The sequence below is a fragment of the Marinomonas aquiplantarum genome (assembly GCF_003314975.1).
GTDB lineage: Bacteria > Pseudomonadota > Gammaproteobacteria > Pseudomonadales > Marinomonadaceae > Marinomonas > Marinomonas aquiplantarum.
Genome location: NZ_QNRF01000007.1, coordinates 1 through 205,914 on the forward strand (window position 1 = coordinate 1; position 205,914 = coordinate 205,914).

A 205,914-nucleotide genomic window follows, 5' to 3' on the forward strand; every position below is an offset into this window, starting at 1 on the left:
GTTTATATATTGATAAAAACTTTTTATATCAATTGTTTATAAAGATTTTGGTAAAGTCTCTGAGTTGTCTAAACGCGCATGCGCACTATTAAAATGTTAAATGTCTATGACAACAAAGAAGCGAGTAATCGAAAAGCTAAAGGGCCCTCTTAAAGAGTTATTGGCCAAAGAGTTAGAGGCTGGCAATGAGATTGATACAGCCGAATCAGAGTGGCCAAGAAAAAGGAGTAATATTTGGCTGAAGCAGCGTTTTCACAATGACTACAAAGAGCTGTACCCAAGCCTAAAGTATCGTTATCTTGGCGACCCTAGAAACTGGATCGAGGAATATGATGATCCTGAGAATGAAGAATTTATTGCGGTGAGTGCAAGTGCAAAAGTCTAATAAATTGCTACTTTCAAGTACCAAACATTTAACAAGCAAAGGCAGCATCGCCCTGCGGGCTGGACGCGCTAACGCGCGCCGCTGCTTTGGGCGTTAAGTGTCACTATGAACAAAAGTATTGAATTCAGCGAAAGATTTTTAAAACCAGCAGATAGAGCAAAAGCTGTATGCGAGCTAGAAAGCTTAGGTGAAGACGCAATTCCTATTCTAAGAACGATATTAGATGGTACAGCTAAAAATAAATTTCAAGTTTCGTACAATAAACTAGGTATGCCAGTGGAGTGTTCGTTGGTTGTAATACAGCGGTTAGGTAAAGCAGCTAAAGACTTGGAGCCATTTGTTGAGCAATGGTTAGAGAGGGGTCATCCATATGCACAAGAAGCGCTTCATGAAATCAACACTTAACAAGTGTAGGCACAATCGCCCTTCGGGCTGGACCGCTAAAAGCGTGGCTTCGCCACAACGCGGCCTGTGCTACAGGCGTTAGCTTTCATCGGAGGAATCTTTGAAAAATTTATATATTATTTTACTTTTTGCCTTGTCCCTAAACGTTTATGCGGAACAAAGTGAGAAACTAGAGCAACTTGTAAAGCCTGTATTTGAGTTGATTGAAAAAGGAAAGTACAAAAACATAGCTTCCACTGCTTTGTCAAAAGGAGCAGCTATTAAATATATTAGTCCGGCAGATCTTGAGCAAGTCGATGGTGAGTTCGAGAATTATTTTAAGATTTTTGGAAATTACTATTCGTATAAATTAATTCATGAACAAGGCTTAAAAGGAGACTACTGGGCAAGATGGTACTTATTAAAATTTGAAAGACAGCCAGTAGTTTTATACTTTGAATTCTATAAACCAAATGACAAGTGGAATGTAAATGCCTTGGAAATCAAAACTGATATTGATGACAAGATTGAAGAAGCTGGGGACTATAAAATCAGTGTAATTGGCTTAGAAGATGAAAGCTAACAAACAAATTATGGCAGGGACGCGCAAACAACGCGCGCCCCATATTTGAATCGTTATACCTAAAGGAGCATTATGCAAATTGCAGGTTTTGAAATAGAAAATCGTAGAGGTTTTTTGTCAGCACTATTTGGGTTGTTAGCGAGTATTGTGATGGCTATGGGAAGCGACGGACTATTGGGTTCAATTTCAAATTTAACCTCTGATTGGGGAGATGTTAAATCGGCTGTACATACACTACATTCTTACGATGTAAATAAGGTTGGTGGCAGAGCAGCTTTGAAGCCTAGTGATGAGGGATTCAATGAATTTCAGGGGGTGATTGCTAATAAAGTTCCTTGGCTAAAGTACAATAAACCCGACTATTTTCTAATGAATACTCCTGCAACTATTGGTGGTGCTCCTAGAAAGGTGGTTCACGCAGTATTTAACAATCAAGCTAAAGCTATAGGAGATTTTTATATTATTGATGGTTGGTTAGTGCAAGAAAAGCAAAAAGACTATTTATATAAAGGATTGTTCCTTCTGTTTATTTCGTTTTGTATTGCTGTGTCACAATATATTAAACCAGCATATTAGGTATAACAAAGCATTCAAACGGATGCGTAACAGCTTGCTCGATTCCGCTTCGCTTCACGATTATAGCAAGCTGCTACTCACCGCTTAATGCGGCGTTATACGCAAATGGAGCTTCGATGAACGAATTCAATGATGAGTTAATGGGGCTGAATGAACAGGTTATGGCAATATTGAAAGAGCTGTCTCAATTCAAGCCACGGTTCTATCATGCATTCGTTAAAGGAAAACTTGGAGAATTTGCGATTAGTCTAGTAGGCTTTAGAGAACAACTAAATGATATTGATCAGCGCATACGACCTCACACCAGAATCCCGGGCGACTACAACTCAATACAAATGGTTTCTGGAAAGCTGTCTGTTACCTTTTCGATTCGGAATGTTGTTCTAACAACTCTAGATGAAGCCCAAAAAATGCTAAGTTCTCATGAGGCGCAAGCTGGTTTTAAGCTTTCAACCAATATCGCACTTCTTGCAATTATTATTTCGGTACTTGGTGTAGCAATTGGGTAAAGCTTATAACAAGTCAATCAACTTCGCGCCTTCGGCGCCGGACGCAGCAAAGCTTCGCCGGTTATTTACGGCGTTATATTTTTGGGAGAACTTATGGCATCACTGGAAGAAGCTTATAGCAATGAGTATCAGGATATTATTGATCCTGAGTTGGCATATGACCTTTATTGGGCTGGTGTCATAACTGATAAATCAGCTTTTGAATGTCCTAGTGATAAATGTAATGCCAAGGTTACTTGTATAAACCTTGATCAGGAAAAACAGGATATGCATCAGTCTCCACACTTCAGAGGGTACAATCATTCTGACGATTGTGATGCAACATTTGGTCAAGATAGAGTTGCTGGTGTTGAGTCACCAACAGCATCGGCTCAATCAAAATTTGTTAAAAATGATTCCATATCAGATGTTTTTCATCTTAAACGCCCTAAAAATCAATTTGCGAAGAAAGATCTCAAAGGGGTCGACCTTACGAAGAAAAAGAAAAAAAGTAACCGACGTGAAAGGAGTGTAACGGGAGAAGAGTTTTACGGTGGCTCTGAATACTATTCCGTACGCTCTTTAGTATCTAAATTTATAAGATACAAAAAAGATGGCTCATTGTCAGAACACAAAATCAACATATCGGGAAAGGATGTTAGCTATAAGTCGCAGTTTAAAGGTGTTTATCAACAACCTATTGTGGCCCTTCCAGATGAAAATTTAATTTATTGGGGGGTAGCTTTCATTGATTATGTTGAAAAAAAGAAATATTACAAACTTACTTTCGGTGAAACACTTGAATATGAAGGAAGTGGTATTCGACCTTCATTCTTTATATCCGAAACAATGATTTCTGAATATCCTGTAAAAAATTTGGTTGTGAAAAGGTTAGAAAAAATATCAAAAGAAAATGATAAAAGAGCATTTGTTTTTATATATTCAAAGCCTCACCCATCAGGAGATAGTTATATTAACTTCGAACTGGAAAGTCTGGACTATTTAGAAATACGATATTTGGATTTGTTTGATGATCTTAAGAAAAAAATATAACAAATCAATCAACTTCGCGCCTTCGGCACCGGACGCGCTAACGCGCGCCGGTTATTGAGGCGTTATATGCCAAAGGAGATTCTATGGTTCAGCTAGCTGATATTGAAAGGGTCGCTCCTGGTGTTGAGAGTCTCTCAATTGAAGAGCATGAAGCGCTTCAAAGGTTTACGTTGCTCTGGACTTTGTTCGAGGCCCAAATGTTGGGGAGCAATGCGTCCGTCAAGAAGATCTCAGAGAAAGTCGAAAGCATTGATCCGGAAATCATCAACGGCGGTTGGTTCACGGAGCATTTAGACTACTTTTCCAATCGCTATATTGATGGTGGTAATACGAATCACCGCTTTGACAATCTCCACCTACGCAACAATGACAACCTTGATTTGGTGTGTGCTGTGCTAACCGGGGAGAATGTAGTTCCAGCTTACCAGCTTATTGGCTGCCTGATTATAGTGTATCGTTTTAGGAATAATTTTTTCCATGGCATCAAGTGGGCATACGGTCTGCAAGATCAGCTTGAAAACTTCTCGCACTCAGCATCCCTACTGAGGAAGTTTTTAGAGAAGGTGCCAAATGGCATATAACAATCACATTAAATGCGCTCCCTGCGGTCGCCGGACGCTCGTTCCTCGTGCCGTTTATGTGAAGCGTTAGTGAGTAAGGAGAAATCTGTGACATCTCAAAGCAATAGTGATGACTTATCTTATGGTTGGGAGGCAATCGCGCAAGATTTTATCTCTTCCCGATCATCTATAGGATTGGCCACTATTGAAAATTGGGGTAAGTCTCTAGAACCAAGACAAGTACTCTTAGATGTTGGGTGCGGCTTTGGCGAACCATATACTCAATATTTTATTGATAGAGGAGTCAGTGTTTATGGAATTGACGCATCAAAAACATTGGTGCAAGAGTATGAGAGAAGATTTCCAGAAGCAATTGCAAAGTATGAATCTGCCGTGACATCTCTATTCTTTGATAAAAAATTTGATGCAATTCTGTCTGTTGGCTTAATCTTTTTATTGCCTCATTCAACTCAAATTTCAGTTTTAAGAAAAATGGCGATTTCTCTACAAGACGGAGGCAACCTATTATTCAGCGCTCCGTGTCAAATCGTTAGTTGGGATGATTTACTAACTGGAAGAAAATCTATGTCTCTGGGAAGAGAGAAATACATAAATATTCTAAAGGAGCATAGTTTAAGCCTGGTCGGTGAATATACTGATGAAGGGAATAACCATTATTATAATTTTCAGAAATCAATTGTTCCGGAAGTTGGTCACTAACAAACGCTTAAACAAGGACAAAAAAACAGCTGGCTTTTGCTCGTTCCTCGCCATTTTAGCCAACTATTTTATTGCCGCTTAGCAAAGCGTTAGTTGCCTACAGGAAATTTTTGCTTTTGGTGTAAAACTCGAAGAATGTGAATAATGTCGTCTTTTATGAAATATGAAACAATCATTGAAACCTCTGGAATTATTAACAATCTTCCCGGTATGCCATCTCTCTCTACTCTCATAAGAGGTTGTTGGTTCAAGTTTTCAACTTTCTTCTCTATTATTGCATCAGCTTTTTCTGCTGCTAATGGGTTGAATTCGTATAAAAATTCCAAAATAGCCTCACGATCGTCCAACGAACTTTTTTCCCATAAGATCATTTTTTGGCTTTATTCCTAATTTTCATTTTTCGAGCTTCCATTTCCAAGTTCGCTTCTTCATGACTGATGAACTTGCTTTGCCCACTCTCTAATTTACTGAACGCGGCATTAATCTCTTCAGTAAGCCACTGATCATGAGTAATTATTTTTCGTTGCTGTTCAGCGAGTTCTTCCGTAAGTTCTCTACAAGCGTCACTTAAAGTGCGTCCTTGGCTTTCGGCCATTGTCTGAGCTAGCCGTTTAGTTTCTTCATCTACTCTAAACTGAATACGGGTATCCATAGTAAACTCCTTATGAAATGTACACACAAATGTTAGCACGCCTATTTAATTTACGGCAACTAACAAACGCATTGACTCAGTCGCTGGCGCTCCTTGGGACAAAAACACGTAGGCTCCCTGCGCTTCGCTTGGTATTGTCGCCTACGTATTTTTGCCTGTTATGCGGGCGTTAGGCGTTAGGCGTTAAGCTGTACCGCGTTGCGCAATGCGCTACACTTTCGCCATGATTAAGTCATTTAAACATAAGGGTCTGAAGCTCTGTTTTCGAAAAAGGGAAAACTTCAGGCATACAGACTAAGCTCGCGAAAAAACTTCGCATGCAGTTAGCTGCTATCCACACAGCACAAGATATCGATGACATTGATTTATCAGGCTTTTCTCTTCATCAACTTAAAGGAGAAAGGTCTAATATTTGTTCGATATCAGTTAACGGCAATTGGAGAGTAACTTTCGAGTTCACGGATGGTAATGCTTACACCTTAAATTACGAGGATTATCACTAATGAATATGCATAACCCACCACATCCCGGTGAATTTATTAAGTCCATTTACATGGAGACACACGGCATAAGTTGCAGGGCTCAAGCTACTCATCTTGGTGTTGCCGCTTCAACACTAAATCGTGTAGTGAAGGGCAAAAGTGCAGTAACGCCAGAAATGGCCTTAAGGCTATCAAAAGTATTGGGGCGAAGCCCTGAAAGTTGGCTTAGCATGCAAGGCAATTACGAGCTTTGGCAGGCCAAGCAGAACATCAACTTGGATAACGTGCAGCCAATAGACCTGCATGCCGCCTAATAAAATAAAAAACATAATCGATGATCTTCTGGAAATCACATGGTGAGCCAATTCCATTGACGCCTTTAAATTCAGGATAGCCAATAACGGAATGGCCACTAGTATAGAAGGCGCTTCTTAGTTATTAACTTTTAACCAATCCGCTGCACAGTGTTTTGAAAGCTTCTATTGCTTTGGGGAGAACCTCCTCTGGAGTAGCGCTTGCAGCAACCCACAAAGCAGCATTTAAAGCGGCTCCGCTTACCAGCCTTGATGTTGCTTCTACATCAACTTCTTTTAGTATATTTGTATCGATCAGGTGCTGAACCTTAGCAATAGTTAATTGAAGACAACTACTTTGACTGGGCCATTGTGATGGGTCTCCTAGAAAAGCAGGCCCATCCAATAACACAATTCTCTGTATCTCAGGAACAAGCGCCATTTCAATGTAGGCAATGCCTTCCATTAAAAAACTTTCCCATTCGTTTTCAACCGCTTCTGCTTTCATCTGAGCTTTTATGGCCATTTCTGAGTCCAGTTGATCCACTACCGCTGCTAGTAACCCGAGCTTGTTCCCAAAATTGTGATAAAGCGCACCTCTAGTTAGATTAACTTTGGACGTTAAATCATCCATAGAGGCTTCTGCATATCCTTTTTCAGCAAATGCTTGACGAGCTGCTTGAATAAGTTTTGCTCTTGTTTCGGCCATTTTTTCTGTTCGTTTATTCATTTTTAACCTATCTATCGGTATATACGCTTCGTATGTGAATTTGACATACATGTCGTATATGAATTAATCTAACATACATGGCGTATGTCTTAGTGGCAGATTTTATCTTCTCTTTGCTTCGAAAGCATCCGTTAGAGTTGGTCTATTTATTAAATTAAAGGAGTTATTCTATGTTGGAACGAGAAGCTATTTACCCTGAGTCAGCAGAGCGTCATGCTCTGTATGAGGCTCATGGCTATTCACCTGCTATAAAATCTGGAGATCTCTTATTTGTTTCTGGGCAAGTCGGGAGTCGTTTAGATGGTAGTCCTGAACCTGAGTTCAAAGCTCAAGTAATGCTAGCTTTTGAAAATTTGAAAAATGTTCTAGCAGCGGCAGGATGTACTTTCGACGATATCATTGATGTAACAACGTTTCATACGGATCCAGAGAATCAAATTGAGACAATAATGGACGTTAAACAAGCGATGTTTGATCTTTCGCCACCATCTAATTGGACAGCAGTTGGTGTAACTTGGTTAGCTGGTTTTGATTTTGAAATAAAAGTCATCGCTAGAATTCCTGCAATGGCTTAGTTGAGTAGTTCACTAACACAATGAAGTAGTGTGTTGTTTAGTGAACCCCAGCCGATCTGGTTGAACTGGTATTTTGGGTAATAATTAGGACCAGAATTAAATATAACGTTATTCTGGTCTCTTTATTTTTTAGGTGGTTTGCTATTGCAACTAAAGCGGTCAACGCTCTTTTATCCGATACCTAAGCATTCGTTATCGTGAAATGTTAATTCTTTACATCAATTTCAAGGAGGAAATGATGCCAAGAGAGCAAAGGCTCTATTTGCCCAATGCGCCTGTTCATGCTTTTATCTTAATGACAAACCACATCCATACGGCATCAACACCTAAAATGCGATTTATCAATAAATCAACCATCCTACACCTAGACGGGACTGCTGGTTTAACGGCAGGCATACTCTTGTTGCTGCTAAAAGATTGGTTGAGTCATCTCTATGGTTTGCCTATTGCCACCATTCAATTTTTAGCTGCGGCCAATGTCTGTTATGGGGTTTATGCTTTGTCGCTTGCTTTTTCGTGCGTCAGAAAGCGCTTTTTCATTCTATTGCTAGCGATGGCAAATGTGCTGTGGATGCTGGTGTGTGTCATGGTGATTTGGCATTACTTTCAGACTATCAGTCTCATTGGCGTGGTGTTTCTCGGACTAGAAGGTATATTTGTGATGACACTTGCGTATTGTGAGTGGAAATATAGCAATGAGTTTACTGTGAAGAGTAAAATCTAGGGGAAGTCTCAATGCTTAGGTTCGTTTAAACAGTAAAGTAAAGGGTCTGTCATACCAGATGCTTAAATGGTATGGAGGTTTTAACGGAGCTAATAAATTTATGTTGCTATATAGATACTATGGTAGTATCCTTTTTTTATGTCGAACTCAAACACTCAATTTTCAATAGCCGTTCATGTCCTCGTAGGGATAGCAAAGTACGGTAAAGTCAATTCTAATGAACTGGCGGAAAGTGTTAATGCAAATCCAATTTTTATAAAACGGATTCTGGCTAAGCTTTCCTCTTCCGGTCTTGTTAGCTCATCATCAGGTAGAAATGGTGGGAGTGTTTTAGCTCGTCATGCCGAAAAGATCACTTTGCTTGACGTATACAAGGCGGTAGAAGCGCCCAAAGCTTTTATGGTGCATAGTTATCCTAAGAATATGTCGTGCAAAATTAGCACTCATATTCAAAGCGCCATGGGAGATGTTCTTGATGACGTGCAAATCGCTTTAGAAGAAAGGCTTAAGTCTACATCCGTATATGACATGCTAGAAAAAGTCGCAATAGAGCAATAGCTTTTTTTTGCTCTTAATGGATACTTTTTTAGTATCTGTTTTTAACTTTGGAGAGAAAAAATGAAAAAACTTGATGGTAAAATCGCACTTATCACAGGGGGAAACTCCGGAATTGGTTTTGCAATTGCGAGGAGGTTTATCCAAGAAGGTGCAAGGGTCATCATCACGGCTCGCAGGAAAGTGAAACTTGATCAAGCGGTTGCCGAGTTAGGTGAAAAAGCAACAGGTTTTCAAGCTGATATTTCCAAACTAGATGAGCTGGATAACCTTTACCAAATGATTAAGGAAAAATTTGGTCACTTGGATATTGTGGCGGCTAATGCTGGTGGTGGGGAGCTTCAAGCGCTTGGTGAGATCACAGAAGAAAGTTATTACAGTACCTATGATACCAACGTCAAAGGCGTCATTTTTACTGTTCAAAAAGCACTTCCTTTGCTGTCATCTTCTGCATCCATTATTTTGACCGGTTCCACGGCTTCCGCGGGAGGAACGCCTTCATTCAGTGTTTATAGTTCGAGCAAAAGTGCTGTGAGAAATCTAGCTCGTAGTTGGATCCTTGATCTTAAAGGAAAAGGCATTCGTATCAATGTACTAAGTCCTGGTTCAACAGAAACACCAGGGCTTGTTGGGCTTGTTCCGGAAGAACACAAAGCGTCATTCGTGTCGTCATTTGCATCACAAGTGCCGCTAGGAAGAGTGGCAGAACCTGATGAAATCGCTTCCGTTGCGGCATTCCTTGCCTCTGATGACGCAAGCTATGTAAATGGCGCGGAGTTATTTGTTGATGGTGGGCTTGCTCAAATTTAAGCAACGTCGAAGAATAATTGGGGTCAGAGTAAAATTAAATATAATTTAACACTGACCCCAGTTATTCCAATTATTAACGAAAAACCTCTCACACGTAGCACTACACCGTAAATTTACTCGTAGTTTTTCTTGGCTTTGGTTACTTTTTCCAAGTAGTTACGGGACTCTTCTCTTGGGTGATCGTATCTGAGTCTTTGATACACAGAGCTAGAGGAGTTCTGGTTGATCTTGTCCATAGCGACCGACCGATTGCTGTCGAAGGTCTTAAGTACATTGCCAGTGCCGCCGTTGTAGGCCGAAATCATGGAGTATTCTTGGCTGGTTTTATTGCGGACTTTGACCAAATAGCGGGTTTGTAAAATGTGTAGGTAGGCGCTGCCAATGTCGATATTTTGTTCGGGCGAGAACAAGACTTGTTTGGTCGGTTGGCCAGATTTTTTCTTGATTAGGTTGTATACATCACGGCCAGCGGTTGCGGGCACCACTTGCATGAGTCCATAGGCGTTGGCAGGGCTAACCGCGTAGGGGTTAAATGAGCTTTCGGTTTCGATGATGCCGTAGATTAGCGCTGGTTCTAGGTTATAGCGTTTGGCCGCGGCGAGAACGTATTGGCTGTATTTCTTTTGACGCAAATGTTCGTGCTTTTCCACCAGATCAAATTCAACCGAGTAGACGAGGTTGCCGCTGTTGGTACTGCGTTGCAGTTTATTAGCCACTAGGTATTTTGCATAGCGACCAGCTCGCCAGCGGTATTTAACCAGTACACCTTCATTGTCCATGACTTGTGGGTACAAGAAGGGGACGCCATCTGTGTTCGGTGCAGAACTGGAGAAGATGTCGGTTTTGGTTGGATCGGCTGTGGTCAGTAGAGTGGTGGTGACCGCTTTGGTCAGGGTGTCCCTCGGGTTACGGCCGTCAACGGTTTCTACGCGCACTTTGCCATTGTCAAAATCGACGATGGCGCGGGCTTGGTAGTCATTGACGTATTTGACGTACTTTTTCTTGTTGGGCAACTGGCTGTTATTTTTGCCCCACTTTTTGTTTACTTGTTGATCGAGGTTTTTGTACAAGGCTTGAATGGCTTTTAAGTCTGAACGTATGTGATCACGAGTGACTTTCGCTTGCTTAGCGATGGCTTTTACATCTTCTAAGCTATCGGCATCTTGCACTTGTTTGGACAACTCTTTTACGGAATCGACCGAATCAAAATTCAACATAGATTGGCAGCCGCTGAGCGATAGCAGCAATACACCACAAGAAGACAATGCCGTACGGCGACCCCAATTTTTGTACATCAATCCTTGCTCATTAATCAAAAGCTTGGTGAGTGTATCAAGATACTGTCAATTTTCCCATTTCACTAATGAAAACAAGCCTTAATGTTATGTTGGACAAGACAAAGGAGCATCAAACCTTGTTGGTTTCTACTTTGTCTTGTCATTTTCTTGTCCGCTAATCTTGAGGCACTTCTAAGACAATTTTGCCGATGTGTTGTTTACTGGCGAACGCCTGCTGTGCCGCTTTGATGTCTCGTAAAGGGAATGTTTGAGCCAGTAGAGGGCGAATTTTATTGTCATTAATGTAGCCTACCAAATTACTAAATACCCCTGCTTGGAGGGTTGTGCATCCGAAGAAGCTCAGGTCTTTTAGGTACAGGGTACGAACATCCAATTCTACTAGCGGGCCATCGATGGCGCCCGACACCACATAACGTGAGCCTGGTTTGAGTATTTGTAAAAACTGCGGCCATTGTGAACCAGCGACTAAATCCACCACAAGGCTGACGCTGTTTTCCCCTAAACTGGCAACTAAATCGTCACCACGAGCAACCACTTGATCTGCTCCTAAGTCTAGTAGCGCTTGTTGTTTGTTCGGACTAGTAACGGCAATGACTTTCGCGCCACGCAATTTGGCTAACTGCACCGCTGCACTGCCAACGCCACCGGATGCACCTGTGATTAATACTGTGTCTTGTGCATTGACCTGACTGCGAGTCAGCATATTTTCCGCGGTAGAGTAGGAGCAGGGGAAAGAGGCCAATTCTTGGTCACTCATTGACGAGTTGAGAACATGGGCGTATTGCGCATCAATGACGGTGTATTGAGCAAAGCCACCGTTGCATTCGGAGCCAAAGTACCAAGGTGAGGTTTGAGTTTCGCCATTCCAGTTATGGAAACTAGGCTCGATCAACACACGTTCGCCGATGCGTGCAGCATCCACCTTATCACCCACTGCGACAATATAACCACACACATCTGCCCCTTGGATTAATGGGAGTTTTAGAGCATTTCCTGCCCAACCAGCATCATCGCTATTATTATCGCCTTTTGAATACCAGCCAATGCGGGTATTGAGATCTGTGTTGTTAACGCCTGCCGCAGCAACCTTGATGAGTACCTGATGAGCTAGTGGCGTTGGTACTGTGATGTCTTCTTTGTACTGCAACATGTCTAGGTCGCCGTGGCCGATCAGTTGTACGCCTTTCATTTTAGTGGGCAATGTCATTAGTGGTGTCCTCGAGTAATTGCTGAATAGTGTGCAGGGCGGAAGTGACTGCGGCTTGTCCCAATACAGGCCAAGCGCTGGAAACGCCTTCGTGCAATAAGAACAGGCTATGAGCCAAATCTGGACGAAGGCTTTGTTGTCCCAAGAAGTGAATCACCGCCTGTTTGTGCTCAGTGACGGCTTGATGAATTTGCGCGTTTTCTGGGTACGCGGATAAGGCGTTCACTGATAAACAACCGTGTGGTGCAAAGGTTTCCATCCAGCCTTGCAGCTGTTGAAAAATATGCTCAATGGCTGGTGTTCCTGCTTCTGGCGCGTTGTCTTGCAGAAAGTCCAAATAACGCTGATGACGAAAATCCAGCGCAGCCACTATCATGGCTTCTTTAGACGGGTAGTGCTTGTATAAGGTTCGTAAACTGACCTGACACGCGGTTTTGAGCTGTGCCACGTTGGGTTCCGCGAAACCGAATTGGCTAAAGGCTTGCTCTAATCGTTCGGCAATCTGTTGTTTTAACATGGCTCTGTCTTACTCATATTAGCGTTTATCTAGCTCACAAAAGGGTAGAATAAGTATTCTACCTGCATGGTAGAGTGATTGTTCTACCTTTGTCAAATGCCCGTTCAATTTTCGCTATTCACTAAGCCAATTGTCTCGCCTTATGACTGATGATGGTCTTATCGCAACTTTGTCGATGTCTTTTTCAGCTTGGTAAAAAGTCGCTTTTGGTTTGTCTCTAGTCGTTTCCAGCCAGCTTCCGACGCTATTGAAAAATTACACTGGGTTCATTGCTAAGATCCTAAAGGAATCCACCATGACCCCAGCAGAGCTACACGATAAAGCCATTGTGATTGATGGTTTGATTTGCGCGAAATGGAATCGCGAATTGTTTGAAGACATGGCCAAAGGTAAGTTGACTGCCGCCAATTGTACTGTGTCGTTTTGGGAAAACTTTGAAGGCACGGTTCGCAACGTGGTGGAAATGAATCAACTGATTGAGGCCAACAGTGATTTGTTAACCAAGGTGTACACCACCAAAGACATTCATCGTGCGAAAGCGGAAGGCAAAACCGGCGTCATGATGGGCTTTCAAAACGCCCATGCGTTCGAAGACCAAATTGGTTATGTGCAGATATTCAAAGACCTTGGCGTTGGCATAGTGCAAATGTGCTACAACACGCAAAACTTGGTGGGCACAGGTTGTTATGAGCGCGATGGCGGTTTGTCTGGTTTTGGCCGTGAAATCGTTGCCGAAATGAACCGAGTGGGCATGTTGTGTGATTTGTCCCACGTTGGCCCGAATACCGCCAAAGAAGTCATTATTGAATCCAAAAAGCCCGTTGCGTATTCCCATTGCTTACCGTCTGGTTTGAAAGAGCACCCACGCAATCGCAGTGATGAAGAGCTTAAGTTTATCGCCGATAACGGCGGTTTTGTTGGGGTGACCATGTTCACGCCTTTCCTCAAAGCCGGTGTTAACGCCACCATTGATGACTATGTAGAAGCCATTCAATACATCTACAACATAGTGGGGGAAGATGCCATTGGCATTGGTACCGACTTTACCCAAGGTCATGGTCATGACTTTTTTGAATACCTCACTCACGACAAAGGCTATGCGCGTCGTTTAACCCGTTTTGGTGAAATTATTAACCCCAAAGGCATTCGCACAGTTGGTGAGTTCCCGAATTTGACGGAAGCCTTGTTGCGTCACGGTTTCAGTGAGCGCCAAGTGTGCAAAATCATGGGTGAAAACTGGGTGAATTTATTGGCCGAAGTGTGGGGCGAGTAATGCTTCTCTCTGTGATGGTTATCAGCGGTTATTGAATAGTAATTTTCCGCCATATTGGGTGGTTGTAATAGTAAGGAATGAAATATGAGTTCTCATGCGCCAGAAATGCCAATTCAAGTAGACGATGAAACCGGTGTATGGACCACCGATGCTTTGCCTATGTTGTATGTGCCACGTCACTTTTTTGTCAACAACCACATGGGCATCGAAGACGAGATTGGAGCAGAGCGTTACGCCGACATTCTCTATAAAGCGGGTTATAAGTCGGCCTACTTTTGGTGTGAGCAGGAGTCAGCGTGCCATGGCATTTATGGTGCTGACATCTGGCATCACTATTTGAAGCGTTTATCACAGCGTGGTTGGGGCTTTTTCATTACCGAGGAATTGGACATCGAAAAGGCCACAGCAAAAGTACGATTGGAAAATTCCGCCTTTGTTTATCACTACGAAAAAATTCACGGTAAGAAGGTCAATCGCAAAGTGGATTACATGTTCACTGGTTGGTTTGCAGGGGCTTTAGATCAGATTTTAGACAGTCAGAAATCGTCGATTCGTACTAAGGCCACACAGACCCAAAGTGGCGCGGAAGAAGGCTGTGATGTGGGGTATTTTGAAGTGCAGCCTATTTAAAGCCGTTTGTTATAAAAGTCAGTTAAGCCATGCGGGCCGGCATGGCTTTGATCAATCTATTTCACGTATTTTCCAGTAAGCGGGAGTTCTTTATATGTCCCAGTATGATGCGCTGTTTGAGCCTCTCAATATTAATAAGTTAACCATTCGGAACCGCATTGTGAGTACGGCGCATGCGGAGGTATATGCGACTGACGGTGGTATGACCACAGACCGTTACGTGAAATATTACGAAGAAAAAGCCAAAGGCGGTTGTGGCTTGTGTATTTGTGGTGGTTCCAGCGTGGTATCGATTGATAGCCCACAAAGCTGGTGGAGTTCGGTGAATTTGTCGACGGATCGCATTATTCCCCATTTCCAAAATCTTGCTGATGCGGTTCATAAGCATGGCGGCAAAATCATGATTCAAATTACCCATATGGGACGTCGTTCCCGTTGGGACGGGGAAAATTGGCCGAACCTGATGTCGCCATCTGGCATTCGTGAGCCTGTACATCGCGCGACTTGTAAAACCATTGAAGTTGAGGAAATCTGGCGCGTGATTGGTGACTTTGTGCAAGCGGCACGTCGTGCTAAAGAAGGCGGTTTGGACGGGGTCGAATTGTCGGCCGTGCACCAACACATGATTGATCAGTTCTGGTCGCCACGAGTAAACAAGCGTACCGATGAATGGGGCGGCACTTTCGAAGGTCGCATGAAGTTTGGTATGGAAGTACTCAAAGCGGTACGCGAAGAAGTGGGGCCAGATTTTGTGGTTGGCATGCGTATCACAGGGGACGAATTCCACCCAGATGGTTTGAACCACGAGGATATGAAGCAAATCGCGCAATACTATGATGCCACCGGTATGGTGGATTACTTTGGCGTCGTGGGTTCAGGTTGTGATACGCATAATACTTTGGCGAATGTCATCCCCAACATGAGCTACCCGCCGGAGCCTTTCCTGCATTTGGCGGCTGGCATCAAAGAAGTGGTGAATGTGCCAGTTATCCATGCGCAAAACATCAAGGATCCGAACCAAGCGAAGCGTATTCTCGAAGCGGGTTACGTAGACTTTGTCGGCATGACGCGTGCGCACATTGCCGACCCGCATTTTATTGCCAAGATTAAAATGGATCAGGTCGATCAGATTCGCCAATGTGTGGGGGCAAACTATTGTATCGACCGTCAATATCAAGGTTTGGATGTCTTGTGTGTACAAAATACCGCAACCTCTCGCGAATACATGGGCTTGCCACACATTATTGAAAAGACCACTGGGCCGATTCGTAATGTGGTGGTGGTTGGCGGAGGCCCTGGCGGTTTGGAAGCAGCGCGTGTGGCGGCGGAACGGGGTCATAAAGTGACCTTGATCGAAAAAGCGCCTGAACTGGGCGGCCAAATCAGCTTGGCAGCGAAAGCACCGCAGCGTGATCAAATTGCCGGTATTTCCCGTTGGTTGATCATGGAAGTTGAGCGTCTTGGTGTTGAGGTACGTTTGGACACGGCAGCCGATGCTGACTTGATTCAATCTTTGAATCCAGAAGTGTGTGTCTTATGTACTGGTGGTCGTCCTTTCCTTGAACAAAACCCTGAGTGGGGCGCAGAAGAAGGTCTGGTAGTGTCGACTTGGGATATTCTCAACGGCTCTGTAGAGCCAGGTAAAAATGTGCTCATCTACGACACTATTTGTGAATTCTCCGGTATGTCCGCAGCGGATTACTTGGCCTCAAAAGGGTCATTAGTGGAGTTGGTGACAGACGACATTAAACCGGGTGTTGGTATAGGCGGGACGACTTTCCCGACTTACTACCGATCTTTGTATGAAAAAGAAGTCATTATGACGTCCGACATGCTGCTTGAAAAAGTCTACCGAGAAGACGACAAGCTGGTCGCGGTATTGGAAAACGAATACACAGGCCAACAAGAAGAGCGCGTGGTGGATCAAGTGGTCGTAGAGAACGGCACAAGGCCAAACGAAGAGCTTTATTACGCTCTCAAAGCCAACTCAGTCAACAAAGGTCAGATTGATAATGAGGCCTTGTTTGATATCAAACCTCAGCCTCAGCTGTTGGCCGATAAGCTAGACGGCATGCTGCTATGGCGCTTAGGGGATTGCGTATCGCAGCGCAACATTCATGCGGCCATGTACGATGCTTTGCGTCTTTGTAAAGACCTGTAAGAGCAAAGGCTGGCTGAGCTTGTTAGTAGGCTTTGTTGTTTTAAATACGCTCAAAATTGAGGGTAAAAAATGATTTTTGATTGGTTAATTCCTTCTTTAATCGCCACCTTGTTGGTGTTGGCCGCCATAGGTGCGCTGCGTCGTGTTAATTTTTGGCGTGCGGGGCAAGCGGAAAAAGTCGATATGTGGGCCGGTTTACTGGCCATGCCAAAGCGTTATCTTCACGATCTCCACCATGTGGTAGAGCGAGATAAATACATGTCTCGCACTCATGTTGCCACAGGGGGCGGTTTTGTTTTAGCCATGGTGTTGGTGATCTTAGTGCATTTGTTCGACATTCAAAGTCGTATTTTGGCGTGGATGTTATTGGCGGCTCTTGGCATGATGTTTTGTGGTGCTTTGTTTGTTTTTAAGCGCCGTCTTAATCCGCCTTCGCGGCTTTCAAAAGGGCCGTGGATGCGTCTGCCGAAAAGTCTACTGACCTTTGCTATTACCTTTTTTGTGCTGACCTTACCTGCGGCAGGGATTTTGCCGGAGAGTTTAAGTTTGAGCAATATTGGTCTTACCTTGGTGAGCCTGGTATTGGCCTTGTTAGTGCTGCTTAGCCTGGGCGAAATGCTGTTTGGCATGACATGGGGCGGCCCGATGAAGCACGCTTTTGCGGGGGCTTTGCATTTGGCTTTTCACCGTCGTCCTGAGCGTTTTGGCGGTGGTCGCTCTACGGGATTGAAACCGGCCAATTTAGGTGGCGAATCTCATGGTGTGGCGAAACCAGAAGACTTTAAATGGAACCAATTACTAGGCTTTGATGCTTGTGTGCAATGTGGTCGCTGTGAAGCCATGTGCCCAGCCTTTGCAGCGGGTCAGCCACTGAATCCGAAAAAGCTTATCCAAGATATGGTGGTGGGTTTGGCAGGTGGCACAGATGAAAAATACGCAGGCAGTCCTTATCCCAACGTGCCTGTTGGTAAGGCGAGTGGATCGCCACAAGAGATCATCACCGAAGGTCTGGTCAGTGCCGATACCCTATGGTCATGCACCACTTGCCGAGCTTGTGTGGAAGAGTGTCCTATGATGATTGAGCATGTAGATGCCATCGTCGACATGCGACGTTTTTTGACCCTTGAAAAAGGCGACACGCCAAACAAGGGCGCTGAAGTATTAGAAAACATCATCGCCACGGACAATCCAAATGGTTATGCGCCGGGCAGCCGCACCCATTGGGCAGCGGATCAGAATCTAGCGGTGATGAAAGACGTTAAAAAAGCCGAGGTGCTGTTTTGGGTGTCGGATGGTGCCTTTGATATGCGCAGCCAACGCATTCTAAGAGCCTTTGTGAAACTGCTCAAAGCGGCCAATGTGAATGTGGCAATTTTAGGTGATGAAGAACGAGACAGTGGTGATGTGGCGCGTCGTTTAGGGGACGATGCCACTTTCCAAAGTTTGGCAAAACGCAACTTGGCGACCTTAGCTCAATATAAATTTAGCACCTTGGTTACGACGGACCCGCATGCCTTTCATTGTTTGAAAAATGAGTACGCCGACTTTGATCAAGCTGGTGCTCTAAAAGACGTGGAGGTTTTGCACCATACGACTTTCTTGAATCGTCTTATTGAGCAAGGCATGTTGCAGGTCGATCGCTTCAAAGGCGGCAAGGTGACGTATCACGACCCTTGTTATCTTGGTCGATACAATGGCGAATACGATTCCCCAAGAGCCTTATTGTCCAGCTTGGGCATAGAGGTAGCGGAAATGGAACGCTCTGGTTATCGCTCGCGCTGTTGTGGCGGCGGTGGCGGTGCGCCGATTACGGATATTCCTGGTGAAAGACGTATTGCTGACATGCGCATGGAAGACGTGGCGGCAACGGGAGCTGAGTTGGTCGCCGTGGGTTGCCAGCAGTGTACGGCCATGTTGGAAGGGGTCGTCGAGCCTCGTCCACAAGTGCGTGATATTGCCGAAATCATGGCCGAGCATTTGGTTGAACAGTTGGTTGAACATACGGTCGAGGGAGCAGCATGACAGAACACGAAGATATCTTACGTCGTGACCCCAGAGCCGAATGGATAGCACGCAATCGTCTTCACCCTTTGCATCAAGCCATGACGCAAGTATCGGCTGTGGTTCGAGGACCATCTGGTTTAATACGCAAAAATCCTCACCAAGTGGGTTTTATTGGCCCCAATGGCATTAAGCGGATTGATCGTTTAGCGGGCAATGGTCAAACCGCAACGGGTGCGAAACGTCGCAGTTCAGCTGCTCAGGAAGTGACATTGCCCTTGCACCAAGTGGTAGAGCCCAATGCCTATATCATAGTGGTGCCAGACATGGCCGGTGGGCGACTCACGGCGCAAGATAAAGACATTTTGGGCTTGGCTCATGAACTGGCGAAGCAGCGAAAAGCCCTCAATGCTGACGAGAATTTAGCTGTGGTAGCAGTATGTTTTGGAGAATCCAAAGAAGCTCAGTTTGATGAGGCGGGTGTGGATCGTTTGATTCACTTATTGTCAGCAGAATATGAAGGCTTTGCCCCAGAAAAGCGTCTCCAGGCTTTATTGCAAATAGAGTCCATCTATCAGCCAAAACATTGGTTGTTCCCTGACAGTGTGCATGGCGGTACCGATTTAGCATTACGTTTGGCGGTGAAACTGGATGAGCGCCCAGCGGCGCAAGCTTGGCAGGTATCTATCGATACGACGACGTGCCGTGCTGCGTCCGGTAGTCAGGATATTCAACGTGAAACGCCGCGTATCTTAATGATCCTAGAAGAATGCGGTCAAGCGATTGATGAAACCCGTCATGAGGTCTTACCCTTAGCACTGGAAGTTGAATCCTCTGTTGAGGTGCGACTGGAAGATAAGGGCTTAATCGCCGTTGATCCAAATGCTGTGCCGTTAGCGGAAGCAGAATTTATCCTATCGGCGGGCAATGGTATTCATAATTGGCAACAATTTCACGATTGTGCTGCCTTGTTGGGTGCAACGGAAGGTGCCAGTCGTGTGGCAGTGGACGATGGTTATATGCCGAGAATGCGCCAAGTCGGTGCGTCGGGCACTTGGGTGACAGCGCGTGTTTATGTGGCGGTGGGTATCTCAGGTGCGATACAACACATGCAGGGCATTGGTCAGTGTGACAAGATCGTTGCCATCAATACGGATGCGGGCTGCGATATGGTGAAACGGGCGGATTTAGCTGTGATTGCGGACAGTGAAGAAGTGTTGGCCGTGTTATGTCGTTTAGCACAGCAGCATACTGGCAAGACATTGGAACAGACTGAAACCACGTCGGAGGTGAGCCATGTTGCCTAAAGTATTGGCCTTAGTATCGATTGGTCGTCATCCCCAATCGGGCCGTGAGCGCCGCGCTGAACAAGATGGTCGTGCGGTCGAAATGGGTCTTTGTCTGCAAGAGCGTCAATTAATGCATTTGTCTGTAGCGCATGCTGGTAACGCAGATTCTTCCGTTCTGCGTCAATACGCAGGCATGGGCTTATCCAAATTGTCAGTGTTAGCACAGCAAGCCAATGAGGATGTTTTATCGCCCTTAATAGACTATGTTGAGGCGCAACAAGCCTCAATGGTGCTAATGGGCGTGCGATCCGAAATGGGCCAATCGTCAGGTATGTTGCCGTATCTATTAGCGGAAAGACTCGGCTGGCCGCTGTTGCCTAGGGTGGCGGAAATCCAGTCTATTGAGGAGGGAGTGGCACAAGTCTTGCTCGCATTACCAAGAGGTCAAAGGCGCTTGGTGAGTGTGGCGTTACCTTTTGTAGCGACCTTGGATAATGCGGCGAAAGCGCCTCGTCAAACGGCGTTTGGGCCGGGGCAGCGAGCGGACATTGAAGTGATAAATACTACTTCCATTGCAGATGAGGTCGCCGCACAATGGCAGTTCACACCGGCTAAGCCAAGACCAAAGCGGATGAAGGTGGTAAAAGCCAAAACCGCTGCCGATCGTTTTAAAGCAGCAACGGCGAAACCTGTTGGAGGCGGTGGAAAAGTGTTGAAAAACGAAACGGTGGAAGAAAAAGCCCAAGCCATTTTTGACTTCTTATTAGAAGAGAAGGTGATTCGTTAGCGGGAAACCGTGAATGAGGTGACATGGTATGATGATTGTTGATTTGATTGATGAAGTGGATTTCATTGAGCAACTAAAAGCACTAGAGGTGCCGGTTAATGACGGTCTACCTATGGCGGAAGTGGAACAAGTGTTATCTCAGTGGTTAGTTGAATTTCCAGAGCAAAGGCCAAATGTTCTTGTGCTGTTTAAGACGATGCGAGAAGAAAATATAACGGTGTTACCGGAGGTACTAAAGGTTATTGATTCCATTGAACAATAAGTTAGTAAAAAAAATCGTCGTAAATTATGTCTTTGTAATATTTTCTGCCTATTCTTCTATATAGATTGATTTAAATCGATTCTCACGGAGGTGGCTCTGCCTTCAAGTTAATGGACTCGTGCTGGAAAAATACCAATGAAGATAAAAACCAAGTTATTGATCACCCTCTGTCTTGCGACTCTCTTGCCCATTCTCATTATCAGTTCCATTACTGGCTACCTTGCTTCTAATCAAGCGCTTGAAAGTTTTTCAAAAAACAGCGGACAAACCCTAGGCGCAGTTGAAAAGACCTTTGACCAATTTATTAAAGACATTAAATACACGGTTGGTTTTCTATCAGAAAGCGATGCTGTTAAAGATCCCAATGCCAAGCCATTAACCACGTACTTTGAAACAGAGGGGAAAGCTCCAAAAGACGTGGCGAGTAAAAATGGTGGACGTGAAGCCGACTTATATAATTTATTTGAAGCCGTTGGTAACAATAATCCCAACTTTGTTTATGTCTACATGGGAGACCAAGGTGGTGGCTATTCTGAATGGCCTGGCACCTATGGCTATGCTGAGTGGCACCCTGAGAAGCGTCCATGGTATACGGTCGGTATGGAAAATAATGGCAAGACTGTATTACGTGAAGCCTATTATTGGGAGCCAGATGATGCGGTATATGTGTCTGCAGTGCGGACCTATCAAAGAGGCAATCAAGTTGGTGGTGTGGTGGCCGTCGATGTATCGATCAAAACACTAACGGACATGGCAAACCAAACACAGTTGGGTGAGTCTGGCAGTATTATGGTGATCGAAAACACCGGCACTGTGCTGGTGGACGCCATCCATCCGGAAAATAACTTTAAGAAAATAAGTGAGTTAGAGGGAGAAGCTTATAAACAAATTGCCCAAGCTTCGACTGGTATGCTGCATTTTACCTTAGACGGTAAAGACTATTACGCCAATGTGATTACTTCGCCTAACTTACAATGGAAATTTGTGGGGGTGATGCCCACTGCGGAAATTTACTCCAGTACCAATGAACTGATTACCACCACGGTCATCGTGTGTGTGCTGCTTTTGTTACTGTGTATCGTGGTCGCTTTTGTAATTTCTAAAGGTTTGGTGACGCCGATTGAGTCGGTTTCTAATCATTTGAAAATTTTGGCAGAAGGGGAAGGGGATTTAACTTCGAGGATTGAAACTCAGTCTAAAGATGAAACAGGGGTATTGTCGAATTGGTTTAATCAATTCATAGATTCGACTCGTCAGTTAATCGTCGGAATTAAGCAGTCCAGCCAAAAAATGGACAAGGTTTCGGCGGAAACGTCTCAAAAAGCCAGTGAGGTAGCCAACTCTACTAGCGAACAATTGCGTTCTATTGAGTTAATTGTTGAAGCTGGCCAGCAAATGGTGATTGCCTCAAGTGATGCAGCGGAAAGCTGCACGCATTCCGCCGAGTTTTCGGAAAAGGGATTGGAAACCACGGTGGCGGGGAAAGATTTGCTCAAAGGCAGTGCTGATGGTGTGAATCGACTTGGTCAACGTCTTAAAGAGTCGAATGACATTATTACTGAGTTAACCAAAGAAACGGCCAATATTAATCAGATTCTTTCAACGATTCAGGACATTGCTGAGCAAACCAACTTGTTGGCTCTGAATGCCGCCATTGAGGCTGCCCGAGCCGGTGAACAAGGCCGAGGCTTTGCGGTAGTAGCCGATGAAGTCAGAACCCTTGCTGGACGAACGCAAGAGTCGACGGAACAGATAGGCAGTATCTTGAATCTGTTGGCCAACCGGACTAAACAAGCATCGGATTCGATGATGACGAGTCTGAATGAGTCAGAAGCGGCTATTAGCTTATCCGATCAGGCATTAGAGTCTTTTGAACAGATTGAGCAAGTGGTGAAACAAATGCGTGATATGACCATGCAAACCGCCGCGTCAGCAGAACAACAGAGAGCTGTCACAGAAGACATTAATAAAAATATTACGGATATTAGTTATTCGGCTCAGCAAGTATCGGCGATTTCTGGCGATGTGGCCAAGCTTTGTGCGAGTCAGGATGTATTAGGCAAAGAGTTGCATGAGATGGTAGCGAAATTTCGCACTGAATAAAGCTTAAGGAAAAATAGACGGTCTTACCCAGAAGCCACTTAAGCTGATTAAGTGGCTTTTTTGTTGCGACTTTCACGCTGTTTTTTAGCACCAGAAAGAAGAAAGGAGTGTTTAATTTAAGTAAGAACGATTATCATAATCAAAACTATTGATGAGATAAAAGGTTCTATTATGATTAAGTTGTTCATAACGCTTCTTTTCGCTGCGGTGGCAAGTGTAAGTTGGGCTAAACAAGTGACAGTGGATGATGTGTTGGGTCGTGAAGTCTCGTTTAACAGTCCTGCTGAGCGTGTGATTGTGGGTTTTTACCCAGAAGATTACATGGCAATCGGTACGGAAGCGGCTTATGACAATGTGGTTGGAATGTCCAAGTACATTTGGCAAGCTCGCCCTGCCAATTGGGATATGTATGTTAAACACCGTCCATCTTTAGCGGACATTCCTGGCATTGGCCGTGTGGATACGAAAACTTTTTCGGTTGAAAAAGTCATCGCGTTACGTCCTGATTTGTTGTTATTAGCGGATTGGCAGTTTAAGGGGTTAGGAACGGATGTGGAGCGCATTCAAGATGCAGGAATCCCTGTATTAGTCGTGGATTACAATGCTCAAACGTTAGAGCGTCATCTGAAAAGTACGGAGCTGATTGGCGTGGTGACAGGCCAGCAAGAGCGTGCGGCCAAAATTGCCAAAGAATACCAAGAGCGAGTTGAAGGCATCAGCAAGCGTTTGGCAGAAGCCAATCTACCTAAGCCAAAAGTGTACACTGAGTTTGGTTCTATGGGGCCAAGTGAGCTGAGTTATACTTTTGGTAAAAACATGTGGGGAGCGATTTCCACTATGGCGGGTGGTGATAATATTTCTGCCCCTTTCGTTGAGTGGTGGGGCAAACTTAACCCTGAGCAAGTCATTGCGTCTAACCCAGACGTGATTGTGATGACAGGTTATGAGTCGGCGAACTCTACTGATGCCATGATCATGGGGCAAGGTGTGGAGAAACAAGAAGCCTTGAAACGCTTGGAAGGTTTTAAACAACGCACTGGCTGGGCAAGTTTGTCTGCGGTGAAGAACAATCGCATGTTTGGTGCTTACCATGGTGCATGTCGTACCATTATGGACAGTGCCATGATCGCTTTCTATGCCAAGGCGATGTACCCAGACTTGTTTGCTGATCTGAATCCAGAGCAAGCCTACTTTGATTTTTATGAAAAATATTTGCCAGTGACGCCGGAAGGGACTTTTACGTTAAGTCTGCAGTAAGATAATCAAGCAACAAAAAAGGGGCCGAGTTTTCGGCCCCTTTTTTTATGGCTAATTCGTCTTTCTAGCGAAGTAAATATTGCGTGCTAGCGAAATAGGTACTGTGTAGTTTGCTGATAAGTTTCCCCTTCAGCCAGTAATATGGGGGGAAAATGAGAATGGTGAACCGCATCAGGCCAATGCTGAGGTTCAAGGGCTAAGCCTGAGTATGATGTTAACTCCACTTTGTTGATGCAGTTGTTTGCAGATAGGGCGATATGGCGACCATCGTATATTTGAAGTCCCGGTTCAGTGGTGAGCAGCTCTAGCTCTATGCCTGTCAAAGGGGCTTTAAGCGTTGCGACTGTTTGAATGGGTCTTGCGGCTAAAGACAAGCAGAAATTGGTATCGAGGCCAGGGTAATCGTCACGACCTATGGTGCGTAGATGAGAAAAGTCGAATTCATTGCCGGCAGTGGGGGTGACTTCACCTGTCGGGATGAGGTCTTGATCGACAGGTAAGTAATGGTCTGCATGAACGCATAGTTTATGGTCCAAAATGGAACCATGACCATCTAGATTAAAGTAGCTGTGGCCGGCTAGGTTGCATAAGGTAAGTTGGTCGCTTGAGGCTTGAATCTTCATTTCCAAGCCTTGTTCCAGTAATTGGTAAGTGACATCAATGATGAGCTTACCAGGAAAACCCATTTCCTTGTCTTGTAGTGTTACTTGAAGTGTGACGGCGTCATCGGATTGTTTGATGATCTGCCAGTTTTTACAATCTGTACCGTTGGGCCCACCATGCAATTGGTGTGGGCTTGGTGAAGAGGGCGTAAGTTGATAAAGGTGATTCCCTATTTGCGCCTGACTGTTGGCAATTCGATTTGCTACTCGTCCAACAATGGCGCCAAAATATCGGCATGGACCTAAGTAATCCGCAATCTGGTGAGAACCGAGCACCATGGAGTGTTGATGGCCTTTTAAATAAACCGCCTGAAGGCTGGCGCCAAGTGTTAATACATCAACGGTGATCTGGTTGTTATTAAGACGAACTGTTTGCACTTGTGATAAGTCAGTGAGCGACATTTTTACCGTCCTTTTGGGGCAGAAAGGTGGTTTCTGCTGAGCGAACATTTGTTGTTATTGTGTTCTTTTCGGACTGATGCTTTGTGAGCAACTTCCCTAAATAAACATGAAAGGATCATTATTTACTAATCGAGTAAGAAAAGGCAAATTTGCGACGGGATCAATCGACTGTGTTGGCAGGTAAAAAAAGCCCACTCACAGTAGTCACTATGAGTGGGAAAACAAACCAGCAAGCATACTGGGGGAGGTTATTGGGTTGAGCTAGGCTAATGGCCCACCGACTATGGTATTGCGCAAGCCTTCGATGATGTTGTCACCTTTTTCTTGGCGTAGTTCATCGTACCAAGCTTGAGTTTCCTGCATGTTTTTTCCATGAGTGACATCACAGCGTTTACGTGCTTTTAGAACCAGATCTTTTACACGGAAACGACGTTCGGATTGATAGTCGAGCAAAGCCGCTTCAATGTCTGGGGTTTTGGCGAAGCATTGTCCCAACACTACAGCGTCTTCCAGAGCGGAGCAGCCACCTTGACCTATGTCCGGTGTGGTGCTGTGCGCCGAGTCACCCAGCAAGGCAATCTTACCTTTTACCAAGGTGTCGAACGGTTCGATGTCATGAATTTCGATGCGATTAGTGGTTTCAGGGTTGATGGCTGAGATCAGCTTTTGCACTGGCTCAGCCCAGCCTGCAAAGTATCTTGTTAAATCTTGTTTAACGGTGTTTCTGTCCTCATCAAGCCCTTTTGGTAGTGGCACATCGAAGAAGAAATAAAATCGACCGTCAGCGATTGGCATAATGGAGACGCGTTTGCCTTCGCCCACAAAGGTGGTCCATTGGTTGGCTGGGGCGATGTCTTCGTCTATGTCTACCAAACCATTCCAATTAACATAACCCGCATAACGACGTTCGGTTTCATAACCTAAGACATGAGCGCGTACTTTTGAGTGCGTACCGTCGGCAGCAATGATGAAGTCGCCTGATGCTTGTGTACCATCAGTGAAGTAGGCTGTTACGCCATCCACTGATTGTTCAACGGATTCAATGCGTTTACCAAATTGAATTTTCTCTTTGCCCCACCAATCGATCATTTGGCTTTGTAGGTCGGCACGAGACACAGGACAGGGACGTTCTCCGACCGCTTCAACTAATGGCGTTAAACTAAATTGCGTCATGACCGTGCCAGTTAGACCATCCTGGTAGGCTAAATAATGCATTGGCCCACCCAGTTGATCCATAATGTGGCCCATGCCGAGATGGTTCATGCACTTGACGCCATTTGACCAAATAGACAGCGCGGCTCCGACTGGCTTTATTTCTTTTACGGCTTCAAAGATGTCACATTCAATTCCTTGTTGTTTAAGAGCCGCTGCAGCAGACATACCGCCGATACCTGCGCCAATGATCAATGCTTTCATCTTGTTATTACCTCATTGCTAAATACAGATGTTGATTCTTTGTCTGATTTGAATCGCTTATTGCTATCTTTAGTCGCAATAAATGTGCCACGAAACAAATGATCCCAAAAAATAATTTGTGAAACCTTTGTTTTATTGGCTTTGAGAGAAAGCATTTGTTGAACAGATGGACAAAAAAATGACTCACCAGAGTGAGCCATTTTATGTAGAAAGGGGAAAGTACTGAGTTAACTTGGTGCGAATGCCTTTTCTTGGTGCGATTAGGCAACGATTAATGGCACTAACTACCGCGATAGGTACTGTATGAATAAGGCGAAACCAGTAAAGGAATGTGATAGTGCGAAGACTCATTACTGATGCCAAAGCGAATATTAACGATGTTTAAAAAACTTGGGCTAGGTAATGGAACGCCTTGCTGTAAGAAATATTCTTCTATGGCAAATTCCAGTTCATACACTCCGCAAACAAAGTCTTGCTTGTCTAGCAGAGGGGCGTCGCAGCGACCGTCTTCGTTGGATATCGTAGAATGAATCAGTTCTTTTTGACCATGACTGTCATGTCGAAATAATTGTATTTTGACTCCAGCTGCCGCTATGCCTTTTGTGGTGTCTAGAATGTGTGTTGTGAGATAACCCATTTTGTATCCTCAATAAAGTTCAATAGGTGAAGTTAGCCTATTTTTTGCAGATTAAACGTCCATTAGTTGAAATGATGATGAAAGCATTGTTTCATAGTAGTCAATAAATGTGCCATATGTTTTATGGTTTTTAAACGATGTTCCTATCACGTCTTGTTTGTGTGGTGGGTGGTTGGAGAAATGAAATGTCTAAGCGAGAAGCCGTGCTAACGACCACAGATGAAATGGAATTCGTAACACTACTGGGTAGTATTTATGAGCATTCCCCTTGGGTTGCGGAACAGCTTTGGCGACTTAAATCACAGCACCCAATTGGTTCTTACGATGAGATGTCGAAAATTCAGCAGGCGATGCGAGACATTGTAGATGCGAGTACTGAAGAGGAGAAATTAATCTTACTCAGAGCGCATCCGGATCTCGCAGGTAAAGCAGCACTTTCAGGTGAGCTGACTGATGCGTCTAAATCGGAACAAGCTGGCGCAGGGTTAGATCAATGCAGTGAAGATGAACTCGCTCACTTTTTACAATTGAATGATGCCTATCGCAGCAAATTTGGTTTTCCTTTTATTATGGCGGTAAAAGGGGCGACGAAAGCACAAATTCTGGCTGGGTTTATGGAAAGAAGTCCAAATGATTGGCAGACCGAATTTGATCGAGCCATACAAGAAGTTCATAAGATAGCAGGGTTTCGATTAGCTGAGTTTTAAGCCTTCTTTGTACGGCAATAAGCTCACTTATTTATCTGCAATAAGTGAGCTTGGGGATACAATGAGCATTCTGGCTATTTTTTAGGAAAGAGTCGAACGACAACGTGTTCAAACCCATTGGCTATAATTTTGCGTTTTGCCGCATCGCCTGTTTCTGTCCAAGTCATTAACTCACCTTGTTTGTCGATGTACACATAGTGCTGAATTTGGTCTTTCTGTGGGCCGGCACCTTGCGCTTTCATGATGCCATAAATCCCTTCACCCAGATGCTTATTGGTATTGCTCCAAAGCTCATCGATAGTGGGGTATCGATTGAATATTTGGATCATCATTGGAAGGCGGTACTTACGGTCTAGGTAGTCGCAGATGGCTTCTGGAACCAAGGCAAAACCAGGTCGTTTTGTCCAATTCCAGTGGGTTTCAAGTAATAACTGGTCGAGCGTGATGTTACTGTATTCACCACCAAAGTCTCCTGTAAAATGGAGAGATTGTTTCAGTGCGGTTGCTACTTTATCCGAGCCAACTAAATGATCGTGCTCGATCTGTGTTCTGAGCCAATGTTCCGCAAAATTAGTGCTACTGCCATAGAGTCGTTCGAAGTCCTCCAGTGTCATTTTGTTGTTGTCGATCAATAACTGAATCATGTGCGTGAAACCACAGATTCCCTTACCGTCCTGAGAGATTTGTGATTTGTCTGTAAAATTCCTGCCCATAAATATTCTCCAAAATTGCTTTGTCATGATGTCTTTATATTGTCTAGCGAATGACGAGTGTTCTCTTGGTTAAATTCAGGGGAATTGCGGTGCAATTAGCGGTCAAAAAAGCCGGTTGAATGTGACGTGATTAAGGGGCAGCTTTGTTTGGAAAGGCTTAAAAATGAGACGAGAAGTGTTAATTTGAGTATGGCAATGTGATGAGATGCGAGAATATAAAAAGGCCAGCTTGTGGGCTGGCCTTTTTATTCATAACCTATTTTAGGACGACACATAAAGAGTGGCTTATTGTGCTGCAACTTCTTCTTTCATGTCTTCCACTAAATCACAAGACCAGCCCCAGCCGATTTGTTTTCCGACAAATTCAGCGGCTTTGTTTTCACAATATCCCGCTTTGTTTTTAGCGTTCCATAGTGTTTTCGTGTTTCCTGCTTTAGTGTACTGAACCTCACAAGGTAGGCGATTACCTTCAGGGTAAACCACTTCAATTACGCGATTTTCATTACCATGTACACATAAGGTTTTTCTGTTTTCGATGGCGTTTGCAGACGTCGCAAGGCCAGCTAAAACAAAGGTCAGTCCAAAAGCTAAAGACTTATGCAATTTAGTCACAGCGAATTCCTTTCAAATATCATATTGGGTTTGGGGATAGCTTGATCAATCATTTCCAGTAAAGGTAAATGATTTGTAAATAAATGTAACTGATTGTTATGGCGGGATCAATGTAAAATCTTTACAGAAGAAATAAGTAACAATTCGCGCTGTGTCGAATTGCTACTTATCGTTTGTGTTTCATGAGACGTGTTGTGCTTGTTCTACAGCGTCCTGGCGAATTTCTTCAAACTTATTGAATGCCTGAGCCACTTTTTGTGTTTCTGATAAAGAGAGGGAAATAGAGGTGTGACATTGTCTAAAAACGCTGTTATGCCTTTTGGTAGCGGTAATTGTCCTGCTGTAAGACTGACTTCGTAGTTAGCGCCAGCGGAAGGCAGCGCATTAGACTCTTAACCATTGTTTGCTGTGGCGGGCCACACACTCACAGTCGAAGCCACGCCATCGTTATGTAGTGTCTGCTTTGCTTGTTCTGCGGCGAGCTCATTGGTATAACGACCCACCAAAATAAAGAACCATTCTTTTTGATTGTCTGTGGCTTTTATAACCTGAATTGGGGCATTGATTTGAATCGTTTGTGCTTTATCGGTTGCTTGCCCTAATGTACGGTACAAGCCCACCCGTAACGTGTATTCAGCGTTCTCTTTAGAGGGCGGAAGACGTAGGCTACTCAGGGAATAGGGAAAAATTAGAGAGTCGCCGTCCACAGTATAAAGGGTATTGTTAGCTTGTTTGCTATTGCTGTAAGTGGGTAAATAGAGAACTAAAATAATCCCCACTAGTAGAATATTGAAATAGATGATGATGGTTTTACGCATAGTATTTCAGCTTTAAAGTATGTTTATAAATACAACCTCCTACGATATTGAGTATAGGTACATTTCCAAATTTTGTTAGTTTATGTAAACAAAATTTTAGTTTACTAAAACTAAATTTGTTTTCTAAAGCCTATTTGCTATTAGTTTTTATTATATAAAGACTATGCATTCGATGTTTTTCTAGTTTTGAAAAATATTTTAAACCCGCTTTTCTGGGTTGAATTTTACCCTAAAGGGTGAACATTATTTTTCCTAAATAAATAATATTTCCTTATTAATCAATCTCTTAAATTTTTAATTAAGGTTGGCATTTATTGTGCTGTAGTAAAGAACCAGAAACCTTACGAGATAAGTCAGATGGGCATGAAATATTATTATCAAGCAGATGATGTCGCTCAACTCATAAAAAAGTATTTGAATGATCATCCAGACAGTGAAGACACGGTAATGGGCATCACAAACTGGTGGTTACAGAAACAAAGAATTAACGATTCAATGGTGGCGGTTGACAAGGCTTTAAAAGCATTGGAGCGACAAGGAGAGATCAGCTCAATAACCCGTAATGATCAACTGTATTTTAGATTAACAAAGAGGTAAGGGCTAAGGACCTTCTTTCTTACTTTTAAATTTGGAGATTTCGTTTTGGAAAGTCATCAGAAAAAAATATCCAGGGTACGGTCACCAAGGGTTCATATTACGTACGATGTGGAAATAGGAGATGCCATTGTACAAAGAGAGCTGCCTTTGATTGTGGGTGTATTAGCGGATTTGTCAGGATCGCCTGTCGAGCCCTTGCCCCTTGTGAAAGAACGTGAATTTGTACAGATCGACCGTGACAACTTTGACGACATCATGAAGGGCTGTTTGGTCAGATTGGCCTATGTCGTGCCTAACGTGATTGAAGAAGAGGCTGAACGTCTTAATGTCGAGCTGTTCTTTAATAGTATGGCCGACTTCGAGCCGATCAGTTTGGTCAAACAGTTGACCGTGACCAATATCCTATACGAGTCACGCAATCGCATTCGCGACATGATGGCCAAGTTGGACGGTAACGATCCATTGGACGACATCTTGACGGAAATACTTGCAGACCAAGCCATACAGCAAGAGCTGATCGACCTATTCGGCAGTGATGCCTCGACTTGGTCGAGTGTGGCCCCGTCAGAATTGGTGACACGCATGCTTGGGGAAGGGCAAATGGCCCTAGACGAAAGTCAGGTGCCTTATGCGCTGGAATTAATCGGTGAATTTGCCGCATCTATCTTACAAAATGTGCCGGACAATCCGGGGCGTTTTGCGGGCGATAGAATGACAGACAAGATCGCCTTAATTGATACCCAGCTGACCAACCAAATCAACCATGTCATGCACGCCAGTGAGTTTCAGGCGCTTGAAGCCACCTGGCGTGGACTGAACTTTTTGGTGATGAACACAGAAACTGGCTCAAGTCTAAAAATTCGTCTGTTAAACATTTCCAAAAAAGACCTGCTTAAAGACCTGCAAAAAGCCGTTGAATTTGACCAAAGCGCCTTATTTAAAAAGGTGTATGAGGAAGAATTCGGCACCCATGGTGGCGATCCTTACTCTTTTTTGGTGGGCGACTATGAATTTGGCCGTCATCCAGAAGACATTGAGCTGCTGGAAAAACTGTCCGGAGTGGCTGCATCGGCCCATGCGCCCTTTATTTCAGCGGCCTACGCCAAACTGTTTGATATGGAAGACTTCTTTAGTCTGTCGCAACCTAGGGATCTGACCAAAATATTCGAAAGTGCCGAACTGATTAAATGGCGTAGCTTTCGAGAAAGTGACGATGCCAAATACGTCTCACTCACCCTGCCGAAAGTGCTATTGCGCTTGCCCTACGGCCCAGAAACCGTCGTTGCAGAAGGCTTTGACTTTGTTGAAGACGTGGATGGCAGTGATGCGAAAAAGTACCTCTGGGGCAATCCAGCGTTCATATTGTCACAGCGGGTCACTAATGCCTTTGCCAAACACGGTTGGCTGGCCGCCATTCGAGGCGTTGAAGGCGGCGGCTTGGTTGAAGGCTTGCCAGCGCATACCTTCAAAACCCCTTCCGGTGACGTCAAATTGACCTGTCCAACGCAAGTGCAGATCACCGATCGACGTGAGAAAGAACTCAATGATTTAGGCTTTATGGCCATATTGCATCGCAAGGGCAGTGATAAGGCGGCGTTTTTTGGCGGCCAGACCACAGGACAACCGCAGAAATACAATACCGATGCGGCCAATGCCAATGCTCGGATTTCCACCATGCTGCCTTATGTGCTCAATGCGTCACGGTTTGCCCATTACATTAAGGTGATTATGCGGGACAAGGTGGGCAGTTTTGCAACTCGAGACAGTGTGTCTGATTACCTGAATAACTGGATCAGCAATTATGTACTGGTCGATGATTCTGCGCCGCAGGAAATGAAAGCCAGCTATCCGTTAAGGGAATCGCGTATCGATGTGTTCGATGTGCCGGGTAAACCGGGTAGCTATCGTTCCGTGGTGTTTTTACGCCCCCATTTCCAACTAGAAGAACTCACGGCCTCCATCCGTTTGGTCGCCGAGTTACCTTAGCGAATGATGACATAAGAGGTAAATAACGATGGATCTAATATTAATGCAATTTGGCGTAGATGGGATTACATCTGGACAGCCAAATGCCGACGGTACTGGCATTGGTACCATGATAGACGGTGAGGCAGGGGAGCCAAACTGGCTTGGTGTAACCGCCAAATTTGGGAGCCTGACTTTTCAAGGTGATAAGTGCATTGAGTTGGTGTCGATTAATCAGGGGATTAAGCAGCAGGTGACAACTGATGTGAGTAATAACGCACGTACCTCCGGGCGTCCTGTTATTACCGACTTTACTTGTGTGAAGTACACGGATTACACCTCGCCGAAAATGTACGACTATTGCTTAAGAGCGCTCACCTTAGACAATGTGAATGATGCACCGACCATCTTATGGGTGTTACGTAACTCTGGTGATCAATTGAATGCCATTATGGCTATTGAGCTGCGTTTAACCTTGATCAGTGAAATCCATTTTCAATCGCACCCGAATGACATGCCTACCGAGCAATTTAAACTCAATTTTACGGAAATTGGTTGGTTACATCAGGTTCAGGGTGCATCAGTGAACAATGGTGGTTTCTCTGCGACGGCTTGGAGCATTGCGAAAAACCGTCCAATACCAGCTGCGGGTAATTAATGAGGAGAAGCCTGTGCCAGCGGCCTTGTTTGAAAAACTCACCCTGTCAGAACGTGGGCTTTCCACTAAAGCGTCAGTGATAGCCAATGTGGAGCGTATTCTCAGTTCGGGAGGTTTTTTAGACGCCGGAGTGGATGAACTCAGTATCCAGCAAATTCGTGGTGAAGGGGCTTTTCCACATAACCTCTCGGCGTTGGTGGATCAGTCATTAAATGATCATCAGCAAATTGATAAGTTTCAACACGATATGGTGCAGATACTGCAACTGTTTGAGCCGCGAATAGAACAGATTCAGGTGCTGAATGTGGGCAGCGTTGGGCAAATGTCCCGTTGTCGATTGAGCATACAGTTACGTCATGAACAATTTGAAGAAGCGTTTGAATTTGGGGTAGCGTAAATGTGCACGGGCCTGATTCAAGTGGCAGATTGAGAGGCACACTATGTCGCAGAGTTATGCTTTATTTCAACAAGAAATGCGTTATTTACGCCAATCTGTGGAAGCGTTTAGCCGTACCTACCCAGAAGCCGCCGCTGAATTGAAGCTCAGTGCTGGGCGCTCAAATGACCCACATGTCGAACAATTACTTCAATCGTTCGCCTATATGACAGGGCGTTTACGAGCGGATTTGTACGAGCAAAAAGACCAGATTCCCAATCAACTCTTGCACAGTCTCTACCCAAACCTGATTCGATCCTTGCCTTGCATGGCCGTATTGCAAGCCAATGTTGAGCCAGATGGGGCCAACTTTGTGAACGGCTATCGATTTGAAAAAGGCCGCCAGCTTATTGGTAACGCACAAAAAGTCACGCAAACCGGACAAAAAGAAAGCTTGGAATGCCGTTTTACCAACTGTTACCCCACGGATTTATGGCCGCTTCAAGTTGCCAACACCCAAGTACTGCCCAAGAACAGTGTTTTGGGGTTGGAAAAAATCCTCTCTGAGGACACTATTTTTCAATCTGTGGTGTCGATTCGGGTCACTAATACCGGCACGGAACCGATTCAAAACTACCCCATCAATCGCCTTCGTTTTTACCTGGGTGACCGAACTCAGCAGTCGCCTCTTTATCAGATGTTGTGCGATGGCCTTAGGGGCGTTGTGGTAAAAGTTGGGGAAAAATTGACCCTGTTGCGTCCTGCGCCGGGTCAAGCGGATTCAATACTGGAATGGCAAGGCTTTGGCGATGAGCAAAATGTTTTGCCTGACGATGCTGGCAGTCAACGGGCGTATCGCTTATTGCAAGAATACTTTGCCTTTGTCGAAAAGTTCTATTTCTTTGATCTGCTGTCTATGCAAGAACAACAGGCCCTGCAAGGGTCACAAGAGGAATTTGAAATCCTTTTTCTACTGGACCAATCGGCTAAACACATTCACCTCAGTAAGCAGAGTTTTTTATTGAACTGCTTTCCTGTGATCAACCTGTATGAAAAGCATTTCAAGCCCATTCCATTGCAACACCATCAGCATGAATACCGAGTGCTTGCCGATGAAAAGCATTACATGCATGCCGAAGTACACAGCCTGACCGAAGTAAAAAGCATTTCGGCCGCGGGACAAACGAACCTGATTAAGCCTTGGCTGGGGCCGAATCTGGATGCCCAGTCTGAGCATTACTACGTGACTAGACTGGTGGAACTGATGAAACCCGGTGAGCGTGGCTGCGATACCTTTGTCGCCCTTTATCAGGCGGATTTCTCGGCGGCGCAACCCATAGATCAAACCTTATCGATCAAAGGCTTGTGTAACAATCGGCGGCTCCCGGAAGCACTACGAGAAGGGCAAAGCTTACAATTATTTGGCTCAGGGCCCATGTTAAACGCCAGTATTATGGGCATACCGAGTCAATTTAAAGGCGCTAAATTAGACGGTCAAAATACCGTGAAACTGCTTTCGCAGCTGTCATTAAATTTGGACAGCTTGAGCGCTGGTGATTCGTCATTGGCGAGTTTAAAGCAGCTACTGCGTCTGTATTGTGATCCCTTATCCCGCTCTCACCAGCGACAAATTGATGGTCTGGTTGAACTCACCACAGAGGCCGTGGTGAAGCGCATTGGAGGTGATATGTGGCGCGGTCATTGCCGTGGCACCTTATTGTCTTTGCTGATCAACGAAGACTACTTTTCAAATTCAAACCCTCTCTTGCTCGGCAGTGTGTTGAGCTATTTTTTGGGCTTGTACACCAGCTTAAATCACTTTGTCCAGCTTAAGCTGATCAGTGACCAACGTGAAGGAGTATGGCAGCAATGGCAACCACGCATTGGCGAACAGGTTATTCTGTAAACCAGCTCTTTACTGAGCCGGACGCCAACTGGTCATTTCATCAGTTGACGCGTTTACTCATGGGCATGAACACAGGGGATGAAGACTGGCTAGAGGTATTAAATGACACAATACACTTTACCAGTTTCCATGCGCAGGTATTACCCGCGGGGGAAATTCGACGAGTGCGGCTGGCCAACCCAGCCGCAGGGAAGGGGCCTAGCACCACGTCGGGACATTCTCTAGCCAAGCGACAAGCCAACCCACAGGCGAAGCATCAGGTAGAGTGTACCTATTACAATTTAACCGGGCTGGATGGTCCGTTGGCGGACCCTTTTGTTGACCTGCTCAGGCAAGATCTTCGCTATGGTAAGGGCGCGCTGGCGGCCTTTATCGACATCTTCAATAACCGCTTACAGGCGTTACGCTACCTAATTCATGCGGAAAACAACACCAGCTTAACCACCTCGTTAGCTGAACACACTCGGGTGGGGAAATTTATGTTGGCGTTAAGTGGTCATGATGACGTCTTAGCAAGGCAACGTCATCATCAGGACGAGGCTTCTTTGATCTCATTGGCGGGCAGTTTGGCTAATTGTCGCATGAGCTTGCCGCTGATTCGTAAGCTGTTTGCCATTGTTCTGGGCATTCCTCTCATTGCTCTGAACTGCCTGCTGGGGCGTTGGCTCAAGGTGCAAGACGAAGATCATACCTTGTTGGGTCAAAGCAACCATCGTTTATCGACAGAGGCCACACTGGGAACACGTATTTGGGATCAGCAGGCGGCCGTGGAACTGGTATTAGGCCCCTTGGCTTTGGACAGAATCCAGCGTCTAGTACCTGGTGGGGAAGACCATCAGGCTCTGCGTGATCTGGTGTCCTGGATCAGTGACAAAGATTGCGATTTTCAAATCACCTTGATGTGCTTGAAAGACAGTATAGAGCCGAAAACGACTCGCTTAAGTACCGACAATTTAAGTGCCGGCGATTTAAGTACCGGCGATTTAAGTACCGGCGATTTAAGTACCGGCGATTTAAGCACCGATGATTTAAGTACCGACAATTTAAGTACCGGCGATTTAAGTACAAATAAGAATGACAACAATCGTTTGGGCTACGGTGCCACGCTACAGGGCACCAGTGGTGTAGACAAACAAGTTCGTTTTCAGTTGAAGATGGTGTGATTAAGATGCGTATATTGTCTCCGTCCTGTCCTCTTGTCGTTTACGCCTTACTGGTGTGTTTGCTGTCGGGGTGCGGAAAAACCCTCAATCTGGTGGAAAAAACGGCGGGGAAATACGTCCCCTTTTACAGTTATGACAAAACCCTGCTAACAAGCATCAAGCTACAAGCGGAGGCCAATAGCAATAACAACCTGCCAACCGCATTGGACATTGTGTTTATTTTCGATGCGAAAAGTATATCGGCATTGATGGACTTAAGCGGCCCAGATTGGTTTTCGAATAAAGCCTCCTTAGCCCTGTTATATCAGCAAAAAATATCCGTACTTTCCTATGAAGTGGTGCCACAAACCGCGCCTATGACACTGACCTTACCAGCGCAGTATTACCAAGCCTATGGCGTGTTGTTATTTGCCAATTATCTGGACGAACCGGGTCAATATCTGGCTGACATCAGCCAATTCAAGCAGTTACTGATTACCTTGCAACAGCATGGCTATCAATTAGAGGAGCAAGCGTTATGAGCCGTGCAAATCGATTCCCTGTGTGCTGGCACGAAGGCATGTTGTTGTCGCCTCAACACTTTCAACAGGACAACCAATACTGGGAAGCCCAGTTGCAACACTTGACCCTGACCTCACAACCTTACCGTTGGGGGGTGGTGTCAATGAGCCTGGATGAAAGCCAGCTATTGGAAGGCGTCATTTGCCTGCAATCCTTGCACGCCATCATGCCAGATGGATTGCAAATCGCTTACGACGTTCGCTATGACCAGCCTCTGCTCATAGACTTAAACGACGTCGCACAATGGGACGCTAATGAATGCGTGAAAATCCAATTGACCGTGCCCATTCGAACGCCTGGAGCGGCCAGCCAGAGTGCTGACATTCAACGCTTTTCCGTGATAGAAAGCGAACCGGCGAAAGACGATAATACCGGCGAAGGTGAATTGGCAATGCAACGCCTAATGCCGATTTTATCCTTACAGGCCAGTCATGATATTAGCGCCCAATACATTGCCATGCCGCTGTTTGAAGTGACCAAGCAGGATGGGGCACATTTTCAAATCACCGCTTTCTGTCCGCCCATGTTAGGCATTGGGGCCGATGCCTTCTTGACCAGCGACGACAATCAGCAAGGCCGCCAACCTTTGCAGAAAAAATTGCAACAATTGGCGTTTAATATGCGTAAAAAAGCTCGCCAACTGGCGGGTTATGCCGACGATGAAGAAAGGTTGGGGAATCGCGTCAGTGAACAACACCGACAATGGATTCGAGCCATGGTGCAGCATTTGTCAGAGTTTGAATTAATGGCCGACAATGGCCACAGCTCGCCTTGGCAAATTTATCAGATCCTAGCGCGCTTGGTGGGTGCGATGTCTGAACTGGACCAAAAATTGATTCCACCTAAATTGCCCGCTTACCAGCATGAGGATTGCCATGCCAGCCTCTCAGAGGCGCTAAGTTACCTCACTCAGCAGCTAGACAAGGTCAATGTTCGCTATACCAGCTTGACGTTTGAAGAAAGCCAAGAAGGGGTGTTCTCCATTATGTTTGATAAAGCTTGGGGCAATCAGGATTTATTGATTGAGCTGAAACCCAAGTCAACACAAACCCAATCTGATTTAGCGCAATGGCTAACCGACTGTCGTATCGCCTCGGGCAAACTGCACAAAGAACTGGCCACCAAACGCTTACTCGGCGCGACGACTGAAGCCACCGAATACGATGAGGCCACAGGCATTCAGGCCACCGCCAATCATGGTTTGTTTTATCTGAAAAATACCCCGCAATTTATCAAAGCCGGGCAAAGCCTGATCATGACAAGCACCAATGGCAAACTGAAGCACCTGCAACCCAAGAGTATTGTGCTGCATCTTCCTCATGAGCCTGATCAAGCCTAAGAGGAGAGAGACATGAATCAGCCAGGATTACACCTAGTCAGATTGATGAATGAGTTCTATCAGCAAATCATCACCCTCAAACATTGGATTGTGAAAGATCAGCTCCTGCTCGAAGCCAAGTCCATTCTCAAACTACAGGCTTTACCCAATCCTAACGAAACGGCCACCGCGGTTAACCTGTTCCTGAGCCAGTGGCTGGCAGAAAAGCGTCAATACTGGGCCAGTCAACTCACCGAAAGACAAGCCTTGTACATGGACAAAGCCTGTTTTTCGATGGTGGCTCTGGCGGATGAGCTGCTGATTTTAGAGCTGGAGTGGGTCGGGCAGGAAAGTTGGGAAAGTAAGCTATTGGAAGAGCATTTTTTTCACAGCTGTTCGGCCGGCGGCACTTTATATCGACACATTGATGACTTATTGGCAAAAGCCGAGCATGAGCCGCTGGAAGTGCAGTTGGCCGGGGTTTACTTGTTGACCTTAAGATTGGGCTTCTCAGGGCAACATCGTGACGATGTTAAGGCCTTAAAACACTATCGGCACAAACTTTTTCAGTTGGTAGCAAAGCATCAGCCGGTGTTTGAAAACATCCTGTTTGCTCAGGCCTATGAAGCGCAGATGGAATTTCAACAAGAGCAGCGTTTGGCGCCCGTATCCATCTGGTATCGATGTGCTTTTTACATTGCCATTCTTTACCTGATCAGCGGCACAGTTGCCTGGTTTATCTTGCTAAAAGGGCTGGATAAATGGGGGGCCTTGTGAGGGAATGGCTGGCAAAAATAAAGTCGTTTATGCGTCAATACGACGCCTTAAATCACCAGTTAGAAAGCTTATTTCATGGTGTTATGCAACGACTGCAACCCCTTATCGAAGCGCTAAAACCCATTTGGCAAGATCCCTTATGGCAAATGATCGCCTTGATTTTGGGCGCGTTACTGCTGGTCTTGCTGGGGGCCTGGTTTGCGAAAAAACTGTGGGCCTTTGTGCGCTGGTTAGGTCAGCTCATTTATCGAGTGCTGGCGGCCTGTCTGAACGTCTTTTATAAACCATTGGTTTGGTGTTACAAGCGTCTCTTTAAAGGCAAACAAACAAACGACAAACGTCCCACGCGGCCTTTTCGGCAGCGTTTACTGGTGGTTCAGATACGTCGCGCCATTGCCGCGTTACAGTACCTAACCACTCGCCAAGCCTGGCGCTATCAAATGTCCTGGTCATTATTGCTAGGAGATGCCGAGGCGAACAGAACACAGCTTATTCGGGCGGTGAAAGAAGGTCGCAGGGACACTTTATTACCCCGTGAAAAGCGTCTTGTTGGCGGAAGCCGACGTTGGCATTTTTACGATCACGGGGTGGTTATTGAAGGGGAGGAAAGTCAGCTTTCGACCCTAATGGAAGGCTTGCATTGGTATCGGCCTGAGCGTCCGGTCGACAACATCATACTCTGTGTGTCAGCTAAAACCTTATTGCAGCAAGACAGTGTCGGACTGCAAGCCACGGGAGAAGGGCTCTTTCAGCAACTTTGGTTAATACAAAAAAAGAGTGGCTTTGTGTTACCAGTTTATCTCATGGTCACAGAGCTTGAAGAAGTGACGGGCTTTCAAGCTTTCTGGGAAAGCCAACCGCAAGATGTTTTGTCACAGATGCTGGGTTGGTCTAACCCTTATCGATTGGACACTGCCTTTAGTCTGGATTGGGTATCAGAAGCCTTTGCTTATCTATTGGATCGCTTACAGGTGATCAAATTAAAAGTCGCCGCCGGTGGTCAAGCCTTGGCCGATATTGATAACTTTATGATGTTCCCGCATCAATTTTCGCAACTGCAAGGGCCATTAACCACAGTCATCAAAGCGGCCTTTTCACAGAGTGGCTTTCAAGAAGCTCTGCCTTTACGAGGTTTGTACTTCACAGGTAAGGTGAGCCAGCAACAGGCCTTTGCCGAAGCCGTGTTCCAACACAAAATATTCGCCGAAAAGCACCTCGCCAGAGTCATTGAAAAACGGCATTTTTCAAGCAATAAATTACTGCGACGTTTGCAATTTTCCGTGCTGGGATTGGGGCTGGGCTTAACCTTATTGCTGGCCCATGACATTGTTCGCATTCATCAATTTAACCAATTCGGTCTGCAAAAATTACAACAAATCCATCTCTTAATGCCAGATTGCACCGACCAAGGAACCCAGACGTATGCCTTGTTGCAAGGGCTAAGTGATATTTCCGGTGCCAATGTGTCCTTGGCCATGCCGATTTCTTTATTGGGCCATGCCAAAGACAAAAAAGAACAGTCTGCCAGTGAGCAGATCATGAAAAACAAACTCCTGTTAGGACTGGAATGCCGGCTCAAAGAAAAAGCCGAAGAGCTGACAAGAATCATCAACGCAACGCCACAAACGGACCATTATCCGACCTTGTTGAAGCATTATTTTGTTCGCTTTGAAGCCTTGCTGGCTTTTGAAAAAAACCAGCAAGTTTTGCTTATGTTAGCCGGCCCGTTAGACAGTGAGAAAGGCATCAGCAAAGCCTTGTTTGAACTACTCAACTACCTTTATGACAACCCAGTGCCGACGACCCTTGATCTAAACAGTCAATTGATTTTAGGGGCCATCAGGCAAGTGGATTTGGCATTTTCCTGGAGTGCCACAGACCCTTTAGTTGACCGGCAAAAAGTGCTCACTCAATTGCAGAGCCACACCCAGCAACTACAGCAAGCTTTATTGTCCTTTGTTGAGCAGGTGCCCATTGCCCCCTTACAGGCGTTTAATCAAGCCCCTGTTAGCATACCAAGACACGCCAATTTGCCGCCGTCCCCGTTTGGACACGATCTGGGCGTATTAAACCATTGGCTGCAAAAAACCGAACAGGACTGGTTAATCACCACACCACAAAGCAGTGCTTGTGGGCGTTTGCAAACGCATTTGGAAGAAGCCGAAGAAGGCATGGTGCTGTTCGGTTACGACGCCGATGCTTTACAGACCATGGCGCAGATTTTTTCCGCCGAGGTGTGTGACGAACCGGTGAGGAAGGAATTGGCTAATCTTAACGTGTCTCCGTTTGGCGAGCTATATATCCGGGATCAGCAGGGCTTATTGAATGCCTCGCCGGCGTTGAACCGACTCGTGGACAAAGCGCAAGCGATCAGCCGACTTGCTTACGTGAAAGGGCACTTTCCTCCGGCCTTGGATTCCACCGAAATCATCGTGCGCTGGGACCCAGCACCACTACAGGAATTACTCGACATCTTAGGGCAGCAACAGAACTTTGTCGCCGAGTATTCGGCGTCTAGCCTGTTTGATAACAGCCTGCGATCCCGCTTGCAGGATGTCACCGAGCGCCTGTTAAGCGAGGCCATGATCCGTCCGTCACAGCAACTTACCCTGCCGAAACCAAGTTATAACTTGGTCGCAGATCGTGAGCGTCAGCTCGATCAAGCGGTCACCAGCTTTACGCAGGTGATGAGCTTACTGCTGCAAATTGAGGCCCTGTTAAAGCAGCAAGGAGATAGGGTCAATGTGCTGCACCTTAACCAAAAAGTGACCCAATTTGTGTACCGTCAATTACAGCAAATTGAACAACTGGTGGCCGATTACCATCTTTACCAGCCAGTACTGTCCCCCGATTGGCAAGCGGCTTCCTTTTTACAAGCCCTGTTTCAGCTTAAAGACAGCAAACAAAGCGAGACCTACTTACAAAACCAACAGCAAAAACTCAGCTATTTGGCCTTTCATTATGCTCAGCCATTATTGCAATACCTGCAAAACAGCCACACTGGCCTAAGCAATGTGACCGTACAGCGCTGGTTGGCGACCTTGGACGATCTGGCCAAATTTGAACGTGCCGAAGCGGGCAATCCGGTCAGTGGCTTACACGACTTGATTGGCCAGACCTTGCCGACCCTAAACAACGCTGAGTGTGGTCAAACACTGGCGGTCAATCCCCCCAATAAGGGCGACAGTTGGTTTGCCATGCGCAGTCGGCAAATCACCCAGCAGGCCAAGTTAGAGTGCAGCAGCGCCGAGCAAAAAGCCATTATTGCCCGTTATCAAGACCTTCAACAGCACTTTAACCAACAATTGGCAGGGCAGTTTCCCTTTGCTGAATTGCCCCAAGCTGGCCGTAAAGAGCTGTCACCCAAACAGCTAAGGGCCTTTTTAACGGACTATCGTCGCTTGTCGAAAGACCTGTTACCGGCTTTGGAAAACCTGTTAGAGCACCAAGGGGACGCATTGCAGCTTAACCTGCAAGGCTCATGGCGAGACTTCTTGCTGGAAATGGACCAGATCAGTGAGTTTTTTGCCAAGGTTTGGCAGGACAAACCGAAACAATGGCAAGTCAACCTAAAGCCCATGTTTGACGCGCAACCCAGTCGCCTTTCTGGCACCAACCAAATTGTTCAATGGGGTCTAAGCAGCGGCACCCAGCATAGCCAGTTTCCCAATGGGGAGAGCGATCTGGTGTGGCAGCCCGGTTTGCCTTTGTCCTTGAGTCTGCGTTGGGCCAGTGGCTCAGCCTATCGTCCCTTGGGTGGGCCCAGTCGACAAGCCAATATCCAGCCCTATGTTGACCTGACTTCATCCACGGCTCGCTTTGACAGTGAAGGACAGTGGGGCCTGTTTAGTTGGCTTAAACGCTACCAAAATGACTTGATGCAGGCACAAGATGGTGCGGCATTATTGTCCTTCTACGTGCCTGTGGTGCTCAAAGGAAACGATCGACAAATACAGCAGCCGGCTTATGTAAGTCGGGCCAATCTGGTGTTGCAAGCCTATGTGCTGGACGCCAAAGGAGAGCCGCAGACGGTGCCCTTGCCGTACTACTTTCCTACTTACGCACCCAATTTAAGTGAATAAGCTGACATGCAACAGTTGCTGGCAAGGAAGCCGAGAAGCAAGGTTCAGCAGCAAGCGTCAGAGACGCCGCATGACAGACAGTGACAACCGGAAGAGGAGGTTAATATGAGACTTGAACACGCAATACAAGCGCCCGACGAATACATGAAATTTCACATGGGCTACAGTTTGAACCAATTATTGGAACCCATAGGGGACAATGGCGTCGGGCAATCGGTCCGTCATAATGGCGTTTATACCAGCATCAAAGCGGCGCGCCAGTCCGATGACCCAAGCCTACCGTTAGGCGTTTGGACGCACGACTTGAGAGTCGCTGACTGGTCTCAGGTGAAAAGCATCGCCTTACAGGCCTTGGCCGAAAAAAGCAAAGACCTGCAACTGATGACCTGGCTATTTGAAGCCTCGATCCATCTTGACGGCTTTTCCGGCATCGCCCCAGCGACCATCTTGTTACAGCAAATGTGCGAACGTTACTGGGATACCATGTACCCGGAAATGCTCGATGGCGACATCGAATTTCGCACTAATCCGCTGAAATGGATTAACGACAAACTGACCCCAGTGATCAAAAGCTTACCTATTACTCGGACCAATCTGGACGGTAACGAATGCAGTTGGAACGACTGGGAAAGTGCCCAATATTTTGAAAAAGTCACTCAGCAAGCAAAACACAAAAATGCCTGGGATGGTCCGACCCTGCAAGACCTCAAACAGCGCCTTATGCTCACCGAAACCAACGACTTTCAAAATCTATTATTGTCCTTGGAAGATGCTCTCAACAGCCTGAAATACCTGCAAGACTGGCTAGACGAGGTGTGTGGTCACGACGCCCCCAGTTTTGCCGACTTTACCGGGGTCTTGCAGCAGATTAGTGACCTGATTGAATTAGAACTGAATCGCCGAGGCGTGAGATTTGCCAGTGCCGAGGAAGGGCAGGGAGCAAGTTCCGATGGCGCCTCAGACAGTGCAATGGGGGGCGATGGCAATAGTGACGGCAATGGCAATAATGGCGGCAATGGCCCCATTAGCAACCGAGACGAGGCTTTTACCGCCTTATATCGGGCCGCAGACTTCCTGCAACAAGACGACCCGCATTCCATCGTGCCTTACCTGATTTACACCGCCTGCGAATGGGGCCAACAAAGCGCGCCAGACCTGTATAAAGAAATCTTTCTGGTCAAAGGGGGGCAAATCAATCTGTTTGAGATCATGGGCATTGAGTCCTAGGCATTGAGTCTTAGCCAAGTGTTGGCATCGCCTGATAGACCCGGGTATTAGAGCCATCTTATGGGTAAAGTGTAACCCATACTGAGATCATCTAAGTTAATGTAATTTATTGAAAGTAAAGGAAAAATTAAAATACTAAAAGTTGGCAACCCTATTGCAATATAAAACAAACAGCCCCAGGGGAACGATACCCAGGATACAAAAGGATCAAGATTATGTCAGACGATATCGCATTTAAAATTCAATTAGGTTTGGTCTTGCCAAAGCTGGATGAACAACTTAAAGATCCAGTGACCGGCATATTGGAAGAAATCTTGGATTACCTGAGCAAGGGCACCTTGCCGGGCGAAGAGAAGCCCACGTTAGAAGACGTGAAAGCCTTATTCATGCAGGATTTGGACATCTTTTTAGACAAGACCGTATTGCCTGCCATCGACGCCAAATTAAACCCGCCACCTGAGCCAGTTGCTGAGGCCGACGGAGAAGCGGAAGGAGAGGTGGAAGAGGGAGCTGAAGCCGACCCAGAAGAAGTGGCTGAGGCAGCAGAGGAAGAGTAAAGCGAAGCCGAACCGTAAAGCAAAGAACCAGTGTCATAATGAGAGGCTTACACTAACTAACAGGATGGGCAATAACCATGGTTGCAGCCAGACAAGGGTCAGACTACCCATTTTCGCAAGCCGCATTTGCTCAACCGCAAAATGAGTGGCTTGCTCAGCTGCAACAAGTGCAACAGCAGGGTGTGTACGCACAAGACAGGCTTTATTGGTTACAGCAACTTAGAGCCTATGTCGATCAAGACAGATCGTTAGTGGAGTATCAATTGATGCTGGATCTGGCTCAGCGCTTATGCGATTGGGTGATGGTGATTGAGATTGTGAACGCCATGCAATCCCATTACCCATTTGGTCAAAAGGATGAAGCGGCCATCACCTTACTATGTGCCTTAGCCGAAGCCTATTTCCAGCTTGGCGATTATGCTGCCGCCATCCATCTGTATAAAGGGGCTTTGCTGAGGTTTTATCAAAATAAACGGATTCTGGATGCTTATTATTGGCTGACCGAAAAACGCCAACAGATGAACAAGCGTGATTTTCCAATGGCTCACGGGCGCAGGATGGGCCGCCAGACAGAGACAACTGAGCTGTATTTAACACCGTTGGAATCGCATCATATCCATGTGTTCCGATGGCTTTATATTCATCAGCAACAAGGGAGCAAATCCGTCGCGGAGTTATGCAATTTACCAAGCTTTGAGGATGATCAGCAGTGGTTTGACTGGCAACAAAACAACCAAACTATGCCCAATCACGATGTGTATGCCGTAATGCATCGAGAATGGGGCTTTATCGGCTCGGTTTGCTTAGAAGTGTTTCATGGTGTGGGCTTCTTTTATTACTGGTTAGGGCAAGACTTTCAGGGCTATGGTTTTGGGCCACAGGCGGTGTCTTTGTTGTTAGAGATTGGCGTCGAGCATAACGCCATGCATTCATGCTACGCCAAAGTATATGAGGACAATGATGCCTCACAAAAAGCCATAGAAAAATTAGGATTTAGTGTCTTGCCGTTTCGACAGGCGGCGCCAGACGACAATGAAATACTCTATTATCTAGGCCCAGAACAAAGCGAAGCCGCGTGCCGTACCGAACTGGAAACCTTATACCGCGACATGGGTTCCCATATCGCGTTGCAACACAAGGTGTGGCTGGGTGAGTAAAAGGTAAAGAGATAGAGGGAAAGGGAAAGAAAGAGCGAGAGAGAAAGCACCGCAGCGATAAGAGACGTTACAGCTTAGGTTGTATTTAGGTTGTATTGAGGTGGCGTTGGGTTGAATGATGGAAAAGAAGAGAAAAGAGAAAAGAGAAAAGAGAAGAGAGAAGAGAAAAATTGATGCTTGATGTGAGTCCGAATCTGCAACAAATCGTCAGCGACGCTGTATTAGAGCAGGCGTATGACTGGTTATGCCATGCAAGGAAAGACAGCCATCATAATAATGATGTTTGGCATTTGCGCTTTCATTGGCATAAAGAGAAGGCGGCTATTCAGTCGAGCATATTGAATGGGAATTATTGTTTTGAGCCTTGTAGAACCATTTATCTTAATGGAGAAACCATTGGCATATGGTCAGCACGAGACGCACTCGTACTAAAAGCCTTAACTTTGGTATTAACGCCTTATTTGCTGCCAAGCCTAAGTAAAGACTGTTATCACTTAATAGGGCATGGTGGAGCAAAAGCCTGTGTTAGGGAAGTAAAAACAAGGGTAGAAGACTACAAATTTGTATGTCGGTCGGATGTGGACTCATATTATGCCACGATCAATCACCAAATATTGTTGAAGTTATTAGCAGAACACATAGCAGATGTTGATGTTTTAGCTTTATTAGCCAAAATGCTGACGCGATTAGACAATCTAAATGGGCTTTTAAAGGAAAACTCTATTGGTATTGGCAAAGGCAATCCCCTTTCACCACTTTTAGGGGCGCTTTATTTGTTACAAATGGACAAGGCCATCGGCCAATATTGTGAAAAACAGGGTTTGCGATATTTTCGCTTTATGGATGATTGGCTGGTGCTGTGCAAAACACGCCATCAATTACGGCAAGTGGTGCGGATCATGAATCGGTGTTTGGAGGCGGTGAAACAAACTAAGCATCCCTTCAAAACGTATATTGGCAGAATCAAAAATAGTGGCTTTGATTTCTTAGGCTATCGAATCACGCCCGCTATAAAAGAAAAAGTCACCCTGGCGTGGAAAACCATCGCCAACCATATTGGCAGACTACAGCAGCTTTATGAGCAAGGTGCGACCGAAACACGCATTGCTGAGTATGTGAAACATTGGTTGCAGTGGGCACGTAGCGGGGTGGAGATAGATTTACAGCAGGTTCTCGAAGTGATTAAAACAAGTCGACTTGGGAGCGAGTTAGTAGAGAAGGGTGTTTGGGGTTAGAGAGTTTTTGATCTGACTCCAAATATTAGATCTGACTCCAAATATTAGATCTGACCCCAAATATCTAGCGAACCATATCGACAAGCTACAGCAGTATTGTGAACAGGGTGCAACTCAACAACCCATCTCGAAGTCTGTGAACCACCGGTTGTAATTGGCACGTAGCAGTGGGAGAGATAAATTTGGACAAGGTTCCCAGGGTTATTCGACAGGGTAGTCTCTGAGGCTAGTGAGTGAAGAAAAGCATTTGAGATCAAGGCCCATGTGTGGGGATGGTTTTAATTTAACACTGACACTGACCCCAAATGTTAAAACAATTGAAATAATAAGGAGCTAATATGTCCGGAAGAGACCCACAAGACAATCCAGTGGAGTATATGCTAAACGACCAGGCGACCCGGAGGGATTCGGCTCTATGGAAGGCAGCAGACGCCACCCAGGTGGCCGTGCGCGCACAGACTACTAAGGTAGCTGAAACAGTGATAGGTGGGGTTGTGGCGTTCGGCTCAGGTGTAAGACGCGGGGGCGCTGGTTCTATGATGGAGGCGAGCAAAGGAGACCGAGAAGAATAGGTGAATAGTGAACTTAAACTACCCATGGTTTGGGCAAAGCACAGGCGTCAGAGCCGGATGTCACAAAAGTGGATGTGACAAGAACGCCCACCTTAAAAGAAAAGTTGAGTGGACCCCCACATTGGGGATAAGCAGTATTATCAGGACACTCACCTTAAGTTTGGCTTGGGTGTCCTATTAAGGACTTGAACATACAACGCATTTAGCAGCATGGTTAGGCCCTGATGAGTTTTAACAGGACACCCATTTTAAATAGAAGTGATGAGTAATGAAGTTGTTTAGCGTGGATGTCCTATTAATACTATAAATAATAGGATGTCGAATCACGTCCGCAATAAAGGAAAAAGTGACCCTGGCGCGGAAAACCATCGCCAACCATATTGGCAGACTACAGCAGCTCTTTATGAGCAAGGTGCGACCGAAACACGCATTGCTGAGTATGAGAAACATGGTTGCAGTGGGCACGTAGTGGGGTAGAGATAGATTTGGATGTGGTTCTCAGCATGTTAACGGGACACCCACCTTAAGAAACCCCAAATGCCCGGATAGAACCTGGGGCTTAACAGGACACACACCATAAGGTGGCACCCCCCTCATCGGGAGATTTTAATGGGACGCCCAACTTGAATTTGACTTGGGTGTCCTATCAAGTGGGTGTCCTATCAAGAAGTTAAACAGGACACCCACCTTAAGGGGCCTTAACAGGACACACATCTTAAGAGATGGTCTTAACAGAACACTCATCTTAAGAAGTCCGGTAGATCGCTCACTGAGGAAAGAGAGGTTTTAACGAGTCACCCACGGTGATGAACCAAAGGGAAGTGAAGAACATGGGATTTAACAGGCAACCCACATTAAGGGGCCAGTGAATTCGCTCGTTGAGCCACAACGTAGTATACCAGGACACGATCATTAAGCGGCCGGGAATACGCACGGTGAAGCGCAAAATGCGATAACAGGACGACAACCTTAAGTAAGGAGTGAATAAGATAAAAGCGATAAAGACATTTAGCGTGGGTGTCCTATTAATATTATTTGACCCCAAATATTTAATGTTTAGCGGAGGATGGATGTATGTCACATAGATCAGTTAGCCCAGGAAGATCCCCGGATAGTGAAGAGGTCGTCATGGCATTGCGGGATAGCGGCGCAATCCCTGATGAACATGAGGTGATGAGTGTTCTCCATTATAACTCAGTGCAAGACGTGCAGGCAGGTCGTACCGGCGGGGACTGGCAAGACTCAAGCGGGGCTCGACACAATCAGAACTCACAGATAGTAGTGGTGTACGACCACGCAACGAGACGAACGAAACTGGTGCACTCGCATCAACGGGGCTCGCATCATAGTAGGACCGAATTAAGTATTTTAATGGGACACCCGAGTAAGCCTTGACAGGGGATATATGGACGCTCAGGCTAGGTCAAGCGGCACATGGCCGAATCACACTTTTCAGGGTGATTTTTTACTTTCTAGGTTTAACAGGACACCCACCTTAAGGAGCGAGGATGTCACAGGAGCTGTTTAACAGGACACCCACCTTAAGGATCCCGTGAACTCGCTCGTCGAATTTAACAGGACACCCACCTTAAGGGGCCTTAACAGGACACCCACCTTAAGGAGTGAGAACTGTTTAGGAGGACACCCATCTTAAAGTTTTAACAGGACACCCACCTCTACTCTACTTAACAGGACACCCATATTAAGAGGCCTCTGAATATGTTTGTTAAGCAAAATGGCTTTGCAATAATGAAGTGCACGAATATGCTCGCCGTTTAAATTCTCATGCTCCTGTTGAGTAGCCATTGCGTTAAGGAAGGAGTGATATACCGATATCTAAAACTGATACTAAACTGATACTGCCGTAACGACATTGCTCTGCTTAACTGAAAGACCATTCGCATGAAAATGGTTAATGGATTTTAGTTATCAACAAAGGAGTAAGTTATGGCGCTTTCTGTTCATCCTTCTATTGGTATTGCCCGACTAGGTAATGCTAATACCGATAATTTTGTATTAAATCCGATCAAAATCGGTGGTCTTCCATACGAGCATGATGCTGATCTCAAACCGACAACGACTGTGGTCAACTTTAAAGATGAGGCAGGTTGTATACGCCGCCAAGGACAAGTGTTTAAAGTGTTTGATACGTCTGATGAAGAATTAACCTTAGATTCACCGAATGTAAAAAACATCGAATGGACTGTGCATCTTGCGAATAAAAAAGCGGCTTGGTGCGAGTTTCGAGAGCTAAACGGCAACCTTCTTTATGGCCAATATAACAGTTATACGAATCGCGGTGTGCCGTGGCGAAATGCAAGCAAAGAGAGTTCAAGTGAGCGACAATCATTAATTATTGATTTAGGTCCTCGTGTCGTCAGCGGTATATTGTCTACTGTTGAAATCAGTATTTATAATATTCCAGCGACATATTTGCACCCTTCCTATCCCTCTGGTGAGCTAAAGCAGGGGTCAAAGCACTTCAAAAGTTTGGGAACCTTGCGTACTGACCGCCAAGGTCGTCTTATTGTGTTAGGTGGTTATGGTTTTGCGGGGGGGAATACGGATCTCAGCGGTTATGGCGGTGGAGATGATTGGTATGACGATATTTCCGATGGCTCTGTGACTTGTTTCGTTACTTATAGTGATGACTCATCCGAAACCACGACGGCTTGGATGGTAGTTGGCTCGCCTGACTTTGCCCCCGAAATTGTGAATATCTCGACACTAAGTGATACCTGTTTCGATGTTGGCGTGAGGAACTTCGACCTCGTACCAGATATGTACGACAGCGCGACAGGCAATTATGAATCAGATTACGTTGCTAATTTCGACCGTGTCGTTTAGCTTGGGTGTCCTGTTAAAACTTGCTTGAGTGTCTTGTTAAGATCAGATAAAGATCTTGTCATTAAGGAAATATAGCTGGGTCAAAATTGACCCAGTTGGTCTTTTTCTACAGGTTTTTTTAAGGTTTTTTTTATCCTATTCGCTCCAATGCCTTGTGATATCTGGCTTTCCTGTTTTGGCATTATTCCTGCTCTTATCTCTTTATCATGACAGATAGGTAAGAGGCTGGGTTCTGATGAGTGACAAGATTCTACCGCTTGATTACATGGCAGTGACGCCGACACGTCAATTTCTCACCAATTTGTCTTTTGCTGTGAAAGCAGGGGGAGCAGGGCAGTTAATGAATGCCAATTATCTGCGCTTGATTTCTTTGCAAGGTCAGGAAGCCGTGTCACAACCATATCATTTTAGTCTCAGTTTACGCGCTGACGAGACTGAGCCTTACACCCTTAAAGCGGCCTCAGATAGTCATTTTTCGACGTTACCACCAGCCTCGCCAGCCAGACCAAAACTGCCCATCGTACAGGGCGTCGCGGAGAATTTGATTGGTCAGTGGACTAGGGTGACCCTAGGTTATACGCCAGTCTTTGATCCCCTTGAGATAGAGGATGAAAAATTGTTGACGGTGGCGCCTGCAGGTGTGGAGCAATTACCGTCGCGTTATTTTTATGGGCTGATTACGTCTATGAGTTTAAGTGCGCCAGGAGAGTACACAGCGGAAATGCAATCCCCTTTGTTTCCGCTGACGTTGCGAAATAAGTATGACATCTACAAAGGCAAGAAAATAACAGAGGTCATCGAGGCCTTAGTCAAGCCAGAGTTAGAGCGTTATGGCGATCAGTTTAAGGTGGATACCAGCAACATAAAGGGGCTCGCGGCTAGCCGTGAACAGGATTGGTTGCAGTCCGGAGAAACGGATTTCGCTATGTTGCAACGTTTGATGAAAAAGGCGGCGATTTATTTTTATTTCATTCATGGTCAAGATGGCCTGACTCTGGTGTTCTCAAACCAGACTTCTAAGCCAGATAATGTGAACATCCCAGGCTGTCGGAAATCGCATTTGTCACTGCGCTACAGTTATACAGATATCAAGTCTCTTGGTCTGCAGCAATCGGATTTATTCTGTAACTTACAATACCAGGTAACCATGGTGCCTGATCATTTGGAAACCGCGTTGGTGTATCGACAACCGAACTGGCGAACCAATCAGGTCGCTGGCTATGACAGTTACATTGCAGCGACGACAGAGGAAGCTGGGAAGGTAGATTATTCCTATTATCAAGCTTTTTCCTATGGCGTCGATGAAACTGAATCTAAAGAATGGTTATCCAATATGGACAGCCAGTTTGCTTGCCAACAATCCTCTTTGTCAGGGGAATGTACTTCAACCTTATTGAGCCCTGGTTACGCGTTTTATTTACATCAAATGGTGCCTGATATGACGTTAACACGCTTGATGCCGGAACAGTTCAATGATGCGTGTTTTACAGTCACCAAAGTGACTCATAAAGTCAGCCAAAGTGCGCCTTATTCGGCTTCTATTGAAGCGACGCCTATTCCTTATTTAATAGAAGAAAAGGGTATAGAGGAAAAGGGTATAGAGGAAAAAAAGGGTAAAAATGCGCAACATGAGAAAGCTCAGAATAAAACGTTTTTTGATCCTAACTCGGCAAGCCCTAACGTGGAAAGCACGGTCCGTGCAATTGATGCTAAAGCGGTGCTCATCACCCCGTTTGATTTGCAAGAGACACATCAGGGCAGTGTGCTGGCAAGAGTGTTAGAAAGCGCTGTTCCGAAAAGTGCGTATTTTTTTGAAAAGGGCAATTTTGACCCACAACTTTCCAAAGTCAGTTTTGGTGGTGCTGAAGGCGTCCCAGTGACCAAGTATAAGGAAATGGGGTGTGTTGTGCAGTTCGCCACCGATGAAGGCTCGTCGATAAAACATTGGGTGGCTTTGTCGGACAGTTCTGAAACGGCTCCGGCGGTGAATTCTATGGTGGTGGTCGCCAGAGGTGACAATGAAAGTGAAATTCCCCAGATACAACAGTCCTTGTCCTCCCACGGGCAAAAATGTATTCAACCCGCTCTTTGGAAAAGTAACAGTTGGAACTTTAATACCAATTGGGGCAGCAGCTGCAATACCAGTTATGGGGACAGTCTAAGCATTCATTTTGGCGAAGAGGTGACGCCAGATTTGGATGCCGCGATGAAAATAGTGAAAGAGGCGTATATAAACAGCTCCGTATTAGAGGCCAATATAGGTGGTGCGAATTACAATAAGGGAACTTCTTTTAGTTACTCCACCACGGAAAAAGGGGCGCAAGGATTAGCCAGCGCCAGTGTTTCAAAAGGGTGTCATTTTAGTGAAAGTAACAGTGAGCAAGATTACAGTGTCAGCTATAACAATACCCGTCAGAGTTATTCTCAGTCTAATAAGAGTGTCAATGTGTCTTCTCAAGGGCCATTTGTAGAGTCCATTGATGAAACGGATTTAAGCTTCATTAATGGCAAGATTCCTAATAAAGACATCATTGATATTTGTGATGACTTACCGGATGGGTCCAGTTTAAATCAAAGTCATGTGGTAGGAAAAAGCATTAATTTAAGTGGTACCGGCACCGCGCCTCCCAGTGTTGACAGTTATGATCAATCGGCCGTGGTGTATTCGCATTCAAAAACAGAAGGTAAGGTGGTCAATAAAAATGAGCATACAGGTGATACCACTACCTCTTCAACGACAACCGGGAATAATACCAGTACAACAACAATGAATGGCGATACCACTAATATTTCAACAACAACTGGGAATACTACGAATACGACCATAATAACTGGTGATTCATCCAATACCTCTACTACTAATGGGAACTCAACCAGTCACACCGAAGTTACCGGTAATTCAGATACTTACAGTAAGACTATTGGAAAAACCAGACAGAATGATATTTTTGTTGGGGCAAAAAACACACTGATGACTAATGTGGCTGCTACCAATACCGTTAATACATTTGTTGGAGCGTCGAATGATGTAAATTCGAAACTCTCCCTTAGTAACTCAGTAAATACTACTATCGGTGCATCAAATTCTTTATCTGCGAATTTATCTGCAAATACCTCTATTAGTGCCACTATGGGGATAGATTTATCAGTGTCGACAAGAGGAGGGTTGTTCGTTTCAGTTGATAATAATGCAGGTGTGAAAATTCAATTAGCGACTGGTAATGCAGTTATTCAGAAGCGTGAAGAGGTCGCCGCGAAGCAAGAGGGTCTTGTTGCTAAAATGGTGACCCTTGCGACCATATTATAATCATGCAAATTATTAAGCCGGGTAAGTTAAGCCTCATCAGTAAAACCTATGGTTATAACGGCCATCAGTGTGCTGTGGGAGCAATGTGTTTTTTTCAGTTAGGAGTCGATGACCTGTTGCTGACGGAGAATGGTCAGTGGCCGAGAATAACGCCTTACCTGAGTCAGGGCATTTTGTTGGACATGGGATTCGCTAAGCCTCATGGAGAATGGTTGTTGGCAGGCAGTGCTTATGCTGTGGACGCTGTACCGGTAAGGAAAATGCAAGTATCGGCTTCCTTAGGCAATACGAAAAAAACCTTGCAGGTCATAGGAGATCGGCATTGGCAAGGAGGTCTGTTTGATCTTGCCAGTAAAGCTAAGGCATTTACCCGTATGCCCCTAGGTTATCAAGGAGCTTACGGGGCTTATGATTATGCTGAGAACCCATTAGGCAAAGGTGTCATTAAAGAAAAATATAAGAACACAGAACTGGACGCTTATTTATTGCCTAACCTGTATGTTGAAAAAGACAGCACGAAAGTTGATAAGCACCCTCGTCGGCTGGCGGGGTTTGGTCCCTTGGAGATTACCTGGCCTCAACGAGCCTGTTTTCAAGGCACTTATGACCAAGATTGGTTAGAGCATGACCATCCAGGATTGCCTAAAGATACTCAGGCAAGGCTGTTTAATGCAGCCCCAGAAGATCAACAAATGCAAGGTTTTATCCTGCCGGGGACGCACTATGCTTTACAGGGATTACATAGTGAGCATCAACGGATAGAAGGGACGTTGCCAAACATCAAGGTGCGCGCCTTTATTCGTCAACAAATCGACAGTGAGTTGGCTTTTCGAGAAGTGGAAACCGCTATAGATACCGTCTGGTTTTTTCCTGAGTTATTGCTGGGTGTTGCTATTTATCGTGGTGTGACCGAGGTTGAGGATTCCGATGGCCTGGATATCAAACAGCTTATGTTGGCTTGTGAAGGGGCGCAGGATAAGCCACGTGATATGGCCTACTATGAGCATGTCTTGGCGTTACGTACTGACCCCGAAACAGCCCTTGGGCATGTGTTTAATGAATCCCAACTGATGCCGGTTAAAACTCAGGCACAGCAACAGGCTTATGATGAAATGTACGCCGAGGCAAAACGTTCTCAGCAACAAAAAGTGGCGGATATCCGGCAAAAATATCGTGCTCAAATACAAACTGATAATCCAACTGTGCCTATTCCAGCGGATAACCCTGATGATTCACAACCAGAAGATGATGAGCCTGGTCCGATTCCTCAAGCCTTGATAGACAGTGGCGATGTGGATTTAAGCTCTTATTTAGCGTACGCCAATAGGGCGGCCGATCAGGCGAGAAAGAAGGCCGATAAACAGTTAGCGGAAGCAAGGCGGCAAGCCGACAAAGCCGCAAAACGCCAGAGTACGCCCAGTGAATCTGTGGCGAGTATGAAGGCGCGAGTGAATAATCGAGTGTTTGTCACGGCAACGGACTTGATGTCGCAGGCATCGTATCAACCCCCTGAGTGGATGAGTTACATTCCAACGGCCAATGCGTTGAATTCAGAACAGCAACAAAAAGTGCGAGAAGCAGAACAATTGTCGGCCAAATCGGCTCGTGAAGCGCGACAGCATTCGCCTTCGGTGATGGTGTTGTCACAACCTTTGCCAGAGCATGGCCCTCAACAAATACGTGCTTGGGTGGAAGAGCTGATAGAAGATTCGGCGTCATTGGCCGGTAGAGATCTGGCTGGCGCAGATTTATCTGGGCTTCATTTTTCTGGCGTGGATCTGCGTGATGTGATGTTGGAAAAAGCCAATTTAACCGCTTGTCATTTTACTGATTGTCGTCTTGATGGCGCTGTTTTTACTGCGGCAACCCTTGAGGCCGCCAATTTTACCAAGAGTTCTTTGGTGAAGGTGAATTTCGCGGGTGTTCAAGCAACAGGTTCCAGCTTTCAACACACTAATTTAAGTCAGGCGAATTTTACGGAGGCCCTGTTTGATCACTGTGATTTTAAGGGGGCGGTTTTGGATGACGTCATGGCACCAAAGGTGAAGATGCTTGCTTGCTGCCTGCAAGGCATTGAATGCAATAAAGCCACCTTTGTTGAAGCGACGTTATCACAGGGGGATTGGCAACATGCCAGTTTAACAAACTGTATTTTCTTAAAAGCACAATTACAGGAGAGCAACTGGCAAGACGCCAGATTAGAGCGCTGCATGATGTTGGATTCGAAAGCACAGGGGGCGGATTTTAGCAGAGTGTGGGCAGAAAAAGTTCAGTTTAGTAATCAGGGAGATTTACAGCAGTTACAGTTGGCGAACAGTGTTTGGCGCAGTTGTGGGTTTCGTGGTGTTGATATGAGCCAAAGTGCAGGAAGGGAAGCGGTCTTTATAGAATGTGATTTTGGTGAGACTGATCTGACAGACAGCCATTTTGAACGTGCTTTGTTTCATTTTTGCATTATGACCTTAGCTAGGTTGGAACGGAGCCATTGTAAAGAGGCAATGTTTAACAGCAATTCATTGCGTAAATGCCAATTTATCGCAACGGATTTGCGTGATTGCGAATTGGTTAACAATGATATGACCGAGTCGTTGTTTGAGGATTGTTTGACGAAAGGAATGCAACAAGGGCCTATGCCGTCGATACATTAGCACGAGGAAGAGACAAATGGATAAGTTAGCACTCATTGAAGAAAAACTGGCCATGTGCCAACCCATTATGGGGCTCGATTTGAGCGGAATGACCTTTGACCAAAGCGTGCTCGAAGGAGGTGTGTTTTTGAATTGTGATTTTAACGCTAGCCATTTTGAACAATGTGATATGACTCGGGCGGTGTTTACGCAATGTGACTTTAGTAATGCTCAGCTGCATCAATGCCAGATACCACAATCGAGTTTTATTCAGTGCGATTTTAAAGGCGCTGCATGGCAGAGTAACTGCGAAATGGCCACCTTGAGTGAATGTGATTTTAGTGGCGGTCATTGGCAGGACATCAAGATACATTCAACGACATGGCATCAGTGCCTTTTTACCGAGGTTACCTTTACGTCTTGTCAGTGGGATACGGTGACCTTGTCTGAAATAGATTCCCGTCAGGCGAGGTATAAAGAGTGTACTTTTTACAATATTGTTTGGTTAAAAACTGATTTTAGTACCATTCAATTGCAAGATTGTGATTTTACTCTAGCCCTTTTGTTGGAGTGTGATTTTAGTGGGCAAAATTTTAATCATGCCAGATTAAAGCATTGTACTTGTAGTGAGAGTCGCTTTGTTGGTACTCAATTTGTTGAAGCGGATTTGGAGGGGTCTAACTTTTCAAAGTGTGAATTGACTGAGGTGGATTTTACTCAAGCCCAATTGCAACACACTTTATTTATGGAAAGCACTGTTCAGCAATGTTCTTTTGATCAGGCCGATTTAACGGAATCAAATTTTCAGCAAGCGCACATCAGCCAATCCAGTTTTACGGGGTGTGTTATGACGCAAAGTTGGATGAAAGCGCTACAAGGCGATGAGGTGGACTTTTCTAAGGCCGATTTGAGCTACGCTAATTTTTCTTACGCTCATTTGAAGCAATGTGATTTTAGTCATACTAGGTTATTACGGACTGCGATTCACCAATTGCAGGAGCAGGATTGTCAGTGGGTTGGGGCTGATAAGGCGCAATTATTAACGACGGATGCTGATCAGCAAGCCGTTGATGAAAAACTAGCAAGTTATGGAGTGTCAGCATGAAGTCGATTTTAGAAATACCGTCGAACCCTCTTCCTACTTCTGTTCCGGTTTTATATGGCGGAGTTGTCAGTGAATATGATGCCGCTGCCCAGCGCTGGGTGATTGATGATGTGTTTACGGCGAGCGTGGCGGTGAGTTTGCTGGTTCAACCTTGTCTTGGTGACAAGGTGTGCTTTGTGGAAATAGCGGGGGATTATTTTATTACGCAAATTCTTTCACGTTCGTCTCAGGTGAACGAGTTAACCATAGAGTCAGATAAAAAGATGCATTGGCTGGCACCTGAACTAAAGTTTACGGGCGTTGAAAACATAGAACTCTTGGCACTGAATAAAATTGGCTTGATCAGTAAGGATTGTGTGGTATCCGTATCCAATACTTTGTTACAACAAGCTCAAACCATGCTTCAGCATGTGGGAGAGTGTTCTTTAACCGCGAAAGGTTTGCTGAACATCAGAGGAAAGCATCAGGTAATTAGTGCAGAGGAAGATGTACGCATTGATGGTAAAAGGATCAATATGGGATAAGGAGAAAGATTATGTTCGCGAATACGCAAATGCCAGCAATGAATTTAGGCTTTCCTGATGTGTGTAAAACAATCGTTGCATTGGCTGTTGTGCCGATTCCTTATCCTAATATTGCGATGACGACAACGGCCATCCCCAATGTTCCTAATATTTTTACCATGGCCATGCCGAACCATAATTTAATGACCATGATCCCAATGTCGAATGGCAATCAAGCGGGAGCTGCTATGGGGGTGGTGTCCAGCCTTATCATTGGCCCATCACGTCATTTGTTTGGCAGTGTGAAAGTATTTACTTCGATTATGCCTGCAACCAAAATGCTATCGCCAACCGGCCAAAATGGCATGGTACCCAACGCACCAGGTTTAACCCTTACTCCCTCTCAACCTAAGGTGATGATCCTGTCATAAAAGTAGAGGGCTGATGGTCGTTTTTATGAAGGAGTATGATTTGACATTGAATGAGGGTGAAGGCCAGACGCTAACGCAAGATGATGATTTGGGGCCGGATGGTGATGTATGCTGCGGTGATCCTTGTGTTCTTCCGGCCTGCTTGTCATGTGAGCATGCTGTGGTCGCCAATTATTGAGGGCATTCGGTGAGAGCTGAGTTTGAAATTTAGTGCCGGGAGATGTGTCTGCACGGTTTGCTGGATGGTCAGATATACCTTGCATGTAATTTTTTATATGGTGATTTAATTGATGGTAAAGGGAGGATCCAACACGGGTTGGGAAGAGACCGCCAGATTGGATTTCGCCAGGACGACGCAATGAACCTGCTGGTAGGTTCATGGTTTCTAATGTACGTATGCGAATTTGTGTGGCTGAGATGTATTGGTCTATGGCATTTCCTGATAGATCGCCACCAAATGCATTGCCCAGATGGAAATGAGTGGCGGGTTTGGCTGGTGGGTTATGGTCATTTTTGTCTCTTACGACTCTGACCATTTGCTGGTAATGCCTCAGTGGTGGTAAGTAATCCATCGTATTAGTTACTCATTTTATTGGGTGTCCGCCTCCTTAGGCCATAGGCTCAGTGTAGAAGAAATTCTTTTCTTTTGTAAATCGTGTTTTTTTTGCTCTGCTTTTAAGCGGGTTGAATAGGGGCCCATTAATAGAAAATACCATTCTTTTTGTCTGTCGATCGCCTTTACTATGCTAATAGGCTCGGAGTCGTTAATGGTTTGAGCTTTGTCTATGGCTTGGCTTATTTCACTGTATAAGCCAACTCTTAAGGTAAATTTAGCCTCTTTTGGTAGAGGGGAGGTCAATAAGAGAGAGTTCATTAAATAAGGCTTAGATAGTGATTTGCTATCAATGATATAGGAAGGCGTAGCCTGCACAGAAGCATTAGGGCGTCTGGGAAGAGACAGAGTCAGAATAATGCCAGCTATGAGAATACTCACACCAACAATGATTGCTGTTTTCATATAGTCTCTTCAATTAAGTCGATTGGTCGAATGCTAGTTCTTCATGCATTAATATAGGTTTACGTCGATTTTTTTGATTTGATACTTTTTAACCAATTTTCCAAATGCACGACGTTCTTTTCCGCATAGGCTGGCGGCCTTAGTCACATTACCATCGGTGATGTGGAGTAAACGGGAAACAAATTTTGCTTCAAATGTTTCGATTGCACGGCGTTTAGCGCTTGTAAAACTCAGTCCTTCGCCCGTTTTTAAGTCATCAAAATCTACATTTAAGGCTTCTTTTATAGAGTTGTTACATAGACTTGAAAGTGCTTCGCTACTAGTCTCCATTGGAGGTGAGGTGTATAAATTTTCATTGGTAAAAGGCGATGGTTGCTCTACTAATCCTGAACCGAGAGGGGCTTCTATTTCATCTGAAACATCGAGCCATTCTCCTGAAATCATGAGATAGTATCTATGTATTGCATTTTCTAATTCACGAACATTTCCTGGCCATTCGTACTCCATAAATGAATGAAGTAGGTTTTGGCTGATTCCTTTCTTATTTAATCCATATTGGTGATTGAGTTTATCAATGAAAAAACGGGTTAAAGGGGTTATGTCTTCTTTTCTTTCTCGTAGAGAAGGAACCTTAATAGAGAGAATATATAAGCGAAAAAATAAATCTTGTCTAAAGCTGTGGGTGGCGATCTTATCTTCTAAACTGCAGTTGGAGGCCGCGATAAAACGAGCATTGGTTTTGATGACTTGATTGGAGCCAATGGGGCGATACTCCGACTCTTGCAGCACTCTTAATAACGCCGCTTGAGATTTTAGAGAGAGACTATCAATTTCATCTAGGAAAATGGTGCCATTTCGAATGGATTTGAGCAGGCCATCTTTATCGGATTTAGCGTCCGTAAAGGCGCCTTTTTTGTAACCAAATAATTCACTGGCAAATAATTCATCAGAAAAAGTAGAGCAGTTGATTGCCACAAAAGGTTGATTTGAAAGTTCGCCGCCATAGTGTAAACCTCTTGCGACCAGCTCTTTGCCTGTACCAGTTTCACCGGTAATTAAAACCGTTGTTGGGTACCTCGACATCATTTTTATAGTATTTCTAAGCTGCTTTATAACATCAGAGTTTCCTATGATATTGCAGTCAATAATATTCATAATGGGCGGCCTCTTAATCCTTGAATCTTATGTTTCTTTTTAGAAGGTACGAATATTATTCTGTGTTCTTTCTTTAGATTTCAAAAATTTAAAAACTACTTTATTAAGGCCCAATAAATCTGACGATAAAATGATTGAAATATGAGGTAATCCCAATCATTTAGAGTTTTCAGTTTATTCGATCATTTTAAAAATGACGACATTTTAAAATCCGCTTTGCTAAAATATTCGATCCTTAGACAAATCATCTTTGAAGCTTATTGGGTTGAACGAACCCTTGATTGCATTGGAAATATATATGTTGCAATTCGGGTGCCAGAAAAAAACCTTTTTAAATTAATGGGTTGATATTTCTTATGGGTTTTTTTTTACCCATTTGGGTCAGGATCTATTAGTTTAGTTGAGTTTTATTGTTTTATGAAACCCTAATTAATATCTAATTTTTCCATTTTGAAGGCGGCGGAATTAATCCGTGCATGAAGGAAATGTAAGCCAAACTGCTGTTTATGCAGTTTGACTGTATTTGTTTATTTATTTTCAACAAAGTTGGCTTGGATGCGCTGATTAAGGAAGTCATCGGCACGAATTGCTTGGTAGCGTTTGTTTGGCCCTTGAATGATTTGTGATTTGTTAGCCTGACAAAAGAAGGCAATGGAATGGCGGCTACCACAGTATTCATCAACTCTTGGCTGGCGTACGCGGTGCAGGTTGGATTTGAGTTGGTCATCACTCCAGCGCATCAGCATGTCGCCAATGTTGCATGTAATCACATCGCCACGTGGGGGAATGTTGGTCCAGCGTTGGCTTTGTGCTTCTTCCCCAGGACAGACTTGTAATCCTCCATGACCTTCATGTTGGAAGAGCAAAGTCAGGCAATCAAAATTGGTATGAGCACCAGCTCGCCAAATATTGCCTTGTTCCGTCACACCTTGAGTTGGGTAGTAATGCAATAAACGTAAGGTGCTTTGGTAGTCGGTTTGGTGTGGATCATGGGCTTTGCTGAAGAAATCCTGTTCAAAGCCCAATTTTTCAGCAAAGCAAGACAGTACCTTCATGCCCACTTCCCAGCATTGTTTTTCAAATGCCAGCGTATTCGCCTGAAAGTTGGGCAGCTCTTCCTCGGTAGGCCAGAGTCTATCCATATGGTATTGAGTAATTTGATAGGATTCTTTTTGATCTTGGGTGCCGGTAGAAGGGCGAATTTGACTGCGACTTTCCCAACCGGCGTTAACACCTTTGGGTCTTGGGTATTTGCCTTTGATGCTTTCAGGTAGAGCAAAGAAACGTTCGGATTCCGCAAAAGCAGCATCAATATCTTGCTGGGTAATCCCATGGTGGCTAAGTTGGAAAAAACCAATTTCGGTAGCGGCTAACCAAAGTTGTTCGCGTATTTCATCGCGACGATTTTCAAAATCGCTCATATCGATGACGCGAACTTCTCTGTCGTCGGCGTCTTGTCCAGCACCACCAAAGGTTGTTTCACGATTGAGTTCTTCAAGTGAGTATGAAGCGGTCATAACATCTCCTAATCTTACTGTTGGGAAATGGAGCAATGACCTAGCGAGACTGGTTTGAATCGCCTGACAGCTTCTACTCCGAATTTTATAAAATTTTGGTATTACCAGAAATCTTCATGCAATTTTGCGGCCTCTTTTTCCAAGCAAGGACCAATCACTTTGACTTTACGCTGACCAGAGTCAAACACAGTACGACAGGGAAGGTCCAAGGTTGGGTTTTCAGGGTGATTACCAGTAATGCCTTTCAGGCTGGCTTCACTTAGGCCATAGACTAGGCGTCCTAATCCTGCCCAGTAGGAAGCGCCAGCGCACATAGCACAGGGTTCTGCCGAGACATACATGGTGCATTTGGCGAGAAAGTCAGGGCGATACGCTTTGCTGGCGCGTGTCATTAACTTACGTTCGGCGTGACCTGTCATATCAAAGTCAGGTAAATAGCCATTCACTTGAGTCATCAGGACTTCGCCTTGTGCGTCTACCAATAGGGCGGCGAATGGGTGAATGCCTTGTTGTTTAGCTTCTTCAGCCAAAGCAAAGCTTTGACGGAGGAAGGTTTTATCTTGTTCGGACAATGTGGTGTCTTGTGCTGATAAGGTCATGCTTATTCTCTAAATATTCTTCTCTATGTACGTAATCTCTCTCGGCTATTTTTTCTTCGGTAAACTCCAAGGAAAGAACCAAGCCTGAATCCACTGCACAGACTTAAACAACAATAAGCTGATGACGGATAAGAAGATTAAACCGGCAAACGCCTGAGGGATCTTAAAGAAAGAGGTGGAGAACTGGATGAAATACCCCAACCCTTCTTCTGCGGCGACAAACTCTGCTACCACAGCGCCGATAATGGCTAAGGTAATAGAGACACGTAAGCCACTAAAAATATGCGGGATGGCATAGGGAATACGAATTTGCCAGGTTTCACGGTAGCGCGGTGCTCGTAAGGATTGGCTGAGTTCGATCATTTCCGGCGGTGTTTCCAACATGCCTGTGGTGGTTGATACAACCAAGGGAAAGAAGGTGATCAAACAAGTAATCAATACACGAGATGGGTCGTCTGTGCCCAGTAAGACAATAATCAATGGTGCGACTGCCACCACAGGCGTGGATTGGATGACGATCAAGGCAGGGTACAGAATGCGATTCATCAATTGGGAGCGCATCATACCGATCGACAAAGGAATGGCGATCATGATCGACAGCACAAATCCCATCAGAGCCACTCTTAATGTGGCCCACAAATGTATCATCCAACGCGAAAATTCCACGTTAAAGAAGGCGGTTATAATGGCAGATGGCGAAGGTAAAATGTAATTTGGTACCTTACCAACACGACAAATAAGCTCCCATAATAAAACTAAACCAATAAAGAAAAGCGCAGGAGCGAAACGGTTTGCTTGCTGAGCAAGCCAAAGCTTAGGCTGGGACGTCTGGTTCATAAATATAGCCTCGAATTAGGTCGGTTAGCTCAGCAAAGCGTGGGGAGTTGATGGTTTTAGAAGAGCGAGGGCGAGGTAAATCCACTTCGATCAGGTCTAAAACTGTACCAGGACGTTTACTCATCACCAGAATTCGGTCAGAGAGCAATACGGCTTCACTGATGGAGTGGGTGATGAATAGGACCGTTTTAGGGTGCTCACGCCATATTTTTAACAGATCGAAACCGATCTGTTCTCGTGTTAAGGCGTCTAACGCAGAAAAAGGTTCGTCCATTAGTAGAATGTCAGGGTTCAACAGCAAAGCGCGAATTATGCCAACCCTTTGCTGCATACCGCCAGACAGTTCATCGGGCATTTTGTCGGCGAATTGTGTTAATCCAGCCATTTCCAGTAATTCGTTAGCGCGTTTCTCGTCTGCTGCGGAGTAACTGCCGTATTTGTGTTTGAGCGGAAATAAGACATTTTTCCGAACCGTTAGCCAAGGTAATAAATTGGCTTTTTGGAAGACAATGCCCACATCATCACGAGGCTCGGTGACGGGACGATTGAACACGGAGACTTCACCCTGAGATGGGATCAGTAAGCCAGATACCATGCGTAGTAGCGTAGATTTACCACACCCGGAAGGGCCAACTACCGCCACGAATTCGTGGCGGTGAATGTCCAAATCAATGTCTTTTACGACCAGTGGTGCTTGAGGGGCGTATTGATGGCCGACGCCTTTCATGCTGACGTAGGCTGAGTTTTTTGCTTGATCCATGTAAAGACTACCTTGATTTATAACAGTTGAATTACTTGAAGAAACGGCTGTTTACTGCTGTTTCAGGGTCAAGGGCGTCTTGGCTTAAACCATTTGCTTCGGCAGCGTATTGCCAAGTTTGTTTGATACGCTCAGACGTAAAGTGACCAAAACCATCTTGCTCTGTGACATCGTTAAAGACTAAACCTGTAATACTTTTGATCTGCGCGGCTACTATGTTGGCGTCTACTTCAGGCACCATCTTGTGAAGATCTTCTCCAGCGGTTTGTGGATTTTCATAGGTAAATTTCACCGCTTTAGCAAAGGCTTTGATAAAGCGTTCCGCCACCTCTGGACGTTCTTCTAGGAAGCGCTCGGAAGCGAGTAGAGAAGAGCTGTATAAAGATAAGCCAGAATCAGACCAAGGCATTTCAACAATCTCTTTACCGGCTTCTTTAGCTTGTGCAATAAATAACGCCGTATTGGTCACCCAAGCAATGATGGCGTCGGTATTGCCCGTGATCATCATTGGAGCCAAAGCGCCAGGGTCGGACTTCACCAGCTTGATGTCATCTTCTGTTAAATTGTTTTCTTTTAACACCAAAGGTAAGAAGGCATTAGAGGAGGTAAAAGGAGAGGTCGCAATTTTTTTACCTTTTAAATCTTTAATGGAGCTTATGCCGCTGCTTTTCAGTGCGAAAAAAGCGTGAGGGGCTTGCGTGAAATAAGGCATAACCGCAACAACAGGCACGTCGTCTTGTGCTTTTGCTGCCATTAAGGCACTGATGTCGGAGCTACCAATATCAGATTGACCTGTGGCCATTTTAGTTAACGCATCGGTAGAGCCACGACCACTGGCGATACTGACTTCTAAGTCTTCCTCGGCAAAGAACCCTTGTTGAATCCCCACATAAACAGGTGCTTTATCGCCGCCCGGTAACCAATCTAGCTGAAAAGTAACTTGGTCTGCAGCAATGGCTGAAGTGCTGGCAATTAGACTGGCAAGTAAGGAAACGCGTAATGCTTTTTTCATGGATTCTCTCCGTTGGTTTACGAGGCCTTAAAGGAAAAATGTACGAAACATGATTCGTGTGTTTCATTAATATAACTTCTGCAACAATTATTCCGGTTTCTTTTTCTTGTCTTTAATAAACTTTAAGTTATTGAAATAAATAAAAAATTAAATTCGATGGAGGATTGCTAGAAAAGGTGTGAAAGGGATCAAAGTAAGCTAAACAGGGCGAACTCACCTAAAATGGATCATAAGAGTGCATTCTTGACATCATGGTTTCATAAGGTAGGGTGCATGCAAATTTGGTTGAGAGAATTGTGAAAAGGCTGGGAATGAGCTTTAATGATTAAAAGTCTGTACGATTGGTCAGGTTTTTGCATCGGTACAGGCAAAGAGACATAAGGAGAGAGCTTTGAAATTTATATTAAATGATCGCGTCGTCGAGGAAACATCGCTCCCCAGTGATTTTACCGCTTTACGCTACTTGCGAGAAAAGCGTGGTTTAACGGGGACGAAAGAAGGCTGCGCATCGGGCGATTGTGGCGCATGTACGCTCCTTGTTGGTGCGATTGAAGAGGGTGAAGTGACCTATTCCACTTTAAATGCCTGCATTACACCTGTGCAATCGTTAGCCGGTAAACATGTGGTGTCGGTTGAATATTTAGCCCAGTTGGGGGAGGGTCTTCATCCCGCTCAGCAAGCCATGGTTGATGCTCATGGTTCTCAATGTGGTTTTTGTACGCCAGGTTTTGTTTTGTCGTTGGCCGGTTTGTATGAGAATTCGTCGGTAAAAGAGCAAAACATTGACCGTGAATCTGTATGTGATGCCATTTCTGGAAATTTATGTCGCTGTACTGGCTACCGACCTATTATTGAGGCGGGGTTAGCAATGGAAGGACAGCAAGGTCATCTATTGAGTCAGCAAGACTGGCTGAAAACGGCATTAGCCGACCTAGATAACCCAGCAGCTAATACAAAGTACTTGCGTCCTACAAGCTTAGCGGAAGCTTTAGCGGCGAAAAAACAGCACCCAGAAGCGGAGTTTATTGCCGGTGGTACGGATTTAATGCTGGAAAATACCCAGCGTTATAAAGACTTTGATGTACTGATTGATCTTAACAATGTGGCTGAGATTCAGCAGTTAGAAGAACAGGGTGAGCAACTTATCATTGGGGCTGGGGTCACTTACAGCCAATTAGAAAATTTCAGTAAAAGCGCTTATCCGCACCTTTATCACCTGTTAAGTCGGATTGCGTCACGACAAATTCGTAATCGCGGCACCATTGGCGGCAATGTGGCAAATGGCTCTCCGATTGCGGATATGCCGCCAATTTTGTTGGCGTTTGATGCCGACGTAAGGTTGGACAAAGTCGATGGTTCTAGCCGTACGGTGAAGATGTCAGACTTCTATTTAGGCTACAAGCAAACCCAATTAGCAGAGGATGAATGCATTGTCGCGTTTCATCTCTCGCTTGATAAGCTTGCTGAGTTTCATCGCTTTTATAAAGTCTCGAAGCGCATGGAAGACGATATTTCCAGTGTTCTATTGGCAGCACGTTTTACCCTCAATGGAGACCAGATGACTGAGGTTCGCCTCGCGTTTGGCGGTATGGCAGCAACACCTATTCGCGTGAAAGCGGCGGAAGCCTGTTTACAGACTGCAAAGGTCACAGATGACGTGGCGTTAGAGAAAGCCTTGCAGGCTCTGCGTGAGGAGCTGAATCCCATGAGTGACATGCGTGCCAGCGCCCAATACCGTCTCGACATGGCGTGCAATTTAGTACGTAAAACATGGTTAGAGTTAAATGGTAATACAGTACCAAGCTTTTCAGGTCATCCAGTACCTGAATCTTGGTTGTCTCTCGGTCAAGAAATCGGTCAACAAGAAGGGGCAAAGCATGCGTAAATTACCAGACAATCTTGTCACCGCACAGGCTGCTAAAGCCTTACCCATTCATGAATCTGCGATGAAACATGTGACGGGAGAAGCGGTTTACATTGATGACATGCCTGAGTGGCCTAACGAGCTTCACGTCGCCACAGGCAAGTCCACCGAAGCCTTTGCCGACATAGTGTCCATTAATTTAGATAAGGTAAAAGCCTATCCAGGTGTAGTGGATGTGATTTTACAAGCAGACATTCCCGGAGACCCAGATGTTTCACCTGTTCTAAGCGGTGATATGTTGTTGGCGGGGGACTTTGTTCATTACATCGGCCAGCCTATTTTCGCCGTGGCGGCTACCAGTTTGCGTGCAGCGAAACAAGCGGTCGAGCTGGCGGAAATCACTTATCAAAGTAAAGCTGCTACCTTGCATCCGAAAGACTCACTGACGCGACAAGAATTTGTTTTGCCAACCCATACCATTAGTTGTGGAGACAGTAAAACGGCGTTAGCACAAGCTGAGCATACCTTGTCGTCGGATCTTTACATTAAAGGTCAGGAGCATTTTTATTTGGAAGGCCAAATCAGTGTCGCTGTGCCGAATGAAGACGGTGGTGTTCAGGTGTTTGCTTCCTCGCAACACCCAGCGGAAGTGCAAAAATTGGTGGCGCGGGTGTTAGATTTGCCGGTTGCTCAAGTCTTGGTGGAAACACGACGTATGGGGGGCGGCTTTGGCGGTAAAGAATCGCAGGCGGCGACACTCGGTTGTATGGCGGCCGTTCTGGCGGTGCGTAACCGTTGTCCGGTGAAATACCGTATGCCTCGTCAAGACGATATGGTGCAGACCGGTAAGCGTCACGACTTCTGGAATTCCTATCAAGTGGGCTTCACTCAGCAAGGTGAAATCGTCGCAGCAGAATATGACATGGTGGGCAAATGTGGCTGTACCGCAGACCTATCGGACGGTGTGGTCGATCGAGCCATGTTCCACGCTGATAATGCTTACTTCTTACCTAATGCCCGTATTAGTGGTTATCGAGGCAAAACCCATACGGTTTCTAATACCGCTTTCCGTGGTTTTGGTGGACCAAAAGGCGTGCTATTAGCAGAAAACATCATCGAGGAAATTGCCTGCAAAGTCGGTAAGGATCCGTTAGACATTCGTAAGCTGAATTGTTATCAAACCGGCAAAGACACTACGCCTTATGGTCAGCAGATCGAAGAAGATGTGTTGTTAACCTTGATCGAGGAGTTGGAGGTGAGTTCGGACTATCGTGCTCGCCGTGAGGCCATTAAAGCCTACAACAAACAAAGCCCGTTTTTGAAAAAGGGCTTGGCCTTAACGCCAGTGAAATTTGGTATTTCCTTTACTTCTAAACACCTTAATCAGGGCGGGGCTTTGGTGCATGTGTACACAGATGGCAGCGTTCATGTGAGTCACGGTGGTACAGAAATGGGCCAAGGTTTGTACACCAAGGTGGCACAAATTGTTGCGAAAGCCTTCGGCATTGATTATCAAAGGGTCAATGTGGGTTCTACACGTACCGATAAGGTGCCGAATGCGTCACCAACTGCCGCATCCGCGGGAACCGATTTGAACGGTATGGCGGCCTTAGACGCCGCCAATACGATTAAGGAGCGATTGCGTGAATTCGCGGTTGAGCACTTTGCTATTTCGGCAGAAGACTTTGCCATTGTCGATGATGTGGTTAGTTTGGGCACGGACAGCATGGGCTTCCCTGAGTTCATCAAGTTGGCTTATATGAATCGGGTGTCTTTGTCGTCAACAGGCTTTTATAAAACGCCAAAAATTGGTTACGACAGAAAAGCCGCAAAAGGTCGACCTTTCTTGTATTTCGCCAATGGCGCTTCGGTATCGGAAGTGATTGTCGATACCTTGACGGGAGAATACAAGGTGACGCAAGTGGACATTCTGCATGATGTAGGCGATTCCATTAACTCGCACATTGATATTGGCCAGATAGAGGGGGCCTTTGTGCAGGGCATGGGGTGGTTGACGTCAGAAGAATTGAGCTGGGACGACAAAGGGCGTATTACCACCAACAGTCCGGCTAATTATAAGATTCCAACCTCAGCCGATGTACCTGAAAAGCTCACAGTGAAGCTGTTTGATCGTGCTAACGGTGAAGAGACGGTATATCGCTCCAAAGCGGTGGGTGAGCCGCCATTGATGTTAGGGATTTCGGTTTGGTGTGCGTTAAAAGACGCGTGTGCATCGGTGTGTGATTATCAGTTATCGCCACCTTTGTCTGCACCGGCTACACCTGAAGCTGTGTATTATGCTCTGCAAGCAGCGAAAGCCTATCAGGCTGGCGCGATAGCGTCAGAGCAATAGACGAGAGGAGGTAACGCTATGATGTCTTCATTAAACTGGATTCAAGCGCTGGCTGAGGTGGAGAAGTCTGGTCAGGCTTGGGTCATGGCGACCGTTATCGGCACCAAGGGCTCGTCGCCGCGAGAATCGGCCAGCAAGATGGTGATTACTGCTGAACACAGTTTTGACACTATTGGTGGTGGCCAATTGGAATACGCTGTCTGCCAAAAAGCCCGCGCTATATTGGAGGCGGGTGAGGGTCCTTCTCACTTATTGGAAAACTTCCCGCTTGCGGCTAAAACCAATCAATGTTGTGGTGGCGCGGTGAGTGTTTTGTTGGAATATTTTCCTGAGCCTGCCGCTAAAATCACCATTTTTGGTATGGGGCACGTGGCGACGACCTTGGTCAATGTGTTGGGGCAAATGCAAGCTAAAATCCATTGGGTAGACAGTCGTACTAACCTTGCTCAAGACAAGAAAACGAGTGATTTGCCGAGCAACGTAATGCCCTTAGTATACGATTCCATGCTGGAGCATGTGGAGGCCATGGCAGCCAATGAAATAGCCTTGGTCATGACTCACGATCATGCCTTGGACTATCAGCTGGTGGAGGCCTTGTTGGATCGCAAAGATTGTCGCTTTATCGGCCTGATCGGTTCACAGACCAAAGCCATGCGCTTTAAAAAGCGTTTGGCCAGTGCCTCATTCAGTAAAGCGGAAATTGATTCGGTACACAGCCCTGTTGGTATTCCTGAAGTGGCGGGGAAAAAACCTTTTGAAATAGCCATTTCCATTGCAGGACAAATTATTCAGTTAACGCAATCCATTACTGATCAGCCTAAAAAAGTCACAGGTTTGACATGGAAGGAGATTAATAGGGCTTTGGTTGATACTAAGGGGGCTTGATTCTTTAGCCGATTAATCGCTATTTGTTGATCGTGACTATCAAGCCGTCTGGCAAAGCAAAATCAAAAAAGGGCTCTGACTGGATTACGTTCCATACATTCACTACTGTTTAAGGCGAGTAGGAAGTAAACAGATTTGACCGAAGGAGCCAAAATATGACCTATGATGACTTCAATCACTACTGTGGTTCCTTACCTGCAACGACTCATGTGGTGCAATGGGGGAATTCCCAAGTTTGGAAAGTTGGTGGGAAAGTGTTCGCTATTGGAGGTTGGAATGATAAGAAGCTTCCAGCTTTTACCTTTAAAACCTCACCACTTAATTATGATTTTTTAAGCCATAAGCAAGGCTATAGGCCCGCTCCGTATCTTGCGTCTCGCGGTATGAAATGGATACAGCAGTTTGAGGGCTCGGCGGAACTTGATGAAGAGCTTTTGTATTACCTTGCCGAATCTTATCGAATTGTGTCTTTGGGCTTAACGAAGAAAAAGCAAAAAGAGCTTGGTTTAAATCAAGAAGGTTAAGAGAACATCTGTCGATGATTGGTGTTTTTTTATGCAAATAAAGGGCGGGATAACCCCGCCCTTTATTGTCTTGGTGACTTATGATTGGGCGTTTTCGTTCACTACTATTACTTTTCGATGTGGGAAAGGGATTTCGATATTGTTGTCATCCAGTGCTTTTTTGATTTGTTCAGGTACGGAATAAAGGATGTTGAAATAATGTTCGCCTTGACAGAATGGTCGCACTAAGAAGTCGACGGAACTGTCGTTTAGTGTTTCCACTTCAATAAAGGGAGCTGGGTCTTTTAAAACGTGTGGGTGGTTCACGAGTACACTTTCAATCACTTTACGTGCTGCATCCGTATTTTCTGCGTAAGCCACTCCAAAATGCATGTCTACGCCACGTACCTGATAATGGGAGTGGTTGATGATTTGGGAACCCCAAATTTGGCTATTCGGAATGATGATTTGCTGGTTATCGAAGGTTTGTAATATGGTGGTGAATAAGTCGATTTCCGTGACGTTACCAAAACGTCCAGCTGCGTCAATGAAGTCTCCCGCTTTGTAAGGTCTGAAAATTAGCAACATCACACCCGCGGCCAGATTGGACATGGCACCTTGTAATGCTAACCCGATCGCCAAACTAGCGGCACCCAGTAAGGCAATAATAGAAGCTGTCTGTACACCAAAGCGGTTTAATACGGCAATTAGGACAAATGCCATCACGACATAACGGGCGAGGCTGCCTAAGAATCGGAACAGGGTGTCATCAAGTTTGTCGTGCTTTTTACTAATTTGTATAACAAGGTTTTTGGCTTTGTTGGCTATCCATAGGCCGATTAATAAGATGGCAATGGCAAGTAATAGGTTGGTTGCCCAAGCAATGGCGTCTGGTAAATATTGATGGATGTCGATGTCGCTGATAATGTCCTGCATGATCTTTCCTCTGAGTACTGTATTACATAGTTTCGGTAGCCATAGATATTAGACGGAAGAGATCACAGATAGTGTAATCTCTTGTTAAGGCGAATCAGAAAAGTGACTGAAGAAAGTGTCAGATGATGACATAGAAAAACATTTTCACATTGAGCCGCTTTAACAGCCTACTTAACTGGATTTTAATCGATTAGTCGGTTCACCTTACTAAAGCTTCACGGTCTAAGGCGATGTTTTTATATCAAGGTCATTCTGGTCGAGTTAAAGATAAAGCTCGACCAGATTTTATGAGTTGTTATCCATATGCTGCCCCATACATGGATGCGGGGGGAAAGCATGTCCTAGCCTTTGGCCGTGTTATTTCCATTCTTAAGTTTCAGGTTCGTCAATACAGGATATTGTCTTTTTGAATTGGCCATCTAGTACGCCGTTTATCGAAATGGTTTGCGGTCCTGTTGCGGTAAATACTCCCACTAAACTGATTTCGTTGTTATCCATGGAAAACAACGTGTCATGCCCGCTCATGGATAGACTGGTAATCTGTTTGGATTTATTGTTTCCGTCGGCAATCTTGATCTGATAGTTTGATGGCGTGGTGGTGTCGTTTAGGATGCATTGCAAGCTAAAATCACTTTCAGCAATTTGTGTGCTGATTGAAATGGGTATGCTTTTAACCTTGTCGCTGCCATTAATGTTGTAGTTCACAAGAAAGGACGCTGAGCTAGGTTTTGAATCTGAAGTGAATGCATTCTTACCCTCAGCGGGTGTTAGTTGATAGCATGAGGCGCCTTTTGCTTGACTGAGTAATGACGCTTGTGTGGTTAAATTGCTGTTTTTTGCGATCAAAGAGACGTTTGTAATATCGACATTATCAGGGTATTTGATGCATAAGCTGCTGCTGGTATCTGGTTGTTTTTGATCAATGAAATGAATTCCATTGTGACTTTTTAAAGAGGTCATTTTTACGCTAGCGGTTGCATCGATAATACTTTTTTGTGCGTCGCTTAACCCTTGAATGATGTTTTCTAAGTTCTCTCTTTTGAAGCTGTTTGGATTTTTAAGCAGTTTTTCTATTTCTTCCGCAGAAGGGTACAAAGCTTTGCGTGCTAGCCATTGTGAGGCATCGCCGCCTTTGACTATGTTCAATCTTAGCCAAGTTTTATCTTTGTAGAGTCCTTTTGATGCGCCATTATCATCAAATTCAGTGAGGCCGGCCTTGGTAACTTTTAAGTTCTTGTCTTTAAACTCTTCAAGGCTAGAGCCATCGGGAGTATCGATGAAGGCTCGGTTTAATGTGGTTGGGATTAACATGAAGAAATCTGGAATTAGTCCAGGTAGGTTAGACCCGCCTTTGCTGAAATAGTCGTAGCAGGTTGCGACACTACAACCTTCTTGTTTTACTATGACGACTTGGCCACTTTTTAATGGAAGAACATTAGAGTGATTGCTTGAGGCGTAATTTGCATTACCCGCTACAAAGTCCACATCAAGATTCATGACCAAGTCATTTTCATTTGCTAGCAGTAGAGTATTAGCAATTTCTTTTGCGACCTTTATTTCTCCCAAAGTAATAGGGTCAGATAGAGAGAAACTTTCCGCTGCCGAGGCGATAAATTCTAACATGGCAGAGCTTTGATCACTTTCATCCAGATCATACTCATACACTTTAATGTTCATACTAAGCAGATCGCTCTCCATCTTTTTTGGCCCATATAACGCTTTATTTAAAAATGGCGCTTTTATACCATCAGCTAAGTCTTCATAAGGCCCAAGAATTTTTGTGGTAGTATCGGATTCTCTATTACCCGTTACTGCTTCTGTAAATTCCACAACAAAGATAACTTCATTTATTCCCCACCAATCGGATAAATATTTAAGATAACTATCTGTTAAGTAAATGGCATAAACATCATCGCCATCAGTAGAGCCATCGTCTTCCGTTTTAAAAATAGTGTTTTCATCATTGATTAGATCATGGCTATTCACGAGAGGAGATTCTAGGCTTCCCATTTGATTAACAGAGCGCACACTGATGGTACCCATAGGGTTACTGGAGCAAGCAACGAGTAGAAAAGTGACGAGCAATAAAGTGATTTGTTTCATCATTAATTCCTTGTCTAGGTGTTTTACAAGATCATTTAACGTTAGCCTTAATTGACCAAAAAATAAACAATAAGTGAGGTTTAGATAGAGGCTAGCGTTCTGGGTTTTGACTAAAGTGGTTTTCTAGCGGGTCAGTGTGGACGAGAATGGATCCGACCCAATAGCGCTGGGTCGGATAGTGGCGTGATAAGGTAAGATTATTTCCATAAAGGTTTATGAACTTCTTGATATACATCACTGGAGGTTAAACCTACATCTTTCAGTTGAGCGTCATTTAATTGGTTTAATCTAGCTCGAGTTTTCCAGTTATGATGCATTTTAGAAAAAAGAGCACGCCAGTTTTTACTGTTTAGCATAGCTAATGTTTTTTTCTGTTTTTCAGCAATTACTGTGCAGACGGTGTCCAGTTCGGATGATTGGTTGTAATGCGCTTTCATAATGACCTCCTAATGAGTTTTTGTCGTTTCGTGATGAAATAATGGTCAATTTTTGGTGTGGCGACAAACGAGAAAAAACCGGATATGATTAAGAAAAACTTAACTATGGTGTTGTCATGTCTCGATCAAGAAGTTTGCCACCGTTAAAATCCATGCAGGCGTTTCGCTATGCTGCTGAGACGTTGAGTTTCAAGGCGGCAGCAGATCAGTTATTTGTCACCCAGGCAGCGGTGAGTCAGCAAATTAAGACCCTTGAGCAACACCTTGGTGTTGCCTTGTTTGAGAGACGTACTCGACAAGTGACTTTGACATCGGAAGGCCAATACCTTTATGAATATATAGAGAAGGCGTTTCGTTTGTTGGAAGATGGGGTAAGAGGGATAGCAGAAGATGCGAATCCGAATACCTTGGTGATCAGTGTGGTGCCGTCTTTTTCCAGTCGATGGTTGGTGCCGCGTTTAGGGCATTTTCAGCAACAGGCCGAAGATATTAATTTACGCTTAAGTCCTAGCATAGGTCTATCGGATTTTTCAGATAGTGATTTGGATCTCTGTGTTCGTTTAGGTCAAGGGGAATATGAAGGACTGCAATCTGAGCTGTTATTTGAAGAGTTTTTAATTCCAGTTTGTCATTCTGACTTGTGTCATGAAGATGAACCCATTGAGCAACAACTCAGTCGCATTCCGATCATCACAGATACCGGGCCGGATATGGATCATGTCTGGCCTAAGTTACAAACCTTCTTGAAAATGTATGATATGCCGCTGAAGTCACACCTTCACGTTGCGGACTCTACCTCCTTAGTAGAGGCGTTATTGTCTCGCCAAGGGTTGGCCATGATGCGGTTTAGTTTAGTTTATGAGCTGCTTCAGAAAGACCTGTTAATTTGCCCTTTGCCAGTCTATATGAAATCTAAATACGATTTTTATTTGGTGGCCCCCGCACCGCATTTCCAATATGACAAAGTTCAGAACTTTCGTCGTTGGATCAAAGGGGAGATTAAGGAAGTGGATTTAGCTTGGAGTCATTTTTTAAGAGATCATGTCGAATTAAATGAACTTCCATTCTAAGGATGGAAAGAGTTCGAGACGAAGAAGATTAGAAGATGAAAAGATCAGGGCGACGGACGTGCCCTGATCTTTCTACGAGAGGTTTATAACTTAAATTTATTGACTTGCTCGCGTAGTGACTCTGCTAAAGTTTTTAAGTCGTTAGCTTGTTTGAGTCCTTCTGACATTTCCTCTAATAATTCCGAAGAAACGTCACGAACCGCGACAGTGTTTTTGCCAATTTCGGCGGTCACACTGGTTTGTTCTTCTGCCGCCGTCGCAATCTGAACCGTCATCATATTGATTTGTTCAATGGCCTTGGCTATCTCGCTGAAGTTCTCTCCCGATTTTTGGGTATCATCCACACTGGTGTTGGCCAGATCATGACACAATCCCATGACCTTGACCGCTTTGGTCGTAGTCGTTTGTAAATTGGAGATCATGGCGGAGATTTCTTCCGTTGATGCATGGGTTTTTTGCGATAAAACACGAACTTCATCGGCCACCACAGCGAATCCACGGCCTTGTTCGCCAGCACGGGCCGCTTCAATCGCGGCATTCAACGCCAGTAGGTTGGTTTGTTCGGCGATGTCGCTGATGGTTGAAACAATGCTGTTAATTTTATCCCCTTGCTTATTGAGTTCTGTAATGACCTGACTGGCCGATGTGACTTCCTGAGCTAATTGAGAAATGGAATTTAAACTGGCACCGGAGAGCTTTTGACCATTGCCACTGACGGTCACTGTCTTGTTAGAGTTATCCGCCGTCATTTCTGCATTGTGAGCAATCTCTTGAGTGGCAGATGTCATTTCTTCAACCGCTGAGGCAACTGAGATCAGTTCATCTTGCTGAACATTGAGTCGTTTGGTGCTGTTTTCAACGGAATTGGCGCTGGACATGGCTTGCTCAAATAAGTCGTGGGTCAGCTGATCAATGTTTTTTATAATGTCTCTTAACTTTAAAACGAAGGCATTGAAATTTGTCGCGAGTTGACCAACTTCATCTTGATTGTCTGTTTTGATTTGAACCGTTAGATCTCCTTCACCCTGAGCAATATCTTCCAAAGCATTTGAGACTCTTAATAGGTCTGCCATTAAAGTACGAATTAATAGGGTTAAAACCACTACCGAAGCTAGCATTAGAATCAAGGCAACAACGACCTGCTTGACACCTAAATTGGTCACTGGCGACATTAGAATGTCTTTATTTCCAAGTAGAACCAAGGTCCATGGAGTATTTTGGATGCGTTGTGAAGACATTAAATAGTCAGTATTCTGCACGTTAATTGAAGACAATTCCTGAGAATGACTGTTTTCTTGGATGAGCTTTAGATTAAGGCTTGCATCCACTTCCGCGAGCGGCTTGTTATTAAAATCATTTTTAGTTTCAGAGTCAGGAGTGTTGGCAGGGTAGGAAATGACTTTGCCTGAGTCTGAGACGATGAAAGCATAACCATTACCAGGTACTGCCATGGCGGAAACAACATCATCAATGCCGCTTAAATTAACGTTGGCACTTAAAACACCATGAAATTGACCATTTTGCTGTGTTTGTTGAACAATGGAAATGAGTAGGGCTTTGGAGGATTTTCCTTCATAAGGCTCAGTGATGGTCATTTGAGTATTCTCTAGACCTGTTTGATACCAACCACGTTTAGTTACATCGTAATTTTTGAGTACATTTTTGCCACGCCTAAAGAAAGCATCCTTTGATTTCAAACCATACACTAATGAACTCAAATTGGCGGCAATGATCGTCTGTCTTAGAGATCTTAAAATAATGTCGTCATTATTTGGGTTCGCTTCTACCACGCCTTTTAATGCCGTGACGACTTGGCGCTTATCCTTTAACCATGTGGATATTTGATTTGAACTGGCTTGCCCATAATTGAGCATATTACTGGTTAAATCCTTTGTGATTTGTCCTTTCATAGTGACGATGGAAATGGCAGTGAGTATACCGGCGACCAGTATGAGAATACTGCAGCTGGTGACAACAAGCTTTTTATTCAAAGTCATTGAGTATTTCCTTATTTGGATAAAATTTTTGAAAAAGAAGTTTTGAAAATAGTATTTACAAGTCGAATTTTTATTTTATATTATTGTAATTGATTGTGTGTTTTTGTAAACGAATTGTGAACGCCTAATCATGGAAAACGAGTGGCCAAGAAAGCCTAATGAACGAATTTAATGGAAATGAACCTGTTAGATTCTTTGATAAGGAGAATTGAAGCTCAAACGGATAAGTGTTTTTAAAAGATATAGACGATTTCTTTTACGAATCTGAATAGGGATGGAAAATAGATGAGCTTATTAAAAATTGGTGTGATTGGTAGTGTTTTAGTGGCGCTATTAACAGGCTGTAATCCAACGAAGTCAACGACGATGAAGATATCAAATGATTATTTGATAGACCCTCAAACAGAATGGGAGCCAGTACCAGAACAGGTTCCTGCAATGGAAGGTTACGTTGAGGTGGATGGTGCCAAACTTTGGTATTGGGATACGGGCGGTGAAGGTGAAAGCATTGTGCTTCTTCATCCTGCTTCAAGTAGCGCGTTAATTTGGAAATACCAGCAGCCTTTTTTTGCAAACAAAGGTTATCGTGTGATTTCTTACTCACGTCGCGGTCATTTAAACACTGAGATAACGGATGATACTGTCAAGGTAAGTGGCATGAGTGATTTGTTAAGTGTGGTCGATCATTTGGGCGTGGAGCGTTTTCATTTGGTCGGTTTAGCCGCTGGAGCAGATATTGTGCCGGATGTGGCTGTTTCACACCCAGAACGTTTATTGAGTATCACCATTGGCGTTACCATCGGCAAAATTGGTGATCCTAATTATCGTGCAACGGATGACACGCTTTTTCCTGAAGGCTATAAGGCCATGCCTGTACTGTTAAAAGAGGTGAGTCCAAATTATCGAGAGTCAAATCCGCAGGGTATGAAAGAATGGTTGGCTATTGAACAGATCTCTCGTTTGAAACGAGTCGCTATTCCTTTAGAAAACACCCTGACTCCTGATCAGCTTGCTGCCGTGAAGGTACCTGTTTTGCTATTTACTGGCGATTCAGATATGTATATGCCGCCATCCAGACTGCGTTCATATGCTAAGTACTGGACTGACCCTGAGGTCTACATATTTAGGGAAGCTGGGCACGCGCCTTATTGGGAGCAGCCAATTGCTTTTAATGAATTATTGCTGAATTTTTTTCAACAACACGGAGAGTAATTTAAGTCGCTAGTTTGGTAAGAGACGAATAAAGCCTCTTTGTTCGTCTTTTCTTCTGAAGCCTGTCTGTCTTTATGAAATTTTTAACGAAATTCAGAGGCAGATTTGTTACAGTTCACTGTTTTTTTATTAAGGTCGCATTTAAGTATCATGCCACAACCCTCTTTGTTTGTTTCTTTACCTGCTTTTTCTGTTCATCCAGACAATTTTAATATTCTTCATTCTGCTGTTGAGTATCGTGAGTATCTTTTAGAGGCTATCCGAACGGCGAAGTCGAGAATTTTCCTGGTGGCGCTGTATCTGGAAAATGATGAGGCTGGACGTGAGATTTTGACGGCTGCGTATGAAGCGAAACAGCGTAGTCCAGATTTAGATATTGTGATTTGTGTTGATTGGCATCGTGCACAACGAGGTTTAATTGGTGCCGAAGCATGCGAGGGCAACGCGGCGATGTATCAAGAGTTTGCTCAGAAATACAAAGAGCAAATCGCCATTTATGGGGTGCCGGTTCGTCATCGAGAAGTCTTTGGTGTGTTGCATTTAAAAGGCTTTATTATCGATGATACTGTGATCTACAGTGGTGCGAGTCTGAACAATGTCTATTTGCATCGTCATGACAAATATCGTTTTGATCGTTATCACGTTATTGAGAACCAAAAGCTGGCAGACAGCATGACCAGTTTTATTGAACAGATGATGATAGGGCACATAGTGGTAAAAGATTTTACCAAAGGTGAGTGGCCAACGACGAAGAAGCTCAAGCCCCTAATTAAGCAATACCGAATGTCTTTGTCGGAAGCGTCTTATCCGCTAGAAAGTGAGTTGATTGATGATCAACATGTTGGCATTACACCCTTGGTGGGAATCGGTAAAAAAGACAATCAATTGAATCAATGCATTGTTGAAATGATTGCTGAAGCAAAACATGAATTGTACCTTTGCACTCCTTATTTCAATTTACCTAAGGTGGTTTTGAGAGAGGTGAAGCGAGCTATTAAGCGTGGGGTGAAAACGCATATCATTGTGGGTGATAAGGTCGCAAACGATTTTTATATTCCACCGGATCAGACGTTTAAAGCCATTGGTGGTTTACCTTACTTGTACGAAATTATTTTACGTAAATTTGCCCGCGCGAATCGAAAATATCTGGCTTCTGGTGATTTATCCATTTACTTATGGCGTCATGATAACAACAGTTTTCATCTTAAAGGTCTTTGGGTGGATCGAAATAAAGCCTTGTTGACGGGGAATAATGTTAATCCGAGGGCCTGGGCGTTAGATTTAGAGAATGGCTTATTGGTTCAGGACAATCATCAGCTTCTTGAGGAGAAGTTTTTGGCTGAATTTGGCAACATATTTGATCATACGAAAACCGTTTCTAATTACCTGCAACTTGATACTCGTCGTGATTACCCATTGGCCATTCAAAAGTTATTGAAACGGGTGTTTCGAGTGAAAGCGGATCGCTTGTTAAAACGCATTTTGTAACTCTATTGTGGGTGCGTCATGACACATAAAAAAGCGAGCTGAGTGCTCGCTTTTTTATGTCTTACTTGCTATGGATTTTCTTTGGGGCGGTTTATGAATCCGCTAGATTCTTTTGCATTGTATGGGCATACCAGTTAAGAAAATTGATGACACCAAATTCATAGGTTTCTGAGTAGGGGCCAGGTTGATAGCCAATGGAATTAATCCCTTGTTGGTTGCGTTCACCAAGCACCTTGTCTTGCTCGTTAGTCGCGTCCCACACCTTTCTGAGATTATCAGGGTCGTAATCCACACCTTCTACTGCGTCTTTATGAACAAACCATTTGGTCGTGACCAGCGTTTCTTGTGCAGAGATTGGCAGCACTCTGAACACAATAAAGTGATCTGACTGCATATGGTTCCAAGAATTGGGTAAATGCAGGATACGCATGGAACCAAGTGAGCGGTTTTTGATTCGTCCTAATAGTTTGTCGGATGCGGTTGTGCCGTCAATGGTCATAACGTGTGTGCCTTTTTTAAGAGGCATTCGCACAATACGGTTTCGCTGTACTTCACCAAAACTTTGGTGTTTATGTGGGATGCCTTCGGCGTCCCATTGAGCCGATTGTTCAGCATAGTGATCTAGAAAGTCTTGTGAGGCTCGTGGATCTTCAGTGTCATCCCATTCTAATAGGGTGTTTAACAACTCTGGGTGACTGGCAGAGCAGTGGTAACATTCGCGGTTATTTTCGAGTACCAATTTCCAGTTGGCTTTCTCATACATGGTGGATTCTACAGCAAGTTTGGTATTTTCTACATCGTAGGGTTCCATGTAGGTTTCCAGTGTCGCTAGGTAATCATCGAAGCCATCATCTGGTGCTTCTTCCGCTAAACAGATAAAAATAAAGCCGCCAGCGTTTTTACAATGGGCTGATTTTAAACCATGCTCTTGCAGCTGAAAGTCTTTGTTCATTTCGGTGCCAGCAAATAACAGGTTGCCTTTTAAGTCATAAGTCCATTGGTGATAAGGGCAGACTAGATTCGCGACCTTACCTCTGTGTTCGGTGCAAATGACGGAGCCACGGTGACGACAAGTATTGTGAAAAGCGTTTACCTTGCCTTCGGCGTCGCGAACAATAAGTACCGGATTTTGACCTATTTCAACCGTAAAATAGTCCCCTTTTTTGGGAATTTCGCTGGTCATGCCAACAAATAACCATTCTTTTTGAAAAATTTCTTCCATGTCGATGCGAAACATATGTGGATCATTATAAAGCGGCGCCTCTAACGAATAGTGCGTTGGACGGGACTTTAGTAGATCGCTCATGGCGGTTTTAGCATCCGCTAAACTAGCGTGACGAATGTTGAGTAAATCTTGTTGATTCATCTTTCTGGACCTTACTGACAAAAAGATTGATGGAATTGGGTGGCATTAATGTCGCCATATTGTCTTAAATAGTGGATACGGAAATGCCCAATCACGACACGGGGTGGTATTTAAATCGACGCTCAATAGTCGATGAATCATGCCCTTGGCTGCCCTGAGCAAGTTATTGTCGTTCACGGTTAAATTGACTTTGAGCATAGCCACCAAAATGGCTCGAAATGGTGATAACGACTTCTTTACTTTGAAGGACAGATGCGATGACAGATATGAACAATGCTCCAGCCGATTACTTTGCTCCCGTTAATACCCAAACTTGGGTGAATGGTCGTCATAATGTACGTTGTGTGAAGGTGATCCATGAAACCTGGGACGTTAAGACCTTCTGTTTTATGGCGCAACAACCTGTCATGTTTTTCTTCAAGCCTGGCCAATTTGTCACTTTAGAACTGGAAATCGACAATAAACAAGTGATGCGGTCTTACACCATCTCCAGTTCCCCATCCGTGCCTTACAGCTTTTCCATCACAATCAAACGGGTGCCAGGCGGTGAAGTGTCAAACTGGCTGCATGACAATATGAAGGTGGGGGTTGAGCTTGCAGTACATGGTCCTGTTGGACAATTTAACTGCATTGATTTTCCTGCTGAGAAAGTGCTTTTGTTATCTGGTGGTGTGGGCATTACACCGCTGATGTCCATGGCGCGTTGGTGGTTTGATACCAATGCCGAAGTCGATATGACCTTCATTCACAGTGCGCGTTCGCCAAGAGATGTTATTTTTTCTCGTGAGTTGGATCACATGGCAGCACGCTTGGATAATTTTGGTTTGTATCTGATTGTGGAGCGTATGGAAAACGGTTTGCCTTGGCAGGGGTATCGCGGTTACTTGGACGCGGCGAAATTGGACATGATTTCCCCTGATTTTATGGAGCGAGAAATTTTCTGTTGTGGTCCTGAGCCTTATATGCGAGCCGTGAAAAAACTTCTAAAGGAAAGAGGTTTTGATATGTCTCATTACCATGAAGAGTCATTTGGTTCGACTCCTGTGGATGTGGTGGAGGATGCCATTGAGTTAGCCGAAGTAGCGCAGGCCGAAGCGGATGCGGTCAGCCAAGCCGATCTGTTGAGAGTAGAGTTTGAAGGCAGTGGTAAGAGCATCCAAATATCAGCAGGCGAAACCTTACATAATGCGGCGGCTAAACTGGATTTAATGATTCCAAAAGCCTGTGGTATGGGTATATGCGGAACCTGTAAGGTGATGATAAAAGAGGGCGAAACCCAGATGGATCATAATGGTGGCATCACAGATGAAGATGTTGAAGCTGGCTATGTTTTATCTTGTTGTACTGTGCCGAAATCAGATGTGGTTATTGAGTACTAAAAAGCAGCTTTTAAAAAATTGAATCGAAAAGTGTTCATTTTTATTAAATAAGCGTTCAATAAAAGAGCAAACTTGGTCTATATTAGTGCAATGATGTCTTTCTTTGGGTTGGGCGAACAACGGACCCTCCTCATTGAAACGCATTATCTGTAATGGGGAAGGGTCTATAAGCCGCTGGCGACTTCATTCCTTCCTTATAAATGACATAGTTTTAGCAATTGCTTTTGTGTTTCCTTAAAAAAATAAAAAGCACAACCACAAACATGGTCTGTATTTTGCTGTGTAGTAGGGAAAGTGCATAGATGAGGGCATTAATATGGTAATGGCAACACGCTCTAGCGCAACCACCACGCTTGGCTCGAAAAAAACCACCAAAGTGGGTTTTTTGCTACTTGATCATTTTACAATGATTGCATTAGCTTCTTCCATTGAGCCATTACGTATGGCGAACCAACTATCGGCAGATACGCTTTATAATTGGAGCCTTATCTCCGAGGATGGTCAACCTGTTACCGCCAGTGATGGTTTAAGTCTGTCACCGGACCTGTCTATTTATGACGCCGCCGATTTTGACTTAATTATAGTGGCGGGTGGTGTCGATATCACACGAGCTTATACCGCTAAGCAAGCTTCCTGGTTATCAAAGCAAGCCCGTAAAGGGGTTACTATAGGAGGCATATGCACTGGAGCCTATTTGCTAGCGTATGCTGGTTTGCTGGACGGCTATCAATGCAGCGTGCATTGGGAGTGTCTGACAGCACTGCAAGAAATCTTTCCTAAGGTGAAGTGCAATAATCGACTTTTCTCTTTGGACCGTGACCGAATTACTTCCTCTGGCGGTACGGCGGCTATGGATATGTTGTTAACTATGATTGGGAAGCAGCATGGACCGCGTTTATCCAGTGCCATTTCAGATATGTTTATTTGTGAGCGGATTCGCCATGAGTCGGACCAACAGCGTATGCCAATGCGCCAGTTTAATGCAGGTGGCGCAGGTGCGACCAAGTTGGTCGATGTGATTGAGTTGATGGAAAACAACTTAGAAGAGCCTATTGAATTGGACGAATTGGCGACGTTCGTCGACGTTTCTCGTCGCCAAATTGAGCGTATGTTTCATCGTCACTTGGATTGCTCACCATCCAAATACTACTTAAAGCTTAGATTGGAGCGAGCTAGAAAATTGCTCAAGCAATCGAACATGTCCATTGTCGAAATCTCCATGGCGTGTGGCTTTATATCGACACCGCATTTTAGTCGCTGCTATCGTAAACACATTGGTGTATCACCACGAGATGAGCGTAAGCAAGCATGGAGTAATCCTGTTCAAGGCGACTTTCAATTACCAAATAGTGGTGATGTGTTGAAAATGGCGCATGCTCAAGAAGCCTTAGATCATTCTCATGCTGAGCCAAGTTATGGTTCTGTTGTTATGTAAGTTGAAGTTCGTCAAAGTAATGGATAATGAAAAGAGCGTCACGATTTTGTGATGCTCTTTTTTTATGTTTAAGGTTGGCAAAACAGCAATGTTTCTGTGGTGGATTGGCCTCTTTCCTGGCATGACCAGTAGGGGTAATCTACGTAATCTTTGTGGGCTTGAACAATGAAGAAAGTGTTGTGCTGATTTGGCAGCCAAGAATGAATGTCTGCTGAGCGTTCTTTTGCTCGGCCAGCTGAATAAAATTGTCCTGAAAATGGGCGTTTATGAAGATAGAATAAATCGCTTTGTTGCGCTTCCGGTTGTGCTTGCCATTGCGTGAGTAGGTCATTTTCTGACTTTACTCTGACCCACTGAAAATGAAGGGCACTCACTAAGCCAATTAATAACAGTGGTGTGACGAATCCAATCTGATAAAGCCGGTAGGGTAGTGGTCGCTGTTGATGTAAACGAGTTAGTAACAATGCCATAGCTGGTAAGGCTGGCATGACATAGCTGGCAAGAATGTTACCGGAAAAGCTGAACAGTAGCATTGGTGCCAGCATCCATAGGAGCAGAAAGCTCGTCATACCATGTTCACTTTGTTCAACATCACGATGTTCTTTGAAGTGACGAAGCCATTGCCAAATAAGTAACGGGCTCCACGGAAGCATGGCGATAAAAGCGTAAAGCCAGATGGTGCCACGTGTTCTTTCGTGTGCAGAGCCATACAAATCTCCCTGCCAACCACTGACAATAAAGCGCTTAATGTGCTCGCCAATGATAAAATAGTTTAAAAAACCGGGCGTTCGATGTTCAGCAATGAGATACCAAGGTAATGCAATGATGATGAATAGAACACTGCCATAACCCCAAGGTAGACGCTGCCAAAGTCGTTTCCAGCGGCCATTTGGTAGCAACCAAAGGGTAAGGCTGATGCCAACAAGTACGATGGCAAGTGGGCCTTTAGAGAGCATGCCAAGAGCTAACCCGACGAAAAATAGGTAGCCCCAAATTTTGTATTTCCCATGCCAAGCTTGCCAAAAGCTGATCATACTAAGGCTGATTGAAAACGTCAGAGCGGTGTCTGTCATGACCGCGCCACTTAAAAGAATAAAGGAAACGGTTGAGGCTAAAACGGCAGCGGCACATAAACCTAGTGTTTTGCTGTGAAAAGCGTCACGAGCGAATTGATAAATTAATAAGACAATGCCAATGCCGACTAGTAAGTGAGGTAGGCGAGCGGCGAACTCGCTTACCCCAAATATAGAAAATCCTAAACTGCTTAACCAGGTAAAAAGGGGCGGCTTTCCCCAAAATGGAATGTGGTAATCAAACATAGGAGTGACCCAGTTTCCTGTTTCGAACATGATTCGAGCCATTTCCCCATACCTTGCTTCGGTGGTATCCATTAATGGGTAAAGCGCTAAGGAAACGAAGCGCAGGCCAAGACAAAGGGCCAGAAGCCATACTAGGGTTTTATTAAGGAATGTATTTGGGGGATTTGTCATCTTGTTGTTTCCGATTGAGCAAAAGTGGGTTCCGAGGTGGTTTCTTCCATTAAGACATACAGTGGGCGTTGTTTGGACTCGATGAAGAGGCGACCAACATATTCCCCTAAAACGCCAATGGATAAGAGCTGGATGCCGCCTAAAAATAATATGATTAAGACGGTTGAAGGATAGCCAACTACAGGCTCGCCCCATACTAAGGTTTTGGTCAGCACGACCATGGCCATGACAAAGGTGAAAAACGAAGTGGTGAGTCCTGCTAGCGTCGCCCAACGTAACGGTTTGGTGCTAAAAGAGGTAATGCCTTCTAAGGCAAGATGGATGAGTTTTGGGTAATTCCATTTTGTTTTGCCTGCTAGTCTTGGGTCTCGGTCAAAAGTCATGACTTGGCGAGTAAACCCGGGCCAAGCCAGCAGTCCTTTCATAAAGCGGGTGCGTTCAGGCAAGGTGTTGATGACCTCAACGACTTTCTTGTCCATGAGGCGAAAGTCTCCCACATTTTCTGTAATGGGCGAGTCGCTGATATAAGACATAAAGCGATAGAAGCAATGGGCGGTTGTGCGTTTTAGCCAATTTTCACCGTGCCTTTCTCGACGTTGCATTTCGACAACTTGAGCACCTTGCTGCCAAGCCTTCACCATATCAGGAATGCATTCAGGTGGGTCCTGAAGGTCGGCATCCAGTAATATGACGCATTGCCCCAAGGCCGATTTTAATCCCGCGCTTAAGGCGGCTTCTTTGCCGAAGTTTCGACTGAGTCTTAAGCTGCGAATGCTGTGTGTAGGGTGTTGGAATTGGCTGACTAATTGCCAGCTTGCATCTTGACTACCATCATCCACATAGACGATTTCACAGAGTTGATGCAGGGCTGACAACGCATTACAGACTCGTTGGTGGCATTGTTCTAAGACATCTCGCTCGTTTAAAAAAGGGATGATGACACTGACCAAGGGGGCTTGTTTTTCTACTTTGTCATTGGTTTTAGCGTGCACAAAGTGCTGATAGGCGACCGCACTCATAGTGTTTCCTCAGTTAAGTTCATAATGAGGTCATATTAGTGAGGCGCTTGTCGCAAAAAGATGATTCACTTTTTTTTCATCTCTTTGTGTCACAATTATATGAAATGCAAAGAGGCCAGAAATAAAATTGTATGAAGTTACTGTTGGTGGAAGACCATAAAGACATTGCGGGTGTTATTTTTGATTATTTTGAACTCAAAGGTGACGAGTTGGATTATGCCAATAACGGCCAGCACGGTTTTAATCTAGCAGTCGCTGAGCCTTACGATGTGATTATATTGGATGTCATGCTGCCAAAAATGGACGGACTAACTGTATGTCGATCTTTACGTGAGCAGGGTGTGGATACCCCCGTTTTGATGTTGACGGCACGGGATACGAAAGACGATATTTTAGCGGGCTTCGAAAGCTTGGCCGATGACTATTTAGTGAAGCCCTTTGATCTGGATATTCTGGACTCCCGAATTCAAGCTTTAGTTCGGCGGCAGAAAGGCAAAGTGGCGAACCGTGAACTGGTATTTGGGCAATTAAGACTCGACATGAATACGCGTATTTTGCAGCGAGAAGGGAGTCGATATGCATTAAACCCATCGCAATACACTATTTTAAGACTGCTTATGCAAAAGGCGCCTGATGTAGTGAGTAAGAATGAGATCTCTGATGCCCTTTGGGGGGATGAAGAACCTGACAGTAAAGTATTAAGAAGTCATATTTATCAGTTGCGCAGTTTAATTGATCGACCGTTTGAGCATGCCTATTTACAGACTGTGTCGAAAGTAGGCTATCGACTTGTTGCGGAAGACCAAGAATGAAACGTATTAAAACGGCTAAACAATTAACCTTTACCTATTTCTCCATCGTTGCCTTTGCCATCATTGCTTTTCATTTTTCCATGTTTCAGTCAGTGATTGAAAATGTGGAAATGATCTACGCTGAAAATCGTATGTTAAAAGATAAAAATACAGCCGTAGAGCGTTTGCAAGGTACCAATTTAACGCATCTATCTATTCCGCCTTTTTCAGAGGCTTATGTTGGTCAGGAAAGCCTACCTTTGGGCGTGGTTCTTGATCCTAATATGACAGATGATTTGCCCTATGAGTTAGATGAGGCGTCGGATACCAATTTGGAAGTTTTTTCGATGCGCTCCCAAGTGATCATCAATGGTGAGCAAAAGACCTTATATATTATCCATTACGATGAAATTTATGAGATCAGTGAAGCTCAGATGTTTCAGACTCAAAGCACTCAACTCATGCTTTCTTTGCTTTTATTGGTCGTTAGTCTTTGGGTCGTTATGCGTATTTCTATGCGTTTAACCAAGCCGCTGTCACAGCTGTCTCAATTTTTAACCTCTAGGCGGCCTGGTGATTTGTCACCGATTGCCTTGCCTGAAGGTGCGGCGACACGTGAGGTTCATTTACTGGTGGCTTGTTTCAATGATTATCAACAGCAAATTCAAGGATTAATTGAGCGTGAACGAGCGTTTAACCGCTATGCAAGTCATGAATTACGAACCCCTTTGATGGTGATGAAAGGGGCGGTAACCTTGCTTGGTAAAACGGATTCTCCTGAGTTTATTCAACGTCAGCAGGTCAGAATGCGCCAAGCTTGTCAGGAAATGGAAGATTATATTTTAACCCTATTGTCGCTGACTCGAGAGGAAGATCTCTCAAGTATTCCCAAACGTCTTGTGACAATGACGGAGCTGGAAAGCATCAAACAAGCCCACATGATGTATTTAGTGGATGATCAAGTGTCGGTGCATATTCAGATGCAGAATGGCTTAGAGACTAAGATGTCTGAGCCTATTTTTCATATTTTAATCGGAAATCTGCTTAAAAATGCCATGGCATCAACCGAAAAAGGGCGTATAGATATTCACGTTGTGGGTAATCACATTGACGTGATTGATACTGGTTGTGGCTTGAGTGGTAAACCGGGCGGTGAAAGTTATGGTTTGGGCTTGATGATTGTGCGTGATATTTGTGTCAAATACGCGTGTGAATTTAGTCTGCAAGATAATGCTAAGAAGGGTTGCATTGCTAGTGTGACCTTTCCCTAGTTATATTTAAAAAATCGATTGATTGGATTCGGTTTTAGCATAAATCAATCAAGTTTTTTGATGTTATTATGGTCTCATCTTATCCATTGTTCTTTATGAGGAATGCCTTTAAAGAATGAATGAAACCGTTTTGGGAGAGACAATATGAGCGCTGCAATCCTTAAAAAAATACCACTAGAGATGTTTTGGCCAACATTTGACCCTTTCTTATTTTGCGCCTTTCATAATGATAACTACCCTCAAGCAAATGGTGAAATGGGACCGGATGCACCATTGAATAATCGGCCTATTGGGCAGGATTTTTCAGGTATTGACGGTTGGCGTATGTATCACGGTAGTAAAGTACCGGGTTTTCCAGCTCACCCGCATCGTGGTTTTGAAACGGTCACCATTGTTAATAAAGGCTTTGTCGATCATGCAGACTCCATTGGAGCGGCTGGCCGTTATGGTCAGGGCGATACTCAGTGGATGACTGCTGGTCAAGGCGTGCAGCATTCGGAAATGTTTCCCTTGTTAAACGAAACAGATCGCAATCCCGTTGAATTGTTCCAAATTTGGTTGAATTTACCAAGCAAGAATAAAATGGTGCCTCCCCATTTCACCATGTTATGGAATGAGGACACACCCGTACTGACAGAAAAAGATGCACAAGGCTTTGAAACCAGTGTGAAAGTAATTGCTGGCCCGATTAGTGGTGTGCAACCAGCACCATGTCCTCCAAACTCTTGGGCGGCTGAAGAGCAGAATCACGTGGCGATTTGGTTGGTTGATCTGGCTGAAGAAGCGGAATGGACGTTACCTGCGGCTAGGGCTGGACTGTCGCGAACCTTGTATTTCTTTGAAGGTGATCAAGTTGCGTTAGACAAGGAAACTGTGTCTGTTGATCAGGCCTTTGTGCTGAAAAGTGATGCTAGTATGGTGTTAAAGAATTTGGGTAAGGCTGCTCGTTTTCTACTGCTGCAAGGACGCCCTATCAATGAGCATGTTGAACAGCATGGTCCTTTTGTTATGAATACTCGTGCTGAGTTGCAGCAAGCTTTCCAAGATTATCAGCGTACTCAATTTGGTGGTTGGCCTTGGCCACGTCACGATCAAGTGCATGATAAGGATAAAGGGCGTTTTGCAGAGCATGGTCAGTCGAATCAAGGCTCCTGAGGTTGTATTTACTGGTCACGGAAGACCCAATAACGCGATAGTGAATAGTTAATACACATGCCGATGAATACCCCTGGCATCATGGCAAAGTATGGCCAAAGTGCCGTGAGTCCGTGATGATGTATAAATGGTTGAATTTTGATGAGTAATAGATAGACGCCAAGGTTTGGAATGAAGGCCATTAATGAACCGCTGAGGAATTGTAACCATTCCAGCACAGCGGTTTTTTTATGCCTGTTATCCGAAAAGGTAAAGTGCCGATTCCACCACCAGTTTGAGCTGGCGGCGACCCAGAAGGAAAGCCCTCTAGCAATTGTGTAAGGCACGCATTGTGACAATAGAATCAAGCTGGTGAGATCGACTAAGAAGCCAACGCCGCCCACTAAAGCAAAACGGCAATATGAGTGTTTTAAAATTCGGTTCATTGTGCGATTCTAATATCGCGGTCGTCAAAAAAAGATGAACACACGCTTAACCTCTAATGATGGTACAAAGGAGAAATAGAATGCCATACGTGAATATTCGCATCACCAATGAAGGTGTTACAAAGGAACAAAAGCAGGCTTTGATCAAAGGTGCGACAGATTTATTGGTGGACGTATTAGGAAAAAATCCATCGACTACTGTGGTGGTAATTGATGAAGTTGAGACCGACAATTGGGGAATTGCAGGAGAGCAGGTGACGGAACTGCGTAAGAAGAGCTCGTAATGTATTCATGTTAAGGTGTTCATTCCTAAGTGGAATGAACACGATTCGATTAATTCCTTTTACAAATAGCTAAGATCATCGCATTCTAATGCTTCGAGTCTTTTTCCTACCCAATATCGAGCGTTAGTATGTGGATTTTTATCACTCTTTTTGCGGCTGCATGTCAGTCTGCTAGAACCGCCTATCAAAATACCTTAGCTCGTGAAGCCGGATTTTTACATGCCACCATGGCACGTTCTTTGTACGGTTTGCCTCTGGTGACTCTCTATTTATTAGCGGTTTGGTGGCTATTTGGAGGGGTATCTCTGAATGGCACAATGACGTTTTGGTGGGCGGCTTCTGTCTGTGCTTTGGCGCAAATATTTGCTACCTACTTTATGCTGCGAGCGTTTCAGTCAGGCAGTTATGCCATTGGCACACTGCTCGCCAAGACAGAAGCCGTATTAGCCGCACTGATTGGTTTGCCCTTGTTACATTACACACTTACCTTGGGGTCTTGGATAGGGATTGGGTTAGGTGTGTTGGGTGCTGTGGTGATGACGGTAAAATGGCATAACCTTCGTCACGCTCATCGCGATGCTTCTTTGCTGTTTGGTTTGGCAAGCGGCCTGTGTTTCGCCATGACTTCTGTGATGGCGTCGATGGCAAGTCACGCCTTGTCAGGTTCGATCATTACGTCGGCTGGAGTGACTTTATGGTTTGTTTTGGTTATTCAATCTATTGTTTTGTGTTCGTTGCAGATGGCTAAGATGCGAGATATTAAAGCGCCTTTTAGGCGGGCGTTTCGCTTGAGTTGTCAGGTGGGTGTTTTAAGCTCGTTAGGGTCAATTGGTTGGTTTACAGGTTTCGCTTTGGTGAATCCAGCTTTGGTTAAAACCCTTGGGCAAATCGAAATTCTTGGGACTTTGTATTACTCTAAAGTGCGTTTTTCAGAGAGGCTTAGCAAACAACAATGGCTTGGCGGCACAATGATATTGATCAGTGTGATTTTCGTCGTCGCATCAACCGTAAAGTGAGACCGTTATGCAATCAACTAAGATAAATTATGTAGAATTACCGGCACGAGATCTTGAGCTTAATAAGGCCTTTTTTCGACAAGCGTTTGGTTGGGACTTCGAAGATTATGGTCCAGAATACAGCGCGTTTAAAAATGCTGGTCTAGACGGTGGCTTTTTTCAGGCCGACTTTTGTTCACGTCCGCAAACAGGAGCGGCATTGGTGGTTTTATACAGTGACGATCTAGAAAGTGCGGTGAGTCATGTGGAAGCTGCTGGTGGCACCATAGAGCAGGTCATTTTTGAATTCCCTGGCGGCCGCCGTTTTCACTTTTTGGACCCTTGTGGTAACGAATGGGCAGTGTGGGGGCCGTTGGTTTAAGTTGAATTGTTTCAGTGAATAGATTGATAGCCTAGGTTCTCAATGCATGATTTTAATGTCGGTTGTGTCATACAGGATACCTCGCCATGCCAAGGTATCCTGGAGTTTGTTACTTAGTGGTCAATTCATTGGCGTAGTTGATTGACCATTTCTCCATCAGACTATGGTAGCTTTCGCCTTTGGCAATCAGCCAATGTAGTTTACAAAAAGCGGCCTCTAGGGTCATGTCCTGCCCACTTAGCACATTCATAGATGACAGCATTGAGCCGGCAGCGTAAGCGCCTTGAGATACCCCGCCATGCAGGCATTGGGTGAGATTGACGACGATTTTTTTTCGCAACATGGCTTCCGTCAAGAAAGATAGAAAGGCTGGGTTTTGGTCCGGCACGTTGCCAGCGCCATAGGTCATTAAAATAATGCCATGGCAATTTTGGTCATCCAGTACGCTTTGATATACGCTGATCGGCAGACTCGGATGAAGTGTTAAGACGGCAACAGCACCGGATTGAAAGGTTACTAACTTATCGTCTAGATTAGTTGGACATTGGTCAGAGGGAAATTCACTCAATCGTTCAGGGTAGAGTTGAATATGAATCGCTAATTCACCCAGTAAGTCATCGTTTGGAGTGTGAAAAGCCTCAAATCTTCCGCTACTGATCTTTTGAATTCGGTTGCCCCGCATAAGTTTGCCATTAAACACCAGACTGACGTCTGGAATGGATTTTATGACAGCCAATGAAAGCGCAGCTTGTAGATTGGCAGTGGCATCGGATCGGTTCATTCCTAAGGGAATTTGAGAGCCGGTTAGAATGACATTTTTAGAACCGGCACCGAGCATAAATGATAAGGCTGAAGCGGTATAGGCCATGGTATCTGTGCCATGTAAGATTACGAAGCCATCATAATCTTGCCAATGAATGTTGAGAATAGAGACAAGTTTGGTCCAGTGAGCTGGGGTGATATTAGCACTGTCGATAAGTGGTGAAATTTCTAGCACTTCAAAGCTCGGTAAGCTACTCAAACTACCATCTAAAGCGCGTTCAATTCGATCTTGTAACCCCGATGCTGGGGCCAAGCCTTGCGCTGTTTGAGTCATACCTATGGTGCCACCAGTATAGACTACTAAAACCTGCGCACTCATAAACTCACCTTGCTTGGGGATAGCATAGACTCTGGGCTCAGTAATAGATTGACTTGCTCTTCCGTTAATAGCTGTTCTTCTATAATAAGTGCTTTTACCGTGCTGCCTGTGGTCAAGGCTTGACGGGCAATGCGCGAGGCATTGGAATAGCCAATGTGGGGAACAAGCGCAGTGATAATGCCAATGCTATTTTCCACATGACCGGCACAAACGGCTTCGTTCGCGGTAATGCCACGGATGCAGCGGTGTTCTAGCATGTGACAAGCTTCTTTAAGCATTTTTAAAGAGTTTAGCAGGTTGTAAATAATCATAGGTTCCATGGCGTTAAGCTGTAATTGGCCTGCTTCAGCAGCCAGTGATACCGCTAAGTCTGAGGCAATGACTTGATACGCGGTTTGGTTCATCGCTTCAGGAATCACTGGGTTGACCTTGCCAGGCATAATGGAAGAGCCAGGTTGCATTGGAGGCAAATTAATTTCACCTAATCCGGTACGAGGGCCACTGGAAAGTAGGCGTAAGTCATTGCTCATCTTGCTGAGTTTAATGGCGAGGCGCTTCAAAATTCCGGAGAAAAACACAAACGCGCCCATGTCTGAGGTCGCTTCTACTAAGTTGCTCGCAGGGACCATGGGTTTGGTCGAAATAGTGGCCAGCTTTTCAACCACACGCGTAGCGTAACCTTCTGGCGTATTGATGCCAGTACCAATGGCGGTGCCGCCTAAGTTCACTTCACATAATAAGGCGCAGGCTTCACTGATGCGGTCGATGTCTTCCCCTAGAGTCACTGCAAAAGCATCAAACTCTTGTCCAAGTGTCATAGGCACCGCATCTTGTAATTGCGTTCGTCCCATTTTGACAATGTGAGCAAACGCTTTGCCTTTTTCTTCTAGCGCCGCTTTAAGTGAGGCTAAGCTGGGAACAAAATTGTCCGCCGCAAATTGAATGCCCAAGCAGGCGGCAGTCGGGTAGGCGTCGTTGGTGGATTGTGAACGATTGACATCATCGTTAGGATGTAAATATTGGTAGTCACCTAATTTGTGACCGAGTTTGGTTAGCGCTAAGTTGGCAATAACTTCATTTGCATTCATGTTGGTTGAGGTGCCAGCGCCGCCTTGAATAACGTCAACAATAAAAGCGTCATGATGTTTTCCTAGAATCAGCTCTTGACAAGCCGCGACAATCGCATCGGCCTTTTCATCGGTTAATAAATTCATTTCTTGGTTAGTACGTGCCGCTGAGGCTTTGACCATTGCCAAGGCTTTAATTAACTCTGGAAAATGTGAAATGGGTACGCCGGTAATGGCGAAGTTCTGGGCGGCTCGCTGTGTTTGAATGCCATATAGTGCATCCGCAGGAAGATCCATGTTGCCAAGTAAGTCGTATTCAGAGCGAGTATTCATAAGGTTTTCCTAGGGCCTCATTCGATAGGAATGAGGCCACATATTAGCTTAAGTTAATGGTTGTCTTTGTTTGGCCAAGAAGCTGTGTCTAAATCTAAATCGTCAAAACGTTCTGCTTCGAAGGTGGGGGTTTCTTTACCTGATTGGCGTTGGCTGTCGAAATCTTTCATGATGCGTTTTGCCACTTTAAACAGCAGTGCTAGGGCAACTAAGTTGACTAAGGCCAGCAGTCCCATAGTGAGATCCGCGAAGGCAAAAACCGTACCTAGGTCCAAAATGGCACCTGTACAGCATAGACAAATAATGATCACCCGGAACGAATTCATATAGAAGCCGTGATTATCTGATTTGGTTAAGTAGCTGACGCTGTTTTCCCCTAGGTAGTAGTTGTATAGCACCGTACTAAAACCAAATAGCAGCAAGGCAATGCTGACAAACATACGGCCATAATCACCCATGTGAGTAGCAAGGGAAGCCTGGGTTAACGCGACGCCCTGAACAGTATCTGTGCTAGTAGGATCATAAGCGGTTCCCAATAAGATGATTAGGGCGGTACAAGTACACAGTACGATGGTGTCAATAAAGACAGAGAATGCCTGTACAATACCTTGGTTTGCTGGGTGTGGAATGTAAGCAACGGCCGCGACGTTTGGCGCACTGCCAAGACCAGCTTCATTGGAAAATAAACCACGTTTAACGCCCATTAAAATAGCGGCTCCGATACCACCACCAATCGCGGGCTCAAGTCCAAAGGCACTTTTGATGATCAGCATTAATGTTTCTGGAATGAGGCTTAAGTTCATGGCGATGACAATTAAAGCAATCAACAAGTAGCCGCCAGCCATGATAGGAACAAGAACCTCGGCGACTTGCGCTATGCGTTTAACGCCACCAAAGATGATTAGGCCGACAACAAAAGCCATTGCAATGCCACTGTAATATGGCTGAATGCCAAAAGCATCTTCGAGAGAAGTGGCAACAGAATAAGATTGCAATGTGGTAAAAGCGATGCCAAAAGTCGCTAATAATAAAACAGAGTAAATGACCGCCAGCCATTTCCATTGTTTGCCCAGGCCGCGTTCAATGTAGTAAGCGGGACCGCCACGATAAGTGCCATCATTTTCAGCGGTTTTATAGGTTTGTGCTAGCATGCATTCAACGAAACTGGTGGCCATGCCCATAAGGCCAACTACCCACATCCAGAATATAGCACCAGGTCCACCTAGGGTAATCGCCACTGCAACACCGGCAATGTTGCCGCCACCAACACGACCTGCAACCGATAGAATTAAAGCTTGGAATGAGCTCAAATGTTTACCATCGGCCTCGTGATGTTTGGCTGTTAGGATTTTGAACATGTTACCGAAATAGCGGAATTGCACAAAACGGGTGGCGATTGTGAACCAGATGCCTATACCGATTAAAACGGCAATTAACACCTTACTCCACAATAGATCGGTAAGAAGGGATAGCATAGAAAACTCCTACTGTTTTTTTAGATTTATTATGAGTGTCTTTGGAAAGAATAGACGCTGTTAATTGGATCCAAAATTGTCTTGAATAGGGAGTTCGTGAGATGTTGCTCAATGATGCTAGTTGGTGCTCAAGTGGCGTCTACTAGCATCTTTTGAAAGTGTGCTTTTAAGGGGTTATCGATTACACTGATGAGCGTTAGCGTGATGGTGGTGTCAACATTAACCGTTCTGATTAGGGTATTGGCTAGGGAGGTATGTGTGTCTGAAGATCTAGCGAAAAACTTGCAGCTCTTATGTAGTTATTATAAGTCGGTTGCAGAAGTTTGCCGGCGTCTTAATATCAATCGTCCGCAGTTTAATCGCTATTTGAATGCTACCACCATGCCGAGCAAAAATACGTTAAGACGTATTGGTGAGTTCTTTGGGGTAGAAGTGGAGGAAATGATGCTGCCTCAACCGCAATTTTCGCAATTGGTCCAGTCTAGACCGATTCGTCAGTCCACTGCTCAAACCAGTTTGACGCCCGAACAGAAGCACATCAATCAACTAAATGAATCAGGTCAGTCCGGCCTGTCAAAATACTGTGGTTATTATTACGAATACTATATGTCGATGGCGTGTCCTGGTCAGGTATTGCGCACCTTGGTCGACATTCGTTCGCAAGGGGATAAAACTTATTATCAGCGCACTGAACGACTTAATCCAGACGGGGTGAGTAAAGCATTTCATGGTGTCTACAGCGGCATGGTGCAATTGCTATCGGATCGGTTGTTTTTAATGGATTATGAACAAGAAACGCATGTGGAAATGACACAGACGATTTTATATCCTTCCTTTCAAAATCGGGTGGTGCGCTTAACAGGGCTGCGTTTAGGGGTGTCTGGCAGTGGTGAAAGAGCGCCTTGTTGTGCTCGAGTGGTGTACGAATACCTTGGTAAGAGTATTCAAAAGAAGCAAGTCTTAAGTCGCTGCGGCTTGTTCGAGCTTGATTCAAGTGAAATTGAACAGAGCATTGTTAGTGCAATTCGCAACGATATGAAAGAAGGGGATTGGCATTTTAGAGCCAAGTTTTAATACAGGCGCCATTAACTGTTAGAAAGGTTATTGGTTGTCTTCTTGTGTCGTGTCGGGTTCGCTCGATGACATCGGATTAGCTTCTGCTTCCAGCTTTGCTCGCTCTGCTTTGGAAATGTATTTTGGTTTGCTCTTCGGGTTGGCTTTCAGGTTAGCCTGCTTCGCCTTTTTGGTCAGAATGCTTTTGATTTTTTTACGACGATTCATATTGCTGCGCTCGAAATAATTTTATAATAAAACTTCAGCGAAATACGTCAAAACCTCACCGAAAATAACGATGGGACTATACCAGTCTTGCTTATCGTTCGAAAGGCTATGATGTATTTTACCATCGACAAAACGAGATATTGATATCATTAGAGTCATTTTGGGTGCTTGGTTTGTCAATATGGCGCCATATGCTAGATGAAAACGATGAGGTTAGGTCATTATGTTGCCACGTAGAAAGCTTCCAGCATTAAATTCACTTCGAGCATTTGAGGTGGCTGGGCGTTGCCTGAGTTTTCGTCGTGCTGCAGAAGAGCTCGGTGTAACGCAAGGAGCCGTTGCGCAGCAAGTGCGCTCCCTTGAAGAGCATTTGGGTGTTTTGCTTTTTCAGCGTTTGCCACGCGGTTTGGCGCTTACTCCAAAAGGCATTGTCTATCTTGCTAGTCTGACGAGAGCGTTTGATGTCATGGGAGAAGCGACGTCAATAATGGTTGAGCGTTCTAATACGGTTACGATTAGTGTCACGCCAACGTTTGCAGCGAAATTACTTATTCCTCGTCTTGGTTCGTTAAATACACGGTTTCCTGATATTGAGTTGAAAACAGTGGCGACAGAGTCTATCTCAGATTTTGATGCTGACCAAATTGATATTGCCGTTCGACTCAGCAAAGAACCTTTTGCCTCTAATTTGCAAGCGGAGCCTCTATTTCCTCAGGAGCTAGTCGTAGTCGCAAGCCCACAATTATTAGAAGGACAAAGTGTCCCTCTATCTTTAGAAATGTTGCAACAATTTCCATTGTTGCATGATGCCCACAATCATTGGCCGACTATACTTCGGTCTAATGAAAAAATTGCAGGCGCTAAGTTTAATCAAACATCTTTGGCAATTGATGCCGCCTTAGCGGGGCAAGGTGTTGCGTTAGTGTGTCGAGCATTTGTTGCACAAGAGTTAGCATTCGGTCGGTTAGTGCAGTTATTAGATCACTCATTTTTTATTAAACCAGACTACTTTCTAGTCAAAAAGAAAGATATACAAACATCTGTTGCCGTTAGCGCGGTTTGGCAATGGTGCCTGGATGAGTTTGAGTTAAAATAAGTTTATAGGCTTTGTTGCGGCTAATCAGAGGCTGATTAACCGCTTGGAGCTAGATGGTTAGCTTTTATTTGATTGGCTAGTTGGTGGTTTTTTAGCTCCTGTTTGAATTAGGATTACACCTGTTAGGATTAAGGTCAACGCGATGATAAGTAACAAGTGAATTTCCTCTCCGACAATGGCACCAATAATAACGGCAACAACAGGTGCGATATAGGTTGCCCCAGAGGCTTTTACAGATCCTAGTTTTTCTATTGCATAGTAATAGAGGAAAAAAGCTCCGCCAGTACCAAGTAGCCCAAGACCGATAACGACGCCCAAGGTGGTTTGAGTGTTCGACATTATCTCGAACATACCTGTAAAGTCTGTTAGAGCTAATAAGGTTAATGAGGCGAAGCCTGTTTGCCATGTGGCTAAGGCTAGAGGTGGAATTTTATGTGGTGACAAAAGGCGTTGAGCATAGACAAATGATACGCCCAAACTGGTTGTTCCTGCTATCATCCAAATCACTCCCATTAAGTTGATTCCTTCAACATTTTCCCATGGGCGAGCACTGATTATTATGCCTAAAAATCCAACCAGTACCCCAATTAACATTTGTCGTGTAGGGCGGTCTTTTCTTAAAAATAGAAAAGCGCATATAAAGGTGAAAATGGGAATAGAGCCACTTAAAAGGCCAGCAACGCTAGTTGGAAGTAGGGCTGTACCGGCCACAAAACCGTAATAGTAAAATGTCGTGGCCAGTACGGACATGACGGCAAAGTGCAGTAGGTGTTTAAATTGCCCTCGGTGAAGAGCTTTTGTGTACAGTGCAATCAGAAAGAGAGGGATGAAACCGCACAGAACTCGTAATAAAACAGTTTGGCTTGGTGTTATGAGTAAAGTAGACCATTTCATGAAAATAAAATTTGATCCCCAAATGACACCTAAAGCAAGTAATGCTGTGTAGCTTTTCAGCATGCAATTTTCTCCAATTAAAAAGCGACTAGTTCAGGTTTGTATTGTAGTCATTGAGAAAGGTTTTGCGCGTGATAAAAAAACGTTAATGATGTAGTTTTTCTACAGTCTTATGACGGATTAAGGAAAACTAAATCTTGGGCAGGGTTATGGGTTGGCTTTGTTTGGCTTTTAATTATCTTAAATGGGGTAAATGCTAAGGTGGGAGGAGCTGTTGTCAGTGTCCTAGAAACAACAAAGCCCTAACTAAAATAGCTAGGGCTTCGTCTAAATGGTACCAGTAGGCGGACTCGAACCGCCACGCCTTTCGGCAACGGATTTTGAATCCGTCGTGTCTACCAATTCCACCACACTGGCCTTGAAAAAGGTGAGGCGTATTCTAGGTTAATTTGAAAAGATGTCAACGATTGGTTGAATATTTTTTTATCTTTTTAATATCTAGTGGGTTGGAAGTACCTTTTTATCTGGTTTTTCGCTAGAATATTGGGTCGTTTTTTCTAGGTAGCTTTCATTTCATGCTCGTTTCCGATTATCACTTTGATTTACCCGATTCTCTCATTGCGAATTACCCTACGCCGGATAGAACTGCAAGCCGTCTTTTGCATCTTGATGGGCCAAGTGGTGAGGTTGTTCATCGTCAATTTCCAGATGTGTTGGACTTGGTTCAAGCTGGCGATTTGATGGTATTTAATAATACCCGAGTCATTCCTGCCCGAGTGTTTGGACAGAAAGAGTCAGGTGGTAAAGTTGAAATCTTAGTAGAGCGAGTAACTTCGAGTCACGAAGTATTGGCGCATGTTCGTGCCAGTAAGTCACCAAAAGAAGGCACTAAGATATTTTTGGGACAAGATAAGGGAGAGCAGATCGAAGCGACTATGTTGGGCCGCTCAGGTGCGTTATTCCATTTGGCATTTCAAGAGCCGGTCTTGGATATCTTAACTCGTGTCGGCCACATGCCATTGCCGCCTTATATCGAACGTCCTGATGAAGACAGTGACCAAGAACGTTATCAAACGGTTTATAACGAAAAGCCCGGAGCCGTTGCCGCGCCAACAGCAGGCTTGCATTTTGATGATGCTTTGTTGGCTAAATTAAAGGACAAGGGCGTTGAGGTGGCTTTTGTTACCTTGCACGTTGGTGCGGGAACCTTTCAGCCAATGAAGGTGGATAATGTAGAAGACCACATTATGCACGCGGAGTATGTTGAAGTAGATGAGCAGGTTGTTCAGCAGGTGCAAGCAACTAAAGCGCGTGGTGGTCGAGTGATTGCTGTTGGTACGACGAGCGTACGCAGTTTGGAGTCCGCCAGTCAATCGGGTGAGATTGCGCCAATGCAAGGTGATACCAGTATTTTTATTTACCCCGGTTACGAATTTAAAACCGTTGATGCTTTGGTGACCAATTTTCATTTGCCTGAATCAACCTTGATTATGTTGATCAGTGCCTTTGCAGGCTATCAGCAAGTAATGTCTGCTTATCGCGTGGCGGTGGAGCAGAAGTATCGATTTTTCAGTTATGGTGATGCCATGTTTATTACACGAAATGCGCAGGCGAAAGGCCCGCAAAGTGAGGAATAAGACGTATGTCTGAGAAACGTCCAGAATGTTTTATGGATTTTGAGCTGCATACCAGTTCAGGTAAAGCGCGTCGCGCGACTTTGACTTTTCCACGAGGTAAGGTGGAGACACCTGCTTTTATGCCAGTCGGTACGTATGGCACAGTGAAGGGTATGTTAACCAAGGACATCGAGGAAATCGGTGCTGATATTATCTTGGGGAACACTTTCCATCTTTGGTTACGCCCAGGAACCGAGGTGGTAAAAGCGCATGGGGATCTGCATGACTTCACGCAATGGAAGAAACCTATTTTGACCGATTCGGGTGGTTTTCAGGTGTTTTCTTTGGGGGAAATGCGCAAAATCACAGAAGAAGGGGTGAGCTTTCGTTCACCCATTAATGGCTCTAAAGTTTTTTTGAGTCCTGAGATTTCCATGCAGGTTCAGCGCGATCTTGGCTCAGACATTGTGATGATTTTTGATGAATGTACGCCTTATCCTGCGACTGCTGATGTGGCGGCAAAATCGATGCGCATGAGTCTGCGTTGGGCGAAGCGTTCTAAAGAGGAGCACGGTGACAGTCCGTCTGCTCTGTTTGGTATCATCCAAGGTAGCATGTACGAAAACTTGCGTGATGAGTCTCTAGAAGGCTTAGAAGAGATTGGTTTTGACGGTTATGCCATTGGCGGTTTGTCCGTGGGTGAGCCAAAAGAAGAAATGATCAAGGTGTTGGATTACATCACACCGAAAATGCCAGAAAATAAACCGCGTTATTTGATGGGCGTAGGCAAACCAGAAGACTTAGTGGAAGGGGTTCGTCGCGGCGTTGACATGTTTGACTGTGTAATGCCAACTCGTAATGCTCGTAACGGTCATTTGTTTACGTCTGAAGGTGTAGTGCGCATTCGTAACGCTCAATATCGCCATGATATTGACCCACTTGATAAAGAATGTGACTGTTACACTTGTAAAAACTTTTCTCGGGCTTATCTACATCATTTGGATAAGTGTCAGGAAATGGTGGGTGCACAATTAAATACCATCCATAACCTTCGTTATTACCAAACACTCATGGCGGGATTGCGAAAGGCGCTCGATGAAGGTAGATTTGACGCCTTTGTTGATGAGTTTTATGCAAAGCGCGGCCTAGAAACGCCTGCTTTGAGTGAATAATAAACAAAATATGACAATTTTCTCTTTTCAGGGAATTGTAAGAGTTTCATAAACCATTGGAGAGCTAAAACCATGATCGCATTGATCTCACCAGCTTACGCTGAAGGTGGCGCACCAGCGGACGCAGGTATTTTTAACCTAGTCCTACTTGCTGGCTTTGTCGTTATTTTCTATTTCTTAATGTGGCGCCCTCAAGCAAAACGTGCGAAAGAGCATAAAAACTTGATTGCTGCACTAGAGAAAGGAACTGAAGTCGTAACTGGCGGTGGTGTCCTAGGTAAGGTAACAAAAGTAGACGATGCTTATGTCGCTCTAGAAGTATCGGAAGGTGTTGAAATGAAATTTCAAAAGTCTTCTGTTGCTGCTGTGTTGCCTAAAGGAACATTAAAGTCGATTTAATGTTGCTGGAAAAGCGCCTAAAGAGAGAATCTAAGGCGCTTTTCTTCTTTCTAGTCCACTCAAATTTTTAGGTGTAAAGGATTTTTCATGCTTAACAAGTACCCCTTGTGGAAGTATTTGCTAATTCTTCTTGTTTTGGCTTTGGGGCTACTCTATGCCTTCCCAAACCTTTATCCGGATGATCCAGCGTTACAACTCTCTACTCAAAAAGCGACTTCCGTGGTTGATCAGCAAACTTTGCAAAAAGCAGAGCTGGCACTCAGTAAAGCAAATATAGAATTGAAAGAAGCAGAGCTAACCTCTGCTGGCGGTACCTTGCGTTTCAATAATGGCGAGGACCAATTGGCTGCTAAACCTGTCGTAGCGGCGGCCCTTGGGGAAGACTATGTGACGGCGTTGAACCTAGTGCCAACCACGCCAGAATGGCTGGCTTCTTTAGGTGCAGGGCCAGCTAAGTTGGGCTTGGACTTACGTGGTGGTGTGCATTTTTTGCTAGAGGTGGATACACCTGCGGCGCTAAAACAGCGCTTAGAAGTTAGCAGCAGTGAAATGAAAGCGGCTCTGCGTAAAGACCGAGTGCGTTATCGTAGTGTCAGCATTGCGGATGGCGTGTTGTCGATTCGCTTCTTAAAAGAATCAGACCTAGCTTTGGCTGAAGATCTATTGAAAGGTGAGTTTGCTGAGTACCGTTACAGCACTCGTCAAGAAGACACAGATTACTTTTTGGATGTGAGCTTTACTGAAGCGGAAACCAAAGAAATCGAGTCTTATGCATTGCAGCAGAACTTAACAACCTTGCGTAATCGTGTGAATGAGCTTGGTGTGGCAGAACCTTTGGTTCAACGTCAGGGTAGCAATCGTATTGTGGTTGAGTTGCCGGGTGTTCAAGATACCGCGGCAGCAAAACGTATTATTGGTGCCACAGCCAACCTAGAGTTCCATTTGGAAGCGGGTTTGGATGACCAAGGCGCGGATGTTGAAACCTTATCTTTCCGTGATGGTAGTGGTCGTACAGCGCGTTTAGAGCGCGACATCATCATTACGGGTGACAGCGTAGCGGATGCAAGCTCGTCGTTCGATGAAAATGGCCAGCCTCAGGTGAATATCAGCCTTGATTCCAAGGGTGGTAAGCAGATGACTAAAGTGACTCGCTCCGCTGTGGGTCGTAATATGGCGGTGGTGTTCATCGAACACAAATCCCGTAGTCGCTTTGTTGAGAAAGACGGCAAGATGGAAGAAGTGCGTCGCAGTTACAGTGAGAAGGGTATTATTTCCTTGGCGACCATTCAAACCACTTTGGGTAACTCTTTCCGTATTACGGGGTTAGACAGTCCTCGTGAGTCTTCTGAATTGGCTTTGTTATTACGTGCCGGTGCTCTAGCTGCGCCAATTTACTTTGTTGAGGAGCGTACTATAGGGCCAAGCTTGGGTGCGGAGAACATTCAGTTGGGTGTGACTTCTGCGCAGATTGGTCTATTGGTCGTGATGCTTTTCATGTTGGTGTATTACAAGGTGTTTGGTATTTTTGCCAATGTTTCCTTGGCGCTGAATATTGTATTGCTAATGGCGTGTATGTCCTTGATGTCGGCCACGTTAACCTTGCCTGGTATTGCCGGTATTGTGTTGACAATGGGGATGGCGGTGGATGCCAATGTGTTGATTTTTTCCAGGATAAAGGAAGAGTTAGCCAATGGAGTGCCCAGTCAGCAAGCGATTCATTCCGGCTTTAATCGTGCATTTACGACGATTTTTGACGCCAACATTACCACCTTGTTGGTGGCAGTGATCTTGTTTGCTGTCGGTACTGGCCCTGTAAAAGGGTTTGCAGTCACCCTGTCGTTGGGTATTTTGACCTCTATGTTTACGGCCATTGTGGTAACGCGTTCACAAGTAAATCTTGTTTACGGCGGTCGTAAAAACAAGAAATTGTATATTTAAGGAGAGAGCCATGAAAGTGACAACTATTCCGTTTATGGCGATGCGTAAGGTTGTGGCGTGTTTTTCCGTTGCCCTTATTCTCATCTCCTTAGGGTCGTTGGCCGTAAAAGGTCTACAGTTTGGTTTAGATTTTACCGGTGGTACTTTGGTTGAGGTAGCTTACGATCAAGCGCCTCAGCTGGATGATGTGCGTCAGTTATTGGCCGACAATGGTTATGACGACATTGTCGTTCAGAACTTTGGGTCACCGACGGATGTCGTGGTGCGTATGGCAAATGCTTATACGCCGACTTTGGGTGACGAAGTGCTTGATAGCTTGCGCAATAACGGTGAAGTATCGGTGACTTTGCAGCGTTCAGAGTTTGTTGGTGCGCAAGTGGGAGAAGAGTTACGTGAGCAAGGCGGCTTAGGAATGTTGTTGGCGCTATTGATCGTGATGCTCTATGTTGCGGTGCGCTTCCAATTTAAATTCTCTTTAGCGTCTGTTGCGGCTTTGGCGCACGATGTCATTATCACACTCGGTTTCTTTTCGCTTTTCGATGTGGAATTTGATTTGACGGTGTTGGCGGCCTTACTGGCGGTGGTGGGTTATTCCTTGAATGATACTATTGTCGTGTGTGACCGTATTCGTGAAAACTTCCGTATTATGCGAGAAACGGAACCTTATGATTTGATTAATGAATCCATCAATCAAACATTGGGCCGTACTTTGATCACCTCTTTAACGACTTTGTTTGTGTTGGTGGTGTTATTCTTGTTCGGTGGTGAGGCTATTCATAATTTCTCCATGGCTTTGCTTGTGGGGATTGTGATTGGTACTTATTCGTCTATCTTTGTGGCGGCAAACTTATTGCTAGCATTGAATGTCACAAGAGAAGATTTGGTGCCAACGCCAAAAGAAGAGTTGGAAGACGAGCTGCCTTAGTGGTTGTGCTTCATTCTTAACTAAAAAAGCCTGCAATTGCAGGCTTTTTTGTGTCAGGTCGTTTGCATGTCTTTTTAATGCTTGTTTATTTTGCCAAATGGCATGCCCATTTGCGTTGGGCTTTCTGCCTGCAGGCTTTCTTCCCAGTTAACGGCGTCTTTGCCGAACAGAACTATGGCGGTTGAGCCCAGCTTGAAGCGACCCATTTCCTCGCCTTTTTTCAATTCTATGTCATTAAGTTTGGCATAATCCCAAGTAACGACATTTTTATTGAAAGGTGTGACCTGGCCTGCCCAAACGGTTTCAATGCTAGCGACTATCATAGCGCCAACTAGGATGACAGCCATTGGGCCTGCTTCTGTTTCAAACAGGCAAACGGTACGTTCATTACGAGCAAAGACATTGGGGATTTGCTCTGCGGTGACTTTGTTGACCGAGAAAAGCTTGCCAGGTACATGGATCATTTTGGTTAACTTGCCCGTTAATGGCATGTGAACGCGGTGGTAGTCTTTTGGAGACAAGTACACAGTGGCGAATGAGCCGCCAAGAAATTGATCTGACAAAGAGGCATCGCCACCAAGCAAGGTTGTTAGGCTGTAGTGGTGGCCTTTGGCTTGGAAAATGGTGCCGTGTTCAATTTTACCTAACTGACTGATCGCGCCATCCGCAGGGCAAGCTAAACTGTCATCACCCTCGGCAATTGGGCGTAATTCAGGTCGAATAGCACGAGTAAAGAAATCGTTGAAGTTGCGGTAAGAAAGCGGGTCACTATTGACGGCTTCAGACATGTCAACTTGATATTTTTTTACAAACTGACTGATAAAGGTATTTTTTACCCAGTTATTCTCACATTCCGCGATTCGGCCAATGGCTCGTGAAAGCGTTTTTTGAGGTGTGATGTGTTGCGCGAAGGCAAACAGTTGGTCTTTAGTCACAGTGTTCGTCCTGATGTTTGAGTTTAGGCGTTATTAATAAGGGACACGATTTGTTTCAGTGTCTTAAAATCTTTTTCGTCAAATTCGGTCCGAGTTTCAAGCCAAAATAGCATCATTTCCTGTTGGTTGACGACCGCTGACGCTAGAATAAGATGGCTTTGTTCGTCGATGATTTGATCCGAGGTGTCGGGTAAATCTAAAAGTAAGGTACCAAGCTTATCACCGAATAAGTGGCTTGCAGATTTTTGTTTGGCCAGTTTGCCAAATACTTTTGAGTCGGCATTCCAACGAATTTTCTTCAATATGTCCAGTTTGTAGCCAGATTGAAAAAGTGGCTGAAATCCTGTCGAGTTGTGTCTGAAGATAATGGCGTGTTGGGCATTTGGGATGGTTTGCTTAATGGTTTTCAAGGCCAAGTTGGCTTGGTTTTTACAGCCCTGATGTTCACTTCTTGTTAAGTTTTTCTTTAATTGGGCTAGCGGCGATACAATGACTTTCTTTTTAACAGAGGCGCTGTTCTTGGTGTACAGATCTGGATCAAGTAATTGTAAGGCCATCGGGCGCTTGCCTCGATGGTTGTATAACTTTGCGGCTTCTGTTGATGCAAAGTGCGCTGTTTTGATGATATCACCAATGCGACGATGCATTACGGTTGCTACCACTCGGTAAAAAAACGCGAGATTTTTTGAGTCCCAACCTCTGTTACTTGCTTCCTCTGCTACTTTCGATGCGCAGTATGAAAAAATCAGCGGGTTGTTCATTAGGATGGTTAGGCGCTTATCTTCGGTGAAGCCTGGCAATTCATCTGGGTGATGTGCCAAGTGGGCGAGTGACTGTAATTCATTGGCATTCGGAATGTGCTTGGTTAAAAAGGATTCAATGACCTTGTTTGGTGTTCCCCAGAAAGTGCATAGGTGTACGGTTAATTCATCAATACGGCATCCTAGTACCGCCATTTCAACCTGGCTGGCTTTTTCACCCTGTAAAATTCGATTCTGCACTTCTTGCATAACAGGATAGGCGTAATACCAAAGTAGCCATTTGGCGGCATCGCGAAACAGGGTGATCCAGAAAATATCATCTTCGTGGCTGGTGAGGTTTTCGATCGACCAGTGTCTTGCCATCGTGGCGGCTTCGTAGCTGGTTTGAATCTCGGCTAGAAACGCGGTTAGGTTGTCTGGTAGCTGTCTATTGCGAGTTTCGTAAGGAGCGAAGCGTTTAAATAAATTATGAATGCCATTCATGCCAACCATTGCGGCGGCATGAAAGGGGGTGTTTATTTCATTGTGCTTGTTCACCACGATTCGATTCGCTTCATTTAAAATAGCAAACGCGAGAAGTGGGTCGCTGGCAATGTTTTTTTGCATGTTCTCCAGAGTGTCTTCCGTGCGTTTTATTTGAGTTTTAAGACGCGCCAAGTTGCCCGCTCGCACGGGGAATTTTTTTGTCTTAAGGAAACTTAGCCATTCGTTTAGGCCCGATGGAGATTTGCTGCTCATAAAAGGTGACTTTGCTGACTCGGTTGTTTATAAGTATGCATCATGCTCTTATATTTCGTATCTGATTAATCATACTGTATATTTATGTAAGAGCATACTTTGTCAGTATTAAGGAAGTAAAAATATGTTTGCATTAGCAGGCCTGCTGGTCGTTATCGTCAGTGTTGTAACTGGATACGTGGCCGCACATGGACAGTTATTGGCGTTATGGCAGCCTTTTGAAATTATCATTATTTGTGGTGCTGCATTAGGGGCTTTTATGATAGCGAACCCTTTTGTTGTTCAGAAGAAAGTCTTTACTATGCTGCCGCAAGTGGTTACCGGAAGCCGACACAACAAGCGCTTTTACTCTCAGTTATTGGGGTTAATGTTTTGTTTGTTTCAGAAGAGCCGTCAAGAGGGCTTTTTGTCTATTGAGGAGGACATTGAGTCTCCTTTCACCAGCGATTTGTTTAATCGCTTCCCAGATGTTGTGCGTGATCACGAGGTCGTCAATTTTCTTACCGACAATTACCGTATCTTCACTTTGACGGGGCTGCCTGCTTACGAAATTGAAGCCATCATGGACAATGAGATAGAGCAAATCCAAGAAGAGTTAGTCGAGCCAGGGCATGCTTTGAATCGTGTCGCCGAAGGTCTGCCTGGTTTTGGTATTGTTGCGGCAGTGCTGGGGATTGTGATTACCATGGGGTCGATTGGTGGTCCGATGGAGGAGATAGGCTATCATGTCGCAGCGGCTTTGGTGGGGACGTTTTTAGGGATTTTCTTTGCTTATGGTTTTGTTGGTCCTGCATCAGCGCATCTTGAGACGCTTGGTGGTCATGAATTAAAAGCGTATTTGTGTATCAAGGCCTGTTTGAACTCAGTGGTATCTGGCTATGCGCCGCCAGTTGCGGTTGAAACGGGGCGCAAATTATTACCGCCGGATATGCGCCCAAGTTTTGCTGAATTATCCATTGAATTACAGCAGTATCGCTAATTTGAACGTTTGGTATCAGGAGAGAGTGAGATGGCCTTAGGTTCAAATAGCTTAGTTATTCGACGAGTCAAAAAAGTCAAAAAAGGTGGTCATCATGGTGGTGCATGGAAAATTGCTCTAGCGGATTTCGCGCTGGCAATGATGGCGTTCTTTTTGGTGTTATGGATTATTAGTGTGGCATCCCCAGAAGAAAGGGAAACCATTCAAGGGTATTTTCAGGACCCTATGGGCGCTGGTACGGCAGGTTTTAGCGCTAATCCTATTGATTTGGGCGGAAGTCCTGCCATGAGTATTGAGAGAAAGTTGGATTTGCAATTGCCTGAGCCAGGCAGTACCGATGTGCCGAGCCATGAAACGGGGTTGGGCAACGGTGATGAGTCCTCGGTATCACAAAGCTTAAATGATTTGGTAAAAGAGGAGTTAGAAAAAAACAACATCGTCTTATCCAAACAGAAAAACTTACGGCTTGAAATTACTCCTATCGGTGTCCGTATTACCTTGTTGGATACACCAGATAAGCCAATGTTTGAGCGTGGTAGTGCGCGCATGGTGCCAGACATTGAGAATACGTTGCTAACAATGTCGTCACTGTTTAATCGGGTGAAAAATCCCATTGTCATCAGTGGCCATACAGATTCTTCTAAATACACTGGCTCTGCTCGATTGAATAATTGGGATTTATCGGCCATGCGGGCGAATGCGGCGCGTCAGATTTTAGAGGAAGGGGGCGTTAGTGATGCTCGGTTTGCTCAAGTAACGGGGTTAGGTGGTACGGTACCATACAACCGCTTAAATCCAGCTGGTCCAGAAAATAGACGTATAAGCATTACCTTAATGACAGATGAGGCCTATCGTAAATTGCTAAACCAGAATCGTCGTAACTTTGGTAACCCGGCAAAGCAATCGGATCTGAAGCTTACACCAGAAATGGTTTTTTAGATAAAGTAGTCCATATTTTGTGGAATAGAGTGATATCTGTGCGATTAAAATGCGAGCCAATTGGCTCGCATTTTTTGATTTAAAAGGCTTGGTTTTCTCTGATGGATTGTTTAATGCGTAAGTAGCTTTGGAATCTGTGCTCGGAAATTTCACCTTTCTCTAAGGCTTCTAAAATGGCGCAGCCAGGTTCCTTTTCATGGGCGCAGTCGCGGAAGCGGCAATAACCAATGTGTGGGCGAAACTCAATGAAGCCATTCAACAGTTCGTCTTCACTAATGTGCCACAGGCCAAACTCTCGGATGCCGGGAGAGTCGATTAAGTCGCCCCCTTTTGGCATATGGAATAATCGTGCTGTGGTTGTAGTGTGAGTGCCTTTTTTGCGTTTCTGCGACAGCTCACCCACGCTGATCTCAATGCCAGGTAATAGGGTGCCAATTAATGACGATTTACCGACCCCTGATTGGCCAACAAATACACTGGTTTTGTCGCCAAGGAATTGGAAAAGAGATTCCATTCCGGCTTGGTCTTTGGTGGAGGTACGAATGATTCGATAATCGAGCTGCTCATAGGTCTCTAGCAAGGCATTGAGTTGCTCTCGGTTACTGTCATTGATTAGGTCGCACTTATTAAGCAAAATCACCGGCGGTATGCCAACGGTTTCAGCGGCGACTAAATAGCGATCGATTAGATTGGCATGGGCGACAGGTTCTGCGGCAATCACAATAACAATATGGTCTATGTTTGCAGCAACTGGTTTTAGGCGGCCGTGCATGTCTGGTCGTGATAGGGACGTTTGTCTATCCGTTGTCGCAACCACTACACCACCGGCTTGTTGTTTGGGGCGCCAAATAACCTTATCCCCAGTCACTAGTTGCCCTAGATTGGCTCTTAAGTTGCAACGAGTAGAGACACCGACAAAAGGTGGTTGAGTGCCTTCCACTTCCACTTGGGTGCCAAAATGGGAGATCACGATGCCTTGGGTTTCTGGGCCAAGGTCAGAGGATTGCAGCAACTCTTCTGCTTTGTTGCTGCGTTTTTTGGTTCTTTCAATGCGCTCTTGTTGAATCTTTTCAATGCGCCAAGTTTGCTGTTTGGTGAGTTTTCGCTTCGACATTCGTCTTTTCTGATCCTATAGTAAGGCGCATAGAGTATAATGCTTGGCAATGATAATAAAGGATTTGAGTGAGTATGAGTTTGAATAAAGACAATTTAATCTGGATTGACCTTGAAATGACAGGGTTGGAACCAGAGCAAGATACCATTATTGAAATTGCGACTGTGGTCACAGACAAAGATTTAAATGTGTTGGCCAAAGGCCCTAATTTGGTCATTCATCAAGACAAATCTGTAATGGATGGTATGGATGAATGGTGTACTCAGCATCATGGCGCATCCGGTTTAACCGCTAAGGTGCTGGCATCTGACATTGATATGGCGACTGCCGAAGCACAAACCATTGCCTTTCTTGAGCAATATGTACCGGCTGGTGTGTCACCGATCTGCGGCAACAGTGTGGGGCAAGATCGTCGTTTTCTTTACCGTTATATGCCTAAGTTAGAAGCGTATTTCCATTATCGTTATCTGGATGTGAGTACCATTAAAGAATTGGCTCGTCGTTGGAAGCCAGAAGCATTAGAGGGGTTTACAAAATCCGGTGCGCACTTGGCCTTGGACGATATTATGGAGTCCATTGGTGAACTCAAGCATTATCGTAAGACCATGTTTGGTTTAGATGCTTGATGCAGTGTGATAGAAAGTGAATTGCAGACATAAAAAAGCGAGCATAGGCTCGTTTTTTTATGTCGTAAGATTATAGCAATGCCATGCCGCCATCCCAGATCAATTTTAAACCTGTGATAAACAGAAAACTGTACATGCATTTAAAGAAGAGTTCGGTTGAAATGCGATAATGCAGCCAAGCGCCAAGTTGTACGCCGACATAGGCTAATGGTGCGAAGCACAGTGATAACAGTATATTAGAGAGATTAAGTTGGCCTAACATGCCATAGGGAATCAGCTTGACGTAATTGATGGCAGTAAAAATAACCGCTGCCGTGGCAACATATTGTGTTTTGTCTAAATTGGCTCTGAGTAAATACACGCTCATCGGCGGGCCGCCCGCGTGGGCAATAAAACTAGTGAAGCCACCTAATGTGCACCATAATCGGCCAGCTATTGCGCTCAGTGGTTTAGGTTGCTTGGTGCGGTGTTTTCGAGGCCAAGAATTAAGCGTAAAGCCAACAGCAATAACGCCAACCATGATTTTGAGCCAATCCGCCGAAAACCATGATGCGGTTAAACCGCCGATTATGACTCCTGCGATGGCAGCAGGGATGCAGTTGATTAGCTCTTGTTTATTCCATTTTCGCCAAAACTTTTGCACGGTAAAAATGTCCATTAAACATAAGATGGGTAGCATGATGGCGGCGGCATAAACTGGCGAGGTCTGTAATGAGATTAACGGCACGGCAATGATACCGAAAGCGCCTGAAAATCCTCCTTTTGAAATGCCGGTGATGAAAACTGCGATTGCGATCAATGTAATGAGTAGCCAATCCATGAAATGCCTTAAAACAAACTTATCGGTGATAAGTGATTGATTATGCGGTATCAGAGCTTGTTTCAAAAGCTTTGTGTATTAGAATTGTCTGAGTTTCAGTATGGTCCCAGTGTGATTGGACGAAGAAGGTTTAAGAGCGAATGCAAATAGCAAAAGATATTTACGGAGAGGCGGACATGGAAGCCTTCGGTGCGGCGTTATCGGTCGCGCTGCGAAGTGGCGGTGTGGTTTACCTAGAAGGTGATCTTGGAATGGGTAAAACCACCTTGGTTCGAGGTATGTTACGTGGCATGGGCCACGAAGGGCCAGTAAAAAGCCCGACTTATACCATTGTTGAGCCTTACGAATTGGCAGATCTAGAGGTCTATCACTTTGATTTATATCGAGTTGGTGATGCTGAAGAGTTGGAGTTTATGGGGATTCGAGACTATTTTACAGAGCAGAGTTTATGTCTGATTGAATGGGCGGAAATGGGGCAAGGAATTCTGCCGCAAGCGGATTTAATTGTGCGTTTGGAGTTGATTCGTCAAGGTCGTCATGCGGTGCTTGAAGCGACAACGGATAAAGGGTTGATCGCAATGACGAAGTTACGAAACTTGGTTGTCGATTAACCTATCAAATTCTTTACGATCAGTAAGATTGAGATCCACTGGTTCAGCCGTTATAGTGTGTCTCTTATATATAGCTAGCTGTCTGATATGCAAACTAAATTTCAAACTTTTTTAAGTATCATTTTGGTCTGGATGACGTCCATTGTAGCGATGGAAGTGTCTGCGGCTGAAGTGCGCGATATTCGTGTTGCCCAACAAGAAGGGGTAACTCGTTTGGTATTTGAGCTATCCAGTAAATCTGAACATCGTATTTTTCCCTTATCTAACCCTGATCGCATTGTGGTTGATATTAGTGATGCTAGTTTGAGCAACTCAGTGGTTAATGGCTTGAAGGCTTTATCGTCTGATGTATTGATGCGAGTGCGTTATGCTAAACGTAACACGGGAGTTCGTTTTGTATTGGATTTGGCGCAAGCGGCACGCGCCAAAAGTACGGTTTTATCTGCCAATGACACCTATGGTCCAAGAATCTTGGTCGAGCTCGAATACGGAAAGAAAAAACCCGCCACCATTGTGAAAAGTCTAGCCAATATTTCCCAAGAAAAGCGCGACATTGTGATTGCTATTGATCCAGGCCATGGCGGTAAAGACCCGGGCGCGTTAGGGCAATATAAAGTGCGTGAGAAAGACATTGTGCTGTCGATCGCGAAAGAATTGGCGAAACGAATCAATGCGGTAGACGGTTTCAAAGCGGTATTGACTCGCTCCACGGATGTTTATCTCAAGTTGCGTGATCGTTCTCGAGTCGCTCGAGAAGCAAACGCAGATTTGATGATTTCTGTGCACGCGGATGCCTTCACTAAAGCCAGTGCGCGTGGGGCGTCGGTGTGGGCTTTGTCGTTAAGCGGCAAAAGCTCGGAAATGGGTCGCTGGTTGGCGCAACAAGAAAATTCAGCCGATTTGGTGGGCGGTATCTCATTAGACGACAAAGATCAGCTATTGGCTGAAGTCTTGCTCGATATGTCAATGAATTCGACCATTCAGATGAGCCTGAATATTGGTGAAAGCGTGCTTGGCCAAATGAAAGGGGTGGCTAAATTACACAAAAACTCCGTTCAGCAGGCTGGCTTTGTGGTGCTTAAATCGCCAGATATACCTTCTATTCTTATCGAGACCGGATTTGTTTCAAACAAAACGGAAGCGAAAAACCTTTCTAGTCGAACGTATCGAGTGAAGTTAGCGGCGTCTATTTCCAGAGGCGTGATTGAGTATTTCACGAAAAATGCGCCGGAAGGCACTTTAGTCGCATGGAAACAGAAAAAACATTCTGACTATGTATACACAGTGAGTAAAGGCGATACTCTGTCACAAATTGCGCGTCGAAATCAGGTCTCTTTGGCGGTTTTGAGAAAAGCCAATAAGCTAAAAAATGATGTTATCTGGGTGGGTCAAAAGCTCGTTATTCCGGCCGGGTAATCAGATCAGGTGCCCACTATCAATGGGCCAAAATAAATAAGGTCGTTAATGAAAAGAATCAATCTTTTATCGCCACGTCTTGCTAACCAAATCGCTGCAGGTGAAGTGGTTGAGCGCCCAGCCTCTGTGGTAAAAGAGTTGCTGGAAAATAGTTTGGATGCTGGCGCTTCCCAATTGGACATTGATGTAGAGCAGGGTGGCGTGAGGCGAATTAAGATTCGCGATAATGGCGTCGGTATCGTAAAAGACGATTTGTCCCTTGCTCTAAGTCGTCATGCCACCAGTAAAATTGTCACACTTGATGATCTTGAGGCGGTGAATACTTTAGGTTTTCGTGGTGAGGCGCTGGCCAGTATTAGCTCAGTATCGAGAATGCATCTCACCTCTCAGGCGGAAAACGAGAACGAAGCTTGGCGCGTAGAAGCAGAAGGCAAAGACATGGCGGCAGCAATTCGTCCAGCGTCGCATCCGCAAGGCACCACAATTGATGTACGTGATTTGTTTTTTAATACGCCTGCGCGGCGCAAGTTCTTGCGCACCGAGAAGACGGAATTTTCACATCTTGAAGAAGTGGTCAAGCGCTTGGCGTTAAGTCGTTATGAGACAGGTTTTCGTCTGAGTCATAACGGCAAGCAAGTCTATGACTTACGTCCTGTGACGGATCAGCTGCATGCTGAGCATCGTCTAGCGACTTTGTTAGGTAAAAAGTTCATTGAGAATTCCTTAACGCTGGATGTAGAGGCGGCGGGTCTGCGCCTTTGGGGATGGATAGGTTTACCGACCTTTTCACGTTCTCAGGCTGATCTACAGTATTTCTTTGTGAATGGTCGAGTGGTTAAAGATAAGTTGGTGGCGCACGCTGTACGTCAAGCCTATCGTGATGTTTTGTACAATGGTCGTCACCCGACCTTTGTTTTATATCTTGAATTAGACCCGTCTACAGTGGATGTGAACGTGCACCCGACGAAGCATGAAGTGCGTTTTCGTGATGGGCGTTTGGTTCACGACTTCTTATTCAGTCGTATCCACAAAGCCATAGCGGATGTTCGACCAGAATCGGATTCTGCTCCAACTGGTGTGGCGGACAGTCAGGACGGTTCTGCCTCTATTGCTGCAATATCAGAGCAGTCTGCATTGCCATTAGCTAATCGCCCCGCCGCTTCCAGTATGGATTGGATGCGTCAAACGGGTTACCAAGGCGGCTCTCAAGTAAATTCGCAAAATCCAAGTGGTGATTCCATTCGTAGCCAGTTAGAAGGGATGCAGAGGCTTTCAGGTTACGCGGGAGAGCTTGCTCAGTCTGGTGCTCAACTCACTGAAGAAATTGACCCTGATACAGGTGAAATTAAAACGGTGGCAATGGCTCAATCGCCTTCGCCTTTTCATCATGTGGCAGAAAACGATTATCAAAAAGTACCACCGTTAGGGTATGCCGTAGCACAGATACACGGTGTGTATATTCTCTCGGAGAGTGAGCAAGGGCTGATCGTTGTAGATATGCATGCGGCTCATGAGCGGATCGTTTATGAGCGTATGAAAAATGCATTTTATGAAAAGAACATATCCACTCAACCTTTGTTGGTGCCGATCAATATCTCGGTTTCACAAAGCGAGGCTGACTTAGTTGAAGAAAACGGTCAGGTGTTTGAAGCATTTGGGTTTAAGGTTGAGCGAACTGGTTTGGAAAGTGTCATGGTGCGAGAAGTGCCTATTATCCTCATTCGTGGTGATGTTGAAAATCTAGTGCGAGATGTTATTAGTGATTTGTCCACCAATGGTGTGTCGGATTTATTGGAGTCACGTGCCAACGAATTGATGGCATCTATGGCGTGTCATGGTGCAGTACGTGCCAATCGTAAGCTCACAATTGAAGAAATGAACAGCTTGTTGCGCGATATGGAAGTGACGGAGCGCAGTGGGCAATGTAACCATGGACGGCCGACTTGGGCATACTTGAGTATGTCTGACTTAGACAAACTCTTTTTACGAGGTCGCTAAAATGGCTAAACCGCAAGTGGTGTGTTTGATGGGGCCAACTGCCTCGGGTAAAACTGGCTTGGCTGTTGAGCTGGCAGAGCAGCATAATTTTGAGATTATCAGCGTAGATTCTGCTCTGGTATACAAAGGGATGGATATTGGTACAGCAAAGCCGGATGCAGAATTGCTGGCCAGAGCGCCTCATCGTTTAATTGATATTATTGACCCGAATGAGTCTTACTCCGCAGCAGATTTTGTTGTTGACGCTGTGGCGCATGTTGAAGACATTTTGTCGAAAGGCAAGACGCCATTATTGGTCGGCGGCACCATGATGTATTTCAATGCTCTGCAAAAAGGTTTGGCGGATATGCCAAAAGCAGACGCAGAGTTGCGACAGCAGATTGAATTAGAGGCGGAGCAAAATGGCTGGGCCGCATTGCACGCAGAGTTGGCAGCTATAGACCCAGAGGCTGCTGAACGTATTCACCCAAATGATCCGCAACGACTGCAGCGTGCGTTAGAGGTCTATCGGTTAACCGGTAAAACCATGACCCAGTGGTGGGCCGAGCAAGAAAAAGTGGCCTTGCCATTTGATATGATCAATATGGCGGTGATGCCGAAAGAGCGTAGCGTATTGCATGAGCGTATTGAGTTGCGCTTTCACCAAATGATGGAACAGGGCTTTTTGGCAGAAGTAGAAGCCTTGTATCGTCGTGGGGACCTTACCATTGATATGCCTTCTATGCGTTGTGTTGGTTATCGTCAACTGTGGCAGTATTTAGAAGGTGACGATTTGTTAGAAGATGCTATCTTTAAAGGAGTCGTTGCTTCGCGTCAATTGGCGAAACGACAGCTGACTTGGTTGCGAGGCTGGGAAGATTTGATGATTTTTGACAGTTTATCGAAAGAACTTACCTCTGAGGCCTTGAATTACATAGAAAGCAGGATTATATAGGGGAAATAATAAAAAATTTGGTGTAGTATCTACGGTATTGTTTTTTCAATATTTAATTTATTAGTTTTCGCTTTTTTAAGGAGATTCCGATGTCAAAAGGGCAATCATTACAAGACCCTTACTTAAATGTTCTACGCAAAGAAAGAGTACCTGTTTCTATCTTTCTTGTGAATGGAATTAAACTTCAAGGCCAGATTGAGTCATTTGATCAGTTTGTGATTCTTTTGAAAAACACAGTTAGCCAAATGGTATACAAACATGCCATTTCGACTGTTGTGCCTTCTCGTACTATCCGCATGCCGTCTCCTGATCAGCCGGAAGATGCCGCTGAATAGTTTGTCTGACAAGACAAACAGAGGAATATAAGATTGTTTTTTGAACGCCCTGATAGTGGTGAAATTGCTGTTGTGGTCCACATTGATTTTAACGATCAAAGCGAAAGCTATGGACCAGAAGAGTTTGTTGAGCTTGCTATGTCGGCTGGTGCAGACCCTGTTGCTGTTGTTACAGGGTCCCGTCAGCGTCCTGATGCCAAGTATTTTGTTGGTAGCGGGAAATTAGATGAAATTAAAGATATTGTTGATCACGAAGAAGCCCAAGTGGTGTTGTTTGATCATGCCTTATCGCCATCTCAAGAGCGTAACTTAGAAAGTGTTTTGAAATGTCGAGTGCTTGACCGTACTGGTTTGATACTGGATATTTTTGCCCAACGTGCTCGTACTCATGAGGGTAAGCTGCAAGTTGAGCTGGCTCAGTTACAACATATGTCCACCCGTCTGATTCGAGGTTGGACTCACTTAGAACGCCAAAAAGGCGGCATCGGTATGCGTGGCCCTGGTGAAACCCAGTTGGAAACGGACCGTCGCTTGCTTCGTGTACGCATTAAATCCATTCAGAAACGCCTTGAAAAAGTCGGCACGCAACGAGACCAAAGTCGTCGTTCTCGTGCACGTTCTGCTGTCCCTACTGTGTCTTTAGTGGGCTACACAAATGCGGGTAAGTCGACATTGTTTAACCGTATTACTGGCTCTGAGGTGTATGCGGCGGACCAATTGTTTGCGACACTGGATCCGACCTTGAGACGCCTAGACATTGAGCAGATTGGTTCGATTGTTTTGGCAGATACGGTTGGCTTTATTCGCCAATTGCCACATAGATTGATTAAAGCGTTTCAGGCGACTCTAAAAGAGTCGGCGGAAGCGGATTTGTTGTTGCATGTGGTTGATGCTGCTGACATTTCACGTGATGATAATATGCATCATGTGGATGCTGTGTTGGAAGAAATTGGTGCGGACGAAGTGCCAAGTTTGTTGGTTTTTAATAAAATTGATGCACTTCCTACGGCTGAGCCACGTATAGATAGAGATGAGCAAGGGAACCCAAGACGAGTTTGGTTGTCTGCTCGTGATGGCGATGGTTTAGAATTACTAAAGCAAGCCATTGCAGAGTTGTTGGCAGTGGATGTGTTTACTGAAACATTGAATTTGCCGAGTCATTATGGACGCCTACGCGCTATGTTGTTTGAGCATGGAGCGGTTACGTCAGAGCGTTTTGATGAAAATGGCCATTTTGTGTTGGATGTAAAACTGCCTAAGAAAGATTATTTACAGATTTTAGCTCGTGTTGGTATGTCTGAAGATCAGATTGTAGCAGCATAGGTCACTGGAATTATCATTAAAATAAAGTGGAGATGTAGTATGGCCTGGAATGAACCGGGTAATAACGACAACGACCCATGGAATCCAGATAAAAACCGTAATAATGGTGCTGGTCGCCCAGATGAAGGTCGCGATAAAGAGAAGAATAACGATCCTTGGGGTCGTCCATCTGGCGGAAAAGATCAAGGACCACCTGATCTTGACGAAGCCTTTAATAAATTGATGGACATGCTTGGGGTTAGAAAATCTCGTAAAGGCGGCGGCTCAAATGGTGGCGGTCCTGGTTTGTCTGGCAAATTCAGTGGCGGTTTGATTGCTATTGTGTTTTTGGCTTTGTTCGCGCTTTGGGCGGCAACTGGTGTTTATCAGGTTGACCAGCAGGAGCGAGGCGTGGTGTTGCGTTTGGGTGAATATCATTCGACTGTGATGCCGGGTTTGCATTGGAATCCACCAATGATTGATTCCGTTAGCAAAGTCAATGTGACAAAAGTACGTTCACATGATCACAAAGCGCTTATGTTGACTGTAGATGATGCGATTGTTGAGGTTGGTGTGTCGGTTCAGTACTCAGTACAGAATCCGAAAGACTTCTTGATCAATGTGCGCAATCCAGAAGAGTCTTTGGCTCAAATGACAGAAAGTGCACTTCGCCATGTTGTGGGTAGCTCAGAAATGGGGCAAATCCTAACAGAGGGGCGTGAGTTGTTGGCTGATGAAGTGAAAACACGTATTCAGTCTTACAGTGATTTGTATGGCACAGGCCTGCTTATTTCTAAAGTAAACGTTGAGAACACTCAAGCGCCAACTCAGGTGCAAGAGGCTTTTGATGACGTTATTAAGGCAAAAGAAGATGAGTTGCGAGTGAAAAACGAAGCCGAATCTTACGCTAATGGTGTGATTCCAGAAGCGCGTGGTCGTGCTCAGCGTATTCGTGAGGAAGCGGAAGCTTATCGTTCTGAAATTGTTGCTCGTGCGAGTGGTCAGGCTGATCGTTTTGATCGTTTGTATCGCGAATATACTAAAGCACCTGAAGTGACTCGTCGTCGTTTGTACATCGAAACAGTTGAGTCTGTTTATAAAGACGTTAACAAGGTTGTTGTTGATACCGAAGGTGGGAATAACATGATGTACTTGCCGCTTGATCAATTGATGAAGCAGTCAGCAGCGTCAGCCAGTGGTTCTTCAAACTTGGGGTCGTCTGATATTAGCAGTCTAACTGATCAGGTGTTAAACGAGTTGCGTAAGCGCCAAGGTGTCACCGTTCGCAGAGAGGGTAGAAATTAATGAAAGGCTTTTCTTTTGTCGTTTTATTTGTACTTCTTCTTGTCGTTTTGGTGGGGTCTCAGACGTTATATGTCGTGAAAGAGACTGAGCGCGCCGTTGTTTTGCGTTTTGGTGAGATCGTTGAAGACGATGTGCAGCCAGGTTTGCATTTCAAACTGCCGATCATGAACGAAGTGAAGAAGTTTGATGCGCGTATCCTAACAATGGATTCACGCCCACAGCGTTATTTGACTCTAGAGCAGAAAGCCGTTGTGGTAGATTCTTACGTAAAATGGAAGATTGATTCCGTTGCTAAGTTCTATCAGGCCACTTCTGGTGACGAGTTTGTTGCGAATCGTGTCTTATCATCGCGAGTAGACACAGGCTTGCGTAACAAGTTTGGTGAGCGAACCATGCACGAAGTGGTGTCTGGTGAGCGTGATTTGCTGATGACGGAGTTGCGTGATGACCTTAATCAGGTTGCGCAAAACGAATTGGGTATTTCCATTATTGATATCCGTGTGAAGCGAATTGACCTTCCGCCAGATGTGAGTGAGTCGGTTTATCAGCGTATGCGTACTGAGCGTGAGCGTGAGGCTCGTGAGCACAGATCGAAAGGTCTAGAGCTAGCAGAAGGTATTCGTGCGGATGCGGATCGTCAAAAAGTCGTTTTAGAAGCTGAAGCTCAACGTGATGCGGAGATGATCCGTGGTGATGGTGACGCAAAAGCAGCGGCTATTTATTCGAAAGTTTACAAGCAAGATCCAGAGTTCTATGAGTTCTATCGTAGCTTGCAAGCCTACCGTGAAAGCTTTCAGGGTAATGGTAATCTGTTTGTTCTTGAGCCTGATAGCGAGTTTTTCAAATATTTGAATAGCTCTGCAGGCGATGGTTCAAAATAGATAATCGCGAATAATCGTACGACAAGCCTATTTGTTAAAATAGGAAACATGGTACTATTACAAAAACCGGGTCAGGCCCGGTTTTTTAATGGTTGGAACAAAGAGAATCTATGCAGGAATTGTTGCAGTCGCTACTGGTTGGCGTCAGCCTTTTATTGATCGCTGAGGGGATTTTGCCGTTTCTCGCTCCACATTTTTGGAGAGAAATCATGGCAAGGGCTGTCGCAAGCTCGGATTTTAATCTACGTATTCTGGGGGCGGTTAGTATGTTTCTTGGAGTAGTACTTCTTTTGCTGACACGAAGCTAAGAGGATAATTTAATGACATTAGCAGATCGCTGGTTACTCCCAGAGGGAGTAGACGAAGCTTTGCCTGAGCAGGCTGCTAAAATAGAACACCTTAGAAGAACTCTGCTTAATCTCCATCAAAGTTGGGGATATCAATTAGTAATACCTCCTCTTTTAGAGTATCTGGACTCCCTTTTGACGGGTGCTGGCTCAGACCTAGAAATTGAAACCTTCAAAGTAATTGATCAGTTATCTGGTCGTTTGATGGGGGTGCGCGCTGACTTTACATCGCAGGTTGCTCGTATCGATGCGCATTGCCTTAAAGAAGAAGGTGTGCAGCGTTTGAGTTATTGCGGCAGTGTATTGCGTACTGTGCCATCAGGTTTGGATGGTACACGTTGCCCAATTCAATTAGGTGCTGAAGTGTATGGTCACGGTGGCGTTGAAAGTGATATCGAGGTCTTGTCTTTGATGTTGCAGACTCTGTCCGTCGCTGGATTGTCAAATGTGGTGTTGGATCTTGGTCATATAGATATTGTGAACGGTGTTGTATCGGCTTGCCAGTTAAGTGCTGAGCAAGAAAGTAAATTAGCCGATTTATACCGATCAAAAGATCTGCCTGAGCTTGAGCGCTATGTTGAAACCTTAGGGCTAAGCGAAGAGCAGTCAGTTTGGTTGACTGAATTACCACGTCTCTGTGGTGGTCAGGAAGTGCTAGAGCAAGCGGACACATTGTTGGCGCCAATTTCTACGCCGGTAAAAGAAGCCATTGCCTTGTTGAAAGAAATGGCCGCGGCGATTGCACAGCGTTTCCCAGCGGTTGGCTTGCATTTTGATTTAAGTGATTTGATGTCATACAGCTACCACACTGGTGTAGTGTTTGCGGCTTATGTGCCAGGTCACGGCAATGCGATCGCTCGCGGCGGTCGTTATAACAATATTGGTCAAGTGTTTGGTCGTTCGCGTCCTGCGACAGGGTTTAGTACCGATGTGAAGGCTTTGGTAAGTCTTACTGAAGTTGAGGTTGCTAAGTCAAAAACAGTCGTGTCACCAGTGAGTCAAAGTGTTGAACTTTGGCAAAAGGTCAATGCATTGCGTGCTGAAGGTTATCGGGTGATTGAATCCCTTGATGATGTGGCGGCGAGCGAAGCAGATTATAAGCTGGATTTGGTGGATGGCGCATGGCAATTGCTGCCACGTTAACGCAAGACTTTTCTTTAAGAACTATCTAAATGAGACCTGAAACTATGGGTAAAAACGTTGTTATTCTGGGCACTCAATGGGGTGATGAAGGTAAGGGTAAGGTTGTTGACTTACTAACCGAAGACGTCGCGGCTGTTGTTCGTTTTCAAGGTGGTCACAATGCTGGTCACACTTTGGTGATCGATGGCAAGAAGACCGTCCTGCATTTGATTCCTTCTGGTATTTTGCGTGATGGCGTTCAGTGCATCATTGGTAATGGTGTGGTGTTGTCGCCAGCGGCTTTGAAAAAAGAAGTGTTAGAGCTTCAGGAGCAAGGTGTACCTGCCGTTGATCGTTTAAAGATCAGTGCAGCTTGTCCTTTGATTTTGCCTTACCACATTGCGCTTGATCAGGCTCGTGAGCAAGCGAAAGGTGAGAAAAAAATTGGTACAACGGGTCGCGGTATTGGGCCAGCTTATGAAGACAAAGTGGCTCGCCGTGCGATTCGTGTTGGTGATTTATTGGATGCAGAGCGTTTCGCAGCGAAGCTGAAAGAAGTGTTGGAGTACTACAACTTTGTGTTGACTCAATATCACAATGTTGAGGCCATTTCTTACGATGAGGTGTACGCTGAAGGCTTGGAGATGGCTGAATTCTTGCGCCCAATGGTAGCGGATACGATTACTCTTTTGCATGATCTGCGTAAAGCAGGTGCGAACATTATGTTCGAAGGTGCACAGGGGTCTTTGTTGGATGTAGATCACGGTACTTACCCATACGTTACCTCTTCTAATACCACTGCCGGTGGTGCGCCAGCAGGTACAGGCTTCGGTCCTTTGTATCTTGATTATGTTTTGGGTATTACCAAAGCGTACACGACTCGTGTTGGTTCTGGTCCTTTCCCAACAGAGCTATTCTGTGAGAATGGTCAGCGTCTAGGTGAGCGTGGGCATGAGTTTGGTGCAACAACAGGCCGTTCTCGTCGTTGTGGTTGGTTTGATGCGGTGGCTTTGCGTCATGCGGTGCAAATTAACTCTGTATCAGGTATCTGTTTGACAAAACTAGATGTTCTTGATGGTTTTGACACCGTTAAAGTATGTGTTGGTTATACTGATGCGGATGGTAACCCTGTTGCTGGCTCTTTGGTTGACAGCGAAGGTTACGAGCAAGCTCAGCCGACTTATGTTGAATTGCCAGGCTGGAGCGAGTCTACCGTTGGTGCTGAAAACTTTGAAGCGCTGCCAAAGAATGCTCAAGACTATATTCGTTATCTTGAAGAGCAAGTGGGTGTGCCGGTTGATATTATTTCAACGGGTCCTGATCGTAATGAAACAATTGTATTACGTGACCCATTCAAACAGTAAGTTATTCTATTTTTGACTTGATTGTTTTGTAAAGAAAGCCGCAGTTTTGCGGCTTTTTTGTTTCTCTAAATAGGTTCGTTCAACTTATTAGTATTCTTTGTAAATAGAGTGAAAAGAGGGGCGCGAGTGGGACTCCCTCTAAGGTAATCTTTACAATTGAATTGATGGCATAAAAACGCCGACATAATAAAGAATAGAGGAAGAGGATATTAGTTATGATGAAGTTATTGCTTGCGGATGATGATGCGCGCTTATCAGATTTGATAAAGGAATATTTTGACGGCGAAGGTTATGAAGTAGTGCATGCTTGGAATGGTCGTGAAGCACTGGAATTAATGGCGAATGATATGCCGGATATTGTGATTCTTGATGTCATGATGCCTGAACTGGACGGCTTTGAGACCCTTAAACAAATTCGCAACAAAAGCTCAGTCCCTGTCATTATGTTGACTGCCAAAGGTGATGATATCGATCGGATTTTGGGATTAGAAATGGGTGCGGATGATTACCTGTCTAAGCCATTTAATCCTCGTGAATTGTTGGCGCGTATTAAGGCTATTTTACGTCGCGCTAGTCAAGAAAGAGAAGATGATCCTACCGCTGATATTGAGCTAGCGGGTGTTTTATTGCGTCGTAAAGATCGTACTGTGTATTTAGAAGGTGAATTGGTTGAATTAACCACCTCTGAATATACCTTATTAGAATGTATGTTAATGGCGCCAGGGCAAGTGTTAACGAAACAAGAGTTGTCTGAAAAAGCCTTGGGTCGAAAATTGACTATGTATGACCGTAGTTTGGATATGCATATTAGTAATTTGCGTAAAAAAATAGGCAATTTAGAAAATGGTGATCCTCGTATTAAAACGGTTCGAGGTGTGGGTTATATTTTTGTTTCAAATGATCAAGGCGCATAGTTATTCATGAAAAACACTTTTCTGCGTGTGTTTCTGGTAGTGCTTCTCTCCAATATTATTGTGGTAAGTATTGGTTTGGGGATGGTGCATTTTATTCAGAAGCAAAATCAAGTTTCCGCTGATCTTTTGGGCGATATCGGTGTTCAGTTGGTTTCAAGTTATGAACAATTCGGTGTCGAATCTTTAGAGGAGGAAACAAAAAAAGCAGAGAGGCGTTTGTCTGGATCTATCTATTTGTATCAAGAGAATGGTCGGCCTTTACTGAAAGCCTTGCCACGTAATTTTCGGGAGCAAAATTCGGCGAGCGAAAATGGCCAGCCATCAGCAGATTTTCTGCATAGCCAATTTATTCAAGTGATTGGTGGTAACAATGTACAGTATTTGCTGATTTTTAAGCCAAATCCAGAGATTAACTCTTTGGCTCCTGAAGCTGTTGTTGGTTTTTCATTGTTGGGCTTGCTGGTGTCGAGTGGTGTGTTGGCATATTGGCTGCTGGGGCCTTTGCTGAAGTTGCAGCGCGTGGCTAGGTCGTTTGGTCGTGGCGATATGTCGGCTCGGGTTGAGCGCAAGATGGCTCGTCGAAGTGATGCGGTTGGTAAACTGGCACGAGAGTTTAATGAGATGGCCGAGCGAATCGAAACGCTGCTGTCGTCAAAAGAGCGTTTGATGCGGGATGTATCTCATGAGTTGCGAACGCCTTTGGCTCGAATTGAGGTGGCCTTGACCATTGCTGAAGACAAGCATGGTATGGATGCTCAAAAAAATTATTTGTGTCGTATCCGTACTGAATTGCATGAACTGGATGAGCTGATTGGTCAGGTGCTGACGTTAAGTCGTTTAGAGGCAGCGGCTCTAGTGAAAGAGCCAATGGATTTGCAGGCTTGGTTGGATGAAATTGTGGCTGATGTGAGCTTTGAAAGTCAGCTTAAAGGGATCACTGTTTTTAAAACGGGTCGATTGCCTAAAACCTTGTTTGGTGATCCGTTGCAATTACGCCACGCTATTGAGAATGTGCTACGTAATGCCTGTTTTTATGCGGGTGATGGTGGTGTCATTGAGGTTGTAACAGAAGAAAAAGCGGGTGAGGCCTTTATTTATGTACGGGACAACGGCCCTGGAGTGGATGATGAAAAGTTGGAAAAAATATTCCATGCTTTTTATCGTTCTTCTGAAGCGCGTGAAGCTAATAGTGGTGGTTTTGGGGTAGGGCTAACCATTTCCCAGCGAATTATTCGAGCTCACAAAGGCCGAATTACGGCTCGAAATCGCCCTGAAGGTGGTTTGGAAGTTTGTTTTTGTCTGCCGATGAAATAGAAACTTATCTAATCTGTCAAAATGCCTTGTTATTCTGTGGTGAGAAACGTAATATGCGCGTCGCAAGTTGGCCAGGCAGTCGCCGCTCATTTTATGAGGGGAGGAAAGTCCGGGCTTCGCAGGGTAAAGTGCCAGGTAACGCCTGGGGGGCGTGAGCCTACGGAAAGTGCAGCAGAAAATATACCGCCTAAGCAGTTTACTGCCGGTAAGGTTGAAATGGTGCGGTAAGAGCGCACCGCGCGACTGGCAACAGTTCGTGGCATGGTAAACCCCACTTGAAGCAAGACCAAATAGGAACTCTTTGGCGTGACCCGCGCTGAGTTCGGGTAGGTTGCTAAAGACGTGCAGCGATGTACGTATTAGATGAATGACTGTCCACGACAGAACCCGGCTTATCGGCCAACTTGCTTTTTTCTTTTTTCTTTTTTCTTTTTTGTTCTGTGTTGATTCCTTTTTTAAATATCTCCCTTTGATAAATCCTTATTTCCCACTTTTTACCCTTTTTTAGATTTTTTAGATGGGTAATTTGGGATGCTTTCCCATGTTTCTCCTTTATTCTTGTTTTTAAAGTCTTTTTTGCCTCCATAAATGCATTTCTTCACCACTTTCTCGATAGCTTGAAGGCGTTGTTGCGTCTGGGGTTCGGCATTTTTTCATTTTTTAATCAATATTTTTTTACTATTTGGGTTGAATGGTGTTAAATTGTGGGAGAAAGTGTCGATAAGTGGGATATAATTGTGTTTAGAGGGATTCATCAAGTCAGTGTGGATGCAAAGGGGCGTATGTCGCTTCCTGCTCGCCTGCGCGATGAACTTAGCCAATACGAGGAAGAGGGTGTGGTTGTCACCATTGATCCTGTTTCTCGCTGTTTGTTGCTTTATCCCTTGTCTGAGTGGGAAGTGATTCAACAGAAATTAGATAAGTTGCCCACTTTTCAACCACAAGCTCGACGCTTACAGCGTTTATTAGTCGGTCATGCAACAGATTTAGAGGTGGATAAAGCTGGACGTATTTTGTTGCCAGCGCCGCTACGAGAGTTTGCTCGATTAGATAAAAAGCTGACCATTCTTGGGCAGGGTAAAAAGCTCGAGATCTGGAGCCAGGAAGAGTGGGAAGCACAAAGAGAAGATTACTTGTCCCAAGATGCACTTGAGGACTTACAGACAGAAACCATGATGGATATTTCTTTATGACGAATGCCGAACACGAACACATCAGTGTGATGCTAAATGAATCCGTCGATATGTTGGTTACCAATGAGAATGGTGACTATGTCGATGGTACTTTTGGTCGAGGTGGTCACACGCGTTTGGTTCTCGGCCGACTCAAAGAGGGTCGTATGCTGGGGTTCGATAAAGATCCAGTGGCCATTGAGTTTGGTCGTGAGTTAGCCGCGGAAGACGCTCGTTTTAGTATTGTTCAAGACAGTTTTGCCAATATGTCTGAGCACATTCCCAACGTGTTTGGTGATACCAAGGTGGATGGTGTCATGATGGATTTAGGCGTTTCTTCGCCTCAGTTAGATGATGCTGAACGTGGCTTTAGTTTCATGAATGATGGTCCTTTGGACATGCGCATGAACCCAAATGAAGGGTTGAGTGCCGCAGAGTGGATTGCCCGTGTTGACGAAAAAGACCTTGCCGATGTGATGTATCAATACGGGGAAGAGCGCTTTTCTCGTCGTATTGCCAAGGCAATTTGTGAATATCGTTCTCATACGCCGATTGTCACAACATTGCAGTTAGCAAAAATTGTCGCAGAAGCTAATCCAGCCTGGGAGAAAGGTAAAAATCCAGCGACACGAGCTTTTCAGGGAATTCGCATTCATATCAATAATGAACTTGGGGATTTAGAGAAAGGCTTGGAAGCCGCAGTAGATGCGCTAAAAGTGGGTGGTCGTTTGGTCGTAATCAGTTTCCACTCCCTTGAAGATCGTATTGTTAAGCGTTTTATGAAATTAAAAGCAAAAGGACCGGAGTTGCCTCGTCATTTGCCGATTCAAAATGCGCATTTAGACATCAAATTTAAAACGATTGGTAAAGCCATTAAGCCCTCCAAAAATGAAGTAGGCGACAACGTGCGTTCACGAAGTGCGGTGTTGAGAGTGCTGGAGAGGGTGAGTGATTAAGTCCAGATTCACACCGTGGATTTATTTATCCGGTGTGGTGGTTCTGACTTTGGTCTCTATGGCCGTGGTTGTTCAGGTTTATGAGTTTCGGCAAGACTTTTCGTATTTGCAGAAGCTTAAGCAAGAAGAAGTAGATTTTGAAGTGAAGTGGGGGCAGTTGCTTTTGGAACAAAGCGCTTTAACTCAGCCCAGTCGATTAGAACAGACGGCCATTAAGGATTTAAACATGCACGCGCCATCTCAAGACGAACTGATAATAGTGAAACCATGAAGACTGTAGAGAGCTCTCAACATATTGGAAAGTGGCGCTTACGTTTTGTGTACGGTGTCGCTTTTGTATTGTTCCTGGTTGCGGCCGGGCGTTTGTTTTATTTAACCGTTGTCGATAAAGCCTTTTTACAGAATCAGGGTGAAATTCGAGCAGTAAGAACGGAATCCATACCTGCGACCAGGGGGATGATATTAGATCGTCGGGGCGAGCCTTTGGCGGTTAGTACGCCTACTTGGACTATTATTGCCAACCCTAGAGCGCTATGGAAAATGTCCAGTGATCCCACTGTTGGTGTGGGGCCTGAGCAAGAAATTAAGCGACTTGCCGAAGTAATGGGAGTAGGTCGAGCTTGGTTGCAAGAAAAGTTTGAAGCCAACAAAAATCGCTCTTTTATGTATTTACGTCGTCAGATTCCACCGCAAGAAGCGGATGCCATCATGGCGGCGAAAGTGGTTGGTGTTAGCAAAACAAAAGAATATAAGCGTTTCTATCCTGCTGGTGAAGTGGCTTCACATGTGGTGGGCTTTACCAATATTGATGACAAAGGCCAAGAAGGCATTGAGCTGGCCTATGATGGTGCATTGCAAGGCCAACCGGGTCAGCGTAGTTATGTGAAAGATCTGTCGGGTAATATTATCCGCGGAATTGGTGCGGAAAAAAATGAGCGCCCGGGTGAAAATATTGAGTTAAGTATCGATCTGAGGTTGCAGTATTTGGCCTACCGTGAGCTTAAAGCGGCGGTCAATGAGCATAGAGCAACGTCAGCTTCTGCGGTGATTTTGGATGTCAAAACCGGGGAGATTTTAGCGATGGTGAATCAGCCATCTTATAACCCAAATGACAGAAGCAAATTAGAGTATGAAGATCTTCGAAATAGAGCAGTCATTGACTTATTTGAGCCAGGCTCAACGATGAAGCCTTTTACGATATCGGCCGCATTGATGTCAGGTCAATATTCCACGGAAACAACCATTAATACTTCTCCGGGTTATTTGCGTTTTGGGCGTTTCACTATCCGTGATGCGGCTAATTACGGTGTCATTGATTTTGAAAAACTGTTGATCAAATCTAGTAACGTAGGTGCTTCTAAGATTGCCTTGTCCTTGCCGCAAGATGCGGTGTGGAATATGGATTATGAATTAGGGATTGGTTCACCAGTTGGTATCGGTTTCCCTGGAGAGGCGTCCGGTGTTTTGCCTTCGCATCCAAAGTGGCACCCTTCAGAAATTGCGACTTTGTCGTATGGCTACGGTTTATCTGTATCAACATTGCAATTAGCGCAAGCCTATATGGCATTGGCGAATGGCGGTTACCGTGTGCCTGTTACTATTTTTAAACAGGATGTGCCGGCGGAAGGTAAGCAAGTTATTCCACATCAGGTTGCCAAGGATGTGGTGAAAATGATGGAGGCTGTGGTTCAGCGCGGTTCGGGTCGTGCTGCTCAGATCCCGGGTTACCGTGTGGCTGGCAAAACAGGTACAGTGCATAAGGTCGGCTCTAAAGGATATGAGTATGATCAGTACATTGCTTTGTTTGCTGGTGTCGCTCCCGCCTCTGATCCGCGCTTAGCGATGGTGGTTATGGTGAATGACCCTAAAGGTCGAGAGTATTATGGTGGTGAAGTTGCTGCCCCAGTATTTTCTCGGGTGATGGAAGGGGCGCTGACAACATTAAATATTTATCCAGATTTGCCAGAGGGGTTAAGGGAGGTAAGATTGAAGACGAAGAAACTTCCTTATCAAGTAGCGCAAGGAGGCTAGCAATATGCCGGTTATATCACATCAAGAATTATTAAATTTAGCGGGCTATTCTGAAAAGACTAGCCCGCGTTCTGCTTTATATACCCACTTAGAAATCGACAGTCGAAAACTCGATGCGAACGGGGTTTTCTTTGCGCTTGCTGGTGTCGGTTCCAATGGCTGGGACTACTTGGATAATGTGGTTGCTCTAGGTTGTCAAATTGCCATCGTACCGACTGGTATAAAGGTTGAGCGTAATGACATAGAGCTGATTGCCGTCGCTGATCCAGCTGAGTTGTTAGTGATGTGTTTGCATCAATACTTTGGCCATATGCCAAGCAAGATGATGGCGGTCACTGGAACAAACGGGAAGTCATCCATTTGTTTTTATGCCGCGCAGCTTGCCGAGATGATGGGGTATAAAAGCGGTTTGGTTGGTACCTTTGGAATCGGCCCATTGGGGCAGTTGCGAACAGCAGATCAAACGACGCCAGATATTTTAACGATGCATCAAACCTTGATGTCACTGACTCAGCAGGGCGTTGATTATGTGGCTTTTGAAGCTTCTTCTCATGCACTGGATCAAGGTCGAATCAATGGTGTGCCTTTTCAGACGGCAGTGTTTTCTAATTTGACTCGTGATCATCTGGATTATCATGGTGATATGGCGTCTTATGCGGCAGCCAAACAAAAGCTGTTTGCGTTCCCTTGTGTGGAAGAGGCTGTGTTTTGCTTGGATGATGAGTATGTTGGTTTTATGACTCAGCCAGCCATTAATGCTAATTGCTTTTATTATAGTGAGGCCAATCCGCAGGCTGATTTTTACACCAAGGAATTGACATTAGAGCCGACCGGATGTCGTTTTATTTTGTGTCACCCAGAGGGCGAGACGGAGGTGTTTCTACCTTTGCTAGGGCGTTTTAATGTACAAAATGCTTTAGCTGCTGTGGCCTGTCTGTGGTCTTCGGCAAGCAACAAGGCTGATCTTATTGCTTGTCTGTCAAAGCTAAAGGGCGCGCCTGGTCGAATGGATAAAGTAGAAGTGTCAGAGGCGCCACTGGTTGTGGTCGATTTCGCTCATACCTCAGACGCTTTAGAGAGTGCTTTAAAAGCGATTAGAGAGCATGTGGCAGGACGTTTGATTTGTGTTTTTGGGTGTGGTGGGGATCGAGATCGTGGTAAACGACCGCTGATGATGTCTGCTGCGATGGCGAATGCGGATGCAGTATGGCTAACATCAGATAATCCAAGAACGGAATCGGTTGAGCAGATTTTTTCAGATGTATTGGCAAACACCGACGCTCACGCCAGTTATCACCTGCAGGCAGATCGCCGTCTGGCGATACAAGAGGCAGTGATGTCAGCCCGTCCGAATGATGTTATTTTAATAGCAGGTAAAGGTCATGAGGCTTATCAAGATATTGATGGCATTAAGCACCATTTTGACGATAAAGAAGAAGCTTGTAGGGTGTTAGAAGATTATGTTGGTTAATTTGTCTCTTAGTGATGTCGCCCTTGCTTGTGATGGTGAGTTGGTGGGAGACAACCAATCACTCAGTAGTATAGTGACGGATACCCGACGCATTGTTCCGGGCTGTTTGTTTGTGGCTTTGCGTGGTGAGCGCTTTGATGGGCATGATTTTATTGATCAGGCTATGTCTGCTGGTGCCGTTGCGGTGTTGAGTGAGGTTGAGTTGGACGGTGTTTGCCATGTGAAAGTGGCTAATACCCTAGAGGCGTATGGCCGTATTGCCAATTTGATACGTCAGGCCTTTACTGGTCCGGTGATATGCATTACCGGAAGTAATGGTAAAACCACTGTAAAAGATTGGTTAGCGCAATCCCTTAGCGGTCGAAATGTGTTAAAAACACGCGCCAATTTAAATAATCAAATTGGTTTGCCGCAGACATTGTTGGAATTGCAGTCGGACCATCAGGTGGCGGTCATTGAGGCGGGTACAAATTACCCAGGGGAAATTGCCAATCTAGCTCGAATTGCGATGCCGGATGTGGTGATTTTAACCAATGCCAGTGGTAGCCATTTTGAAGGTTTGGGCTCGCTGGAAGGTATTGCAAAAGAGAAGGGGTGTTTGATTACTGGAGCGGCGCAAAACGCGACGGTGATTTTAAACTCGGATGACGGCTTTTTTGGTTATTGGTGCGACATAGCTGGTGACAGGACAGTCCTTTCTTTTGGCTTTACTGAGCAGGCGGATTTGTATGCGAAAGACATTGAACTAGGCGCAGATAGCAGTCGAGCCAAATTCTGTTATCAGGGTGAATCTTTGTCAGTGTTGATTGCAAGTCCTGGTCGTCATCAAATTGCCAACGGTATGGCAGTGGTGTTGGCTTTGTTATCTGTGGGCTTCTCTTTAGCGGTGGCTGTCGAGAAGCTGGCTCAGCCAATTCAGGTGGCTGGTCGAATGGAGCGCCTGAAAACAAAAAAAGGGGCTCTGCTGATCAATGATTGTTACAATGCCAATCCAACTTCAGTTAAGGCGGCGATTGACGTTTTAACAATGCAATCTGCTCAATCTACCTGGTTGGTGTTGGGTGGTTTAGGCGAACTTGGCGAGCGCCAAAATGAATTTCATGCAGAACTGGGAGAGTATGCAAAAACCAAAGGGATTACTCACTTGGTCTGTTTAGGGTCTTTAGCAGCGATTGCTGGAGAAGTGTTTAAACAGCAAGGTGGGAGCGTATATTTTTGTGAGAATCATGAAGAAGCGGCTGTTGTAGTACAAGAGCTAAATGAAAACCATGCTATTTTAGTGAAGGGCTCACGCTCGGCTAAGATGGAAAAAATTATAGAAAGATTAAAAGATTAGGATGTTCTTGAGCGATGTTACTTCTTCTAACGACCTATTTAAGTAAGTACCACACCTTTTTTACCGTATTTAATTATCTGTCACTGCGCGCCATTTTGGGTGTGCTGACGGCACTGGTTATTTCGTTGCTAATTGGTAATAAAGTCATTGTGATGTTGCAGCGCCTGCAAATTGGTCAGGCGATCCGAGATGATGGGCCACAAACCCATTTATCCAAAGCGGGCACTCCTACTATGGGCGGTGCGTTGATTATTTTCTCTATTTCGGTCAGTACGATTCTGTGGGGCGATTTAACCAATCACTATGTCTGGTTAGTGCTCTTGGTGATGCTAAGTTTCGGGGCTATTGGCTGGGTAGACGACTATCGTAAAGTCGTCGAGAAAAACCCGAGAGGCTTGCCTGCGAAGTGGAAGTATTTTTGGCAAAGTTTTTTTGGTTTGGCGGCGGCGATATTCCTGTATCTGACAGCAACGACGCCAGCTGAGACGTCATTGATCGTGCCATTGTTTAAAGATATCGTGATACCGCTTGGTATTTTCTTTGTGGTGCTGACCTACTTCGTCATCGTGGGCACCAGTAATGCGGTTAACCTGACCGATGGTCTTGATGGGCTGGCAATTCTACCGACTGTGTTGGTTGGTGGCGCCTTGGGTATTTTTGCTTATTTGACTGGTAACAGCCAATTTTCTGAATACTTGTTGATTCCCTATGTTCAAGGAACAGGGGAGTTGTTGGTGTTTTGTGCGGCTTTGGCTGGGGCGGGCTTAGGCTTTTTATGGTTCAACACTTATCCTGCGCAAATTTTCATGGGCGATGTGGGTTCACTTGCCCTTGGTGCCGCCTTAGGTGTAATTGCGGTCATCGTGCGACAGGAGTTGGTGCTGTTTATCATGGGTGGTGTGTTTGTGATGGAGACTGTATCTGTCATCTTGCAAGTAGCCTCCTATAAACTGACCAAGCGTCGTATTTTTAGAATGGCGCCAATTCATCATCATTTTGAGTTGAAAGGCTGGGCTGAACCAAAAGTGATCGTACGTTTCTGGATCATTACTGTGTGTTTGGTATTGATTGGTTTGGCTACGCTGAAAGTACGTTAGGAGAGTTGTCATGTCGTTGATCGGGTCAGATCGGGTTAGAGCCGTTGTCGGCTTGGGAGCGACAGGCTTGTCTTGCGCGCGCTTTTTGGCGAGTAAAGGCTTGGGCTTTTATGTGGTCGATTCAAGAGAACAGCCACCAGGCTTAGAGGATGTAAAGGCGTTTTGTCCGCCGGAGCGGATTTTTACCGGTGAGCTTGAGGTGCTGGAAACCTTAGGTGTCACCGAATTGTTTGTCAGTCCGGGCATTGCTCTTAAAACCCCTGTTTTACAACGCTTAGCGGAGCAGGGCGTGTCTATGCGTGGTGATATCGATTTGTTTTGCGATTACGCCAACGCCCCTTTTATTGCGATCACAGGTTCTAATGCAAAAAGTACGGTGACCAGTTTGCTGGCTTTACTGTTACAGGCAGTGGGGCATAAAGCCATTGCTGGCGGTAACTTGGGGTTGCCTGCACTGGATTTGCTGGCGCCAGATGTGGATTTCTATGTGTTGGAGTTGTCCAGCTTTCAGCTTGAAACTACCCATGCTTTGCAGGCGGATGTCGCTTGTTTGTTGAATGTCTCAGAAGATCATATGGATCGTTATGACGATTTGTATTCTTATCAAAGGGCCAAGCAAAGAGTCTATCGCGGTTGTAAAGCGGCCGTCTGTAATAAACAAGATATTCTGACCGCGCCTTTGCTCGCAGAAGGTGTACCGGTTCGAGCCTTTACGACTAAGAGCCCAGACCTGAAAGAATTTGGTTTATTGCCGGATGAATCCGGTGCATGGCTGTGTCGTGGTGTTGAGCGTTTATATCATACTTCTCAAATCGCTTTAAAAGGTTCGCACAATCACGCCAATGTATTGGCTTGTTTGGCTATGTTGGAATTGCTAAAAGTGGATGTGACATCGTCGAAAATTGCCGCGGTGTTAGCGGAATTTGGTGGTTTGGCTCATCGCTGTGAAACAATACGTGAGCACCAGGGGGTGACTTACATTAATGATTCTAAAGGTACGAACGTCGGTGCGACCTTAGCGGCCTTGCAAGGTTTGGGAAGCAATCAGAAGAATATTTTGTTGTTAGCGGGTGGTGATGGTAAAGGGGCCGAATTCAAGGATCTTGCTAAGCCCATGCTTGCGTATGTTCGTCATCTTTATCTGTTTGGTAAAGATGCTCACCGCATTGCTGAAATTGTACCTGAAGGGGTTGAATTGTCTCGCTTTGATACGCTTGATGATATGGTTGCGGCGTCTTCTCAGCTGGCTCGGCCTGGTGATATTGTCTTGTTTTCACCTGCCTGTTCGAGTTTGGATATGTATAAGAACTTTGAGCAGCGTGGTCAGCATTTTGTTGATTTGGTTAATCAGCTATGACTTGGCTAACTCAGTTTGACCGAGTGTCTCTGCGCGAATTTATCCGTGTGGATGCTTGGTTTTTGGCATCTGTCGTGGCCATATTGGCGTTGGGTTTGGTGATGGTGTCAAGTGCCTCTATTTCCATCTCCGAAAGCATTCACGGTCATCCGTATTTCTTTATGGTAAGGCAGTCTCTTTATCTTTTACTTGGTTTAATGTTTGGTGCGGTGATGTTGTCGTTGCCCACTGCTCAATTGCAAAAATGGGGCATCCTGATGATGGGGTTGTCTCTGATTTTGTTGATCCTAGTGTTAGTGCCAGGCATAGGGAAAAGTGTTAACGGGAGTCGTCGCTGGATCAATCTTGTGGTCTTTAACTTGCAAGCTTCGGAAGTCGCCAAAGTTTGTATGGTGGTGTATGTCTCTGGTTACTTAGTACGTCGCGCCGATCGAGTTCGTGAAGGTTGGGTTGGATTCGTTCTGCCTCTCTGTCTGTGTAGTGTTTTTCTGCTGTTTTTGCTTTTTGAGCCGGATTTTGGGGCTTCCGTTGTACTGTTGGGCACGGTGATGGTGTTGCTGTTTCTTGGTGGTGCGCCCCTTTATCAATTCTTACTTTTGTTGGCTGCAGCGGTTTGTATGCTTGGGGTTGTTGCCATATCCGAGAGTTACCGGCTGAAACGTCTAATGAACTTTATTGACCCGTGGGCCGATCCGTTTAACGAGGGCTATCAGTTAAGTCAGGCATTAATTGCTTATGGTCGAGGTGAGTGGTTTGGTCTTGGGTTAGGGAATAGTGTGCAGAAGCTGTCTTATTTACCGGAAGCTCATACGGATTTTGTGTTTTCAATTTGGGTGGAAGAGACCGGCATGGTGGGCGGTTTATTATTGATTCTGTTGTTTGGTTTGATGGTGAGTCGCGCGTTCAAGATTGGTTATCGTGCTATGTCTCTCGATCGGCCTTTTGCTGCCTATATGTGTTTTGGTTTTGCCATTCTTATTTTGGCGCAGGTGATTATTAATATTGGGGTGAATACGGGCTTCTTGCCAACTAAGGGCTTGACCTTGCCGCTGATTAGTTTTGGTGGCAGTAGTTTAATTATTACGCTGGCCAGTTTGTTTGTTGTGGCTCGTGTGGATGTGGAAAACCGTCGAGCTCAATGGTCAGACTCGAGTGCCAATACGGATAAAGAGAGTGAGCGATGAGTAAGGTGAAAAAAGTCGTCATCATGGCTGGCGGTACAGGTGGTCATATTTATCCTGCATTAGCTTGTGCGCATGACTTTAGGGAAAAAGGTATAGAGGTGCATTGGTTAGGGTCGAAAGCAGGCATGGAAGAATCCATTGTGCCGCAGCACGATATCCCACTGCATACTCTGTCTATTAAAGGGGTGCGTGGAAAGGGTGTGTTGGGGCTTGCCGCTGCGCCATTTCGTATTCTTCATGCCATTGGTCAGGCGATTGCCGTTCTGCAATCTTTAAAGCCAGACGTGGTATTGGGGATGGGTGGATTTGTTGCTGGGCCTGGTGGTGTTGCAGCAAAATTGCTTGGCATCCCGTTGGCGATTCATGAGCAAAACGCGGTAGCTGGGACTACAAATAAACTGTTGGCCAAAGTGGCTGGTTTAAAAATGCAGGCGTTTTCTGGGGCTTTGCCTAACGCATTAACGTTAGGCAACCCAATTCGCCGTGATATTTTGCAACAAGTTGTGCGCTCATCTCGTTTGGAAACAGCAAGGCCCTTAAGGCTGTTGGTTGTTGGTGGGAGCTTAGGGGCGAAAGCGATTAATGATGTTATCCCTAAAGTGCTGGCTGAATGGCCTTTTTCTCAGCGACTGGATGTTTGGCATCAAACCGGAAAGCGTAATCACCAAGATGTGCAAGCTTTGTATGATTCTCTAGAGGTTGAGGCGCGTGTTGATGCGTATTTAGAGAATATGAATCAAGCGTATTATTGGGCGGATGTGGTATTGTGCCGGGCTGGTGCAATGACGGTTAGTGAATTGGCAGTAGCTGGTTTGCCTTCGATATTGGTGCCATACCCTTTTGCCATTGATGACCATCAAACAGAAAATGCCCGTCATCTTGAGAAAGTAGGTGGGGCTTATTTGTTGCCACAGCCTGAACTCAGTAGTGAAAAGGTTATTTCGATGCTAGCAGGCTTGCTAGAAAGTGAAGAAACATTGTTGAAAATGGGGGAGCAAGCGAAGTTGGTTGCTCATCCGAGTGCAACACAAGATGTGGTTGCACATTGCTTAAGGTTAGTTAAATCATGATAGAAAACAAAGCTCAATACGATATCCCGACCATGCGTCGAATCCAGAATATTCACTTCATTGGTATTGGTGGTGTGGGGATGTGTGGCATTGCAGAAGTGCTGCATAACCAAGGGTATCAAGTATCTGGCTCTGATCTTAAAGCGTCTTCTACGACGGATCGTTTAGCGGAGTTAGGAATTAAAATATACATAGGGCACATGGAGGAGAATGTTCATGATGCTCATGTGATTGTGGTTTCCACTGCGATTAATGAAGCAAACCCAGAAATTATTTGGGGTAAAGAGCATCGTATTCCGATTGTCCGACGAGCTGAGATGCTTGCTGAACTGATGCGTTACCGTCATGGAATCGCCGTTGCCGGTACGCATGGTAAGACCACCACAACCAGTTTAATGGCGTCCGTGCTGGCGGCGACAGGTGAGACACCAACCTTTGTTATTGGTGGCCGATTAACCAGTGCTGGTACTAATGCTCAGCTTGGTAGTAGTTCTTATTTGGTAGCAGAAGCGGATGAGAGTGATGCGTCTTTTTTACATTTGCAGCCTCAAACGGTGATTGTTACCAATATTGATGAAGACCACATGGATACCTATCAAGGTGATTTTGAGAAGGTAAAACACACTTTTGTAGAGTTTGTTCATAACCTGCCTTTCTATGGTTTGGCGGTAATGTGTGTGGATGATGCGAATGTCCGTGAGATACTACCTGCTCTGAGCCGTCCTGTGTTGACTTATGGTATAGAGCAAGAAGCCGACTTTTACGCGACGGACATCAAGCAGACAGGGCGTTATTGTGAGTTTATGGCGCATCGCCCTGAAGGTGAGCCATTGAAGATACGTCTGCCGATGCCGGGTCGTCACAATGTGCTGAATGCTTTGTCGACAATCGCAGTCGCTACCGACTTAGGTGTCGAGGCAGCGGCTATTCAAGCCGGTTTGATGGGATTTGAAGGGGTTGGTCGACGTTTTCAAGAGCAACAACCTTTGGCGCTTGGTAATGGTTCAGAAGTCATGTTTGTGGATGATTATGGTCATCACCCAAGTGAAGTGTTGGCGACGATTAAAGCCATTCGAGAAGGTTGGCCTGAAAAGCGTCTAGTGATGGTTTATCAACCACACCGATTCTCTCGTACCCGTGATTTATATGAAGACTTTGTTCGCGTGTTGTCGCAAGTGGATGTGTTGCTGCTGCTGGATGTTTATGCAGCTGGCGAGCAGCCGATCAACGGTGCGGATAGTCGTTCTTTATGCGGTAGCATTCGTCAGCGCGGTACAGTCGATCCAATTCACGTAGGTGGTGAATCGGATTTGCGAGCCATTTTGAGTAATGTGCTTCGTGAAGGGGATTTGCTCATCACTCAAGGTGCTGGTGATATCGGATCGGTGTCGAAAAAATTGTCTGTGGATGGGATTTGATATGTTGAAAGCGTTGCAAGATTCAGTGATCGCCGTGATTTATGGTGGTCGTTCTGCAGAACGTGAAGTGTCGTTAGAAAGTGGCACTATGGTGTCTAAGGCGTTGCGTTCTAAAGGCTATCAAGTCGTTGATGTGGATCTGTATGGTGCAGAGCAATCAGCGGATCCTATTGCCCAACTACAGTCTATCGAGTTTGATTTAGCCTTTATTGCCTTACATGGTGGTGAAGGTGAAGATGGTCGAGTTCAAGCATTATTGGAAATGATGGGGAAACCTTATACAGGCAGCTCTCCGTTGGCCTGCGGTTTCGCTATGGATAAAGTGCTCACTAAGCGATTCTGGCGCGGTTTAGGTATTCCAACGCCAGCGTATTTGTCTTTTTCCGGAGAGGCAAGTGTTGCTGAGATTGAGCAAGCAATGTCTTATCCTTTGATTGTTAAGCCGTCTCGTGAAGGGTCTACTATTGGTATCAATAAGGTTGCCAATAAAGAAGAGCTAGAGGTCGCTTTGCAGCAGGCTTTAGAATACGATTCGGATGTGTTGGTTGAGGAGTTTGTTAACGGGCCGGAGTTCACCATCACCATCATCGATGATGAGGCGTATCCGCCGATTGGTTTGCAGCCCTCAGAGGATCATAAGCTTTATGACTATGAGGCAAAATACCTAGCAGATGATACACAATACCTTTTGCCTTGTGGTTTGAATAAGGATGATGAGGCCGAGTTAAAACGTTTGTCTTTGGAAGCTTATCGATCATTAGGTTGTCGTGGTTGGGGGCGTGTCGATGTGATGCGAGATCAGCAGGGGCAGTTTTGGGTGCTGGAAGTAAATACGGCGCCTGGTATGACGTCTCACAGCCTTGTGCCGATGGCAGCAGCGCATGTTGGATTAGATTATGCGGCCTTGGTGGAAAAAATCGCTCAGCAGGCTTGGTCTCAAGCAAGGTAAACAACATTTATGAGGCTGGCAGCGTTCATTGGAGCGATACTTTTAATTGTGGTAGCAAGTTTTCAAGGGGAGGATTCCCCAGATACTTGGTTTGCAATTGAAAAAATAGACATACAAGGGAATTTGCAAAATACCACGCAAGTGGAGCTTCAGCGAGAGTTTTCATCGCTTTTAGGGCAAAGCTTGTTGGGGTTGTCTGTGAAAGAGGCCTTGGCTGTGGTTTTGTCATCACCATGGGTGGAAAAGGCAGAGGTTCGTAAAGTTTGGCCAAATACCTTGCAGGTGATTGTGCACGAATACGTCCCTCTTGCATACTGGCGCGATGGGCAAATCATTTCCGCTTCGGCAGTGGTGATTTCTCCTCGAGTGTTGCCGGATTTGCCGCTGCCCATTTTGTATGGTCCAGTGGATTCAAGTGACGTTGTATTGGAGCAGTTTGGTCTTATTAGTCAGGTGTTAGCATCGACGTCATTGCGGATTGCGAGACTCACTTTGGAGCCTAGGGGGGCTTGGCAGATTGTTTTTAGCAACGGCCTAGCAGTTAAGCTGGGTCGAGATGATATTTTAGAGCGATTACAGCGCTTTATAGCCGTGTATAAAAGCGATTTATCAGGTAGAATAGAACAAATTACTTCAGTCGATGCGCGTTACCCTCATGGGGTCGCGGTGGGCTGGAAGAAAAAAAATTGATTTTGGCCCGTTTGTTGCTTTTTTAAACAACTAAATGGTCCGGATTACAACGCACATAATACCGGGAAGGTGAAATGATAGTCGGTCTAGATGTAGGCACATCGAAAGTTATCTGTTTGGTTGGTGAAGTACTGGCTGATGGTAGTTTGGAAATTGTCGGTATTGGCTCTCATAGTTCAAAAGGAATGAAGCGCGGCGTTGTCATTAATATTGAGTCAACAGTTCAGTCCATTCAGCGAGCCGTTGAAGAAGCTGAGTTGATGGCTGGCTGTAATATTCATTCGGTTTACGTCAGTGTGGCAGGCAGCCACATCCGAAGTCTTAATTCTCACGGTATTGTTGCGGTGAAGGATGGAGAGGTTCAAACGGAAGATATTGAACGTGTGATAGATGCGGCGCAAGCTGTGCCTATTTCATCGGACCAGCGAGTACTGCATATTCTGCCTCAAGAATATCACATTGACTCTCAGGAGGGGATTAAAGACCCACTTGGTATGTCGGGTGTGAGATTAGAGGCCAATGTTCATTTGATTACTGGCGCGGTCAACGCGGTGATGAATGTTGAGAAGTGCATTAAGCGATGTGGTTTGGGCGTAGATGGTGTCATCCTGTCTCAGTTGGCGTCCAGTGATTCGTCATTGAGCGAGGATGAGAAAGATTTAGGTGTTTGCCTGATTGATATCGGTGCCGGTACTTCAGACATTGCAGTTTGGATCGATGGTGCTTTGCATCATACCGCTGTCGTGCCTGTGGCAGGAGATCAAGTAACCAATGATATTTCAATGGCCTTGAGAACTCCGACACAGCATGCTGAAGAAATTAAGGTGAAGTATGCTTGCGCTATGTCTTCTATGGCGTCGACTGATCAAGTGTTGCAGGTGCCCAGTGTTGGGGATCGTCAACCTCGATCTATTACACGCCATGCTTTAACGGAAGTGGTAGAGGCAAGATACGAAGAAATTTACAATTTAATTCTGGATGAATTAAGACGCAGTGGTTACGCCGAGCGTATCCCTGCAGGTATTGTGATTACTGGTGGTACGTCGCTCATGGAAGGTGCAGCAGACTTGGCAGAGAAGGTTTTTCAAATGCCAGTGAGGTTGTCTGTGCCAGATTGTACTAAAGGAATGTCAGATATTGTCGATAACCCAATATATTCAACCAGTGTTGGATTATTGGCTTATGGTAGTAAAGAGGCTGATGTAGCCGAAATCGCTAAAGGGATGATGTCTAAGACGCAAACTAAACGTGAAGCATCAATTTTGGCTCCGAAGAATGAAACCAAGCCATCTTTCAGTGCAACGAAAGCTTGGCAGAAGTTGAAACATTGGTTTCAAAGTTATATCTAACCAAAATTGATAGCGAATTTTTTTGAGGAGCGAGTAAGCCCATGAATGTCTTTGATATGGCCGAAGATAGTTTGACCGACAACGCAGTAATTAAAGTTGTGGGTGTAGGCGGTGGTGGCGGTAATGCTGTTCGTCACATGCTTGAAAATCAATTAGAAGGTGTTGAGTTTATTTGTGCCAACACAGATTCTAAAGCCCTTGTGGGGTTTGACACAGGAATTTCATTGCAACTTGGCTCAACCATCACTAAAGGTTTGGGCGCAGGTGCTAATCCAGAAGTAGGGCGCGACTCTGCTTTGGAAGATCAAGAACGAATTACTCAGTTATTGACTGGTGCGGACATGGTGTTCATCACCGCAGGCATGGGTGGTGGTACAGGTACTGGTGCAGCCCCCGTAATTGCTAAGGTTGCGCGTGAATTAGGTATCTTAACAGTCGCGGTTGTGACTAAGCCATTTCCTTTTGAAGGGCGTCGCCGTGCAAAAGTAGCTGAAGAAGGTGTTAAAGAATTACGAGAAAATGTCGATTCATTAATTACGGTGCCAAACGAACGTTTGTTGCCTGTATTAGGAAAGAACATTTCTTTGTTGAAAGCGTTCGGTGAAGCAAACAATGTTTTGTTTAACGCAGTGCAAGGTATTACCGACCTTATTATGCGTCCAGGTCTTATTAACGTCGACTTTGCTGACGTAAGAACTGTGATGTCAGAAATGGGTATGGCGATGATGGGGACAGGCTCTGCTTCAGGTGAAGATCGAGCAAGAGTAGCAGCTGAGGCGGCGATTCATAACCCATTATTGGAAGACATCAACCTAAAAGGTGCGCGTGGCGTGCTGGTGAACATTACAGCAAACGAAGAAGTTGGTTTGTCAGAGTTTACCGAGGTGGGTGGCATCATTGAAGAATATGCATCGGAAGATGCAACTGTTGTAATTGGCTGTGCGATTGACCCGAGTGTGGGTGATGAGATGCGAGTTACAGTGGTGGCCACTGGTTTAGAGGGTCGAAATGCAGTTGAAATGAAGTCTGCTGTTGGCGAATCTGTTGTCTCTCAACCAGTTATGACTAAAGCTGAGCCTACTATTGAGAAAGAAGTTGTTACTCCTCAAGAGACAGTTCAGTCAGTGTCAACGCCTTCTCCAAGTGTGAAGGTGGAAACGGTAGAGAAAAGTCTGGATGAGTCTGCTGAATCTTCTGATTCAAATGCGAATTCAGGCGGCGATAAATTATCGTATTTGGACATTCCAGCATTTTTGCGTCGTCAAGCTGATTAATTTGAGCAAAAATGATGCAAAATCAAAATGTTGGATTGTATAAAAAATGAGTTATTGATATATTTGTAAACAAATGTATCCAGTCATAAAAATGTAGGAATAGAATGGTACGCCAACACACACTTAAGAACATTATTCGAGCAACTGGCGTTGGTCTGCACTCTGGCGAGAAGGTGTATTTGACACTGAAACCTGCCCCTGTAAATACCGGCATCGTATTTGTTCGTACGGATCTAGACCCTGTGGTCGAGATTCATGGGGATGCACGCCTAGTGGGCTCAACAAACTTTGCAACTGCTTTGTCGCAGAATGGTGTAGAGGTTAGTACTGTTGAGCATTTGCTTTCTGCTATGGCTGGTCTTGGAGTTGATAATGCTTATGTAGAGGTAAGCGCTAGCGAAATTCCATTAATGGATGGTAGTGCGAGTCCTTTCGTTTTCTTGCTGCAATCAGCAGGATTAGAAGCGCAAAATGCGCCGAAGAAATTCATTCGTGTTAAAAAGCCAATTCGCATCGAAGATGGTGATAAGTATGCTTCTCTTGAGCCGCATACTGGTTTTAGATTGTCATTTAAGATTGATTTTGAGCATCCAGCTATTGGTGAAGATGTTCAAACTACGTCTTTGGATTTTTCAACCACTACTTTCGTAAAAGAGATCAGCCGTGCGCGCACATTTGGTTTCATGAAAGACATCGAGTACTTCAAGACGAATAATCTTGCTCGTGGTGCGAACATGGAAAATGCCATCGTACTAGATGATTATCGTGTATTGAATGAAGAAGGTCTGCGTTACCGTGACGAGCTTGTTCGTCACAAGATTTTGGACGCGATCGGTGATCTTTATCTTCTAGGTCATAGCTTGATTGGTGAGTACAAAGCGTACAAATCAGGTCATGGTTTAAACAATAAGCTTTTATTGGCGCTTCTTGAGCAGCCAGAGGCTTGGGAATACGTCGTATTTGAAGATGAAGCGCAAGAAAATCCTGTGTCATACGTTGAGCCTGCTTTCGCTGGTGCTTAATTAAGTGATCAACTCGGGAATTAAAAAACCAGACTATATGTCTGGTTTTTTTGTGTCTAGGTCCTTGATATTTCATGTTTTGTCACACATTACCGTGATAGACTCTATTTATTACTAATTGGCTACGTTGAATTCGAGATGTTAGGAACTGTAATTAAAAAAATCGTCGGTACTAAGAATGACCGAGAAGTGAAACGTTACAAAAAAGTTGTAGCGCAAATTAATCAACTTGAAGAAAGTTTTAAGTCGTTGACGGATGATGACTTGGCTGGCAAAACAAGTGAATTTCGTGAGCGCATTCAGCAAGGTGCGTCACTGGAATCTATTTTGCCAGAAGCCTTCGCAACCGTGCGCGAGGGCAGTCGTCGTGTCATGGGCATGCGTCATTTTGATGTTCAGTTGATTGGCGGTATGGTTCTGAATGAAGGCCGTATTGCTGAAATGCGTACTGGTGAAGGTAAAACACTGGTAGCAACCTTAGCTGTGTATCTCAACGCATTAAGTTCAAAAGGTGTTCATGTTGTTACCGTCAATGATTATTTGGCAAAGCGTGACGCTAATTGGATGAGACCACTTTATGAATTTTTAGACATGAGTGTTGGCGTCGTTTTTTCGGGTCAGGAGCGTGATGATAAAAAAGCCGCTTACCTATGTGACATCACTTATGGTACGAACAACGAATTTGGTTTTGATTACCTACGTGACAATATGGTTTTCCGCCTCGAAGACCGAGTTCAGCGCGATTTACATTTCTCTGTGGTGGATGAAGTTGACTCCATTTTAATTGATGAGGCGCGCACACCCTTAATTATTTCTGGTGCGGTCGAAGACAGCTCCGAACAATACCGTAAAATCAATGCTTTGGCGGCTTTGCTGAAGCCTCATGTCGAGGCGGATGAAGGCGAAGAAGGTCAAGATGGTCATTACATTCTGGATGAATCTCAGCGCAGTATTGAACTAACTGAGGAAGGTCACAGTTTTGTAGAAGCTTGGTTAGTCGAGCAAGGAATGCTAGGTGAGGGTGAGAGTTTATATGCTGCCGCTAATTTAGCCCTGCTGCACCATGTTCATGCTTGCTTGAAAGCACATGTCATCTTCAAAAAGAACGTTGATTATGTGATTCAAGGTGATCAAATTGTTATCGTGGATGAGCACACGGGACGAACCATGGCTGGGCGTCGTTGGTCTGAAGGTATTCACCAAGCTGTTGAGGCGAAAGAAGGGGTGACAATTCAGGCTGAGAGTCAAACCTTGGCGTCGACGACCTTCCAGAATTATTTCCGCTTGTATGAAAAATTGTCTGGTATGACGGGTACGGCTGATACTGAAGCCTTCGAGTTTCAGCAGATTTATGGTCTGAGCGTTATCGTGATCCCGACTAATCGTCAGGTTCAACGTAAGGACTTTAACGACCTTATTTACATGTCTACTCAAGACAAGTTTGAAGCCATTGTTGTCGACATCGAAGATAATGTGAAACAAGGTCGCCCAGTCTTAGTGGGCACCGCGTCGATTGAGTATTCGGAGTTGTTGTCGAATTATCTGAAGAAGAGAAACGTCAAACATAATGTGTTGAATGCTAAGCAGCATGAACGCGAGGCGGAAATTGTTGCAGAAGCAGGTCGCCCTGGTGCGGTCACCATTGCTACCAATATGGCTGGCCGTGGTACCGACATTGTGCTGGGTGGTAACTTGCAAGTTGAATTGGATCAGCTTGGTGAGTCTGCTTCAGAGGAGCAGGTTGCCGCATTAAAAGCTGATTGGCAGAACCGTAATGAGGCGGTATTGGCGGCCGGTGGTTTGCATATTATCGGTACTGAGCGTCACGAATCTCGTCGAATCGATAATCAGTTGCGTGGTCGTGCTGGACGTCAGGGTGATGTGGGTTCTTCACGTTTCTACCTGTCACTCGAAGATAACTTAATGCGTATCTTTATGTCTGACCGCATCAAAAAAATGATGATGGCCTTGGGCATGGAAAAAGGCGAAGCGATTGAGCATAAGATGGTCTCAAATGCCATTGAGAAAGCTCAGCGCAAAGTGGAAGGTCGTAACTTTGATATTCGCAAACAGTTGCTTGAATACGATGATGTTGCGAACGATCAGCGTCAAGTAATTTATCGTCAGCGCTTTGATATGATGGTCTCTGAAGACTTGTCTGAAGCCATTGCTGCAATGCGCGAAGAAGTGGTGATGGGTGTCATCGATGAGTTTATTCCACCGCAAAGTATTTTTGATATGTGGGATGTGGCTGGTCTGGAAGAAAAAATTCGTAATGAGTTTGGTTTGACGATTCCGGTATCCCAATGGCTTGAGGAAGACAAGAAGTTATATGAAGAGCCATTGCGTCAGAAGATCTTAGATTGCTTTGTTGAAGACTACCAAACTAAAGAAGAGGTAGCCGGTGCTGAGCAATTCCGTTCTTTTGAGAAGCAGGTTTTGTTGCAAGTCTTAGACACACTTTGGAAAGAGCATCTGCAGACGATGGATATGCTCAGACAAGGTATCCACTTGCGTGGTTATGCACAGAAAAATCCTAAGCAAGAATATAAGCGCGAATCCTTTGAGTTGTTCCAAGGTTTGATGGAGCAAATTAAATTTGAAGTGGTGCAAATTATTAGTCGTGTGAAGGTTCAATCTGCTGATGAAGCGGAGAAAATTGAACAGGCTCGAAAAGAGCAAGAAGCGAAAATGCAGATGAGTATGGTCCATAACTCTGTTGATTCCCTCTCTGACTCGACTGACGCTGATGCTAATGTGGCGAATTCGGCTCAGGATGTACCGAAAGTGGGTCGTAATGAGCCTTGCCCTTGTGGTTCCGGTAAAAAATACAAACAGTGTCACGGTAAACTAGTGTAATTGGAGTAACAGATAAATGGCTGTTGGCTTGCAGGATTTTCCCGCTATCCCTGAAATTGATGGGGTAAGAATTGGTGTTGCGGAAGCAGGTATTAAGAAACCGAACAAAAAAGATGTTGTGGTTTTTGAGGTGTGTGAAGGAGCGAGCGTCGCTAGCGTCTTTACTCAAAATGCATTTTGTGCGGCGCCAGTTCGCATCTGCCGGTCTCATTTAGCGCAGGCAAATGCTCGTTATTTGTTAATCAATACGGGTAATGCTAATGCTGGCACGGGTAAGTCAGGTGTTGATAATGCATTAAAGACTTGTCAGGCCTTAGCTGAGCATACCGGTGTTTCTGTAGAGTCTGTCTTACCGTTTTCGACTGGTGTCATTGGCGAGCCATTGCCTACAGATAAAATTATTGCGGCCATTCCTGCTGCCTTGTCGAATTTATCGGCGGCTAACTGGGCGAATGCTGGACTGGGTATTATGACCACTGACACGCTTCCTAAAGGGGCGTGTCGAGAGTTTGATGTTGCAGGTAAAACATATCGCATTGGCGGTATTTCGAAAGGGGCGGGGATGATTCGTCCTAACATGGCGACCATGTTAGGTTACGTCTGTACTGATGTGGCGATTACGCCTGAATTGTTGCAGCAACTCTTGAAGAAAATCACCGACAAAAGTTTTAACCGCATCACAGTGGACAGTGATACTTCAACCAATGATTCTTGTGTGGTGATTGCTACTGGTAAAGTGGGTAATCCTGTTATTGATTCTATGGGGACCCCATTGGCGCAAGCGTTTGAGCTGGCTTTCACTGAAGTGATGCAAGAGCTTGCTCATGCCATTGTACGTGATGGTGAAGGTGCTACAAAGTTTGTGACAGTCGAGGTTGTTGGTGCGAAACAAGTCGAAGATGCAACGAAAACAGCATTTGAAATTGCCCACTCGCCTTTGGTGAAAACCGCCTTATTTGCTTCTGATCCAAATTGGGGGCGTATTTTGGCCGTAGTGGGTCGTGCTGGCGTTGAAGGTTTGGATGTGGATCATGTTCAGTTGCATATTAATGGTTTTGAGATCGCCCGTGATGGTGGTCGCTCACCGGATTATTTAGAAGAGCATGGTGTGCAAGCCATGGCACCGCAAGACATTCATATTCGAGTCGATTTAGGGATGGGTGATCAAGCGGATACGGTTTGGACGACAGACTTCTCCCATGAGTATGTCACCATCAATGCTGAGTATCGTACCTGATGTTGGTTAAAGTAGCAGTTGGCTTGATTATGCGAAATGATCAAGTTTTCATAGCTTTGCGAGATTCAACTAAACATCAGGGCGGCCTTTGGGAGTTTCCTGGTGGTAAAGTTGAGTCTGGCGAGTCGGTTGAGTTGGCATTGTCACGTGAACTTGAAGAGGAATGCGGTATTCAAGTGAGTGCTTGTGAGCATTTTGAAACCATTGCTCATGATTATGGTGATAAGCAAGTTGAGTTGGTTTTTTATAAAGTGACTGAGTTTTCCGGTGAGCCTCATGGTAAAGAAAATCAAGAGGTTCGTTGGGTCTCCTTATCGCAACTCCATGAGTTTGCTTTTCCCGAGGCAAATGTACCTATTGTCGAGGCTTTGACCTCAAAATAAGCGGTCATAAGTGATAAAAAAAGAGCTCAAATTGAGCTCTTTTTTTATCACGGTAATGTGTTGAGATTAGTTTAAAATTTGCGCCAGCAGTTGTCTAACGCTGCCAGGTTCAAATGGTTTTCCGCAGATAGCATCAACGCCTTCTTGGGTGATATTGGATAGCTGGCTTTCATCAGCATTTGAACTCACCATCAGAATGGGGATGTGAGCGATGTCTGGGTTTTGTCTTACCGCATCGGTTAGCTCGCGACCATCCATTTCTGGCATGTTGTAGTCGGTAACAATTAGATCAAATTCTTCTTCGCCCAATCGTTCAATCGCTTGACGGCCATTTTCGGCAAACTCTATGTCTTCAATCCCCATGGTGTTGAGGGTTTTGCTGATGTGTTTGCGAGCCATTAAACTATCATCTGTGACCAAAACTTTTAATGTTTTAGGGTCAAACATTTCAAGGTCAATTTCTTCCTCAACAATAAAGTCGAGGGTAGAGTGAATCGCACGCTTTAAGTCTTTTTGTGTGAAGGGCTTTGGTAAAATCGCTAGCACGCCCGATTGTTTTAAGTGTTCTAAATATTCACGATTACTTTCACTTGAGATAAGCATGAAGCATTGTTCTTCGGTCGCTTGATTGCTGCGAATGCGGTCGATTAATTCGTTGGCGGAACCATCTGGTAAATACATGGAGGAGATAACCAGATCTGGCGGAAAGTTAGAAAGTGCAGAAATGGTTTCTTCAATATTGCTGGCGTATTCAATTTGAATGATGCCTGCTTCTTCTAAGGCTTTGCCTATGATCTTTCTTTGAGTCTCTGAAGGCTCAACGAGAAGGAAAGATAAATCGCTAATTGCTGCGTATGCGCTCATATACTGTCTTGCCCATTGTAAAGGGTGGTGTGAATCTGTCTTTTGTGCTTCTTTAGAAGCCCCAAAGGGGGTGATCTAAACTTTCTATTTTCTTTGTTAGTTTGCTTGCCAATAGGTTTAGATTGGTCTGCGAAACTCGCCTCGAAAGAAAGAGAGGTATTTACACCTTAGAAGCCAGTAAACTGGTTCATACCTTCCTTAATTTTTATATTTAATAATGTCGCAAAAGTTCATTCAACTAGTGCTGACTAGTAGGGAATTCTATTATACTAATCGGGTTAAAATATTTTATCTAGCAGATTAAACAATTAGAGGTTCTCATGCCGACAGCGAGTGCATGCCATATTTTGGTTAAAACGAAAGAAGAAGCGGCTTCTATCAAGAGTAAATTAGATAAAGGTGCGGACTTTCATAAGCTGGCAAAGCAGTTCTCGACTTGTCCTTCTGGAAAAAAAGGCGGTGATCTCGGTGAGTTCCGCAAGGGTGATATGGTGCCTGCGTTTGATAAGGCGGTATTTGGTGGGCCATTGTTAAAGGTTCAAGGGCCTGTTAAGACTCAGTTTGGTTTTCATTTGATTAAAGTTCTGTATCGAAATTAAGGTGTTTTCGTTCAGCATTTATTTACTTTAATAGGAGTTTGGTCATGATAGCGCCAGTACAATTAGATAGTACTTATTTCGTTTCCCCACAGATTACAGTGGCGGATTTACCAGAGTTGAAGGCTCAGGGCTTTAATTTGATTATTAATAATCGCCCAGATGGTGAGGCTGAAGATCAGCCGTCTGCTCAAGCGCTTAAAGAGGCGGCTGAAGCGATGGGGTTTGAATATGCGTGGAACCCAATTGAGTTGCCTAAACTGGCTCAGTCTCATGTTGATTTGCAAGGTGATATCTTGCCAACCTCAAAGAAGACGCTGGCATTTTGTCGTACCGGAACTCGCTCTTCTGTGTTGTGGGTGTTGTTAGAGAATGGCAAGGGCAGAGATTATGTAGCTCTGGTTACCGAAGTGTCGGCTAAAGGTTTTGATTTGTCTCGTTGCGCGCCATCTATGGCGCCCTTGGTTAAAGGCTAGTATTGATTTTTTATGGTAAGTCGTCCGTCATTAGAAACAGCTACTGCATCTGATCCAGATCGTTTTGTTGAACCGTTGGAATTGGGGAAGCGAGTTAAAAAAATTCGCTTAGCAAAAGGTTGGACTCTCGAAGAAGTGGGAAAGCGAACGGGAATTGCTCGATCTACTTTGTCAAAAATTGAGAACGACCAAGTTTCTCCTAGTTTTACCATAGTGCAAAAGCTCATTAATGGGTTAGAAATGGATTTGCCTCAGTTGTTTGTGGAGGCGAGTGATCAGTCCATTGCCGGGCGTCGTGATATTACTCGTAAAGGAAAGGGTGAACCTCATCCTACGGCCACTTACGAGCATGAACTCCTTAATTATTCGATTAGTCGCAAAAAAATGGTGCCTTTCAAAACTCGAGTTAGGGCCAGGGCTTTTTCTGAATTTAAAGAGTGGGTGCGTCACGATGGCGAAGAGTTCTTATTGGTGTTGCAGGGTAAAATTAATTTTTTCTCTGAACTCTATGAGCCAATTGAATTAAAAGAAGGGGATAGCGTGTATTATGATGCCACTATGGGACACGCAGTTACATCTTTGTCAGCAAAGGATGCTGAGATATTGTGGGTAGTTGCCCGATAACATTAAAAGCGAATATAAAATAAGGTTGTAAATAGTTATGAAAGAGTGGGAGTTAACAAGTTGGAGAAATAAAACGGCCCTTCAGCAGCCGGTTTATCCAAGTGCTGAGCATTTGGCTCAAGTAGAAAGTACTTTGGGAAAAATGCCTCCGCTTGTTTTTGCTGGTGAGGCACGTCAGCTGAAGAATGCATTAGCCAAAGTCGCTAATCGTCAATCTTTCCTATTGCAAGGTGGGGATTGTGCTGAGAGCTTTGCTGAATTCCACGCTAATAATATTCGCGATACGTTTAAAGTAATGCTGCAAATGGCAGTGGTTTTGACTTACGCTGGAAAATGCCCAGTGGTTAAAGTGGGTCGAATGGCTGGGCAGTTTGCTAAGCCGAGATCGGCTGGTACGGAAACCATCGGTGGTGTTGAGTTGCCAAGTTACCGAGGTGACATCATTAATGGTATTGAATTTAATGAAGCTGCGCGTGTGCCAGATCCTGAGCGCCTGATTCAGGTTTACAACCAAAGTTCGTCAACCATGAATTTATTGCGTGCTTTTGCCCAAGGTGGTTTTGCTGACTTGCATCAGGTTCATAAGTGGAACTTGGATTTCTTGAATGCCAGCCCAGCGGGTAGTCGTTTTCAAGGCGTGGCTGATAAAATTGATGATGCATTGCAGTTTATGGAAGCGTGCGGCGTTGGTTCTGGCTTGGCGCAACTTACGGAAACTGAATTCTACACCTCTCATGAGGCATTGTTGTTGCCGTATGAAGAAGCATTAACACGTCAAGACAGTATGACCGGCGAATGGTACGACTGTTCGGCTCACATGTTATGGATTGGTGATCGTACTCGTCAGCTAGACGGTGCTCATGTGGAATTCTTGCGCGGTGTGCAAAACCCAATTGGCGTGAAAGCAGGTCCTTCTATGGATCCGGAAGATTTGGTGCGTCTGTGCGATACATTAAACCCGAACAACGAAGCCGGTCGCTTGAATGTGATCGTACGTATGGGCGCGGACAAAGTGGAAGATGGTATGCCAGCCTTGATTCGTGCTGTGGAGCGCGAAGGTAAGAAGGTGGTTTGGAGTTGTGACCCAATGCATGGCAATACTGTGAAAGCGTCTACAGGCTACAAAACGCGTCATGTTGATGATGTGTTAAAAGAGGTTCAGCAATTCTTCCAAGTGCATAATGCAGAAGGTACTTATGCCGGTGGTGTGCATTTTGAAATGACAGGGCAAAACGTGACAGAGTGTGTCGGCGGTGCGTTTCAGGTGACAGAAGCGGATTTAGCTGATCGTTATCATACACATTGTGATCCACGCTTGAATGCCGATCAGTCTCTAGAATTGGCTTTCATGATTTCAGAAACCTTGAAGAAAGCGCGTGCTTAACACTTTAGTGTTTAGTAAATAAAAAAAGACCAGCCTAATCGGGCTGGTCTTTTTGTTTGTGCTGGCCTTAAACTGATTAGCCTTTGCGTCTTCTGAAAGCGGAAGAGGCGGATTTTGAGGTGATGTCAATTTTTGCCATGATCAGTGCCATTTCATCGGCTTCTGCTTGTTGCTGTTGTTTCAGCTTTTCTTCACGTTCTTTTTTCGCGGCGCGCTCTGCTTCGTTGAGCATTTTCTGAATGCTGGCTTTGCTGCGTGTGCGAGAAGGTGCTTTTTTGCTTTCTTTAATGGGTTCGGCAGGTTTGTCTAGTCTGTCTTCACCAATAAGTTCGCCAAAAAAGGACTGGGCTGTTGGCTTGGGTTCGGCTGCCTTAGTAGGCAATTCAACCGTTTTTTTGGCAGCTGTTTTGCGTGGCTTTTTTACCGGCTCGGCTGTTGATACGCCATTCGCATCAAACATGGCTTTTTTGCCAAAGTTTACATTAAGGGATTTCTCTGCGGTTTGGGCGATCTTGTAACCGCGCAAGCTCTCACCATTGTAGATGGTGATGTAGTCGGTCTCTAGCTCGTAAAGTTCCTGTTTATCTGTTGTTTCAAATAACTCTTCAACCGTGAAGGCTTCCATGCCGTGTTCCCGAATGTCGTTGTAGAGTGGGAAGTCTAGACCTTCGTTTGTCGCTTCGACATATTGTTCAAAGCGTTGAAAACCACTATTGAACGATGTGCCAATATAGTGTTTTCCAGAAATGTTATTCGTGATTTTAAAAACAACCAAAATTGCAGCCTCTTAGCTTGTCTTTTTAAATAGCAAATAACCTCCACTCACCTTTTATTAAAAAAGGGTGATTGAGGTTGTTAAAGAATATAGTGTTAGTGTTTGACGACGATATTGAGTCCGTCTCGAACATTTAGGTGGACATTTTCGACGCGATTGTCTTGAGCAATAAAGCGGTTCAAGTCATTCACGGCGATGTCGCTGTTTTCTTGCGGGTCTAAAACTCGGCCTTGCCAAAGAGAATTATCAATGATGATTAATCCGCCTGATTTTACCAAAGGTACTACCGATTGATAGTAGTTGAGGTAATTGCGTTTGTCGGCATCGATAAAGACAAAGTCAAATTCACCGTCTAAGGATTCGATTGTCTCGAGCGCGGGGCCAAAAATAGCTTCGATTTTATGTCCGTGCTCGCTACGATCAAAAAAGGATTGAGCAAATTCAATGGCTCTTGGATTGGTTTCACAGCAAATAAGCGTACCTGCTTCAGGCATACCTTCCGCAATGGATAAGGCTGAATAGCCTGTAAACATGCCTATTTCTAGAGCACGTTTCGGTTGCGCTATTTTTGCTAATAACTTCAATGTACGGCCAATGGTCTTGCCTGACAATTTATTTGGGTAGCCCATATCAGAGTAAGTTTTTTCAACTAGCTCTAATAATAGGTCTGGTTCTGCTTGAGTGGTGTCAATGCAGTAATTGTCAAGAATATTGAGATCCATAACGCCTTGGTTTGTGAAGTGTGTGAAACGGATGGCAATTTTACCCGCTGTGGTGAGAATGTCTATGGTAGAAAGTGAGAAAAAACACTTGATTTTTGTTTGCTTCAAAGAATTCACACCTTTTGCGTAATTGCTAAATTAAGGTCGCAAGAGAAGCTGAAAAATGATAGGTTAAGCCCTGAAATTTCCATGTGCTCTTTGGTATGGAGCACCACTGACTCCGATAGGGGAATAAAATGCCTGTAATTACTTTGCCTGATGGCAGCCAACGCTCTTTTTCTGATTCTGTCACAGTGATGCAAGTGGCTGAGGACATTGGTCCTGGTCTTGCTAAAGCTACTGTTGCTGGTCGTATCAATGGTCAACTTGTTGACGCTTGTGAACTCATCACCGAAGATGCCAACTTAAGTATCGTCACCGGTAAAGATGCCGAAGGTGTTGAAATCATTCGTCACTCTTTTGCTCACTTAGTTGGGCATGCTGTTAAGCAGCTTTATCCTACTGCTGAGATGGCCATTGGTCCGGTTATTGACGAAGGCTTCTATTACGATATTGCCTATGAGCGTCCATTTACACCGGAAGATCTAGCCGCTATTGAAAAGCGTATGGCTGAATTGGTCAAAACTGACTACGACGTGGTCAAAAAAATGACGCCAATTGCCGAGGCTCGTCAGCAATTTGTTGATCGTGGTGAGTCTTATAAAGTAGCTTTGATCGATGATATGGATGATTCCGTTACAGAAGTGGGCTTGTATCATCATGAAGAGTACATGGATATGTGTCGTGGACCGCACGTCCCGAATACACGTGTCTTGCGTCATTTTAAATTGATGAAGCTAGCTGGTGCATATTGGCGAGGTGACTCTAATAACGAGCAGTTGCAGCGTATCTATGGTACAGCGTGGAATGACAAGAAAGAACTTAAGGCTTACTTGACTCGAATTGAAGAGGCTGAAAAGCGTGACCATCGTAAGTTAGGTAAGCGACTCGATCTTTTTCATGTGCAAGAAGAAGCGCCTGGTATGGTGTTCTGGCATCCAAAGGGTTGGAGTCTGTATCAAGTTGTTGAGCAATACATGCGTCAAAAACAACTTGATAACGGTTACCAAGAAGTGAAAACACCACAGATTGTAGATCGAGTGTTGTGGGAGAAATCTGGTCACTGGGGCAAGTATCATGAAAACATGTTTACTACGCACTCAGAGAACCGTGATTACGCGGTTAAACCGATGAACTGCCCATGTCACATTCAGGTTTATAATCAGGGTCTTAAAAGTTACCGTGATTTACCTTTCCGTATGGCGGAATTCGGCTCTTGTCACCGTAATGAGCCATCTGGTGCTTTGCACGGCATTATGCGTGTGCGTAATTTTGTACAGGATGATGGTCACATCTTTGTGACTGAAGATCAGATTCAGCAAGAAGTCTCTGAGTTCATCAAGCTGTTACACGAAGTGTATGCAGATTTTGGCTTCGATAATATCATTTATCGTTTGTCGACTCGCCCAGAGCAACGTGTGGGTTCGGATGAGGTTTGGGATAAATCTGAGAAAGCCTTGGCAGATGCCTTGAATGCAGCCAACCTTGAATGGGAAGAGTTGCCAGGTGAAGGGGCTTTTTATGGTCCTAAAATTGAGTTCTCTCTGAAGGATGCCATTGGCCGCGTCTGGCAATGTGGTACTATTCAGGTTGATTTCTCTATGCCGACACGTTTGAGTGCGCAATATGTATCCGAAGATGGCTCTCGTCAAACTCCGGTTATGTTGCATCGTGCCATTGTTGGTTCATTGGAACGTTTCATTGGTATTTTGATTGAAGAAAACGAAGGGGCTTTCCCTGTTTGGTTAGCGCCAGAGCAAGTGGTAATTATGAATATTACCGATCGCCAAGCCGATTATTGCTCAGATTTAGAAAAAAGATTGAATTCAAATGGCTTTAGAGCAAAACTTGACTTGAGAAACGAGAAGATCGGGTTTAAAATTCGCGAGCATACTCTTCAACGAGTACCTTACATGATCGTTATCGGTGACAAAGAAGTTGAAAATCAACAAGTCGCTGTTCGAACACGTACAGGTGAAGATCTTGGAGTAATGAGTATTTCTGATTTTGAAGATTTGCTTCAAAAAGAAGTTGCTCGCCGTAGCCGTAAACAAGAAGTGGAGATAGAGCTATAAAAGGTAATATGAATCGTGGACGTGCCGCTAGCAAGCAGCGTCCTCAAATCAACGAGAACATTCGAGCAACTGAAGTGCGTTTAATCGCAGCTGATGGTGAACAAATTGGTGTTGTATCGATTGAAGAGGCGCTTAAAGCAGCTCAAGAAGCGAGCCTTGACCTAGTGCAAATCGCTGACTCAGATCCAGTTGTTTGTAAAATTATGGATTACGGTAAGCATATTTTTGAGCAGAAGAAAGCGAAAGCTGCTCAGAAAAAGAATGCGAAGCAGATCCAGGTTAAAGAAATGAAATTCCGTCCAGGGACGGAGGAAGGGGATTATCAGGTAAAACTCCGCAACCTGATACGTTTCCTTGAAGGCGGGGATAAGGCCAAGGTATCGCTAAGATATCGTGGTCGTGAAATGGCCCATCAGGAGCTTGGTATGCAGCTTATGAATCGAGTCGCTCAAGACTTAGAGGAATATGGTGCAGTAGAGCAAGCTGCGAAAATGGAAGGTCGTCAATTGACTATGGTGCTAGGCCCCAAAAAGAAGAAGTAATTTCATTGGCTAGCCGTTACAGGTTAGCCAGTTAGAAATTGCACTAACATTAACGAATGCGAGAGTGGTTTTATCATGTCCAAAATTAAGTCACACAGTGGCGCAGCTAAGCGCTTCAAACGTACCGCGAATGGTTTTAAACATAAGCAGTCTCATACTAGTCACATTTTGACTAAGAAATCGACTAAGCGTAAACGTCATCTTCGTTCTTTGAACCAAGTTGCACAAAGCGACAAAGCGTTAATCGTACGCATGTTGCCATACGTTTAAGTCTCATTTTTAGTCATTAATTAATTAGTAAAAGGTTTATATTATGCCTCGCGTAAAACGTGGTGTTCAGGCTCGTCGCCGTCACAAGAAGATTTTAAAGCAAGCTAAAGGTTACTACGGTGCACGTAGCCGTGTATTTCGTGTAGCTAAACAAGCTGTCATCAAAGCTGGTCAATACCAATACCGTGACCGTCGTCAGCGTAAGCGTCAATTCCGCGCATTGTGGATTGCTCGTATCAACGCAGCGGCTCGTCTAAATGGTTTGTCTTACAGCCGTTTCATTGCTGGCCTTAAGAAAGCTGCAATCGAAATCGACCGTAAAGTTTTGGCTGATCTAGCTGTGTACGAGAAAGAAGTTTTTGCAGCGATCGTTGAAAAAGCGAAAGCAAGCTTGGCTTAATTCTGACGTAGCCTTAGGGTGATTCGATCTTGAAAGAGAGCATCTTAATAGAACGAGTTATCCAATGCAGTCTTTGATAGGGGAAGAGCAAGCGCTCTTCCCCTATTTTATTTTTTGGAGTGTATAATGGAGAACCTAAAGCAGATTCTTGCTGATGCGCTAAGCGCAGTCGAGGCATCTGAAAGTGAGTCAGCGTTAGATGATGTGCGTGTACATTATCTGGGGAAAAAGGGCGCATTGACTGCTTTGTTAAAGCAACTTGGTAATGTATCAGCCGAAGATAGACCTAAATTTGGTCAATTGGTAAATGAAGCAAAAGGCCAAGTTCAAGAAAAGTTAAACGCGCGTAAGAGTGACCTTGCTAAAGCCGCTTTGAACGCCAAGCTCGCAACCGAAACCATTGATATTTCATTATCTGGTAAAGGTGAAGAGGTAGGTGGCTTGCACCCAGTTACTCGTACCATGGAGCGCATTGAGTCTTTCTTTCGTGGTATTGGTTTTGATGTGGCTGCGGGCCCTGAAATCGAAGATGACTACCATAACTTCGAAGCCTTAAATATCCCAGCACACCATCCTGCGCGTGCGATGCAGGATACCTTCTATTTTAATCCTAATACCGTACTGAGAACCCACACTTCGCCTGTTCAAGTGCGAACTATGGAAACTTCTCAGCCACCTATCCGAATCATTTGTCCGGGTCGTGTTTATCGTTGCGATTCTGACCAAACTCACACGCCTATGTTCCACCAAGTGGAAGGCTTGTTGATTGATGAGAATATTTCTTTCGCTGATTTGAAAGGTATTCTTCATGAGTTTTTGAATGTGTTTTTTGAAGACGATTTGAAAGTGCGTTTTCGCCCAAGCTATTTCCCGTTTACAGAGCCTTCCATTGAAGTGGACATTATGCGCACTAACAGTAAGGGCGAAGAGTCTTGGCTGGAAGTGTTAGGTTGCGGCATGGTTCATCCTAAAGTGTTAGAGATGTCTGGTATTGATCCTGAAAAATACACAGGCTTTGCTTTTGGTATGGGTGTTGAGCGTTTTGCTATGTTGCGTTACAAGGTAGATGACCTACGCATGTTCTTTGAGAACGACTTACGTTTCCTCAAACAGTTTAAGTAATCAGTCGACCTAGGATGTTTATATGAAAGTTAGTGAGAATTGGCTAAGAGAGTGGGTCAATCCAAACATCAGTAGCGATGATTTGGTTGCTCAAATTACCATGGCCGGCTTGGAAGTGGATGAAGTGATTCCTGCAGCGGAATCATTCAGCGGTGTGGTTGTGGGTGAAATTTTGGCTGCTGAGCCACACCCTAATGCTGATAAATTGCAAGTGTGTCGTGTATCAGATGGTTCTGAAGAGTTTCAGGTCGTCTGTGGTGCGCCGAATGCACGTCCAGGTATCAAAATCCCGTTCGCCAAAATTGGTGCGGTCTTGGGTGCGGACTTTAAAATCAAAAAAGCGAAGCTGCGTCAGGTAGAGTCGTTCGGTATGTTGTGCTCGGCTTCTGAATTGGGCGTAAGTGAAGACAATGATGGCATCATGGAGTTGCCACTGAGTGCGACGACAGGCGAAGATTTCCGTGTATTTCTTGGTCTAGATGATCAGATTATTGATGTTGATCTGACGCCTAACCGTAGTGACTGTTTAAGTGTGGCCGGTTTGGCACGTGAAGTTGGTGTGCTGAATAAAGTTGATCTTACACCAGTGGTGGTTCAAGCGGCAGAAGTAAGCGTAACGGATACTTTTCCTGTAAAAGTTGAGGCGACAGAAGCTTGTCCTCGTTACCTTGGTCGCGTTATTCGTGGTGTTAACGTGACGGCTGAAACGCCATTATGGATGACAGAAAAACTGCGTCGTAGTGGTATTCGCTCTATTGATCCGATTGTCGACATTACCAATTATGTTATGTTGGAATTGGGTCAACCTATGCATGCGTTCGATTTGGCGAATTTAAACGGTTCTGTAGTTGTGCGTATGGCCAATGCAGGCGAAAAAATCGTACTGCTGGATGGCCAAGAAATTAGTTTGCGTGAAGACACTATGGTCATTGCTGATGAGCAAGCGCCACTTGCTATTGCAGGCGTCATGGGAGGTGAAGGTTCTGGTGTCAATGAGAAAACACAAGATATCTTCCTTGAAAGTGCTTTCTTCACACCATTGGCCCTTGCTGGTAAAGCTCGTTCTTATGGTTTGCATACGGATTCTTCGCATCGTTTCGAGCGTGGTGTTGATGCTTCTTTGCAAGAAAAAGCCATTGAGCGAGCGACACAGCTAGTGCTAGAAATTGCCGGTGGTCAAGTTGGTCCGATTACGCAAGCAGTAAATGAAGACGCTTTGCCTGTGGCGGCACAAGTCACTTTACGTCGTCAAAAGTTGGATCAATATCTTGCAGTGTCTTTGGATAAAGACCTGGTAACAGATATTTTAACTCGTCTTGGTCTAGAGATGATTGAGGTTACGGATCAGGCTTGGGTAACAAAAGCGCCTTCACATCGATTTGATATTGCCATTGAGGCGGACTTGATTGAAGAGGTGGCTCGTATCTATGGTTACGATAATCTGCCTTCCTCTATGCCGACAGCCGCCGTCAACTTCACCCCATTGAGTGAATCCAAAACGCCTATTCAATCATTGCGTGCCACTTTGGTGTCTTATGGTTACCAAGAGGCCGTCACTTACAGCTTTATTGACCCTAATTTAAGCAAGCAGTTCTTGCCTGAAATTGAACCTGTGCCATTGGAGAATCCAATTTCTGCGGATATGGGTGTCATGCGCCCAAGTTTGATTCCTGGTTTGGTGAAAGCGTATTTGTACAATCAGAACCGCCAGCAGTCTCGAGTGCGTTTATTTGAGACAGGGCGTCGTTTTATCGGTACGGTTGAAGCCCTAGAAGAGCTGGATCAACAGCTGCAAATTTCAGGTTTGATTGCCGGAAGTCGTCATCCAGAAGCTTGGTACCACAATAATGAAAAAGTCGATTTCTATGATTTGAAATCACATGTGGAAGCCTTGTTTGCTGTTAATAATGGTGGTCAGCCAACGTATCAGCGTTCTGAGTGTGAGTTTCTTCACCCTGGGCGTTCTGCGGACGTCTATTTAGATGGTCAATTTGTTGGCATGATGGGGGAGTTGCATCCTCAGTTAGCTAAATCTCTAGGGGCGAACCAAACATTATATGTGTTTGATATTGCCTTGGAGGCGGTATTGAATGCAACGTTGCCTGAATACAATGCTGTGTCTCGCTTCCCAGAAGTTCGTCGTGATTTAGCTTTGTTGGTAGATCGTACTGTCCCGGTTAGTGAACTGGAAAAAGTGATTGTTGAATCTGCTGGCGATGCCTTCAAAGGAGTCTTGGTTTTTGATGTTTATCAAGGGCAAGGTATTGATGAATCGCAAAAAAGTGTTGCTTTGGGCTTGACGTGGCAGCATCCTTCACACACTCTTAGTGATGAAGAAGTAAACAACTCTGTCGAACAGACTGTGAAAGCGCTGTCCGAACAATTGGGAGCCGTTGTAAGGGGGTAGATTTATGGGATCGTTGACGAAGGCAGATTTAGCTGAAAACTTGGTCGATTCAATTGGTCTTAGTAAGAAAGATGCAAAAGATTTAGTTGAAGGCTTTTTCGATGTGGTGCGAAGCTCACTGGTAGAAAGGGAACAAGTTAAACTGTCGGGCTTTGGTAACTTTGAAGTTCGTGAGAAAAGTCAGCGACCTGGTCGAAACCCGAAAACAGGGGAAGAGATTCCGATCACGGCTCGTACAGTCGTCACGTTTAGACCAGGGCAGAAGCTGAAGTCTAAAGTTGAAGACTATATGCAAGAGTGATCTGTTGTTTACCATAAAAGCCACCTAAGGGTGGCTTTTTGTTGTTTTAGGGCTTGAGAATATTATGGTAGGGCAGTGAGCGGGTAAGACTGATTAAACTGGCTGCTTTTGAGTGAAATAATGATATTTAGATCAATGCTTAATCGATTATTCTTGGTTTTTGAATCGATCAGACTAAATTGAAAAAAAAACAATAAAAGTCTTCCCTTTTCAATTCGTTATAGTAATATACGCACCCGCTGACAACGACAGAGTTGTTGTCTGCATCGGGGCGTAGCGCAGCCTGGTAGCGCACTAGCATGGGGTGCTAGTGGTCGCAGGTTCAAATCCTGCCGTCCCGACCAAGAATTTGTTTTTAGCCGCTATAGCTCAGTTGGTAGAGCATCTGACTTGTAATCAGAGGGTCCCGAGTTCGACTCTTGGTGGCGGCACCATTTCTTGGTCAAAGTTTCTTGCTTAGGTAAGAATCAAAAAACGATTTTGCTTTTATTTAGCCGCTATAGCTCAGTTGGTAGAGCATCTGACTTGTAATCAGAGGGTCCCGAGTTCGACTCTTGGTGGCGGCACCACTTAATGATTTAAGTAACGATAAAAGTAAACTGCGTAAGATAAGCCGCTATAGCTCAGTTGGTAGAGCATCTGACTTGTAATCAGAGGGTCCCGAGTTCGACTCTTGGTGGCGGCACCATTACTACTTACATTACTAGAGTAGTAATTCACAATTTGATTTAGCGTTTAGCCGCTATAGCTCAGTTGGTAGAGCATCTGACTTGTAATCAGAGGGTCCCGAGTTCGACTCTTGGTGGCGGCACCATACTTTTTTATCGAAAAGTATTGGATAAGGCTAGATGAATTGGTTGTGTAGCTCAGTTAGGATTTTGTCCTGACAAGGCGCATAAATACCAGGAGTTAAAAGCTCCGATCGAAAGATCTAAAATGGCAACGGGTGTGTAGCTCAGTTGGGAGAGCGTCGCCCTTACAAGGCGAATGTCGGGAGTTCGAACCTCTCCACACCCACCACTTATAGGAAAGTGGCTAAACAACCTATGACAATGGAGCGGTAGTTCAGTTGGTTAGAATACCTGCCTGTCACGCAGGGGGTCGCGGGTTCGAGTCCCGTCCGTTCCGCCATCTTTCGATAAGATGTAAAACTACGAGTCGGGTGTGTAGCTCAGTTGGGAGAGCGTCGCCCTTACAAGGCGAATGTCGGGAGTTCGAACCTCTCCACACCCACCACTTATAGGAAAGTGGCTAAACAACCTATGACAATGGAGCGGTAGTTCAGTTGGTTAGAATACCTGCCTGTCACGCAGGGGGTCGCGGGTTCGAGTCCCGTCCGTTCCGCCACTTACTTTTGATAGGGTAAGTTGGTAAGAAATACCATCATTATGATGGGTGTGTAGCTCAGTTAGGATTTTGTCCTTATAAGGCGCATTGATAGCAGTAGTTTAGAGCTCCGATCGGAAGATCTAAAATTGCAACGGGTGTGTAGCTCAGTTGGGAGAGCGTCGCCCTTACAAGGCGAATGTCGGGAGTTCGAACCTCTCCACACCCACCACTTATAGGAGAGTGGCTAAACAACCTATAACAATGGAGCGGTAGTTCAGTTGGTTAGAATACCTGCCTGTCACGCAGGGGGTCGCGGGTTCGAGTCCCGTCCGTTCCGCCACTTACTTTTGATAGGGTAAGTTGGTAAGTAATACCATCATTATGATGGGTGTGTAGCTCAGTTAGGATTTCGTCCTGACAAGGTAGATTGAAATAGGTAGTTAAGAACTCCTCATCTTTCCTCAAGATGTAAAACTATAATGGGTGTGTAGCTCAGTTAGGATTTCGTCCTGACAAGGTAGATTGAAATAGGTAGTTAAGAACTCCTCATCTTTCCTCAAGATGTAAAACTATAATGGGTGTGTAGCTCAGTTGGGAGAGCGTCGCCCTTACAAGGCGAATGTCGGGAGTTCGAACCTCTCCACACCCACCACTCATTTCTCTCATATCTTCTGAAATAATCCAATTCTAATAAAGATCCATGATTGCCTTTGTTGTCACACATTTTGCTGTTTCAATTTCCAGGTTTTAAATTTCCTTTATGTTATTACTTTGTTTCATTTTATAGCTTGGTATCTAACTTAGCATTGGGTTTTGTGAGACTTTCTAGTTTTTGCTCAATAATAGTCAATGTTAGAATTCGTCTAAGTATAAAGTTTTGTTGCTTGAGTATGGTCTATACTTTTCACTTAATTCCTTCTGTATCAACAAGTCTTTAATGTGTCCAAACGTAATGTTTCGAAGTTATTTTTTGCATATTGTATTGCGCATGAAATACATACTGGTAATATCATATGACGGGACTCTATAATAGAAACGTATAAAGTGATAAATCGTATATTCCAATAAAAATAATAATGGAGATTATTATGACTACCTCATCTAAAGGTTTGTTTAAAGCAAGTGTTGTTGCCGTGTCTGTTGCGGCAGCGTCTAGTGCCTATTCAGCTGGTTTTGCTTTAAACGACCACAGTGCGACCGCTTCTGGTGCAGCGCTTGCTGGTGCTGCCGCCTCTACTAGTGACATTTCTTTTAGCTTCTGGAACCCTGCTCTCTTTGCAAACGCTGATACGACGACTTTCATGGCCTCCGGTGCTTATGTGATGCCGAGTATGGATGTGACAGTTAATTCTGCTACAGATGCAACTACTAACAGCTTGGGGACAGAAGCTACAGATGATTCTGTTGACAATAGTTTGGTGCCTTCATTGTATTTTGCAAAGCCTATTTCTGATAAAACGGTGGCCGGTATTTCTTTAAATGTGCCTTTTGGTTTGTCAGGGGATTATGGGCAAGACTGGGCTGGTCGTTTACATGCAACTGAAACGGGTATTCAAGATATCGCCTTGAGTTTTGCCTTGGCACATCGTGTTTCCGAAAAGCTTTCTGTAGGTGCGAGCGTACAACTTCATCAAGCTGAAGTTATTTTAGAATCAGCAGTTGGTGCGCCTAATCACCCAACTCTTCAAGAGGGGATTGGCCGTATTGAGGCAGACGCTACAGGAATTGGTTTTAGTGTCGGTGTGATGTTTGAACCTGTTAAAGGGACTCGATTAGGTGCGGGTTACCGTAGTGAAGTGGACTTTGACTTCGAAGGTGATGTTAAATATACAAATATAAATGCCGCATTAGCAGCAAATAATAGCCTTGAAGATGCTAGTGTTACAGATTCAATCACTTTCCCTTCTGTTTTGACCTTGAGTGTTGAGCATGATCTTTCCGATAAGTTGACGCTTGGTTTGTCTGCTATCAGAACTGGTTGGGGGTCAATGGATGGAATCAACATTGATTTTGATAGCAATCAAGACAACTCTGTATTGACGTTTGGCTTTGAAGACCAATGGATGTATTCTGCCGGTGTAAACTATGTTTACTCTGATAAGTTAACCCTACGTACTGGTATCGCGATGGACAATTCCCCTGTCACTGATGAATACCGCTCAGCGAGAACACCGGATGGGGATCGTAAGTGGATCTCAGTCGGTGCCACTTATGACTTTAATGATATGACCTCAGCGAGCTTTGCCTTTACACATGTCATGATTGAAGATGTGACGGTGAATAGAGATGGTTCATTAGATGAAGATTCTTCTCGTGGTACATTAAATGCAGACTACGAGTCATCTGCGAATGTAGTATCCGCTGCTATCAGCATGGCGTTTTAATCTGAGTTGTTTTTCTCAACAACATAAAACCAGAGCCTAGGCTCTGGTTTTTTTTGCGTCGAATTTAGGTTGCGATACTTTTTTATTGAGTTCTATGATTATTAATATCTAGATAACGTGGATATTTTCATGAGGTGTGGACTTCCCAGACTTTACTAGGAAGGTGTGATGGTCTTGCGATGAGAGGCTAGGTGATTAAGTACTAAGGCGTCTTATGTCTGTTGGTTGTATGAATGAGGTGGAAAAGGGGGTCATGTCAGATGACGAATTAGTACACCATTCTATGTTGTTTGGCTTTTTCATGGCCATTAGCTGTCCAGTCCGAAAGCGGTGATGGCTTGGCGTAATAATAGCCTTGTAGGGTGTGGCAGCCAAGGGCAATAAGCAGAGTTGCTTGCTCTTTGGTTTCAATGCCTTCCGCTATGACTTGCATATTAAGTGAGTTGGCTAGTTGAATGGTGGATTTTACGATATCAACATGTCGCTGGTCTTGCGGTAATGGCGAAACAAATCGACGGTCAATTTTCAGAATGTTGGCTGGTATGTCGACCAATTGTCCAAGAGAGGCCTGGCCGGTACCAAAGTCATCAATGGCAATAGAATAGCCGTATTGTGACAGGCTACGTAGGCGTTTGTGTATTAATGGGTGAGTCATGACAGAGCTGGTTTCTGTGATCTCTAGCTCTAACATTTCGCTTAACCAAGGATTGTCTGCGATCAGGGTCATCAGCAAGGCAAAAAACGCGTCATTCATTAATTCCTGTCCGGCTAAGTTTAGCGCGATAGGAGTTTTGATGTGCTCTTTATGCCAAACCGTTAGGGTGTCAACCAGTTCTCTGACTAGGTTCTCAGCCAATAATGGCAGCATGCCTAAATCTTCTGCTAGTTTAATGAATACCATTGGAGAAACGAATTCCCCTTCATTATTCCAGCGGGCAAGCGCTTCAAAAGAACGGACTTCGCCATTTGCGCTGACTTGAGGTTGCAGCCAGATATCGATTTTTTTGTTTTTAATGGCGGCGCTCAGTTTCAAGCCTAAGTTGTGCTCTCTGACCAGTTTGCTTTCTAAGTTGTGATTATAGAAAGAAAACTTGTCTGTGCTAGTGGAGTACTCTAATGCCATTTCGCAATGTTCTAGTAGTTCTTCTGCTGTCTTTCCATCTGTGTGGTAATAGGAAATACCGAGTTGATAATCCATATTGAGTTTCTGACCATCGAGCATCAGCTGGGCTGGTAATAAAGATTGGATCAGGGTGGTTAGGTTCTTTTGGATTAAATGGGTTTGGCTGAGAGGAACAAAACAGGCAAATTTTATACCGCGTAGACGGCCAACAATGGCTTGCTTCGAAAGTTTATTTTGTAAGGCTTTAGAGAAGCTGAGAATAATTTTATTGGCATTGTCTTTGCCATATTGCTTATTGAGTAGTTTGAACTGACTGATACGAATAATAAACATAGCACCAGTTAGGTGGTGCTCTTGCTCATTAATCTTCATGTTCACCTGACGACAAAAATTCAAATGATTTGGCAGTAAAGTCAGTAGGTCAAAGTGCGCAAGTCGGCTGTTGGTTTGTTGTGTACTTTCTAACTTCTGCTGGATGGCACGAAACTCGGTCATATTATCCAAGTGTAAAATGTAGTGACCATGATTAGTAAGAGAGGCGCGACGGACTTGAATGTGAGTGTCAGTACTATGTTTTAGTGTGCATTCAGCTTTATTTGATTGCCAAAATAGTTTCGACTCATTGTTGAGTGGAGAGAGCCAGTCGCCCATTCGAGTGCCTGAAAAAACAGTGGTGTCTTTTTGACCAAGTAACTTTTTGGCTAGCTGATTGGCTTTTATCAAAACCCCACGCTGATCACATAATAGAGTCGGTGTTCCTGTGTTCTCAAAGAACTCTTCATACAATAGATAGTTTTCGTTGAGCTTACGATAAAGCGCTCGCATACGAGCACTGTGGTTTTCTAATGCATGTATGATTTGTGATACCGCCAAGGGCAAGCCAATATTCAGAGTCATAAAGGTCAGCAATTGGAAGTAAAATGAAGAAGACTCATTAGCAGGTAAACTGTCTAACCACTGGGTGGTGACAAAATAAAACGGGACTAAATTGAGAGTCATGACGACCAAAGAAGCTTTAAAGCTAAACAAGAGTCGAGTAATTAAAGGGATAGAATAAAGCGCAATAAGGGCGTACTTTTCAGATTCTTTTTCTGGATTCGTGAACAGCATAATCCCGCTTACTAGGACAAGCGATAACACGAACAAAAATGCGCAACTTTGGGAATATTTTTTACTGAAGTAAAGCAGAGAAAATAATACACACAGGTATAGGCTATTCATTTCAAAGAAGAAAAGCTCACCATGGGTAAACACTGAGTGTAGCTCTGAAATAAAGAAAATACTGATGGTCAATGCTATCAGGATACGAAGTATGCTCAGTTGAAAGGAGCCCTCGCTCTGTCCACTGGTGTGATTCGAATCAATAAAAAAATACTGCTTAAGAGAGTCTATCAACATTAATCAACTTCATAATGTAAAAAGAAAAAAGCCACATAAAACGGCTTGTTCTAGACAGTACCGAAAAATAGTGGCTTTGACCATGCAAGAAAGGGCTTATATCTAAATAATTATGTATTAATTTGCCGTAAATGGTTGTCCCAGTGAACTGTTGGGTGTTTATTGATCAAATCGATGTGTTCACGAACCGGATTGCTGACATATTGATTGCCAGTACCAGCTGTCAGAATAAACTCATGCGCATTCTCGTGAGCGACCAAACCACAAACATCGCGGCAGTTATCTACGCCTAGAAAGGTTTTTGTGTCCACATGCCAATAGGCGACAAAACCGCCGCGAGGGGTGCTAATGGCTAATACTTCCCCAGACTGATCAAAACACACGCTACCGCAATATTGCTTAAAACGAGCTCTCACTTGTTCTGGGATGGGTAAATAATCTAACTCTGGCTGGTCAATACGAGATAAAGCAACCAATGGTACCTGATCCCATAGTGGGCCTTGATATTGAAAACCAAGTGCCACAGTGCCTTGCTGATTAACATCTAAGTGGCGAATGCTTAGCTGATGTAAATGTTTGGGGTTAGCAACTTGATTTAATGGTTTGCCATCCTTTAATGATAAATAGGTCACATTTGGTGACATGGTATCCAAGTTAAGAATGTTGCGATCATTATCTGGGTGAGTTTTTAAGCCGCCATTGGCAATCACCAAAACGTCATCATGAAGTAAAACCGATTCATGGGGGCCAATGCCATGGCTTGAGAACACGTTTAGAATTTGGCCGCTTGGCCACCCACGAACAAACACCTTACCCTCACCAGACGGGTAGTGATTTTCTTGCGTGATTAAGCGCTGCCCATCTCGTGTAAAAAGTGCATGACCGTAAAAATGGTGGTCTTTTTCAGGCTCAATGCGGATGATTTTTTCATGACTTGCAACATTAAAAAAATCAATAAAAAAGCCAGGTCGTCGTGCCACAATACCAACAATTGCCTGGTTTGGGTGGACAACTGGTGCGTGAGCTCGATCCGGTAACTCGGTTTGCCAAACTAGGTTACCCTTGACGTCAAATAGACCAAAAAAATGTTCTGTTTTACTCTGTGAGAAAGCTGAAGCGAATAAGCTTTTATCCTCAGAAACGGCAATTGAAGCCCAAGACGGTGCGCTGGCAAGCACACCGCTCAGCGCTAGGAAATGTCGTCGTGATAACATCCTAATCTCCATCTCGACTATTAAAGCCAATCTGGAAACCAAGCTGGGTAACCAGTTGAGTCAAGTAGGTTTGGCTGGCTGAAATGGATTTAATCAGTGGTGTCGCCATTTCAATGCGGTGAGTTTTTGAGTAACCAGATTGAAAATAATCTGCGGGCAATTGTAGGGCTAATTTCTGATTATTAATTAAAGTCTTTTCAAGTTGATCGGCTAGCTTGGGGTACTGTTGCTGTGCGATGTCGTACAGTGAAGGTTGGCCAGCATGGTAAATTTTACGGTAAGACAAAAAATTGGCTTGAATAGAAGGTAATGATAGATTGCTGCGATAAAATTCCGCCAGTTTTAGGTTTTCATGTCCATTGTAGCCAATTGGGGTTTCCAGCTTGGCGTCTTTAACGGCAGACATGTGCTCAAGCCACTGTTGTAGCACTTGCTCCAGTGCGGCTTGCTCTGCATCAAACTCCGCGCCATCTTCTGCAAATACCCAATCTTGTGCTCGGCTGCCTTGCCACTGCTTGGCCACGTCATTGGCACTGCTAAATTGATGCTCTGTCACTTTCTTTAATAGGTGACAGTGGTCTTTGCTTTGCATTGGCGAGAAGTCTGGGTGGTACAAAAGGCTTTCAATGGCTGTTAGGCCACGCACAGCAATACTGGCCGAAGTCCAAAATTTAGGCGTCTCCATCACACTTGGGTCTTGCTGAGCCAGTGCTCGTAATTGACGTTGAGTAACGCCTTTTTTGTCTGGCCAATATTCGAATGCATAGTAGCGCATGAAGTAAGTAACAGGGCCAAAGTTTAACCATTGAACTTGCTGCCAATCGAGTGCATTTTTTTGGAAAGCGATTTGCGTCTCAGCTTGGTTTACTTTACTTGGAACGCTGCATAATTGCTTGGTTTGTTGAGCAAGGCTATTAGCAGAAACGGCATAAGAGTCATAGCCGCTGCGAATAACGTCAGAGATAATGCCATTTAAAGGGCCTTGCCATTGTCCTGCAAAACCGAATAAAGGGGCACTGGCGCTAATCGCAACAGCCATGATTTTTGGAAGGTACTTCATTACAACGACTCCAGAAAATAAATGAGTTTTTGGCGATATTCTTTGCTTAAACGTTTGTAAGCTTGTTGACTCGATTGGGCTTCGCCGCCGTGCCATAAAATAGCCTCTTCGATCGTGCGAGCTCGCCCGTCATGAAGAAAGCCGACTCGTCCGGATACCTTCTCGGATAAGCCAATTCCCCAAAGGGGAGCGGTTCGCCATTCTTGAGGTTCGGCGGAATAAACAGGAAACCCAGAGCGTAATTCTGCTCCCATATCGTGTAGAAGCATATCGGTAAAAGGGTAAAAAGTGCGATTTTTTAAGACTGGATAAGGTGAGTCATTGCCGGTGACCATTTTGGGTGTATGGCAGCTAGCACAACCGGCGTCGATGAAAATGTCTTTTCCCGCTAGGAAGTCAGGTTCCGATAAATTTCGCATGGCTGGTGGTGCTGCTAAAGAAACGAATAAATCGACCAGTCGAGATTGCTGTTTATCGACCTCGAGATTATTAAGGTGCGAGCTGTTGCCATTAGGGCTGTTTAGGCACTCTACTTGTAATGGGGTACAGTCACCTGAAGGAGCCGGAAAAAGAAGGGTCGATAATCCTAAATCCGTATTAAATGCGAGTTGGTTCTGTGCCGTGACGCTGGGTGTAGAGGCTTTATAACCAAAACGACCAATAACTGGTTTGTGCTGCCCTGGGATCCAGCTAACTTTTCCACTAATACCATCTTGATTTGTATCGATTGGGTCGGCATTGGCCATTATGTATTGGTCAGGAATATTGTCGAGCAATCCCATACCAACCAATGAAGGGGTGTTAAGCAAGGTGAATCCTGTATCGGTTTCAAAAGGACCATAATGCAATTTGTCCCAGTGCAGAACCGGCTTTCGAAGAGATACTTTATGACCATCTGCTAACACCTCCACATGAGTTTGATAGGTCAGGTGAAAGTCGCCTTCGGGGAGTGTTCCATTAGCACTTTGACCTTGGAGCTGGCCACCATAATGTGCGTCTCCAATATGAGAGTAGATGCCATCATGATGATTCGTTGCGTCTGGATAGCGTTTGCCAAAACGAACCATAAACGAAGGAATAGTGGCACCACTTATATGAGCTTCTGGCGCATGGCCACGACCATTGTTGATATGGCAATTGTTACAGGAGCGAGTGTTGTACAGAGGCCCTAAACCATCACTGGCGGTTGTAGAGGAGGGTGAGGGGACCCAAAATTTCTGAAATACGCCCTCGCCAATGCGAAATTCCAGCTTTTCTTCTGCGGATAAATTCGGCAAAGGCTGTGAATATTCACTGGCAATTGAAATATTAGTAAAACCAAAAAAGCTGGTAAAAAGACCAGCTAACACTAGTATGTTGTCATTTTTCGATCTGGTCATAGGTTAGGCAAACACCATTTATTGACTCATTACACAAACGTCTTGTGCCCCTATACTCATGTAAAAGGGAAGGGGCAAAATACCCAGTCTGTTACGACTCGATACTTCACGCCTTCCCTATTATAACGCGACTGTCTTTTGTTATCGCATTAGGATGATTCGATACCAGTGGTATTATTCAAATACAGCACTTGGGTTATCAAGGCTATCAGAACCTTCTAATGCAATGCCTTGTAGGTCAAGGGTCTGAATGATTTCTTCCGTTACGTGGGTTTCTAACACTAGGGAATCAACAAAGTCTTGGACCAACTGGTTGCCTTGTGTGTTGTTCATCGCAATCAGAACATCAAATGTTTGACCTTGCGCCGCGGCATCGACCATAGCTTGTGCCGCTTCTTCGGTCATATCCAATTTTTGCTTCATGTTACTGTCTAGAGAAGCATCTCGCTGTGCAACCAATTGTGATAAAGACGCGCCTTTAACCCAGCTACCATCGACACGTTGGTATTCACCTAGGTAAACATTTTTAATGCCTTTTGCATCGTAGTAATGTGACCAGTGAGTGTTGTCAGAGAAACAATCATGCTCTTCTTCGGGATCATGCAGCATCAAGCCTAATTTAGTACGCTCACCACCTAGTTCACCGTAAGCTAAGCTGCCCATACCGGTTAAGATAGTAGAAAGGCCTTCTTTAGTAGACTGATCTAGTAAGGCTTGACGTGCTGCGCCACCTTGTTTCCAGTTATCAGCCATCTCTTCTAAGTCAGAGATTAGCAAATCTGTTGCAGCGGTTAGGTATTCACGGCGACGATCACAGTTACCATTGGTGCAATTGTTTAAGTCAAAGTCGGTAGCTTTACGCTCACCCGCGCCTGGGTTAGTACCATGTAAGTCTTGACCCCAAAGTAGGAACTCAATTGCATGGTAACCGCTGGCGACGTTGGCTTCTACACCATCTGCTTCTTGCAAGTATTCAGCAATAAGTTCTGGTGTGATTTTACTGGTGTCTACGGTTTGGCCGCCAATTACCAAGCTCTTAGAAGCAATAACATTCGCTGTGTACAGTGGGTTTAGATCTGATTCACTTCCATAACTGCTAGTGGATACGTAGTCGATAAGGCCTTCATCAAGTGGCCAAGCATTAACTTTACCTTCCCAGTCATCAACGATGGCATTACCAAAACGGTAAACTTCACTTTGTTGATAAGGAACACGAGAAGCCACCCAAGCAGTGCGGGCCGCTTTTAAATTAGCTTCAGTAGGCTTGTCTAGGAAACGATTAATCGATGCACGAAGATCTTGTGCGGTTGTTAGAGAGTCACCATAAATGGCTTCAGCAATGTCTGCGTAATGGGTGACAACAGAGTCTGCGGTGACAGAAGTGGAATCATTTTTAACATTGGTTGTGCCGCATGCAGTTAGTAGCGCTCCTGCTACACAAACCGCAACGGGGGTTAGTAATCGTTTCATTTGGATGCTCCTATATTGAATTGTTGCAACACTATATTTGAAATGAAAACGATTATCAATGCGTCCATTTACACGCTTTTTACGTGATTTGTATTTTAATGTTAACCACTTAGTCGATTGATAAATTCAGCTTATCGCTCGCATTGATGATAAAAGGCATTTTCTGCTGTTTTAGCTAAATCGTATTCGCATGCTTTTTCACGCAACAAGCTTTTACCTTCCCATGAAACACTCATGCTGACGGGAGATTTATGTTTATAGCTTGGAATAAACCGATAAGCCGCAATGACGTCGACAGAGCTGTGCGGTCCAACTTGCACTGATTGACCAATTAAGCGTTGGCGAGTTTCTTTATTGTAAAGCGTATAGTCGGTTGTGTATTCCAAATCGCCATTGTCATGGGAAAAGTTAAGCCAAATCTTACGGTAGGTTTGTGGTTCTGATGTCGGGTTTTCAAAACGCAATTTGGTGTAAATGACTTGAGCCCGTGAAAGACTGTTTTGAGCATTGTTACTGACATTCAAGTAATGGCTCTGATTTTTTTGCCATGGCATGTTGGCGCCAAATGAGACATCAACAATCTGGATGTTTTGTTTAGCAAACAAGGTTCCCGTGTAATCCATAAGGTCTTTGACTGGTGCATACAGAGCGAGGGCAGCAAGTCCTAATAGAGCCAATTTTTGAAGGCTAGGGGCAGAGGCAAAGCGCTTAATCATAACCAAATCCTTATTTTCATGTTAAGAATATGAATCTTTACTGTTTGTTTATACAGTACTGTATAAGTATACAGTTTATATGTAAAGCCTCAGAATGATGAATTTATGAACTTTTTTAAAAAAACACTTGCTTTTGTCTTATTACCTTTTTTGTAAAGAAAAAATAAAAAATGTTTGATTTTGTGTAATTGATTGAAAAACATAGGAAAAAACAATCTTCCCACAAGCTTCTTCACGGATTCTGTGGAAAATAAAATGCACAATAAAATTTTGCCTATTTTTATAGGAGGGAGTGAGTAAGCAATGAAAAAATACAGCTAAGGCACTATAATGCAGCCAAAATTAACGTGAGGTAGGTTGTGGATAAGCTAGATGTGATCATAATTGGAGCAGGAGCGTCAGGTTTAATGTGCGCAGCGATGGCAGCGTATCGAGGCCGAAACGTTTTAGTACTTGATCACGCGAATAAACCAGGCAAAAAAATTCTTATGTCTGGAGGTGGTCGCTGCAACTTTACTAATATGGATGCCGCGCCTAAACATTTCTTATCGGATAATCCTCACTTTTGCATCTCAGCATTGCGCCGCTACACACCACAGGACTTTGTCGATTTAGTGGATCGTCATGGTTTAGATTATGTTGAAAAAGCTCCTGGACAGCTGTTTTGTGAGCACTCTGCGAAAGACTTATTGGCGATTCTCATGACGGAATTGGAATGGTCTGGTGCACAAGTAAAGCTGAATACTCGTATTTTAAACGTAGAGTATCAAGATGACATAACGGTAGTAACGACAAATCAAGGTGTGTTCTCTTGTGAGTCATTAGTGATTGCTACTGGTGGTTTGTCGATCCCAACAATGGGTGCGACGGGCTTCGGCTATGAGATAGCGAAACAAGTTGGTCACGATGTTTTGCCAACCCGCGCCAGTTTAGTACCAATTACGGTTCAACCGGAACGAAAAGAACAACTTGCTGCTTTATCCGGTATTGCTTGTGATGTACGTGCTAGCGCTAATGAAGCTCAGTTTGAAGAGCCTATGCTGTTTACCCATCGTGGTGTCAGTGGTCCTGCTATTTTACAAATTACCAATTTTTGGCAACCGGGCGAAGCATTACAAATTCATATTGCTCCCGATCTGAGCCTTGAAGCGCTAAATCAAGCGCGCGATCAACAGCCTAAAAAAACGCTAGAGAACTATCTTGCCAACGAATTGCCAAAGCGGTTAGTTGATTTAATCAAAGCAGAATTCCCTTGGTTAGACCAAAAGTTTGCACAAGTGTCTAATGAGCAAATTGAGCAACTGTTCCAATATCTAAGTCATTTTGATGTTGCACCCAATGGTACAGAAGGGTATCGCACCGCAGAAGTGACATTAGGTGGAGTGAATACCAAAGAAGTGTCTTCTAAGACCTTTGAGTCGCAAAAGCAAAAAGGGCTCTACTTTATTGGGGAAGTCCTTGATGTGACCGGTTGGCTTGGTGGCTATAACTTCCAATGGGCTTGGAGTAGCGGCTTTGCTGCTGGGCAGTATGTTTAAATTGTAATATATCTGTGGAATAAAAGCGCTGAGGAGTCTGCCTAAATATGGAAATGATTAAACAATTATTAGCGCAATCTCGACGCACTATGGTGTTGGCTATTGTCGCTAGCGCTTTAAGTGCGGTAGCGGGTGTAATGATTATTGGCGGCGTGAATTACACTCTTGAAAATGGTTTTGAATCGCTAACATTGGCCGTACTTGCCTACCTAGCTATGGTCGCCATCTTGTTTTTGAGTGGGGTGTGGTCTCAGTCACTTTTGGTTGGTCTTGGGCATAAAATGGTTTATCAACTGCGTTTGCAGCTCGTTAAACGCATTCTCAATACCTCGTTAGAACGTCAGGAACAACTCGGTGGACCTGCACTCTACAATGTCCTGACTCGCGATGTCACAATGGTTGCGAACGCGACAAAGCAGCTCCCCGTGTCTTTGTATAATGGGCTTCTCTTACTCGCGGGAATTAGCTATCTAGCGTGGCTCTCTCCAGTACTTTTCTTATGCACAGTGTTGCTTGTGGCGCTCGGCGTGTGGGGCGACTTTAAGTTAGTCGGGCGAATTAAGAAAATGATGGCTGATGTGCGTCGCTATGATGAAGCTTTGTTTGAGCAGTATGAAGCGGTAATCGAAGGGCGAAATGAGCTTGGTTTGAGTCAACTGCGTCGCCAGTACCTTTTTGATCGTCGTTTAGAGCCCGCTGCTAAAGGGGCAATGGATACGGCGATCAAAGCGGATCTTCTGTGGGCAATTAACTTAAACTGGACGACTGTCTTAGTATTTTCTCTGATTGGCTTGGTCTTCTTTTTAGGGATGACATTAGAGTCTATTTCCCAAGATGTCGTGGTTGGCTATATTCTGACTACCATGTTTTTACGTACCCCCATTGCAATGATTCTTGAAGCGATTCCGGCGGTATTACGGGGGACGGTCGCACTGAAAGCCATTGATAAACTGAACTTAGCCGAGGCGGAGTTATCGGATGAAGCGAGTGAGACGGTTCAGGATATTTCGTTTGAATCACTTCAATTGAAAGCCGCTTGTTATCAATATCCCCAGCAAGGTGACGAGACTGGCTTTGAGCTGGGGCCAGTTGATTTTCAGCTTAAGCGTGGCGAACTTGTTTTTCTAATTGGTGGAAATGGCAGTGGCAAATCGACACTCGCGAAATTATTAACGGGTTTGTATTTGCCGACTGATGGCACGGTTTTATTTAATGGTGTGACTGTGAACCAAGATAATATTACGAGCTACCGAGCCTGTTTCTCGACTATCTTTCCAAATTTCTTTTTATTCGATGACGTGCTTGGTCGAAAAGGCTCAGAGCCGTCAGATGCTTCTTCTGAACGCTTTTTTGATGCGCGTGTTGAGCATTATCTGAAACGTCTTGCGATTGATCATAAAGTCTCAATTGAGGATGGGCGATTATCTACTACTTCATTGTCTCAGGGACAGCGTAAGCGCTTGGCTTTGCTTTTGACCTATATGGAAGATCGACAAGTACTGTTGCTAGATGAATGGGCGGCTGATCAAGATCCGGTATTCCGCGATGTTTTTTATCGAGAAATTCTGCCAGAGCTAAAAGCAGCGGATAAGACAATTATTGCAATCAGTCATGATGATCGTTACTTTGATGCAGCGGATCGGCTTTATAAGCTAGACAGAGGCCAAATCAGTACATTTGACGAAAGTGTGGACTCATTGTTTGAGAAAGCGGACATAGTGAAAGGTGTTAAAAGGTAATGGATGCAATTGAAGCATTGATGAGCAGGCGATCTTATGCTCGGGGGAATCTGATAGAACCTGCTCCAAGTGAGGTTGAGCTTGAAATCATTCTTCAAGCGACAATGACCGCACCAGATCATGGAAACTTAAAACCCTGGCGTTTCGTGGTAGTACAAGGGCAGGGGATTCGAGATTTATCTTTACTTGTCAAAGAGAAGTATGCGAATGCCATGTCGTCTGAACACCTAGAGGCTTTTGTTTCGGAGATTACCGATACTCCTCTGATGATTTTCGTGTGTTCTAAAATTGTTTTAGATCACCATGTATCGGTGTTTGATCAACATCTAGCGGGCGGAGCCGCCTGTGAACATATTTTACTGGCGGCTCATGCTCTGGGGTTTGCTGGAATTTGGCATTCTCTTGATGCGGATGACGATCTGCGTCATCTGATGCAATTAAAGCCTGAGGATAACATTATCGGCGTGTTATCTATTGGTACCCCTAAACGTACTTCTAAAGCGAAGCGCAAGCCATTTTCAGATTATGCTCAAACATGGGATATGGAGCACGGATTGCAAAATTGGAACGCGGAAAGTGGATAAGAGTTATCACTAAATGGTTTGAGGGAGAATTTAGTGAATTTAGCAGTTTACTTCCCGATTTTTTAACCTTTAAATTTTACATCTACTCAACAAGCTTGGGCTTAATTAGATAAAAGTGCTTATCCTGAAGCTTTCTCTACGTCATCCTATTTATAAAACAAACTACGAGCTACTTGGTTTTGAGTAGATAGATTCATGATTGTTGATCACGTCACCAACTTCTCTATTGCCGACTGGCTTTTTCTGGGCATCCCCCTAGTGTCTAACAAAGAATTTTTCTTCTGAATATTAGCCTAAAACTATCAATGTAATTGAATTAATTTAACCAATTGAATTTTACATAATATTGACAGTGAAACTGATAGCGATAATAATTCGCATTTAGTTTTGTAAATTTAGTTAAATTAATAACTTGGTTTTGTAAATAGCATAGGAAGATAACTCATGAAAAAGACGGTAGTGGCTCGTATAGTCGACCGCGAAAATAAAAAGAAAGTTATAGGAGCATGGATGCTATCTTTGTTCGCTATCCCAATGGTCATTGCTGCTGATGCTAATACCGATGCAGACTCAACTGAGCAACTTGATATGCTTGTTGTTCGTGGTACAGATTTGAGTCGTTATGAGTTTGATGAAGCGGAATCGGCAACTGGTTTTAATGCGGATATCGACGAAATTCCACGTACCGTTCAAGTTATTCCGGAACAGTTAATTCTTGATCAGAATTCAAAAGATCTTAATGATGTGTTATCAAACTCCGCAGCAGTAACCCGCTCTGATGGTTTTGGTGGTGCAGAAACCGAAGTGAACATACGAGGAATTGGAAATAAGTATTTATTTGTCGACGGTAACCCTGTAAGTAGTCGTTACAATATTGATGTCGCCAATATTGAAAGTGTTGAAGTCGTTCTTGGACCTGCGTCTGTGTTACATGGTCAAGTTAGCCCTGGTGGCATGGTGAATGTGGTTACCAAGAAACCACAGGTTGAAAGTGCCTATTCTGTGCAAGTCGATTTAGACGAATACGGAAAGCAAAAACTGACATTAGACAGTACAGGCTCTCTTTCTGACGAAGTTCAATACCGAATCGTTATGAGTGGTGAAGATTCTGAAACCTTCCGTGAGGTGGTTACGGAAGATGGTACATTTAATACCGAGCGTAAAAGCTTGATGGTTTCGCCGTCTTTGAGTTATACCCCTGACGATCAAAATACCTTCACTGTTCGCCTAAGTCACACCGAACAAGAACTCCCAATTGATCGTGGTACAGTGATGGTGAACGATGGAAATGATAACTTCTCTATTGCTGATATACCAAGAGAACGCATGTTGGGTAGTGAATACGATATTCGTGATAGTGTAGAGGATTTACTCCAATTTGACTGGGAGCACGAACTTAAGAATGGTTGGACAAACAAGTTTAAAGCTGGCTATTACGAGAAAGAGTTTGATGACTATCAAAACCGTATTATTCGAGGGTTAACGAATACGCCTGCAGATTTTGATGATGAAGCATCGATTCTCGGTTCTGGCCCCGTCAACAGTATTCAAAGTAACAATCTGGCAATCCGACGAGCTGATTCAAACGATGTTAAAGCAAGCGACCTCTTCATCTCGAATAGCCTAACTGGAGATTTTGAATTCGCTGGTGTAGACAATACTTTGTATGTAGGAGCAAATTTACATAGCAAAAAAGAAGATTCGAAAGATGGAGTAGCTTTAGTTACTCCGAATGCAGTTGGCTTTTTTGATGCAAATGTTATTGATATTAGCGCGACTCAATCCTCGAACTCTAAACTAAGTACTTCAACCATAAGTCACAGTAATACAACCACGAATGAGATAGGTTTATCAGTTCAAAATTTATCTTATTTAACGGATCGTCTAAATGTGTTGGCGGGTCTTCGTTACGATTATTACGATTTGGAAGGTAAAAATACTAACTATTACAGTGTTGCTAATTTAGTTCAATACACTCCGCTTACTACCCCTGAAACTCAAGATATTGATGACTCAAATGATAATGTTAGTGGACAGCTTGGTGCGATATATGACATCAATGATGATCTTACTACTTACGTATCTTATGCAGAGTCATTCCAACCAAACTTTCCTTCTGTTACCGAAGGAGTCTATTCTGGGGAATTTGAGCCTGAAACAGCGAAACAAGTAGAAGTCGGATTTAAGTCTAGCTTTTTCGACGATAAGCTGCGTCTAGGGGTATCTGCTTATAAACTTGAGCGGGAGAATGTTGCGGGTCAAGATGGCGACAATAAGATTGTTATTATTGGTAAAACTGAATCCAATGGGGTTGATATTACTGGTACTGTGCAATTTATTGAAGGGTTGAATATTCTTGCGTCCTACTCTTACATAGATGCTGAAATTGTAAAATCGAATGATGGCGAGAAAGATGGAAATACTCCGTACAATATTCCTGAAAACAAAGCTCGACTTTGGGGATCCTACGAAATTCAGGATGGTGATTTAGCCGGTCTAGGATTTGGGCTCGGGGCAGAGTATGTCGATAAACGTTTCGGTAACGATGCCAATACCTTTGTTTTACCTAGCTACACGGTTTATGACGCTGCAGTTTGGTATTACTTACCACTTAGCGGAGAAATGAAACTTCGTCTTAATGCTGGAATTAAAAACTTTACGGATGAAACCTATTACACTGCCAGTGGTAGTAATGTTTACCGAATTAGCGTTGGCGACCCACGTACTTTTTATGCAACAGCTCGTCTAGAGTTCTAAGTCTTTAGATCGCTTGGAATATAACAACGGCGTCACTTTTTAAGTGGCGCCGATTTTTCGTTTTTGGAGAATGGACGTTCGAATGTTGGTAGTCGAGTACCTGAGTGCAGGTTATAAAAAAAAGCAGGTTTTAAACGAGGTGTCGCTTAATTTTCCTGAAGGCGAATTTACCACCCTAATGGGCGCTAATGGATGCGGTAAGACGACGCTGCTGCATGCTATTTCAGGGTTGCTACCCGTACAATCTGGACATGTTCAATTAAATGACGAACCTTTACTGAAGTTAAGTCGAAAAGAGGTGGCAAAACGTTTGGCACTGCTGCCGCAAGTCGCAACGAGTCCTGCAGGGTTGACCGCACGTGAGTTAATTATGCAAGGGCGCTTTCCTTGGCAAAGTTGGTGGAGGCAGTGGTCTGACCAAGATGAAAAAGCGGTTAATGAGGCTGTTGAGGTAACGGGTGTATCTGACTATCTAGATACTCCTCTTGAGCAACTATCAGGCGGTCAGCGTCAGCGCTGTTGGATTGCAATGACCCTTGCACAAGATTCTCCTGTTTTGCTGTTGGACGAACCGACAACCTATCTCGATGTTGCTCATCAGGCTGAGTTGATGAACCTGATTTCTTCTCTCAAGTCCAAAGGAAAAACCATCATTGCTGTGCTGCATGATCTGAACCAAGCGGCAACTTACTCGGATCGTCTTGTCATGATGAAAGCAGGGCAAGTCTATTGTGAAGGCGAGGTGGAAACGGTTTTCACGAAAGACAATCTACAGCAGGTGTTTGGTCTGGATGCCCATATTGTCCGTGATCCTCATAATGATAATCCGATTGCCTTGCCTGTTGTCGATGCCAATGTTTCAGTAAATAAACAATCTGATATCCAGTCTGCAAAAAAATTAGAAGGTGAGCTGCGAGTATGATGATGGAAGTACATTCTCCCAGCTATATAACGCAGCGCCTTTCCTTATCTCGGTTAAGTGGGGCGTTTGTTCTATGTGTGGTTCTGCTTCTTGCTTCTTTTGTGCATCTTAGTGTTGGCGCAAAAAGTTTAGATTGGATGACCATTTGGCATGCCTTAACAGCCTATGACCCATCCGATTTAGATCAAGCTATTGTCCGCGAAAGCCGTCAAGCTCGACTATTAGTTGCCTTGATGGTGGGGGCTGCATTAGCGCTTGCTGGTGTCATTATGCAGGCAATCAGCAGTAATCCATTGGCGGATCCTGGGTTGTTGGGGATTAATAGCGGTGCTGCTTTTTTTGTTGTTGCCAGTCTACTTTTCTTGCCATCGTTAAGTCATCACTATCTCCCCGTTTTTGCTTTCTTAGGAGCGACGTTTGCTGCGCTACTGGTGATGGCTCTAAGTGGTAGTCAACAGAATTCTGAACGATTGATTTTAGCCGGGGTGGCAATCACGGCTTTGTTTGCGTCCATGACTGCGATTTTACTACTGATTGATCAGCAAGGACTGGATAAATTGCGACATTGGTTAACAGGCGCTATTGGGGCATCTGATCTGAAAAAATTAGAGTGGGTGTATCCTTACTTGTTGGGCGCGGTTCTTTATAGCTTTGTATTGGTTCGATCGTTAAACGCGTTTCATCTTGGTGAGCGAGTTGCTGCGAGTTTGGGGGTCAATGTCATGCTCCTAAAGCTAAGTGGGTTGGTGTTGGTGGTGATCCTATCCGGTTCCGTGGTGGCCGTCGCAGGGCCAATTGGCTTTGTAGGGCTGGTTGTTCCACATATGGCTCGCTTGTTGATTCGAAATGGCTATGTCTGGCTGTTTGTTTACTCTTTGTTGCTGGGTGCGCTTTTGTTGGTGTTATCCGATATTGCAGCGCGAATGATTCTCAGGCCTTACGAAATTAATACTGGTATCGTAACTGCTTTTGTTGGGGCGCCTGTTTTTATTGCACTGGTATTAGGGAAAATGCGATGAAAGCGGTTCTTTTTTCACCTCGTCCATTAAGGCTAGGTTTCTCTTCTAAAGTAAATTTTCATGCTCGGGCGAGCGACCTTTTTTGGTTAATGTTTTTCATTGCTATGCTGGTGTTTTTGTTTCTTTGGTCTGCTGCGACAGGCAGCTATCAATTATCTGTATGGGATAGCTGGAGTATTGTCTTTGATCCTGCCTCTATGCCGGATAGGTTGGTGCAAGTGATATGGGAGTTTCGTTTGCCTAGGATGTTTGCTGCTGCGTTGTGTGGGGCGGCACTCGCTATAGCCGGAGTGGTGTTGCAGTCGATTACTCGCAATGCATTGGCATCCCCCGGGCTAATTGGTGTCGAGGCGGGGGCGAGTGCGACTATGTTGGTTTTTGTTGTCATCTTACCCAGTGTCATTCCTATTGTTTTTTTACCTGTCACCGCCATGCTTGGAGGGTTTATTGTTGCCACCTTCATCTGGGTACTGTCTTCGGCGGCAGGATATTCGCCTGTGCGTTTGGTCTTGGTCGGTGTCGGTATAACATCGATGTTAAGTGCATTTACTGAGATGTTGATTACCTATGGTGATATTGAGTTGGTGGAGTCAGCTCTAATGTGGCTTGGAGGAAGTCTTTATCAGACCTCATGGCAACAAGTTTATGTCATGGTATTTTGGCTAGTTATTCCTGGCACTCTAATTTGGCTTAGTTTTAGACAACTTAATTTGCTTGTTCTAGGTGATAAGGTCGCGTTTTCCAAAGGGGTTGATAACCGGAAGACAGTGCCATTTCTATTGTTTCTGAGCGTCGCGTTAACCTCTGCTTCTGTTGCGACGGCGGGTACATTAACCTTTGTAGGGTTAATCGCTCCGCATATAGCACGACGTTTTTGTTCAAACCGCCATGGTGCATTGATTCCGCTATCGGCTCTGATTGGAGCCTGTTTGGTTGTGTTGGGAGACACGTTAGGAAGAAGCGCGTTTGCTCCGCTGCAATTGCCAGCAGGATTAGTATTAGTGCTGGTTGGAGCGCCTTATTTCATTATTTTGATGGGGCGTTTAAAGCGCTAATGATGAAGCTATTTATCGAGGTGAAAGGAAGAGTTATGAGAGCGTTTAAGCGAGTGTCGATGTTATTTATTGGCGTGCTAAGTATTGTGAGTGTCTCGGTGCATTCTGCAGAGATGCGCACGTTTGAGAATCAGTTTGGCAAAGTTGAAGTGCCAGTTAACCCAAAGTGTGTTGTCTCTCTGCATGATTTTAGTTTGACGATACAGTTATACGAGCTTGGAATTCGCCCATGTGGCTCTGTTGCGCGAAAACGCTTTTGGTCTGAGCCCTATTTTCGAGGCGTTCAGCATCGTTTCGACACGACAGATCTTGCCTATGTCGGGAGTCATAAGGCACCAGACGAAGAGGCAATCGCAGCGTTAAATCCAGACTTAATTGTAGGCTTGTCTTATCAGGATAAGTTTAAAGAAAAATTATCCCATATTGCCCCCGTTGTTATTTTGCCAACCAATGAAACTTCGATAGAAGAATGGGCGGGTCAACTGGCGGACATTGTTGGCGAAACCGCTCGTTTTAAAGATCAGCAAAGGGAATATCATTGGATTATCAGTGAATTTAAGCGCCTTATTCCACACCCAGAAAACATTACCGTGACTACATTGGAAGTCTATGAAGACAATTTCCAATTGATTGGTCGTGGTGGTTTGGATGAGGTAATCGATGATATGGGCTTGGGTCGACCAGAAGGTTATCTCAAAGCAAAACAAGGGATTAATTATAGTCTTGAGCGTATTAGTGATATGGATGCGGATATCATTATTGATACCTATGAGCCTTTGCTGAACAGCCGCAAAGATACGGCAGAATTTAGAGAGTCCCCACAATGGAAAAACCTTTTTGCTGTTCAAAACAATCAGTTTTTGTACTTCAATCGCAGTCGCTTTGGAGAATCAATGGATGGTCTGATCGGTTCAGCTTATTTGCTTTTCTCACATATTGTTGAGAGAGAACTTAAAACGCAAAAGCCTTCTACAGAAGAGTGATTGATTCTCTTATTGTATAGAATACGTTGATTTCCCCAGTTATTAATGAATCGGCATGGATTCATCAATATAAAGCGATTGTCACGTCTAGTTAACGGAAAACATCGAGCCGATTAGGCTGGATGTTTTTCTATGTTTTAAAGGAAAATGCTTCTTTGTTTGTAATTTTCAATGAGAAGCTATTTTCCATTTTTTTGAAACTATGTGGATTCATCTTGGGCGGCTAACATCTTAGCTTTATCGGCTTGTATGCGTTTATAAATTTCGTGACGGTGCACGCTGATTTTACGCGGTGCTTTGACTCCAATTCGAACATAGTTACCTTGTACGCCGAGTACAGTGACTTCCATATCGTCGCCAATATTAATGGTTTCACCTGGTCGTCGAGTGACTACTAGCATAATGATATTCCTTTATTTATGACTACTGTTTAAAAATACAGTTAAAACTGTATTGTGGTCAACAGTTTTTGTTGTTTGTTTTTGTTCATTCTTACCAGTGGCTTAGCGAAGTGGTCGTTTGGCTTCTGTTGCCACACCGATAATCTTCATGTCAGCATTTAATGGCACGGGAAGATAATTGGCATTAAGAGGCTTTAAATAGCGATTTCCAGCGTCCATTACCAGTTGCTTAAACGTAATATCTTGTGAGGTATGCAATTTCACCAGCACTAGGTCGCCATGCTGTGGCTGGGTTTCTGGTTCAACTAAAATGAGGTAGTTTTCGGGAATGCTTAAGCCAGACAAGTTGCTCATACTGTCGCCTGTTACTCGAAACCAAAAAGCGTTCAATGATGCATTTTTTGGGGCTTCAAGCATGGTTTTTTCCATGCTCAGGTCTTGCTTTTCCAATAGTGCGTCTTGATTTAATAGTGGACGCATTTGCTCAGTGAGTTGCTGATTATACTGAGTGTGCTTTTCACGTACTTCATCAAGGTGACCCGATAGTAGCCACTCTGGGTCACAATGAAGCTGTTTGGCAAGGGACAGTAACTTACGTGGGTTTTGGGTTCGGCCGTCTTCGATTTTCTGCAATGATTGCTGTGTGATGCCGACACGTTTGGCTAACTCTACTTGAGTCAGTGCCAGTTCTATCCGTTTTTCTTTAACACGTTTTGAAATGCTCATCTGATGATAGTTACAACTTTATCTGTATTTGACAAACAATATAAGTTGTTTTTAGATACAGTAAAGGTTGTATATAAGGAGGTAGTATGTCAGCGATAGCAAAAGCAGTCGAAGTAGTAGGGAGTCAAACTGGATTAGCGAAAATATTAGGAGTTAATCAATCTCATGTCTGGAACTGGCTGCACATTCATCATAGGTGTCCAGCAAAGTATATCCGCTTAACGGCGTTGGCAACGAAGGGTGAGGTGAGTGAGACTGAGTTATTGATTGACCATGAAAGGCGCAGCCAATGAAAAAACGCCTTTCGCTGCGTTGAGGGAAAGGCGTTTTACGCCGTCATGGCTAGGTGTTTACCGTCGCATCAGGTCATTCTAATGCGACGGTTTTACTAGCTGTCGCTCGGTTGTTCTCCAGGCGGTATGATGTTTTTTTGCTGCAATTCATTTTCATCATGGCTTGCGCCAGTTATGGGGCGAATACGGCCATTATCTCGATAGAAGCCAATGTCTTTTAAATAGTGGTCATCTAGATGACGGAACACTTGGTTCGTACGACGGGCTTCTAAATAGTCTTTAGCGGCGTTGAATAAAGCAATGATACTCATAAGTCTTCTCCAAAATAATAAAAATTAAGGCGGAACTTACGAGGTTTTTAGTAGGAGTGACCGCGTAAATTCCGCGGTCAATGAAGTAAAATTACACAGGCATTGAACGCGAACAGATTGAGGTTGATCGAACTTGTTTATTACAAGTTGCCATAGAAGAAGTTCGGTGATTATTCAGAATGAATGTGGTCATCTTGCTTCTCCTTAGTATCTGTTGGTCCATTTAGGTAATTTTGCTCTTTGAGCTTCTTGATTGAGCCTTATTATTTACCTTATGTCAAACCATTATATCGAAATAACATATTTCATCTTTTCGCGATAAAAAGGTGTGGTCAGCATTTTTGCTGTACAATGCACCGCAATTTTCCCTGTCCCTATTTGAGAAGTAATTATGGCTATTAAAGCAACGGTGTACAAAGCCTCGGTACAGGTGTCTGACATGGATCGACATCACTATCAAGGATATGACTTAACTTTGGCATTGCATCCGTCCGAAACGGAAGAGCGGATGATGGTACGACTTGCTGCTTTTGCCTTGTTGGCCGATGAAAAAGAAGGCGATGAGCAATTAAGTTTTACAAAAGGCATTAGCACAGAAGAGGAGCCTGACCTTTGGCAGAAGAATTTTTCCGATGAAATTTTGCTTTGGGTGGAATTGGGTCAGCCAGATGAAAAGCGTTTGCGTAAAGCCTGTGGTCGTGCACAGCAGGTTGTGGTGGTGAATTACAATGACAAATCAGACATTTGGTGGGAACAGAATCGAGGTAAAAATAGCCGTTTTGATAACCTGCGAGTGTTGCAATTTCCAGAGCATCAAGTGCTAGCGCTGGCCAAAATATGTGCGCGTTCGATGCAATTAAACGTCACTATTCAGGATGGTGAAATGTGGGTCTCAGGTGAGCTTGGTGAATGCGCCTTAACGCCAACATGGCGTGGCGAGCAATAAGCTCACCACGTTGTTTCTGTTAAACCGCTTTGTTTAATCCACGCTGAAATAGCGCGACAGCTTTGCCGTAATATTCTAGAGCCAATGCAGGATCGTATCGGTCTCCTTCGTCGCGCATAAAGGCATGTTGACCATTCACTTCGTACCAAGTGAACAATCGGTCTGTATCGATCAATTGTTGATAAATTTTCTTTCGTCCCTCAGTCGGTACATGAGGGTCTTGCTTCCCCCAAACCATGACTAATTCTGCTTGTATTTCGTTCGTGCGGGTAAAGGAATCGTTTCCTTCTTGGCAAGGAATGGTGTTGGAGTGAATGTCGGTCGCGTATAGACAAAAAGCCGCTTGGATACGAGGGTTTAAAGCAGCTCGATAAGCTAGATGACCACCTAGACACACTCCCATACTGCCGAATTGGCCGGTGCAATAATCTTGCTGCTCAAAGTGGGTTAGCATAGCGACGGTGTCAGAGTCGTGTGATTCCAGAGGCTTAGTGAATTTATCATTGTTACCTTTGTCTTTACCTTCGTCATCGTAGCCGAGAACGGTGCCAATCGGATTCAGTTCATGGAACACCTCAGGTACGATGACAACAAAACCGTGTCCGGCCATGATGGCGGCAGAACGAGCAATCGGGGCTGTTTGTTGGAAAATTTCAGAATAAAAAATAATGCAAGGAAAGCGGCCTTCCGCTTGAGGTCGATAGACGGTGCAACGCATTGTACCGGTTGGCGTGATAATATCTTGGTCGTGACGCTGAATAATCATGTGAGTCCTTAAAGACGTTGTTGCTTTCTTACATGATAAGCGACCAGCCTTGATTGAGCTAGACGCAAAGCATGTCGTCTTATGGTGTGTTTCTATTAACCGAATAAATAAATGGTCCCGTTGTGCGAATTTTAATCATCAGTGCTTACGAAGCGAGCAGTCATAAGGCTTGGGCCAATGCGTTAATGAGCGGCCTTAATCAACATGATTGGCAATATATCTCGCTACCAGCTCGCCATTTTGCGTGGCGTATCCGTGGTAATGCCATGAGTTTTGCTTTCGATCCTAAGTTTAAAGAAGCATTACAAAAGCCATATGATTTGGTCATTGCGACCTCAATGACGGATTGTGTTGGGCTAAAAGCGTTTTGCCCTGATTTACAAAACATTCCTTGGATTCTATATTTCCATGAAAATCAGTTTGCTTATCCTGCCAGTGATAACCAGCAAGGTTTGATTGAGATGCAAATGGTGACCTTATACAGCGCTTTGGCGGCGGATCTTTGTGTGTTTAATAGTGTGTTCAATCAAACGTCCTTTTTTCAAGGGGCGAAGGCGCTGCTAAAGAAACTGCCTGACTATGTGTCACCTGATTGGTTAGCGAGCACAGAAACGAATTCACAGGTCATTCCTGTGCCTATTGAGTCGCCGAGTGGCTCTATGTTTAACCAGCCGTTTGTCTCTGATTGTCATGATGACACTTCCACAGAGTCCGCTAAGCTGAAAATTGCTTGGTCAGCGCGTTGGGAGTTTGATAAAGGTCCAGAGCGATTGTTTGCAATTTTACAAGCATTGGAAACAACAGATTTGGACTATGAAGTGGCCATCATGGGGGAGCAGTTTCGGACTGTGCCGGAGATTTTTACTCAAATACAGCATCAGTTTTTACACCGTATTACACAGTTTGGTTACGCTGAAAGTCGAGATCAATACTTTGCCATATTAGCGTCATCAGACCTTTTTCTCTCAACTGCGTTACATGAGTTTCAAGGTCTGTCTGTACTGGAAGCGGTGGCAGTAGGCTGCGTCCCCGTCTTACCTAATCGCCAAGTGTATCCTGAATTGTTTGGTGCTGAATTCTTGTATCAAAGTCATCTCAATGATCTGCAAACAGAAGCCAGCAGTGCGGCTAATCTAATACGATCTTATGCTCAGCACCCCATAAAGCCGCCAGTCGTGACGAACTTTCACCTAGGTAATGTGTTGGCGCGTTATTCTTCATTGATTCAAAAATTTATCACTTAATGTATATACATTGAAGTTTATATCTTGTCCTTCTTAATATTCTTGTAAATAAAACACTGCCGTATTATTAAACCTATAAAGATACCAAATAGTGCAAGAAATTCTTTTTTGCGCTTTATTTGTGCGATTAATCCATGTTAAAAACCAATCTGAAAGTAAAAAAACAAAAATAAATACGATTGTTCTATTAAGAAATAAGACAAAAATTTACCTCTTTTGGTTGTATATACAAATTGGTGTGGTTTTTGCTTTTCTTGATGTGAATGATCACTTTTAAAGGAAATCCGTTATGAATACGAGCGATCTTAAAGCGAAAGAGTTGTCTTGGTCCTCACTGATTAAGCTAGTGGTGTTTAGTGCCATTGGTCTGTTCTTCTTTTTTGTCCCTATCCAAATTTCAGGAAAGGAAACCATCCCGTTAGATCACATCGTTTCTTGGATTCGTGGTGATCATCTAGAGTTGGCTAAGCTTTACGCATTACTTGCCGTGGTCGCTGGTGGGCTTTACCCTTTTTATAAAGGGAATTGGCGAACCTCTACCACACAGAAAGTCTTGTCTGTACTGAAATTACTGGGTGTTGTGATGGCGTTTATGGCATTTTTGTCCATGGGGCCAGATTTCTTGTTTGAGAAAGACATGCTGCCATTCCTATTCGACAAATTGGTTGTGCCTGTTGGGCTTATTGTGCCGATTGGCGCGGTATTCTTAGCTTTTTTAATCGGCTATGGTTTGTTGGAATTTGTCGGTGTGTTGTTGCAACCCATCATGAAACCTTTGTTTAAAACCCCTGGTAAATCTGCTATTGATGCGGTGGCGTCTTTTGTGGGCAGTTATTCGATTGGTTTGCTAATCACCAATCGCGTTTATAAATCAGGTCAATATTCGGCCAAAGAAGCCGCTATTATAGCAACCGGTTTTTCGACGGTATCGGCCACCTTTATGGTGATTGTTGCGAAAACATTGGGCTTGATGTCAGTTTGGAATGTATTTTTTTGGTCGACATTACTCATTACTTTTGTAGTAACCGCTATCACAGTGCGAATTTTCCCGCTTAGCAAAATGGACGATACCGCAGCCAACCGAGAAACGGAAAACTTTGAGCATTCAAGATTTAAGCAGGCCTTGATCGAAGGGGTAGACGTAGCCACTCAGGCAGATAGTATTGGCACGAACATTTGGAAAAACTTGAAAGAAGGCATGGTGATGGCGATGAGTATTCTGCCTTCCATTATGTCTGTTGGTTTATTGGGCTTGTTGTTGGCTAAATATACTCCAATTTTCGAGTGGTTGGGTTACTTGTTGTATCCGTTTGCATGGATTGCACAGCTGCCAGATCCTATGATGGTCGCGTCTGCTTCTGCAACCGGCTTAGCTGAGATGTTCTTGCCCGCCTTAATCGCAGCGAAAAGCGTGTTTGTGGTGAAATTCGTGGTGGGTGTTGTGTCGATTTCATCGATTCTATTCTTCTCCGCTTCCATTCCTTGTATTTTGTCGACAGATATTCCGCTCAACATTAAGCAAATGTTAATGGTGTGGTATCAGCGTGTGGCATTGACCATATTAATTGCTTCTCCTGTCGCCTTTTGGGCAGAGCAATTTGTAAGCTAGGGAAGGTGTGAAACAAAAAAGGCAGGAATACGAGTATTCCTGCCTTTTTTAGGGGGAGAGGCAAAGCTTTCTATAAATCCGCTTCGATGGCGCTCACTAGGGTTTCATTATCTGGTGCGGTGTCCGGTGCAAAGCGCTTAATGTCGCCCTGTTTTGTGATGAGGAATTTTTCAAAATTCCAAACCACTTCTGGGGCGGCGGTCGGTTCGATTTGGTGCTGCTTAAGCATGCTTTCCATGGCTCCGCGGTTTGGTGTGATAGGGGCCGCTTTGATTAAATCCTTGTATAGAGGGTGCTTCTCTTCGCCCGTGACAACCAGTTTGCTGAACATTGGGAAGGTCACATTGTAGGTGAGGCTGCAAAATTGTTGAATTTCTTCATCAGAACCAGGTTCTTGGCCCGCGAAGTCATTAGCGGGAAACCCTAAAATTTCAAAACCTTGTTGATGATATTGTTTGTAAAGTGCTTCCAAGCCTTCGTATTGAGGGGTTAAGCCACATTTAGAGGCCACATTGACGACGAGCAATGTTTTGCCTTGGTAGCGGGATAAATCGACTGGTTCGCCTTGAATGTTGTTAACGGTGTGATTCAGTACGGTACTCATTCTGCTCTCCTTCGGATGCCCCTACGATATTGGGCGAATATGGTGTTTTTTAGCGTATCTCACTATCGCCTCTGGATCAGGGTATCAATGCGTAAACAATGCTAATTTTTCATTTTAAAGGGTTTTAGATCTAAACATGGCCCCTGCATGGCTTTGGCGTCTTCTGGGTCGTGTGTGACCAGCAGTGCTGGAATATTCGATTGGCGAATTTGTTCTAATACAAAGGCTCTAACGTCACGTCGCAAGGCAGGGTCGAGTTTGCTAAAGGGTTCATCCAGCAATAGGTAGTCCGGTTCGGCTAATAAGGTTCGCAGTAAGGCGACACGCGCTTGTTGTCCCCCAGAAAGTTCTGATGGCAAGGCGTTGGCTTTGTCTGGAATGCCCAATTTTTCTAACGCTTGTTGTGCCTTTTGTTGGCGAGTTCTGTGCGGAATGTGTGCGGGTATGGCGAAGAGTAAGTTCTCAATGATGCTCATATGAGGGAACAGCAGTGGCATTTGTTGTAACAATCCCACTTTGCGTTTATTCGTTGGTCGATCTTGTAAGGTTTGCTTGTCTAAGAACACTTGGCCGCTGGCGTTAAGCGAACTGTTTAAGGTGCCACTTAAAAAGTGTAATAGGCTGGATTTCCCTATGCCACTGGGGCCCATGATCGACAAGACTTCTCCTGGCTGGATTTGAAAGCTTAGGTCTTGGATTAGAGGTTGTTGACCTAGGGTTAATGAGAACTGATTTACACTAAGCACGAGTCGTCCTTATAAAGAGAGATTTAAACGCTAGCCGCCACTTCGTCCAGCGTGGTGGCACCACTAACGCAAGCCAAAACACGAAAATAGGAAACAGAGTTTGTAACAACGCCATGCTGCCCACTTGTTTTCTGTCACCAGAAGCCGCCCGTGTTACCGCTTCAGTGGTTAAGGTGCTGTAACGTCCTTCACCAGCAATCAAAGTGGGAAGGTATTGCGCCACGCTGACTGAAAAGCCAATGGCGAAAGCGGTGAACAAAGCCGGTTTAAGCATGGCCAGTTTAACCGTCAGGTAATTACGCCAAACACAGGGTCTGAGTCGATTTGCTTGTTCTAAATAGGCTTGATGGTAAGCCAAATACGGGTTTTTTAGTGTGAGGTAGACGTAAGGTAACGCGTATAAAAAATGCAGCATCATCACGGCGATGAGATCACCGTTTAGGTTGAGGTGGATTAACAACACATGTAGGCCAAATAAAAAGCCAATTTGCGGTAACAAAATTGGTACATAGATGAGCCAATCAAAGGCATGCGATGAAGGCTGTGATGAACCATGACTCACGCGTTTGATTTCTAACATGGCCAGGCTAATGATGCTTGCGAGTAGTGTGCTAACCAGTGCAATGAGTAGTGTATTGTTGGTCAATTCCATTAATAAAGGCGCTGCACGTTCTAAATTGTCCCATGTCCATGAGGCGGGGAAAACATCCGGGAAGCGCCAGCGTTTGGTCAGAGACCAGATGGGTAGTATGACCAGAGCCAGCAGACCAATCAACAAACTGAAGCACGCCAATATGGTGCCAATAGATAGCAGATGATCGGATAAACCGCGTCGTTTGCCGTTACTTCGCTCTGCGCGAGTCAGCTTGGCTAAGAGTCGATGACTTAATTCCCAGCCGGCGAGCACGACGATAATTATCAGCATTAAACTGATGGCGCCTGCGCTGGCATTAAATCGCATCGTTAAATCAGGATCATTAAACCAGCGGAACAAGGTCACGGCTAGGGTAGAAGGGGTATTTGGACCAATGATCAATGCCAAATCCACCACCGTTAGGCTAAAGCTAATGACGATAAACAAAGGTAAACGGATCAAAGGGTAAAGTTGGGGAATCAAAACCTTACGCCAAGCGGTAAAACGACCATAACCTAGTGATTGGCATGCTTGTAGGCTGTCGCGTGCTTGAATACTCTTCATGCTGGCCAACATGACGAAGAGCAAATAGGGCATTTCCTTAATAACCAAGGCGAAAATGAGTGAGAGCCCATAAGGGTCTTGCACACTGATCCAGTTCGGTGGTCGTTCAAAACCGGTGAGCCATGGGCTGAATAAGCGTACTAACCAGCCAGATGGACTGAGAAGAAACACCAAGCCGATTGCAATCGCTGCGTGAGGAATGGCCAGAATAGGCGCGAGAAGGTTTTCAATGGGTCTGAAAAACGGCTTTTCATAGCCCCAAGCCAATAATGCCAGAGCCAACCAGAGCGCCATAATCGGGGCCAGAATGCCGGTGATCAGCGTGAGCTTGAGACTGGCGAAAAACTCAGTATTGCTGAACAGGTTTTGCCACGGGGTGAAAGAAAACTCGGTTTCACCCAGCGGTGGAAAATAGTGAAAAGCCGGTAGTAAGGTGCCAACCAGTCCCGCAAAAATGGGCAGTAGTAACAAAGCGCAAATCAGCCCAGTGGTCATTTTACGGTATTTGGTAGGCATAAAGCAGCGGCTTTCCAGATCAAAAAATTTTAAAAAAGCGTGTTGATGAAATGGCATTTCTCAACACGCGAGTCCGTTTATAAGTTAGTGGCATTAATTCGCATAACGCTTGCGCCATTCTGTCTCGAGTGCACTTACCCAGCTACTGTGAGGTTCGGGTAGGGTTTGCCCAAGCTCTTCAATGGATAACGTGGCGATACCGCGCGGTAAATCATCAAACTTTTGCTGATCTGCCGCACTGAGTTTGTCATAAGATAAGACACTTAAATCGCCCCAAACCGTCGGCGTTTGTTTGTGGATCTGAGCTTCTGGTGAGAGTAAGAAATTGGCTACCACTTGCGCGCCTGCGGTGGCGCTACTGTTGTATGGAATGGCTAAGAAATGAGTGTTGCCTATGGTGCCGCCTTGGAACACATAAGAGCGAACCGTATCTGGCAAATTGCCTTGGTCAATTTGTACCGATGCGGCGGAGACATCAAAACTCAGTGCTACATCGATTTCTTGGTCATCGAGTAAGCGCATCATTTCCTCAGCACCAGAAGGGAAGTTTTGACCGCGGCGCCAAGCCACAGAGTGTAATTGGTCTAAATAAGCCCAGAGTGGCGCGGTGACTTTTTTGAAATCTACTTGATCCACTGGCTGTGATAAGGCTTTGCGATGGGGAGACAATTCGTAAAGTGCTTGTTTCAAAAAAGTCGAACCCAGAAATTGTGGTGGCTCAGGGTAAGTAATGCGTCCTGGGTTGGCCTGAGCGTAAGCCAATAGCTGAGTCATGGATTTTGGTGGTGTTGACAGTGTGGCGGTGTCGTACATGAAAATGACTTGTGCCATGCCCCAAGGGGATTCCATGCCGTCTACCTGAGTACCAAAATCCTGAGTCAAACTCTGGCGGGCATTTTCATCAACATAGTTTTGGTAGTTTGGTAAAGCTTGGCTAAAAGGACCAAACAAGAGTTGATTGCCTTTCATGGCGCGAAAGTTTTCGCCATTTAACCAGATAAGATCGATAGAGCCTTGTGTGTCTTGTCCTGCTGCTTTCTCGGCTAACACACGATTCACCGCATCGGCCGTGTCGGTGAGTTTTACTTGTTTTAAGGTGACTTGATATTGGTCTTCAATACGATCGGCGGCCCATTGAATGTATTGATTAATGTTGTCTGCACCGCCCCAGGCATTGAAATAGACGGTTTGACCTTGAGCTTCTTGCTGTATGTCTTGCCAATCAGCCTTGGTGATTGGGGATGTAAATAATAAAGCGCTGCTGATGGAGGCGGCTAGGATGGACTTGATCACTCTGTGCTCCTGATTGTTGTGGTGAATGTCACATGTTTAATGTGCTATTAGTGTTTAGACGTATCACATGAGCCATTTATTACACTGATTTTATTATAGTATTTGGTTTTTATTAACACGGCGATTTAGCGTAACATGGACGAATTTATTTTGTGAGCCAAGGTTATTATTTTAGTGCTCCATCAAGTTCGAGGTTGTATGTCTTACCAAATTTATTCTCACGTCTTACCCAGTGCTTCTCCCGGTACTCAACGAGTACTGAAAGCGCATCATTTCGGAGAGGCCGGCGCTCGTCCTAAAGTCTACCTTCAAGCTGGACTTCATGCCGATGAATGGCCCGGTTTTCTAGTGTTGAATAAGCTGATCGCCAGGTTGAAAAAAGCCGAGCAGGCTGGGTTGATTAAGGGTGAAGTGATTATCGTACCGGTGGCGAATCCGATTGGCTTGGCGCAGAATTTCCATGGCTATATTCCTGGTCGTTTTGCTTTTTCTGATGGCGGTGGCAATTTTAATCGTAACTGGCCTCGGTTAGGGGAAAAAGTAGAGAAGCGCATTAAGGGAGATGTGGCCGCTGAAACCGAAGCGAATGTATCCATAGTGCGTCAAGCGATTCGTGAAGAATTGGCTTTGTTACCAGAAATGACGGAGTTACAAGGGATGAAAAAGACCTTGTTGGCTTTGTCGATGGACGCGGATGAAGTGATTGATTTGCACTGTTCTGGTGAAGCTTGTATGCATGCTTATGTACCGCAAGAATTTGAAGACTATTTCAAACCTTTATTAGGGCTTTTAAATTCGACTGTGGGTCTGTCTGAACTGGAAACCGGTGCCGCTTCGTTTGATGAGACCAATGTGAGTGTTTGGCGCTCGTTAAAAGCTCACTATGCGCATTTAATTCCTTGGGGCTGCCGCTCTTTGACTCTAGAGTTGCGAGGGGAAAATGACATTAGTCATGAGTTCGCAGACCAAGACGCTCAGGCTTTGTACGATTACTTAATCTATAGAGACATAGTACAAGGTGTTGTTGCTGAACCGGATGTGTCGGCTGTTAACTATTACCCATTAGATGCCATGGATTTGGTGAAAGCGCCTTGTGCTGGGATTGTCTGTTATCACAAAGCCATCGGCGAGTCTGTGGAAGCGGGTGAAGTGATTGGTGAGGTGGTGAACTTACTAGACGATGATGTGGAAGCGTCGCATTACCCATTGGTGTCGCGTGCGAACGGTGTGTTTTTTGCCAGAGTGCAGCGCCGTTTGGTGATGTGTGGTGAATCCATTGCTAAGATAGCGGGCAAAGAACACCTTGCTCACCGTGAGATTGGTCATTTATTTGAAGACTAGGCCTGTTATTGTGACCGATTCCCCATTTTCTACCCAGCCTCTTAATTTGACTTCTGAGCAATTGGCGGTTGTCCACCATGATTTGCAGCAGCCTGCTAAAGTCATTGCGGTGGCGGGTGCGGGTAAAACCACGACACTCATATCGCGTATTGAGTATTTGTTATCGCAAGGCATAGATGCGTCGCAAATTGGCGTGTTTATGTTTAACAAAAGTGCTCAAGAAGAATTTTCTCAACGTCTGAGTCAGCGACTCCTGCCACAAGGGATTCGCTCACCGAGTGTGATGACCTTTCACGCTTTTGGTATGCGCTTTTGTCGCCGTTTAGAGCAGCAAGGTTGGTTGCAATCCGCGAAGTTGCTGACAGACGATTTTAGCTTAATCAAGTTGTTGCGAGAATCGATGTCGCGGCTGTTAAAGCGCGGTGAAAAAATCACCATTCAAGATGAGAAAGAGTGGTTGGAAGACGTATTACTGTTTATTGATCAAGTAAAAGCGTCGAACTTGTCAGCAAGTGATGTGTTTGAACAACTGGGCTGGTCGAAAGAGCGACGCTTTTTTGTGTCTCTGTTCGAAGAATTAGAAGCGCTGCGTCAGCGCCAGAATATACGTTTTTTTGCGGATTTGTTAAGCGACCCTTATAAATTGGTTAGCGATTTACCTGAGTCAGATTTGCAGCGTGTGCGTGCCTTGGTGCCAAACTTTCAATATTTGTTGATTGACGAGTTTCAAGACATTAATCCTTGCCAATATGAATTGTTAAAACGACTTTACCCAGCGCCTTGTCAGTGGATGATTGTTGGTGATGTGCAGCAATGCATTTATGAATGGCGTGGTGCTAGCCCTGATATTATGGCGCGTCAATTTGATACGGAGTTTGGCACCACAGTAACCTATCCATTGAGTACCAGTTTTCGCTTTGGTCATGCCATTGGACTGATGGCGTCGAGTGTGATCAGTGAGAATGACCCAGAATCTCTAGTGGTGGGATTGGGTGAGCGGACAAGGGTGTCTTTTGCCAAATCGCCAAAAACAGGTAAAGCCTTATTAGGGGAACTAAAAGCTTGGGTTGAAGAGGGTAAACCTTTAACTGACTGTGCTGTTTTAGTACGTTTATACAGTGATATGGTACCGGTGCAATTGGCTCTGATGCACAAAGCTGTGCCGTATCAGTTGCATGGGGATTCGCCCTTATTAGAGAACCGCCAAATCCGTATGTTGATGGCGTATCTAGCTGTTATGGCGGGTGGCTTGGAAACAGCGAATCACTTTTTCCATCCGGACGATGTGGAATATCTGTTGACGGTACCCAGTTTAGGCGGTGCGGTGGCGCAACGACGACTGTTGATTCAGCAAGCGAAACAGTCGCCGCATTTGTTGCCACAGATTGTTGAAAACATGGCCGATGCGAGTGATGGTTGGCGCGCGAGAAAGCTGTATGAAAGAGCGGATTGGTTGCGCAGTTTGAGTGCATATCGCAAAGATCCTGCACAAGGTTTGGTGCATACGCTGGAAAAATTGGGCATTTATCGTTATTTCGAAAGTACCAGTAGTAAAGATATACAGGCGCAGGAAAAAATCGCCACCTGCGAAGCCTTCATTGCTTACGTTCGAGGGGTAGGTGGTGATGCAGCGAGCATTTTACAACAACTTGCCAGCCTCAACGAAAGTCAGTCTGATGTGGCACAAGGTGTGCATCTGATGACGATCCATAAATCCAAAGGCTTGGAGTTTGGGCAAGTACTTTTGTGTGGATTGCAGGAAGGTCGGTTTCCCTATTATGAAGAAGACTTGAGTGCGATCGACAAGCAAGCAGCCAACGAATTGGCTGCTGAGCGGCGTCTATTCTATGTAGCCATGACGCGAGCACGTCAGAAACTGGTGCTACTGGAAACGCCGAGTGCGGAAGAGAACAAACAAATGAAGCTGGGGAGCATTCCCCGAGCCGGTTTAAAATCTTTGTCATTATCCCGCTTTATATTTGAGGCTCAGCCTCATGCGGTCAGCCAGATTTGTGATGCTTGGTATCAAGCTCGCAATGGCGATGTAATTGACACCGAAAAAGGCTCTGTTTTTCAGCGCTACTTGGCGTTTGTTCAGCCTTCCCCTGATGTGACTTTTCGCCATAAAGTGGCAGGCAAAGGTCGACTCAAGCCGGGGGACAAGGTACGCCATGATCAGTTTGGTCAAGGGGTAGTTGTCCGACAAGAAGAGGACGATAGGCAGATGATTATTGTTGATTTTGGCGAAGCTGGGTTGAAGCGTTTTAACCCAAAACACACGAAATTAGTGAAGCTTTCTTCACGGACTTAATCCGTAGCAGGAGACGTTATATGTCCATTCCACTCATAGATTTAGCCAAATTAACTCATGAAAGTGATTCAGTACGCTTACCAGAAGTGAAAGCCTTAGATAAGGCTTGTCGTGAAATTGGCTTTTTCTATTTAACAAACACCGGAGTGCCTGAGTCTTTGACGAAGGCCTTGATGCGCGAGGCAAAGCGTTTTTTTAACCAGCCTCAAGAGGTTAAAAATGCCATTGATATCAAAAACAGCCCGAATCACCGAGGCTATGGCAACATTGGCGAAGAACAGCTTGATGAAGTGACTCATGCGGACTGGAAAGAAACCTTTGATATGGCGTTGGATTTTCCAACAGATCATCCTTTGGTATCGAAATACCCGACCATGTATGGACCAAATCAAAATCCGAGTGATGCGACGACGGTTGAAGTCTTGCAAGACTATTACATCGAGACGTTTCAGGTGGCGCAAAAATTATTGACGGCCATGGCTCAGGCTTTGTCTCTAGAAGACGACTTCTTTACTCGCTGTTTTACTGATCACGTCACTGTGCTGCGCATGATTCACTATCCGCCACGTCCTGAAGCGGCTCATGATAATGGCGCTGGCGCGCATACAGATTATGGTTGTGTGACCTTGTTGCTACAAGATCAGACGGGTGGTTTACAAGTGAAAAATCGCCATGGTGAGTGGGTAGATGCTACGCCAATAGAGAATGCTTTGGTGGTAAACATTGGTGATTTAATGCAACACTGGACAAACGACGAATATGTCTCGACCGCTCATCGTGTGCGGGCCTCTTTACCGGATGTGCATCGTTATTCTTTTCCATTCTTTGTTGAGCCTGACTATGAGACGGAAGTGAGTTGTGTGCCAAGCTGTCAGTCTGAAAGTAAGCCCGCTAAGTATGAAAAAGTTCTAGCGGGAGATTGGATTCAATCGCGATTTGATGCCACTTATGCTTATCGAGAAGACAAGCACTAAAAAGTGGTTGTTCAGATAAGGTTGAAGATCAGAAATGAAATTGAGCGCGCTAAGCGCTCAATTTCATTAGATCGGGTAGCGCTTGAATCTGATATTGATTGCCTTTGATTTTCGCAATATGTCCTGCCGGTACCAATGTCCAGCCTTGATTAGAGAGCTCTAACGGTTCTGAACCAATGACAATATGAGTATCAAATGCTTTGCAGTAGAGGCTGGGCGCTTGCTCGTCACTGGAAAAGCGAATGGCGATCATTTCATCACCGTTGGATACCACAGAGGTAAACCTCAAAGGTTCTTGAATGTCTTTTTGTTTCATTAGATCGAGAATCTGTGCCAAAGTATCCGCAATGGCCTGTTCAGGATCTTGCTCCAAACCATTGGCAATCATCAATAAGAAAATCACTTCGGAGTCGGTCGCTCCTTGGCGTTCACCATAGAGAGACTCTGGAATCAGTCGATCCAACTGATAACGAATGGATTCATAACCACCAATTTGTCCGTTGTGCATGAACAGCCAGTTCTTATAGCTGAATGGGTGACAGTTAGAGCGGCTGGTGGCGGTGCCAGTAGAAGCACGGACATGAGCGAAAAAAAGACCGCTCTTGATGTGCCTTGCTAGGCTTTTCAGGTTGCTATCGCTCCATGCAGGCAGTATTTCATGATATAAGCCTGGTTCGCTGCGCTCATCATACCAACCTAAACCAAAGCCATCGGCATTGACTGTCACTTCGGACTTTTTCGCGCTTAAACTTTGGTGAACCAGTGAATGTTCTTGTTCAAATAACAATGACTCAAGGTAAACTTCCTCCCCTTGATAGGCCATCCAACGACACATATTGTTCTCCTGACTGCAAGACGCTTAAAAGTATAGAAAGATAAAAGGGGAAACAACCTGTTTCCCCTTTTTGTTTGCAGGTCTTTTAATGATTAGACATTAAAGTAACTGATTTTGTTTGAAAGTTGTTTAGCCAAATCAGCCAGCTGCCCAGCCGATTGGCTGATTGAATGAATTGAGTTGGTGGTTTTTTCTGTAATGCTAGTGATGTTCGACACATTTCGGTTCACCTCAGCTGTAACAGAGGCTTGCTCTTCCGCAGTAGCTGAAATGCGGTCGTTCATTTCCCGAATCTTAGACACCGACTGATTGATGTTTAATAACGATTCTTCTTCGTGCTTCACTTGCTCTACGGCATTAGTGGAGCGTTGATGACTTGATGTCATCGCGGCAACGGCAGAAGATGTTCCTGATTGTAGCAGAGTGATCATTTTTTCAATCTGTTGAGTGGCATCCTGAGTATTCTGCGCAAGATGACGAACTTCGTCAGCGACGACGGCAAAGCCTCGGCCTTGTTCACCCGCGCGTGCGGCTTCAATCGCTGCGTTTAAGGCCAGCAGGTTGGTTTGTTCTGCAATGCCTAAAATCACATTAAGAATGTTGCTGATTTCATTGGTGTTCACTTGCAACTCATTGATCGTTTTGGCCGATCCGGCGATTTCTTCTGCCAATTCTTGAATGCTGTTAATGGTTCTGGTGACAATTTCTGCCCCTTCATTAGCCGCAGTTTCTGCATCATGAGCCGCATTACTGGCATCCGTTGTGGATTCCGAAACATGGACTGCAGTGGCCTGAATTTCATTGATGGCTTGAGAAATTAATTGCGTTTCTTCTTGTTGACGATCCACCATGTCTGAAGATTCATCTGTGATGCGATTCAGGTCGTTGGCGGCATTGGTCAGCATGTCACTGGACTTGGCAACATCGTGAAGAATGCTGCTAAGTTGAACAACCAGTTTGTCCATAGCGGTTTCTAACATGCCGATTTCGTCTTTACGTTTACTGTTAACTGGCTCTTGCGATAAATCCCCAGAGGCAATACCTTCTGCGCGACGAACCGCTTTAATAAGCGGGCGACAAATGCCATTGACGATTAACAAACTGATGGTGACGCCTATCATGATGAGTAATGCTGCTAAACCACCACTAGCATAGATGGTTTGGTCCAATTTACTGTTTTGATTGTCGGCCACTTGATTGCTGTATTCATTGATGGAGCTGATGATAATTTCCATCTGAGCATTTACGCTTTCAAGGCTGGCGTCAGCAATTCGGCGAGCTTTATTAGCCTGCAGTGTTTTCAGTTTAATCCACCAACCGTAGGTTTCGGTACTGGCTTTCAAGAAGGTTGCTTGTTGCTCTTCTAATAGATCAATGTGCTCTAATAGTGTCGTCAGTCCATCATTTTCTGGCATCTCGTTTAGAATGCCTTTTACGCTATCAATGCTGGTCAGTAGCTCATCTGTATAGGCCTTGAATTTTTCTTCCGATTCAGCGATCAGCTCAGTACCATAACCTCCCATCGATTTGGCAATCGATACTTGGAAATAGCCTCGTTCAAATTCAACGGATTGTTGTAATAGTAGTTGGCGGCTTTTTTCCAGATGCTTCACCAGTTGCAAACTTTGCGAGGAAAGACTTTGCAATTCAGAAGAGACGGATTTACTGGATAGTGCCGAGCTAATACTCAAGCCAATGATGACAATGGAGAATAGGGCAATGAGGGAAAGGATTTTGGTGCGTACGGACAAATTTAGCATGGTTGCTCCTGAGTTGTCTTTGTAGTGAGGTGAGCAATCCTTATGCCAGTTAACGTTACGTCCAGATACAAATGCGGTTTGTTATTCACTGCGTTTCATTCTCCTTTTGGGAGCGGTAGAGAAGGGAGGCCTTTTGGTTAAAGCCTTTGCTTTATAATTTTTTGTTATTATTGCGTTTAGAAGTGCGTTAGGCAAGATGGTAAGAGTGTGTAAACAAAAAGAATATGAAAAGATTTGAGCTTAGTTAGGTGGCGAGAAAACAATATGGCTAAAAATAGGGCATAAAATGGTTACGATGGCCTTTTTCTATGCCCTGATTTGGTGCAATCTGTCTAGTGGATTCTCAGATTATTTTTCTGGTGCAGAGTCGATGATGACGTGATCCCCATCGACCTTAAAAAAGAAACAATCTCGGCGATTGGTATGACAAGCAGGGCCTTTTTGGTCTACCTGCAATAAAATGCAGTCACCATCACAATCAAAAGACATGGAAACCAGCGTTTGGCGGTGACCTGAGCTTTCGCCTTTGCGCCAATAGGTTTGGCGGGAGCGTGACCAGTAGCAGACTTGTCCTGTTTCTAAGGTTTCGCGAATCGATTTCTCATTCATGTAAGCCAACATCAAGACTTCACCCGTATCGTGTTGTTGAGCTATGGCCGCAATTAACCCTGCATCGTCAGTTTTTAAATTGGCTAATATTGTGTCCAATGGCAATTGCTCGCCTTTGGCCAACTGTTCATATGCTTTTAAACTCATTTTGTCACCTTATATTCAGAAATGGCGCCTTTGCCTATGCCTTCAAAACCATGTGCTTCAATGAGGCTGCCAACATGTTCGTGTGCTAATACATAAGCGACGTGAGCAGATAAAGATTCCACCGTGGTATCGCAATCCAACATATAGACTTGTTGACTATTAATGGTGAGTTCAAACAAGCCTTGTTGGCTGGTATAGCTGAAATAATGGTGTGGTCGACCATTAATGTCGACGATTTCTTGCAAATCTTCCTGGGTGCCCAAATAGATGTCTTGCCAGCGTGTGGCCCAATCATGTTCCAAAGCGGTATCTGCCTTGCCATCGCGATAGATTTCAATGGTCGACCTATGACCGTGAGCGATCCGCTGACAATTACCGGCATGCTTCTTTAAACCATGGCTATATTGGTACTGAGCACCTGCTATCGGTTCTGGTGTGAAACGAATACTGACCGCTTCCAATTCAGCCGGTAACAGATCGAGAATTTGTTGCTCTACCCAAGTTGCTGCTAAAGAAGGCGTAATTTGCTGGCACGGTAATGAGCAAATGGCTTGTGATGGTGCATCGCATCGAAAATGTCGACCGTCTTCATGATCGAACTGAAAGGACACGCGGTTATTCTCTAACTTAATGAGTTGGCTGCTTGGATGTTCAGCCGGAATAGCCAGCATGTGATCTATGTTGTCATCCAGCCATTTCTTAATTTGTTTTTTAACGATGCTGAAATCGCAAATCATGCTTTCATCGTTTAATTTACCAGTCAGGACAATGTCTGCCTGCCAGCTTTCACCCAACAATCCGCGTTCTGCATCGTAGTAGGAAAAATCTACGTGCGTTAGGTTTTTTACAAATAGCTTCAACTTGCTACTCCTTAAATCTGATGGCGCGTATCTTACCCTAATTAAAAAGCAGGATATAGCAGAGGAATCACAAGCAAGACTATGTCGAGCGAGTCGAATATCCTGCAATGAAGGTAAGTATTTGAAAAACCATAAGAAGGCGGTTGATATTTCAAATTGGCCGCGTATAATCTCGCCCCAAGGTCAACAGGCCCCTTTATGGTGTCTCTGCTGGTCCCCTCGCAACAATAAATCGTGAATCTGGTCAGGTCCGGAAGGAAGCAGCCACAGCGATGGACTTGTGTGCCGAGGTGCGGCTGGTAGAGATGCCACCTAATTTCCTCTATGTAAATTGAAGCATAAAATGACAAATTTGCAGTTTACTGTGACAAATTTGCACTTTACCTTGACATAGCCTACTTTTAAGTTGTTATTTTGTTACAACTTACAGGATTGAGCTATGTACAATCGTAACCTTCGTAAGCCAAGCCCCAATAAAAATATCTTTAAGTTTGCTAGCAAAAAAAATCATCACATTATTTTGTGTGAAAGTGCATTAGAATTTGACGCGTGCTTTCATTTAGAGTTTTCACCATCAATAGTTACGTTTGAATCTCAGCCTACCGGCATTGAATACCAAATGAACAATAAAGTTCATCGTTACACGCCAGACTTTAAAGTTGTTAAGGTAAGTGGCGAAATTGAATACATCGAAGTCAAACCTGCTAAAATCATTAACTCTATAGAGTTTCGAGAAGAGTTTATTTTGAAGCGTAATGCTTATAATAATTTAGGTTATAAGCTGCTATTGATTTCTGAAAAGCAAATACGCCATTCAGTACTTCTTGCCAACCTCAAAATTCTTCACCGCTATACTGGTTCAATGCTCACAGATATACATGACTCAGCGTTAAAATATATTAAGTCAAATAATATGGTGTCTATTAGTCAGCTTTCACTCAATTTGGGATTAGTGTAGTGGCATAGTGAATTTGGCCACCTAATTAGAGGTGATACACTCATCTCATAGATAAAACAGGTGAATCAATGACTAAACCAAGACGACCGAACTTTAGCCCTGAGTTTCGTTTAGACGCTGCAAAGCTAGTCTTAGAACAAAACTACAGTGTTATTGAAGCT

187 protein-coding genes, 13 tRNA genes, 2 other RNA genes and 1 pseudogene are annotated in these 205,914 nt (G+C 44.7%); 144 read left to right on the top strand and 59 right to left on the bottom strand.

Features of this window, described 5'->3' with window-relative positions; translation table 11 throughout:
- Nucleotides 1–100: 100 nt before the first annotated feature.
- The 8 genes from DFP76_RS12915 to DFP76_RS12950 all read left to right on the top strand — a co-directional run bounded on the left by DFP76_RS12915 (nucleotide 101) and on the right by DFP76_RS12950 (nucleotide 4,749).
- Nucleotides 101–385 carry a hypothetical protein gene (locus DFP76_RS12915; RefSeq protein WP_147084212.1) on the top strand — a complete coding sequence of 95 codons (285 nt, stop codon included), beginning with the start codon at nucleotides 101–103 and terminating at the stop codon, nucleotides 383–385.
- 105 nt (nucleotides 386–490) lie between these two features.
- Complete coding sequence (locus DFP76_RS12920; protein ID WP_113875062.1) at nucleotides 491–790, top strand: hypothetical protein; 300 nt, start codon at nucleotides 491–493, stop codon at nucleotides 788–790.
- Between the two features lie 100 nt (nucleotides 791–890).
- The gene (locus DFP76_RS12925; protein WP_113875063.1) at nucleotides 891–1,352 is read left to right on the top strand and encodes a hypothetical protein; all 462 of its coding nucleotides are present in this window, start codon (nucleotides 891–893) and stop codon (nucleotides 1,350–1,352) included.
- Nucleotides 1,353–1,424: 72 nt separating this feature from the next.
- Nucleotides 1,425–1,928: a hypothetical protein gene (locus tag DFP76_RS12930; protein WP_113875064.1), complete on the top strand. Its 504-nt coding sequence runs from the start codon at nucleotides 1,425–1,427 to the stop codon at nucleotides 1,926–1,928.
- A 116-nt stretch (nucleotides 1,929–2,044) separates the two neighbouring features.
- Nucleotides 2,045–2,437, top strand: a complete 393-nt coding sequence (locus DFP76_RS12935; RefSeq protein WP_113875065.1) for a hypothetical protein — start codon at nucleotides 2,045–2,047, stop codon at nucleotides 2,435–2,437.
- A 93-nt stretch (nucleotides 2,438–2,530) separates the two neighbouring features.
- On the top strand, nucleotides 2,531–3,469 hold the full coding sequence (locus tag DFP76_RS12940) for a hypothetical protein (RefSeq protein ID WP_113875066.1): 939 nt from the start codon (nucleotides 2,531–2,533) through the stop codon (nucleotides 3,467–3,469).
- An 83-nt stretch (nucleotides 3,470–3,552) separates the two neighbouring features.
- On the top strand, nucleotides 3,553–4,050 hold the full coding sequence (locus DFP76_RS12945; protein WP_113875067.1) for a hypothetical protein: 498 nt from the start codon (nucleotides 3,553–3,555) through the stop codon (nucleotides 4,048–4,050).
- Between the two features lie 87 nt (nucleotides 4,051–4,137).
- A complete protein-coding gene (locus tag DFP76_RS12950) occupies nucleotides 4,138–4,749 on the top strand; it encodes a class I SAM-dependent methyltransferase (protein ID WP_181799852.1) in 612 nt (203 codons plus the stop codon).
- Nucleotides 4,750–4,838: 89 nt separating this feature from the next.
- Here DFP76_RS12950 and DFP76_RS12955 read toward each other — a convergent pair whose 3' ends face one another.
- Both DFP76_RS12955 and DFP76_RS12960 read right to left on the bottom strand, forming a co-directional pair.
- Nucleotides 4,839–5,120, bottom strand: coding sequence for a type II toxin-antitoxin system RelE/ParE family toxin (locus tag DFP76_RS12955; RefSeq protein WP_113875069.1), 282 nt, complete (start codon nucleotides 5,118–5,120; stop codon nucleotides 4,839–4,841).
- Nucleotides 5,117–5,401 (bottom strand): type II toxin-antitoxin system TacA family antitoxin, encoded by a 285-nt coding sequence (locus DFP76_RS12960; RefSeq protein ID WP_113875070.1) that lies wholly within the window; start codon nucleotides 5,399–5,401, stop codon nucleotides 5,117–5,119. The genes DFP76_RS12955 and DFP76_RS12960 overlap by 4 nt, the downstream gene beginning before the upstream one ends.
- 317 nt (nucleotides 5,402–5,718) lie before the next feature.
- Between DFP76_RS12960 and DFP76_RS12965 the strand changes: the two genes are divergently transcribed.
- Both DFP76_RS12965 and DFP76_RS12970 read left to right on the top strand, forming a co-directional pair.
- Complete coding sequence (locus DFP76_RS12965; RefSeq protein ID WP_245931941.1) at nucleotides 5,719–5,904, top strand: type II toxin-antitoxin system RelE/ParE family toxin; 186 nt, start codon at nucleotides 5,719–5,721, stop codon at nucleotides 5,902–5,904.
- Nucleotides 5,904–6,197 (top strand): HigA family addiction module antitoxin, encoded by a 294-nt coding sequence (locus DFP76_RS12970; RefSeq protein ID WP_113875071.1) that lies wholly within the window; start codon nucleotides 5,904–5,906, stop codon nucleotides 6,195–6,197. Before DFP76_RS12965 ends, DFP76_RS12970 begins: the two co-directional genes overlap by 1 nt.
- A 124-nt stretch (nucleotides 6,198–6,321) precedes the next feature.
- Here the strand turns inward: DFP76_RS12970 and DFP76_RS12975 are convergent, their stop codons facing one another.
- A complete protein-coding gene (locus tag DFP76_RS12975; protein WP_113875072.1) occupies nucleotides 6,322–6,906 on the bottom strand; it encodes a TetR/AcrR family transcriptional regulator in 585 nt (194 codons plus the stop codon).
- Between the two features lie 170 nt (nucleotides 6,907–7,076).
- On the opposite strand from DFP76_RS12975, the gene DFP76_RS12980 reads away from it, so the two are divergent.
- The 4 genes from DFP76_RS12980 to DFP76_RS12995 all read left to right on the top strand — a co-directional run bounded on the left by DFP76_RS12980 (nucleotide 7,077) and on the right by DFP76_RS12995 (nucleotide 9,570).
- Nucleotides 7,077–7,481, top strand: a complete 405-nt coding sequence (locus tag DFP76_RS12980) for a RidA family protein (protein ID WP_113875073.1) — start codon at nucleotides 7,077–7,079, stop codon at nucleotides 7,479–7,481.
- A gap of 235 nt (nucleotides 7,482–7,716) precedes the next feature.
- Entirely contained in the window at nucleotides 7,717–8,205 is a 489-nt protein-coding gene (locus DFP76_RS12985) for a hypothetical protein (RefSeq protein WP_220150997.1), read from the top strand.
- A 138-nt stretch (nucleotides 8,206–8,343) separates the two neighbouring features.
- Entirely contained in the window at nucleotides 8,344–8,763 is a 420-nt protein-coding gene (locus DFP76_RS12990; RefSeq protein WP_113875074.1) for an Rrf2 family transcriptional regulator, read from the top strand.
- A 60-nt stretch (nucleotides 8,764–8,823) separates the two neighbouring features.
- A complete protein-coding gene (locus DFP76_RS12995) occupies nucleotides 8,824–9,570 on the top strand; it encodes an SDR family NAD(P)-dependent oxidoreductase (protein WP_113875075.1) in 747 nt (248 codons plus the stop codon).
- Between the two features lie 113 nt (nucleotides 9,571–9,683).
- Here DFP76_RS12995 and DFP76_RS13000 read toward each other — a convergent pair whose 3' ends face one another.
- The 3 genes from DFP76_RS13000 to DFP76_RS13010 all read right to left on the bottom strand — a co-directional run bounded on the left by DFP76_RS13000 (nucleotide 9,684) and on the right by DFP76_RS13010 (nucleotide 12,592).
- Nucleotides 9,684–10,865, bottom strand: coding sequence for a murein transglycosylase domain-containing protein (locus DFP76_RS13000; protein WP_113875076.1), 1,182 nt, complete (start codon nucleotides 10,863–10,865; stop codon nucleotides 9,684–9,686).
- A 157-nt stretch (nucleotides 10,866–11,022) separates the two neighbouring features.
- Nucleotides 11,023–12,075 (bottom strand): alcohol dehydrogenase family protein, encoded by a 1,053-nt coding sequence (locus DFP76_RS13005; RefSeq protein WP_113875077.1) that lies wholly within the window; start codon nucleotides 12,073–12,075, stop codon nucleotides 11,023–11,025.
- Nucleotides 12,059–12,592, bottom strand: a complete 534-nt coding sequence (locus tag DFP76_RS13010) for a TetR/AcrR family transcriptional regulator (RefSeq protein ID WP_113875078.1) — start codon at nucleotides 12,590–12,592, stop codon at nucleotides 12,059–12,061. Before DFP76_RS13010 ends, DFP76_RS13005 begins: the two co-directional genes overlap by 17 nt.
- 295 nt (nucleotides 12,593–12,887) lie before the next feature.
- Between DFP76_RS13010 and DFP76_RS13015 the strand changes: the two genes are divergently transcribed.
- The 9 genes from DFP76_RS13015 (at nucleotide 12,888) to DFP76_RS13055 (ending at nucleotide 24,355) form a co-directional block, all read left to right on the top strand.
- Entirely contained in the window at nucleotides 12,888–13,865 is a 978-nt protein-coding gene (locus DFP76_RS13015; RefSeq protein ID WP_113875079.1) for a dipeptidase, read from the top strand.
- Between the two features lie 84 nt (nucleotides 13,866–13,949).
- On the top strand, nucleotides 13,950–14,495 hold the full coding sequence (locus DFP76_RS13020) for a DUF5943 domain-containing protein (RefSeq protein WP_113875080.1): 546 nt from the start codon (nucleotides 13,950–13,952) through the stop codon (nucleotides 14,493–14,495).
- Between the two features lie 94 nt (nucleotides 14,496–14,589).
- Nucleotides 14,590–16,656: a dimethylglycine demethylation protein DgcA gene (dgcA, locus tag DFP76_RS13025; RefSeq protein WP_113875081.1), complete on the top strand. Its 2,067-nt coding sequence runs from the start codon at nucleotides 14,590–14,592 to the stop codon at nucleotides 16,654–16,656.
- A 69-nt stretch (nucleotides 16,657–16,725) separates the two neighbouring features.
- Complete coding sequence (locus tag DFP76_RS13030; protein WP_281269736.1) at nucleotides 16,726–18,678, top strand: (Fe-S)-binding protein; 1,953 nt, start codon at nucleotides 16,726–16,728, stop codon at nucleotides 18,676–18,678.
- Nucleotides 18,675–19,964 carry an electron transfer flavoprotein subunit alpha gene (gene etfA, locus DFP76_RS13035; protein WP_113875082.1) on the top strand — a complete coding sequence of 430 codons (1,290 nt, stop codon included), beginning with the start codon at nucleotides 18,675–18,677 and terminating at the stop codon, nucleotides 19,962–19,964. Before DFP76_RS13030 ends, etfA begins: the two co-directional genes overlap by 4 nt.
- On the top strand, nucleotides 19,954–20,733 hold the full coding sequence (etfB, locus tag DFP76_RS13040; protein WP_113875083.1) for an electron transfer flavoprotein subunit beta: 780 nt from the start codon (nucleotides 19,954–19,956) through the stop codon (nucleotides 20,731–20,733). Before etfA ends, etfB begins: the two co-directional genes overlap by 11 nt.
- Before the next feature lie 28 nt (nucleotides 20,734–20,761).
- A complete protein-coding gene (locus tag DFP76_RS13045) occupies nucleotides 20,762–20,995 on the top strand; it encodes a hypothetical protein (protein ID WP_113875084.1) in 234 nt (77 codons plus the stop codon).
- 135 nt (nucleotides 20,996–21,130) lie between these two features.
- The gene (locus DFP76_RS13050) at nucleotides 21,131–23,098 is read left to right on the top strand and encodes a methyl-accepting chemotaxis protein (protein WP_113875085.1); all 1,968 of its coding nucleotides are present in this window, start codon (nucleotides 21,131–21,133) and stop codon (nucleotides 23,096–23,098) included.
- Nucleotides 23,099–23,269: 171 nt separating this feature from the next.
- On the top strand, nucleotides 23,270–24,355 hold the full coding sequence (locus DFP76_RS13055; protein ID WP_113875086.1) for an ABC transporter substrate-binding protein: 1,086 nt from the start codon (nucleotides 23,270–23,272) through the stop codon (nucleotides 24,353–24,355).
- An 86-nt stretch (nucleotides 24,356–24,441) separates the two neighbouring features.
- Here the strand turns inward: DFP76_RS13055 and DFP76_RS13060 are convergent, their stop codons facing one another.
- From DFP76_RS13060 to uraH, 3 genes are all read right to left on the bottom strand, one after another.
- Entirely contained in the window at nucleotides 24,442–25,419 is a 978-nt protein-coding gene (locus DFP76_RS13060) for an aldose epimerase family protein (protein ID WP_113875087.1), read from the bottom strand.
- Between the two features lie 261 nt (nucleotides 25,420–25,680).
- A complete protein-coding gene (hpxO, locus tag DFP76_RS13065; protein WP_113875088.1) occupies nucleotides 25,681–26,835 on the bottom strand; it encodes an FAD-dependent urate hydroxylase HpxO in 1,155 nt (384 codons plus the stop codon).
- A 280-nt stretch (nucleotides 26,836–27,115) separates the two neighbouring features.
- A complete protein-coding gene (gene uraH, locus DFP76_RS13070) occupies nucleotides 27,116–27,472 on the bottom strand; it encodes a hydroxyisourate hydrolase (protein ID WP_113875089.1) in 357 nt (118 codons plus the stop codon).
- A gap of 185 nt (nucleotides 27,473–27,657) precedes the next feature.
- On the opposite strand from uraH, the gene uraD reads away from it, so the two are divergent.
- Nucleotides 27,658–28,179, top strand: coding sequence for a 2-oxo-4-hydroxy-4-carboxy-5-ureidoimidazoline decarboxylase (uraD, locus tag DFP76_RS13075; protein WP_113875090.1), 522 nt, complete (start codon nucleotides 27,658–27,660; stop codon nucleotides 28,177–28,179).
- A 74-nt stretch (nucleotides 28,180–28,253) separates the two neighbouring features.
- Here uraD and DFP76_RS13080 read toward each other — a convergent pair whose 3' ends face one another.
- The 3 genes from DFP76_RS13080 to DFP76_RS13090 form a co-directional block, all read right to left on the bottom strand.
- Nucleotides 28,254–28,892 carry a hypothetical protein gene (locus tag DFP76_RS13080; RefSeq protein WP_113875091.1) on the bottom strand — a complete coding sequence of 213 codons (639 nt, stop codon included), beginning with the start codon at nucleotides 28,890–28,892 and terminating at the stop codon, nucleotides 28,254–28,256.
- Between the two features lie 285 nt (nucleotides 28,893–29,177).
- A complete protein-coding gene (locus DFP76_RS13085) occupies nucleotides 29,178–29,504 on the bottom strand; it encodes a hypothetical protein (RefSeq protein ID WP_113875092.1) in 327 nt (108 codons plus the stop codon).
- A 392-nt stretch (nucleotides 29,505–29,896) separates the two neighbouring features.
- On the bottom strand, nucleotides 29,897–30,322 hold the full coding sequence (locus DFP76_RS13090) for an SPOR domain-containing protein (RefSeq protein WP_113875093.1): 426 nt from the start codon (nucleotides 30,320–30,322) through the stop codon (nucleotides 29,897–29,899).
- 357 nt (nucleotides 30,323–30,679) lie between these two features.
- Here DFP76_RS13090 and DFP76_RS13095 point away from each other — a divergent pair, with 357 nt between their 5' ends.
- From DFP76_RS13095 to DFP76_RS13200, 21 genes and pseudogenes are all read left to right on the top strand, one after another.
- The gene (locus DFP76_RS13095; RefSeq protein WP_113875094.1) at nucleotides 30,680–30,919 is read left to right on the top strand and encodes a hypothetical protein; all 240 of its coding nucleotides are present in this window, start codon (nucleotides 30,680–30,682) and stop codon (nucleotides 30,917–30,919) included.
- 45 nt (nucleotides 30,920–30,964) lie between these two features.
- A complete protein-coding gene (gene tssC, locus DFP76_RS13100; RefSeq protein ID WP_113875095.1) occupies nucleotides 30,965–32,905 on the top strand; it encodes a type VI secretion system contractile sheath large subunit in 1,941 nt (646 codons plus the stop codon).
- 28 nt (nucleotides 32,906–32,933) lie between these two features.
- Nucleotides 32,934–33,542 carry a type VI secretion system tube protein Hcp gene (locus DFP76_RS13105; RefSeq protein ID WP_113875096.1) on the top strand — a complete coding sequence of 203 codons (609 nt, stop codon included), beginning with the start codon at nucleotides 32,934–32,936 and terminating at the stop codon, nucleotides 33,540–33,542.
- A 13-nt stretch (nucleotides 33,543–33,555) separates the two neighbouring features.
- Nucleotides 33,556–33,939: a hypothetical protein gene (locus tag DFP76_RS13110; RefSeq protein WP_113875097.1), complete on the top strand. Its 384-nt coding sequence runs from the start codon at nucleotides 33,556–33,558 to the stop codon at nucleotides 33,937–33,939.
- A gap of 43 nt (nucleotides 33,940–33,982) precedes the next feature.
- Nucleotides 33,983–35,824, top strand: a complete 1,842-nt coding sequence (gene tssF, locus DFP76_RS13115; RefSeq protein ID WP_113875098.1) for a type VI secretion system baseplate subunit TssF — start codon at nucleotides 33,983–33,985, stop codon at nucleotides 35,822–35,824.
- Nucleotides 35,788–36,987, top strand: a complete 1,200-nt coding sequence (gene tssG, locus DFP76_RS13120) for a type VI secretion system baseplate subunit TssG (RefSeq protein WP_181799853.1) — start codon at nucleotides 35,788–35,790, stop codon at nucleotides 36,985–36,987. The genes tssF and tssG overlap by 37 nt, the downstream gene beginning before the upstream one ends.
- 5 nt (nucleotides 36,988–36,992) lie before the next feature.
- Nucleotides 36,993–37,508, top strand: coding sequence for a hypothetical protein (locus tag DFP76_RS13125; RefSeq protein ID WP_113875100.1), 516 nt, complete (start codon nucleotides 36,993–36,995; stop codon nucleotides 37,506–37,508).
- On the top strand, nucleotides 37,505–38,887 hold the full coding sequence (tssK, locus tag DFP76_RS13130; RefSeq protein ID WP_113875101.1) for a type VI secretion system baseplate subunit TssK: 1,383 nt from the start codon (nucleotides 37,505–37,507) through the stop codon (nucleotides 38,885–38,887). Before DFP76_RS13125 ends, tssK begins: the two co-directional genes overlap by 4 nt.
- Nucleotides 38,888–38,899: 12 nt before the next feature.
- A complete protein-coding gene (locus tag DFP76_RS13135; RefSeq protein WP_113875102.1) occupies nucleotides 38,900–39,643 on the top strand; it encodes a DotU family type IV/VI secretion system protein in 744 nt (247 codons plus the stop codon).
- Between the two features lie 29 nt (nucleotides 39,644–39,672).
- Complete coding sequence (locus DFP76_RS13140; protein WP_181799854.1) at nucleotides 39,673–43,725, top strand: type VI secretion system protein; 4,053 nt, start codon at nucleotides 39,673–39,675, stop codon at nucleotides 43,723–43,725.
- A 105-nt stretch (nucleotides 43,726–43,830) separates the two neighbouring features.
- Nucleotides 43,831–44,952: a type VI secretion system protein TssA gene (gene tssA, locus DFP76_RS13145; RefSeq protein ID WP_113875104.1), complete on the top strand. Its 1,122-nt coding sequence runs from the start codon at nucleotides 43,831–43,833 to the stop codon at nucleotides 44,950–44,952.
- A 215-nt stretch (nucleotides 44,953–45,167) separates the two neighbouring features.
- Nucleotides 45,168–45,509, top strand: a complete 342-nt coding sequence (locus DFP76_RS13150) for a hypothetical protein (protein ID WP_113875105.1) — start codon at nucleotides 45,168–45,170, stop codon at nucleotides 45,507–45,509.
- A gap of 77 nt (nucleotides 45,510–45,586) precedes the next feature.
- Entirely contained in the window at nucleotides 45,587–46,666 is a 1,080-nt protein-coding gene (locus DFP76_RS13155) for a GNAT family N-acetyltransferase (RefSeq protein ID WP_113875106.1), read from the top strand.
- Between the two features lie 173 nt (nucleotides 46,667–46,839).
- On the top strand, nucleotides 46,840–47,901 hold the full coding sequence (locus DFP76_RS13160; RefSeq protein WP_113875107.1) for a reverse transcriptase/maturase family protein: 1,062 nt from the start codon (nucleotides 46,840–46,842) through the stop codon (nucleotides 47,899–47,901).
- 887 nt (nucleotides 47,902–48,788) lie between these two features.
- On the top strand, nucleotides 48,789–48,950 hold the full coding sequence (locus DFP76_RS18150) for a hypothetical protein (protein ID WP_181799855.1): 162 nt from the start codon (nucleotides 48,789–48,791) through the stop codon (nucleotides 48,948–48,950).
- Between the two features lie 1,470 nt (nucleotides 48,951–50,420).
- A pseudogene (locus DFP76_RS13175) lies at nucleotides 50,421–51,311 on the top strand (LodA/GoxA family CTQ-dependent oxidase); the annotation flags it as partial.
- A gap of 244 nt (nucleotides 51,312–51,555) precedes the next feature.
- Nucleotides 51,556–54,627, top strand: a complete 3,072-nt coding sequence (locus DFP76_RS13180) for a contractile injection system protein, VgrG/Pvc8 family (RefSeq protein ID WP_113875110.1) — start codon at nucleotides 51,556–51,558, stop codon at nucleotides 54,625–54,627.
- 2 nt (nucleotides 54,628–54,629) lie between these two features.
- Entirely contained in the window at nucleotides 54,630–57,275 is a 2,646-nt protein-coding gene (locus tag DFP76_RS13185) for a DUF2169 family type VI secretion system accessory protein (protein ID WP_113875111.1), read from the top strand.
- 16 nt (nucleotides 57,276–57,291) lie between these two features.
- Nucleotides 57,292–58,359, top strand: a complete 1,068-nt coding sequence (locus tag DFP76_RS13190) for a pentapeptide repeat-containing protein (protein ID WP_113875112.1) — start codon at nucleotides 57,292–57,294, stop codon at nucleotides 58,357–58,359.
- On the top strand, nucleotides 58,356–58,883 hold the full coding sequence (locus DFP76_RS13195) for a DUF3540 domain-containing protein (protein WP_113875113.1): 528 nt from the start codon (nucleotides 58,356–58,358) through the stop codon (nucleotides 58,881–58,883). Before DFP76_RS13190 ends, DFP76_RS13195 begins: the two co-directional genes overlap by 4 nt.
- An 11-nt stretch (nucleotides 58,884–58,894) precedes the next feature.
- The gene (locus DFP76_RS13200; RefSeq protein ID WP_113875114.1) at nucleotides 58,895–59,293 is read left to right on the top strand and encodes a DUF4150 domain-containing protein; all 399 of its coding nucleotides are present in this window, start codon (nucleotides 58,895–58,897) and stop codon (nucleotides 59,291–59,293) included.
- A gap of 23 nt (nucleotides 59,294–59,316) precedes the next feature.
- Here DFP76_RS13200 and DFP76_RS13205 read toward each other — a convergent pair whose 3' ends face one another.
- The 8 genes from DFP76_RS13205 to DFP76_RS13240 form a co-directional block, all read right to left on the bottom strand.
- On the bottom strand, nucleotides 59,317–59,865 hold the full coding sequence (locus DFP76_RS13205; protein WP_113875115.1) for a hypothetical protein: 549 nt from the start codon (nucleotides 59,863–59,865) through the stop codon (nucleotides 59,317–59,319).
- Between the two features lie 17 nt (nucleotides 59,866–59,882).
- Nucleotides 59,883–60,311 (bottom strand): SPOR domain-containing protein, encoded by a 429-nt coding sequence (locus DFP76_RS13210; RefSeq protein ID WP_113875116.1) that lies wholly within the window; start codon nucleotides 60,309–60,311, stop codon nucleotides 59,883–59,885.
- 48 nt (nucleotides 60,312–60,359) lie between these two features.
- Complete coding sequence (locus DFP76_RS13215) at nucleotides 60,360–61,466, bottom strand: sigma 54-interacting transcriptional regulator (protein WP_113875117.1); 1,107 nt, start codon at nucleotides 61,464–61,466, stop codon at nucleotides 60,360–60,362.
- 527 nt (nucleotides 61,467–61,993) lie between these two features.
- Nucleotides 61,994–62,983: an isopenicillin N synthase family dioxygenase gene (locus tag DFP76_RS13220; RefSeq protein WP_113875118.1), complete on the bottom strand. Its 990-nt coding sequence runs from the start codon at nucleotides 62,981–62,983 to the stop codon at nucleotides 61,994–61,996.
- A gap of 101 nt (nucleotides 62,984–63,084) precedes the next feature.
- A complete protein-coding gene (locus tag DFP76_RS13225; RefSeq protein ID WP_113875119.1) occupies nucleotides 63,085–63,582 on the bottom strand; it encodes a nucleoside deaminase in 498 nt (165 codons plus the stop codon).
- Nucleotides 63,583–63,627: 45 nt separating this feature from the next.
- Nucleotides 63,628–64,419: an ABC transporter permease gene (locus DFP76_RS13230; protein WP_113875120.1), complete on the bottom strand. Its 792-nt coding sequence runs from the start codon at nucleotides 64,417–64,419 to the stop codon at nucleotides 63,628–63,630.
- Entirely contained in the window at nucleotides 64,397–65,179 is a 783-nt protein-coding gene (locus tag DFP76_RS13235; RefSeq protein WP_113875121.1) for an ABC transporter ATP-binding protein, read from the bottom strand. The genes DFP76_RS13230 and DFP76_RS13235 overlap by 23 nt, the downstream gene beginning before the upstream one ends.
- Nucleotides 65,180–65,210: 31 nt before the next feature.
- On the bottom strand, nucleotides 65,211–66,191 hold the full coding sequence (locus tag DFP76_RS13240; protein WP_113875122.1) for an ABC transporter substrate-binding protein: 981 nt from the start codon (nucleotides 66,189–66,191) through the stop codon (nucleotides 65,211–65,213).
- 391 nt (nucleotides 66,192–66,582) lie between these two features.
- Between DFP76_RS13240 and xdhA the strand changes: the two genes are divergently transcribed.
- From xdhA to DFP76_RS13260, 4 genes are all read left to right on the top strand, one after another.
- Nucleotides 66,583–68,076: a xanthine dehydrogenase small subunit gene (xdhA, locus tag DFP76_RS13245; RefSeq protein WP_113875123.1), complete on the top strand. Its 1,494-nt coding sequence runs from the start codon at nucleotides 66,583–66,585 to the stop codon at nucleotides 68,074–68,076.
- Entirely contained in the window at nucleotides 68,069–70,408 is a 2,340-nt protein-coding gene (xdhB, locus tag DFP76_RS13250; RefSeq protein WP_113875124.1) for a xanthine dehydrogenase molybdopterin binding subunit, read from the top strand. Before xdhA ends, xdhB begins: the two co-directional genes overlap by 8 nt.
- Before the next feature lie 18 nt (nucleotides 70,409–70,426).
- Complete coding sequence (xdhC, locus tag DFP76_RS13255) at nucleotides 70,427–71,293, top strand: xanthine dehydrogenase accessory protein XdhC (RefSeq protein WP_113875125.1); 867 nt, start codon at nucleotides 70,427–70,429, stop codon at nucleotides 71,291–71,293.
- A gap of 155 nt (nucleotides 71,294–71,448) precedes the next feature.
- Nucleotides 71,449–71,817 carry an MmcQ/YjbR family DNA-binding protein gene (locus DFP76_RS13260; RefSeq protein WP_013795915.1) on the top strand — a complete coding sequence of 123 codons (369 nt, stop codon included), beginning with the start codon at nucleotides 71,449–71,451 and terminating at the stop codon, nucleotides 71,815–71,817.
- A 78-nt stretch (nucleotides 71,818–71,895) separates the two neighbouring features.
- Here the strand turns inward: DFP76_RS13260 and DFP76_RS13265 are convergent, their stop codons facing one another.
- The 3 genes from DFP76_RS13265 to DFP76_RS13275 form a co-directional block, all read right to left on the bottom strand.
- Nucleotides 71,896–72,732 (bottom strand): mechanosensitive ion channel family protein, encoded by an 837-nt coding sequence (locus DFP76_RS13265; protein WP_113875126.1) that lies wholly within the window; start codon nucleotides 72,730–72,732, stop codon nucleotides 71,896–71,898.
- 369 nt (nucleotides 72,733–73,101) lie between these two features.
- The gene (locus DFP76_RS13270) at nucleotides 73,102–74,838 is read right to left on the bottom strand and encodes a hypothetical protein (protein ID WP_147084214.1); all 1,737 of its coding nucleotides are present in this window, start codon (nucleotides 74,836–74,838) and stop codon (nucleotides 73,102–73,104) included.
- A gap of 194 nt (nucleotides 74,839–75,032) precedes the next feature.
- Entirely contained in the window at nucleotides 75,033–75,272 is a 240-nt protein-coding gene (locus DFP76_RS13275) for a DUF1127 domain-containing protein (protein WP_113875128.1), read from the bottom strand.
- Between the two features lie 116 nt (nucleotides 75,273–75,388).
- Here DFP76_RS13275 and DFP76_RS13280 point away from each other — a divergent pair, with 116 nt between their 5' ends.
- On the top strand, nucleotides 75,389–76,342 hold the full coding sequence (locus DFP76_RS13280; protein ID WP_113875129.1) for a LysR substrate-binding domain-containing protein: 954 nt from the start codon (nucleotides 75,389–75,391) through the stop codon (nucleotides 76,340–76,342).
- Between the two features lie 83 nt (nucleotides 76,343–76,425).
- On the opposite strand, the gene DFP76_RS13285 is transcribed toward DFP76_RS13280, so the two are convergent.
- Complete coding sequence (locus tag DFP76_RS13285) at nucleotides 76,426–78,339, bottom strand: methyl-accepting chemotaxis protein (protein ID WP_113875130.1); 1,914 nt, start codon at nucleotides 78,337–78,339, stop codon at nucleotides 76,426–76,428.
- 285 nt (nucleotides 78,340–78,624) lie between these two features.
- On the opposite strand from DFP76_RS13285, the gene DFP76_RS13290 reads away from it, so the two are divergent.
- Nucleotides 78,625–79,551 (top strand): alpha/beta fold hydrolase, encoded by a 927-nt coding sequence (locus DFP76_RS13290; protein ID WP_113875131.1) that lies wholly within the window; start codon nucleotides 78,625–78,627, stop codon nucleotides 79,549–79,551.
- Between the two features lie 150 nt (nucleotides 79,552–79,701).
- On the top strand, nucleotides 79,702–81,039 hold the full coding sequence (pssA, locus tag DFP76_RS13295; protein WP_113875132.1) for a CDP-diacylglycerol--serine O-phosphatidyltransferase: 1,338 nt from the start codon (nucleotides 79,702–79,704) through the stop codon (nucleotides 81,037–81,039).
- A 91-nt stretch (nucleotides 81,040–81,130) separates the two neighbouring features.
- Here the strand turns inward: pssA and DFP76_RS13300 are convergent, their stop codons facing one another.
- Nucleotides 81,131–82,405 carry an aromatic ring-hydroxylating oxygenase subunit alpha gene (locus tag DFP76_RS13300; RefSeq protein WP_113875133.1) on the bottom strand — a complete coding sequence of 425 codons (1,275 nt, stop codon included), beginning with the start codon at nucleotides 82,403–82,405 and terminating at the stop codon, nucleotides 81,131–81,133.
- 257 nt (nucleotides 82,406–82,662) lie between these two features.
- Here DFP76_RS13300 and DFP76_RS13305 point away from each other — a divergent pair, with 257 nt between their 5' ends.
- Both DFP76_RS13305 and gbdR read left to right on the top strand, forming a co-directional pair.
- Nucleotides 82,663–83,784 (top strand): FAD-binding oxidoreductase, encoded by a 1,122-nt coding sequence (locus DFP76_RS13305; RefSeq protein ID WP_113875134.1) that lies wholly within the window; start codon nucleotides 82,663–82,665, stop codon nucleotides 83,782–83,784.
- A gap of 316 nt (nucleotides 83,785–84,100) precedes the next feature.
- A complete protein-coding gene (gbdR, locus tag DFP76_RS13310; protein WP_113875135.1) occupies nucleotides 84,101–85,219 on the top strand; it encodes a choline metabolism transcriptional regulator GbdR in 1,119 nt (372 codons plus the stop codon).
- 68 nt (nucleotides 85,220–85,287) lie between these two features.
- Here the strand turns inward: gbdR and DFP76_RS13315 are convergent, their stop codons facing one another.
- A complete protein-coding gene (locus tag DFP76_RS13315) occupies nucleotides 85,288–86,709 on the bottom strand; it encodes an ArnT family glycosyltransferase (RefSeq protein WP_113875136.1) in 1,422 nt (473 codons plus the stop codon).
- Nucleotides 86,706–87,728, bottom strand: coding sequence for a glycosyltransferase family 2 protein (locus DFP76_RS13320; protein WP_113875137.1), 1,023 nt, complete (start codon nucleotides 87,726–87,728; stop codon nucleotides 86,706–86,708). Before DFP76_RS13320 ends, DFP76_RS13315 begins: the two co-directional genes overlap by 4 nt.
- 131 nt (nucleotides 87,729–87,859) lie before the next feature.
- Between DFP76_RS13320 and DFP76_RS13325 the strand changes: the two genes are divergently transcribed.
- The 3 genes from DFP76_RS13325 to DFP76_RS13335 all read left to right on the top strand — a co-directional run bounded on the left by DFP76_RS13325 (nucleotide 87,860) and on the right by DFP76_RS13335 (nucleotide 90,945).
- Entirely contained in the window at nucleotides 87,860–88,540 is a 681-nt protein-coding gene (locus DFP76_RS13325; protein WP_113875138.1) for a response regulator transcription factor, read from the top strand.
- Entirely contained in the window at nucleotides 88,537–89,790 is a 1,254-nt protein-coding gene (locus DFP76_RS13330; RefSeq protein ID WP_113875139.1) for a sensor histidine kinase, read from the top strand. The genes DFP76_RS13325 and DFP76_RS13330 overlap by 4 nt, the downstream gene beginning before the upstream one ends.
- 144 nt (nucleotides 89,791–89,934) lie before the next feature.
- On the top strand, nucleotides 89,935–90,945 hold the full coding sequence (locus DFP76_RS13335) for a pirin family protein (protein WP_113875140.1): 1,011 nt from the start codon (nucleotides 89,935–89,937) through the stop codon (nucleotides 90,943–90,945).
- Between the two features lie 8 nt (nucleotides 90,946–90,953).
- Here DFP76_RS13335 and DFP76_RS13340 read toward each other — a convergent pair whose 3' ends face one another.
- A complete protein-coding gene (locus tag DFP76_RS13340) occupies nucleotides 90,954–91,370 on the bottom strand; it encodes a GtrA family protein (protein ID WP_113875141.1) in 417 nt (138 codons plus the stop codon).
- A 59-nt stretch (nucleotides 91,371–91,429) separates the two neighbouring features.
- On the opposite strand from DFP76_RS13340, the gene DFP76_RS13345 reads away from it, so the two are divergent.
- From DFP76_RS13345 to DFP76_RS13355, 3 genes are all read left to right on the top strand, one after another.
- Entirely contained in the window at nucleotides 91,430–91,654 is a 225-nt protein-coding gene (locus tag DFP76_RS13345; protein WP_113875230.1) for a tautomerase family protein, read from the top strand.
- A gap of 128 nt (nucleotides 91,655–91,782) precedes the next feature.
- Nucleotides 91,783–92,670 carry a DMT family transporter gene (locus tag DFP76_RS13350; protein WP_113875142.1) on the top strand — a complete coding sequence of 296 codons (888 nt, stop codon included), beginning with the start codon at nucleotides 91,783–91,785 and terminating at the stop codon, nucleotides 92,668–92,670.
- A 7-nt stretch (nucleotides 92,671–92,677) separates the two neighbouring features.
- A complete protein-coding gene (locus tag DFP76_RS13355; RefSeq protein WP_113875143.1) occupies nucleotides 92,678–93,031 on the top strand; it encodes a VOC family protein in 354 nt (117 codons plus the stop codon).
- Nucleotides 93,032–93,140: 109 nt separating this feature from the next.
- On the opposite strand, the gene DFP76_RS13360 is transcribed toward DFP76_RS13355, so the two are convergent.
- From DFP76_RS13360 to DFP76_RS13370, 3 genes are read right to left on the bottom strand one after another with little or no spacing between them, the layout of a single operon-like run.
- Entirely contained in the window at nucleotides 93,141–94,172 is a 1,032-nt protein-coding gene (locus DFP76_RS13360) for an asparaginase (RefSeq protein WP_113875144.1), read from the bottom strand.
- Entirely contained in the window at nucleotides 94,169–95,572 is a 1,404-nt protein-coding gene (locus tag DFP76_RS13365) for an aspartate ammonia-lyase (RefSeq protein ID WP_113875145.1), read from the bottom strand. The genes DFP76_RS13360 and DFP76_RS13365 overlap by 4 nt, the downstream gene beginning before the upstream one ends.
- Before the next feature lie 53 nt (nucleotides 95,573–95,625).
- Complete coding sequence (locus DFP76_RS13370; protein ID WP_113875146.1) at nucleotides 95,626–97,047, bottom strand: alanine/glycine:cation symporter family protein; 1,422 nt, start codon at nucleotides 97,045–97,047, stop codon at nucleotides 95,626–95,628.
- A gap of 258 nt (nucleotides 97,048–97,305) precedes the next feature.
- Here DFP76_RS13370 and DFP76_RS13375 point away from each other — a divergent pair, with 258 nt between their 5' ends.
- Nucleotides 97,306–98,121, top strand: a complete 816-nt coding sequence (locus DFP76_RS13375; RefSeq protein WP_113875147.1) for a helix-turn-helix domain-containing protein — start codon at nucleotides 97,306–97,308, stop codon at nucleotides 98,119–98,121.
- A 27-nt stretch (nucleotides 98,122–98,148) separates the two neighbouring features.
- Here the strand turns inward: DFP76_RS13375 and DFP76_RS13380 are convergent, their stop codons facing one another.
- The gene (locus tag DFP76_RS13380) at nucleotides 98,149–98,328 is read right to left on the bottom strand and encodes a DUF2986 domain-containing protein (protein WP_113875148.1); all 180 of its coding nucleotides are present in this window, start codon (nucleotides 98,326–98,328) and stop codon (nucleotides 98,149–98,151) included.
- A gap of 223 nt (nucleotides 98,329–98,551) precedes the next feature.
- Here DFP76_RS13380 and DFP76_RS13385 point away from each other — a divergent pair, with 223 nt between their 5' ends.
- Nucleotides 98,552–99,424 carry a LysR substrate-binding domain-containing protein gene (locus DFP76_RS13385; protein ID WP_113875149.1) on the top strand — a complete coding sequence of 291 codons (873 nt, stop codon included), beginning with the start codon at nucleotides 98,552–98,554 and terminating at the stop codon, nucleotides 99,422–99,424.
- A 57-nt stretch (nucleotides 99,425–99,481) separates the two neighbouring features.
- Here the strand turns inward: DFP76_RS13385 and DFP76_RS13390 are convergent, their stop codons facing one another.
- Together DFP76_RS13390 and DFP76_RS13395 are read right to left on the bottom strand one after the other, a co-directional pair.
- Nucleotides 99,482–100,381 carry a DMT family transporter gene (locus tag DFP76_RS13390; protein WP_113875150.1) on the bottom strand — a complete coding sequence of 300 codons (900 nt, stop codon included), beginning with the start codon at nucleotides 100,379–100,381 and terminating at the stop codon, nucleotides 99,482–99,484.
- Between the two features lie 269 nt (nucleotides 100,382–100,650).
- Nucleotides 100,651–100,735, bottom strand: a tRNA-Leu gene (locus DFP76_RS13395).
- A 158-nt stretch (nucleotides 100,736–100,893) separates the two neighbouring features.
- Between DFP76_RS13395 and queA the strand changes: the two genes are divergently transcribed.
- The 5 genes from queA to secF all read left to right on the top strand — a co-directional run bounded on the left by queA (nucleotide 100,894) and on the right by secF (nucleotide 106,368).
- Nucleotides 100,894–101,955, top strand: a complete 1,062-nt coding sequence (gene queA / locus DFP76_RS13400) for a tRNA preQ1(34) S-adenosylmethionine ribosyltransferase-isomerase QueA (RefSeq protein ID WP_113875151.1) — start codon at nucleotides 100,894–100,896, stop codon at nucleotides 101,953–101,955.
- A gap of 32 nt (nucleotides 101,956–101,987) precedes the next feature.
- The gene (gene tgt / locus DFP76_RS13405; RefSeq protein WP_220151001.1) at nucleotides 101,988–103,106 is read left to right on the top strand and encodes a tRNA guanosine(34) transglycosylase Tgt; all 1,119 of its coding nucleotides are present in this window, start codon (nucleotides 101,988–101,990) and stop codon (nucleotides 103,104–103,106) included.
- 72 nt (nucleotides 103,107–103,178) lie between these two features.
- Nucleotides 103,179–103,505: a preprotein translocase subunit YajC gene (gene yajC, locus DFP76_RS13410; protein WP_013795942.1), complete on the top strand. Its 327-nt coding sequence runs from the start codon at nucleotides 103,179–103,181 to the stop codon at nucleotides 103,503–103,505.
- Nucleotides 103,506–103,592: 87 nt separating this feature from the next.
- Nucleotides 103,593–105,443 (top strand): protein translocase subunit SecD, encoded by a 1,851-nt coding sequence (gene secD, locus DFP76_RS13415; protein WP_113875153.1) that lies wholly within the window; start codon nucleotides 103,593–103,595, stop codon nucleotides 105,441–105,443.
- A 10-nt stretch (nucleotides 105,444–105,453) separates the two neighbouring features.
- On the top strand, nucleotides 105,454–106,368 hold the full coding sequence (secF, locus tag DFP76_RS13420; RefSeq protein ID WP_113875154.1) for a protein translocase subunit SecF: 915 nt from the start codon (nucleotides 105,454–105,456) through the stop codon (nucleotides 106,366–106,368).
- Between the two features lie 74 nt (nucleotides 106,369–106,442).
- Here the strand turns inward: secF and asd are convergent, their stop codons facing one another.
- Both asd and DFP76_RS13430 read right to left on the bottom strand, forming a co-directional pair.
- Nucleotides 106,443–107,303 carry an archaetidylserine decarboxylase gene (gene asd / locus DFP76_RS13425; protein WP_113875155.1) on the bottom strand — a complete coding sequence of 287 codons (861 nt, stop codon included), beginning with the start codon at nucleotides 107,301–107,303 and terminating at the stop codon, nucleotides 106,443–106,445.
- A 23-nt stretch (nucleotides 107,304–107,326) separates the two neighbouring features.
- On the bottom strand, nucleotides 107,327–108,802 hold the full coding sequence (locus DFP76_RS13430; RefSeq protein WP_113875156.1) for an HDOD domain-containing protein: 1,476 nt from the start codon (nucleotides 108,800–108,802) through the stop codon (nucleotides 107,327–107,329).
- Nucleotides 108,803–108,926: 124 nt separating this feature from the next.
- Here DFP76_RS13430 and motA point away from each other — a divergent pair, with 124 nt between their 5' ends.
- Together motA and DFP76_RS13440 are read left to right on the top strand one after the other, a co-directional pair.
- On the top strand, nucleotides 108,927–109,781 hold the full coding sequence (gene motA / locus DFP76_RS13435; RefSeq protein ID WP_113875157.1) for a flagellar motor stator protein MotA: 855 nt from the start codon (nucleotides 108,927–108,929) through the stop codon (nucleotides 109,779–109,781).
- Between the two features lie 30 nt (nucleotides 109,782–109,811).
- Nucleotides 109,812–110,720, top strand: a complete 909-nt coding sequence (locus DFP76_RS13440) for a flagellar motor protein MotB (protein ID WP_113875158.1) — start codon at nucleotides 109,812–109,814, stop codon at nucleotides 110,718–110,720.
- 79 nt (nucleotides 110,721–110,799) lie between these two features.
- Here DFP76_RS13440 and rsgA read toward each other — a convergent pair whose 3' ends face one another.
- Nucleotides 110,800–111,834 carry a small ribosomal subunit biogenesis GTPase RsgA gene (gene rsgA, locus DFP76_RS13445; RefSeq protein WP_113875159.1) on the bottom strand — a complete coding sequence of 345 codons (1,035 nt, stop codon included), beginning with the start codon at nucleotides 111,832–111,834 and terminating at the stop codon, nucleotides 110,800–110,802.
- A gap of 74 nt (nucleotides 111,835–111,908) precedes the next feature.
- Here rsgA and orn point away from each other — a divergent pair, with 74 nt between their 5' ends.
- The gene (gene orn / locus DFP76_RS13450) at nucleotides 111,909–112,460 is read left to right on the top strand and encodes an oligoribonuclease (protein WP_113875160.1); all 552 of its coding nucleotides are present in this window, start codon (nucleotides 111,909–111,911) and stop codon (nucleotides 112,458–112,460) included.
- Between the two features lie 70 nt (nucleotides 112,461–112,530).
- On the opposite strand, the gene DFP76_RS13455 is transcribed toward orn, so the two are convergent.
- Complete coding sequence (locus tag DFP76_RS13455; protein ID WP_113875161.1) at nucleotides 112,531–113,280, bottom strand: sulfite exporter TauE/SafE family protein; 750 nt, start codon at nucleotides 113,278–113,280, stop codon at nucleotides 112,531–112,533.
- 140 nt (nucleotides 113,281–113,420) lie between these two features.
- On the opposite strand from DFP76_RS13455, the gene tsaE reads away from it, so the two are divergent.
- From tsaE to mutT, 33 genes are all read left to right on the top strand, one after another.
- The gene (gene tsaE, locus DFP76_RS13460; protein WP_113875162.1) at nucleotides 113,421–113,891 is read left to right on the top strand and encodes a tRNA (adenosine(37)-N6)-threonylcarbamoyltransferase complex ATPase subunit type 1 TsaE; all 471 of its coding nucleotides are present in this window, start codon (nucleotides 113,421–113,423) and stop codon (nucleotides 113,889–113,891) included.
- A gap of 87 nt (nucleotides 113,892–113,978) precedes the next feature.
- The gene (locus DFP76_RS13465) at nucleotides 113,979–115,307 is read left to right on the top strand and encodes an N-acetylmuramoyl-L-alanine amidase (RefSeq protein ID WP_113875163.1); all 1,329 of its coding nucleotides are present in this window, start codon (nucleotides 113,979–113,981) and stop codon (nucleotides 115,305–115,307) included.
- A gap of 48 nt (nucleotides 115,308–115,355) precedes the next feature.
- The gene (mutL, locus tag DFP76_RS13470; protein WP_113875164.1) at nucleotides 115,356–117,305 is read left to right on the top strand and encodes a DNA mismatch repair endonuclease MutL; all 1,950 of its coding nucleotides are present in this window, start codon (nucleotides 115,356–115,358) and stop codon (nucleotides 117,303–117,305) included.
- A gap of 1 nt (nucleotide 117,306) precedes the next feature.
- Entirely contained in the window at nucleotides 117,307–118,239 is a 933-nt protein-coding gene (gene miaA, locus DFP76_RS13475) for a tRNA (adenosine(37)-N6)-dimethylallyltransferase MiaA (protein WP_113875165.1), read from the top strand.
- Nucleotides 118,240–118,328: 89 nt separating this feature from the next.
- Nucleotides 118,329–118,574 carry an RNA chaperone Hfq gene (hfq, locus tag DFP76_RS13480; RefSeq protein ID WP_013795956.1) on the top strand — a complete coding sequence of 82 codons (246 nt, stop codon included), beginning with the start codon at nucleotides 118,329–118,331 and terminating at the stop codon, nucleotides 118,572–118,574.
- Nucleotides 118,575–118,607: 33 nt separating this feature from the next.
- On the top strand, nucleotides 118,608–119,897 hold the full coding sequence (gene hflX, locus DFP76_RS13485; protein WP_113875166.1) for a ribosome rescue GTPase HflX: 1,290 nt from the start codon (nucleotides 118,608–118,610) through the stop codon (nucleotides 119,895–119,897).
- Between the two features lie 39 nt (nucleotides 119,898–119,936).
- On the top strand, nucleotides 119,937–121,181 hold the full coding sequence (hflK, locus tag DFP76_RS13490) for an FtsH protease activity modulator HflK (RefSeq protein WP_113875167.1): 1,245 nt from the start codon (nucleotides 119,937–119,939) through the stop codon (nucleotides 121,179–121,181).
- Nucleotides 121,181–122,062, top strand: a complete 882-nt coding sequence (gene hflC / locus DFP76_RS13495) for a protease modulator HflC (RefSeq protein ID WP_113875168.1) — start codon at nucleotides 121,181–121,183, stop codon at nucleotides 122,060–122,062. The genes hflK and hflC overlap by 1 nt, the downstream gene beginning before the upstream one ends.
- A 110-nt stretch (nucleotides 122,063–122,172) precedes the next feature.
- Nucleotides 122,173–122,370, top strand: coding sequence for a DUF2065 domain-containing protein (locus DFP76_RS13500; RefSeq protein WP_063331392.1), 198 nt, complete (start codon nucleotides 122,173–122,175; stop codon nucleotides 122,368–122,370).
- Nucleotides 122,371–122,382: 12 nt separating this feature from the next.
- On the top strand, nucleotides 122,383–123,552 hold the full coding sequence (locus tag DFP76_RS13505; RefSeq protein ID WP_113875169.1) for an ATP phosphoribosyltransferase regulatory subunit: 1,170 nt from the start codon (nucleotides 122,383–122,385) through the stop codon (nucleotides 123,550–123,552).
- A gap of 44 nt (nucleotides 123,553–123,596) precedes the next feature.
- Complete coding sequence (locus DFP76_RS13510; protein WP_113875170.1) at nucleotides 123,597–124,895, top strand: adenylosuccinate synthase; 1,299 nt, start codon at nucleotides 123,597–123,599, stop codon at nucleotides 124,893–124,895.
- Between the two features lie 215 nt (nucleotides 124,896–125,110).
- Nucleotides 125,111–125,809, top strand: coding sequence for a response regulator transcription factor (locus tag DFP76_RS13515; protein ID WP_063331389.1), 699 nt, complete (start codon nucleotides 125,111–125,113; stop codon nucleotides 125,807–125,809).
- Between the two features lie 6 nt (nucleotides 125,810–125,815).
- Entirely contained in the window at nucleotides 125,816–127,123 is a 1,308-nt protein-coding gene (locus tag DFP76_RS13520) for a HAMP domain-containing sensor histidine kinase (protein ID WP_113875171.1), read from the top strand.
- A 63-nt stretch (nucleotides 127,124–127,186) separates the two neighbouring features.
- An RNA gene (gene rnpB / locus DFP76_RS13525) (RNase P RNA component class A) lies at nucleotides 127,187–127,534 on the top strand.
- Nucleotides 127,535–127,860: 326 nt separating this feature from the next.
- Nucleotides 127,861–128,316, top strand: coding sequence for a division/cell wall cluster transcriptional repressor MraZ (gene mraZ / locus DFP76_RS13530; RefSeq protein WP_013795965.1), 456 nt, complete (start codon nucleotides 127,861–127,863; stop codon nucleotides 128,314–128,316).
- Entirely contained in the window at nucleotides 128,313–129,251 is a 939-nt protein-coding gene (rsmH, locus tag DFP76_RS13535) for a 16S rRNA (cytosine(1402)-N(4))-methyltransferase RsmH (protein ID WP_113875172.1), read from the top strand. The genes mraZ and rsmH overlap by 4 nt, the downstream gene beginning before the upstream one ends.
- Complete coding sequence (ftsL, locus tag DFP76_RS13540; RefSeq protein WP_063331386.1) at nucleotides 129,244–129,522, top strand: cell division protein FtsL; 279 nt, start codon at nucleotides 129,244–129,246, stop codon at nucleotides 129,520–129,522. The genes rsmH and ftsL overlap by 8 nt, the downstream gene beginning before the upstream one ends.
- Entirely contained in the window at nucleotides 129,519–131,282 is a 1,764-nt protein-coding gene (locus tag DFP76_RS13545; protein WP_113875173.1) for a peptidoglycan D,D-transpeptidase FtsI family protein, read from the top strand. Before ftsL ends, DFP76_RS13545 begins: the two co-directional genes overlap by 4 nt.
- A 4-nt stretch (nucleotides 131,283–131,286) precedes the next feature.
- The gene (locus DFP76_RS13550; protein WP_113875174.1) at nucleotides 131,287–132,753 is read left to right on the top strand and encodes a UDP-N-acetylmuramoyl-L-alanyl-D-glutamate--2,6-diaminopimelate ligase; all 1,467 of its coding nucleotides are present in this window, start codon (nucleotides 131,287–131,289) and stop codon (nucleotides 132,751–132,753) included.
- On the top strand, nucleotides 132,743–134,089 hold the full coding sequence (locus DFP76_RS13555) for a UDP-N-acetylmuramoyl-tripeptide--D-alanyl-D-alanine ligase (RefSeq protein ID WP_113875175.1): 1,347 nt from the start codon (nucleotides 132,743–132,745) through the stop codon (nucleotides 134,087–134,089). The genes DFP76_RS13550 and DFP76_RS13555 overlap by 11 nt, the downstream gene beginning before the upstream one ends.
- A 14-nt stretch (nucleotides 134,090–134,103) precedes the next feature.
- Nucleotides 134,104–135,186 carry a phospho-N-acetylmuramoyl-pentapeptide-transferase gene (mraY, locus tag DFP76_RS13560; protein WP_113875176.1) on the top strand — a complete coding sequence of 361 codons (1,083 nt, stop codon included), beginning with the start codon at nucleotides 134,104–134,106 and terminating at the stop codon, nucleotides 135,184–135,186.
- Between the two features lie 10 nt (nucleotides 135,187–135,196).
- A complete protein-coding gene (gene murD, locus DFP76_RS13565) occupies nucleotides 135,197–136,543 on the top strand; it encodes a UDP-N-acetylmuramoyl-L-alanine--D-glutamate ligase (protein WP_113875177.1) in 1,347 nt (448 codons plus the stop codon).
- Complete coding sequence (gene ftsW, locus DFP76_RS13570) at nucleotides 136,540–137,727, top strand: putative lipid II flippase FtsW (protein WP_113875178.1); 1,188 nt, start codon at nucleotides 136,540–136,542, stop codon at nucleotides 137,725–137,727. The genes murD and ftsW overlap by 4 nt, the downstream gene beginning before the upstream one ends.
- The gene (murG, locus tag DFP76_RS13575) at nucleotides 137,724–138,797 is read left to right on the top strand and encodes an undecaprenyldiphospho-muramoylpentapeptide beta-N-acetylglucosaminyltransferase (protein WP_113875179.1); all 1,074 of its coding nucleotides are present in this window, start codon (nucleotides 137,724–137,726) and stop codon (nucleotides 138,795–138,797) included. Before ftsW ends, murG begins: the two co-directional genes overlap by 4 nt.
- The gene (murC, locus tag DFP76_RS13580; protein ID WP_113875180.1) at nucleotides 138,794–140,215 is read left to right on the top strand and encodes a UDP-N-acetylmuramate--L-alanine ligase; all 1,422 of its coding nucleotides are present in this window, start codon (nucleotides 138,794–138,796) and stop codon (nucleotides 140,213–140,215) included. The genes murG and murC overlap by 4 nt, the downstream gene beginning before the upstream one ends.
- Nucleotide 140,216: 1 nt before the next feature.
- On the top strand, nucleotides 140,217–141,164 hold the full coding sequence (locus DFP76_RS13585) for a D-alanine--D-alanine ligase (protein WP_113875181.1): 948 nt from the start codon (nucleotides 140,217–140,219) through the stop codon (nucleotides 141,162–141,164).
- Nucleotides 141,165–141,212: 48 nt separating this feature from the next.
- Nucleotides 141,213–141,854 (top strand): cell division protein FtsQ/DivIB, encoded by a 642-nt coding sequence (locus DFP76_RS13590; protein WP_245931944.1) that lies wholly within the window; start codon nucleotides 141,213–141,215, stop codon nucleotides 141,852–141,854.
- A 74-nt stretch (nucleotides 141,855–141,928) separates the two neighbouring features.
- A complete protein-coding gene (gene ftsA / locus DFP76_RS13595) occupies nucleotides 141,929–143,203 on the top strand; it encodes a cell division protein FtsA (RefSeq protein WP_063331375.1) in 1,275 nt (424 codons plus the stop codon).
- 41 nt (nucleotides 143,204–143,244) lie between these two features.
- Nucleotides 143,245–144,477 (top strand): cell division protein FtsZ, encoded by a 1,233-nt coding sequence (gene ftsZ, locus DFP76_RS13600; RefSeq protein WP_113875183.1) that lies wholly within the window; start codon nucleotides 143,245–143,247, stop codon nucleotides 144,475–144,477.
- A gap of 104 nt (nucleotides 144,478–144,581) precedes the next feature.
- Nucleotides 144,582–145,499, top strand: coding sequence for a UDP-3-O-acyl-N-acetylglucosamine deacetylase (gene lpxC / locus DFP76_RS13605; protein WP_113875184.1), 918 nt, complete (start codon nucleotides 144,582–144,584; stop codon nucleotides 145,497–145,499).
- 138 nt (nucleotides 145,500–145,637) lie between these two features.
- Nucleotides 145,638–148,358 carry a preprotein translocase subunit SecA gene (gene secA / locus DFP76_RS13610; RefSeq protein ID WP_113875185.1) on the top strand — a complete coding sequence of 907 codons (2,721 nt, stop codon included), beginning with the start codon at nucleotides 145,638–145,640 and terminating at the stop codon, nucleotides 148,356–148,358.
- Nucleotides 148,359–148,374: 16 nt separating this feature from the next.
- A complete protein-coding gene (gene argJ, locus DFP76_RS13615; protein WP_113875186.1) occupies nucleotides 148,375–149,595 on the top strand; it encodes a bifunctional glutamate N-acetyltransferase/amino-acid acetyltransferase ArgJ in 1,221 nt (406 codons plus the stop codon).
- On the top strand, nucleotides 149,595–149,978 hold the full coding sequence (gene mutT, locus DFP76_RS13620) for an 8-oxo-dGTP diphosphatase MutT (protein ID WP_113875187.1): 384 nt from the start codon (nucleotides 149,595–149,597) through the stop codon (nucleotides 149,976–149,978). Before argJ ends, mutT begins: the two co-directional genes overlap by 1 nt.
- 66 nt (nucleotides 149,979–150,044) lie before the next feature.
- Here the strand turns inward: mutT and DFP76_RS13625 are convergent, their stop codons facing one another.
- Nucleotides 150,045–150,842, bottom strand: a complete 798-nt coding sequence (locus tag DFP76_RS13625) for a response regulator (protein WP_113875188.1) — start codon at nucleotides 150,840–150,842, stop codon at nucleotides 150,045–150,047.
- A gap of 320 nt (nucleotides 150,843–151,162) precedes the next feature.
- Here DFP76_RS13625 and ppiC point away from each other — a divergent pair, with 320 nt between their 5' ends.
- Genes ppiC through DFP76_RS13645 form a run of 4 tightly spaced genes read left to right on the top strand, consistent with a single transcriptional unit; the run spans nucleotide 151,163 to nucleotide 153,922 of the window.
- Nucleotides 151,163–151,441 carry a peptidylprolyl isomerase PpiC gene (gene ppiC / locus DFP76_RS13630; protein ID WP_113875189.1) on the top strand — a complete coding sequence of 93 codons (279 nt, stop codon included), beginning with the start codon at nucleotides 151,163–151,165 and terminating at the stop codon, nucleotides 151,439–151,441.
- A gap of 44 nt (nucleotides 151,442–151,485) precedes the next feature.
- The gene (locus DFP76_RS13635) at nucleotides 151,486–151,914 is read left to right on the top strand and encodes a protein tyrosine phosphatase family protein (protein WP_113875190.1); all 429 of its coding nucleotides are present in this window, start codon (nucleotides 151,486–151,488) and stop codon (nucleotides 151,912–151,914) included.
- Nucleotides 151,915–151,926: 12 nt separating this feature from the next.
- Nucleotides 151,927–152,538, top strand: a complete 612-nt coding sequence (locus DFP76_RS13640; RefSeq protein ID WP_063331366.1) for a helix-turn-helix domain-containing protein — start codon at nucleotides 151,927–151,929, stop codon at nucleotides 152,536–152,538.
- Nucleotides 152,539–152,575: 37 nt separating this feature from the next.
- Complete coding sequence (locus DFP76_RS13645; protein WP_113875191.1) at nucleotides 152,576–153,922, top strand: class II 3-deoxy-7-phosphoheptulonate synthase; 1,347 nt, start codon at nucleotides 152,576–152,578, stop codon at nucleotides 153,920–153,922.
- A 76-nt stretch (nucleotides 153,923–153,998) separates the two neighbouring features.
- Here the strand turns inward: DFP76_RS13645 and DFP76_RS13650 are convergent, their stop codons facing one another.
- Nucleotides 153,999–154,697, bottom strand: a complete 699-nt coding sequence (locus DFP76_RS13650; protein WP_113875192.1) for a GIY-YIG nuclease family protein — start codon at nucleotides 154,695–154,697, stop codon at nucleotides 153,999–154,001.
- A 95-nt stretch (nucleotides 154,698–154,792) separates the two neighbouring features.
- The gene (locus DFP76_RS13655) at nucleotides 154,793–155,419 is read right to left on the bottom strand and encodes an O-methyltransferase (protein WP_113875231.1); all 627 of its coding nucleotides are present in this window, start codon (nucleotides 155,417–155,419) and stop codon (nucleotides 154,793–154,795) included.
- A 236-nt stretch (nucleotides 155,420–155,655) separates the two neighbouring features.
- On the opposite strand from DFP76_RS13655, the gene thrS reads away from it, so the two are divergent.
- The 20 genes from thrS (at nucleotide 155,656) to DFP76_RS13755 (ending at nucleotide 166,348) form a co-directional block, all read left to right on the top strand.
- Nucleotides 155,656–157,593 carry a threonine--tRNA ligase gene (gene thrS, locus DFP76_RS13660; RefSeq protein ID WP_113875193.1) on the top strand — a complete coding sequence of 646 codons (1,938 nt, stop codon included), beginning with the start codon at nucleotides 155,656–155,658 and terminating at the stop codon, nucleotides 157,591–157,593.
- Between the two features lie 8 nt (nucleotides 157,594–157,601).
- Nucleotides 157,602–158,135 carry a translation initiation factor IF-3 gene (gene infC / locus DFP76_RS13665; RefSeq protein ID WP_013795992.1) on the top strand — a complete coding sequence of 178 codons (534 nt, stop codon included), beginning with the start codon at nucleotides 157,602–157,604 and terminating at the stop codon, nucleotides 158,133–158,135.
- 75 nt (nucleotides 158,136–158,210) lie between these two features.
- On the top strand, nucleotides 158,211–158,405 hold the full coding sequence (gene rpmI / locus DFP76_RS13670) for a 50S ribosomal protein L35 (protein ID WP_013795993.1): 195 nt from the start codon (nucleotides 158,211–158,213) through the stop codon (nucleotides 158,403–158,405).
- A gap of 43 nt (nucleotides 158,406–158,448) precedes the next feature.
- Complete coding sequence (rplT, locus tag DFP76_RS13675; RefSeq protein WP_063331359.1) at nucleotides 158,449–158,805, top strand: 50S ribosomal protein L20; 357 nt, start codon at nucleotides 158,449–158,451, stop codon at nucleotides 158,803–158,805.
- 126 nt (nucleotides 158,806–158,931) lie between these two features.
- Nucleotides 158,932–159,927 (top strand): phenylalanine--tRNA ligase subunit alpha, encoded by a 996-nt coding sequence (gene pheS, locus DFP76_RS13680; RefSeq protein WP_063331358.1) that lies wholly within the window; start codon nucleotides 158,932–158,934, stop codon nucleotides 159,925–159,927.
- Between the two features lie 22 nt (nucleotides 159,928–159,949).
- Entirely contained in the window at nucleotides 159,950–162,334 is a 2,385-nt protein-coding gene (gene pheT, locus DFP76_RS13685) for a phenylalanine--tRNA ligase subunit beta (RefSeq protein ID WP_113875194.1), read from the top strand.
- Between the two features lie 4 nt (nucleotides 162,335–162,338).
- Nucleotides 162,339–162,635, top strand: a complete 297-nt coding sequence (locus DFP76_RS13690; protein ID WP_013795997.1) for an integration host factor subunit alpha — start codon at nucleotides 162,339–162,341, stop codon at nucleotides 162,633–162,635.
- Between the two features lie 267 nt (nucleotides 162,636–162,902).
- Nucleotides 162,903–162,979, top strand: a tRNA-Pro gene (locus DFP76_RS13695).
- A gap of 14 nt (nucleotides 162,980–162,993) precedes the next feature.
- Nucleotides 162,994–163,069: transfer RNA gene (locus DFP76_RS13700), tRNA-Thr, on the top strand.
- Between the two features lie 59 nt (nucleotides 163,070–163,128).
- Nucleotides 163,129–163,204, top strand: a tRNA-Thr gene (locus tag DFP76_RS13705).
- Between the two features lie 43 nt (nucleotides 163,205–163,247).
- Nucleotides 163,248–163,323, top strand: a tRNA-Thr gene (locus DFP76_RS13710).
- Nucleotides 163,324–163,373: 50 nt separating this feature from the next.
- Nucleotides 163,374–163,449: transfer RNA gene (locus tag DFP76_RS13715), tRNA-Thr, on the top strand.
- 130 nt (nucleotides 163,450–163,579) lie between these two features.
- Nucleotides 163,580–163,655 (top strand) — tRNA-Val (locus DFP76_RS13720).
- A 34-nt stretch (nucleotides 163,656–163,689) separates the two neighbouring features.
- Nucleotides 163,690–163,766, top strand: a tRNA-Asp gene (locus tag DFP76_RS13725).
- Nucleotides 163,767–163,795: 29 nt separating this feature from the next.
- Nucleotides 163,796–163,871 (top strand) — tRNA-Val (locus DFP76_RS13730).
- 34 nt (nucleotides 163,872–163,905) lie between these two features.
- A tRNA-Asp gene (locus DFP76_RS13735) sits at nucleotides 163,906–163,982 on the top strand.
- A 135-nt stretch (nucleotides 163,983–164,117) separates the two neighbouring features.
- Nucleotides 164,118–164,193 (top strand) — tRNA-Val (locus tag DFP76_RS13740).
- A 34-nt stretch (nucleotides 164,194–164,227) separates the two neighbouring features.
- Nucleotides 164,228–164,304: transfer RNA gene (locus DFP76_RS13745), tRNA-Asp, on the top strand.
- Nucleotides 164,305–164,540: 236 nt separating this feature from the next.
- A tRNA-Val gene (locus DFP76_RS13750) sits at nucleotides 164,541–164,616 on the top strand.
- 436 nt (nucleotides 164,617–165,052) lie between these two features.
- Nucleotides 165,053–166,348, top strand: a complete 1,296-nt coding sequence (locus DFP76_RS13755; RefSeq protein ID WP_113875195.1) for an OmpP1/FadL family transporter — start codon at nucleotides 165,053–165,055, stop codon at nucleotides 166,346–166,348.
- A 268-nt stretch (nucleotides 166,349–166,616) separates the two neighbouring features.
- Here DFP76_RS13755 and DFP76_RS13760 read toward each other — a convergent pair whose 3' ends face one another.
- From DFP76_RS13760 to DFP76_RS13785, 6 genes are all read right to left on the bottom strand, one after another.
- Nucleotides 166,617–168,581, bottom strand: a complete 1,965-nt coding sequence (locus DFP76_RS13760; protein WP_245931945.1) for a GGDEF domain-containing phosphodiesterase — start codon at nucleotides 168,579–168,581, stop codon at nucleotides 166,617–166,619.
- A 398-nt stretch (nucleotides 168,582–168,979) separates the two neighbouring features.
- The gene (locus DFP76_RS13765; RefSeq protein ID WP_113875197.1) at nucleotides 168,980–170,083 is read right to left on the bottom strand and encodes a DUF1513 domain-containing protein; all 1,104 of its coding nucleotides are present in this window, start codon (nucleotides 170,081–170,083) and stop codon (nucleotides 168,980–168,982) included.
- Nucleotide 170,084: 1 nt separating this feature from the next.
- Entirely contained in the window at nucleotides 170,085–171,143 is a 1,059-nt protein-coding gene (locus DFP76_RS13770) for an imelysin family protein (protein WP_113875198.1), read from the bottom strand.
- Entirely contained in the window at nucleotides 171,143–172,522 is a 1,380-nt protein-coding gene (locus tag DFP76_RS13775; protein ID WP_113875199.1) for a di-heme oxidoreductase family protein, read from the bottom strand. The genes DFP76_RS13770 and DFP76_RS13775 overlap by 1 nt, the downstream gene beginning before the upstream one ends.
- A 174-nt stretch (nucleotides 172,523–172,696) precedes the next feature.
- Nucleotides 172,697–173,992 (bottom strand): imelysin family protein, encoded by a 1,296-nt coding sequence (locus tag DFP76_RS13780; protein WP_113875200.1) that lies wholly within the window; start codon nucleotides 173,990–173,992, stop codon nucleotides 172,697–172,699.
- 131 nt (nucleotides 173,993–174,123) lie between these two features.
- On the bottom strand, nucleotides 174,124–174,708 hold the full coding sequence (locus tag DFP76_RS13785; protein ID WP_113875201.1) for a hypothetical protein: 585 nt from the start codon (nucleotides 174,706–174,708) through the stop codon (nucleotides 174,124–174,126).
- A 407-nt stretch (nucleotides 174,709–175,115) separates the two neighbouring features.
- On the opposite strand from DFP76_RS13785, the gene DFP76_RS13790 reads away from it, so the two are divergent.
- The 8 genes from DFP76_RS13790 (at nucleotide 175,116) to DFP76_RS13825 (ending at nucleotide 185,305) form a co-directional block, all read left to right on the top strand.
- Complete coding sequence (locus DFP76_RS13790; protein WP_425451759.1) at nucleotides 175,116–176,246, top strand: BaiN/RdsA family NAD(P)/FAD-dependent oxidoreductase; 1,131 nt, start codon at nucleotides 175,116–175,118, stop codon at nucleotides 176,244–176,246.
- Between the two features lie 47 nt (nucleotides 176,247–176,293).
- Nucleotides 176,294–177,985 (top strand): cyclic peptide export ABC transporter, encoded by a 1,692-nt coding sequence (locus DFP76_RS13795; protein WP_113875203.1) that lies wholly within the window; start codon nucleotides 176,294–176,296, stop codon nucleotides 177,983–177,985.
- Entirely contained in the window at nucleotides 177,985–178,569 is a 585-nt protein-coding gene (locus DFP76_RS13800) for a nitroreductase family protein (protein ID WP_113875204.1), read from the top strand. The genes DFP76_RS13795 and DFP76_RS13800 overlap by 1 nt, the downstream gene beginning before the upstream one ends.
- 444 nt (nucleotides 178,570–179,013) lie before the next feature.
- Nucleotides 179,014–181,326, top strand: coding sequence for a TonB-dependent siderophore receptor (locus DFP76_RS13805; protein ID WP_113875205.1), 2,313 nt, complete (start codon nucleotides 179,014–179,016; stop codon nucleotides 181,324–181,326).
- A gap of 82 nt (nucleotides 181,327–181,408) precedes the next feature.
- A complete protein-coding gene (locus DFP76_RS13810) occupies nucleotides 181,409–182,248 on the top strand; it encodes an ABC transporter ATP-binding protein (protein ID WP_113875206.1) in 840 nt (279 codons plus the stop codon).
- Nucleotides 182,245–183,267, top strand: coding sequence for a FecCD family ABC transporter permease (locus DFP76_RS13815; RefSeq protein WP_245931946.1), 1,023 nt, complete (start codon nucleotides 182,245–182,247; stop codon nucleotides 183,265–183,267). Before DFP76_RS13810 ends, DFP76_RS13815 begins: the two co-directional genes overlap by 4 nt.
- Complete coding sequence (locus tag DFP76_RS13820) at nucleotides 183,264–184,322, top strand: FecCD family ABC transporter permease (protein ID WP_113875207.1); 1,059 nt, start codon at nucleotides 183,264–183,266, stop codon at nucleotides 184,320–184,322. The genes DFP76_RS13815 and DFP76_RS13820 overlap by 4 nt, the downstream gene beginning before the upstream one ends.
- A 35-nt stretch (nucleotides 184,323–184,357) precedes the next feature.
- The gene (locus DFP76_RS13825; RefSeq protein ID WP_220150998.1) at nucleotides 184,358–185,305 is read left to right on the top strand and encodes an ABC transporter substrate-binding protein; all 948 of its coding nucleotides are present in this window, start codon (nucleotides 184,358–184,360) and stop codon (nucleotides 185,303–185,305) included.
- Between the two features lie 200 nt (nucleotides 185,306–185,505).
- Here DFP76_RS13825 and csrA read toward each other — a convergent pair whose 3' ends face one another.
- On the bottom strand, nucleotides 185,506–185,706 hold the full coding sequence (gene csrA / locus DFP76_RS13830) for a carbon storage regulator CsrA (RefSeq protein ID WP_113875208.1): 201 nt from the start codon (nucleotides 185,704–185,706) through the stop codon (nucleotides 185,506–185,508).
- 102 nt (nucleotides 185,707–185,808) lie between these two features.
- Nucleotides 185,809–186,432 carry a LexA family protein gene (locus DFP76_RS13835; protein ID WP_113875209.1) on the bottom strand — a complete coding sequence of 208 codons (624 nt, stop codon included), beginning with the start codon at nucleotides 186,430–186,432 and terminating at the stop codon, nucleotides 185,809–185,811.
- An 86-nt stretch (nucleotides 186,433–186,518) separates the two neighbouring features.
- Between DFP76_RS13835 and DFP76_RS13840 the strand changes: the two genes are divergently transcribed.
- Nucleotides 186,519–186,725: a YdaS family helix-turn-helix protein gene (locus DFP76_RS13840; protein WP_113875210.1), complete on the top strand. Its 207-nt coding sequence runs from the start codon at nucleotides 186,519–186,521 to the stop codon at nucleotides 186,723–186,725.
- A 95-nt stretch (nucleotides 186,726–186,820) separates the two neighbouring features.
- On the opposite strand, the gene DFP76_RS13845 is transcribed toward DFP76_RS13840, so the two are convergent.
- Nucleotides 186,821–187,036, bottom strand: coding sequence for a hypothetical protein (locus tag DFP76_RS13845; protein ID WP_113875211.1), 216 nt, complete (start codon nucleotides 187,034–187,036; stop codon nucleotides 186,821–186,823).
- Between the two features lie 391 nt (nucleotides 187,037–187,427).
- Here DFP76_RS13845 and DFP76_RS13850 point away from each other — a divergent pair, with 391 nt between their 5' ends.
- Complete coding sequence (locus tag DFP76_RS13850) at nucleotides 187,428–187,982, top strand: YaeQ family protein (RefSeq protein WP_113875212.1); 555 nt, start codon at nucleotides 187,428–187,430, stop codon at nucleotides 187,980–187,982.
- Nucleotides 187,983–188,001: 19 nt separating this feature from the next.
- On the opposite strand, the gene DFP76_RS13855 is transcribed toward DFP76_RS13850, so the two are convergent.
- Nucleotides 188,002–188,748, bottom strand: coding sequence for a dienelactone hydrolase family protein (locus tag DFP76_RS13855; RefSeq protein ID WP_113875213.1), 747 nt, complete (start codon nucleotides 188,746–188,748; stop codon nucleotides 188,002–188,004).
- 122 nt (nucleotides 188,749–188,870) lie between these two features.
- Here DFP76_RS13855 and DFP76_RS13860 point away from each other — a divergent pair, with 122 nt between their 5' ends.
- On the top strand, nucleotides 188,871–189,992 hold the full coding sequence (locus tag DFP76_RS13860) for a tRNA-queuosine alpha-mannosyltransferase domain-containing protein (RefSeq protein ID WP_113875214.1): 1,122 nt from the start codon (nucleotides 188,871–188,873) through the stop codon (nucleotides 189,990–189,992).
- 289 nt (nucleotides 189,993–190,281) lie between these two features.
- Entirely contained in the window at nucleotides 190,282–191,601 is a 1,320-nt protein-coding gene (locus DFP76_RS13870; RefSeq protein WP_113875216.1) for a YjiH family protein, read from the top strand.
- 70 nt (nucleotides 191,602–191,671) lie between these two features.
- Here the strand turns inward: DFP76_RS13870 and DFP76_RS13875 are convergent, their stop codons facing one another.
- From DFP76_RS13875 to DFP76_RS13890, 4 genes are all read right to left on the bottom strand, one after another.
- Complete coding sequence (locus DFP76_RS13875; protein ID WP_113875217.1) at nucleotides 191,672–192,205, bottom strand: glutathione peroxidase; 534 nt, start codon at nucleotides 192,203–192,205, stop codon at nucleotides 191,672–191,674.
- Nucleotides 192,206–192,306: 101 nt separating this feature from the next.
- Complete coding sequence (locus tag DFP76_RS13880) at nucleotides 192,307–192,951, bottom strand: ATP-binding cassette domain-containing protein (protein WP_113875218.1); 645 nt, start codon at nucleotides 192,949–192,951, stop codon at nucleotides 192,307–192,309.
- The gene (locus tag DFP76_RS13885) at nucleotides 192,944–194,665 is read right to left on the bottom strand and encodes an ABC transporter permease (protein ID WP_113875234.1); all 1,722 of its coding nucleotides are present in this window, start codon (nucleotides 194,663–194,665) and stop codon (nucleotides 192,944–192,946) included. The genes DFP76_RS13880 and DFP76_RS13885 overlap by 8 nt, the downstream gene beginning before the upstream one ends.
- Before the next feature lie 93 nt (nucleotides 194,666–194,758).
- The gene (locus DFP76_RS13890; protein ID WP_113875219.1) at nucleotides 194,759–195,958 is read right to left on the bottom strand and encodes an ABC transporter substrate-binding protein; all 1,200 of its coding nucleotides are present in this window, start codon (nucleotides 195,956–195,958) and stop codon (nucleotides 194,759–194,761) included.
- A gap of 198 nt (nucleotides 195,959–196,156) precedes the next feature.
- Between DFP76_RS13890 and DFP76_RS13895 the strand changes: the two genes are divergently transcribed.
- The 3 genes from DFP76_RS13895 to DFP76_RS13905 are packed head-to-tail and all read left to right on the top strand — an operon-like array spanning nucleotide 196,157 to nucleotide 200,584.
- Nucleotides 196,157–197,299, top strand: a complete 1,143-nt coding sequence (locus DFP76_RS13895) for a succinylglutamate desuccinylase/aspartoacylase family protein (protein ID WP_113875220.1) — start codon at nucleotides 196,157–196,159, stop codon at nucleotides 197,297–197,299.
- 10 nt (nucleotides 197,300–197,309) lie between these two features.
- On the top strand, nucleotides 197,310–199,610 hold the full coding sequence (locus DFP76_RS13900) for an ATP-dependent helicase (RefSeq protein ID WP_113875221.1): 2,301 nt from the start codon (nucleotides 197,310–197,312) through the stop codon (nucleotides 199,608–199,610).
- 20 nt (nucleotides 199,611–199,630) lie between these two features.
- Nucleotides 199,631–200,584 carry an isopenicillin N synthase family dioxygenase gene (locus tag DFP76_RS13905; protein ID WP_113875222.1) on the top strand — a complete coding sequence of 318 codons (954 nt, stop codon included), beginning with the start codon at nucleotides 199,631–199,633 and terminating at the stop codon, nucleotides 200,582–200,584.
- A 49-nt stretch (nucleotides 200,585–200,633) separates the two neighbouring features.
- Here the strand turns inward: DFP76_RS13905 and DFP76_RS13910 are convergent, their stop codons facing one another.
- From DFP76_RS13910 to DFP76_RS13925, 4 genes are all read right to left on the bottom strand, one after another.
- Nucleotides 200,634–201,419, bottom strand: coding sequence for a class II glutamine amidotransferase (locus DFP76_RS13910; RefSeq protein WP_113875223.1), 786 nt, complete (start codon nucleotides 201,417–201,419; stop codon nucleotides 200,634–200,636).
- A gap of 92 nt (nucleotides 201,420–201,511) precedes the next feature.
- Entirely contained in the window at nucleotides 201,512–203,179 is a 1,668-nt protein-coding gene (locus DFP76_RS13915) for a methyl-accepting chemotaxis protein (RefSeq protein ID WP_113875224.1), read from the bottom strand.
- A gap of 348 nt (nucleotides 203,180–203,527) precedes the next feature.
- Nucleotides 203,528–203,935 carry a phosphoribosyl-AMP cyclohydrolase gene (gene hisI / locus DFP76_RS13920; RefSeq protein ID WP_113875225.1) on the bottom strand — a complete coding sequence of 136 codons (408 nt, stop codon included), beginning with the start codon at nucleotides 203,933–203,935 and terminating at the stop codon, nucleotides 203,528–203,530.
- Complete coding sequence (locus tag DFP76_RS13925) at nucleotides 203,932–204,795, bottom strand: 6-carboxytetrahydropterin synthase (RefSeq protein WP_113875226.1); 864 nt, start codon at nucleotides 204,793–204,795, stop codon at nucleotides 203,932–203,934. The genes hisI and DFP76_RS13925 overlap by 4 nt, the downstream gene beginning before the upstream one ends.
- Nucleotides 204,796–205,003: 208 nt before the next feature.
- Between DFP76_RS13925 and ffs the strand changes: the two genes are divergently transcribed.
- An RNA gene (ffs, locus tag DFP76_RS13930) (signal recognition particle sRNA small type) lies at nucleotides 205,004–205,100 on the top strand.
- A gap of 134 nt (nucleotides 205,101–205,234) precedes the next feature.
- Nucleotides 205,235–205,753, top strand: coding sequence for a TnsA endonuclease N-terminal domain-containing protein (locus DFP76_RS13935; protein WP_113875227.1), 519 nt, complete (start codon nucleotides 205,235–205,237; stop codon nucleotides 205,751–205,753).
- Nucleotides 205,754–205,914 lie beyond the last annotated feature (161 nt).

Bases quoted from the DNA above. Each gene is read 5' to 3' on its own strand.
- DFP76_RS12915 (WP_147084212.1), top strand. From the start codon at position 101: ATGTCTATGACAACAAAGAAGCGAGTAATCGAAAAGCTAAAGGGCCCT.
- DFP76_RS12920 (WP_113875062.1), top strand. From the start codon at position 491: ATGAACAAAAGTATTGAATTCAGCGAAAGATTTTTAAAACCAGCAGAT.
- DFP76_RS12930 (WP_113875064.1), top strand. From the start codon at position 1,425: ATGCAAATTGCAGGTTTTGAAATAGAAAATCGTAGAGGTTTTTTGTCA.
- DFP76_RS12935 (WP_113875065.1), top strand. From the start codon at position 2,045: ATGAACGAATTCAATGATGAGTTAATGGGGCTGAATGAACAGGTTATG.
- DFP76_RS12940 (WP_113875066.1), top strand. From the start codon at position 2,531: ATGGCATCACTGGAAGAAGCTTATAGCAATGAGTATCAGGATATTATT.
- DFP76_RS12945 (WP_113875067.1), top strand. From the start codon at position 3,553: ATGGTTCAGCTAGCTGATATTGAAAGGGTCGCTCCTGGTGTTGAGAGT.
- DFP76_RS12955 (WP_113875069.1), bottom strand. From the start codon at position 5,120: ATGATCTTATGGGAAAAAAGTTCGTTGGACGATCGTGAGGCTATTTTG.
- DFP76_RS12960 (WP_113875070.1), bottom strand. From the start codon at position 5,401: ATGGATACCCGTATTCAGTTTAGAGTAGATGAAGAAACTAAACGGCTA.
- DFP76_RS12965 (WP_245931941.1), top strand. From the start codon at position 5,719: ATGCAGTTAGCTGCTATCCACACAGCACAAGATATCGATGACATTGAT.
- DFP76_RS12970 (WP_113875071.1), top strand. From the start codon at position 5,904: ATGAATATGCATAACCCACCACATCCCGGTGAATTTATTAAGTCCATT.
- DFP76_RS12975 (WP_113875072.1), bottom strand. From the start codon at position 6,906: ATGAATAAACGAACAGAAAAAATGGCCGAAACAAGAGCAAAACTTATT.
- DFP76_RS12980 (WP_113875073.1), top strand. From the start codon at position 7,077: ATGTTGGAACGAGAAGCTATTTACCCTGAGTCAGCAGAGCGTCATGCT.
- DFP76_RS12985 (WP_220150997.1), top strand. From the start codon at position 7,717: ATGATGCCAAGAGAGCAAAGGCTCTATTTGCCCAATGCGCCTGTTCAT.
- DFP76_RS12990 (WP_113875074.1), top strand. From the start codon at position 8,344: ATGTCGAACTCAAACACTCAATTTTCAATAGCCGTTCATGTCCTCGTA.
- DFP76_RS12995 (WP_113875075.1), top strand. From the start codon at position 8,824: ATGAAAAAACTTGATGGTAAAATCGCACTTATCACAGGGGGAAACTCC.
- DFP76_RS13000 (WP_113875076.1), bottom strand. From the start codon at position 10,865: ATGTACAAAAATTGGGGTCGCCGTACGGCATTGTCTTCTTGTGGTGTA.
- DFP76_RS13005 (WP_113875077.1), bottom strand. From the start codon at position 12,075: ATGACATTGCCCACTAAAATGAAAGGCGTACAACTGATCGGCCACGGC.
- DFP76_RS13010 (WP_113875078.1), bottom strand. From the start codon at position 12,592: ATGTTAAAACAACAGATTGCCGAACGATTAGAGCAAGCCTTTAGCCAA.
- DFP76_RS13015 (WP_113875079.1), top strand. From the start codon at position 12,888: ATGACCCCAGCAGAGCTACACGATAAAGCCATTGTGATTGATGGTTTG.
- DFP76_RS13020 (WP_113875080.1), top strand. From the start codon at position 13,950: ATGAGTTCTCATGCGCCAGAAATGCCAATTCAAGTAGACGATGAAACC.
- dgcA (WP_113875081.1), top strand. From the start codon at position 14,590: ATGTCCCAGTATGATGCGCTGTTTGAGCCTCTCAATATTAATAAGTTA.
- DFP76_RS13030 (WP_281269736.1), top strand. From the start codon at position 16,726: ATGATTTTTGATTGGTTAATTCCTTCTTTAATCGCCACCTTGTTGGTG.
- etfA (WP_113875082.1), top strand. From the start codon at position 18,675: ATGACAGAACACGAAGATATCTTACGTCGTGACCCCAGAGCCGAATGG.
- etfB (WP_113875083.1), top strand. From the start codon at position 19,954: ATGTTGCCTAAAGTATTGGCCTTAGTATCGATTGGTCGTCATCCCCAA.
- DFP76_RS13045 (WP_113875084.1), top strand. From the start codon at position 20,762: ATGATGATTGTTGATTTGATTGATGAAGTGGATTTCATTGAGCAACTA.
- DFP76_RS13050 (WP_113875085.1), top strand. From the start codon at position 21,131: ATGAAGATAAAAACCAAGTTATTGATCACCCTCTGTCTTGCGACTCTC.
- DFP76_RS13055 (WP_113875086.1), top strand. From the start codon at position 23,270: ATGATTAAGTTGTTCATAACGCTTCTTTTCGCTGCGGTGGCAAGTGTA.
- DFP76_RS13060 (WP_113875087.1), bottom strand. From the start codon at position 25,419: ATGTCGCTCACTGACTTATCACAAGTGCAAACAGTTCGTCTTAATAAC.
- hpxO (WP_113875088.1), bottom strand. From the start codon at position 26,835: ATGAAAGCATTGATCATTGGCGCAGGTATCGGCGGTATGTCTGCTGCA.
- uraH (WP_113875089.1), bottom strand. From the start codon at position 27,472: ATGGGTTATCTCACAACACACATTCTAGACACCACAAAAGGCATAGCG.
- uraD (WP_113875090.1), top strand. From the start codon at position 27,658: ATGTCTAAGCGAGAAGCCGTGCTAACGACCACAGATGAAATGGAATTC.
- DFP76_RS13080 (WP_113875091.1), bottom strand. From the start codon at position 28,892: ATGGGCAGGAATTTTACAGACAAATCACAAATCTCTCAGGACGGTAAG.
- DFP76_RS13090 (WP_113875093.1), bottom strand. From the start codon at position 30,322: ATGCGTAAAACCATCATCATCTATTTCAATATTCTACTAGTGGGGATT.
- DFP76_RS13095 (WP_113875094.1), top strand. From the start codon at position 30,680: ATGGGCATGAAATATTATTATCAAGCAGATGATGTCGCTCAACTCATA.
- DFP76_RS13105 (WP_113875096.1), top strand. From the start codon at position 32,934: ATGGATCTAATATTAATGCAATTTGGCGTAGATGGGATTACATCTGGA.
- tssF (WP_113875098.1), top strand. From the start codon at position 33,983: ATGTCGCAGAGTTATGCTTTATTTCAACAAGAAATGCGTTATTTACGC.
- tssG (WP_181799853.1), top strand. From the start codon at position 35,788: ATGGCAACCACGCATTGGCGAACAGGTTATTCTGTAAACCAGCTCTTT.
- DFP76_RS13125 (WP_113875100.1), top strand. From the start codon at position 36,993: ATGCGTATATTGTCTCCGTCCTGTCCTCTTGTCGTTTACGCCTTACTG.
- tssK (WP_113875101.1), top strand. From the start codon at position 37,505: ATGAGCCGTGCAAATCGATTCCCTGTGTGCTGGCACGAAGGCATGTTG.
- DFP76_RS13135 (WP_113875102.1), top strand. From the start codon at position 38,900: ATGAATCAGCCAGGATTACACCTAGTCAGATTGATGAATGAGTTCTAT.
- DFP76_RS13140 (WP_181799854.1), top strand. From the start codon at position 39,673: ATGCGTCAATACGACGCCTTAAATCACCAGTTAGAAAGCTTATTTCAT.
- tssA (WP_113875104.1), top strand. From the start codon at position 43,831: ATGAGACTTGAACACGCAATACAAGCGCCCGACGAATACATGAAATTT.
- DFP76_RS13150 (WP_113875105.1), top strand. From the start codon at position 45,168: ATGTCAGACGATATCGCATTTAAAATTCAATTAGGTTTGGTCTTGCCA.
- DFP76_RS13155 (WP_113875106.1), top strand. From the start codon at position 45,587: ATGGTTGCAGCCAGACAAGGGTCAGACTACCCATTTTCGCAAGCCGCA.
- DFP76_RS13160 (WP_113875107.1), top strand. From the start codon at position 46,840: ATGCTTGATGTGAGTCCGAATCTGCAACAAATCGTCAGCGACGCTGTA.
- DFP76_RS18150 (WP_181799855.1), top strand. From the start codon at position 48,789: ATGTCGAATCACGTCCGCAATAAAGGAAAAAGTGACCCTGGCGCGGAA.
- DFP76_RS13180 (WP_113875110.1), top strand. From the start codon at position 51,556: ATGAGTGACAAGATTCTACCGCTTGATTACATGGCAGTGACGCCGACA.
- DFP76_RS13185 (WP_113875111.1), top strand. From the start codon at position 54,630: ATGCAAATTATTAAGCCGGGTAAGTTAAGCCTCATCAGTAAAACCTAT.
- DFP76_RS13190 (WP_113875112.1), top strand. From the start codon at position 57,292: ATGGATAAGTTAGCACTCATTGAAGAAAAACTGGCCATGTGCCAACCC.
- DFP76_RS13195 (WP_113875113.1), top strand. From the start codon at position 58,356: ATGAAGTCGATTTTAGAAATACCGTCGAACCCTCTTCCTACTTCTGTT.
- DFP76_RS13200 (WP_113875114.1), top strand. From the start codon at position 58,895: ATGTTCGCGAATACGCAAATGCCAGCAATGAATTTAGGCTTTCCTGAT.
- DFP76_RS13205 (WP_113875115.1), bottom strand. From the start codon at position 59,865: ATGGATTACTTACCACCACTGAGGCATTACCAGCAAATGGTCAGAGTC.
- DFP76_RS13210 (WP_113875116.1), bottom strand. From the start codon at position 60,311: ATGAAAACAGCAATCATTGTTGGTGTGAGTATTCTCATAGCTGGCATT.
- DFP76_RS13215 (WP_113875117.1), bottom strand. From the start codon at position 61,466: ATGAATATTATTGACTGCAATATCATAGGAAACTCTGATGTTATAAAG.
- DFP76_RS13220 (WP_113875118.1), bottom strand. From the start codon at position 62,983: ATGACCGCTTCATACTCACTTGAAGAACTCAATCGTGAAACAACCTTT.
- DFP76_RS13225 (WP_113875119.1), bottom strand. From the start codon at position 63,582: ATGACCTTATCAGCACAAGACACCACATTGTCCGAACAAGATAAAACC.
- DFP76_RS13230 (WP_113875120.1), bottom strand. From the start codon at position 64,419: ATGAACCAGACGTCCCAGCCTAAGCTTTGGCTTGCTCAGCAAGCAAAC.
- DFP76_RS13235 (WP_113875121.1), bottom strand. From the start codon at position 65,179: ATGGATCAAGCAAAAAACTCAGCCTACGTCAGCATGAAAGGCGTCGGC.
- DFP76_RS13240 (WP_113875122.1), bottom strand. From the start codon at position 66,191: ATGAAAAAAGCATTACGCGTTTCCTTACTTGCCAGTCTAATTGCCAGC.
- xdhB (WP_113875124.1), top strand. From the start codon at position 68,069: ATGCGTAAATTACCAGACAATCTTGTCACCGCACAGGCTGCTAAAGCC.
- xdhC (WP_113875125.1), top strand. From the start codon at position 70,427: ATGATGTCTTCATTAAACTGGATTCAAGCGCTGGCTGAGGTGGAGAAG.
- DFP76_RS13260 (WP_013795915.1), top strand. From the start codon at position 71,449: ATGACCTATGATGACTTCAATCACTACTGTGGTTCCTTACCTGCAACG.
- DFP76_RS13265 (WP_113875126.1), bottom strand. From the start codon at position 72,732: ATGCAGGACATTATCAGCGACATCGACATCCATCAATATTTACCAGAC.
- DFP76_RS13270 (WP_147084214.1), bottom strand. From the start codon at position 74,838: ATGATGAAACAAATCACTTTATTGCTCGTCACTTTTCTACTCGTTGCT.
- DFP76_RS13275 (WP_113875128.1), bottom strand. From the start codon at position 75,272: ATGAAAGCGCATTACAACCAATCATCCGAACTGGACACCGTCTGCACA.
- DFP76_RS13280 (WP_113875129.1), top strand. From the start codon at position 75,389: ATGTCTCGATCAAGAAGTTTGCCACCGTTAAAATCCATGCAGGCGTTT.
- DFP76_RS13285 (WP_113875130.1), bottom strand. From the start codon at position 78,339: ATGACTTTGAATAAAAAGCTTGTTGTCACCAGCTGCAGTATTCTCATA.
- DFP76_RS13290 (WP_113875131.1), top strand. From the start codon at position 78,625: ATGAGCTTATTAAAAATTGGTGTGATTGGTAGTGTTTTAGTGGCGCTA.
- pssA (WP_113875132.1), top strand. From the start codon at position 79,702: ATGCCACAACCCTCTTTGTTTGTTTCTTTACCTGCTTTTTCTGTTCAT.
- DFP76_RS13300 (WP_113875133.1), bottom strand. From the start codon at position 82,405: ATGAATCAACAAGATTTACTCAACATTCGTCACGCTAGTTTAGCGGAT.
- DFP76_RS13305 (WP_113875134.1), top strand. From the start codon at position 82,663: ATGACAGATATGAACAATGCTCCAGCCGATTACTTTGCTCCCGTTAAT.
- gbdR (WP_113875135.1), top strand. From the start codon at position 84,101: ATGGTAATGGCAACACGCTCTAGCGCAACCACCACGCTTGGCTCGAAA.
- DFP76_RS13315 (WP_113875136.1), bottom strand. From the start codon at position 86,709: ATGACAAATCCCCCAAATACATTCCTTAATAAAACCCTAGTATGGCTT.
- DFP76_RS13320 (WP_113875137.1), bottom strand. From the start codon at position 87,728: ATGAGTGCGGTCGCCTATCAGCACTTTGTGCACGCTAAAACCAATGAC.
- DFP76_RS13325 (WP_113875138.1), top strand. From the start codon at position 87,860: ATGAAGTTACTGTTGGTGGAAGACCATAAAGACATTGCGGGTGTTATT.
- DFP76_RS13330 (WP_113875139.1), top strand. From the start codon at position 88,537: ATGAAACGTATTAAAACGGCTAAACAATTAACCTTTACCTATTTCTCC.
- DFP76_RS13335 (WP_113875140.1), top strand. From the start codon at position 89,935: ATGAGCGCTGCAATCCTTAAAAAAATACCACTAGAGATGTTTTGGCCA.
- DFP76_RS13340 (WP_113875141.1), bottom strand. From the start codon at position 91,370: ATGAACCGAATTTTAAAACACTCATATTGCCGTTTTGCTTTAGTGGGC.
- DFP76_RS13345 (WP_113875230.1), top strand. From the start codon at position 91,430: ATGGTACAAAGGAGAAATAGAATGCCATACGTGAATATTCGCATCACC.
- DFP76_RS13350 (WP_113875142.1), top strand. From the start codon at position 91,783: ATGTGGATTTTTATCACTCTTTTTGCGGCTGCATGTCAGTCTGCTAGA.
- DFP76_RS13355 (WP_113875143.1), top strand. From the start codon at position 92,678: ATGCAATCAACTAAGATAAATTATGTAGAATTACCGGCACGAGATCTT.
- DFP76_RS13360 (WP_113875144.1), bottom strand. From the start codon at position 94,172: ATGAGTGCGCAGGTTTTAGTAGTCTATACTGGTGGCACCATAGGTATG.
- DFP76_RS13365 (WP_113875145.1), bottom strand. From the start codon at position 95,572: ATGAATACTCGCTCTGAATACGACTTACTTGGCAACATGGATCTTCCT.
- DFP76_RS13370 (WP_113875146.1), bottom strand. From the start codon at position 97,047: ATGCTATCCCTTCTTACCGATCTATTGTGGAGTAAGGTGTTAATTGCC.
- DFP76_RS13380 (WP_113875148.1), bottom strand. From the start codon at position 98,328: ATGAATCGTCGTAAAAAAATCAAAAGCATTCTGACCAAAAAGGCGAAG.
- DFP76_RS13385 (WP_113875149.1), top strand. From the start codon at position 98,552: ATGTTGCCACGTAGAAAGCTTCCAGCATTAAATTCACTTCGAGCATTT.
- DFP76_RS13390 (WP_113875150.1), bottom strand. From the start codon at position 100,381: ATGCTGAAAAGCTACACAGCATTACTTGCTTTAGGTGTCATTTGGGGA.
- queA (WP_113875151.1), top strand. From the start codon at position 100,894: ATGCTCGTTTCCGATTATCACTTTGATTTACCCGATTCTCTCATTGCG.
- tgt (WP_220151001.1), top strand. From the start codon at position 101,988: ATGGATTTTGAGCTGCATACCAGTTCAGGTAAAGCGCGTCGCGCGACT.
- yajC (WP_013795942.1), top strand. From the start codon at position 103,179: ATGATCGCATTGATCTCACCAGCTTACGCTGAAGGTGGCGCACCAGCG.
- secD (WP_113875153.1), top strand. From the start codon at position 103,593: ATGCTTAACAAGTACCCCTTGTGGAAGTATTTGCTAATTCTTCTTGTT.
- secF (WP_113875154.1), top strand. From the start codon at position 105,454: ATGAAAGTGACAACTATTCCGTTTATGGCGATGCGTAAGGTTGTGGCG.
- DFP76_RS13430 (WP_113875156.1), bottom strand. From the start codon at position 108,802: ATGAGCAGCAAATCTCCATCGGGCCTAAACGAATGGCTAAGTTTCCTT.
- motA (WP_113875157.1), top strand. From the start codon at position 108,927: ATGTTTGCATTAGCAGGCCTGCTGGTCGTTATCGTCAGTGTTGTAACT.
- DFP76_RS13440 (WP_113875158.1), top strand. From the start codon at position 109,812: ATGGCCTTAGGTTCAAATAGCTTAGTTATTCGACGAGTCAAAAAAGTC.
- rsgA (WP_113875159.1), bottom strand. From the start codon at position 111,834: ATGTCGAAGCGAAAACTCACCAAACAGCAAACTTGGCGCATTGAAAAG.
- orn (WP_113875160.1), top strand. From the start codon at position 111,909: ATGAGTTTGAATAAAGACAATTTAATCTGGATTGACCTTGAAATGACA.
- DFP76_RS13455 (WP_113875161.1), bottom strand. From the start codon at position 113,280: ATGGATTGGCTACTCATTACATTGATCGCAATCGCAGTTTTCATCACC.
- tsaE (WP_113875162.1), top strand. From the start codon at position 113,421: ATGCAAATAGCAAAAGATATTTACGGAGAGGCGGACATGGAAGCCTTC.
- DFP76_RS13465 (WP_113875163.1), top strand. From the start codon at position 113,979: ATGCAAACTAAATTTCAAACTTTTTTAAGTATCATTTTGGTCTGGATG.
- mutL (WP_113875164.1), top strand. From the start codon at position 115,356: ATGAAAAGAATCAATCTTTTATCGCCACGTCTTGCTAACCAAATCGCT.
- miaA (WP_113875165.1), top strand. From the start codon at position 117,307: ATGGCTAAACCGCAAGTGGTGTGTTTGATGGGGCCAACTGCCTCGGGT.
- hfq (WP_013795956.1), top strand. From the start codon at position 118,329: ATGTCAAAAGGGCAATCATTACAAGACCCTTACTTAAATGTTCTACGC.
- hflK (WP_113875167.1), top strand. From the start codon at position 119,937: ATGGCCTGGAATGAACCGGGTAATAACGACAACGACCCATGGAATCCA.
- hflC (WP_113875168.1), top strand. From the start codon at position 121,181: ATGAAAGGCTTTTCTTTTGTCGTTTTATTTGTACTTCTTCTTGTCGTT.
- DFP76_RS13500 (WP_063331392.1), top strand. From the start codon at position 122,173: ATGCAGGAATTGTTGCAGTCGCTACTGGTTGGCGTCAGCCTTTTATTG.
- DFP76_RS13505 (WP_113875169.1), top strand. From the start codon at position 122,383: ATGACATTAGCAGATCGCTGGTTACTCCCAGAGGGAGTAGACGAAGCT.
- DFP76_RS13510 (WP_113875170.1), top strand. From the start codon at position 123,597: ATGGGTAAAAACGTTGTTATTCTGGGCACTCAATGGGGTGATGAAGGT.
- DFP76_RS13515 (WP_063331389.1), top strand. From the start codon at position 125,111: ATGATGAAGTTATTGCTTGCGGATGATGATGCGCGCTTATCAGATTTG.
- DFP76_RS13520 (WP_113875171.1), top strand. From the start codon at position 125,816: ATGAAAAACACTTTTCTGCGTGTGTTTCTGGTAGTGCTTCTCTCCAAT.
- rsmH (WP_113875172.1), top strand. From the start codon at position 128,313: ATGACGAATGCCGAACACGAACACATCAGTGTGATGCTAAATGAATCC.
- DFP76_RS13545 (WP_113875173.1), top strand. From the start codon at position 129,519: ATGAAGACTGTAGAGAGCTCTCAACATATTGGAAAGTGGCGCTTACGT.
- DFP76_RS13550 (WP_113875174.1), top strand. From the start codon at position 131,287: ATGCCGGTTATATCACATCAAGAATTATTAAATTTAGCGGGCTATTCT.
- DFP76_RS13555 (WP_113875175.1), top strand. From the start codon at position 132,743: ATGTTGGTTAATTTGTCTCTTAGTGATGTCGCCCTTGCTTGTGATGGT.
- mraY (WP_113875176.1), top strand. From the start codon at position 134,104: ATGTTACTTCTTCTAACGACCTATTTAAGTAAGTACCACACCTTTTTT.
- murD (WP_113875177.1), top strand. From the start codon at position 135,197: ATGTCGTTGATCGGGTCAGATCGGGTTAGAGCCGTTGTCGGCTTGGGA.
- ftsW (WP_113875178.1), top strand. From the start codon at position 136,540: ATGACTTGGCTAACTCAGTTTGACCGAGTGTCTCTGCGCGAATTTATC.
- murG (WP_113875179.1), top strand. From the start codon at position 137,724: ATGAGTAAGGTGAAAAAAGTCGTCATCATGGCTGGCGGTACAGGTGGT.
- murC (WP_113875180.1), top strand. From the start codon at position 138,794: ATGATAGAAAACAAAGCTCAATACGATATCCCGACCATGCGTCGAATC.
- DFP76_RS13585 (WP_113875181.1), top strand. From the start codon at position 140,217: ATGTTGAAAGCGTTGCAAGATTCAGTGATCGCCGTGATTTATGGTGGT.
- ftsA (WP_063331375.1), top strand. From the start codon at position 141,929: ATGATAGTCGGTCTAGATGTAGGCACATCGAAAGTTATCTGTTTGGTT.
- ftsZ (WP_113875183.1), top strand. From the start codon at position 143,245: ATGAATGTCTTTGATATGGCCGAAGATAGTTTGACCGACAACGCAGTA.
- lpxC (WP_113875184.1), top strand. From the start codon at position 144,582: ATGGTACGCCAACACACACTTAAGAACATTATTCGAGCAACTGGCGTT.
- secA (WP_113875185.1), top strand. From the start codon at position 145,638: ATGTTAGGAACTGTAATTAAAAAAATCGTCGGTACTAAGAATGACCGA.
- argJ (WP_113875186.1), top strand. From the start codon at position 148,375: ATGGCTGTTGGCTTGCAGGATTTTCCCGCTATCCCTGAAATTGATGGG.
- mutT (WP_113875187.1), top strand. From the start codon at position 149,595: ATGTTGGTTAAAGTAGCAGTTGGCTTGATTATGCGAAATGATCAAGTT.
- DFP76_RS13625 (WP_113875188.1), bottom strand. From the start codon at position 150,842: ATGAGCGCATACGCAGCAATTAGCGATTTATCTTTCCTTCTCGTTGAG.
- ppiC (WP_113875189.1), top strand. From the start codon at position 151,163: ATGCCGACAGCGAGTGCATGCCATATTTTGGTTAAAACGAAAGAAGAA.
- DFP76_RS13635 (WP_113875190.1), top strand. From the start codon at position 151,486: ATGATAGCGCCAGTACAATTAGATAGTACTTATTTCGTTTCCCCACAG.
- DFP76_RS13640 (WP_063331366.1), top strand. From the start codon at position 151,927: ATGGTAAGTCGTCCGTCATTAGAAACAGCTACTGCATCTGATCCAGAT.
- DFP76_RS13645 (WP_113875191.1), top strand. From the start codon at position 152,576: ATGAAAGAGTGGGAGTTAACAAGTTGGAGAAATAAAACGGCCCTTCAG.
- DFP76_RS13655 (WP_113875231.1), bottom strand. From the start codon at position 155,419: ATGGATCTCAATATTCTTGACAATTACTGCATTGACACCACTCAAGCA.
- thrS (WP_113875193.1), top strand. From the start codon at position 155,656: ATGCCTGTAATTACTTTGCCTGATGGCAGCCAACGCTCTTTTTCTGAT.
- infC (WP_013795992.1), top strand. From the start codon at position 157,602: ATGAATCGTGGACGTGCCGCTAGCAAGCAGCGTCCTCAAATCAACGAG.
- rpmI (WP_013795993.1), top strand. From the start codon at position 158,211: ATGTCCAAAATTAAGTCACACAGTGGCGCAGCTAAGCGCTTCAAACGT.
- rplT (WP_063331359.1), top strand. From the start codon at position 158,449: ATGCCTCGCGTAAAACGTGGTGTTCAGGCTCGTCGCCGTCACAAGAAG.
- pheS (WP_063331358.1), top strand. From the start codon at position 158,932: ATGGAGAACCTAAAGCAGATTCTTGCTGATGCGCTAAGCGCAGTCGAG.
- pheT (WP_113875194.1), top strand. From the start codon at position 159,950: ATGAAAGTTAGTGAGAATTGGCTAAGAGAGTGGGTCAATCCAAACATC.
- DFP76_RS13690 (WP_013795997.1), top strand. From the start codon at position 162,339: ATGGGATCGTTGACGAAGGCAGATTTAGCTGAAAACTTGGTCGATTCA.
- DFP76_RS13755 (WP_113875195.1), top strand. From the start codon at position 165,053: ATGACTACCTCATCTAAAGGTTTGTTTAAAGCAAGTGTTGTTGCCGTG.
- DFP76_RS13760 (WP_245931945.1), bottom strand. From the start codon at position 168,581: ATGCTGTTCACGAATCCAGAAAAAGAATCTGAAAAGTACGCCCTTATT.
- DFP76_RS13765 (WP_113875197.1), bottom strand. From the start codon at position 170,083: ATGTTATCACGACGACATTTCCTAGCGCTGAGCGGTGTGCTTGCCAGC.
- DFP76_RS13770 (WP_113875198.1), bottom strand. From the start codon at position 171,143: ATGAAGTACCTTCCAAAAATCATGGCTGTTGCGATTAGCGCCAGTGCC.
- DFP76_RS13775 (WP_113875199.1), bottom strand. From the start codon at position 172,522: ATGACCAGATCGAAAAATGACAACATACTAGTGTTAGCTGGTCTTTTT.
- DFP76_RS13780 (WP_113875200.1), bottom strand. From the start codon at position 173,992: ATGAAACGATTACTAACCCCCGTTGCGGTTTGTGTAGCAGGAGCGCTA.
- DFP76_RS13785 (WP_113875201.1), bottom strand. From the start codon at position 174,708: ATGATTAAGCGCTTTGCCTCTGCCCCTAGCCTTCAAAAATTGGCTCTA.
- DFP76_RS13790 (WP_425451759.1), top strand. From the start codon at position 175,116: ATGTGCGCAGCGATGGCAGCGTATCGAGGCCGAAACGTTTTAGTACTT.
- DFP76_RS13795 (WP_113875203.1), top strand. From the start codon at position 176,294: ATGGAAATGATTAAACAATTATTAGCGCAATCTCGACGCACTATGGTG.
- DFP76_RS13800 (WP_113875204.1), top strand. From the start codon at position 177,985: ATGGATGCAATTGAAGCATTGATGAGCAGGCGATCTTATGCTCGGGGG.
- DFP76_RS13805 (WP_113875205.1), top strand. From the start codon at position 179,014: ATGAAAAAGACGGTAGTGGCTCGTATAGTCGACCGCGAAAATAAAAAG.
- DFP76_RS13810 (WP_113875206.1), top strand. From the start codon at position 181,409: ATGTTGGTAGTCGAGTACCTGAGTGCAGGTTATAAAAAAAAGCAGGTT.
- DFP76_RS13815 (WP_245931946.1), top strand. From the start codon at position 182,245: ATGATGATGGAAGTACATTCTCCCAGCTATATAACGCAGCGCCTTTCC.
- DFP76_RS13820 (WP_113875207.1), top strand. From the start codon at position 183,264: ATGAAAGCGGTTCTTTTTTCACCTCGTCCATTAAGGCTAGGTTTCTCT.
- DFP76_RS13825 (WP_220150998.1), top strand. From the start codon at position 184,358: ATGAGAGCGTTTAAGCGAGTGTCGATGTTATTTATTGGCGTGCTAAGT.
- csrA (WP_113875208.1), bottom strand. From the start codon at position 185,706: ATGCTAGTAGTCACTCGACGACCAGGTGAAACCATTAATATTGGCGAC.
- DFP76_RS13835 (WP_113875209.1), bottom strand. From the start codon at position 186,432: ATGAGCATTTCAAAACGTGTTAAAGAAAAACGGATAGAACTGGCACTG.
- DFP76_RS13840 (WP_113875210.1), top strand. From the start codon at position 186,519: ATGTCAGCGATAGCAAAAGCAGTCGAAGTAGTAGGGAGTCAAACTGGA.
- DFP76_RS13845 (WP_113875211.1), bottom strand. From the start codon at position 187,036: ATGAGTATCATTGCTTTATTCAACGCCGCTAAAGACTATTTAGAAGCC.
- DFP76_RS13850 (WP_113875212.1), top strand. From the start codon at position 187,428: ATGGCTATTAAAGCAACGGTGTACAAAGCCTCGGTACAGGTGTCTGAC.
- DFP76_RS13855 (WP_113875213.1), bottom strand. From the start codon at position 188,748: ATGATTATTCAGCGTCACGACCAAGATATTATCACGCCAACCGGTACA.
- DFP76_RS13870 (WP_113875216.1), top strand. From the start codon at position 190,282: ATGAATACGAGCGATCTTAAAGCGAAAGAGTTGTCTTGGTCCTCACTG.
- DFP76_RS13875 (WP_113875217.1), bottom strand. From the start codon at position 192,205: ATGAGTACCGTACTGAATCACACCGTTAACAACATTCAAGGCGAACCA.
- DFP76_RS13885 (WP_113875234.1), bottom strand. From the start codon at position 194,665: ATGCCTACCAAATACCGTAAAATGACCACTGGGCTGATTTGCGCTTTG.
- DFP76_RS13895 (WP_113875220.1), top strand. From the start codon at position 196,157: ATGTCTTACCAAATTTATTCTCACGTCTTACCCAGTGCTTCTCCCGGT.
- DFP76_RS13905 (WP_113875222.1), top strand. From the start codon at position 199,631: ATGTCCATTCCACTCATAGATTTAGCCAAATTAACTCATGAAAGTGAT.
- DFP76_RS13910 (WP_113875223.1), bottom strand. From the start codon at position 201,419: ATGTGTCGTTGGATGGCCTATCAAGGGGAGGAAGTTTACCTTGAGTCA.
- DFP76_RS13915 (WP_113875224.1), bottom strand. From the start codon at position 203,179: ATGCTAAATTTGTCCGTACGCACCAAAATCCTTTCCCTCATTGCCCTA.
- hisI (WP_113875225.1), bottom strand. From the start codon at position 203,935: ATGAGTTTAAAAGCATATGAACAGTTGGCCAAAGGCGAGCAATTGCCA.
- DFP76_RS13935 (WP_113875227.1), top strand. From the start codon at position 205,235: ATGTACAATCGTAACCTTCGTAAGCCAAGCCCCAATAAAAATATCTTT.